At 44.5% G+C, this 230,686-nt stretch carries 188 protein-coding genes, 4 tRNA genes and 1 riboswitch (1 of these 193 cut by a window edge); of the genes, 83 read left to right on the top strand and 109 right to left on the bottom strand.

Annotated elements, in window-relative coordinates; genetic code table 11:
- Nucleotides 1-162: 162 nt before the first annotated feature.
- Entirely contained in the window at nt 163-1,296 is a 1,134-nt protein-coding gene (locus tag MSG35_RS17150) for a cupin domain-containing protein (RefSeq protein WP_248384611.1), read from the top strand.
- Nucleotides 1,297-1,408: 112 nt separating this feature from the next.
- Here MSG35_RS17150 and MSG35_RS17155 read toward each other — a convergent pair whose 3' ends face one another.
- The gene (locus MSG35_RS17155) at nt 1,409-3,526 is read right to left on the bottom strand and encodes a methyl-accepting chemotaxis protein (RefSeq protein WP_248384612.1); all 2,118 of its coding nucleotides are present in this window, start codon (nt 3,524-3,526) and stop codon (nt 1,409-1,411) included.
- A gap of 499 nt (nt 3,527-4,025) precedes the next feature.
- On the opposite strand from MSG35_RS17155, the gene emrD reads away from it, so the two are divergent.
- From emrD to xthA, 3 genes are all read left to right on the top strand, one after another.
- A complete protein-coding gene (gene emrD / locus MSG35_RS17160) occupies nt 4,026-5,231 on the top strand; it encodes a multidrug efflux MFS transporter EmrD (protein ID WP_017065927.1) in 1,206 nt (401 codons plus the stop codon).
- Nucleotides 5,232-5,565: 334 nt separating this feature from the next.
- Complete coding sequence (locus MSG35_RS17165) at nt 5,566-7,656, top strand: S9 family peptidase (RefSeq protein WP_248384687.1); 2,091 nt, start codon at nt 5,566-5,568, stop codon at nt 7,654-7,656.
- Nucleotides 7,657-7,825: 169 nt separating this feature from the next.
- Nucleotides 7,826-8,632: an exodeoxyribonuclease III gene (gene xthA / locus MSG35_RS17170; protein ID WP_010437369.1), complete on the top strand. Its 807-nt coding sequence runs from the start codon at nt 7,826-7,828 to the stop codon at nt 8,630-8,632.
- A gap of 75 nt (nt 8,633-8,707) precedes the next feature.
- Here xthA and MSG35_RS17175 read toward each other — a convergent pair whose 3' ends face one another.
- The 4 genes from MSG35_RS17175 to MSG35_RS17190 all read right to left on the bottom strand — a co-directional run bounded on the left by MSG35_RS17175 (nt 8,708) and on the right by MSG35_RS17190 (nt 11,885).
- On the bottom strand, nt 8,708-9,385 hold the full coding sequence (locus MSG35_RS17175) for an ABC transporter permease (RefSeq protein WP_017062123.1): 678 nt from the start codon (nt 9,383-9,385) through the stop codon (nt 8,708-8,710).
- 2 nt (nt 9,386-9,387) lie between these two features.
- On the bottom strand, nt 9,388-10,128 hold the full coding sequence (locus tag MSG35_RS17180) for an ABC transporter permease (RefSeq protein WP_017066929.1): 741 nt from the start codon (nt 10,126-10,128) through the stop codon (nt 9,388-9,390).
- 79 nt (nt 10,129-10,207) lie between these two features.
- A complete protein-coding gene (locus MSG35_RS17185; protein ID WP_017066930.1) occupies nt 10,208-10,978 on the bottom strand; it encodes an ABC transporter substrate-binding protein in 771 nt (256 codons plus the stop codon).
- A 136-nt stretch (nt 10,979-11,114) separates the two neighbouring features.
- Nucleotides 11,115-11,885 (bottom strand): ABC transporter ATP-binding protein, encoded by a 771-nt coding sequence (locus tag MSG35_RS17190; protein ID WP_004736532.1) that lies wholly within the window; start codon nt 11,883-11,885, stop codon nt 11,115-11,117.
- A gap of 799 nt (nt 11,886-12,684) precedes the next feature.
- Here MSG35_RS17190 and MSG35_RS17195 point away from each other — a divergent pair.
- From MSG35_RS17195 to MSG35_RS17220, 6 genes are all read left to right on the top strand, one after another.
- Nucleotides 12,685-14,226, top strand: coding sequence for a DUF3360 family protein (locus MSG35_RS17195; RefSeq protein ID WP_248384613.1), 1,542 nt, complete (start codon nt 12,685-12,687; stop codon nt 14,224-14,226).
- Nucleotides 14,227-14,533: 307 nt separating this feature from the next.
- Complete coding sequence (gene pflB / locus MSG35_RS17200; RefSeq protein WP_048607440.1) at nt 14,534-16,810, top strand: formate C-acetyltransferase; 2,277 nt, start codon at nt 14,534-14,536, stop codon at nt 16,808-16,810.
- Between the two features lie 200 nt (nt 16,811-17,010).
- Nucleotides 17,011-18,012 (top strand): lipid A-modifier LpxR family protein, encoded by a 1,002-nt coding sequence (locus MSG35_RS17205; RefSeq protein WP_248384614.1) that lies wholly within the window; start codon nt 17,011-17,013, stop codon nt 18,010-18,012.
- Between the two features lie 164 nt (nt 18,013-18,176).
- Nucleotides 18,177-18,917 carry a pyruvate formate lyase 1-activating protein gene (gene pflA / locus MSG35_RS17210; RefSeq protein WP_010437353.1) on the top strand — a complete coding sequence of 247 codons (741 nt, stop codon included), beginning with the start codon at nt 18,177-18,179 and terminating at the stop codon, nt 18,915-18,917.
- A gap of 220 nt (nt 18,918-19,137) precedes the next feature.
- Nucleotides 19,138-19,638 (top strand): YfbU family protein, encoded by a 501-nt coding sequence (locus MSG35_RS17215; RefSeq protein WP_017066932.1) that lies wholly within the window; start codon nt 19,138-19,140, stop codon nt 19,636-19,638.
- A 397-nt stretch (nt 19,639-20,035) separates the two neighbouring features.
- Complete coding sequence (locus MSG35_RS17220; RefSeq protein WP_248384615.1) at nt 20,036-20,605, top strand: outer membrane beta-barrel protein; 570 nt, start codon at nt 20,036-20,038, stop codon at nt 20,603-20,605.
- A gap of 179 nt (nt 20,606-20,784) precedes the next feature.
- Here MSG35_RS17220 and MSG35_RS17225 read toward each other — a convergent pair whose 3' ends face one another.
- Nucleotides 20,785-21,540 carry a MipA/OmpV family protein gene (locus tag MSG35_RS17225; protein WP_248369721.1) on the bottom strand — a complete coding sequence of 252 codons (756 nt, stop codon included), beginning with the start codon at nt 21,538-21,540 and terminating at the stop codon, nt 20,785-20,787.
- Between the two features lie 354 nt (nt 21,541-21,894).
- Between MSG35_RS17225 and MSG35_RS17230 the strand changes: the two genes are divergently transcribed.
- The 3 genes from MSG35_RS17230 to MSG35_RS17240 all read left to right on the top strand — a co-directional run bounded on the left by MSG35_RS17230 (nt 21,895) and on the right by MSG35_RS17240 (nt 26,802).
- Nucleotides 21,895-23,829 (top strand): PrkA family serine protein kinase, encoded by a 1,935-nt coding sequence (locus MSG35_RS17230; RefSeq protein ID WP_048607448.1) that lies wholly within the window; start codon nt 21,895-21,897, stop codon nt 23,827-23,829.
- Nucleotides 23,830-23,956: 127 nt separating this feature from the next.
- Nucleotides 23,957-25,228, top strand: coding sequence for a YeaH/YhbH family protein (locus MSG35_RS17235; RefSeq protein ID WP_017062133.1), 1,272 nt, complete (start codon nt 23,957-23,959; stop codon nt 25,226-25,228).
- Nucleotides 25,229-25,239: 11 nt separating this feature from the next.
- Entirely contained in the window at nt 25,240-26,802 is a 1,563-nt protein-coding gene (locus tag MSG35_RS17240) for a SpoVR family protein (RefSeq protein WP_019820884.1), read from the top strand.
- A gap of 197 nt (nt 26,803-26,999) precedes the next feature.
- On the opposite strand, the gene sohB is transcribed toward MSG35_RS17240, so the two are convergent.
- On the bottom strand, nt 27,000-28,067 hold the full coding sequence (gene sohB, locus MSG35_RS17245; RefSeq protein ID WP_012603584.1) for a protease SohB: 1,068 nt from the start codon (nt 28,065-28,067) through the stop codon (nt 27,000-27,002).
- Nucleotides 28,068-28,204: 137 nt separating this feature from the next.
- On the opposite strand from sohB, the gene MSG35_RS17250 reads away from it, so the two are divergent.
- The 4 genes from MSG35_RS17250 (at nt 28,205) to MSG35_RS17265 (ending at nt 34,470) form a co-directional block, all read left to right on the top strand.
- A complete protein-coding gene (locus tag MSG35_RS17250; RefSeq protein ID WP_248384616.1) occupies nt 28,205-28,945 on the top strand; it encodes a YciK family oxidoreductase in 741 nt (246 codons plus the stop codon).
- A gap of 155 nt (nt 28,946-29,100) precedes the next feature.
- Complete coding sequence (imuA, locus tag MSG35_RS17255; protein ID WP_248384617.1) at nt 29,101-29,808, top strand: translesion DNA synthesis-associated protein ImuA; 708 nt, start codon at nt 29,101-29,103, stop codon at nt 29,806-29,808.
- Nucleotides 29,809-29,811: 3 nt separating this feature from the next.
- Entirely contained in the window at nt 29,812-31,281 is a 1,470-nt protein-coding gene (locus MSG35_RS17260) for a DNA polymerase Y family protein (RefSeq protein WP_248384618.1), read from the top strand.
- 96 nt (nt 31,282-31,377) lie between these two features.
- Complete coding sequence (locus tag MSG35_RS17265) at nt 31,378-34,470, top strand: error-prone DNA polymerase (RefSeq protein WP_248384619.1); 3,093 nt, start codon at nt 31,378-31,380, stop codon at nt 34,468-34,470.
- Between the two features lie 341 nt (nt 34,471-34,811).
- Here the strand turns inward: MSG35_RS17265 and MSG35_RS17270 are convergent, their stop codons facing one another.
- Together MSG35_RS17270 and MSG35_RS17275 are read right to left on the bottom strand one after the other, a co-directional pair.
- Entirely contained in the window at nt 34,812-35,753 is a 942-nt protein-coding gene (locus MSG35_RS17270; protein ID WP_248384620.1) for a chemotaxis protein CheV, read from the bottom strand.
- 167 nt (nt 35,754-35,920) lie between these two features.
- Nucleotides 35,921-37,138 carry an ROK family protein gene (locus MSG35_RS17275; RefSeq protein WP_019820875.1) on the bottom strand — a complete coding sequence of 406 codons (1,218 nt, stop codon included), beginning with the start codon at nt 37,136-37,138 and terminating at the stop codon, nt 35,921-35,923.
- A gap of 319 nt (nt 37,139-37,457) precedes the next feature.
- Between MSG35_RS17275 and pyk the strand changes: the two genes are divergently transcribed.
- On the top strand, nt 37,458-38,903 hold the full coding sequence (pyk, locus tag MSG35_RS17280) for a pyruvate kinase (protein WP_248384621.1): 1,446 nt from the start codon (nt 37,458-37,460) through the stop codon (nt 38,901-38,903).
- Nucleotides 38,904-39,050: 147 nt separating this feature from the next.
- Here pyk and MSG35_RS17285 read toward each other — a convergent pair whose 3' ends face one another.
- Both MSG35_RS17285 and MSG35_RS17290 read right to left on the bottom strand, forming a co-directional pair.
- On the bottom strand, nt 39,051-40,265 hold the full coding sequence (locus MSG35_RS17285; protein WP_248384622.1) for a DUF6363 domain-containing protein: 1,215 nt from the start codon (nt 40,263-40,265) through the stop codon (nt 39,051-39,053).
- A 41-nt stretch (nt 40,266-40,306) separates the two neighbouring features.
- On the bottom strand, nt 40,307-40,396 hold the full coding sequence (locus MSG35_RS17290) for a YnhF family membrane protein (protein ID WP_102432550.1): 90 nt from the start codon (nt 40,394-40,396) through the stop codon (nt 40,307-40,309).
- A gap of 145 nt (nt 40,397-40,541) precedes the next feature.
- On the opposite strand from MSG35_RS17290, the gene MSG35_RS17295 reads away from it, so the two are divergent.
- Nucleotides 40,542-41,135: a porin family protein gene (locus MSG35_RS17295; protein WP_248384623.1), complete on the top strand. Its 594-nt coding sequence runs from the start codon at nt 40,542-40,544 to the stop codon at nt 41,133-41,135.
- 93 nt (nt 41,136-41,228) lie between these two features.
- Here the strand turns inward: MSG35_RS17295 and MSG35_RS17300 are convergent, their stop codons facing one another.
- From MSG35_RS17300 to yceD, 15 genes are all read right to left on the bottom strand, one after another.
- On the bottom strand, nt 41,229-41,633 hold the full coding sequence (locus MSG35_RS17300; RefSeq protein ID WP_017062144.1) for a hypothetical protein: 405 nt from the start codon (nt 41,631-41,633) through the stop codon (nt 41,229-41,231).
- Between the two features lie 230 nt (nt 41,634-41,863).
- Nucleotides 41,864-43,294 carry a PTS glucose transporter subunit IIBC gene (gene ptsG, locus MSG35_RS17305; RefSeq protein WP_017062145.1) on the bottom strand — a complete coding sequence of 477 codons (1,431 nt, stop codon included), beginning with the start codon at nt 43,292-43,294 and terminating at the stop codon, nt 41,864-41,866.
- A gap of 445 nt (nt 43,295-43,739) precedes the next feature.
- Complete coding sequence (locus MSG35_RS17310) at nt 43,740-44,507, bottom strand: YchF/TatD family DNA exonuclease (protein WP_248384624.1); 768 nt, start codon at nt 44,505-44,507, stop codon at nt 43,740-43,742.
- On the bottom strand, nt 44,498-45,463 hold the full coding sequence (locus tag MSG35_RS17315; protein ID WP_248384625.1) for a DNA polymerase III subunit delta': 966 nt from the start codon (nt 45,461-45,463) through the stop codon (nt 44,498-44,500). Before MSG35_RS17315 ends, MSG35_RS17310 begins: the two co-directional genes overlap by 10 nt.
- Nucleotides 45,464-45,469: 6 nt before the next feature.
- Complete coding sequence (tmk, locus tag MSG35_RS17320) at nt 45,470-46,102, bottom strand: dTMP kinase (protein ID WP_019821240.1); 633 nt, start codon at nt 46,100-46,102, stop codon at nt 45,470-45,472.
- 10 nt (nt 46,103-46,112) lie between these two features.
- Nucleotides 46,113-47,129, bottom strand: coding sequence for an endolytic transglycosylase MltG (gene mltG, locus MSG35_RS17325; protein ID WP_017062149.1), 1,017 nt, complete (start codon nt 47,127-47,129; stop codon nt 46,113-46,115).
- On the bottom strand, nt 47,126-48,004 hold the full coding sequence (pabC, locus tag MSG35_RS17330; RefSeq protein WP_248384626.1) for an aminodeoxychorismate lyase: 879 nt from the start codon (nt 48,002-48,004) through the stop codon (nt 47,126-47,128). The genes mltG and pabC overlap by 4 nt, the downstream gene beginning before the upstream one ends.
- Before the next feature lie 104 nt (nt 48,005-48,108).
- A complete protein-coding gene (gene fabF / locus MSG35_RS17335) occupies nt 48,109-49,353 on the bottom strand; it encodes a beta-ketoacyl-ACP synthase II (protein WP_010437291.1) in 1,245 nt (414 codons plus the stop codon).
- 93 nt (nt 49,354-49,446) lie between these two features.
- Complete coding sequence (gene acpP, locus MSG35_RS17340; protein ID WP_004737381.1) at nt 49,447-49,680, bottom strand: acyl carrier protein; 234 nt, start codon at nt 49,678-49,680, stop codon at nt 49,447-49,449.
- 166 nt (nt 49,681-49,846) lie between these two features.
- Complete coding sequence (fabG, locus tag MSG35_RS17345) at nt 49,847-50,581, bottom strand: 3-oxoacyl-ACP reductase FabG (RefSeq protein ID WP_029235138.1); 735 nt, start codon at nt 50,579-50,581, stop codon at nt 49,847-49,849.
- A 25-nt stretch (nt 50,582-50,606) separates the two neighbouring features.
- Nucleotides 50,607-51,530: an ACP S-malonyltransferase gene (gene fabD, locus MSG35_RS17350; RefSeq protein WP_017630537.1), complete on the bottom strand. Its 924-nt coding sequence runs from the start codon at nt 51,528-51,530 to the stop codon at nt 50,607-50,609.
- 80 nt (nt 51,531-51,610) lie between these two features.
- Nucleotides 51,611-52,561, bottom strand: coding sequence for a beta-ketoacyl-ACP synthase III (locus tag MSG35_RS17355; protein ID WP_017054985.1), 951 nt, complete (start codon nt 52,559-52,561; stop codon nt 51,611-51,613).
- Nucleotides 52,562-52,566: 5 nt separating this feature from the next.
- The gene (gene plsX / locus MSG35_RS17360) at nt 52,567-53,592 is read right to left on the bottom strand and encodes a phosphate acyltransferase PlsX (RefSeq protein ID WP_017062152.1); all 1,026 of its coding nucleotides are present in this window, start codon (nt 53,590-53,592) and stop codon (nt 52,567-52,569) included.
- A gap of 9 nt (nt 53,593-53,601) precedes the next feature.
- Nucleotides 53,602-53,772: a 50S ribosomal protein L32 gene (rpmF, locus tag MSG35_RS17365; protein ID WP_004737376.1), complete on the bottom strand. Its 171-nt coding sequence runs from the start codon at nt 53,770-53,772 to the stop codon at nt 53,602-53,604.
- Nucleotides 53,773-53,807: 35 nt separating this feature from the next.
- On the bottom strand, nt 53,808-54,335 hold the full coding sequence (yceD, locus tag MSG35_RS17370) for a 23S rRNA accumulation protein YceD (RefSeq protein ID WP_017062153.1): 528 nt from the start codon (nt 54,333-54,335) through the stop codon (nt 53,808-53,810).
- Nucleotides 54,336-54,484: 149 nt separating this feature from the next.
- On the opposite strand from yceD, the gene MSG35_RS17375 reads away from it, so the two are divergent.
- Nucleotides 54,485-55,066 carry a nucleoside triphosphate pyrophosphatase gene (locus tag MSG35_RS17375; protein ID WP_248384627.1) on the top strand — a complete coding sequence of 194 codons (582 nt, stop codon included), beginning with the start codon at nt 54,485-54,487 and terminating at the stop codon, nt 55,064-55,066.
- Between the two features lie 440 nt (nt 55,067-55,506).
- Here the strand turns inward: MSG35_RS17375 and rluC are convergent, their stop codons facing one another.
- The gene (rluC, locus tag MSG35_RS17380) at nt 55,507-56,451 is read right to left on the bottom strand and encodes a 23S rRNA pseudouridine(955/2504/2580) synthase RluC (RefSeq protein ID WP_017054981.1); all 945 of its coding nucleotides are present in this window, start codon (nt 56,449-56,451) and stop codon (nt 55,507-55,509) included.
- 618 nt (nt 56,452-57,069) lie between these two features.
- Between rluC and rne the strand changes: the two genes are divergently transcribed.
- Both rne and MSG35_RS17390 read left to right on the top strand, forming a co-directional pair.
- Nucleotides 57,070-60,174: a ribonuclease E gene (gene rne, locus MSG35_RS17385; RefSeq protein WP_248384628.1), complete on the top strand. Its 3,105-nt coding sequence runs from the start codon at nt 57,070-57,072 to the stop codon at nt 60,172-60,174.
- A gap of 258 nt (nt 60,175-60,432) precedes the next feature.
- Nucleotides 60,433-61,980: a SulP family inorganic anion transporter gene (locus tag MSG35_RS17390; protein ID WP_019823563.1), complete on the top strand. Its 1,548-nt coding sequence runs from the start codon at nt 60,433-60,435 to the stop codon at nt 61,978-61,980.
- A 116-nt stretch (nt 61,981-62,096) separates the two neighbouring features.
- On the opposite strand, the gene MSG35_RS17395 is transcribed toward MSG35_RS17390, so the two are convergent.
- On the bottom strand, nt 62,097-62,546 hold the full coding sequence (locus tag MSG35_RS17395; protein ID WP_248384629.1) for a low molecular weight protein-tyrosine-phosphatase: 450 nt from the start codon (nt 62,544-62,546) through the stop codon (nt 62,097-62,099).
- Nucleotides 62,547-62,630: 84 nt separating this feature from the next.
- Between MSG35_RS17395 and cobO the strand changes: the two genes are divergently transcribed.
- A complete protein-coding gene (gene cobO, locus MSG35_RS17400) occupies nt 62,631-63,236 on the top strand; it encodes a cob(I)yrinic acid a,c-diamide adenosyltransferase (protein ID WP_048610567.1) in 606 nt (201 codons plus the stop codon).
- A gap of 220 nt (nt 63,237-63,456) precedes the next feature.
- Here cobO and MSG35_RS17405 read toward each other — a convergent pair whose 3' ends face one another.
- The 3 genes from MSG35_RS17405 to apbC form a co-directional block, all read right to left on the bottom strand.
- Complete coding sequence (locus MSG35_RS17405) at nt 63,457-65,583, bottom strand: AsmA family protein (protein WP_248384630.1); 2,127 nt, start codon at nt 65,581-65,583, stop codon at nt 63,457-63,459.
- 106 nt (nt 65,584-65,689) lie between these two features.
- Nucleotides 65,690-66,331, bottom strand: coding sequence for a uridine kinase (udk, locus tag MSG35_RS17410; protein WP_004734002.1), 642 nt, complete (start codon nt 66,329-66,331; stop codon nt 65,690-65,692).
- A gap of 257 nt (nt 66,332-66,588) precedes the next feature.
- Nucleotides 66,589-67,665: an iron-sulfur cluster carrier protein ApbC gene (gene apbC, locus MSG35_RS17415; RefSeq protein WP_248384631.1), complete on the bottom strand. Its 1,077-nt coding sequence runs from the start codon at nt 67,663-67,665 to the stop codon at nt 66,589-66,591.
- Between the two features lie 157 nt (nt 67,666-67,822).
- On the opposite strand from apbC, the gene metG reads away from it, so the two are divergent.
- Nucleotides 67,823-69,883 carry a methionine--tRNA ligase gene (metG, locus tag MSG35_RS17420; RefSeq protein WP_017062160.1) on the top strand — a complete coding sequence of 687 codons (2,061 nt, stop codon included), beginning with the start codon at nt 67,823-67,825 and terminating at the stop codon, nt 69,881-69,883.
- Nucleotides 69,884-70,104: 221 nt separating this feature from the next.
- Nucleotides 70,105-70,584 carry a DUF1456 family protein gene (locus MSG35_RS17425; protein WP_248384632.1) on the top strand — a complete coding sequence of 160 codons (480 nt, stop codon included), beginning with the start codon at nt 70,105-70,107 and terminating at the stop codon, nt 70,582-70,584.
- Nucleotides 70,585-70,778: 194 nt separating this feature from the next.
- Here MSG35_RS17425 and fadR read toward each other — a convergent pair whose 3' ends face one another.
- Nucleotides 70,779-71,618, bottom strand: coding sequence for a fatty acid metabolism transcriptional regulator FadR (fadR, locus tag MSG35_RS17430; protein ID WP_017062161.1), 840 nt, complete (start codon nt 71,616-71,618; stop codon nt 70,779-70,781).
- Nucleotides 71,619-72,258: 640 nt separating this feature from the next.
- Between fadR and nhaB the strand changes: the two genes are divergently transcribed.
- Together nhaB and dsbB are read left to right on the top strand one after the other, a co-directional pair.
- Nucleotides 72,259-73,851 (top strand): Na(+)/H(+) antiporter NhaB, encoded by a 1,593-nt coding sequence (gene nhaB / locus MSG35_RS17435; protein ID WP_086774988.1) that lies wholly within the window; start codon nt 72,259-72,261, stop codon nt 73,849-73,851.
- 132 nt (nt 73,852-73,983) lie between these two features.
- Nucleotides 73,984-74,508 (top strand): disulfide bond formation protein DsbB, encoded by a 525-nt coding sequence (dsbB, locus tag MSG35_RS17440; protein ID WP_248384633.1) that lies wholly within the window; start codon nt 73,984-73,986, stop codon nt 74,506-74,508.
- Nucleotides 74,509-74,635: 127 nt separating this feature from the next.
- Here the strand turns inward: dsbB and MSG35_RS17445 are convergent, their stop codons facing one another.
- The gene (locus tag MSG35_RS17445; RefSeq protein WP_048613192.1) at nt 74,636-75,256 is read right to left on the bottom strand and encodes an SEC-C metal-binding domain-containing protein; all 621 of its coding nucleotides are present in this window, start codon (nt 75,254-75,256) and stop codon (nt 74,636-74,638) included.
- Nucleotides 75,257-75,466: 210 nt separating this feature from the next.
- Between MSG35_RS17445 and MSG35_RS17450 the strand changes: the two genes are divergently transcribed.
- Together MSG35_RS17450 and dusC are read left to right on the top strand one after the other, a co-directional pair.
- A complete protein-coding gene (locus MSG35_RS17450; RefSeq protein WP_248384634.1) occupies nt 75,467-76,021 on the top strand; it encodes a prepilin-type N-terminal cleavage/methylation domain-containing protein in 555 nt (184 codons plus the stop codon).
- A 71-nt stretch (nt 76,022-76,092) separates the two neighbouring features.
- Complete coding sequence (gene dusC, locus MSG35_RS17455) at nt 76,093-77,049, top strand: tRNA dihydrouridine(16) synthase DusC (RefSeq protein ID WP_017069187.1); 957 nt, start codon at nt 76,093-76,095, stop codon at nt 77,047-77,049.
- A 126-nt stretch (nt 77,050-77,175) separates the two neighbouring features.
- On the opposite strand, the gene MSG35_RS17460 is transcribed toward dusC, so the two are convergent.
- From MSG35_RS17460 to yfbV, 4 genes are all read right to left on the bottom strand, one after another.
- The gene (locus MSG35_RS17460) at nt 77,176-78,642 is read right to left on the bottom strand and encodes a sensor domain-containing diguanylate cyclase (protein WP_061038827.1); all 1,467 of its coding nucleotides are present in this window, start codon (nt 78,640-78,642) and stop codon (nt 77,176-77,178) included.
- A gap of 190 nt (nt 78,643-78,832) precedes the next feature.
- Nucleotides 78,833-80,698 carry a maltodextrin glucosidase gene (gene malZ, locus MSG35_RS17465; RefSeq protein WP_248384635.1) on the bottom strand — a complete coding sequence of 622 codons (1,866 nt, stop codon included), beginning with the start codon at nt 80,696-80,698 and terminating at the stop codon, nt 78,833-78,835.
- A 190-nt stretch (nt 80,699-80,888) separates the two neighbouring features.
- The gene (locus MSG35_RS17470; protein ID WP_248384636.1) at nt 80,889-81,854 is read right to left on the bottom strand and encodes an ABC transporter substrate-binding protein; all 966 of its coding nucleotides are present in this window, start codon (nt 81,852-81,854) and stop codon (nt 80,889-80,891) included.
- Nucleotides 81,855-82,157: 303 nt separating this feature from the next.
- Nucleotides 82,158-82,610, bottom strand: coding sequence for a terminus macrodomain insulation protein YfbV (gene yfbV, locus MSG35_RS17475; RefSeq protein WP_017062168.1), 453 nt, complete (start codon nt 82,608-82,610; stop codon nt 82,158-82,160).
- A 341-nt stretch (nt 82,611-82,951) separates the two neighbouring features.
- On the opposite strand from yfbV, the gene MSG35_RS17480 reads away from it, so the two are divergent.
- Nucleotides 82,952-84,148 carry an acetate kinase gene (locus MSG35_RS17480; protein ID WP_017107306.1) on the top strand — a complete coding sequence of 399 codons (1,197 nt, stop codon included), beginning with the start codon at nt 82,952-82,954 and terminating at the stop codon, nt 84,146-84,148.
- A gap of 147 nt (nt 84,149-84,295) precedes the next feature.
- Complete coding sequence (pta, locus tag MSG35_RS17485; protein WP_248384637.1) at nt 84,296-86,461, top strand: phosphate acetyltransferase; 2,166 nt, start codon at nt 84,296-84,298, stop codon at nt 86,459-86,461.
- 82 nt (nt 86,462-86,543) lie between these two features.
- On the opposite strand, the gene MSG35_RS17490 is transcribed toward pta, so the two are convergent.
- The 11 genes from MSG35_RS17490 to moaA all read right to left on the bottom strand — a co-directional run bounded on the left by MSG35_RS17490 (nt 86,544) and on the right by moaA (nt 96,689).
- Nucleotides 86,544-87,482, bottom strand: a complete 939-nt coding sequence (locus MSG35_RS17490) for a glutathione S-transferase family protein (protein ID WP_248384638.1) — start codon at nt 87,480-87,482, stop codon at nt 86,544-86,546.
- Nucleotides 87,483-87,676: 194 nt separating this feature from the next.
- Nucleotides 87,677-88,663: a murein tripeptide/oligopeptide ABC transporter ATP binding protein OppF gene (oppF, locus tag MSG35_RS17495; RefSeq protein WP_009848634.1), complete on the bottom strand. Its 987-nt coding sequence runs from the start codon at nt 88,661-88,663 to the stop codon at nt 87,677-87,679.
- A complete protein-coding gene (locus MSG35_RS17500) occupies nt 88,660-89,631 on the bottom strand; it encodes an ABC transporter ATP-binding protein (RefSeq protein WP_012603544.1) in 972 nt (323 codons plus the stop codon). The genes oppF and MSG35_RS17500 overlap by 4 nt, the downstream gene beginning before the upstream one ends.
- 42 nt (nt 89,632-89,673) lie before the next feature.
- Complete coding sequence (gene oppC / locus MSG35_RS17505) at nt 89,674-90,576, bottom strand: oligopeptide ABC transporter permease OppC (RefSeq protein ID WP_017062173.1); 903 nt, start codon at nt 90,574-90,576, stop codon at nt 89,674-89,676.
- 15 nt (nt 90,577-90,591) lie between these two features.
- On the bottom strand, nt 90,592-91,512 hold the full coding sequence (gene oppB / locus MSG35_RS17510; RefSeq protein WP_017062174.1) for an oligopeptide ABC transporter permease OppB: 921 nt from the start codon (nt 91,510-91,512) through the stop codon (nt 90,592-90,594).
- Nucleotides 91,513-91,626: 114 nt separating this feature from the next.
- Nucleotides 91,627-93,258 carry an ABC transporter substrate-binding protein gene (locus tag MSG35_RS17515; protein WP_248384639.1) on the bottom strand — a complete coding sequence of 544 codons (1,632 nt, stop codon included), beginning with the start codon at nt 93,256-93,258 and terminating at the stop codon, nt 91,627-91,629.
- 650 nt (nt 93,259-93,908) lie between these two features.
- Nucleotides 93,909-94,364 (bottom strand): molybdopterin synthase catalytic subunit MoaE, encoded by a 456-nt coding sequence (moaE, locus tag MSG35_RS17520; protein ID WP_248384640.1) that lies wholly within the window; start codon nt 94,362-94,364, stop codon nt 93,909-93,911.
- A 2-nt stretch (nt 94,365-94,366) separates the two neighbouring features.
- A complete protein-coding gene (gene moaD / locus MSG35_RS17525; protein ID WP_048617867.1) occupies nt 94,367-94,612 on the bottom strand; it encodes a molybdopterin synthase sulfur carrier subunit in 246 nt (81 codons plus the stop codon).
- Entirely contained in the window at nt 94,609-95,088 is a 480-nt protein-coding gene (gene moaC / locus MSG35_RS17530) for a cyclic pyranopterin monophosphate synthase MoaC (protein WP_004734026.1), read from the bottom strand. The genes moaD and moaC overlap by 4 nt, the downstream gene beginning before the upstream one ends.
- Nucleotides 95,089-95,100: 12 nt before the next feature.
- The gene (moaB, locus tag MSG35_RS17535; RefSeq protein WP_017084034.1) at nt 95,101-95,613 is read right to left on the bottom strand and encodes a molybdenum cofactor biosynthesis protein B; all 513 of its coding nucleotides are present in this window, start codon (nt 95,611-95,613) and stop codon (nt 95,101-95,103) included.
- 86 nt (nt 95,614-95,699) lie between these two features.
- On the bottom strand, nt 95,700-96,689 hold the full coding sequence (moaA, locus tag MSG35_RS17540) for a GTP 3',8-cyclase MoaA (RefSeq protein WP_009848642.1): 990 nt from the start codon (nt 96,687-96,689) through the stop codon (nt 95,700-95,702).
- Nucleotides 96,678-96,830: riboswitch (molybdenum cofactor riboswitch) on the bottom strand. Its footprint overlaps the gene before it by 12 nt.
- 194 nt (nt 96,831-97,024) lie before the next feature.
- Here moaA and MSG35_RS17545 point away from each other — a divergent pair.
- A complete protein-coding gene (locus tag MSG35_RS17545) occupies nt 97,025-97,912 on the top strand; it encodes a YvcK family protein (protein WP_048610542.1) in 888 nt (295 codons plus the stop codon).
- A gap of 74 nt (nt 97,913-97,986) precedes the next feature.
- Here MSG35_RS17545 and luxU read toward each other — a convergent pair whose 3' ends face one another.
- The 3 genes from luxU to uvrB all read right to left on the bottom strand — a co-directional run bounded on the left by luxU (nt 97,987) and on the right by uvrB (nt 102,076).
- Nucleotides 97,987-98,331 (bottom strand): quorum-sensing phosphorelay protein LuxU, encoded by a 345-nt coding sequence (gene luxU / locus MSG35_RS17550; RefSeq protein ID WP_017066591.1) that lies wholly within the window; start codon nt 98,329-98,331, stop codon nt 97,987-97,989.
- 24 nt (nt 98,332-98,355) lie between these two features.
- A complete protein-coding gene (gene luxO, locus MSG35_RS17555) occupies nt 98,356-99,744 on the bottom strand; it encodes a quorum-sensing sigma-54 dependent transcriptional regulator LuxO (protein ID WP_004734031.1) in 1,389 nt (462 codons plus the stop codon).
- 301 nt (nt 99,745-100,045) lie between these two features.
- Entirely contained in the window at nt 100,046-102,076 is a 2,031-nt protein-coding gene (gene uvrB / locus MSG35_RS17560; protein ID WP_050652938.1) for an excinuclease ABC subunit UvrB, read from the bottom strand.
- Between the two features lie 509 nt (nt 102,077-102,585).
- Here uvrB and MSG35_RS17565 point away from each other — a divergent pair.
- Nucleotides 102,586-102,661: transfer RNA gene (locus MSG35_RS17565), tRNA-Asn, on the top strand.
- Between the two features lie 289 nt (nt 102,662-102,950).
- Here MSG35_RS17565 and melB read toward each other — a convergent pair.
- A complete protein-coding gene (gene melB / locus MSG35_RS17570; protein ID WP_248384641.1) occupies nt 102,951-104,324 on the bottom strand; it encodes a melibiose:sodium transporter MelB in 1,374 nt (457 codons plus the stop codon).
- 475 nt (nt 104,325-104,799) lie between these two features.
- Nucleotides 104,800-106,917 (bottom strand): alpha-galactosidase, encoded by a 2,118-nt coding sequence (locus MSG35_RS17575; RefSeq protein ID WP_248384642.1) that lies wholly within the window; start codon nt 106,915-106,917, stop codon nt 104,800-104,802.
- Nucleotides 106,918-107,766: 849 nt separating this feature from the next.
- Here MSG35_RS17575 and MSG35_RS17580 point away from each other — a divergent pair.
- The 11 genes from MSG35_RS17580 (at nt 107,767) to nth (ending at nt 121,907) form a co-directional block, all read left to right on the top strand.
- Nucleotides 107,767-109,011, top strand: coding sequence for a carbohydrate porin (locus MSG35_RS17580; RefSeq protein ID WP_248384643.1), 1,245 nt, complete (start codon nt 107,767-107,769; stop codon nt 109,009-109,011).
- Nucleotides 109,012-109,118: 107 nt separating this feature from the next.
- Nucleotides 109,119-110,021 carry a MalM family protein gene (locus MSG35_RS17585; protein ID WP_248384644.1) on the top strand — a complete coding sequence of 301 codons (903 nt, stop codon included), beginning with the start codon at nt 109,119-109,121 and terminating at the stop codon, nt 110,019-110,021.
- Nucleotides 110,022-110,154: 133 nt separating this feature from the next.
- Nucleotides 110,155-113,256 (top strand): beta-galactosidase, encoded by a 3,102-nt coding sequence (locus tag MSG35_RS17590; protein WP_248384645.1) that lies wholly within the window; start codon nt 110,155-110,157, stop codon nt 113,254-113,256.
- A gap of 314 nt (nt 113,257-113,570) precedes the next feature.
- On the top strand, nt 113,571-114,575 hold the full coding sequence (locus MSG35_RS17595) for a substrate-binding domain-containing protein (RefSeq protein WP_048611573.1): 1,005 nt from the start codon (nt 113,571-113,573) through the stop codon (nt 114,573-114,575).
- 269 nt (nt 114,576-114,844) lie between these two features.
- On the top strand, nt 114,845-115,423 hold the full coding sequence (rsxA, locus tag MSG35_RS17600) for an electron transport complex subunit RsxA (RefSeq protein ID WP_004734039.1): 579 nt from the start codon (nt 114,845-114,847) through the stop codon (nt 115,421-115,423).
- Between the two features lie 2 nt (nt 115,424-115,425).
- A complete protein-coding gene (gene rsxB, locus MSG35_RS17605) occupies nt 115,426-116,019 on the top strand; it encodes an electron transport complex subunit RsxB (protein WP_048611571.1) in 594 nt (197 codons plus the stop codon).
- Between the two features lie 7 nt (nt 116,020-116,026).
- Nucleotides 116,027-118,726 carry an electron transport complex subunit RsxC gene (rsxC, locus tag MSG35_RS17610; protein WP_248384646.1) on the top strand — a complete coding sequence of 900 codons (2,700 nt, stop codon included), beginning with the start codon at nt 116,027-116,029 and terminating at the stop codon, nt 118,724-118,726.
- Nucleotides 118,726-119,772: an electron transport complex subunit RsxD gene (gene rsxD / locus MSG35_RS17615; RefSeq protein ID WP_050633736.1), complete on the top strand. Its 1,047-nt coding sequence runs from the start codon at nt 118,726-118,728 to the stop codon at nt 119,770-119,772. Before rsxC ends, rsxD begins: the two co-directional genes overlap by 1 nt.
- 13 nt (nt 119,773-119,785) lie before the next feature.
- Nucleotides 119,786-120,415: an electron transport complex subunit RsxG gene (gene rsxG, locus MSG35_RS17620; RefSeq protein WP_012603532.1), complete on the top strand. Its 630-nt coding sequence runs from the start codon at nt 119,786-119,788 to the stop codon at nt 120,413-120,415.
- A complete protein-coding gene (locus MSG35_RS17625) occupies nt 120,415-121,107 on the top strand; it encodes an electron transport complex subunit E (RefSeq protein WP_012603531.1) in 693 nt (230 codons plus the stop codon). The genes rsxG and MSG35_RS17625 overlap by 1 nt, the downstream gene beginning before the upstream one ends.
- Nucleotides 121,108-121,271: 164 nt before the next feature.
- Nucleotides 121,272-121,907, top strand: a complete 636-nt coding sequence (nth, locus tag MSG35_RS17630; protein WP_048610522.1) for an endonuclease III — start codon at nt 121,272-121,274, stop codon at nt 121,905-121,907.
- Between the two features lie 180 nt (nt 121,908-122,087).
- On the opposite strand, the gene MSG35_RS17635 is transcribed toward nth, so the two are convergent.
- Nucleotides 122,088-124,841, bottom strand: coding sequence for a cation-transporting P-type ATPase (locus MSG35_RS17635; RefSeq protein WP_248384647.1), 2,754 nt, complete (start codon nt 124,839-124,841; stop codon nt 122,088-122,090).
- Nucleotides 124,842-125,606: 765 nt separating this feature from the next.
- Here MSG35_RS17635 and gloA point away from each other — a divergent pair.
- Both gloA and MSG35_RS17645 read left to right on the top strand, forming a co-directional pair.
- Nucleotides 125,607-126,023: a lactoylglutathione lyase gene (gene gloA, locus MSG35_RS17640; protein ID WP_004734046.1), complete on the top strand. Its 417-nt coding sequence runs from the start codon at nt 125,607-125,609 to the stop codon at nt 126,021-126,023.
- Nucleotides 126,024-126,224: 201 nt separating this feature from the next.
- A complete protein-coding gene (locus MSG35_RS17645) occupies nt 126,225-126,659 on the top strand; it encodes a DUF2753 domain-containing protein (protein ID WP_004734047.1) in 435 nt (144 codons plus the stop codon).
- A 95-nt stretch (nt 126,660-126,754) separates the two neighbouring features.
- On the opposite strand, the gene MSG35_RS17650 is transcribed toward MSG35_RS17645, so the two are convergent.
- Nucleotides 126,755-127,636, bottom strand: a complete 882-nt coding sequence (locus MSG35_RS17650; protein WP_017063457.1) for an OmpA family protein — start codon at nt 127,634-127,636, stop codon at nt 126,755-126,757.
- Between the two features lie 188 nt (nt 127,637-127,824).
- Here MSG35_RS17650 and rnt point away from each other — a divergent pair, with 188 nt between their 5' ends.
- Entirely contained in the window at nt 127,825-128,469 is a 645-nt protein-coding gene (rnt, locus tag MSG35_RS17655; RefSeq protein WP_017061178.1) for a ribonuclease T, read from the top strand.
- Between the two features lie 65 nt (nt 128,470-128,534).
- Nucleotides 128,535-129,860: a Na+/H+ antiporter family protein gene (locus tag MSG35_RS17660; protein ID WP_050620893.1), complete on the top strand. Its 1,326-nt coding sequence runs from the start codon at nt 128,535-128,537 to the stop codon at nt 129,858-129,860.
- 191 nt (nt 129,861-130,051) lie between these two features.
- Here the strand turns inward: MSG35_RS17660 and MSG35_RS17665 are convergent, their stop codons facing one another.
- Together MSG35_RS17665 and MSG35_RS17670 are read right to left on the bottom strand one after the other, a co-directional pair.
- Nucleotides 130,052-130,681, bottom strand: coding sequence for a DsbA family protein (locus tag MSG35_RS17665; RefSeq protein ID WP_048610518.1), 630 nt, complete (start codon nt 130,679-130,681; stop codon nt 130,052-130,054).
- A gap of 98 nt (nt 130,682-130,779) precedes the next feature.
- Nucleotides 130,780-131,118, bottom strand: coding sequence for a Grx4 family monothiol glutaredoxin (locus MSG35_RS17670; RefSeq protein ID WP_004741702.1), 339 nt, complete (start codon nt 131,116-131,118; stop codon nt 130,780-130,782).
- Between the two features lie 269 nt (nt 131,119-131,387).
- Here MSG35_RS17670 and sodB point away from each other — a divergent pair, with 269 nt between their 5' ends.
- The 3 genes from sodB (at nt 131,388) to MSG35_RS17685 (ending at nt 133,685) form a co-directional block, all read left to right on the top strand.
- Nucleotides 131,388-131,972 carry a superoxide dismutase [Fe] gene (sodB, locus tag MSG35_RS17675; RefSeq protein ID WP_248384648.1) on the top strand — a complete coding sequence of 195 codons (585 nt, stop codon included), beginning with the start codon at nt 131,388-131,390 and terminating at the stop codon, nt 131,970-131,972.
- A gap of 247 nt (nt 131,973-132,219) precedes the next feature.
- Complete coding sequence (locus MSG35_RS17680) at nt 132,220-132,723, top strand: VC2046/SO_2500 family protein (protein WP_261881426.1); 504 nt, start codon at nt 132,220-132,222, stop codon at nt 132,721-132,723.
- 278 nt (nt 132,724-133,001) lie between these two features.
- Nucleotides 133,002-133,685 carry an SDR family oxidoreductase gene (locus tag MSG35_RS17685; protein ID WP_048611559.1) on the top strand — a complete coding sequence of 228 codons (684 nt, stop codon included), beginning with the start codon at nt 133,002-133,004 and terminating at the stop codon, nt 133,683-133,685.
- A gap of 185 nt (nt 133,686-133,870) precedes the next feature.
- On the opposite strand, the gene adhE is transcribed toward MSG35_RS17685, so the two are convergent.
- The gene (gene adhE, locus MSG35_RS17690; protein ID WP_017056490.1) at nt 133,871-136,576 is read right to left on the bottom strand and encodes a bifunctional acetaldehyde-CoA/alcohol dehydrogenase; all 2,706 of its coding nucleotides are present in this window, start codon (nt 136,574-136,576) and stop codon (nt 133,871-133,873) included.
- Nucleotides 136,577-137,214: 638 nt separating this feature from the next.
- Here adhE and MSG35_RS17695 point away from each other — a divergent pair.
- Both MSG35_RS17695 and MSG35_RS17700 read left to right on the top strand, forming a co-directional pair.
- Nucleotides 137,215-137,853, top strand: coding sequence for a YchE family NAAT transporter (locus tag MSG35_RS17695; RefSeq protein ID WP_004734056.1), 639 nt, complete (start codon nt 137,215-137,217; stop codon nt 137,851-137,853).
- 149 nt (nt 137,854-138,002) lie between these two features.
- Nucleotides 138,003-138,848, top strand: a complete 846-nt coding sequence (locus tag MSG35_RS17700) for an ion transporter (RefSeq protein ID WP_050620964.1) — start codon at nt 138,003-138,005, stop codon at nt 138,846-138,848.
- Nucleotides 138,849-138,907: 59 nt separating this feature from the next.
- Here the strand turns inward: MSG35_RS17700 and MSG35_RS17705 are convergent, their stop codons facing one another.
- Both MSG35_RS17705 and asd read right to left on the bottom strand, forming a co-directional pair.
- Complete coding sequence (locus MSG35_RS17705; protein ID WP_048615153.1) at nt 138,908-139,429, bottom strand: prepilin-type N-terminal cleavage/methylation domain-containing protein; 522 nt, start codon at nt 139,427-139,429, stop codon at nt 138,908-138,910.
- A 120-nt stretch (nt 139,430-139,549) separates the two neighbouring features.
- Complete coding sequence (gene asd / locus MSG35_RS17710) at nt 139,550-140,668, bottom strand: aspartate-semialdehyde dehydrogenase (protein WP_248384649.1); 1,119 nt, start codon at nt 140,666-140,668, stop codon at nt 139,550-139,552.
- 500 nt (nt 140,669-141,168) lie between these two features.
- On the opposite strand from asd, the gene nhaC reads away from it, so the two are divergent.
- Nucleotides 141,169-142,605: a Na+/H+ antiporter NhaC gene (gene nhaC / locus MSG35_RS17715; protein WP_248384650.1), complete on the top strand. Its 1,437-nt coding sequence runs from the start codon at nt 141,169-141,171 to the stop codon at nt 142,603-142,605.
- 111 nt (nt 142,606-142,716) lie between these two features.
- On the opposite strand, the gene MSG35_RS17720 is transcribed toward nhaC, so the two are convergent.
- The 3 genes from MSG35_RS17720 to yejK all read right to left on the bottom strand — a co-directional run bounded on the left by MSG35_RS17720 (nt 142,717) and on the right by yejK (nt 146,485).
- A complete protein-coding gene (locus tag MSG35_RS17720; protein WP_248384651.1) occupies nt 142,717-143,895 on the bottom strand; it encodes a chemotaxis protein in 1,179 nt (392 codons plus the stop codon).
- Between the two features lie 76 nt (nt 143,896-143,971).
- Nucleotides 143,972-145,375 carry an Hpt domain-containing protein gene (locus tag MSG35_RS17725; RefSeq protein WP_248384652.1) on the bottom strand — a complete coding sequence of 468 codons (1,404 nt, stop codon included), beginning with the start codon at nt 145,373-145,375 and terminating at the stop codon, nt 143,972-143,974.
- Nucleotides 145,376-145,480: 105 nt separating this feature from the next.
- Nucleotides 145,481-146,485: a nucleoid-associated protein YejK gene (gene yejK, locus MSG35_RS17730; RefSeq protein ID WP_017061190.1), complete on the bottom strand. Its 1,005-nt coding sequence runs from the start codon at nt 146,483-146,485 to the stop codon at nt 145,481-145,483.
- A gap of 84 nt (nt 146,486-146,569) precedes the next feature.
- Between yejK and MSG35_RS17735 the strand changes: the two genes are divergently transcribed.
- From MSG35_RS17735 to MSG35_RS17750, 4 genes are all read left to right on the top strand, one after another.
- Nucleotides 146,570-146,797 (top strand): YejL family protein, encoded by a 228-nt coding sequence (locus MSG35_RS17735; RefSeq protein WP_004734063.1) that lies wholly within the window; start codon nt 146,570-146,572, stop codon nt 146,795-146,797.
- Between the two features lie 28 nt (nt 146,798-146,825).
- A complete protein-coding gene (locus tag MSG35_RS17740) occupies nt 146,826-148,634 on the top strand; it encodes a DUF3413 domain-containing protein (protein ID WP_102433622.1) in 1,809 nt (602 codons plus the stop codon).
- A gap of 138 nt (nt 148,635-148,772) precedes the next feature.
- Nucleotides 148,773-148,863 (top strand) — tRNA-Ser (locus MSG35_RS17745).
- Between the two features lie 474 nt (nt 148,864-149,337).
- Nucleotides 149,338-149,428: transfer RNA gene (locus MSG35_RS17750), tRNA-Ser, on the top strand.
- Between the two features lie 65 nt (nt 149,429-149,493).
- Here the strand turns inward: MSG35_RS17750 and MSG35_RS17755 are convergent.
- On the bottom strand, nt 149,494-150,414 hold the full coding sequence (locus MSG35_RS17755) for a histone deacetylase (RefSeq protein ID WP_248384653.1): 921 nt from the start codon (nt 150,412-150,414) through the stop codon (nt 149,494-149,496).
- Nucleotides 150,415-150,524: 110 nt separating this feature from the next.
- Here MSG35_RS17755 and MSG35_RS24065 point away from each other — a divergent pair, with 110 nt between their 5' ends.
- The 3 genes from MSG35_RS24065 to MSG35_RS17765 are packed head-to-tail and all read left to right on the top strand — an operon-like array spanning nt 150,525 to nt 152,371.
- Entirely contained in the window at nt 150,525-150,650 is a 126-nt protein-coding gene (locus MSG35_RS24065) for a hypothetical protein (RefSeq protein WP_282449929.1), read from the top strand.
- Between the two features lie 25 nt (nt 150,651-150,675).
- Complete coding sequence (locus MSG35_RS17760; RefSeq protein ID WP_248384654.1) at nt 150,676-151,362, top strand: SDR family oxidoreductase; 687 nt, start codon at nt 150,676-150,678, stop codon at nt 151,360-151,362.
- Nucleotides 151,363-151,369: 7 nt separating this feature from the next.
- Nucleotides 151,370-152,371, top strand: coding sequence for a DUF3080 domain-containing protein (locus tag MSG35_RS17765; RefSeq protein WP_248384655.1), 1,002 nt, complete (start codon nt 151,370-151,372; stop codon nt 152,369-152,371).
- Nucleotides 152,372-152,389: 18 nt separating this feature from the next.
- On the opposite strand, the gene MSG35_RS17770 is transcribed toward MSG35_RS17765, so the two are convergent.
- From MSG35_RS17770 to MSG35_RS17780, 3 genes are all read right to left on the bottom strand, one after another.
- Nucleotides 152,390-154,384 (bottom strand): DNA topoisomerase III, encoded by a 1,995-nt coding sequence (locus MSG35_RS17770; RefSeq protein ID WP_248384656.1) that lies wholly within the window; start codon nt 154,382-154,384, stop codon nt 152,390-152,392.
- 115 nt (nt 154,385-154,499) lie between these two features.
- Complete coding sequence (locus MSG35_RS17775; protein WP_017059376.1) at nt 154,500-155,048, bottom strand: NAD(P)H nitroreductase; 549 nt, start codon at nt 155,046-155,048, stop codon at nt 154,500-154,502.
- A 207-nt stretch (nt 155,049-155,255) separates the two neighbouring features.
- Nucleotides 155,256-157,265, bottom strand: a complete 2,010-nt coding sequence (locus tag MSG35_RS17780; protein WP_248384657.1) for an NADPH-dependent 2,4-dienoyl-CoA reductase — start codon at nt 157,263-157,265, stop codon at nt 155,256-155,258.
- 279 nt (nt 157,266-157,544) lie between these two features.
- Here MSG35_RS17780 and sppA point away from each other — a divergent pair, with 279 nt between their 5' ends.
- Nucleotides 157,545-159,395 carry a signal peptide peptidase SppA gene (gene sppA / locus MSG35_RS17785; protein WP_048611534.1) on the top strand — a complete coding sequence of 617 codons (1,851 nt, stop codon included), beginning with the start codon at nt 157,545-157,547 and terminating at the stop codon, nt 159,393-159,395.
- A gap of 118 nt (nt 159,396-159,513) precedes the next feature.
- Nucleotides 159,514-160,530, top strand: a complete 1,017-nt coding sequence (gene ansA / locus MSG35_RS17790; protein WP_019823767.1) for an asparaginase — start codon at nt 159,514-159,516, stop codon at nt 160,528-160,530.
- Between the two features lie 143 nt (nt 160,531-160,673).
- Here ansA and MSG35_RS17795 read toward each other — a convergent pair whose 3' ends face one another.
- Entirely contained in the window at nt 160,674-160,955 is a 282-nt protein-coding gene (locus MSG35_RS17795) for a DUF1315 family protein (RefSeq protein ID WP_010437067.1), read from the bottom strand.
- 113 nt (nt 160,956-161,068) lie between these two features.
- Here MSG35_RS17795 and MSG35_RS17800 point away from each other — a divergent pair, with 113 nt between their 5' ends.
- Complete coding sequence (locus MSG35_RS17800; RefSeq protein ID WP_172380070.1) at nt 161,069-161,875, top strand: DUF2989 domain-containing protein; 807 nt, start codon at nt 161,069-161,071, stop codon at nt 161,873-161,875.
- Between the two features lie 175 nt (nt 161,876-162,050).
- Here MSG35_RS17800 and msrB read toward each other — a convergent pair whose 3' ends face one another.
- A complete protein-coding gene (gene msrB / locus MSG35_RS17805) occupies nt 162,051-162,488 on the bottom strand; it encodes a peptide-methionine (R)-S-oxide reductase MsrB (RefSeq protein WP_080582205.1) in 438 nt (145 codons plus the stop codon).
- Nucleotides 162,489-162,807: 319 nt separating this feature from the next.
- Here msrB and gap point away from each other — a divergent pair, with 319 nt between their 5' ends.
- From gap to MSG35_RS17840, 7 genes are all read left to right on the top strand, one after another.
- A complete protein-coding gene (gap, locus tag MSG35_RS17810) occupies nt 162,808-163,803 on the top strand; it encodes a type I glyceraldehyde-3-phosphate dehydrogenase (protein WP_009848658.1) in 996 nt (331 codons plus the stop codon).
- A gap of 242 nt (nt 163,804-164,045) precedes the next feature.
- Nucleotides 164,046-164,930: a D-hexose-6-phosphate mutarotase gene (locus MSG35_RS17815; RefSeq protein WP_248384658.1), complete on the top strand. Its 885-nt coding sequence runs from the start codon at nt 164,046-164,048 to the stop codon at nt 164,928-164,930.
- Nucleotides 164,931-165,228: 298 nt separating this feature from the next.
- Nucleotides 165,229-167,265 (top strand): methyl-accepting chemotaxis protein, encoded by a 2,037-nt coding sequence (locus MSG35_RS17820; protein WP_061040257.1) that lies wholly within the window; start codon nt 165,229-165,231, stop codon nt 167,263-167,265.
- Nucleotides 167,266-167,435: 170 nt separating this feature from the next.
- A complete protein-coding gene (gene rlmA / locus MSG35_RS17825) occupies nt 167,436-168,251 on the top strand; it encodes a 23S rRNA (guanine(745)-N(1))-methyltransferase (RefSeq protein WP_248384659.1) in 816 nt (271 codons plus the stop codon).
- Between the two features lie 75 nt (nt 168,252-168,326).
- Nucleotides 168,327-169,280 carry a ChaN family lipoprotein gene (locus MSG35_RS17830; RefSeq protein ID WP_248384660.1) on the top strand — a complete coding sequence of 318 codons (954 nt, stop codon included), beginning with the start codon at nt 168,327-168,329 and terminating at the stop codon, nt 169,278-169,280.
- A 266-nt stretch (nt 169,281-169,546) separates the two neighbouring features.
- Entirely contained in the window at nt 169,547-169,900 is a 354-nt protein-coding gene (locus MSG35_RS17835) for a hypothetical protein (protein WP_048611520.1), read from the top strand.
- A gap of 128 nt (nt 169,901-170,028) precedes the next feature.
- Nucleotides 170,029-171,915, top strand: coding sequence for a BCCT family transporter (locus MSG35_RS17840; RefSeq protein ID WP_248366474.1), 1,887 nt, complete (start codon nt 170,029-170,031; stop codon nt 171,913-171,915).
- 105 nt (nt 171,916-172,020) lie between these two features.
- Here MSG35_RS17840 and MSG35_RS17845 read toward each other — a convergent pair whose 3' ends face one another.
- Complete coding sequence (locus tag MSG35_RS17845) at nt 172,021-172,458, bottom strand: YcgN family cysteine cluster protein (RefSeq protein WP_048610470.1); 438 nt, start codon at nt 172,456-172,458, stop codon at nt 172,021-172,023.
- Between the two features lie 159 nt (nt 172,459-172,617).
- On the opposite strand from MSG35_RS17845, the gene MSG35_RS17850 reads away from it, so the two are divergent.
- Nucleotides 172,618-172,866, top strand: a complete 249-nt coding sequence (locus MSG35_RS17850) for a YkgJ family cysteine cluster protein (RefSeq protein WP_065677683.1) — start codon at nt 172,618-172,620, stop codon at nt 172,864-172,866.
- Between the two features lie 100 nt (nt 172,867-172,966).
- Nucleotides 172,967-173,656: an aquaporin Z gene (gene aqpZ, locus MSG35_RS17855; RefSeq protein WP_048610468.1), complete on the top strand. Its 690-nt coding sequence runs from the start codon at nt 172,967-172,969 to the stop codon at nt 173,654-173,656.
- A gap of 66 nt (nt 173,657-173,722) precedes the next feature.
- Here aqpZ and recR read toward each other — a convergent pair whose 3' ends face one another.
- The 7 genes from recR to MSG35_RS17890 all read right to left on the bottom strand — a co-directional run bounded on the left by recR (nt 173,723) and on the right by MSG35_RS17890 (nt 179,654).
- A complete protein-coding gene (gene recR, locus MSG35_RS17860; RefSeq protein ID WP_019823189.1) occupies nt 173,723-174,322 on the bottom strand; it encodes a recombination mediator RecR in 600 nt (199 codons plus the stop codon).
- A gap of 78 nt (nt 174,323-174,400) precedes the next feature.
- Nucleotides 174,401-174,730 (bottom strand): YbaB/EbfC family nucleoid-associated protein, encoded by a 330-nt coding sequence (locus MSG35_RS17865; RefSeq protein ID WP_017062338.1) that lies wholly within the window; start codon nt 174,728-174,730, stop codon nt 174,401-174,403.
- A 152-nt stretch (nt 174,731-174,882) separates the two neighbouring features.
- On the bottom strand, nt 174,883-177,093 hold the full coding sequence (gene dnaX / locus MSG35_RS17870; protein ID WP_248384661.1) for a DNA polymerase III subunit gamma/tau: 2,211 nt from the start codon (nt 177,091-177,093) through the stop codon (nt 174,883-174,885).
- An 18-nt stretch (nt 177,094-177,111) separates the two neighbouring features.
- On the bottom strand, nt 177,112-177,657 hold the full coding sequence (apt, locus tag MSG35_RS17875) for an adenine phosphoribosyltransferase (RefSeq protein ID WP_017101994.1): 546 nt from the start codon (nt 177,655-177,657) through the stop codon (nt 177,112-177,114).
- A gap of 161 nt (nt 177,658-177,818) precedes the next feature.
- Nucleotides 177,819-178,190 carry a YbaN family protein gene (locus tag MSG35_RS17880; RefSeq protein ID WP_029225617.1) on the bottom strand — a complete coding sequence of 124 codons (372 nt, stop codon included), beginning with the start codon at nt 178,188-178,190 and terminating at the stop codon, nt 177,819-177,821.
- 74 nt (nt 178,191-178,264) lie between these two features.
- Nucleotides 178,265-178,402, bottom strand: a complete 138-nt coding sequence (locus MSG35_RS17885; RefSeq protein WP_017067606.1) for a hypothetical protein — start codon at nt 178,400-178,402, stop codon at nt 178,265-178,267.
- A 148-nt stretch (nt 178,403-178,550) separates the two neighbouring features.
- Nucleotides 178,551-179,654 (bottom strand): response regulator, encoded by a 1,104-nt coding sequence (locus tag MSG35_RS17890; protein WP_248384662.1) that lies wholly within the window; start codon nt 179,652-179,654, stop codon nt 178,551-178,553.
- A 228-nt stretch (nt 179,655-179,882) separates the two neighbouring features.
- Here MSG35_RS17890 and MSG35_RS17895 point away from each other — a divergent pair, with 228 nt between their 5' ends.
- Nucleotides 179,883-180,758 carry a LysR family transcriptional regulator gene (locus tag MSG35_RS17895; RefSeq protein WP_017067604.1) on the top strand — a complete coding sequence of 292 codons (876 nt, stop codon included), beginning with the start codon at nt 179,883-179,885 and terminating at the stop codon, nt 180,756-180,758.
- Between the two features lie 76 nt (nt 180,759-180,834).
- Here MSG35_RS17895 and purF read toward each other — a convergent pair whose 3' ends face one another.
- The 10 genes from purF to fabB all read right to left on the bottom strand — a co-directional run bounded on the left by purF (nt 180,835) and on the right by fabB (nt 195,844).
- Entirely contained in the window at nt 180,835-182,349 is a 1,515-nt protein-coding gene (gene purF, locus MSG35_RS17900) for an amidophosphoribosyltransferase (protein WP_050651596.1), read from the bottom strand.
- 34 nt (nt 182,350-182,383) lie between these two features.
- Nucleotides 182,384-182,875: a CvpA family protein gene (locus MSG35_RS17905; protein WP_009848678.1), complete on the bottom strand. Its 492-nt coding sequence runs from the start codon at nt 182,873-182,875 to the stop codon at nt 182,384-182,386.
- A 61-nt stretch (nt 182,876-182,936) separates the two neighbouring features.
- Nucleotides 182,937-183,512, bottom strand: coding sequence for an SPOR domain-containing protein (locus MSG35_RS17910; RefSeq protein WP_248384663.1), 576 nt, complete (start codon nt 183,510-183,512; stop codon nt 182,937-182,939).
- Nucleotides 183,513-184,775, bottom strand: a complete 1,263-nt coding sequence (gene folC, locus MSG35_RS17915) for a bifunctional tetrahydrofolate synthase/dihydrofolate synthase (RefSeq protein ID WP_248384664.1) — start codon at nt 184,773-184,775, stop codon at nt 183,513-183,515.
- Nucleotides 184,776-184,817: 42 nt separating this feature from the next.
- Complete coding sequence (accD, locus tag MSG35_RS17920) at nt 184,818-185,744, bottom strand: acetyl-CoA carboxylase, carboxyltransferase subunit beta (protein ID WP_010436898.1); 927 nt, start codon at nt 185,742-185,744, stop codon at nt 184,818-184,820.
- A gap of 176 nt (nt 185,745-185,920) precedes the next feature.
- A complete protein-coding gene (truA, locus tag MSG35_RS17925; protein WP_004734161.1) occupies nt 185,921-186,715 on the bottom strand; it encodes a tRNA pseudouridine(38-40) synthase TruA in 795 nt (264 codons plus the stop codon).
- Nucleotides 186,716-186,908: 193 nt separating this feature from the next.
- Entirely contained in the window at nt 186,909-191,780 is a 4,872-nt protein-coding gene (locus MSG35_RS17930; protein ID WP_248384665.1) for a FimV/HubP family polar landmark protein, read from the bottom strand.
- A gap of 207 nt (nt 191,781-191,987) precedes the next feature.
- Complete coding sequence (locus MSG35_RS17935) at nt 191,988-193,001, bottom strand: aspartate-semialdehyde dehydrogenase (RefSeq protein ID WP_017062350.1); 1,014 nt, start codon at nt 192,999-193,001, stop codon at nt 191,988-191,990.
- A gap of 12 nt (nt 193,002-193,013) precedes the next feature.
- On the bottom strand, nt 193,014-194,147 hold the full coding sequence (locus MSG35_RS17940) for a 4-phosphoerythronate dehydrogenase (RefSeq protein WP_248384666.1): 1,134 nt from the start codon (nt 194,145-194,147) through the stop codon (nt 193,014-193,016).
- 485 nt (nt 194,148-194,632) lie between these two features.
- Nucleotides 194,633-195,844, bottom strand: a complete 1,212-nt coding sequence (gene fabB / locus MSG35_RS17945; protein ID WP_017062353.1) for a beta-ketoacyl-ACP synthase I — start codon at nt 195,842-195,844, stop codon at nt 194,633-194,635.
- Nucleotides 195,845-195,972: 128 nt separating this feature from the next.
- Here fabB and mnmC point away from each other — a divergent pair, with 128 nt between their 5' ends.
- Complete coding sequence (gene mnmC / locus MSG35_RS17950; protein WP_248384667.1) at nt 195,973-198,051, top strand: bifunctional tRNA (5-methylaminomethyl-2-thiouridine)(34)-methyltransferase MnmD/FAD-dependent 5-carboxymethylaminomethyl-2-thiouridine(34) oxidoreductase MnmC; 2,079 nt, start codon at nt 195,973-195,975, stop codon at nt 198,049-198,051.
- A gap of 146 nt (nt 198,052-198,197) precedes the next feature.
- On the opposite strand, the gene MSG35_RS17955 is transcribed toward mnmC, so the two are convergent.
- From MSG35_RS17955 to MSG35_RS17965, 3 genes are all read right to left on the bottom strand, one after another.
- Nucleotides 198,198-198,719, bottom strand: coding sequence for an NADPH-dependent FMN reductase (locus MSG35_RS17955; protein ID WP_017070306.1), 522 nt, complete (start codon nt 198,717-198,719; stop codon nt 198,198-198,200).
- 176 nt (nt 198,720-198,895) lie between these two features.
- Nucleotides 198,896-199,159, bottom strand: coding sequence for a YfcL family protein (locus MSG35_RS17960; RefSeq protein ID WP_017063425.1), 264 nt, complete (start codon nt 199,157-199,159; stop codon nt 198,896-198,898).
- Nucleotides 199,160-199,168: 9 nt separating this feature from the next.
- Nucleotides 199,169-199,699: an elongation factor P hydroxylase gene (locus MSG35_RS17965; protein ID WP_248384688.1), complete on the bottom strand. Its 531-nt coding sequence runs from the start codon at nt 199,697-199,699 to the stop codon at nt 199,169-199,171.
- 298 nt (nt 199,700-199,997) lie between these two features.
- Between MSG35_RS17965 and MSG35_RS17970 the strand changes: the two genes are divergently transcribed.
- On the top strand, nt 199,998-200,621 hold the full coding sequence (locus MSG35_RS17970; RefSeq protein ID WP_004734183.1) for a trimeric intracellular cation channel family protein: 624 nt from the start codon (nt 199,998-200,000) through the stop codon (nt 200,619-200,621).
- Nucleotides 200,622-200,734: 113 nt separating this feature from the next.
- On the opposite strand, the gene aroC is transcribed toward MSG35_RS17970, so the two are convergent.
- A complete protein-coding gene (gene aroC / locus MSG35_RS17975; RefSeq protein ID WP_004734182.1) occupies nt 200,735-201,820 on the bottom strand; it encodes a chorismate synthase in 1,086 nt (361 codons plus the stop codon).
- A 297-nt stretch (nt 201,821-202,117) separates the two neighbouring features.
- Between aroC and MSG35_RS17980 the strand changes: the two genes are divergently transcribed.
- Nucleotides 202,118-202,621, top strand: a complete 504-nt coding sequence (locus MSG35_RS17980; protein ID WP_081230100.1) for a GNAT family N-acetyltransferase — start codon at nt 202,118-202,120, stop codon at nt 202,619-202,621.
- A gap of 162 nt (nt 202,622-202,783) precedes the next feature.
- Here MSG35_RS17980 and MSG35_RS17985 read toward each other — a convergent pair whose 3' ends face one another.
- The 8 genes from MSG35_RS17985 to MSG35_RS18020 are packed head-to-tail and all read right to left on the bottom strand — an operon-like array spanning nt 202,784 to nt 214,481.
- Nucleotides 202,784-204,109, bottom strand: a complete 1,326-nt coding sequence (locus MSG35_RS17985; protein WP_248384668.1) for a SidA/IucD/PvdA family monooxygenase — start codon at nt 204,107-204,109, stop codon at nt 202,784-202,786.
- Nucleotides 204,110-204,135: 26 nt separating this feature from the next.
- Nucleotides 204,136-206,820 (bottom strand): GNAT family N-acetyltransferase, encoded by a 2,685-nt coding sequence (locus MSG35_RS17990; RefSeq protein ID WP_248384669.1) that lies wholly within the window; start codon nt 206,818-206,820, stop codon nt 204,136-204,138.
- A 32-nt stretch (nt 206,821-206,852) separates the two neighbouring features.
- Nucleotides 206,853-207,428, bottom strand: coding sequence for a nitroreductase (locus tag MSG35_RS17995; RefSeq protein WP_081230102.1), 576 nt, complete (start codon nt 207,426-207,428; stop codon nt 206,853-206,855).
- Nucleotides 207,415-209,346: an iron ABC transporter permease gene (locus MSG35_RS18000; RefSeq protein ID WP_081230103.1), complete on the bottom strand. Its 1,932-nt coding sequence runs from the start codon at nt 209,344-209,346 to the stop codon at nt 207,415-207,417. The genes MSG35_RS17995 and MSG35_RS18000 overlap by 14 nt, the downstream gene beginning before the upstream one ends.
- Nucleotides 209,339-210,295 (bottom strand): iron-siderophore ABC transporter substrate-binding protein, encoded by a 957-nt coding sequence (locus MSG35_RS18005; RefSeq protein WP_248384670.1) that lies wholly within the window; start codon nt 210,293-210,295, stop codon nt 209,339-209,341. Before MSG35_RS18005 ends, MSG35_RS18000 begins: the two co-directional genes overlap by 8 nt.
- A complete protein-coding gene (locus MSG35_RS18010; RefSeq protein WP_248384671.1) occupies nt 210,292-211,062 on the bottom strand; it encodes an ABC transporter ATP-binding protein in 771 nt (256 codons plus the stop codon). The genes MSG35_RS18005 and MSG35_RS18010 overlap by 4 nt, the downstream gene beginning before the upstream one ends.
- Nucleotides 211,063-211,071: 9 nt before the next feature.
- A complete protein-coding gene (locus MSG35_RS18015; RefSeq protein ID WP_248384672.1) occupies nt 211,072-213,285 on the bottom strand; it encodes a TonB-dependent receptor in 2,214 nt (737 codons plus the stop codon).
- Nucleotides 213,286-213,317: 32 nt separating this feature from the next.
- Nucleotides 213,318-214,481, bottom strand: coding sequence for an MFS transporter (locus tag MSG35_RS18020; protein ID WP_248384673.1), 1,164 nt, complete (start codon nt 214,479-214,481; stop codon nt 213,318-213,320).
- A 316-nt stretch (nt 214,482-214,797) separates the two neighbouring features.
- Here MSG35_RS18020 and MSG35_RS18025 point away from each other — a divergent pair, with 316 nt between their 5' ends.
- Nucleotides 214,798-216,348: an IucA/IucC family protein gene (locus MSG35_RS18025; protein WP_248384674.1), complete on the top strand. Its 1,551-nt coding sequence runs from the start codon at nt 214,798-214,800 to the stop codon at nt 216,346-216,348.
- A gap of 373 nt (nt 216,349-216,721) precedes the next feature.
- Here the strand turns inward: MSG35_RS18025 and MSG35_RS18030 are convergent, their stop codons facing one another.
- On the bottom strand, nt 216,722-217,798 hold the full coding sequence (locus MSG35_RS18030; RefSeq protein ID WP_132941148.1) for a hypothetical protein: 1,077 nt from the start codon (nt 217,796-217,798) through the stop codon (nt 216,722-216,724).
- Nucleotides 217,799-218,144: 346 nt separating this feature from the next.
- On the opposite strand from MSG35_RS18030, the gene MSG35_RS18035 reads away from it, so the two are divergent.
- Nucleotides 218,145-218,660 (top strand): helix-turn-helix domain-containing protein, encoded by a 516-nt coding sequence (locus MSG35_RS18035; protein ID WP_248384675.1) that lies wholly within the window; start codon nt 218,145-218,147, stop codon nt 218,658-218,660.
- Between the two features lie 350 nt (nt 218,661-219,010).
- Here MSG35_RS18035 and MSG35_RS18040 read toward each other — a convergent pair whose 3' ends face one another.
- Nucleotides 219,011-219,886 carry a site-specific integrase gene (locus tag MSG35_RS18040; RefSeq protein ID WP_248384676.1) on the bottom strand — a complete coding sequence of 292 codons (876 nt, stop codon included), beginning with the start codon at nt 219,884-219,886 and terminating at the stop codon, nt 219,011-219,013.
- Between the two features lie 49 nt (nt 219,887-219,935).
- A tRNA-Arg gene (locus tag MSG35_RS18045) sits at nt 219,936-220,012 on the bottom strand.
- 211 nt (nt 220,013-220,223) lie between these two features.
- Here MSG35_RS18045 and folD point away from each other — a divergent pair.
- Nucleotides 220,224-221,081 carry a bifunctional methylenetetrahydrofolate dehydrogenase/methenyltetrahydrofolate cyclohydrolase FolD gene (gene folD, locus MSG35_RS18050; protein WP_017062367.1) on the top strand — a complete coding sequence of 286 codons (858 nt, stop codon included), beginning with the start codon at nt 220,224-220,226 and terminating at the stop codon, nt 221,079-221,081.
- A 125-nt stretch (nt 221,082-221,206) separates the two neighbouring features.
- On the opposite strand, the gene MSG35_RS18055 is transcribed toward folD, so the two are convergent.
- The 5 genes from MSG35_RS18055 to MSG35_RS18075 form a co-directional block, all read right to left on the bottom strand.
- Nucleotides 221,207-223,021, bottom strand: coding sequence for a sodium:proton antiporter (locus MSG35_RS18055; RefSeq protein WP_248384677.1), 1,815 nt, complete (start codon nt 223,019-223,021; stop codon nt 221,207-221,209).
- 164 nt (nt 223,022-223,185) lie between these two features.
- Complete coding sequence (locus MSG35_RS18060) at nt 223,186-224,385, bottom strand: NupC/NupG family nucleoside CNT transporter (RefSeq protein WP_248384678.1); 1,200 nt, start codon at nt 224,383-224,385, stop codon at nt 223,186-223,188.
- Between the two features lie 205 nt (nt 224,386-224,590).
- Nucleotides 224,591-225,511: a LysR family transcriptional regulator gene (locus tag MSG35_RS18065; RefSeq protein WP_017063421.1), complete on the bottom strand. Its 921-nt coding sequence runs from the start codon at nt 225,509-225,511 to the stop codon at nt 224,591-224,593.
- A 170-nt stretch (nt 225,512-225,681) separates the two neighbouring features.
- Entirely contained in the window at nt 225,682-226,680 is a 999-nt protein-coding gene (locus MSG35_RS18070) for a lytic murein transglycosylase (RefSeq protein ID WP_248384679.1), read from the bottom strand.
- A 30-nt stretch (nt 226,681-226,710) separates the two neighbouring features.
- The gene (locus MSG35_RS18075) at nt 226,711-227,001 is read right to left on the bottom strand and encodes a YcgL domain-containing protein (RefSeq protein ID WP_017062372.1); all 291 of its coding nucleotides are present in this window, start codon (nt 226,999-227,001) and stop codon (nt 226,711-226,713) included.
- A gap of 219 nt (nt 227,002-227,220) precedes the next feature.
- Here MSG35_RS18075 and minC point away from each other — a divergent pair, with 219 nt between their 5' ends.
- From minC to minE, 3 genes are read left to right on the top strand one after another with little or no spacing between them, the layout of a single operon-like run.
- Complete coding sequence (gene minC / locus MSG35_RS18080; protein WP_017063419.1) at nt 227,221-227,883, top strand: septum site-determining protein MinC; 663 nt, start codon at nt 227,221-227,223, stop codon at nt 227,881-227,883.
- 21 nt (nt 227,884-227,904) lie between these two features.
- A complete protein-coding gene (gene minD / locus MSG35_RS18085; protein ID WP_009848498.1) occupies nt 227,905-228,717 on the top strand; it encodes a septum site-determining protein MinD in 813 nt (270 codons plus the stop codon).
- A 6-nt stretch (nt 228,718-228,723) separates the two neighbouring features.
- The gene (gene minE, locus MSG35_RS18090; RefSeq protein WP_050711744.1) at nt 228,724-228,987 is read left to right on the top strand and encodes a cell division topological specificity factor MinE; all 264 of its coding nucleotides are present in this window, start codon (nt 228,724-228,726) and stop codon (nt 228,985-228,987) included.
- 129 nt (nt 228,988-229,116) lie between these two features.
- On the opposite strand, the gene rnd is transcribed toward minE, so the two are convergent.
- Nucleotides 229,117-230,235 (bottom strand): ribonuclease D, encoded by a 1,119-nt coding sequence (rnd, locus tag MSG35_RS18095; protein WP_248384680.1) that lies wholly within the window; start codon nt 230,233-230,235, stop codon nt 229,117-229,119.
- Nucleotides 230,236-230,378: 143 nt separating this feature from the next.
- Nucleotides 230,379-230,686, bottom strand: partial view of a long-chain-fatty-acid--CoA ligase FadD gene (gene fadD, locus MSG35_RS18100; protein WP_061038772.1) — the end only. 1,387 nt of this gene lie beyond the right edge of the window; only the last 308 of its 1,695 coding nucleotides appear in the window; its start codon lies off the right edge, out of view; the stop codon is at nt 230,379-230,381.

Genomic DNA, 230,686 nt, shown 5'->3' on the forward strand with positions numbered 1-230,686 from the left:
ACTCTAGGTGGAGTGAGTCCCATGGACTTTGAACTAATCAACTAAACCCCTGTGTCTACTTTTTAGGGGCCATATCACATCTAGCATCTAGCATCTAGCATCTAGCATCTAGCATCTAGCATCTAGCATCTAGCATCTAGCATAAAAACATACAGGATTCACATGTACCAACTTAGCTTTTCTATGCCCGAGTTTCTTGAAAACTACTGGCATAAAAAACCAACCATCTTAAAGGGTGGCTTCCAAAACTTCGTCGACCCAATTTCGCCGGAAGAACTTGCTGGTTTATCGATGGAAGAAGAAGTGGATTCTCGCTTTGTCTCTAACCTCGACAATCAGTGGACTGCAGAACACGGCCCATTCTCTGAAGAAAAATTTGGCGAATTAACCGAAACTCATTGGCAGTTGATCGTTCAAGCAGCGAACCACTGGCACCAAGGCGCAAATCAGCTGACTGAGGCGTTCCAAGCGTTACCAAACTGGTTATTCGACGATCTCATGATCTGCTACTCAGCACCTGAAGGCGGCGTAGGCCCACATATTGATCAATACGATGTCTTCATCATTCAAGGTCAGGGCAAACGTCAATGGAAGGTTGGCGCTAAAGATGTTGGCCAATACAAAGAGACAGTTCAAGCGTCTGCACTTCGTCAAATTGAAGGTTTTGACCCGATCATTGATGAAACTTTAGAGCCGGGCGATATCCTTTATATCCCACCAGGTTTCCCACACGAAGGGAATACGTTAGAGCCGTCAATGAGCTACTCTATTGGCTACCGCTCTCCTAAAGAACAAGAGCTGATCAGCAACTTTGCCGATTTTGTACTCGCCCATGATATGGGTGACGTACACCTGCACGATCCAGAATTTAAAACGCAAGAAGGCTACGGCAAAATTCGTTCATCGGATTTAAGCAATCTCACTGACATGTTGAAATCTGCACTAGAGCAACCTGAAACCATCAGTGAATTCATGGGTTGTCTGCTAAGCCAATCACGCCACCAGCTTGATATCGTCGCTCCAGAGCCACTATGGACTCAAGAAGAGATCGCTCAACACTTAGAGTCTGAAGGTGAGATTCAGCGAGTATCAGGCTTAAAAGCGCTCTACCACGAAAATGAAAGCACCACGGCTTACATCAATGGCGAAGTGGTTAAGGTTGATGAAGCGGATTCTTCGTTACTCAACATACTTTGCGATGAGACCATGATTACCTCGGCTACTGCCCTATCTCCTTCGGGCGTAACTGTCGTGACTGAATTGGTCAACAAAGGCTACTGGTTTATCGAAGAGTAAGCAGCGTCAACCGCTGGTTATTGACTAGCTTCTAAAGAAACAATTAAAAAAGGGACAAATGAAATCTTCATTTGTCCCTTTTTCTATTCAAGAACTGGTTAAGGCTTAATGCTTATACCTTGAACTGATTGACCAACTTCTGTTGTTGTTGAGACAGTTGGTCAATTTCATTACCCACTTGCTCAGAAGCCGCGGCTTGCTCCAAGATCTTCGCACTCAAATCGCGAATATTAACCACGCTTTGGTTTACTTCACCGGAAACTGACTGTTGCTCTTCGGCTGCTCGAACGATCTGACTGTTCATGTCACTGATCGCCTCAATAGAAGTAAAGATCGACCCCAGATCTTCAACTGCTTTCTGAACGTGTAGTGCTGTATCGTTAGCTAGGATATTGCCTTCTTGTATCGCTTCAACGACATCTTGAGTTCCAGCATGAACCTTGTCGATCACCGCTCTAATCTCACCAACCGATGACTGTGTTCGGCTCGCGAGGTTTCTTACCTCATCCGCAACAACAGCAAAGCCACGACCTTGTTCGCCAGCACGAGCCGCTTCAATCGCCGCATTCAATGCCAGTAAGTTAGTTTGCTCAGAGATCCCTTCAATAACACTTAAGATCTCGGTGATGTTACCGTTATTTTTTGCCAACTCTTCGACAATTGGAACAGCGCTCGACATACGTTCCACCAGCTTTCTCATTTCACCGGCTGAAAGCTCGATAACTTGTTGCCCTTGTTGAGCAGAACGATTCGCTTCACAAGCAGCATCAACCGCCACTTCTGCATTTTGTACCACTAAGCCCGCTGTTTGAGTCATCTCTTCGGCCGCTGTCGCCACAAGATCGACTTCTTTAAATTGAGATTCGCTACTTTCTCGGGTACTTGATGCCGATGCTTTAGCCTGGCTTGTCGTACTCGCCACTTGTTCAGTGGTGTGAATCACTTCTTTGATCGTGTGTTGTAGCTTGTCTAAGAATAAGTTGAATCCTTTAGATAACTGACCAATTTCGTCTTGAGACTTAACCTCTAAACGCTGCGTCAAATCCCCTTCACCAGAAGCAATATCATTAAGTCGCTCAACCACTTGTCGAATAGGCTTCACAATTGAAAGGGAAGCAAATGCGATGATGGCTAAACCAAACAAAATAAACACAGTACCTGCAATCACTTCCGTCTTGATGCCTTCACTTAACTTGGTGCTAATGATGGAATCCAATTTGTTGGCATCAGCGACGACGCTCTCTCTTGGGATCTCAAACAACACACCCCAAGTTTGATTAGCCGCGACAACAGGTGCAAAGGCAAGTAACCACTCACCGTTCTCACTCCATTGCGTTGTCACTTCACCACCAAAGATAAAGTCGGTCATTAAATCACTGTTTGTATTGTCACTTTGGAAGGTTGAACCGACCGCAATACTTGAATCATCAGAAGCGATAACTGAACCATCTAGACTAACCACATAAGCTTTACCCGCACCGTTAAACAAGCTCTGGTCAGATTGCGTAATCACATTGGTTAAACCATCGAGTCTTAAATCTATACCAAGAAAACCAATCGCGACATCGTCGACTAAGATGGGTACGGAAATAGAGGACGTAAGTAGTGCTACACCACCGCTATTAACCACTCTAGGCGTACTAATACATGTTTGCCCTGAAGACAAAGGACAGTAAAAACGTTCGCTATTGCTGTCATCATTCAAGATAGATTCTGAAAGAACGTTCGCTAGAACATTTTCACCGTTATCTGCCACCTTCCAGTAAGGAGCAAAACGACCTTTTTCGTTAGAACCAACATAATCAGCATCGACATAATTCGCATCTTCGCTATCGAGTAAATCAGGCTTGAAAACTAGATACGCACCTTGAATAGAGTCGAAATTTAGAACCGAGCGACGAACCATTTCATCCAAGGCGGTACGAAGCTCTTCGCTTGGCGTAAAATTTTCGTCTGCATTGTTTTTTAGAAACTGAGCACTGGCCGCAAGCATCTCTGCGCGGTAAATAGCTTCGTCTACATAACGTTGAGTTTCTTGAGCATTAAGCTGAGATACAGACGCCAGCAGCTGCTGAGTTTTATTGATAACTGATTCTGAACTTTGAGATTTGATGACTTGTTGATTGCTCGTTGCGTTGTAGATCGAGAAACCAATAAGAGACAGTGACGTAATGATTAAACAACAACCTGCTAAGAGGGTTATTTTCCACTGTACCGATAGAGAGCGCATTTAATATCCTTATTTAAGCCAAAAGACTTCCATAACCATAACTATCACATCGACAACGAATTGCTGTACACAATGTAAATGAGTTAGACGAATAGCTTAGCGGATAATTACAGCACAAATTGCTTACATATAAAACGAAAGTTTACACAAATGTTAATAGAGCGTGTTTTCTTCCTTTTTTCTGTGATTTCAAATGATGTACTCATACAATCATTGGTTATGTTGCTTAGGTTTTAGCGCTTTGGACATAGCCAAAACATCGATATTTAAAGGAAGCCTACTCCACCCTCTCCCTCTTTAAAATGTAGCGATTTCGGATTAGTTTTTATAATCCAAGTTATAGATTTTTATCTTGCTCAACTTCACACTTTTTGATTGCTAAGCCCGCAATCAAGCTCTAATATCTCGCGCCTAGATTCCCTGATCACTTTATTCATTTGGCTCTCCTGAATGGAGCGCTAAGGCTTTTTACGTCTTTAATTTTTGGAGAGATACGCAAATGTCCGCCTCGTTTCCATTAGCGAAACTTACCTTTTTAATCGCTATTCTGACTGCCGTAGGTCAAATGACTCAAACGATGTACGTGCCTTCTATCGGTCATATGGCAGGTGAGTTCTTAGTTTCGGCATCTTCACTGCAGGCAGTGATGGCGTGTTACTTGATCCCTTATGGTCTGTCGCAATTTGTTTACGGCCCACTTTCAGATCGCCTAGGTCGTAAACCGATCATAGTGATTGGTTTGATCATCTACATCATCGGTACTTTGGTAGCATTGTTCGCTCACGAATATGAATGGTTCTTAGCGGGCAGCTTTATCCAAGGTTTGGGCATCGGTTGTGGTGGTGCGATGTCTCGTACATTGACTCGCGACTGTTTTGAAGGCGCAGAGCTGCACCGTGCAAACAGCTTGATTAGCATGTGTGTGATTTTCTCACCATTGATGGCTCCTGTACTGGGTGGTTACCTAACAGAAGTTTTCGGCTGGCGTTCTAGCTACTTATTCCTTGCGCTGTTTGGTATTGCTGTTGTGATCACTATGATGACGAGCATGATGGAAACACTGCCGAAAGAACGACGCAAGCATGAATCGGTTGCCAACAGCTACAAGTTCGTTCTGTCTGATAAACGTTTCCAAGGTTTCTTATTAGTATTAGTCGCAACCTTTGCTGGTGTAGCCGTATTTGAAGCAGCGGCAGGTGTGTTGCTTGGTGGCGTACTTGGCTTACCGGCAACCACAGTAAGCTTGCTGTTTGTCTTGCCTATTCCAGGTTACTTAGTCGGTGCAGGCTTATCTAGTTACATCGCACAACGTCGCTCTGAGCGCCGTGCACTGAATGTTGGTCTGGTTGCGATATTGGTAGGCTCAACAGTGGTATTGATACCCGGTTTGTTTGGTCAAACAACAGCACTGACTCTGATTGGCGGTGCCACAATTTACTTCTTGGGCGCTGGCATCTTATTTCCAGCTGCGACAACAGGGGCACTTTCGCCATTCCCGTACCACGCTGGTACTGGAGGTGCGATTTTAGGTGGTATGCAAAATCTAGGTGCTGGCATCGCAACACTATTGGCATCGTTCTTCCCAGCTCAAGACCAACTGCCACTCGGTTGCTTGATGATTGCAATGTCATTCATCGCTATGCTTGGTTTACGTTGGGTTAATCGTAAACCTGACCACTCAAACGAAATGCCATTGGCTATTTAACGTAAAACTCGAATCCTGCTCAATAATGAAAAGGGACATACTGAAAAGTGTGTCCCTTTTTTGTTGCACATTTATTCCTTCCACTCTCACGTATCAGTAATTTCATTTAACATTGCTTTGATTTTTTGAAAACAATAACAGACACTTACGATGAAGGTGCATATCCAGAATCCAATTATAAATAATATCACTGGAAAAAAACCAACCAACAAAGGATGCTGGCATCAAAAAGAGTAAGGTGCACACTAAGGATATATAGATGCGTATCGCTTTAACCACATTAGTCGTATCAATAGCGCTTGTCGCCGGATGCAGCAATCAAGGAATCTCAACCATGAACCACTACTCTCAATCACAACTCGTCGCTCAGCAAACCCAAGCACCCGTTGCTAAGAAAGTCCCTCACGCAATGACGATTCATGGTGACACCCGAATCGATGATTACTACTGGATGCGCGACGATGCACGCCAAGATCCAGAGATTTTGCAACAACTTGAGCAAGAGAATCAGTACGCAGATACAGTGTTGAAACATACAGAAGCAGCACAAAAACAATTATTTGAAGAGATCAAAGGCCGAATCGCCAAAGACGACAATTCGGTACCGGTTCGCAAAGGCAGTTACTACTACTCGAATAAGGTCACAGGTGACAACGAATACCCAGTTCACCTGCGTGAAAAAAACTTTTTAGGCACAGACAAGCAAGTCATCTTAGATGTTAACGAGCTAGCAAAAGAACATGAATTCTTCAGTATTGGTGGCTTAACGATCAGCCCAGACGAAAACTTGTTGGCCTATGGTGAAGATACGCTGAGCCGACGAATTTACACCATCAAGATCAAAGACCTCACGACAGGTGAATACCTAAAAGATGAAATTGAAGGCGCTTCAAGTGCTATCGCTTGGCAAAACGACAACCAAGCCTTCTACTACATCAAAAAAGATCCACAAACATTGCTGGGTTATCAAGTTTACCGCCACGTTTTAGGCACAGCTCAGGCAAGCGATGAGTTAATCTACGAAGAAACCGATAGCGCTTACTACACCTCTCTGAGTAAAAGCAAGGATGGTGAACAGGTCTACATTTGGCACTCGAGCACAGAAACCAGCGGTGTCTCAGTCATCGATGCCAACAACCCAAAGGCTACAGCTGAGGCTTTCTATCCAAAAGAGACCGGCATAGAGTACAGCATCGCTAAGCTAGGTGATTGGTATTACATCTACACCAACTACCAAGCGGTCAACTTCCGTTTAATGAAAGTCACAGCCGAAGAGATGCATGATCGCTCAAAATGGGTCGATGTCATCCCAGCAGACGATAATACTCAGCTTGTAGATTTCGAGTTGTTTGATGACCATCTTGTTTACGAACAACGCGCGGATGGCTTGTCTACAGTGAAAGTTCGCCAACTCTCAACAGGCAACGAGTTCCCACTTGAATTTAACGACACCGCATTTGCCGCTTACCTAACGAGTAACTATGAATTAGATAACTCAAAAGTTCGTATCTATTACAGCAGCTTAACCACGCCAGGTACTTACTATGATTTCGACCTAAGTACAGGTGAATCCGAGCTCATGAAGCAAACACCCGTATTAGGTAATTTCGAAGCGGATAACTACCAATCAGAGCGAATCATGGTTGCGGCTCGCGATGGTAAGCAAGTCCCTGTTTCTTTGGTTTATCGCAAAGATTTATTCAAGAAAGACGGCACTAACCCAATCTACCAATACGGCTATGGGTCTTACGGCTCTACGATTGAACCTACCTTCAGCTCAACTCGCCTAAGCCTACTAGATAGAGGTTTTGTTTATGCAATTGCACATGTCCGCGGTTCAGAAATGCTTGGTCGCCCTTGGTATGAAGATGGCAAAAAACTGACCAAACAAAACACGTTCAACGACTTTATTGATGTAACCAAAGAGCTTGTTGAAGAAGGCTATGGCGCTAAGGATAAAGTGTTCGCCGTTGGTGGCTCTGCTGGCGGTCTATTGATGGGAGCAATCATCAACCAAGCACCAGAACTGTACCGTGGTATTGGTGCACATGTTCCGTTTGTAGACATTGTGACAACCATGCTCGATAAATCGATTCCTCTAACCACCAATGAATATGACGAATGGGGCAACCCAAACGATAAAGCCTACTACGATTACATGCTGGGGTACTCACCGTACGACAATATTAAGGTACAAAGCTACCCGAACATGTTGGTAACGACAGGCCTACATGACTCACAAGTACAGTACTTTGAGCCAATGAAATGGGTCGCGAAGTTGCGTGAGATGAAAACAGACAACAACGTTTTGCTATTCAAAACCGATATGGAAGCCGGTCACGGTGGCGCTTCTGGTCGATTTAAACGATTGAAAGAAGACGCACTTGAATACGCGTTCTTTTTGGATCTACTAAAGACTCAATAGATTCTACGTAACCGTAAGTATCCACATCATTTAATGTCGCCATTTTGTCTCTACAAAGTGGCGACAGAAATTATTAAGCATGGTTAAATACGATGAACCATGAAATCCACCAAATCAAAAACCTTTAAAGACAAGCAGTGACAAAGGTTTACGAGAGGTATAAAAACAAATGAAAGTAATTAGCTTCAACATCAACGGTCTTAGAGCCCGCCTTCACCAACTGCAAGCTATTATCGACAAACACCAACCCGACGTGATTGGTCTGCAAGAGATAAAAGTGCACGATGAAGCCTTCCCAATTGCTGATGTTGAAGCAATGGGCTACAAGGTTTACTTCCACGGTCAAAAAGCACACTACGGTGTGGCAATGTTGTGTAAGCAAGAGCCTATCTCTGTGCAGAAGGGTTTCCCAACAGATAATGAAGATCATCAAAAACGCATGATCATGGCGACGTTTGAAGATGAAAATGGTGAAAAGGTTACCGTGCTAAATGGCTACTTCCCTCAAGGGGATAACATCAAGCATGAAACAAAATACCCGTACAAACGCCAATTCTACAAAGACTTAATGACTTACCTAAACGACTATCACAACAAAGATGAGCAAGTGATCGTAATGGGCGACATTAATATCAGCCCTATCGACGCAGACATCGGCATTGGTGAACCTAATGCGAAACGTTGGTTAAAAACCGGTAAATGTTCTTTCCAACCAGAAGAGCGCGAATGGTTGAAAACATTGATGGACTGGGGCTTTGTAGACAGCTTCCGTTTGCTTCACCCTGAAGTGAATGACCAATACTCGTGGTTTGATTACCGCTCAAAAGGCTTCGTAGACAACCGCGGCCTGCGTATTGATGTAGTCCTAGCGACTCAAAAGCTTGCTGATAAATGTACTGAAGCTGGCATCGATTACGAGCTACGCGGCATTGAAAAACCGTCAGACCACGCTCCAATTTGGTCGACGTTTAAGTAAACAACAAAGTCTGAAAATAAAAAACGGCGCTCAATGAGCGCCGTTTTTGTTAACGAAGATTTGTCCAGATTACGATTAGCTAAGGGGTCTTAGGTAAGCAAGGAAACGCTTCTCTGCGAATTTGAAAATCGCGATGATGATGAACGTTAACGCCATGTAGAACAGACCTGCCGTTAGGAAAGACTCGAATGGGGCGTAGTAACGAGAGTTAACCAAACGAGCTGCACCGGTTAGATCCATAATGGTTACGATACCAGCTACCGCAGAGCCGTGAAGCATGAAAATAACTTCGTTACTGTAAGCCGGTAATGCACGACGTAGAGCACTTGGCAAAATGATGCGGCGGTAAGTCTTTGGTGTACTCATGCCGTACGCTTTTGCTGCTTCAACTTCACCTTTAGGTAAGCCATTAATAGCACCGCGAATGATCTCTGCTGTATATGCTGATGTGTTAAGAATGAATGCTACCAGAGCACAGAACCAAGCGTTTTCCCATAGTGTGTCTTTTACTGGGAAGAACTGGTCCATACCGTAGTAAATCAGATACAACTGCACCAATAACGGCGTACCACGGAAGAAATAGATGAATGACCAAGCCGGAGCGTTAATCAGCATATTTGGGCTATTACGAGCGATAGCTAATGGTATGGCTACGAATAAGCCAATAATCAAAGCGACACAAACCATCCAAGCCGTTGTCCATAAACCACCAAGGTAAATCGGTAGGCTTTCAATTATCAATGAAAAGTCCATAACTACCTCGCGTGGATACTGAATTTACGTTCAACCAGCTTAAGTAAGCCCGTCGAAACACTGGTGAAGAATAAGAAGATAATCGCCACTGTCATATAGAAGGTAAATGGCATTTTGGTTGAACCTGCCGCCAGTGCGCTAACACGTACCATATCTTCTAGGCCAATAATGGAAACCAACGCGGTAGTTTTAAGTAAAACCAACCAGTTGTTACCAAAGCCCGGCAGTGCGTGACGAATCATTTGCGGTAATAGAATACGACGGAACGCTAGAACAGGTCCCATGCCATAGGCCTTTGCTGCTTCCATTTCACCGCTATCAACCGCCATGATCGCACCACGGAAGGTTTCAGCCATGTAAGCGCCAAAGATGAATCCAATGGTTAAGACACCAGCAACAAATGGACTGACATCAATATAATCAGGTAAGTAAGCGGTCCATTCGTGGTTAGGATCACTTGATGTGAACCACTCATTGAGCCACTCATTGATGGAATACAAACTGTTGTTTAAAAGGATTTGTCCACCAAAGAAAATCAGCATCATCAAGACGAGGTCAGGAATGCCTCGAATAACGGTTGTGTAGAGGGTTGCGATAGCACGAGCCCAGCGATAAGGCGCTAGTTTTGCTAAGGCACCTAGCATACCAAGAACCATAGCTAAAATTAGCGACAGCAAGGCAACTTCGATTGTGAGCACCGCCCCTTTCAGGATCGACGCTTCATATCCTTGTAAATCAAACATAATGAATTCCAACAGAACTGCGAAAAAGTTGGTAAGACAGGGAGAGGAGAACCTCTCCCTTAATAAGTGATGCTAGAGATTACTCACCGTATACGTCGTAGTTGAAGTATTTAGCAGCGATCTCTTGGTAGATGCCTTTTTCACGTAGTGAAAGGATTGCAGCATCTAATTGCTTAGTCAGATCTTTGTCTTGCTTACGTAGAGCAATACCAAAACCTTCACCGAACCACTTAGGATCTGTTAGTGATGGACCAACAAACTCGTAGTCTTCACCACCAGCTTTGTTTAGTACGCCTTCTTCTAGAGCAGATGCATCGCCCAGTACAGCAGCAACACGACCGTTAGCTAGATCAAGGTAAGCTTCATCGAATGAACCGTAACGAACGATTTCTACAGTGTCACCGTAGTTGTCTGTTAGGTACTTATCGTGCGTTGTTGCACGTTGAACGGCGATCTTTTTACCACTTAGATCATCAAAGTTAAGGTCTGCACCTTTCTTAGCGATGAAATTGTTTGGGATAAGTGCGTATTTACCAGTGAAGTCGATCTTTTTCTTACGCTCTTCCGTGATAGACATTGCCGCGATGATCGCATCATATTTACGAGCAAGTAGAGAAGGAATAATACCATCCCAATCTTGTGCAACGATCTTACACTGCACCTGCATTTCAGTACAAAGCGCGTTAGCCATATCGACATCGAAGCCTTTCAGTGAGCCGTCAGCTTCTGTCCAGCTAAATGGAGGGTAAGCACCTTCAATACCGAAACGTACTGTTTTCCATTCTTTTGCTTGAGCTACGCCCGTTGCAGCAGTTGCAGCAAGTGCCGCGACTAATAACCACTTTTTCATATCCCTACTCCTGTGATTTAGGTTTTTATGTTTTGCTAGTTTTAATATTGTGTTTGTTGTTACTTATTAACTTACTTGTTGTGTTTTATTGTTCACACCGTCGCTGTTTGCCTTGGCAACGGCATTTCAATTCTGATTAGTAAATCGATGAGATAAATTGTTGTAAACGCTCAGATTCAGGTTCCGTAAACAGTTTAGCTGGATCGCCCTGTTCTTCCACTAGACCTTGATGCAAGAACATCACATGGTTAGATACGTCACGAGCAAAAGCCATTTCGTGCGTTACCACAAGCATGGTTCTTCCCTCTTCTGCTAGATCGCGCATTACACCAAGCACTTCGCCTACTAACTCAGGGTCTAATGCCGATGTAGGTTCATCAAACAGCATAACTTCAGGATCAACCGCTAGCGCTCGCGCAATAGCAGCACGCTGTTGTTGGCCGCCAGACAAATGACCCGGGTAGTAATCTTTGCGCTCATACAGACCTACTTTCTTCAGTAGTAACTCTGCATTTTCAATCGCTTGTGCTTTAGGTACGCCCAAGACGTGAACAGGCGCTTCGATAACATTTTCGAGAACGGTCAGGTGAGACCACAGATTGAAACCCTGAAAAACCATTGCCAGACGAGAACGGATTCGCTGTACTTGTTTTTCATTGGCAGGAACAGAAACACCTTGGCGGTTGTTTTTCATTTGAATTAATTCGCCATTAACCCAAATCTCGCCTGCGGTAGGTGTCTCTAAAAGATTGATACATCTAAGGAAAGTACTCTTACCCGACCCTGAAGATCCGATAATCGATACTACATCGCCTTTATGCGCAGAAAGTGAAATTCCCTTTAAAACTTCATTTTGACCAAACGTTTTGTGTAGATCCTTTATGTCCAGCGCTGGTACATCTTTCATGCGCTTTCTCTCCCAAGTTTGTGAAAATGCAAGGTACTCCGACCTTTTCATGCGATACAAACTAGCACCACACGGAATAACATGCAACAAATTATTAACCTAATAATTTGGAATAAATAGCGATTAACCCTGACTTATTATGCAAAAGGTAGCGTTTTCACCTCAATTTAATGAATGAATTCTATCAATAAGCTGTAATTACACCCCTTACATTGTTTAAATAAAGTTAATCAAAATTAGATTCTCGTAGTTGGATGTCTCACAACAAAAACACGTTTTGTGAACTTGTAAACATTACTGTCGACAAAATATAGCGCACGCATTCAGCACAACAACCTCACTATAAGGCACAATTATTTTAAGGTTATTACATTGTAAGTATTTTACTCGGAGCGTGGGACAAGCGAGTAATAGTGAGATAACTCAGTAAACATAAAGCATTCAGCCAATGCCATAGCGGTAAAGGCTCGGAGAAGATAAGAAAACGACAGTTTGTGAAAACTAATTACACGATTCATCAATGGGAAGTTAATGAATCGCTGCGTTTTGTAGCTTTCTTTCACATACACTCATAAAGTGATCAAGATCAATCACCCTAAAGGGTAAGCTTGTTAGACTCCTCAGCAAAGAATAAGGCATTAAAAATGCCAAACATTTCTTTTAACTTAGCTGCATAAAGCACATCAAAACCGTGCAACATAATGTTAATGAGTTATAACTAAGAAATAACGCAATTACGCAATTACGCGAACTTATAGAATTCAATTTTAGAATTACTAACATAAAATATGAGGAATCTATGTCAGACGTTGTGAACAATGCGAACTCTGAAGTAGAAGAGAAAAGCTATAAAGAGCTACACCGCCCTGCTTCTGAATTTGAGAGCCGCTCAGATTATCTAGATCACGAGCTTCAAATCATGAAGCCTCGCCGCTTCGGCCTAAACCTTCCAGGTCGTGACTTCCGCTTTGAACTTGAAGACCTTGTCCCTGCACTTGCTGGTACCATTGGTATCATCGCGATGTACTCTGCAGTAATGATGTCTTGGGCTGATGGCCTAACTCAAGCTTGGGATCACGTAAACCTAGGTAAAGAGTTTGCGATTGAAGTCGCTCGTGTAGAAATGCTTATCCCTGCACTGCTGTTCTGTATCCTTGCTTCTGGTTTCTTTAACCCTAAAGCAAACCTTGCCGGTAACCACGGCCCAATGATTCCTCTTATTGGTACCATCGCTCTAGCTGGTGCTCACCCTCTTGCATTGGCAATCCTTATCGGTGTCTTCGGTCTAATCCTAAGTTTCCTAAAAGGCGGCTCCAAGCTGGTTAACCTTACTTCGGAAGGTACCGCAGGTGGCTTGCTTATCTTCTTAGGCCTAACGGGTACCATGAGCCAAATCAACTCAATTCAAACATGGGCGGTTGGTCTTCAGTCTTCTACTGTTGAAGCGGGCAGCATGGGTTACGTTGGTTTAATCGTTCTTGCTATTACTATTGCTATCTACGCTTTCCTAGCAAAAGTGAACAAGCGTTGGTTAGCTATCCCAGTATGTGCATTCACTGGCCTTGCTATTGCATTAGTATTAGGTGCTGGCTTCGACATCGTATTCGAAACTGAAATGGGTATTCCAAACCTAAACCCAGTTTACTGGTGGGGCTCTACTTCTGAAGGTTGGATGCTTGGCCTGCCAAACGTTGAACACTTCATTGCATCTCTGCCATTTGCAATCCTTGCTGTAGCAATGTGGTCACCTGACTTCCTAGGTCACCGTATCTTCCAAGAACTAAACTACCCTAAACGTTCTGAAAAAGTACTAATGGATGTAGATGACACAATGACTATGTGTTCTGTTCGTCAAATGGTGGGTACAGCGGTTGGTGGTGGTAACATCACATCTTCTTGGGGTACGTACATGATCCCAGCAGCAATCGCGAAACGTCCAATTCCTGGCGGCGCAATCTTGCTTGGCTCACTATGTATTATTGTTGCGATTCTTGGTTTCCCAATGGACGTAGCAGTATGGCCACCAGTGATGCGTGTTGCGCTACTTGTAGGTGTATCTCTGCCTCTACTTGAAGCGGGTATGCAAATGGTTAAGGATTCAAAAGATTCTCAAGCGGCTGGTATCTGTATCTTCGGTTCAGCGGTTGTTAACCCAGTATTAGCATGGGCACTGACTATGCTTCTAGATAATAACGGTCTAATTGGTGATAAAGAGCGTGCGAAGCGTCTATCATTTGTAGATAAGATTGTTATCCCAGTTGGCGTTTTAGTTATCTGTCTAGTAGCAATGCTTGCAGTTGGTATGCTAGAAAGTCAATATGGCCTAAAAGCTTGGCTATAATGGTCCTCACTACACAAAAGTAGTATTAGGATTAAAAAAAAGTTTGGGTGGCAACCCCTGTCACTCAAATTTTTTCAACTTTTTTTGGCATTTATTGATTTAGTTTAAGGTTTGCAGGAATTTTTTAGCGTAGTCTTGAATTCATAGAGTAAAGACAACATATAAAAAGTAGTGACAATATATATAACCATATGACGCTTATATGCTCATATATATTGTTATTAATAAGAGTGTACTACCCTTACGAGGGGCGCTGGCTCAACAGTGTTAATGTACGTATTTTTTCTACTAAAAAGGTAGGTATGTCATGGCAGAGCAATTTGCTAAAGCTTGGGAAGATTTTGCTGCAGGTGAGTGGCAAAGCGAAGTAAACGTTCGTGATTTCATTCAAAAGAACTACACGCCGTATGAAGGCGACGAGTCTTTCCTAGTTTCTGAGGGTACTGAAGCAACTAACAAGCTTTGGTCTTCGGTAATGGAAGGTATCAAACAGGAAAACGCAACTAAAGCACCTGTAGATTTCGATACTTCTGTTATCTCTACCATTACTGCTCACGATGCAGGTTACATTGAGAAAGATCTTGAGACTATCGTTGGTCTACAAACTGAGAAGCCACTAAAACGTGCAATCATCCCTAACGGTGGTGTACGTATGGTTGAAGGTTCTTGTAAAGCATACGGTGAAACTCTTGACCCAATGGTTTCAAAAATCTACTCAGAATACCGCAAAACACACAATGCTGGCGTTTTCGATATCTACACTCCTGATATCCTAAAATGTCGTAAGTCTGGTGTTCTGACTGGTCTTCCTGATGCTTACGGCCGTGGTCGTATCATTGGTGACTACCGTCGTGTTGCACTTTACGGTATTGATTTCCTAATGAAAGACAAAGCTGCTCAATTCGCTTCTCTACAAGAGCGTTTCGAGAACGGCGAAGATCTTGCTGCAACAATGCAATTGCGTGAAGAGATCTCTGAGCAACATCGTGCTCTAGGTCAAATCAAGCAAATGGCTGAGAAATACGGTTTCGATATCTCTGAGCCAGCTCAAACTGCTCAAGAAGCTATTCAGTGGACTTACTTCGGCTACCTAGCTGCAGTTAAATCTCAAAACGGTGCTGCAATGTCTCTAGGTCGTACTTCGACTTTCCTAGACATCTACATCGAGCGTGATATCGCTGCTGGCAAAATCACAGAAGACCAAGCACAAGAAATGATCGACCACTTCGTAATGAAGCTGCGTATGGTTCGTTTCCTACGTACTCCTGAGTACGATGAGCTATTCTCTGGCGACCCAATCTGGGCAACAGAGTCTATGGGTGGTATGGGTATCGACGGTCGTACGCTAGTAACGCGTTCGAACTTCCGTTTCCTAAACTCGCTATACACTATGGGTCCTTCTCCAGAGCCAAACATCACTGTTCTTTGGTCTGAGCAACTACCTGACGGCTTCAAACGTTTCTGTGCGAAGGTATCTATCGATACTTCTTCTATCCAGTACGAAAATGATGACCTAATGCGTCCTGACCTTGAGTCTGATGATTACGCTATCGCTTGTTGTGTATCTCCAATGATCGTTGGTAAGCAAATGCAGTTCTTCGGTGCTCGTGCTAACCTTGCGAAAACAATGCTTTACGCAATTAACGGCGGTGTGGACGAAAAACTTAAGATGCAAGTTGGTCCTAAAGAAGCGCCAATGACTGACGCTGTTCTTGATTACGATAAAGTAATGGACCGTCTAGATCACTTCATGGACTGGCTAGCTAAGCAATACGTGACTGCACTAAACAGCATTCACTACATGCACGACAAGTACAGCTACGAAGCGTCTCTAATGGCTCTTCATGACCGTGACGTTCGTCGTACTATGGCTTGTGGTATTGCTGGTCTATCTGTTGCAGCTGACTCACTATCTGCAATCAAGTTCGCGACTGTTAAACCAATCCGCGACGAAGATGGCATCGCAACTGACTTCGAAATCGAAGGCGATTACCCTAAATACGGTAACAACGACTCTCGTGTAGATGATATTGCTTGTGAACTAGTTTCTACGTTCATGAACAAGATCCGTAAGCTTAAGACTTACCGTAACTCTATCCCTACACAGTCAGTTCTTACTATCACGTCTAACGTGGTTTACGGTAAGAAAACAGGTAACACTCCAGACGGTCGTCGTGCTGGCGCTCCTTTCGCTCCTGGTGCAAACCCAATGCACGGTCGTGATGAGAAAGGCGCTGTAGCTTCACTAACGTCTGTAGGTAAACTACCGTTTGCTGACGCACAAGATGGTATCTCTTACACGTTCTCTATCGTGCCAAACGCACTAGGTAAAGAACAAGACAGCCAACGTGCTAACCTTGCAGGCCTAATGGATGGTTACTTCCACCACGAAGCTGGCATTGAAGGTGGTCAACACCTTAACGTTAACGTTCTTAACCGCGAAACTCTTGAAGACGCAGTTAAGCACCCTGAGAAATACCCTCAGCTAACAATCCGTGTATCTGGTTACGCTGTTCGCTTTAACTCTCTAACTGCAGAGCAACAAGCTGACGTAATCGCACGTACATTTACTGAGTCTCTATAAGCTCACGCTCAATAGACAGTAAATAATATTAGCCTCGCCAATGTGCGGGGCTTTTTTATACCTGAAGTAAATCACACTGCACTCACCTATCCCGCGAAATGTTAGGTTGAGCAAAAAAGCACCCTGCCATTCACTTTTTTTCCACAAATTCTGTCAAATTACGGTAATATCGCGGTTCATAATTTAAGAGTAACTGCTCCATGAAATACCTGCGTTGTTTACCCCTGATTCTTCTCTCTTTCTCATCTTTAGCCTCTGAGCGTTCAACGCTGACTTTTGCTTTAGATAATGATGGTATTTTTGGTGTCGACCAAGACTATACCAACGGCTTATTTCTGGGTTACACATCATCAAGTATTACGCCATACAACTGGGCAAAACCATTGAGCCTTTCCTACTGGGGCGCAAGCTCTCTAGACAAGTGGGAAATCACCATTGGCCACAAGATGTATACGCCTTCTGACATTGAGTTAGAAACACCATCGCCTAATGATCGCCCATACGCAGGTTACCTACATACTGAATTCAACTACATCAGCTTAAACCCACAGCAAGCCCAGCGTTTTAATATCACGTTTGGTACCACGGGTGAGCGCGCGCTTTCAGAAGACGCTCAAAAGCTGGTTCACTCGATCACAAAATCAGATGAGCCGATGGGTTGGGAATACCAAGTCGATGATGAATACGCAGGTAGCGTTGGTTACCTAAGTCATTTCAACTTAATGCGTAATCAAGCTCTTGCGAATACTGACTACGAAATCTCTAACGTTTCAGAAATCAACGTCGGTAACTTTAGAAGTGATATCTCGACTGGTTTTATGTTCCGTTGGGGTACGGACTTGGGCGGTAACTTTGGTGCAGCTAACATCACCACAGAAAACCCATTCAAACCTGGCATGATCGGCGCATCAAACGCTGGTTGGTTTACCTATGCAGGCCTTGAAGGTCGCTACCGATTCAACGACCTGACTATCGAAGGCGATCGCTCAGGTGTTGATGAGTACGCTAATAAAAACAACGAAGACCCTGCTATCTACGATGTGACTTTAGATAACATTCAAGCGACTGCTGTGCTTGGTGTCGCTTGGTATAACCAATACGTTGGTGCCTCTTTCGCATTAACAGCAAAAACACCGGATTACGAAGAAGCAAAAGAGTCAGTGTACACCACTGGCGGTATCACAATGTTTGCTTTCTTCTAGCCACCAGTAAGGGCTTTCGTCCTTTACTTTTCAAGTTTAATAAAGGCAATCATCTTCACAGGTGGTTGCCTTTATTTTTAAAGGTCTCGTTACCATTTGACCCTATTTTATGTACCGTTTTTGTAATAAAATAAACGGTATAAATTCCTCTACGAGAATAGCTCATGTCTACAACTGGTCGCATTCACTCATTCGAATCTTGTGGTACTGTCGATGGCCCTGGTATCCGCTTTATTGTGTTTCTTCAAGGCTGCTTAATGCGTTGTATGTACTGTCATAACCGTGATACATGGGATCTTCATGACGGAAAGGAAGTAACGGTCGAAGAGATCATCAACGAAGCAAAATCATACCGTCATTTCATGAAAGCATCGGGCGGTGGTATCACCTGTTCTGGTGGTGAAGCGATGCTACAACCTGAGTTTGTTCGTGATTTTTTCCGAGCCGCTCAAGCTGAAGGCATCCACACTTGTCTTGATACTAATGGCTACATTCGTAAGCACACAGAAGTGGTTGATGAAGTCCTAGAAGCCTCTGATCTAGTGATGCTCGATCTTAAGCACATGCGAGATGAGATTCACCACGATTTCATTGGTGTATCAAACAGACGCACTCTGGATTTTGCGCGCTACTTACACAAAATTGGTAAGAAAACTTGGATTCGTTATGTGATTGTCCCTGGCTACACAGATACGCCTGAAGATGCTCACCTGCTAGGTGAATTCATCAAAGACATGGACAACATCGAGAAAGTAGAACTTCTTCCATACCATAAGCTTGGTGCACATAAGTGGGAAGCACTTGGTTTTGACTACCCTCTTGAAGGTACAAACCCGCCAAGCAAAGAGAAAATGGATGAGATTGTTGCTGTTCTTAGCCAATACCATTCAAACGTAAAATACTAATCTAGACTTACGTTGATATTGTTTTCAAACGCCTCAATTTCGATTGGGGCGTTTTCTTTTCGAGCAAAACAATCCTTTCACTTTTCTTTACAACTTTTGTTTATCAATTCAAAAAATCATATTAAATCCGTGTTGAGATCATGTTTCCACTCGTAGGAATGCTGTTACTCTTACTGCAACAAAAGAATATAACATTTAGTTTTTTAGTGAGGCTCCTCCCATGGAAATGACCAATGCTCAGCGTCTAATTCTATCAAATCAATACTACCTAATGTCTCAAATGGATCCTGAGAACTCAGCTAAATACCAACGTCTACAAACGATTGTAGAACGTGGTTACGAACTCCAAATGCGTGAGCTTAACAAAGAGTTTGGTTGTTTGACTGAAGCAGAATGTCGCGAAATTATCGACATCATGGAGATGTACCATGCAATGCAAGAGTCGAACAAAATGCTTGCAGAACAAGAACGTGCTGAAGTAGACCAACGTCGCCTGCAGTTCTTAGGTTTTGATATCGCTTCTGAAGCGCAGATCGTACACTACGTGCGTTTCCTTGTTGATTCTGAAGGTCTTTACCCTCAATTCGACAAAGCCGATCACCACTTCAATAGCCAAATGCCAATGCTAGAGAAGTACCGTCGCATGCTAACAACATGGCGTAACTGCCCTCGTCAATACCACCTATGTGCGACAGAGCTATCTCAAATCTTTAGCGCTTAATACGTTAATAGATCAGCGATAACTTTTTAAAAAGTTTCAAGAAAAAGGGTTACTCATCATGAGTAACCCTTTTTTAATGTTCGCACACAAACAGAAAACTGGACTTATGAAGCGATATGGATAAAAAGTGTACTTCAGATACAGAAAACGCGAATGAATCATAAAGATCAGATATTAAATATTGAACCATTTCCAATTAATTTCTCTGATATCGCCCATTAACCAACGAACACAAACCTAGTATTTACAAGCAATTAGGTCATTCATCTTTATTAATTCCACTTCGAAACATTTAATACAAATTAAAAACCATTGCTCTATTTTGAACGGTGTTTTTTATTTTAAATAAGATAGCTAGAATTCCCCCCGAAATTTATTAACCAGAGCGATAAACAAAATGAGAAAATTCATCCTTGCATCACTAGCTATCATGTCTACTTCAGCTTTCGCAGCTAACGAAATGTACGTACTTGGCGGCGTTGGCATTAACGAAGACGATACAGGCGCACAATTCACTGTTGGTTCACAAATTCTTGATACAAACTTTTATCTAGAATCAACGATGAATTACATCGACTCAGACAGCAACGATGTTATTTCAGACGTAAACGGCGACCTAACTAAGTACAAGGGCGATTACCAACACTTCAAAATGTCTCTAGCGCCAATGTATAAATATAGCTTCGATGACTCTTTTGCTATCTACGGTAAGGTTGGTCTTGCTTACTCAAACTTTAATTCTAAATCAACATGGGTTAATGCAGACGAATCAGACACTCACAAGTATTCAGATAGCAAGTGGGGCGCAATTTACGGCATCGGTGCTGAATTTAAGTCAGCGCAACCAATGTTTGGTAACTCGAAATTTATGGCGCGTGTCGGTTTCGATTGGTATGACTTCAGCTCAGGCAGCATGAACCTAGGCAGTGATGCCACTCTAGGTCTACAAGCTGGTTTCACTTTCTAAGATATGAAGCAGAAAGGTTTTACATCAATTGAGCTGATGAGTGCTAAATCTAGCCATACAATGCTTTTGTTTGCTCCGATTCTTGTAGTCATCGGCCTGTACTTCGCATAAATAAAAAGGGTTACTCATCATGAGTAACCCTTTTTAATGTTCGCACACAAAGAGAAAAACCAAAGCAACTAGAAAACGTAAGCAACACCGACGTTCGCGGCCATGTTGATGCCACTTTCAAGTATTGGGCTATTCTCAATATCGCCTTCAAGGTTGGTATAACGAACGCCACCAGTTACTCGAACATTTGGCGTAACATGCAGATAGCCACCTAAACCAATAAAGTACTGACCATCCCAGTCTGCGTCGAATTCATCTAAGTTAGTTCTTGCCGCTTCAGCTGAACTCACACCATATAAATGATTGTTCAAACGCTCGCTGTTGTAGGCGTAACCAATAGATGGGGTAATCGCCCAGCCATTACGACGAATAGGTAGACGCCATGCCGCTTCCGCATAAATACCGTTGTGCTTAAAGCCTAAATCCGAACCCGCAGTCGCTTCAAACATACCAACCAGAGTGATCACTTGATAGCTGATACCGCCCAATATCGAGGCATCACGTTCATCCAACTTTTGAATATCGACGTTATCGGAATCACCCGGCTTTAATGTTCTTGAATCATAAACCGCTCGAAATACGATGTTTTGCGGTGAGCCTGCTGGTAATAAGCGATAACCAGCGCTGAAACCACGCATAAAGAAGTGCTCACCTTCATAACCAATCATAGGGATCACGGCACGGTTTGATGGTGTATCTTTATAGACAGCAGGAGAATAAGAGGCGGCAACACCCAATGACCACTGCGAGATTCTTGCATGTGCTGTTGTTGAAGCCAGTAACGCAGCACTGATAGCCACTATTTTTAACCCATTATTCTTCACTACATCTACCTATTTATTGAGTAATTTTTGATAACGCCGCGCATTATATGGTACTTCATTCCAAAAAATCAATAGAGCCCAGTTATACATCTAATGCACATAAATCCATTGTGAGTATTATTAAGCGACCTAAAATCTCAAAACAAACGGCCAGATCCCCTCGAATGTAAAATAATTTGATTCTACGCGCCTCAAGTTGCCTATTGCGCTCGCCACGTTTTTCACACGCAAAATTGTAAATAAATACATAATTGTTAAGCAAAATTGTGGAAGCGGGTCTAACCTTAAAATGTAGGGAGAGCCTATTTTTCAATCGCTCGTCAGTTTTGACTGGTTAACAAGGGGAATGTGACTATGAGTATTTTTGACCACTATCAATCACGTTATGAAGCAGCCAAGGAAGAAGAGCTGACATTGCAAGAGTTCTTAGGGCTGTGTAAAGACGATAAAAGTGCTTACGCTAATGCTGCCGAGCGCTTATTACTAGCCATTGGCGAACCAGAGGTTATTGACACTGCTCAAGACCCTCAACTGAGTCGTATTTTCTCGAACCGTGTCATCTCACGCTACAGCGAATTTAAAGATTTCTACGGTATGGAAGATGCGATTGAACAGATTGTTTCTTACTTAAAACATGCTGCGCAAGGTTTAGAAGAACGTAAACAAATTCTTTACCTACTTGGCCCTGTGGGCGGTGGTAAATCTTCTCTCGCTGAAAAACTCAAAGCCCTGATGCAGAAACTACCAATCTATGTATTGTCTGCTGACGGTGAACGAAGCCCAGTAAACGATCACCCATTCTGTCTATTCGATGTTAACGAAGACGGTGACTTATTGAAGAACGAATACGGCATCGAGAAACGCTATCTTCGCTCAATTATGTCTCCGTGGGCAGCGAAACGTCTGCACGATTTTGGCGGTGATATTTCCAAATTCAAAGTCATCAAACTGCGCCCTTCTATTCTCGATCAAGTAGCGATCGCGAAAACAGAGCCAGGTGATGAAAACAACCAAGATATCTCGTCTCTGGTTGGTAAAGTTGATATTCGTAAACTTGAGCACTTCTCTCAAGATGATCCTGATGCCTACAGCTACTCTGGTGCGCTGTGTAAAGCCAACCAAGGTGTGATGGAATTCGTGGAGATGTTCAAAGCACCAATCAAGGTATTGCACCCTCTACTAACGGCAACACAAGAAGGTAACTTCAACGGTACCGAAGGGCTTTCTGCACTGCCATTTGACGGTATGATTCTCGCTCACTCGAACGAATCCGAGTGGCAGACCTTCCGTAACAACAAAAACAACGAAGCCTTCCTAGACCGTGTGTATATTGTAAAAGTCCCTTACTGTCTGCGCGTCTCTGAAGAAGTTAAGATCTACCAGAAACTGCTTGAACACAGTGAGCTGTCCAAAGCCCCTTGCTCACCGAGCACACTCGACCTGCTATCGCAATTCAGCATCCTATCGAGACTGAAAGAGCCTGAAAACTCTTCTTTATTCTCAAAAATGCGTGTTTACGATGGTGAGACTCTAAAAGACACCGATCCAAAAGCGAAGAGCTACCAAGAGTACCGAGATTATGCCGGCGTTGACGAAGGCATGTCTGGGCTATCAACGCGTTTCGCCTTTAAGATCCTGTCTCGTGTATTTAACTTCGACCAAGCCGAAGTGGCCGCGAACCCAGTGCACTTGTTCTACGTTATTGAGCAGCAAATCGAACGTGAGCAGTTCCCTCAAGAAACTGCTGAGAAGTATCTAGAGTTCTTGAAAGGATACCTAGTGCCACGCTACGTAGAGTTCATCGGTAAAGAGATTCAAACCGCTTACCTAGAGTCTTACTCTGAGTACGGTCAGAATATTTTCGACCGCTATGTCACCTACGCAGACTTCTGGATTCAAGACCAAGAGTACCGCGATCCAGAAACAGGCCAGCTATTTGACCGTGCTTCTCTGAATGGTGAACTAGAGAAAATCGAGAAAACCGCCGGTATCAGTAACCCTAAAGACTTCCGAAATGAGATTGTGAACTTTGTGCTTCGTGCCAAAGCCAACAATAACGGTCAAAACCCAGTGTGGACGAGCTACGAGAAACTGCGCACTGTGATTGAGAAGAAAATGTTCTCTAACACAGAAGAGCTACTTCCTGTTATTTCGTTCAATGCTAAGACCTCAACGGATGATCAGAAAAAACATGACGACTTCGTTGCTCGTATGATGGAAAAAGGCTACACCGAGAAACAAGTGAGACTGCTATCTGAGTGGTACCTAAGAGTTCGTAAATCCTCATAACTAAACGGTATTGAGCTGCTCAACTGAGCAGCTCGTACAAACCAATAACTTTTATACCTTAGTAAATCAATAACTCTTATACCCGAATAAAAAGTAGGATCGCGACATCAGCTGAGAGGGAGTTCTTATGGCACAATTTATCGATCGGAGGCTCAATGGCAAAAATAAGAGTGCTGTGAATAGACAGCGTTTCTTACGACGCCATAAAGAGCAAATCAAAGAATCTGTGGCCGATGCAGTCAACCGACGCTCAATCACCAATACTGAAACGGGTGAAGACGTCACTATTCCCCATAAAGACATCAAAGAGCCAAACTTTCACCAAGGTCAAGGCGGCGTTAGAGAGCGCGTTCACCCAGGTAATGATCAGTTCATCACTGGCGATAAAATCGAACGCCCTAAAGGTGGTGGTCAAGGTGGTGGTTCAGGCCAAGGCGACGCAAGCCCTGATGGCGAAGGGCAAGATGAATTTACCTTCCAAATTTCAAAAGATGAATATCTTGATATTCTCTTTGAAGATTTAGCTCTACCTAATCTAGAGAAAAATCAGGTCAACAAAATCACCGAATGGAAAACTCACCGCTCTGGTTACCAAAGCGCGGGGATTCCATCCAACATCGCTATCGTTCGTTCACTACAGCAATCTTTGGCTCGTAGAACCGCGATGACAGCAGGTAAAAAGCGCGAGCTTAACCTACTGATGGAACAGCTTGACCAAGTTAAAATGACGGAGCCAGCACAACCTTTTGAAGAGGGTCGCCTCAAAGAAGAGATTGCCGAGTTACGCAAAAAGATTGAAAGCGTGCCGTTCATTGACACCTTCGACTTACGTTTTAAAAACTATGAGAAGCGCCCTATTCCATCTAGCCAAGCCGTGATGTTCTGTCTAATGGATGTGTCCGGCTCTATGGATCAGGCCACAAAAGATATTGCGAAGCGCTTTTATGTCCTTCTGTATCTGTTCTTAAACCGCACCTACGAAAACGTCGATGTTGTGTTTATTCGTCACCATACTCAGGCTAAAGAGGTCGACGAACATGAGTTTTTCTACTCACAAGAAACGGGTGGCACCATTGTTTCGAGCGCACTGAAACTGATGAAGGAAATTGTCGCAGACCGCTACCCTGCTAATGAGTGGAACATCTATGCAGCACAAGCCTCTGATGGCGATAACTGGGCGGATGACTCTCCTCGTTGTAAAGAGTTACTGGTCAATACGCTTCTGCCAACTTGCCAATATTACTCTTACATCGAAATAACACGCCGCTCTCATCAAACGCTTTGGCACGAATACGAAAAACTCGAGAGTAGCTTTGACAACTTCGCCATGAAAAACATTAAAACGGTGGATGATATTTTTCCTGTGTTTAGAGAACTGTTCCAGAAAGAGACAGCGTAAGGGAGTTTGCCATGACAGCGAAATCAAACGTTGCAGAGAAAGACAAAGCTGCAAAGAAGAAAAACGACAAGATGCTGCCTGATGGTCCAGATTGGACATTCAACCTCTTGGAGAAATACCACGTAGAAATTAAGCGTGTGGCGCAGCATTACCGTTTAGACACTTACCCAAACCAGATTGAAGTGATTACTTCAGAACAGATGATGGATGCCTACTCGAGCATTGGTATGCCTATCAATTACAACCACTGGTCATTTGGTAAGAAATTCATTCAAACCGAGCAAAACTACAAGCATGGCCAAATGGGCTTGGCATACGAAATCGTAATTAACTCCGATCCTTGTATCGCTTACCTGATGGAAGAGAACACGGTCACAATGCAGGCGCTGGTAATGGCTCACGCTTGTTACGGCCACAACTCATTCTTTAAAGGCAACTACCTGTTCCAAACATGGACCGATGCCAGTTCCATCATCGATTACCTGTTGTTCGCTAAGAAGTACATTAGTGGTTGTGAAGAGAAATATGGCGTCGCTGAGGTCGAGCAGCTCCTTGATTCTTGCCATGCACTGATGAATTACGGCGTAGACCGATACAAACGCCCTGAGAAGATTTCCATTGCTGAAGAGACAGCAAGACAAGAAGAACGCGAAGCTTATCTGCAATCTCAAGTGAATGAGCTGTGGCGAACCGTTCCTCAGAATAAAAGTAAGGAAGAAGAGACCAAGATCCGCTTCCCTAGTGAGCCTCAAGAAAACATTCTCTACTTTATCGAGAAGAACGCACCACTGCTTGAACCTTGGCAGCGTGAGTGTGTTCGTATTGTTCGCAAGGTGAGCCAATACTTCTACCCTCAGAAACAAACCCAAGTGATGAACGAAGGCTGGGCAACCTTCTGGCATTACACCATTCTTAATCATCTTTACGACGAAGGCTTGGTGAGTGATAAGTTCATCTTAGAATTCCTGCACAGCCACACCAGTGTCGTCGCACAACCTGCCTACAACAGTCCTTACTTCAGCGGAATAAACCCTTATGCACTTGGCTTTGCGATGTTTAGAGACATCCGACGCATCTGTGAAGAGCCAACCGATGAAGATAGAGAGTGGTTCCCTGAGTTAGCCGGAAGTGATTGGTTAGAAGCGGTGCACTTTGCGATGCACAACTTCAAAGATGAAAGTTTCATCAGCCAATACCTTTCTCCAAAAATCATTCGAGACTTTAAGCTGTTCTCTGTACTCGACGACGACCGTAAAAACACCATCGAGGTGAGTGCTATTCACGATGATCCGGGCTATCGCCTGATTCGTGAGAAGCTTGCGGCACAATACAACCTAAGTAACCTTGAACCAAACATTCAGGTGTTTAATGTCGATATTCGTGGTGACCGCTCAATGACACTGCAATATGTGCCTCACGACCGCATCCCGCTTGATAAAGGCTACGACGAAGTGATGAAGCATCTCTATCGCTTGTGGGGCTTTGATGTGATTTTGGAAGAGCTCAAAGATACGGGTCATAGAGAGATTCTGACTACTTGTCCAAAACGTAATGATTATGGAGCCAAGATTTAATATCAATCACAGTAAGTCAGTGCTTGGTATAAAACTCCGCTCCCCCTACAACATAGTGGTCACCCGCTCGGAAGTGGAGCAATAAAAAAGCGCATAAGTCTGATGACTTATGCGCTTTCTTTTTAAGGCTCAAACGTCTGCAAATGAACGTAAGGCACTAAACTTAGAACTAGAACTAGATCTAAAACTGAATACGCTTAAACAATCGGCTTTTGACCGCGTTCAATCAGCTTCATCAGCACGCTGTCTGCAGATTTACCTGCCACGCCCGCTAGTTTGTCTGAAAGCTTTTTCTTCTGTACGTAGTGAATCGCTAGAACCGTTTTGTCCTTACATGCCGCTACGACTAAGTCATCAGAAGTACTGATCTCATCCACCAGCCCAAGTTCATGTGCTTGTGTACCAAACCAGTGTTCACCCGTTGCTACTTTTTCAAGATCTAACGCAGGACGATGGTCACGAATGAAGTCTTTGAATAGGCCATGTGTCTCTTCGAGCTCTTCTTTAAACTTCTCGCGTGCTTTATCGCTATTCTCACCAAACATAGTAAGCGTGCGTTTGTACTCACCCGCCGTTAACTGTTCGAACTCAATATCATGCTTTTTAAGCAGTTTGTTGAAGTTTGGCAGTTGAGCGATAACACCAATAGAACCAACAATAGCAAACGGTGCAGATACAATTTTGTCTGCGATACATGCCATCATGTAACCGCCACTTGCGGCGACTTTGTCTACCGAGATAGTCAGAGGCAAACCTGCCGCTTTGATACGATCAAGTTGAGAAGACGCCAAACCATAGCCGTGAACCATGCCACCGCCAGACTCAAGTTTTAGCAATACTTCATCACCTTCACGAGCCACAGCCAGAACCGCCGTTACCTCTTCACGTAATGAAGCCACTTCTTTCGCATCAATGCTGCCGTTAAAATCAAGAACGAATAGATGTGGTTCACGCTTACTATCAAGCTCACCCTCTTTCGCTGCTTTCTTCACTTCTTTACCGCGTGATTTTACTTTCTCTTTTTCCGCTTTCTTTTCTGCTTTATCACGGGCTTTGATGAAAGCATCATCATGTAGATGGTGCTCTAGTTGTTCAATCGTCTGTTTATGATGTTCAGATAGGTTCGTGATTTCCAGCTCACCTTTAATCGCGCTTGATTTCCCACCCACAGATTTAGCAATCACTAAAATTGCGATGATGGCGATTACAACGGTCGCAATCTTGGCCAAAAACAAGCCGTAGTCCAACAAAAATTCCAATGTCATATCCCCTATTGTATGAATTAGTGTATTGTAACCATCTTGTCACGATTACCAAGAATTTCTCATCATTCCTGCGGTTATCTGTGTGATTAAACATCAATGGAATGACGAACATAATAAAAGAAAGAAGGATAAGCACAGTGGATTACCCAATCTCTACAGATGCCCTCAAAGATAAAGTAATTTTGGTTACAGGTGCCGGTGCTGGCATTGGTCGCCAAGCAGCACTAAGCTTCGCTCAACATGGTGCAACTGTCATTCTGTTAGGCCGCAATGTTAAAAACCTTGAATTCATTTACGATGAAATCGAAAGCGCTGGTTACCCACAACCTGCGATTATCCCATTGGATTTAAAAGGTGCGACAAAGCAGAACTACGTTGATATGGCTGAAACCATTGAATCACAGTTCGGCCGTTTAGACGGTCTACTTCATAATGCTGGTGTTCTCGGCACTCTGAGTCCGTTTGAGCAGATTGATGAAGAAACCTTTGATGATGTTATGCAGATCAATGTGAAATCTGAGTTCTTGATGACTCAAGCATTACTGCCTGCACTTAAAAAAGCAGAAGCAGGTCGCATCGTATTTACCTCTTCAACGGTTGGTCACTCAGGCCGTGCATTCTGGGGCACTTACGCGATTTCTAAGTTTGCTACCGAAGGTATGATGCAAATCCTAGCAGACGAGCTTGAAGACACGAACATCCGTGTTAACGCAATCAACCCGGGCGGCACTCAAACACGCATGCGTGCAAAAGCGTACCCAGGAGAAGATGCGAATAAGCTAAAAACGCCACTCGACATCATCTCACTGTACCTACATTTAATGAACCCAAGCGTGACAGATATTAATGGCCAATGTATCGATGCTCAACCTAAGTAACTGATATCATTAACCAATAATAAAAAGTCGCTTCCATAGCGGCTTTTTTTGTATCTAAATCAACCATCTAATATTTAGTTCACCTAATTTTCATCATTTTGCTTTGCATCTTTTTCATTGTTAAATATACTGTATAAATATACAGGTGTTTAATTATGCATGAACTAATAAAAAACTTACAAGACCGCCAGCTAATCTGGAAAGGGTTACAATCAACAACGCAAGGAAGTACCACTTCAACAGGCTATCCTCAACTGGATAAACAGCTTGATGGCGGCTTCCCGACGCACGGCGTTATTGAGGTTGAATCACAACAAGGGATCGGCGAGCTTCGCCTACTTACGCCCTATTTATCTCAACAAAACTCGCAAAAACTGGCCATATTCATTAACCCGCCAGGGAAGATCTGTGCCGAGTTTTTTAGTAACCAAGGCATTGAATTAGAGAACATTCTCGTTATCCAGCCCCAGCGCGATCTCGATGCACTGTGGGCGGCTGAACAGTGCCTCAAAAGCGGTGCTTGTCACTCTGTATTGCTATGGGGAGCCGATCTAGAAATACACCAAACAAAGCGCTTACAAGCAGCAAGCGAAACCGGTAAGTGCCTGCAGTTTCACTTTAAAGCCACCAGCCATAATCAACTATCCCTGCCCGTTTCCTTAAGCATGAAACTGTCTTCTCACGCCCAAGGGCTGAAGGTAGAGGTAACAAAAAGAAAAGGCAGTTGGTCGTATGGTAGCTTTATTCTAGACATGACACACAACTGGCCGTTACTCACAGAGAAAGTCGTTTATAAAGACAATTCAGACCGTACTTTGCCTGGTAACACTGTGTTGGCTTTTCCTATTGCGAAGCAAGGCTAACGTATGTTGTGGCTTTATCTACACTTTCCATCTCTGCAATTGGATACCTTGTTTAACTCTAATGAATTGGGTTCGAGCGAAGACTCCCTCAAACAACCTATTATCATCGTGGATGAAAAAGATCACCGTGTACTGCAAGCTAATCAAGCCGCGCTGGAATCTGGAATCACGCTGGGTATGGGGCTAGGGTCAGCGGCGGCGCTGTGCCATCACTTACACGTTCACCCATACAGCATTGAGCTTGAGAAAAACAAACTGAAAGAGATTGCTCAATGGGCGTATCTAGTCACTTCGGACATGGCGTTATTGCCACCTAATGGCTTGCTGATTAAAGCCTCTAACATGCTGTCACTTTACGACGGGCTAGATAACTACTGGCATGAGCTCAAAAGCCACTTAGAAACGCTCAATATCCAGTTCAGCTTCGCTACGGGTTATTCGCCGCTTTCTGCGATCCTTTTGGGTAAGCAAGCGATCAACCAAGCAACAAACAATATTGAGCAGATGAAAACTTGGGTCAATCAACAAGCATTAATTTCCAGTGAGCTACCGACCAAGCAAATAGAACGCCTGAACCGTGTCGGTATCAATACCATTGAAGACCTATTAAAGCTGCCTTTGCAAGAGGTCGCACGCCGCTTTGATATCGACTTGGTGAATTATGTCGGTCGCCTTAACGGCCAGTTCAAGCACCCGATTGATTTCTATCATCCACCAGAGAATTTCCAGCAATATTTGGAGCTATTGTTTGATATTGAAAACATCCTATTTATCGAAAAGCCGTTGCTGATATTACTGAATCAACTCGAGTGTTTTTTGAAGCTACGCGACCGAGTGGCTTTCGAGTTAACGTTGACTTTGCACCTCAGAGATAAAGACGATCACCCTGTCTCTTTTTATTCGGTACAAGGTGATTACCTTGCTGAAAAATGGGCGAACCTGACTCATCTCACCTTAGAGTCACTAAAACTAACAGCACCGGTTCAAGGGCTGACCCTCAGCTTGGTTCGTCATGGAGAACCCCAAATGGCCTACCATGACCTTTTTGATGGTAATACTGGAACACTTGCCGCGTTAGATTTACTCTCATTACTGCAAGCAAAGCTTGGGCAAGCCTGTATTCAAACACCGAAAATACAGCATGACCCAAGGCCAGAAAAGGCCAATCAGTACTCGCTCCCAACACTGAGTAAATCTGTGGCAAAGAGGCAAACGCCCCCAGATAGCGAGCAACAAACCATAGCTCTCAGCGTCAATCAACAACGACTCAGGCCCAGTATTTTACTGCCAGAGCCCAAAGCCTTAACCGAAAGCGTCACCTTATCTCAAGGCCCTGAGCGCATTGTTTCTGGCTGGTGGGATGGAGAGAAGGTCATTCGTGACTACTTTATTGCTCACAGTGAAAACGGTCGGTGGCTCTGGATATTTAGAACGCCAGATAAACAGTGGTTTTTGCACGGCTTATTTAGCTAACCAACAAAGAGTTGAATCGCCAACCCGCACCATTTACTCAATTTCAACATCCCTTTTCAATCATGTTCACTCGCAATGGTTAAGTGAGATTACGTTATGTCTCAGCAATACTCAGAGCTTTTCTGTCAAAGTAATTATTCCTTTCTAGAGGGAGCTTCGCATGCGGAAGAGCTTGTTTTACAGGCCGACTTCTTACGTTACAAAGCACTCGCTGTTACTGATGAGTGCTCAGTCGCGGGCATCGTTAAGGTTCACTCTGCAATCAAGCAACATAAACTGTCACTCAAGCAAATTGTCGGGAGCATGTTTTGGTTAAATGAAGAGTGCCAAGTGATCTTGATATGCCCAAACAGACGAGCCTACGCCGAGCTGTGCCGTATAATTACCAACGCGAGACGTCGTAGCAGCAAGGGACATTATCAGCTCTCTGAATGGGATATCATGTCGGCTAAGCACTGCTTTATTCTTTGGCTTCCTCAACAGAAAAATGAAGACGCACACTGGGGGCAATGGCTATCCCAGCATCATTCAGGTCGGCTTTGGATCGGCTTACAACGACACCTAAAGCAAACCGACCAGCAATACACAGATTACTGCGTTGAGCTGTCACAACATCATCAACTGCCAATAACAGCTTGTGGTGGCGTGCTGATGCACAACGCGAATCGCTTACCCTTGCAGCACTCACTCACTGCGATAAAGTACCAAAAACCCATTACCGAAGTGGGCAGTCACTTACTCGCTAATGCCGAGCGCTGTTTACGAAGCATTAATAAGCTCTCTCATATATTCAAAACTGAGTGGCTAGAAGAGAGCAACCGAATCTCCGAGTTGTGTGAATTTGATTTAGATAGCTTGCGATACGAATATCCCAGTGAGCTGATCCCTCAAGGTGAAACGCCCATGAGTTATCTGCGCATGTTGGTCGAAAAGGGAAAACGAGCTCGCTTCCCACAAGGTGTACCTGACGACATCCAACAGATCATAAATAAAGAATTGGGGCTGATTGACGAGCTAGACTACCCTTTCTTTTTTCTCACCATTCACGACATCGTGATGTTTGCTAAAAGCCAAGGCATTCTTTACCAAGGTCGAGGTTCAGCGGCCAATTCCGTGGTCTGTTATTGCTTAGAAATCACCTCAGTCGACCCAAGGCAGATCTCGGTGCTGTTTGAGCGTTTCATCAGTAAAGAGCGCGATGAGCCACCTGATATTGATGTCGATTTTGAACACGAACGCCGTGAAGAAGTTATCCAATACATCTACCAAAAATACGGTAGAGAAAGGGCCGCGCTTGCTGCAACGGTCATTTCTTATCGCTTTAAAAGTGCGGTAAGAGATGTGGGGAAAGCATTAGGGCTACAAGAAACTCAGCTCGACTACTTCATCAAGAACACCAATCGCAGGGACAAAAGCCTAGGTTGGCAGGCTCAGCTCACTCAATTGGGGCTACAGCCTGATTCTTTGAAGGGGCAACAGTTTATCCATTTGGTTAATGAGATCATCGGCTTTCCACGTCACTTATCTCAACACGTTGGTGGCTTTGTCATATCTTCAGGCCCTTTGTATGAGCTGGTTCCCGTCGAAAATGCAGCAATGCACGATCGAACCATTATTCAATGGGATAAGGATGATCTAGAAACCTTAGGCTTGCTGAAAGTTGATGTGCTCGCGCTTGGTATGCTCTCTGCGATTCGTAAATGTTTCGACCTGATCAAACGTATTCACGGGCGATCACTGACCATTGCTGAGATCACTCGCCTTAAGGATGATCCTCAGGTTTACGGCATGATTCAACGAGCAGACACAGTCGGGATATTCCAAATTGAGTCACGCGCACAAATGAGCATGCTGCCAAGGCTTAAACCGAAGACTTATTACGACTTGGTGATTCAAATCGCTATCGTTCGTCCAGGCCCTATTCAGGGCGATATGGTGCATCCGTTTCTCAAGCGTCGAGATGGCATTGAGCCAATCAGTTATCCATCTAAAGACGTGGAATCAGTACTGTCGCGCACCTTGGGTGTACCGATATTCCAAGAGCAAGTGATTAAACTCGCGATGGTGGCCGCAGGCTTCACAGGCGGAGAAGCGGATCAACTCAGACGCGCGATGGCCGCTTGGAAGAAAAATGGCAACGTCTTTAAGTTTAAAAACAAACTTATCGAGGGAATGCAAAAGCGCGGCTATGAGACAGAGTTTGCTGAGCAGATCTTTAAACAGATATGCGGCTTTGGCGAGTACGGTTTTCCTGAAAGCCACTCGGCTTCGTTTGCGGTGTTAGCGTATTGCTCAGCTTGGTTGAAGTGCTACTACCCTGAATGTTTCTACGCTTCTCTGTTGAATAGCCAACCCATGGGCTTTTATAGCCCCTCACAGTTGGTACAAGACGCACAACGACATAATGTGGTGATACTTCCGGTATGCGTGAACGCTTCTCAAAACTACCACACGGTTGTCTCTCATCAGAATGGTTTAGCGATTCGCTTAGGGCTGCGACAAATCAAAGGATTCAGCGAGCATGGAATTCAAAGCGTGCTCGCCAATCGTCCACAATCCGGTTATCGCTACCCTAGTCAAGTGAAACAGTTATCGATGAATAAGAAAGATATCGAGCTACTGGCATCGGCCAATGCGCTACATAACGTTTCTGGAGACCGCTTCCAGACTCGCTGGGCGATCATGGACTCGGCGTCTGATCTACCTCTGTTTAGCCAAGCCTATGACGATGCAGAGGCAGGACATGACGAACATGCACTGCACAAGCCCAATGAGATGCAAGATCTACTCGAAGACTTCACCAGTGTCGGAATTTCATTGAACAAACACCCAATCACTTTGCTCGAAGAAGCGGGACGATTAGGCCGATTCACACACATGAAAGATTTAATACAACAAAGACACAAATCTATGGTCACCGTTGTCGGATTAGTCACAGGCAAACAATCTCCCGGAACCGCGGCAGGTGTCACCTTTGTCACACTAGAGGATAGTACTGGTAATATTAATGTCGTGGTATGGGGAGCAACCGCGCGCGCTCAACAGCAAGCTTATCTCACAGCCAAGGCGTTAAAGGTACAAGGGATATTAGAAAAAGAAGGAGAAGTCGTTCATGTTATCGCAGGAAAACTTATCGATATTACCGATGAAATTGTTGGCTTGAAAACCAAATCTCGGGATTTTCATTAGCAAAGTACCAACTGTTCTCAATCGCTGATTGGCTAAATGGCTAAAGAAACGAGAGAAAGAGCAACGAAAAAGGGAAGCATCCGCTTCCCTTCAATTCCAGTTGTTGAGTTATGACTCAACTTCAGCTTCCGTACGTCTTTTCTTAAATTCCCTATACAGTAATAAGCTCAAAGTCATGACGACTTTAGACGTTAACCATATCATTAAGAGGAACTACCTTAGATTGTGTGTGAAAAGTTACGCTAGTAGTTGAGCATATTTCGTTAAGAAAAATATGCTGCGTGAATATTAGCAAGCGTTTTCTATAAGGTCACTCAAAACAAACCGTACAGCAACATTAATTATAAAATCTGACGCATTCGCTCTTGAGTCACTTCAACCAAGAGGTCTGGCTGGAACTTAGAAATAAAGCGGTTACACCCTACTTTCTCAACCATAGCTTCATTAAAACTTCCACTTAATGAAGTGTTTAGCGTAATAAATAGGTCATGCATTCTTGGGTCAGTACGTACTTCGTGTGTCAGCTTATAGCCGTCCATTTCAGGCATTTCAGCATCGGTGATCATCAACAATATTTCTTGATTGATGTCTTTGCCTTCATCACACCAGCCCTTAAGTAAGGTCAGTGCTTCTAAGCCATCACAACACTCAATAATGTTCAAACCAAGCTGTGACAAGGTGCCTTTGATCTGGTTACGCGCTGTTGAAGAGTCATCAACGATAAGCACATTACGTCCTATCATCTCCTGAGCTAATTGTTCATCCAAGACGCCTTCAGAGATCGAGACATCGTAATCAATGATCTCAGCTAGCACTTTCTCAACATCGATGATCTCGACGATCTTGTGCTGCTCTTCTTCTTGAATATGCGTAATAGCGGTTAGGTAGTTTGCACGGCCTGTTGTCTTTGGCGGCGGCTGGATTTCTGTCCATGTCGTGTTCACGATATTACGAACTTGCCCAACCAAGAAACCTTGTACGGTTCGGTTGTATTCCGTAATAATCAGGTTGCTCTCTTGAGATTCCGCACGAGATAGCGGAAAGCCAATGGCACTGCGTAAATCGATAACAGGCACCGATTCACCACGTAAAGACGCAACACCCGTAATATGATGATGAGAGCCCGGTAAGCGAGTAAGAACTGGCACTTTGAGGACTTCTTTCACTTTAAATACGTTAATCGCAAATAGTTGACGACTATTTAAGCTGAATAACAAGAGTTCCAGACGGTTTTCACCGACCAGTTTGGTTCTCTGATCAACCGAATTTAAAACGCCAGACATACAACACCTTAGTGACAAATAATAACTGTGGCTACAATAGCCTACTTCAATAGGTTAAAGCAAAGCGCCAATGCACAGAATGCTTAAACTAAGTACAACAAATGATGTTATACAAAGCTTAAGTACATGGAAAGGTTCAGGGTAAGGCTACAAGACGAGAAAAGGGGTTAACCTTCAATAACTTTCATTAACAGTTGGCCATCGTATAAGGCCTGCTTGATGAGCGCAGCACCTGGCATGGTTGCCTGCTTATAAAAACGAGATTCTACCAGCTCTAAGTCTTTATGGTAAACCGATAGACTCTGCTCTTCGATGCACTTTTGAATCGCAGGGTACAACACGCTTTTGGCCTGATTGATAACACCACCCACCAAGATTTTCTCAGGGTTGAACAGGTTAATCACAATCGCAATCGCAGAGCCTAGGTAACGGCCTAACTGTTCAATCACTTCGACAGCCAGCGGATCCCCATTAGCAGCGGCAGCACAGATCTGTTCAATAGTGACGTCTTCAAACACCGTTAGCGTTGATTCTTCACCATTTGCCAATCGCTCTTTAACTTGCTCACGGATTGCCTGAGAACTCGCCACCGTTTCTAAACAGCCTCGATTTCCACAGTGGCAAAGCTTGCCTTCTTTATCGATCTGGATATGCCCCAACTCACCGATGTTACCGTGACGCCCTTGCAGAACGCGACCATCAAGAATGATCCCGGCACCTAAACCGTGGTGAATCGAGATAAGAACAGAGTTGTCGTTGTCTTGTGAGTTACCAAACAGTTTCTCTGCTAATGCCCACGCTCGGGTATCATTGGCAATAAAAACTGGCAGACCGGTTTCTTTGTAGATCTCCGGCCCCAACGCTAAGTTTTCAACGTTGTAGTGCGGCATCTGCAACACAATACCTTGCTCTGAATTCACCAGACCTGGCAGTGTGATAGCTATACTCGTCACCCTGTCGAGTTGCTCGGCATAGGTTTGGAAGAACTCATCGATTTCATGAAGAAGACGCGCAAGCACATCATCTTGATCGCGTTCATGGATATCAATCTTGGTATCGATAAGCACATCGCCGCCCAATTCATGGAGCGCGATCGTCAAGTATCCGCGACCAAGACGCATCGACAGAAACTGCCAACCTTCGTTATTAGTTTGCAGACCGACAGCAGGACGCCCACGAGTCGTGGCTTCTTGAACCGTCGTTTCGTGAATAAGGTGAGCTTCAATGAGTTCACGGGTAATTTTAGTAATACTCGCCGGAGCCAACTCACTTTGCTTGGACAGATCGATACGAGAAATAGGACCTTTAAGGTCAATTAGTTTATATACACGACCAGCATTGACCTGTTTGATATGATCAATATGGCCCGGTTGAGCCATGTACATTTTACGCTCCAGAAATCATCAACGAGGTAATTTTTTTACTTTGCGAAGTAATTGTGAAGTCACTTGGTATATCGCCGTGACCAGTATCACGTATATACATGAATCTTTGTGTATCGAGTCAAATAGTTCGAGGGAAATTAACACCCACATCGATAATTTGCGACTTAATTTTCAGAATAAAACATCACGTTTGAGCCCTAAATTCAATAATTAAAGGTAAATCAAGAAATATCCTCCTAGCTCCCAATAAATTATCAATTAATGCATATACTTAATTCAGTCTTTTAAAAGATTACTTGGCCTCACTCTAGGAGTATTCATGACAGCCGAATTAAGAAAAACGAAAATCGTCACAACGCTAGGCCCTTCTACTGATAAAGGTAACGTGCTTGAAGAGATCATCAAAGCCGGTGCCAATATCGTTCGTATGAACTTCTCTCACGGCACCAGCGACGACCATATACAACGTGCAGAAAATGTCCGAGCGATAGCCAAAAGACTCGGCACTCAAATCGCCATTCTCGGAGACTTACAAGGTCCCAAGATTCGTGTGTCGACATTCAAAGATGGCAAAATCCAACTTGCCGTAGGCGACCTGTTCACTCTCGATAGCAGCCTAGGTTTAGGCGAAGGCAATCAAGAAGCCGTTGGCCTTGATTACAAAGAACTGCCTAACGACGTATCCGCCGGCGATATCCTGTTGCTTGACGATGGTCGTGTTCAACTCAAAGTCACCAAAGTGGAAGGCTGTCGCGTTCATACCGAAGTCATCATTGGCGGTCCGCTCTCAAATAACAAAGGCATCAACAAAAAAGGTGGTGGCCTTTCCGCAGAAGCACTAACAGAAAAAGACAAGCGCGACATCGTCACCGCCGCACAAATCAAAGTGGATTACCTAGCGGTGTCTTTCCCTCGTAATGGTGAAGACATGCACTATGCTCGCCAATTAGCGCGAGAAGCAGGGTTAGAAGCTCACCTGGTAGCTAAAGTGGAACGAGCAGAGACAGTTGCGACCGTAGAGAACATGGATGACATCATAATGGCCTCAGATGTGGTCATGGTGGCCCGTGGTGACCTCGGAGTGGAAATAGGCGACCCAGAGTTGGTTGGGGTACAAAAACAGCTTATACGCCGTGCTAGAGCGCTTAACCGAACAGTGATCACTGCAACTCAGATGATGGAATCGATGATCTCCGCACCAATGCCAACCCGTGCCGAAGTCATGGACGTTGCTAACGCGGTATTAGATGGTACCGATGCAGTGATGCTTTCAGGTGAAACCGCTGCGGGTGCTTACCCAGTCGAGACAGTGAAATCGATGGCCGAAGTGTGTATCGGTGCTGAAAAGATGGCGGGTATTAACCAATCGAACTACCGTATTGACCGTACCTTTGTGACGGCAGAAGAAACCGTATCGATGGCGACCATCTATTCCGCGAACCATATGGAAGGCATCAAGGGCGTGGTGACGCTTACCGAGTCAGGACGCACTGCTCTGATGATGTCACGACTCAGTGCCGACATGCCGATCTACGCGCTGTCTCGTAACGAAGGAACGCTTAATCGCTGTACCTTATACCGAGGTGTGACACCTATCTACTTCGAGACAGAAGCCGAAGACAGCTTTGACATTGCACTATCTACACTCACTTGCTTGAAAGAGAAAGGACACCTTAAGTTTGGCGACCTAGTGATCGTCACTCAAGGTGATATCATGGATGTAGCAGGCTCAACCAACTGTATGAGAATCTTGCCTGTCACTTAGTGTGTGGCCGTAAGGCGAAACGATTTGCCTAGTCTCAAAAGCAAAAAAGGGTTATCGAACCACGTTCAATAACCCTTTTTCATTTCAGAACATTCTTCGTTAATGACACGGCTAACTCGCGGTATGCTAACTCATCAAGATTGAGTACTACTTGTCAGCAGCAATGGTGGCCAACTGTGGCATGTGTGAATTGCGAGCGTTTTCCGTTGAAGTGTAGGTTTCTACAAATCGGTAACCGGCTTCTAAGCCCAATTCGTAATCGTGCAACAGATCTTCTTTGTCACTCATTAATGAACTCGATTTTAGCGGCTGACTTGGCGCTATTTGCACCACAAACGCATCGTCCGGTGGCGAATTCAAAAAGTCCTGAGTTAATGAATAAGTTTGGTAATGCACCATCAACATATCAGCTAAGCCTGAATCAAACTTATCCCCAATTAAATGACTCAAACGATAAATGTCATCCGCTCCAAATAGCCAGCGACCACCGTTCAGCAGGTCCAAATGCCCACGGTCACGCTTCTGCTCTTTTGAGCGCATAATTTGTTGTTGGAAGAAAGAGGCCCAGTCGGTTTTCCACTGTTCCACTTTCTGTTGCCAATGACCTTGAACACTGTCAAAAGATTCGCGGAACCATTCCAATTCTTCGGCAGATATCGGTTTAGGTGCTTTAATTGAAGACTTAGTCACCTGAGCTTCAGCTAAATCCACATCTTCATCCTCTAGCACGGGCTCAGTACGAATCACAACAATGGAACGAGCTTGCCTGCGCCATGCTTCTTGGACCGGTATGCATGCTGATACGCCACCGTCCACATAAGCACTGTCACCAATATAAATTTCATCATTGTACAAACGAGGAATGGCGCAGGTCGCAATCATCACCTTGTACCAATCTTCGCCCAATAATGGGAAGTAGTGGTCTCGTAAGTCTTTAGAATCCGTTACAGCCGCATAGAAGTGGCGATCGCCTAGCGTTTGTCGCCCTAAATCCAGATCGAGCTTATATGGGTAAGCCATAATTTGTTCTAGCGCCCATTCTAATCCTAGATTCTTTCTATGTCGTATATAGGAAAAGAGATTGAAGAACTCTGGTGAGGTTGTGAGGTCGAGAACAAAAGAACGACCAAGGCCTTTATCGCGGCACAGATAAGCACATAAATTAAGAGCGCCTGCTGAGGTGCCAAAAAATTCGTCGAAGGGGTCAAAATTAGAAAGAAGAAAGGCATCCAGCACTCCAGAAGTAAAAATACTTCTCTGTCCGCCACCTTGAGCGACCAGTGCTGTTTTTCCAGCAATAAACTTAGCGTAATAGTCTAAGTCTATTGCTGTATCAAGATTGGTTATAATCCCACTATTCATTATTCCCTGAGTATAAAAACTCAGCCTCGAATTGGAAGGTATTAACTACCAATCGCAATAAAGCCAAATGAAAGAATGACTGTGTAGATAAACGCTGTTATTTGTAGGGCATTTTTCAGATTATGGTCCATAGACACCTCTGGCTTATTATTAATTTGTCGAGTCTCTATTTAAGTACTATCAGGTGTGTGAAGTATCTTCAAGAATCGTCGAAATTAGTCGCACAATATTGATGTAACCATCACAATTAGTAAGTGTATGGATAAGGATATACTCATGAATAACAAAGCAAATATGATGGCACTGATTGCGTTTCTCTCCGTTTCAAGCGCACATGCTTCGCCGGAGATCATCATTACTCCGATGGTGGGTTATACCGGCGGTGGCAGTGTCGAAAACCAGGACGGTAAAACCTATGACATGAAAGGCTCTGAAAACTACACCTTTGCAATTGAAACGCCACTTGAAAAAGGACGCATCGGCTTCTTCTATTCCAATCAGAGCTCGGAATTAGAAACACTCAACCTAAGCTCCTCCATCCAATACCTACACTTTCAAAGTAGCATCTACTACCCGGCCTCCCCCGTGTTGTCGGGTTATCTAGGGTTAGGTCTTGGGGCTTCTTACGTTGATGTTGACTGGGCGAAAGACAAGTATGGATTCTCCACCTCAATCTTTGGTGGCTTAGAGTACAAATTTAGTGATCGATTAGCGTTGAACACACAAGTACGTTGGTTAGGTACCGTCGTGGATAACGACACAACTGGCGTGTGTAACATCCCAAGCAATGGACAAGAGTGCATTATTCGCTTTGATACCGACTGGATGAACCAATTCCAAGCCAATATCGGACTCAGTTTTACTTTCTAAACGGCTCAATGAAGCAAAAATATAAGATCGACCCAAACGAAAAAACCAGCTAAATGCTGGTTTTTTTCATTATTAAAACAGTTTTAGTACAGGTTAGAACTTATAGGTAACACCTAAAGCGCCGCCCACTTGCAACTCAACACCTTTATACATATCGAGTTCAGGGTGAACTTGTGCGTAAGCATTCCAACCTTCATAGAAATTCACTTTCACGCCTAACGGCAAGCGTAAGCCAAAGTCGTCATTCCATTCAGCCCAGGCACCAGCACCGACGTACCAGCTCAACGGAGCTTCAGTTTCGAACTGGCCGCGCTTCAAAATGTAATCAAATGCAGCGCCGTCATTGCCAATCGTAGCACGGTATTTCTGATCAAACTCCACAACGACACTCAGGTCTTGGTCAATGGCGAGTCCAACTTCCAAAGCTGGAGCTTCAGAAGCTTGAGCAAACGAGGCTCCGCTGCAGCACATAAGGCCGATCAAGTAACGATGTTTCATAATATTCTCAGACTGTATTTAAAAAACGGAAGTCTACTGGAATCTCAGCAAAAGGTGTCATCGCTGAGTAAAAGATAAACGACACGAAAAATTTGGGACCGACCATCAAATGATCGAGTTGAATGGTAACTCTCTGAGTTAGAGAGGATTAGACGCGGAAAGATCTTTCATAGAGCAGAAAACAAAAAAGGAGGCCTTTCGGCCTCCTTTCAATTTATTGAATCAGTGAATTAACCGTTGTTACGGATCCACTCATCCATGTCTGTCTTAAGGTTGTCAGACTTAGTACCGAAGATAGCTTGTACGCCACCAGCAACTACAACAACACCTGCAGCGCCTAGTTTCTTCAGCTTGTCTTGGTCAACAAGAGCTGTATCAGCTACTGCAACACGTAGACGAGTAATACAAGCGTCAAGACCAGTGATGTTCGCTTTGCCACCGAATGCAGCAACTAGCTCACCAGCAAGTTCAGAACCAGTCGCAACTGACTCTTCTTCAGTCTCGTCTTCACGGCCTGGAGTTTTAAGGTCTAGAGCTTTAATCACAGTGCGGAATACGATGTAGTAAATTGCAGCGTAAGCAATACCACATACAACCATTAGGCCCATCTTAGACGCGTTGCCAGATAGAACTAGGAAGTCGATTAGACCGTGTGAGAAAGATGTACCGTGTACAAAACCTAGAGTGTTCGCAAGAACGTATGCAGAACCAGCTAGTAGAGCGTGGATTGCGTACAGTACTGGAGCAACGAATAGGAAAGAGAATTCGATTGGTTCAGTGATACCCGTTAGGAATGAAGTCAACGCAGCAGAAGCCATGATGCCCATTACTTTAGCGCGGTTTTCAGGCTTAGCTGAGTGTGCAATCGCGATTGCAGCAGCAGGTAGACCGAACATCTTGAACATGTAACCACCAGCTAGCTGACCGAAGCCATTGCCCGCTGCACGAGATGCGTCATCAGCAACTAGGTAACAAGTAAGAACACCGTTTTGAGTTTCGCCAGCAGCGTTTACACAAGTACCAGCTTCAAAGAAGAAAGGTACGTTCCAAACGTGGTGAAGACCAAATGGAATTAGAGAACGCTCAACGATACCGTAGATACCAAACGCCACTTGTGGGTTTTGGTGAGCAGCCCAATCAGAGAACGCAGAGATAGCGCCGCCAACTGGTGGCCATACTACAGATAGTAGGATTGCTAGACCAATCGCAGAGAAACCTGTGATGATTGGCACAGCACGCTTACCAGCGAAGAAGCCAAGGTACTCTGGTAGTTGAATACGGAAGAAACGGTTGAATGCCCAAGCAGCAACACCACCGACTAGGATACCACCTAGTACACCAGTATCGATTTTATCAACGCCCATTACACCAGCCATTACGCCAAGTGTAGCAGTCATGATGCCGTAACCAACGATAGCAGCTAGACCCGCTACACCATCGTTGTTAGTAAAGCCAAGTGCAACACCTACTGCGAACAGTAGTGCCATTTGACCGAATACTGAACCACCAGCTTGTTCCATTAAGTTTGAAACGATTTCTGGAATGAAAGGAAGATCTGCTGCACCGACACCTAGCAAAATACCCGCAACTGGTAAAACTGATACTGGAAGCATCAGAGACTTACCAACTTTCTGCAGGCTAGCAAAAAGGTTCTTAAACATGTTTATGCTCCTGATAAAGATAAAATAATTATATTGGGTTCTAACGGCACACCCCCGTAGCCTATATGTTAGCACCCTGCGAAAATGTAACCATGTATTGCATTATATTTTCTGCCGCTAAATATATATTGATGGGGAACTAACTTTCTAGTCACTTACGAAATTTAGTTTCAAAACACGTCTTGGATCACATGTCAAATCTAGAAATGCAATGCTTTGCAAGCGTTTAATACATTGAAATATATGAGTATTTTTCAAGAGCCCTATTATTTTACTGGGTAAATAAAATAGGAGTGAATGTTATTTTTAGTAACAAAATTACAAATGTTATAATTAGCGCTCTCAAGTTCAACATAATTCGTAAACATTAAAAAAAAACGTATTTTTGGTGATCAAAAACACAAAAAGGGAGCTTTCGCTCCCTTTTATTTGTTTACTTAGATTTTTATCGCAAAAAAAGTTTTTGGTAATTTTTGGTCGTTTGTTCGGCAACCTCTTTCATCGACACACCTTTTAATTGCGCAATGTAGGCCGCCACTTCGACGACATATGCAGGCTGATTCTGCTTTCCACGATATGGAATGGGCGCCAAGTATGGAGAATCCGTCTCGATCAGCAACCTGTCTAGCGGTAGGTTTTTAACAACTTCTTTAAGTTCTGTAGCCTGCTTAAAGGTCACAATGCCTGAAATTGAGATATAGAAACCTAGTTCCATTGCCGCTTCAGCGAACGCTTGATCTTCGGTAAAGCAGTGAATCACACCGCCACACTTCTCAGCTCCGCCATCACGTAAAATAGCTAATGTGTCTTCGCGTGCGTTACGAGTGTGAATGATCAAAGGTTTATTCAGCTCAACAGCCAACTCAACATGCTGCTTAAATCGTAGCTGTTGCAGCTCCGCCGTCTCTGGTTGGTAGTGATAATCTAAACCTGTCTCTCCAATCGCCACAACCTTAGGGTTGCTCGCGTATTCACGCATTGTCTCTAGGCTGAAATCACTTTCAACATCGAGAGGGTGAACGCCACAAGAGGCTTTAACGTTATCAAACGGCGAGATCATCTCGATCATATTTTCAAACGAATCGAGTGTCACACCGACAGAAAGCAATTGGTCTACGTTAGCAGCCTTCGCCTTGTTAACCACATCTTCTACGCTGGTGTGTAAATCTTGGTAATCCAGTTTGTCTAAATGACAGTGGGAATCTACGAACATGTTTCCTCGCAAGTGGCTATCAGCCAATTCATTATGAGTAGCTCCGTATTGAGCCCAGGGTGTTGCTTTAACTGCTCAATCAATATCAGCAGTTTATTCGATGCTGCATAAGCACTTTGATAAGACATCACCTCACACAGTGCTTTCGCACTCGGAGTGAAAGCCTGATTCGCCAAACCAAAATGCAGCTTCTGTACATCTGACAATAGATGCCAAAGCCAGCCAAGTTGAATCAAAGGGTCTTTGCTAAGCTCTGTAGAGAACTTTAGCATGTCAGGCTGAGTGCCTTTTATCACATTCACAAAGCCATCGAGCGCTTTTGTTGAGGCTTCCACGCCACCTTGCTCAAACATCGCTTTTGCTTTTAAAGGCGCGTTGTCATTGAGTGCTAAAATATACTGCGGTACCGCTTTGCCCACTTCACTATCTAACCACGCCGATGCTGTCTCCAACTGCGGACTAACCACATTGAATTGCTGACAACGGCTAATAATCGTCGGCATTAAGCGATTGCTGTTACGAGTAGACAGAATGAAGATGCACTTGCTTGATGGCTCTTCCAGAGTTTTCAATAGTGCGTTGGAAGCCGATTCGTTCATTGCTTCAGCAGGGGTAAGCAAGATAACGCGCAAACCACCTAACTGAGAAGACTCTTGAGCCCAGCGGTTACTGGCACGCACTTGATCAACCGTGATCGACTTACCTTCTTTCTCTGGTGAGATCACATGAAAATCAGGATGACTGCCCGACTTCATTAATTCGCAGCTGTGGCAAAACCCGCACGACTCGCTTTCGTAATTAGTACACATCAATGCGTCGGTAAGTTGGCTAATCAACGCATCAACGCCGAGCCCTTCCGGTGCATTAACAATCACAGAGTTAGGAAAACGCTCCGCATCGAGACTTTTTTTCCACTCACTCCATACCGGTGTGAGCCAAGAATACACTTCAGCCATGACTACCTACTGTTTGTCGAGCCAAGCAGTTAGCGCGACTTTAATATCAGCGGCTACTTGCTCAATTTCTTGCTGCGCGTTAATCACAAGTACAGAATCATCTTGTTCTGCAATTTCTAGATAGCGCTCACGCGTGCGGTCGAAAAATGAGATGTCCATCTTTTCAATTCTATCAAGCTCACCACGGCCTCTAGCACGTTCTAGCCCTACTCTAGGGTCTAGGTCCAAATATAGCGTTAGATCGGGTTTAAAACCGCCTAGCGTGGTTGATTTCAGTGATTCCATAGTCGTGCGCGCGATCTGGCGACCACCACCTTGGTATGCCTGTGAAGACATATCATGACGATCACCCAATACCCATTGACCATTGTCGAGTGCCGGCTTGATGACGTTCTCGACTAATTGAACACGTGCTGCATACATCAGCAGCAATTCAGTCATGTCTTGAAGCTTCTCGCCTTCGTGCTCTTCTTTAACCAATGAACGCATCTTTTCAGCTAAGACCGTACCACCCGGCTCGCGAGTATTAACAATATCCTCAACACCCGATGCTTTTAATGTCTCAACGATGGCATTGATTGCTGTGCTTTTGCCAGCGCCTTCAAGGCCTTCAACCACGATAAATTTCGACTGATTCATAATTATTTCTTTATCTGTTTTTTCTTAATTGCTTTAAGTAAGCTCGCACTGCACGGTTATGCTCAGTCAAACTCTTTGAAAATACGTGACCGCCTGTTCCACTCGCAACGAAATACAAATAGTTGCTCTTCTCTGGATTCAACGCCGCGTTGATAGACGCTTTGCCTGCCATAGCGATAGGGGTCGGTGGCAAGCCACTCATTGTATAGGTGTTGTAAGGCGTTGGCGTGCGTAAGTCTTTCTTACGGATGTTGCCATCGTAGCTGTCACCCATGCCATAGATAACCGTTGGGTCAGTTTGCAAACGCATACGCTTGTTCAGGCGGTTAACAAACACAGAAGAAACACGCTCACGTTCTGACGCAACAGCGGTCTCTTTCTCAATGATAGACGCAAGAATTAACGCTTCGTATGGCGATTTAAGAGGAAGTTTATCCGCTCGATTTTCCCACTCTTCATTCACCACGCTCATTAGGTCTCGATGCGCGCGTTTCAATAAATCTAAATCAGTGGTGCCATAGGTGTAGTGATACGTTTCTGCTAAAAAGAGACCTTCTAGCTTTTCGTTTTCAATACCCAACTTTTCAGCGATCTCTTTTTCAGAGACACCATCCAACGTTTGTTGAATAAATTCGTTGTCTTTCAGCTGAACAAGCCATTCGTCAAAACGACTGCCTTCAACAAAGGTAATGGTGAACTGGTGTTCTTTCCCTTCTACAAGCACCTGTAGCGCTTGCTCTAAGGTTAAACCCGGTTCAAGCAGGAAAGTACCCGCTTTTACGTCTACAAGCTCAGGATGTAACTTACGGATTAATTTCTCGTAAGGAGAAGCCTCAAACAGCCCCTCGTTAATCAACTGGGCTAGAACGCGGTTAAAGCTGCTACCTGAAGCAACAGTCACGACTTGTGGTTTTTCTAATTGAATAACTTGTTTCAGGTTATCTTGCGCTTGGTTGTAAACATAAAAACCAGCAGCACCGGCTGCGATTAAGCACAAGATAATAAAAATAAATAACTTTTTGATCACGAGTTTAGTTGTCCTTGAAGGCTACGAGTAACGGTTCCAATGTTAAATTGGGTATCACTAATACGGGTAACTGGGGCAACCCCTAAAATGGAGTTGGTCATGAAAACCTCATCAGCTTGCATGAGTTGAGATAAGCAGTAGTCACTAATTGTAACGGAAAGTTCAGCTTGATTCAGCGCGGTTAACACTTGCTTACGCATAACACCCGCGACACCACTTTGAGTGAGTTGAGGTGTGTATATCGACTGACCTTTGCGCCAAAACAGATTGGCCATAGTGGTTTCAATCACATTGCCCGATATATCAAGAACCACACCATCCACTTCATTAGCCTGATCCATTTCATCTTTCATCAAAATCTGCTCAAGACGATTATTGTGCTTATGGCCAGCAAGTAGTGGGCTCAAACCTAGCGCTTGATGACAGATACCGAGTTCAACACCGGAGTCTTGCCACGCTGAATAATGGCTTGGGTAATCAAAGGTACTGATGGTGATTGTCGGCTTGGCGATATTCTTGGTACTGTAGCCACGCCCGCCAGCGCCACGGCTAACGTGCAGCTTGATCCCTGCTTTTTGATTATGAGGTTTGTTGGCGTTATCGAGCTTGCCTGAACCATCAAGGCTCTTTGTGCCGTGAAGATCGTTATCTTGGATGTGTTGAAGCGCAGTATCGAGCCAAACACTAATAACACCCCAATCAAGAGCAGAAATGCGCAGCGCTTTAAGGCATTCGTCGACACGGTGCTGATGATCGTGAAAATGTTGTATCTCACCATCACTCACGAGCATTGTCGTGAAACAGCCGTCTCCGTATTGAAACGAACGATCCAAAATATCGATAGTTTGCTGGCTTTCTCCATCAACCCAAAACATGTTTTTCCCCATAAAAAGAAACGGCTCAATGCTAAAGCATCAAGCCGTTTAAAAACAAGTCTAATTGTGACTATCTACGAGTGTTTACGTCTTTAATAAGATGATTAAATCTTTTTGAAGATCAAACAGCCGTTTGTACCACCGAAACCGAATGAGTTACATGCAGCATATTCCATGTTGCTAACTTCACGCGCAGTGTGAGGTACTAAGTCAATATCTAAGCCTTCTTCAGGATCATCTAGGTTGATTGTTGGTGGAACAATTTGGTCAACCAGAGACATTGCCGTGATGATAGCTTCAGCAGAACCAGCAGCACCTAGAAGGTGGCCTGTCATTGATTTCGTAGAAGAAACCAATACTTGCTTGCTACCTGCTTCGCCAAGAGCACGCTTGATGCCCTTAACTTCCGCTACGTCACCTGCAGGAGTCGAAGTACCGTGTGCGTTTACATAACCGATTTGTTCACCAGTAATGCCAGCATCACGCATAGCCGCTTCCATTGCTAGTGCGCCACCTGAACCATCTTCACTTGGAGATGTCATGTGGTAAGCGTCACCCGACATACCGAAGCCAACTAGCTCACAGTAAATCTTAGCGCCACGAGCTTTCGCATGTTCGTACTCTTCAAGAACCATCATGCCTGCACCGTCACCAAGAACGAAGCCGTCACGGCCTTTGTCCCATGGACGAGAAGCTTTTTGAGGCTCATCGTTACGAGTAGACAATGCTTTAGCCGCACCAAAACCGCCCATACCTAGTGGAGTTGATGCTTTTTCAGCACCACCCGCTAGCATTGCGTCTGCATCGCCGTATGCAATCATACGAGCCGCGTGACCAATGTTATGTAGGCCAGTCGTACATGCAGTAGAAATCGCGATGTTTGGACCGCGTAGACCTCGCATGATAGACATGTGACCAGCAATCATATTCACGATCGTCGACGGTACGAAGAACGGGCTGATCTTACGAGGGCCTTTTTCAGTTAGAGCTTGGTGACCGGCTTCGATCAAACCAAGACCACCAATACCAGAACCGATAGCAACACCCACACGTGGAGCGTTTTCTTCAGTAATAGTTAGGGCTGAATCATCTAAAGCTTGAATACCTGCTGCGACGCCGTACTGGATGAACAAGTCCATCTTACGAGCATCTTTTTTAGTCATATACTCTTCGCAGTTAAAGTCTTTAACTAGACCTGCAAAACGAGTTGAGAAATTGGTTGCATCAAAATGATCGATATTAACGATACCACTTTGACCAGCTAGCAGGGCTTTCCAAGAAGATTCTACAGTGTTGCCTACCGGTGACAACATACCCATGCCAGTGACAACTACACGACGCTTGGACACGATTTTACACTCCGGGGATTGAGGTGATTTAAGATGAGGATAGATGAGTTAGATAAAACACAGGCGGTCGAGGTGACCGCCTGGGAGAGATTATTACTGAGCGCTAGTTACGTAATCGATAGCTGCTTGAACAGTAGTAATTTTCTCAGCTTCTTCATCTGGGATTTCAGTGTCGAATTCTTCTTCTAGAGCCATTACTAGCTCTACTGTGTCTAGAGAATCTGCACCTAGGTCATCAACGAAAGAAGCTTCGTTTTTAACTTCAGCTTCGTCTACACCTAGCTGTTCAACAATGATTTTCTTTACGCGTTCTTCGAGGTTGCTCATTTTTTCTTTTCCTTTACAGAGTTCGCTTTATGCGATGTTTTCCGTAGTTTATTCAATCTATTGAAAGTTGCAAGGTCAACTTTTCTGGTCAAACCACAATTTTCACGATTTTAACCGAAATTACGTATGATCTTGACTTAAATCATGCACAAATGTTGCACATAATTTACACCATGTACATACCGCCATTGACGTGAAGTGTTTCACCTGTGATATAAGCTGCCGCAGGTGACGCCAAAAATACCACAGCTTCAGCGATTTCGCGAGGGTCACCTAGTCGACCTGCTGGTACATTCGCCAAAGTTGCTGCACGTTGGTCATCATTTAGCGCTTTAGTCATGTCAGTTTCGATGAAACCAGGAGCTACAGTGTTCACTGTAACGCCACGAGACGCAACCTCACGAGCCATTGATTTAGTAAAACCAATTACGCCTGCTTTTGCAGCTGCGTAGTTAGCTTGACCAGCGTTACCCATAGTACCTACTACAGAACCAACGTTTACGATACGGCCTTGACGCTTCTTCATCATGCCACGCAATACAGCTTTAGACATACGGAAGATAGGCGTTAGGTTAGTATCGATGATGTCATTCCATTCGTCGTCTTTCATACGCATCAGTAGGTTATCACGAGTGATACCTGCGTTGTTAACTAGAATGTCAATCGCACCGAATTCATCGTTGATGGTTTTCAGTGTAGCAGCAATTGAGTCAGTATCCGTTACATTAAGAGCAAGACCTTTACCGTTCTCACCAAGGTACTCGCTGATTGCAGCTGCGCCGCCTTCAGATGTCGCAGTACCGATAACTTTAGCACCACGCTCAACTAAAAGTTCAGCGATTGCACGACCGATGCCACGGCTTGCGCCTGTAACTAGTGCAACTTTGCCTTCTAAATTCATCATAACTTCTCTATTAAGTGGTTATTTACTTAGCAGCTTCTAGTGATGCAGTGTCATTAACTGCAGCAGCTGTCATAGTTTTTACGATTCGTTTTGTTAGACCAGTAAGAACTTTACCAGGGCCTAATTCAAGTAGCTTCTCAACGCCTTGCTCATTCATCGCTTGTACACCTTCAGTCCAACGAACTGGGCTGTATAGCTGACGAACAAGTGCGTCTTTAATTTTTGCAGGGTCTGTTTCAGCAATAACATCAACGTTATTGATAACAGGCAGTGCTGGGGTGTTGAACTCTAGAGCTTCTAGAGCCACCGCTAGCTTGTCTGCTGCAGGTTTCATTAGTGCACAGTGAGATGGCACAGAAACAGGCAACGGAAGTGCACGCTTAGCGCCCGCTTCTTTACACAGTGCACCAGCACGCTCTACTGCCGCTTTGTTACCCGCGATAACAACTTGGCCAGGAGAGTTAAAGTTAACTGGAGACACAACTTCGTCTTGCGCCGCTTCTTCACACGCTTTAGCAATCGCTTCATCGTCTAGACCGATGATTGCGTACATTGCGCCAACGCCTGCAGGAACCGCTTCTTGCATCAATTGACCACGTAGTTCAACCAGCTTGATCGCTTCTTTAAAGTCGATAACGCCAGCACATACAAGTGCAGAGTATTCACCTAGGCTGTGACCTGCTAGATTTACAGGTTGCTCTAGGCCAAGCTCTTGCCATACACGCCAAATTGCAACAGACGCTGTTAATAGAGCCGGTTGAGTGCGAAAAGTTTCATTTAGATTTTCTACTGGACCATCTTGAACCAATGCCCATAGATCGTAACCAAGTGCTTCTGAAGCTTCAGCAAATGTCTGTTTTACAACATCATACTGTTCGCCTAGGTCAGCAAGCATACCGATAGCTTGAGAGCCTTGGCCTGGGAATACGATAGCAAACTTGCTCATTGTAATTTTCCTTTAAGCAAAGCAAAAAATTGAATAAGGCACATAAGTTATGTGCCTTGTTTGTTGATTATCGCTTGGGGTTAGAATTTAACTAACGCAGAACCCCAAGTGAAGCCGCCGCCAAATGCTTCAAGTAGAAGCGTTTGACCACGTTTAATTCGCCCGTCGCGAACAGCCTCATCTAGAGCCGTTGGTACGGTAGCTGCTGACGTGTTGCCGTGCTTATCAAGAGTAATCACTACTTGATCAAGCGACATCGTCAGCTTTTTAGCGGTTGCCGAGATAATACGGTAGTTCGCTTGGTGTGGAACTAACCAATCAAGCTCTGACTTATCCATATTGTTCGCCGCTAATGTGTCTTTAACTAGCTTAGAAAGCTGAGTTACCGCCACTTTAAATACTTCGTTGCCCGCCATGTGCAGCCATTTGTCTGCATCACCGCCACGCTCTGGTACTTCTAAGCTTAGAAGCTCACCGTATTTACCGTCAGAGTAAATATGAGTAGACAAAATACCTGGCTCTTCGCTTGCGCCTACAACCACCGCGCCTGCTGCATCACCAAATAGGATGATAGTAGAGCGGTCAGTCGGATCACAGGTTTTTGACAGTGCATCAGCACCAATTACCAAAACGTTCTTACACATGCCAGTCTTGATGTGTTGATCAGCAACAGACAGTGCGTAGACAAAACCAGAACACGCCGCAGCCAAATCAAACGCAGGGCAGCCTTTGATACCAAGCTTGCCTTGTACCTGACACGCCGAAGACGGGAATGTATGGCTACTGCTGGTTGTCGCAACGATGATTAAATCAATCTCTTCTTTGTCGATACCTGCCATTTCAATGGCATTTTCAGCAGCGTAAAACGCCATATCCGCAACGGTTTCATTTTCCGCTGAAATACGACGTTCTTTAATACCTGTTCTAGCAACGATCCACTCATCGCTAGTCTCTACCATTTTCTCTAAGTCTGCGTTAGTACGCACCTGAGATGGCAAGTAGCTGCCAGTACCTAAAATTTTGCTATACATGAAGACTAATAATGCCTCTCGAGTAAAACCGCTTCCAAACGATCGCTAATGCGGCTGGGGACTTGTCGTTTGACCTCGTGTACTGCTTCACCAATCGCGTTGACGACTGCAGACACATCAGCACTTCCATGACTTTTAATGACAATGCCGCGCAATCCTAACAAACTTGCGCCGTTATACTGGTCGGGGTTCAAGGTTTTTAATTCAGTAAATAGCTCAGAAAACAGCATTCTGGCTATCCAACCCTTTATTGTTGAAGCCATCATGCGCGTTTTTAGCTTATCAATAAAGAGCTGAGCCGTACCTTCGCACGTTTTTAAGCAGACATTGCCCACAAAACCATCACATACGACGACATCAGCAGCATCTTGAAGTAATTGATTACCTTCAATATAGCCTATGAAGTTCACAGACTGAGTATTAGACAACATTTCAGCGCATCGTTTTACAAGGTCATTGCCTTTAATTTCTTCTGCACCGATATTCAAGATAGCGACACGTGGTGCGCGACCTAAATGTTGTTCTGCTAATGCACTGCCCATGACAGCAAACTGAAAAAGTGAATCTGCGTCACTAGAAACGTTCGCCCCTAAATCAAGCATCCATGTGCGATTTCCGGATGCAGTAGGCAAAGCTGAAACCAATGCAGGCCTATCAATACCGGGAAGAAGCTTGAGTCTGAAACGGGATAAAGCCATCAGTGCGCCAGTGTTACCACCACTCACACAAGCATCAGCCTGTGATTCGGCAACCAGATCGATAGCGGCACGCATAGAGCTACCCTGACTATTACGTAAGGCTAGTGAAGGTTTTTCAGAATTGGAAATGACTCGATCACAATGCTGGATACTCAAACGAGAATCAGGCATTCGACCTAATGAAGATAATTGAGATGTGATCGCGTTTCGATCACCTATTAGAATGACTTTTAGCTCTGGGAAATACGACAGTGCCTGCACGGCGGCAGGCACTGTTACACGAGGACCGAAGTCCCCGCCCATTGCATCAAGCGCAACGGTTAGATTTTGCAAAGGTCAACCTTACTTGTTGATAACCTTTTTGCCGCGGTAGAAACCTTCGGCAGTCACGTTGTGACGTAGGTGAGTTTCACCTGAAGTTGCGTCTACAGAAAGTGCAGCTGTAGTTAGCGCATCGTGTGAACGACGCATGCCACGCATTGAACGTGATTTCTTGCTCTTTTGTACGGCCATTGACCCTACTCCTATGTAAATTCTTAAAGAAGTAATTACTTCTTTAAGCTTTTTAAAACATCAAATGGATTCGGCTTTTTGTCTTCCTCAATTTCTTCAGGAAGTTCACCAAACACCAAGTTATTTGAGTTAACGCTACATTTCGCATCGTCGTGCATTGCTATTTGTGGCAATCCAAGGATGAACTCGTCTTCAACTAATTGAATCAGGTCTAACTCACCGTACTCGTTCAGATCTACCAAATCGTACTCTTCCGGTGCTTCCTCTTCACTTTTCTCACTGTAAACAGGAGTATAAGTAAATTGGACATCGCACTCATGTGCGAAAACCTCATTACAACGTTGACACTCTAAATCGACTTCGACGTTAGCTTTACCAGAGATAACGACTAATCGTTGTTCATCAAGCCCAAATGACATTGAGACTTGCGCGTCACGTTTTACGCCTTCAGTTGCTTCAGTTAAACGCTTCAAAAGACTGACCTGAATGATACCATCCATATCGAGTCGTTTTTGAGCCGTTCTTGCCGGATCAACTGTACGCGGTATTTTTTCCTTTTGCATAGGGCGCGAATCTTATCTTCCAAATCGTGTTTAGTCAAAGGAAATGGCAAAAAAAATGTACTTTCCTGCCTTTCCTATTCAGAGCATTATGAATAGCAGGACAAGTTACGTTATCCTGAGATAAATGCTTCCTTGAATTGTAAATTAAAATGAGAAATTACCAACTAGTTTTAGCCTCTACATCACCATTTAGGCAAGAGATCCTCAAAAAACTACAGTTAAGCTTCATTACAGCCAAGCCAGACTGCGATGAAACGCCGCTTCCTGAAGAGACGCCTCAACAGCTGGTGATGCGCCTTGCTGAGACCAAAGCTAAGTCTTGTGCAGTGGAGCAACCTAGCTTAGTCATCGGTTCTGATCAGGTTTGTGTGATTGATGGAGAGATCATAGGTAAGCCTCATACTCGAGAAAAAGCGATCGAGCAGTTATCTCGTCAAAGCGGCAAGAGCATTACTTTTTATACAGGGCTTTCGGTTTGGAACAACGAAACCAATGAAGCTGACACGCGTCTCGACACCTTTGTAGTGCATTTCCGCGATTTAACTGAGCAGCAAATCATAAGTTATGTTGAAAAAGAACAGCCTTATTACTGCGCGGGCAGTTTTATGTGTGAAGGGTTAGGCATCGCGTTGTTTAAACAAATGGAAGGTAAAGACCCGAATACTTTGATCGGCTTACCGCTAATCGATCTCGTCGATATGTTAGGTGCCCAAGGAATGAGTGTGCTGTAACGGATACGCTCTTTGTTAGAGATTCCCTACTCCTTCCTTCGTCAGTCTAGGGAATGACGAAGGTCGCTACATTATCCCAATAGCTAAAGAAATTAGTGATAGCAGTAAAAGCTGCCCTTTGCATATTTAGCCTTAATTCCCTTACCTTCGTTGGCAAGTGATCATAATACTGACTCGCTTCGCTCATAGAGAAAAATCAAGTTTGGCGATAAACAAGCTAATTGATTGACTCCATAGCAACACGGACTGGCTTTACTCAGGAAAAAATCGTCATCCTCAAGAGCGAGGGACGAGCGAGTTGGGGATCTCTTGTAACAAGCACAAACAAAAAAGGTTGACGAAATTCGTCAACCTTTCTCAATTATGGATACTGAAGAACAAATTCAGAGGCACTCTATACCTTCGTATCTCGTATCTCGTATCTCGTATCTCGTATCTTCTTAAAGCTTACGTAAACCAGTTAAGGCTTTCTCTAGCCTTCTTTCCATTGGCGCCGAGATATCCATCTTCTCTTCACTACCTGGATGTGTGAACTTGATGTTTGCTGCATGTAGGAACAGACGATCAAGACCAACCTTGCCCGTGTAAGCGTCAAAACGACGATCACCGTAGCGATCATCCCAAGCTATTGGGTGACCAGTATACTGAGCGTGCACACGAATTTGGTGTGTACGGCCTGTAATTGGGCTAGCTTGAATCAACGTCGCCTCTTGGAACTTCTCTAAAACCTTAAAGCGAGTTTCAGAAGCTTTACCATTCGGGTTCACTCGAACAATGCTATTCACTTCGTTTTTTAACAAAGGTGCGTTGACGACTTTACAGCTGTTCTTCCATTCGCCCATGACCAAAGCGAAGTAGTATTTTTGAACCGTTTTTTCACGGAACTGTGCTTGAAGGTGTCTTAGCGCCGAGCGCTTCTTAGCAACAAGCAAAATGCCAGACGTATCTCTATCGATACGGTGTACTAATTCAAGAAAACGAGCATCAGGACGAAGAGCACGTAATGCTTCAATCGCGCCAAACTTTAATCCGCTACCACCATGAACAGCAGTGCCAGATGGTTTGTTAAGAATTAGCATGTGATCATCTTCATAAATGATGCACTGTTCTAATTCTGAAACCTTGTTGAGTTTCGTGCTCGGCACGTTCTCTTCTGTTTTCTCTTCAATAGTAACCGGAGGGATACGAACTAAATCGCCAGCTTTTAGTTTGTACTCAGCCTTGATGCGTTTTTTATTTACGCGGACTTCGCCTTTACGCACGATTCGGTAAATCATGCTTTTCGGGATGTTTTTTAATTGGTTGCGTAAGAAGTTATCAATACGCTGACCAGCCATATCTTCGTCAATGTCGACGAATTGGACTTGGGTTCTAATTTCGCTCATTGCGCTATTGTATCACTGTCACTTTTGATAATTGAGATTTTCTTAGCCCTATTCCGAACTTATTTATCCCTAATCCTTACCGATCTATCCCAAAATGGTCATTGAAGTTCTATATTTCTTTGATTCTTCGAACAAAAAAGCACCAAGATTCCTGCAAATTAAAATATCAATTGATAAATTATTTATAGACAGTGAGTTAGATCTATCAAAACCCAAACAAAAACTGTTTTTTTTACAGCATTCCGACAAAGCAGATTGCTGTGTTTACCGACCGCTGCTATAGTTCACAGCTGCTATCAGTGGTTTGACTATTATTTAAACAGCTAACCATTCATAAGCAAGTAAATGAGTAGATAACTCAGATTAGACAGTGCTGCAATCGGCGTAAGACACGGTCAACTGAGTTCCTTATCGCTCTACTCACGTACACTCATGTTGAGTATTCACCGCCACATCGCGGATCATAGGCTAACTCCCTATGATGACTGACGTGCCCCAGAGCATCCCTCTCCAGCCGGGAGGCTGCACCGATAAAGCCATGGGATCTGGCACCATGAGAAACGAAATAAAGCGATAAGAACAATGATGAAAATAAGAAAAGACAATGAGAATTTCTAAATGAAAAGAATGTTAATTAACGCAACTCAAAAAGAAGAGTTGCGTGTCGCTTTGGTTGATGGCCAACGACTGTTCGATCTAGATATCGAAAGTCCAGGTCACGAGTCAAAGAAAGCGAATATCTACAAAGGACGTATTACCCGTATTGAACCAAGCCTAGAAGCGGCATTCGTTGATTACGGCGCAGAACGTCACGGTTTCCTCCCTCTTAAAGAAATTGCCCGCGAATACTTCCCTGAAGGTTATACATACCAAGGCCGTCCTAGCATTAAAGAAGTGCTAAAAGAAGGCCAAGAAGTAATCGTACAAGTAGAGAAAGAAGAACGTGGTAGCAAAGGTGCTGCACTGACAACTTTCATCTCTTTGGCTGGTAGTTACTTAGTTCTTATGCCTAATAACCCTCGTGCTGGCGGTATTTCTCGTCGTATCGAAGGTGATGAGCGCACCCAACTGAAAGCAGCATTGAGCACTCTTGAGCTTCCTCAAGGTATGGGCTTAATCGTGCGTACAGCGGGCGTTGGCAAAAGCGCAGAAGAGCTAGAGTGGGACCTAAACGTTCTATTGAACCATTGGGGCGCTATCAAGCAAGCTTCTGATTCAAATGCAGCTCCTTTCCTAATTCACCAAGAGAGTAACGTTATTGTTCGCGCAATTCGTGACTACCTACGTCGTGATATTGGCGAGATTCTAATCGACAGCAATACTATTTTTGAACGTGCTCAAGCGCACATTCAATTAATACGCCCAGATTTCATGAATCGCGTTAAGAAATACGATGGTGAAGTGCCACTATTCAGCCATTACCAGATTGAAAGCCAGATCGAATCTGCTTTCCAACGTGAAGTTCGTCTTCCATCTGGTGGTTCTATCGTAATCGACCCAACAGAAGCACTGACTTCTATCGATATCAACTCTGCTCGTGCAACAAAGGGCGGCGATATTGAAGAAACAGCACTTAACACTAACCTAGAAGCTGCCGATGAAATTGCACGTCAATTACGTCTACGTGACCTAGGTGGTCTTGTTGTAATCGACTTTATCGATATGACTCCGGTTCGCCACCAACGCGAAGTAGAAAGCCGTCTACGTGATGCCGTTCGTTTAGATCGCGCACGTGTTCAGATTGGTCGTATTTCTCGCTTTGGTCTTCTAGAGATGTCTCGTCAACGTTTGAGCCCATCACTAGCAGAAGCAAGCCACCACATTTGTCCTCGTTGTACAGGTACTGGTGTTGTTCGTGATAACGAATCTCTAGCACTTTCTGTTCTACGTTTGATTGAAGAAGAAGCTCTAAAAGACAACACAGCACAAGTACTTGCTGTTGTACCTGTTCCAATCGCTTCTTACCTTCTGAACGAAAAACGTCGCTCAGTAAACCACATCGAGAAGAATCAAGAAGTTAAGATCACTGTTGTTCCTAACTCAGACATGGAAACGCCGCATTTTGAGGTTATCCGTGTTCGTGAAGGTGAAGAGTTCGATCTACTGTCTTACTTGCTGCCTAACAAGCTAGAAGCTCTAAAAGAAGCGGAAAGCAAAGAGCCAGCTGAACAGACTATTCGTCCTAAGAAGATCGAAGAACCTGCTCTGAAAGGCTTTGCAGCTCCTGCTCAATCAGCACCGACTCCTGCTCCAGCACCTAAAGCTGTTGAAGAGAAGAAAGCTGAACCAGCAGCGACTCAAGAACCAGGCCTAATTGGTCGTTTCTTCAAAGCTATCGGTAGCTTCTTATTTGGCTCTTCAACTCAAGAAGAGAAAAAAGAAGAAGAGAAGAAAGAAGAAGAGAAACCTAAAAACAATCGCAACAACGGCAACCGTCAACGCCGTGATCGTAACGATAACCGTCGTCGTAACCAACGTGGTGAGCGTAACGACCGTGGTGAACGTGGCGACAATCGTAACGAAAACCGTGACAACAAACGCCGTCGTAAGCCAGCTCGTGATGAGAAGCCTGAAGAGCAAAAAGAAGCAGCTCCACAGCAAACTCGTCAGCCTCGTAAGCCTAAGCAAGACCGTCGCAACAAGCCACGTGATGAGCAGAAGCAACGCGAAGAGCAAGCACCATCTAAATTAGCAGAAGAAGGTCTACAGCTAGCAGCAGAAGCACAAGCTGGTAAACCGGAAGCGCCTAAGGCTAAACCTGAAGCGAAAGCAGCTAAGATTAAAGAGCGTCGTCAGCGTCGTAAACTGAACAAGCAAGTTCGTGTTAAAGACCAACAAGCTCAAGCTGAAGATAACGCTTCAAAAGAACAGGTTGTTGCTAAAGAACAATCTGTAGCTCAAGAGCAAAAAGTTGCGGAACAAGTAGAAGCAACTCAAGCGAATGCAGAGCAAACTGAACAGGAAGAGCCGAAACAACGTCGTAACCGCCGTTCTCCACGTCACCTACGTGCAAGTGGTCAACGTCGTCGTCGCGGTCGTGATCGTCGCCCTAACCCATTCCGCCTTCGTAAAGGTGGTGTAGCTTCTCCAGAGATGGCTATGGGTAAAGTGATGCCTCGCTTCATTCCAAAACCTCACCACAAGCAGGCAAAACCTGAAGTGGCTGAAGTTCAAGTAGCAGCTGAAGCTCAAACATCTGTTCAAGAGCAGAATGTTGCTCTTGAGACGACACCACAAAGCAACGTAGCAATGGTTGGCGGCTTCGCATGTCCTGAACTGGCTATGGGTAAAGTGATCATCCGTCGCGAAGAAGCTGCTGTTGAAGCTCCTGCAGTCGTTGAAGAAGCACCAGTGGTCGTTGAAACTGCGAAAGTTGAAACTCCAGTGATTGCAGAAACGACGAAAGTTGAAGCGCCTGTTGTAGCCGAAGCTGTGCAAGCAGAAGCAACACCAGTTGCTGAAGCTGAAGCGCCTAAAGCTGAAAGTGCAAAAGTTGAAGAAGCACCTGTTGTTAAAGCAGAAGCTCCTAAAGCGGCACCAAAGGCAACTGTTGCTAAGAAGCAAGCCGGTTCACCAATGACTAAAGCTCCTGGTCCTCAAGAGATCAAAGAGATTGAAGTGATTGCAGCTCCGTTCCGCACTGAACGTTTTGTATCGAAAGGTGCAGGCAGTCAGGCAGCGTCGAACAAAGCTGGCGCGGCGATGACTAAGCCAAACTACTAGTGATTACTGATAGATAATCGTAAGTAAATAGAATCAAAGGCTGCTTATTAAAGCAGCCTTTTTCATATCTACTAATCGAATAAAAATTAACAGATATATTACTCAAAGTTAGGTTCAACCTTGAACTTAATCACATTTTTGGGTAGCATTCGCGCACTTATCTTTTCGACACTTCGCTATTGCCGCTCTTTTCCATCACTGTTTGGCTACGCAATACACCCGTGTCGGTAAATCCATCTTAAGCATAGCTGAGCAAACATGTTCGAATTCCCACAATTTTCAAAGCACTCTGTAAAGAATGACGTGCTTTCAGGTCTTACAGTAGCCCTAGCTCTGGTACCTGAAGCTGTAGCATTCGCCTTTGTTGCTGGCGTTGACCCAATGGTTGGTCTTTACGCAGCATTCATCGTAGGTTTAATCACTTCTGTCTTTGGCGGCCGTCCAGGTATGATTTCTGGCGCAACCGGCGCAATGGCCGTTGTAATGGTGAGCCTAGTGGCAACCCATGGTGTTCAATACCTATTCGCAGCCGTTATGCTGGCTGGCCTTCTGCAAATTGCAGCGGGTGTATTTAAACTAGGTAAATTTATCCGTATCGTTCCACACCCAGTAATGATTGGTTTCGTGAACGGTTTGGCCATTGTTATCTTCCTAGCTCAGCTTGGTCAATTTAAAGCTCCAGACGTAACAGGTGCGTTGACTTGGTTACCAAGCGGTCAAATGACACTAATGCTAGGTCTAGTAGCCCTTACAATGGCTATCATCCACTTCCTACCTAAGCTAACAACAGCAGTACCATCTTCATTGGTTGCTATTGTTACAGTAACAGCTTTGGTTGTGGGTCTTGACCTTGAAACTCGCACTGTAGTCGACTTCCTACGTACCATGTCTGGTGACGAAGCTGCTACGCTAGCGGGCTCTCTACCAACATTCTCAATTCCTGCTGTTCCGTTTTCTTTAGAGACACTACAGATCATCCTGCCTTACGCAATTATCCTTGCGGCTATCGGCCTGATTGAATCTCTGCTGACACTGACAGTACTAGACGAAATGACAAACACTCGTGGTCAATCAAACCGTGAATGTGTTGGTCAAGGTATGGCTAACGTAACGTGTTCTGTATTCGGTGCGATGGGTGGTTGTGCGATGATCGGTCAATCGATGATCAACGTAAACTCAGGTGGTCGTGGTCGTCTTTCAGGTATCGTAGCCGCAGTTGCACTACTGATGTTCATCCTGTTCGGTTCTGCACTGATTGAAATGATTCCTCTAGCAGCACTTGTGGGCGTAATGTTCATGGTTGTTATCGGCACATTTGAATGGGCAACCTTCAAGCTTGCGCGTCGCGTTCCGAAACAAGACTTCTTCGTTATCGTTCTTGTTACCGTAGTAACCGTACTGACTGACCTTGCTGTGGCAGTAGGTGTTGGTGTTGTAGCTTCTGCGCTAATGTTTGCTTGGCAACATGCTAAACACATCTACGCAGATACATCAGTAAACGCTGAAGGCTCAAAAGAGTACAAAGTTAACGGTCCAATCTTCTTTGGTTCGACGGCTAACTTCCTAGAGTTGTTTGACGCTTACAACGATCCACAAGATGTAATCGTTGATTTCGCAAATTCACGCGTTACTGACCACTCTGCAATTGAAGCGATCGACACGATTGCTGACCGTTACGCGGCGCTAGGTAAAACACTTCACCTTCGCCACCTAAGCCAAGACTGTGTTGCTATGCTGCACAAGGCAGGTAGCTTAGTGGAAGCGAACGTTGCAGAAGACCCAATCTACAAGGTAATGTCTAAGTAATCTTAGCTGTAGCTTTAAGTTAGATTTAGAAAGGCCGACATTGAATGTCGGCCTTTTTATACCTATCATCGGGCAGCCCTTACGCTGATCACAAAACGACGTACATTGCTTCCACACTACATTGAACGCAGTATCGCTTCGCTAGACTCTTCGACTAAATCCAACACCAATTCAAAGCCATTTCCCTCACCATAATACGGATCGGGGATCTCTTGATATTGTGACTCTCCAAAGCTTAAAAATAACGCAAGCTTGTATTGGAGATGAGCGGGACACTGGCTCATTAAATCATCTAAATTCGCCCTATCGGCCGCAAGTATCAGGTCAAATTCTTCGAAGTCATGATCAACCACTTTACGAGAAGTTATCCCCTTAAAGCTGTAACCTCGCTTCTCTCCTGCAGATTTCGAACGCGGGTCTGGCGGGTTGCCTTGATGAAAACCAATCGTCCCCGCAGAGTCGACCACAACGTCAATATCTAGCTTTTGCGCTTTCTTCCTTAGCACCGCTTCACCTGTTGGAGAACGACAAATATTCCCCATACAAACTACGAGTATCTTCTTCATCCCTAATCACCTGTTCTTCCGATGGTTTTTGCTATCGTTAAGTTAGGCTATGATAGGCGCAATCACAACTTAAAAGGATTTGTTATGTCGACTGAAGACAACAAAGAACAACGCCACAAAGCAAGACAACAGAAAGTAAAAGAACAAGTCGATGCTCGTGTCGCTGCAGCGCAAGAAGTAAAAGGCCTATTGCTGGTCATTACTGGTAACGGTAAAGGTAAATCAACATCCGGCTTTGGTACGATTACACGTGCAGTCGGTCATGGTAAGAAGTGTGCCGTCGCTCAGTTTGTAAAAGGGACTTGGGATAACGGTGAAAAGAACGTTCTTCAAAAGCTCGATGTAGAGTTCCAAGTGATGGGTACTGGCTTTACTTGGGAAACTCAAAACAAGGCTCAAGATATCGAAGCCGCCCAGCGCGTGTGGAAAGAGTGTCAGCGTATGCTAGCCGATGAGTCGATTGATGTAATTCTGTTTGATGAGCTGACTTACATGGTGAGTTACGGCTACATTGAACTGGATGAAGTGGTAGAAGCTCTAAACAACCGTCCGAAAATGCAATCCGTGATCATTACTGGCCGTGGCGCGCACCGAACTTTAACGGACATGGCCGATACCGTGTCTGAAGTTCGTAACGTTAAACACGCTTTCGAGTCTGGTGTAAAAGCGCTTCAAGGCGTTGACTGGTAATCGCACTCAACCAGAGATCCCCGACTCGGTCATTCTTCCCTCTCAAGGATGACGACCACTAGACTTTCACGCCCTTGAACAAAGGACGAGACCTGTCTTCATCCCCTAGAGCGAGTGACGCGTGTCATAGGGAATCTCTCGAAAGTATTATAAGCACCCAAACAAAAGCGCCATTCCTACAGTAGGAATGGCGCTTCTTTTATATATGAGTTAAAAACGTTTAGTTAAAGAAACCTTTCAATAAACCATCAACTGCTTCTTTAGTTTTCTCGTCTTTGATCTTGTCCGTTAGCTTGTTCACACCACGGTCAATTTCTTTCTGTGCTTTCTGCTTCAATACATCATCAAAAACAAGTGCGAATTTCGGGTCAGCCCACTGGCCAGTTACCTTAATTGGGATTGTCACATCTTTCAGGTCGTCAATGCTCTTACCGCCCTGACCTTCAAGTGAACCCACAATTGATGTACGCACAAGGAAGTCGACCGTTTCATTGATGAAGTTTGCTTTACCTTGACCTGTCACACGTAACAGTGGCGACTGTGCTGATAAGTCGTTAGTTGAAACCCAACCTTTATCCACTTTCAGCGTCGCTTTCATTGCACTGAAGTCCGTTTTTTGAGCTTCATTTGTGCTTTCAACTTTCTCGCCCTTGATCTTAGCGTAGTTTTCTCGAATCAGTTGAGCTACGTTGATGCCGTTAACCGCACCATCTTCAAAGTTAATCGCGATAGTACCGACAAGGTTCTTCTTGATTCCTGTTGGAGTTAAGCTCTTACCTTTCACGTTGACATCAATATTACCGGTACCTTCCAGCATATCGTTATCTGCAACATCAACCAGTAACGGTTGTACTTTCACGCCTTTAATTTTCTTCTTAGCCGTGTAAGTTGCCGGTGTTTTACGAGCATCTAGCTTAGCCGTAGCTGAAATAGAGCCTTGGTAAAGATTCGATGTGAATGAAGTTAGCTCTGCGATACCACGGTTAACCGAAAATGCCGTTTTAACATTCTGCATTTTCGCGTTGTTCGCCTTGAACTTATCAATCGTAATGTCACCTTTCACGTCTAACGTTTTCAGAGCCGACAGATCAGGTTCCACTTCTTTAGCAGGAGCAGAGCTACCTGAGTTTGACGTTGAGCCACCAGCAGAACCAGAAGGCGCTGTGCTCGCGGTTTCTGTTGTATTGCCTAAGCCTAGGAATTCATCTAAATCAATATTCGGGCTATGAAGAGAGAAACGAACCTTTGGTATTTCAGATAGGGTTACGTCTGCTTTACCGTCTAATGCAATAGCGTTAGCTTGTAGCTTCTCTAACACAAAGCTCAGGTGGCTCTTGTTAAGATCGAAGCTTAAGTCAGACAGCATGTCGACTTTCATTGGAGACTGAGGAAGCGTATCGCCTTTGAATGTTGAGTCTAACGTTAATTTGTTCAGCGTTACTTTTGAAATCGCGCTATCAACCGTAAGTTCACCGCCACCTTTAAGATCAAGGTCAAGGCCAGCCGCATTACCGATTACGGCGTAAGTCAGTTGGTTTACCTTATCAAACTCAAACGTATTCAAGCCAATTTTTGCTGACTCAATCGACGTCGCTGGATCATTGAACTTAGCGTTTAAGTCGATATTACGAAGTGCGTAACTTGCGAAGCCTTCAGCTAATTTGAATTCTGCACTGCCTTGTGCAGAGAACTTCTGTTGATTGTTCTCACCAGAAGCCGCAAATGTCGCGGTTGTCCATGTATCAACGGCAAACTCAGAAAGATTCAAAGACACATCGTATAGCTTAGTGAATGAACCCGCTTGCTTGTCATCCATTTCAAACAATGCGTTTGATACAGTTACGCCTGCAAGGTTGATCGTCCAGCCCGATGCGTCTGTGGTAGTTTGCTCTTGAGGGGCAGGCGCGGATTCAGAACTTGTATCTGCTGCAGGCTCAGATCCTTGAGGCGCTGACGCTTGCGTTAGTGCATCAATGTTCTTGCGACCATCTTTAAGCGTTTCTAAATAGAATTCTGCACCATCTAGAGTAATGTTGCCGATCTCTAGTTGGTTACTAAATAGCGGAGTAACCGAAACATCAACGCCAACGGTATCAACCTTGAATAGGTTTGGTTGGGTGAACCCTTCAGGATTACGTAATTCAGTTTGACCAAGTTCAAAGCCAATCGATGGGAAGAATTGCCAGCTGATATCACCCTCGATCACAAGCTCTAGGCCTGTGTGTTTTTGAGCTTGTTCGACAATTAATGGCTTAAATTGGTTGGGATTCACTAACAGCACTAGTGCCAGAATTGCTGCAACGACAACAAACACTGGTACAGCTATGAAAATGAGTAGTTTCTTCATCCGCATATTCCTTGCTTAGATTCCAAAAGAAAGTGGCACTATAAAAGTGCCACTGATTCGGTAAAAAATAAAGCTAAGTGAGTCACTTAGGCAAAATTTTATTCGATTAAGACTTCAACAACTTCGCAATGTGCGCTTTTAGTACATCAATCGCAATACGGTTTTTACCACCACGAGGAACGATGATGTCTGCATGTTGTTTTGAAGGCTCGATAAACTGCATGAACATTGGACGTACTGTTTCTTGGTATTGCTTAAGTACAGTGTCCATTGTGCGACCACGCTCTTCTACATCACGCTTAACACGGCGTAGTAGACAGATGTCTAATGGTGTATCCATAAATACACTTGCGTGCATTAGTTTACGAAGGCGCGGGTCTGTTAGAAGCAGAATACCCTCTAAAATGATCACTTTCTTTGGAGTAAGTGTAGTCGTTTCAGAAGTACGTGTGTGCTCTGTGTAGCTGTATTCAGGAACTTCTACGGCGTTGCCACTCATTAGTTGCTGTAGATGTTCACATAAAAGATCATGATCTAGTGCATTTGGGTGATCGTAGTTAGTTTTAACACGCTCTTCCATACTCAAGTGGCTTTGGTCGCTGTAATAGCAATCTTCCGTGATAACACCAATTTGATGGTCGCCTACTTTTTCGCGCAATTCATTATAAATTGTACTAGCAATCAGACTTTTTCCTGAAGCTGAAGCGCCAGCGATACCTACGATGACACATTGATTATTATCAGACATTAATTTTGCACCCGATATGGTTTGGTGGTGGGAAGAGATAAACCGCCTGATTATAGGGGCTAAAGCACATAGATTCTAGTCGCCATTTTAGCTAATTGCAGTCAAATTGATGATATCAATGCTTTTAATGAATACAATCGTTTGCTTTCAAATAACTTGCCTACAACTATTTGCACAACCCCAATGGCTATCAGCCTAAATCCAAGCGTTGTTTATCTAATCCAACATGATTAACACAACTTTTTGATTATCTTTCGCTATTCAACCAAAGAAAAGTTAATCGCCTCTGGTCTCGCCTTACCGGTCCAGAACATCTTCGCAGCCACATTCTCAGCAAGCTCTAAGTAGTGACGTGTATGTTCACTGTCTGGACGACGAATCACCGTCGGGCAACCTGCGTCGATGTCTTCTCGCACATCAATATGAAGAGGGATCTGTGCCAAAATATCGAGGTAAAATTCTTCTGACATAACTTCTGCACCACCAGCACCAAAAATATGCTCTTTCTCACCACAGTGACTACAAATATGATAACTCATGTTTTCAACTAAGCCTGCCACTGGCACGCTTACCTTATCGAACATCGCTACGCCTTTACGTGCATCCGCTAGCGCCAAATCTTGAGGAGTGGTCACCACTACAGCCCCAGTCACTGGGATCTGTTGCGATAACGTCAGCTGAATATCACCGGTACCCGGTGGCATGTCGATCACAAGGTAATCCAACTCTGGCCATACAGTTTCATTAACAAGCTGCCCCAAAGCCTTCGCTGCCATAGGGCCACGCCAGATTGCCGCATCATCTTTCGACACAAGATAGCCAATAGAGTGGGTGAAAATGCCATGTGCCTCGATGGGCATCATCCATTTGTTGTTCTGTACTTCTGGTTTCGCGTCTAGCTGGCCGAGCATCATAGGCACTGATGGACCGTAGATATCCGCATCCAACAAACCCACTTTTGAACCTGACTTAGATAACGCGAGCGCAAGGTTTACTGAAGTCGTTGATTTACCCACCCCACCCTTTGCCGACGTCACGGCGATAATATTCTTAACACCCTTCAATGGTGTCGCGACTGTGGTTTCCAGCGCAGACGGCTTCACTTTTACTTCAAACTGAAAAGCGCTAACAAGCTGTTGTTCAATCTGAGAGTGGATCCACTGTTCCAATTCAACCGCAAGCTGATTAGCAGCAAAAGGTAAGGTGATAACAAATGATCCACGCGGATCAACCGATACAATATTTTGGTGTAGCGCCCACTCTGGGATGAGGATTGGTGACTCGAACTCATTCAACCATGAACAGAAATCTTGCTTAGAAGTAAAGTTACGCATTGGGGCTCCTTTTTTTATTTATGCTATCACCCACGAGATGAAGACTGAACCCCTAAAAAACTAGGGGAATCCTTTGTCTGATAACTTGGCGTATCACACGTTATAAAGTAGTATTACCTCTCAAATTTATACCTATCAAAAAAGCGAATTATTAAGTATGGCAACTGATCCAAGACAACTTTTGGTAACTTGTGCGCTTCCGTACGCTAACGGCTCTATTCACCTTGGCCATATGCTTGAGCATATCCAAGCTGATATCTGGGTTCGATACCAGCGTCTACGTGGCAACACTGTAAACTTCATCTGTGCTGACGATGCTCACGGCACGCCAATTATGCTTAAAGCTCAACAGATGGGTATCACGCCAGAAGAGATGATCGCTGCTGTTAGTGAAGAGCACCAAAAAGACTTCGCTGGCTTTGATATCAGCTTTGATAACTACCACAGCACACACAGCGAAGAGAACCGTGAACTGGCTTCTCACATCTACCTAGAACTTAAAAAGAACGGCTTCATTTCTAGCCGTACTATTTCTCAGCTTTTCGATCCTGAGAAAGAGATGTTCCTACCAGACCGCTTCGTAAAAGGTACTTGCCCTAAGTGTAAGTCAGAAGACCAGTATGGTGATAACTGTGATAACTGTGGTGAGACATACAGCCCAACTGAGCTAATTAACCCTAAATCAGCGGTTTCTGGCGCAACTCCAGTAATGAAAGACTCTGAGCACTTCTTCTTCGACCTACCTCAGTTCGAAAGCATGCTTAAAGAGTGGACTCGTTCTGGCTCTCTACAGAATGAAACTGCAAACAAAATGCAGGAATGGTTTGAGTCTGGTCTGCAACAGTGGGATATATCACGTGATGCACCTTACTTTGGCTTTGAAATCCCAGGCGAAAAAGACAAGTTCTTCTACGTATGGCTAGACGCACCTGTTGGCTACATGGCTTCTTTCAAGAACCTATGTGACAAGCGTGACGATCTAAACTTCGATGAATACTGGAAGAAAGACAGCACAACTGAGCTTTACCACTTCATCGGTAAAGACATCGTTTACTTCCACAGCCTATTCTGGCCAGCAATGTTAGACGGCGCAGGTTTCCGTAAGCCAAACAACGTATTCGTACACGGCTACGTAACAGTGAACGGTGCGAAGATGTCTAAGTCGAAAGGCACATTCATCAAAGCAAGCACGTACCTAAACCACCTAGACCCAGAATGTCTACGTTACTACTACGCTGCGAAACTAAACAGCCGCATCGATGACTTAGATCTTAACCTTGAAGACTTCACTCAACGTGTAAACGCTGACGTAGTAAACAAGATTGTTAACCTAGCTTCTCGTAACGCTGGCTTCATTACTAAGCGTTTTGAAGGCAAGCTAGCTGCTGAATTTGCAGAGCCTGAGCTATACAACGAATTCGTTGCTGCTGCTGAGCGTATCGGTGAGCTATACGAAACTCGTGAATTCAGCCGTGCTATCCGTGAAATCACTGCACTAGCGGATAAAGCTAACCAGTACATCGACGAAAAGGCACCTTGGGTTCTTGCAAAAGAAGAAGGCAAAGAAGCTGAGCTTCAACAAGTTTCTTCTGTAGGTATTAACCTATTCCGCGTACTGATGGCTTACCTGAAACCAGTAATGCCAGAGCTTGCAGCTCGCACTGAAGCTTTCCTAAACGAAGAGCTAACGTGGGAAGCGATTGCGACTCCGCTAACTGATCACGAGATCACTAAGTTCAAAGCGCTATTCAACCGTATTGATCCTAAGAAAGTGGAAGCAATGGTTGAGTCTTCTAAAGAAGATGCAGCCGCTGAAGCAGCAGCGAAAGAAAAAGCAGAAGCTGAAAAAGAGCAAGCAAGCCAAACTGAGCTAGACAAAGAGCCAATCGCAGACGAGATTGAGTTCGATGCCTTTGCAGCAGTAGACATGCGTATTGCTCGTATCATCTCTTGTGAAGAAGTACCAAAAGCGAACAAACTACTGAAGTTCCAACTGGACATCGGTGGTGAGACTCGCCAAGTATTCTCTGGTATCAAATCAGCATACAAACCTGAAGAGCTAGAAGGCAAGCTAACTGTAATGGTAGCAAACCTAAAACCTCGTAAGATGAAGTTTGGTATGTCTGAAGGCATGATCCTAGCAGCGGGCCCTGGCGGCAGCGACCTATGGATCCTTGAGCCACACGAAGGTGCTCAACCTGGTATGCGTGTAATGTAATTCTGACTCCAGTCAGATAACAAGCACCCATCACTAAATCCCTAATGCATTTTTGACTTGAAAGAGTGAATCAGCATTGGGGATTTTTTATATCTACCGAAAATTAGCGTTCTCTGTTAGAGTCGCCGTCAACTATGCTATGTAGAGTAGAAATTGGTTCGTCGACAAAAATAGGCGAAACCAGCACCTCTTTACTCTAAAACCCTTTTTAGGAATTCCCAGTGACTAACAACGAAATCTTGCGTCGTATTCAACACGCACTAAACCTTAAAAATGCACAAATCATCAAAGCTATCGAACAAGCTGATGTGACCGTTGCTCATGACCAAGTGATTAACTGGCTAAAAGACGACAACGACAAGTCATGCTCTAAGATGAAAGATAAAGAGTTAGCGGTATTCCTAAATGGTTTCATCAACCTTAAGCGTGGCAAAAAAGAAGGCGAGCAACCTAAACCTGAAGTTGCACTGACGAACAACATGATCTTCATGAAGCTTCGTATTGCATTAAACATGAAAGCAGAAGATGTTTTGGACGTACTAGAAGTGGTTGGCATTAGCTTGAGCAAGTACGAAATCGGCGCTTACTTCCGCAAGCCAGAAAACAAAAACTACAAAGTGTGTGAAGACCAGCTACTTTGCGATTTTCTAAACGGCGTGCAATTTACCAACCGCCCAGATTCAGAAGAATTTGTGGGTTAAGTTGCTGCTCCTAGATAAATTTTAAGTTGCTACACATAGATAAATTACTCGTCATAGGTAAATAACTGACCCACTGATAATTTTCTAGTAACGACAGATAAATAAAAAGCGGCGAGATAATTAAATTATCTCGCCGCTTTTTCGTTTTCTTTACGTCACTGACTAAACAGGAACAACAATAGTAAACCTATGGCTTAGCTGTCGTCTTCAGTGAAGTTCGTTGGCAATGTCGTTTTCATTTCATTCCAAACTTGTGCACTTGCGATACCGTAGTTACGAATCACTAATGGCAACGTTTCGCGCTCACCACTTTCACAGATAATGAACAGCTCTTTATAAAAGTCCATCGCTAAACGTCGTGCTTCTGGGTTAGAGAAGTAGTAGCTACCGATACGGTCATACAGCTTACGCACACCGTTAAAGATTAGGCCATAAATCTGGTTGCCTGAGTGGAATGCCAAACGTTGGAAAAGCATGTAATCATAGAAGTTGAAAGTCTTCGCGATTAAGATCGTCTGACGTTTCGCTTCATCTTTTTCTGAATCTTCTTTTACCGCTTGTTTGATCTTGTCAGCGTATGGCGACGATTCTAGGAACTCATCCCAAGTTGGTGCCGCAAGTAGCGCTTCACAAGATTCAATCACGTTACTGATAGTACGCTCTGAAGCTTCTTTGTTTGCTTTGAATGCATAACGCATAAAGATCGGGCTGATATTAGTACGAGCAGCAAGCAGGTCTTCTACCATTTTGCTTGCGTTATCAACGTCCAACGTCATTAGCGTATCAAGGATATGAAGACCTGAGGTTTCCATAAACTGGTTAACTTTAGTTGGTTTGCCATGTTGGATTGTCAACCAACCATCACGAGCAAGACGTTGTAGTACTTCACGAAGCGTAGTACGTGTAACACCAATTAGCTCAGAAAGCTCACGCTCTGCGGGCAAGATAGAACCTGGAGGGAAACGGCCATTCCAAATACTTTCAATGATATACTTCTCTGCAAATCCTGCCGGGCTCTTCGCCTTAATGACCATCTACACTTCAATCCAATTTAATTATTCTGTTCTAATTTACTCATCATACCACTAGTTCACACCTAGCGGAAACACCCTCAAAAATTTTACTCACCCTAAACACCGTTAGAGTTATAACTCTAAAGTTCAGCACACGTTTGCACCTCAGGTTTGTAAAGCAAGCGACTCTAAATCACCATTTAAACAAACCGTTAACACAACAATTTTTCTTTAAAATCAATGGGATTGGTCATATTTTTAAAGCTATTAATTTGCAATATTAAGTTGTAATAATCATATATAAGCCGTCGTTATTCTGTAATTTTCAATCATTTCGCTGAAATATTGATTCTAGTCGGTTTTTATCACATTTTAAGTGGTATGCTTGCGCTACTTTGATCGCGTTTCTCAACAAAAAAGAGGTATTTTTAGTGCTACAGGGCTTTTCCTGTTGACTAAATGTTATCTAAGAGTAAAGTTGCGCTCAAAAATAAGCAGTGCTTGAGTTTCTAAGGGAGTGACTTGGCAAGACCACAGAACATTACATGGAATGTAGTTTTTCTAAGTCACTGTTAGTTATAGTTTTTAACAATTTCTATAGCTCGATTCTCAAAATGTTGTATTGCTTGTCTATTCATAATCAACATAAAAGAGTATTAACATGCCGATGTCTCTCGGAAACGCTTTTATCAAGAACTTCCTTGGTAAAGCTCCTGATTGGTATAAACTTGCCATCATTTCCTTTTTAATCATCAACCCGTTTGTTTTCTTCCTAGTTGACCCATTTGTTGCGGGCTGGCTATTGGTGGTTGAGTTTATTTTCACTCTAGCTATGGCTCTCAAATGCTACCCACTTCAACCGGGTGGTCTATTAGCTATTCAAGCAGTCGCCATTGGCATGACCAAACCAGAAATGGTTTATCACGAGCTGCAAGCAAACCTTCCTGTATTACTCTTGCTCGTATTCATGGTTGCTGGCATTTACTTCATGAAAGAACTGCTTTTGTTCATTTTCACGAAGATCTTGCTTGGCATCCAATCTAAAATTTTACTCTCTGTTGCCTTCTGTGTTGCTGCCGCTTTCTTATCAGCATTCCTAGATGCACTAACAGTAATCGCCGTAGTTATTAGCGTTGCGGTCGGCTTCTACTCTATCTACCACAAGGTTGCATCAGGCAAGGGCACAACGTCTTCGCACGATCATACTCATGATGAAGAGATCTCAGAGCTAACTCGTGATGACCTAGAAAACTACCGTGCTTTCCTACGTTCACTGCTAATGCACGCTGGTGTGGGTACAGCACTGGGTGGTGTAATGACCATGGTAGGTGAACCACAAAACTTGGTAATTGCTAAGCAAGCAGGTTGGGAGTTCGGTGAATTTATCATCCGTATGCTGCCAGTAACACTACCTGTTTTCTTCTGCGGTATTTTAACTTGTGCACTTGTCGAGAAATTCAAAGTGTTTGGTTACGGTGCTGAGCTGCCAATGAATGTTCGCCAAATCTTAGTTGAGTTTGACAACAAAGAACGTGCAAACCGCACTAAGCAAGACGTAGCAAAACTATGGGTTCAGAGTGCAATCGCAGTTTGGCTAATTGTAGGCCTTGCGCTTCACGTCGCTGAAGTGGGTTTGATTGGCCTTTCAGTGATCATCTTGGCAACGGCCTTTACTGGTGTAATTGAAGAGCACTCGATGGGTAAAGCCTTTGAAGAAGCACTGCCATTTACTGCACTTCTTGCTGTCTTTTTCGCTGTCGTTGCGGTAATCATTGATCAAGGGCTATTTAAGCCAGTGATCGATGCAGTACTTCACGTTGAAGATAAAGGTGCACAGCTCGCACTATTCTATGTTGCCAACGGTATTCTATCGATGGTTTCAGATAACGTGTTCGTCGGTACGGTTTACATCAACGAAGTGAAAACTGCACTGGTTGAAGGCATCATCACTCGCGATCAGTTCGACCTACTTGCTGTTGCTATCAACACTGGTACTAACCTACCTTCTGTTGCTACGCCAAACGGCCAGGCTGCATTCCTATTCCTATTAACATCAGCACTTGCTCCGTTAATTCGACTGTCTTACGGCCGCATGGTTATCATGGCGTTGCCATACACCATCGTATTGGCACTTGTTGGCCTAGCGGGCATTGTGTTCTTCGTAGAGCCAATGACAGCATGGTTCTATGATGCAGGTTGGATCATTCAACGCACAGGTGAAGTCGTTGCTCCAGTTATCTCTGGTGGTCATTAAGCTCAACACTGTGTCGCAAACCACATTAAGTATAACTAACTAATCAAAAATATTAGTTGATTAGGAAACTTATCCAAGATAAAAAGCTCTGAGTAATCAGGGCTTTTTTATTTTATAGACGGGATTAAATTCGTGAACTTTTTAGCAATGATCAAAGACTTCTCTAAGGGACGTTTATCTTGGCTTTTACTGCTGGCTTTTATTGTCTTTTTTGAAGCGTGCGCTCTCTTCTTCCAACACGTGATGATGCTTGGTCCTTGTGTGATGTGTATCTATGAGCGCGTTGCTATGCTCGCTATCGGTGTTGCTGCCATGATTGGCGCTATTGCCCCTCATAACCCAATATCACGTTGGTTAGGCCTTGCTGGCTGGGGGTTTGGCGCATACAAAGGTTTGACGCTGGCTTTAGAACACGTTGACTACCAGTTTAATCCGTCTCCTTTTGCTACTTGTGATCTGTTCGTGACCTTCCCAAGCTGGGCGCCTTTAAATCAATGGGCTCCGTGGATGTTTGAGGCTTACGGCGACTGCAGCAAAGTTGTGTGGCAGTTCTTAGAGCTTTCAATGCCACAGTGGCTGGTGATTATCTTCGCGGGCAACTTAGTTGCTTTCGGTTTTGTAGTGATTTCTCAATTCGTTAAATCGAAGAATGACTAATAATTAGCTCATCATGTTCAGAAACGAAAAAGTCGACCCAAAGGTCGACTTTTTTTATTACTTAAGCTTTTGAACATATTAAGAGAGTCTGTTATTCACTCAAACTAAGTTGCTCAACAAGCCGTGATTAGCTGTTTTTACCGCAGCATTGTTTAAACTTCTTGCCGCTTTCACAAGGGCAAAGATCGTTTCGACCAATATCTTTAAACGGGTTCACGCTCTGCGATTTATTGCCCAACATAGCTTCATCCGCTGCCATTGCTACTTCTGAGATCATCAGATCGACTTGACCCACTAAATCGGCAAGCGATGGTGGGTTAGTAAGTCCTGCAGCGATCATTTGCTGTTGAGTTTGCTCTTCATCAATCGCAAGCATCAAGGTTGTTAGAAGCGCTTGCAACATGCGTAGAGTGCCATCCGCGACTGTTACGCTCTGCCACTGCTCTTCCACTGTTGGCCAAACCATCATGAAGCCTTCAGAAAAATCAGCGAACTGTTCGTTAAAGTCACCTTCAGCCAGTACGTCTGTTAATAGGTATTCATTACGCTGAATCAGGTTGTGCTGGCGATTAATCTGTTCTGTCACCGTTGTGACCAGCTCTTTACCCGCTTCAGGCGCAACGATAGCCAGCCACTCTTCTGGATCAAGAGGCTTGGTCGCTAAGTTAGAGGCAAGGATTGCACCTTCCATAAACTGCGGAGTAATGTCAGTGATTGATTCTGGTAGGCTTAATAATTGATATGTCATGAAAGCTCTGGATATTGGGCATTTTCGATATTATAACGCCATCCTCCCCAAGATGTCGCCAAGCACTTTTCTCTATTTTATCGCCAATTACCTTACGCAAACCATTGCTATTCAAATATTATCGAAATTTAACTTATTTCGCTTTGATAATCATAACCTTGGGTGTAAAACGCTGACTTAAACATTCAGTTACATATAGGCGCATTCATCATGAAATCAAAATCCCAAGGTTTTACATTACTCGAGCTTATTGTGGTGGTCGTTATTCTGGGTGTATTAGCGGTAACCGCTGCGCCTCGTTTTCTGGGTGTTCAACGAGATGCTCATGAAGCCTTAGCACAAGGCGCATTTGCTGCGTTCAGAAACAGCATTGATATGTACCATTCTCAATGGCTTGTCGATGGAGAACCCGACTTCGATCAAGTGGTGAATTACGGCGAAGGCGATGTCTACCCGTCAGAAACCGGTTTCCCGATTTCTGTTCGAGAACAACCACCCACAGGAGCTCCGCAAGTTGAAGGTGAGCAATGTGTGGCACTTTGGAACTCTTTGATTGATTCTGATTTGGTCGCTCGTTCTCAATACGATACTGGCTTTATTTTGCCTTCCGACGAAGCCATTGTTAGTTGGTACACTGGAACACCTGAGTGCTATTACTACTACACTCCAAGTTTTACCAGTTCTGAGCGTTTACCCATTCTCTATTATTCACCAATTACCGGAGAAGTAAGAGTAGCTCGAGAAATGGCAAACACCGCTCCTTAGTGACAATCTAGCTAACACGCCGTACAATCACGCCTCGAATTTTTCGGTTCATTCAGTTTTGGTAAAGCAACATGCGCGTAATACTTGGCCCTATGGAGGGCGTTCTAGACCACCTAATGCGTGAGATTCTCACAGAGATTAATGATTACGATCTCTGTGTGACAGAGTTTGTGCGTGTCGTGGACCAACTTCTTCCCCCGCATGTGTTCCACCGTATTTGCCCTGAGCTACATCAAGGCTCTCAAACCATGGCTGGTGTGCCAATCCATCTCCAGCTTTTAGGGCAACACCCAAATTGGATGGCCGAGAATGCTTTTCAAGCTGCTAGCTTAGGCGCGAAAGGGATCGATCTTAATTTTGGTTGCCCAGCAAAGGCGGTAAACAAAAGTAATGGTGGTGCGTCACTGCTAAAAGAGCCAGAACTCATTTATCAAGTGGTGAACGCCTGTCGAGAAGCAGTACCTGCACACATACCTGTGTCCGCAAAGATTCGATTAGGTTGGGAGCATCCGGAAGAGTGCTTTGAAATCGTCGATGCCATCGAACAAGCCAAAGCTGACGAACTCACCGTGCATGCAAGAACCAAAGTTGGCGGCTATAAAGCCAGCGAAATCAAATGGGATTTCATCAATCAAATAAGAGAAAAAACATCTCTCCCGTTGATTGCTAATGGGGAAATCTGGAACTATCAAGATGGTCAAGATTGCATAGAAGCAACAGGCGTCGATTCATTGATGGTCTGCCGTGGTGCTTTCAATATTCCAAACCTTGGTAACGTCGTTAAGCACAACCACCAGAAAATGCCGTGGGATAAAGTCATTGAACTTTTGCTGCGCTATTCAGAGTTTCAAATTAAAGGGGACAAAGGCATGTACTACCCCAATAGAGTGAAGCAATGGTTTGTTTATCTGAGTAAAGGCTACCCAGAAGCGAACGAACTATTTAAAGAAATTCGTACTTTCAAAAAGGCGCCACCGATTGTAGAACGCCTTCAGCGTTATCAAGAAGAACGCCGCCAACCTGTTTAAGATTATGTTTAGGGTTAAGCCCCTAACGATACAAACGTGTTTACCGGTGCAAATAAGCTTTGCTTGGTAGACACGTTGGCTCTTCCCTCTTTCATTTTCATACAAAGCACCGATTCAACAACGTAGCTAAAATTCAAGACGGTCTTTACCTGTCGTCTTAGCCACGTACAGCTTTTCATCGGCGTACTTAAATATCTCATCGAAGTTAAGTTTACTTTGCTCAGTTTCAACAATGCAGACACCGCCAGATACTGTAAATCCATTTGGAATAATGTCGGCTGAAGTGGAACAAATCGCATTCTTCACTCGCTCTAATGTTCTCATCAAAGTTTCACGATCTTCGCCTTTCATATAAACGACAAACTCTTCACCGCCAAACCGTGCTGCAACGTCACTGCTTCGAATACTGTTGCTGATCTGACGCGACATATAACGAATCACATCGTCACCCTTATCGTGGCCGTAGGTGTCGTTAATTGACTTGAAATCATCGATATCGAAGACGGTTAAAGCAAATAGTTGATCGTGCTCTACGCTGCGCCAGAACGCTTCTAAGCCACGACGATTCAATAACCCTGTCATAGGGTCTTTGGCTGCGAGATCTTTGAAATAACCTCGCTCGATGTTGGAATTAACGTAGAAAAAAATCGTCACAGAAAACAAGTACACAATAATCGCAACAATAAGGCTGTCTTTCTCATATACGAAAAAGTGCTCGACCTCTTTCGCTATGTCTAATTCGTAGTACATCGCATGGTGAGACGCGACACCATCCAGTTTGATCTCGTGATAAAAAGCCGCAGAATCTACCGGGGTCGCTAAAGTGGTATCAATGATATCGATACGACCGGCAAGATGTTCATTCGAGTTTGCAAGCAGCTTGTCAGCGTCAATATCAACCGAAAGCATCCCTTGATGCACACCTTGGTGGAACACTGGGATCGTCATACTGATCATTCGGTCTAGAGACTCAAATCGATAAGCAGGACCGGTTAGTGTTAATTGTTCTGGATTGTTGGCTGTTTTTTGCCAATAGGGACGACTTTTTATGGTCGAAAGCAATTCCTTACTCAGTTTCTTAGCAAAGCCTTCAGGCGACGAGATCACATAACCACGCGTATCAATAAAGTGCACGCCGTTATGGAACTCATCAAGTTGGGATAAGAATGAAAGAATTGGCGCAAGAGCAATCTTCTCAGATGCACTTTTGTAGCTGTCACTGGTTTCGGAACAAAGGGACTCTTCACCGACCAACATATAGTCGATATCGACGGAAGGGATGTCTGAGGTTTTACCATCAGCGAGAAGTAACACGTCGATCGGCCAAATTTGGCAAAGGCCATTCACAACTTGTTTGTTGTGATCAAGAAAGAGAGGGTTTCCTGATTTGTAGTAGTTGGAGAAGCTGTAATCTAAGGCTGTCACCACCTTTGTGGTTCGTTTGAACACCTCTTCAATACGTTGGAATTCGCTGCCAATGTCTTTCTTCACCAAATCAAAATGATTCTTTCCGATTAAGCCAAGCAGCATCGTCGCGATCACCGCGGGAAACCCGAAGACAAAGGTTAGGCTAAAGTGCCTATTTACTTTCATATAATGTGCTCTTAGCGTTCAGCTATTTTCATTTACCCCATTAATATTATTACATTAATTGTCATTTTCCTCGAGGTAAAAGAGTGTAAATTGATATGAATCGAGCCTAAGTATTGAACAGACAATTCCTTTTACAAAACTAACCCTGCATTAAGCAGGTTAGATGAGATTGTTTAAGTCATTTTAAAATTCAACAATTTACCACATCAAAAATCTTCGCTTGCATCGCTGGAATAACAATATCTGCGGTACCGTTACAGATCAAAACACGTTCTATTCGACCAAGCAAAGCGACCAGCTCACCTTGCTCTTGTCCAAGCATCCATACAGGTAAAGCTAGCGACTTTTCTTTGTTAGACAAGTTTAGTACAACTAAGGTCTTTTCCCCTCCCAGGCAACGCGCAAACACTAAAGTTTCAGCATCACAATACAACTCTAAGTAAGCTCCACTTTGTAAGCTTCTGCGTTCAGTGCGCAAACTTATCAACGCTTGATGGAATGAGAACCAATGGGATGTTTGCTCTGCTCCCCACGGGAAACATCTGCGATTATCCGGATCTTGACCGCCTTCTAAACCCACCTCGGTTCCGTAGTACAAACACGGCGTCCCAACGTAAGTGAATAATAAAGTCAGAGCTAATTTCTGTTTCGCTTCGTCGCCATTGAGAAGCGTCAAGAGCCTTGCCGTATCGTGGCTATCCAATTGATTCAGTTGCGATAACTGATTCAACCATGGCACCTTAGCTCTTGCTTCTGCTAACCAATCAGAGAAAGTGTACATATCAATATTGATTGGCTCATAAGCGATATCTTGCTTCGCCAATAACGCGCGTACCGGATGGGCAAAACCATAGTAGTTCATTGACCCGTCTTCTTGCTCTCCCTGTAACCATTGGCTGGCCTCAAAGAAATGCTCTCCCAAGATATAAGCCTCTGAGTTCTCGGCCTTTACTGAGTCACGGAATGCTTTCACATAATGCGCATTGTTATAGGCGCCCTCACCTTCCCCTAGCATATGGATCACATCGAAACGCCACCCATCGATGTGGTAAGGCGCTTTCAGCCAATGTTTGATTACCGACTCTTCGGATTGGTAGATATGGTCTCGAACTGCTTCGTTAGAGAAATTTAAAACAGGGAGCGATGAGATACCTTTCCATCCTACGTACTGAATCGAATCACTTGGTTCGAAGAAGTAGTAATCATGATAAGGAGAATCAGAATGACCATAAGCCCCTTTCTCTGATTTCAGATTTGAACTGTTGGTTTTGAGTTTATCAAACCAAGGGTGCTCGACCGATGTATGGTTGAACACGGCATCTAAGACAATTTTCATGTCACGTGCATGGATATCGCTAGAGAGCGCTGCGAACTCTTCATTCGTGCCAAAGTGTAGGTCGACTTTGTAGTAATCGGTCGTGTCGTATTTGTGATTACTCGGTGATTGGAAGATCGGGTTTAGGTACAAAGCGGTAATACCTAGCTCTTGTAAGTAGTCTAGCTTGTTATGAATGCCCGCTAAATCGCCACCAAAAAACTCAGCAGCCCCTGTTCCATTGTGCCCTTCAACAGAATCGCCCCACTCTTTAACAACGACATCTAAGGTGTTTTCTTTTAGGCGATATTCCCCGGCTTTAACACTGATACTCGGGTTACCATTGCAAAAGCGTTCTGGGAAAATTTGGTAGAAAACCTGCTCCGAGACCCATGATGGTGGGCGGTGATGGGCATTAAACTTAAAATGAAACTCACGGCTTGGAACGCGACTATGTATACCCCTAGCATCAAGCCAGTGCTGTTCTGTTGAGTCGACTAACTTGAACACATAGTGAGTAATATCTCTGTCTGCATTGACAGGAAAAGATACTTGCCACACGGTCAATCGACCTTCAGTACCGACTTTGCTCATATCAAGCAAGTACTCTTCATTATCCGGCTCATGCCTCAACAGAACCCGATTCCAATCACTGCGGTCAGTCATTAACTTAACGGTCAGAATGCCGTCTTTTTCGTGGAAGTAATCGGGGGTTTGAGCATGAAAGATAAATGGTTTCATAGCGGTTCTCGAGCAATGTTTAATTTGCTTAAGATATGAAATTTTTTGTTGGCGACAATCAGAAAAATATCGTCAGACAAAGTAGATCACGCTTTGTAGACCCACTTTGTTTTCAGTAAGACGATTTCTCTCAAAATGATCAAATGAATAGGCCTGTTACCAAGTGTAGATCGCGTTTGAAGTCGACCTATTAACGACTGACTACCGCGCGGTCGATCACCGATTGAGGCAATGTCACACCCAACTCACGAGCAGCTTCTAGATTAACCACCAGCTGTGAGCTTTGTGCGGTTTTAACACTCAATTTTCCAGGCTTTTGTCCGTTGAGGATAGCTGCTACATAGTCCGCAGTTTGTACCCCTACGTCATAATAATCTAAACCCAAACCTGCAATAGCGCCCTTTCCTACATAAGATGTAGCGCCTGCGACGACAGGTGTATCGGCTTGGTTAGCCGCGTTGATAAGACCTTCCATTCCACTCGCAACCGTATTATCGGTCAAGGCGTAGATAACATCCGATTTCTTTGCCACTGATTCTGCTTTTGATTCCACGTCATCAATTGTGAGTGCTCTTTCTGTGTAAAGAGTAAAACCAAAATCTCGTGTCGCTTTCTTTAACAGCCCAACCAAAGCCACTGCATTTGCCTCTGCTGGGTTGTACACAACACCGATTGAACTAGCGTCAGGAAGAAGCTCTTTGATCAAAGAGACATGTTGAACGATTGGAGAGAGATCAGAAAGACCCGTGACATTGCGGCCCGGCTTTTCTAGCTGTTTGACCAGTCTTGCACCAATGGGATCGGTTACCGCGGTAAACACAATCGGTATCGAGCGAGTTGCCGAAACCAAAGCTTGTGAAGTCGGTGTCGCGATGCCAACGAGTACATGTGGATTTTCACTGACCAACTCTCTGGCAATCTTGGCTGCCTGAACTGGGTTGCCATCCGCCATTTCATAGGAGAATTCTAAGTTCTTACCGGGTTCGTACCCCTTGGCTCTCAATCCTTCAAGAAGCCCTAGACGTGTCGCATTCAGATCTGGATGGTCAACAACTTGTGAAACCGACACTTTGGCAACGTTTGCCATTACATTGCCAGTCCATAGCAACATCCAGCAGCTTAAACCCGCTGCCAATACCTTTCTTACAGAACTCATTGTCGCTCCCTGAATCAAGCTCTACCCGTCATTACTCGCTCAAAGAGAACAACATCAAAATCACTATTGACATTATTACCAGTAACCATTGATAACTTGAAGTGATATTTAACAAAAATACAACAAGGCTCGAGTTATGTGAGAAAGGTTATATTGACTTCGGAGGAAGGTAAGAAACCAAGTGAATAAGGACAGGTAAGCTAAACGGAAAGTAAGCGAGGTAACGAAAGAGAGGAGCAAATCTGAGAACAAGCCATAGAAGATGAATAGTTGTTCTCAGACAAGAGGGAGAGCTGGGGTTCTTTAGAACCAACGCTCCATTGAGGACTTATCTAACTGACGAAACGCACGATTTAAAATGATTGCCAATTCTTTATAGCGAGGGCGCGGCTTCATAGGCTCTAACGCAAACCCCGTTTCAGTGATCTTTTCATGCAGTTCGCGGTACCACGATACTAGCGCTGGCGGAAGTTGTGTATTTGAGCGATTGCCCAACCACCACATACCTTGAAGCGGCAAGCTGATCGCAAACAAAGCCATAACCACAGCCTGTGGCATCGCTTGGTAATTATTAAAGACCATTTGTGTAAGAACACTGATAGCGGCAATCGCAGGCATCACTTTCACGCCAAAACGGGTCGCTTTAATAATGCGCTGTTCTGGGAAGATCGCGTTTAACTCTTTTCGGACGGGCCAGAGATCCATGTACTTTTGGCCATCTTTTAAACTACTAGCTAAACCAACTCTATTGCTCATATGAGTCTCCCATTAAAAAAAAGTTGAAATCATCAACTAAAAACACAAAAATTTGACGAAAAATAATATTCTTTCAAATTTTTTTGTTATATTTGCACAATATCGCTATTATTTGCAGACCTCAATCTCATTGTTGCCCTTATTTACAATTTAAGCAACTTTGAGAAGACTTCTGCAAGGAATGCACAAGCCTCTTTTTGATAAAGAGCGCTTTCACTTTATACGGAAATTAACGTTTTTTTGACCAAGGTTAGTACGCAAGCCTATGTGCTTCGACTATTCTTGAGATTAATTTTCATCCTTAACTGATTTCGATCAGAAAAATAAACAGGTAGTCATTAATGTCTAAGCTAGTTTTAGTTTTAAACTGTGGTAGTTCTTCTCTTAAATTCGCTGTTGTTGATGCAGAAACAGGTGCAGAGCACCTAACTGGTCTTGCTGAGTGTCTAGGTCTTCCAGAAGCTCGTATGAAGTGGAAACTTGATGGCAAGCATGAAGCACAACTAGGCGCGGGCGCAGCTCACGTAGAAGCACTATCTTTCATGGTAGAAACTATTCTTGCTTCTAAGCCTGAGCTTAAAGCTAACCTTGGCGCTATCGGTCACCGTATCGTACACGGTGGCGAGCAGTTCACTTCTTCTGCACTTATCACTGATGAAGTTCTTAAGGGTATTCAAGACGCTGCGACTTTCGCACCTCTTCACAACCCAGCTCACCTTATCGGTATCGAAGCGGCTCAACAGAACTTCCCTGGTCTACAAAACGTTGCTGTTTTTGACACTGCGTTCCACCAAACAATGCCTTCTGAGTCTTACCTATACGCTCTACCGTACAACCTGTACAAAGAGCACGGCATCCGTCGTTACGGCATGCACGGTACTTCTCACCTATTCATCACTCGTGAAGTTGCAGGCCTACTAAACAAGCCAGTTGAAGAAGTTAACATCATCAACTGTCACCTAGGTAACGGCGCTTCTGTATGTGCAATCAAGAACGGTCAATCTGTAGATACTTCTATGGGTCTTACTCCTCTTGAAGGTCTTGTAATGGGTACTCGTTGTGGTGACCTAGATCCTGCGATCATCTTCCACCTACACGACGCTCTTGGTTACTCTGTTGAAGAAATCAACAACATGCTAACTAAAGAGTCTGGTCTTGCTGGTCTAACTGAAGTGACTTCTGACTGTCGTTTCGTTGAAGACAACTACGGTGAGAAAGAAGAAGCAACTCGTGCAATGGACGTGTTCTGTCACCGTCTAGCTAAGTACGTAGCTGGTTACACTGCAACTCTAGAAGGTCGTCTAGACGCAATCACTTTCACTGGCGGCATCGGCGAGAACTCAGGCCCAATCCGTGAAATGGTTCTTAACCGCCTAGGCATCTTCGGCATCGAAGTTGACGGTGAAGCTAACCTTAAAGCTCGTTTCGGCGGCGAAGGTACTATCACTACAGCTAACAGCCGTATCCCTGCAATGGTTATCTCTACTAACGAAGAGCTAGTAATTGCTGAAGACACTGCGAAACTAGCAGGTCTTTAATTGATTTTCCTGACTAGCTTCACTCGAAGCTAGTCAGTTTTTCATATCAAGAAAATGGGGCTCAACTTCTATTCCTACCCCAATTTAAATATCGGTGGGAATAGCAGTTGAGCTTTTTTTATTTCCAATAGTCAAAGGTGTTCGTCAATGTCACGTACTATTATGCTTATCCCTACAAGCGCTGGTGTTGGTCTTACTAGTGTTAGCATGGGTGTTCTTCGCGCTATGGAGCGTAAGGGCGTAAGTGTTTCTTTCTACAAGCCAATCGCTCAACCTCGCAGCGGTGGTGATCAACCCGATCTAACGTCTACTATTATCAGCGTAAACAGCGACATTAAGATTGGTGAGCCAATCGCAATGACTAAAGCTGAAGCTTTGATCGGTAGCGAAAAAATGGACGTACTTCTTGAGTCTGTTGTTGAGCAATACAACAAGATCAACAAAGACGCAGAAGTAACGCTAATCGAAGGTCTAGTACCTACTCGTAAGCACCCATTTGCTAACCAAGTAAACGCGGAAATCGCGAAGACACTTGGCGCGGAGATCGTATTCGTTGCGACTCCTGGTACTGACAACCCTACGCAACTTAAAGAGCGTATCGAAGTAGCATGTTCTAACTTCGGCGGTACTAAGAACAAAAACATCAAAGGCGTAATCATTAACAAGCTTAACGCTCCTGTTGATGAAGCTGGCCGTACTCGCCCTGACCTATCTGAAATCTTTGATGATGCAGACAGCGCTCAGCAAGCGAACCTTGAAGTAATGCAAATCTTCAACTCTAGCCCTATCCGTGTTCTTGGCTGTGTGCCATGGAGCATCGACCTAATCGCAACTCGTGCGGTTGATATGGCTAAGCACCTTAACGCTGAAATCGTTAACGAAGGTGAAATCTCAACTCGTCGTATTAAGAGCATCACTTTCTGTGCACGTTCTCTACCGCACATGATTGAGCACTTCAAACCAGGTTCACTGCTAGTAACTTCTGCAGACCGTCCTGACGTTATCGTTGCTGCGGCTCTTGCTGCGAAAAACGGTGTTGAGATTGGCGCAATCCTACTGACTGGCGGTTACGACATCCCAGAAAGCATTGCTAACCTTTGTGCACCAGCATTCGCTTCAGGTCTACCGATCTTCAAAGCGCAAGGTAACACTTGGCAGACGTCTCTAAACCTACAGAGCTTCAACCTAGAAGTTCCTGCAGACGATAAAGAGCGTATCGAGTTTGTTAACGATCACGTTGCAAGTCACATTGATGGCCCTTGGATTGATTCTCTATCTGAAGGTACTCAAGGCATCCGTCGTCTAAGCCCACCAGCATTCCGTTACCAGCTAACTGAATTTGCTCGTAAAGCGGCTAAGCGCATCGTTCTTCCTGAAGGTGATGAGCCACGTACAGTTAAAGCTGCGGCTATCTGTGCTGAGCGCGGTATCGCAACGTGTGTACTTCTAGGTAACCCTGAAGAAATCCGTCGCGTTGCAGCACAGCAAGGTGTTGAGCTCGGCGCTGGCGTTGAGATCATCGATTCTGCATCAGTTCGCGAAAACTACGTAGCTCGTCTAGTAGAACTTCGTGGCGCTAAAGGTATGACTGAAGTTGTTGCTCGTGAGAAGCTAGAAGATTCAGTATTCCTAGGTACTATGATGCTTGAAGCTGGCGAAGTTGACGGCCTAGTTTCTGGTGCTGTTCACACAACAGCGAACACAATCGTTCCTCCGTTCCAGATCATCAAGACTGCTCCTGATGCTTCTATCGTATCTTCAATCTTCTTCATGCTTCTGCCTGATCAAGTTCTTGTATACGGTGACTGTGCGATCAACCCAGATCCAACAGCTGAACAGCTTGCTGAAATCGCTATCCAATCTGCAGATTCTGCTGCGGCATTCGGTATCGACCCACGCGTTGCTATGATCTCTTACTCTACTGGTGAGTCTGGTAAGGGTGCAGACGTAGATAAAGTACGTGAAGCAACGAAACTTGCTCAAGAGAAACGTCCTGATCTAGTGATCGACGGTCCTCTACAGTACGATGCAGCAATCATGGAAAACGTAGCCGCTTCTAAAGCGCCTAACTCTCCAGTTGCAGGTAAAGCGACTGTATTCGTATTCCCAGACCTAAACACTGGTAACACAACTTACAAAGCGGTACAGCGTTCAGCAGACCTAGTATCTATCGGTCCAATGCTGCAAGGTATGCGCAAGCCAGTAAATGACTTGTCTCGTGGTGCTCTAGTAGACGACATCGTTTACACAGTAGCTCTAACGGCTATCCAAGCAGACCAAGCAGCTCAAGCTGAAGAAAAAGTAATTAACTAATTTTTCTTTAGTAGAAAGCAAAAACCCTAGATGTTTATCTAGGGTTTTTTTATGTCTGGAGTAAAGGAGCTACTTGGTAAGACTAGCTTCGTCCATGTGGCGATTCTAAATCTAGTGCTGGCCCTTTAGGGACAACCTGAGTTGGGTTAATACCGGTATGGCTGTAGTAGTAGTGACGCTTGATATGATAGAAATCGGTCGTCTCTTTAATACCCTCTATTTGGTACAACTCTTTTAAGTAGCCTTGAATGTGTGGGTAGTCGGCAATTCGCTGCTTATTACACTTAAAATGCCCAACATAAACCGCATCAAATCGAACCAGAGTAGTGAACAAGCGCCAATCCGCTTCTGTAATCTCGCTACCCGCTAAATAGCGATGTTCGCTAAGATGGGCATCTACTTTGTCTAAGGCTTCAAATAAGGCGTCATACGCTTCTTCGTAGGCTTCTTGTGTTGTCGCAAAGCCAGTACGATAAACGCCGTTGTTGATGTTCGGGTAGATATAATCATTCCACTCATCAATCTTCTTGGACAACTCCCACGGGTAGTAATCATCGGTGTTGCCTGTTAACTCATTAAATTCTGAGTTAAACATACGGATAATCTCAGACGACTCGTTACTCACAATGGTGTTGGTTTTCTTATCCCACAACACAGGCACAGTTACTCTGCCCGAGTAATCCGGTTTGGCTTGAGTGTAGATTTGATGCATGCGGGTATGACCAAATAGAGGCTCAGGTAACCCCATTTGCCAACCTTCACTCATCATGTCTGGGCAAACGACTGTCACGTCAATATGCTCGGTTAGGTCTTTCAGCTCGCGGAAGATAAGGGTTCGGTGCGCCCAAGGACAAGCTAACGATACGTATAAGTGATAACGGCCGCTTTCCGGCTGAAACTGCGCGCCCGGTTTGTTCTCTACCCAGTGACGAAAGCCCGCATCTTCACGAACAAATTTACCACCGCTTTCTTTGGTGTCGTACCACACATCGTGCCAAACACCTTCAACTAACTTACCCATATCCAAACCTCTGTCATCCAAGCTTTTCTCTAGTATAAAAAAAGCCAACTTTTTCAAAACTAGAAGAAGTTGGCTTAGTTGTTCGAATTATTTGATGAAGCTTATTTAATATGGATCTTTAGATACAAAAAAAGCGCAACTCATAAACAAGTTGCGCTTAAGCCTGTCACAGGCTGAACCGGTTTAAATAGGCTCTAGACTTGTACGTGCAAGCAAGATACTGCGTGTACGTCATCGCCTTGAATGGTTGGCTTAGTTTGCGCACACGCCTCTGTTGCTTGTGGGCAACGCGTACGGAACACACAACCTGATGGTGGATTGATTGGTGAAGGTAAATCGCCTTCCAACATCTGAATCGTTTTGTTGCGCTCTAGACGAGGGTCTGGAATCGGAACTGCAGACATCAACGCTTTGGTGTACGGGTGCTTAGGATCCGAGAATAAGGCATCTGATTCACCAAGCTCTACCGCATTACCTAGGTACATCACCAATACACGGTCAGAGATGTGTTTAACCACTGACAAGTCGTGCGCGATGAATACCAAAGACAAACCAAGTTCTTTCTGTAGCTCTTTCAGAAGGTTAACTACTTGAGCTTGGATAGATACATCCAGTGCAGAAACAGGTTCATCACAGATGATCATCTTAGGTTTCAAGATTAGCGCACGTGCAATACCAATACGCTGACACTGACCACCAGAGAATTCATGTGGGTAACGGTTGATTACGTTTGGTAGTAGACCAACCTTTGCCATCATCTCTTTAACTCTGTCCTTTACTTCTTGTTTAGAAAGTTCAGGGAAGAAAGTCTCTAGAGGCTCAGCAATGATATCGCCTACTGACATACGTGGGTTAAGCGATGCTAGCGGGTCTTGGAAGATCATCTGAATCTCTTTACGAGTCTCACGACGCTTCACTTCCTGCATCTTAGTTAGGTCTTGACCTAACCACATCACTTGACCTTCAGTCGCTTCAACCAAGCCGATAATCGCACGGGCAAAAGTTGATTTACCACAACCAGACTCACCCACTACGCCTAGTGTTTCGCCTTCGTAAAGGTGAACATCAACCCCATCAACCGCTTTAAGGTTTGATGGTTTTGCCCAAGGCCAAGCAGACTTAGCTGCAATGCTAAAGTGAACTTTCAGGTCTTTAATATCTAATAGTAATTCTTTACTCATTTTGTCCAAGTCTCCCAATCTGAAAAACAAGCACGCTGACGGTCTTTAGCAAATGGCTGCAAAATCGGTGCTTCTTGCTTACAACGGTCCATTACACGGTGACAACGGTCTTGGTAAGGACAACCTGTTGGTAGGCGAAGTAAGTTAGGTGGGTTACCTGGAATCGTCGGTAGAATTTCACCTTCGGTATCCAAACGAGGAATCGCTTTAAGCAGGCCTTCCGCATATGGGTGGCTTGGCTCGTAGAAGATTTCATCAACCGTGCCGTATTCCATTGTACGACCCGCGTACATCACAAGTACTTTGTCACATGAGCCAGCAACAACACCCAAATCATGGGTGATCATAATGATTGCTGTATTGAACTCATCTTTAAGTTCGTTCAGCAATTCCATGATTTGCGCTTGAATGGTTACATCCAGTGCCGTTGTTGGTTCATCAGCGATAAGCAATTTAGGACGACACAGCAGTGCCATTGCGATCATCACACGCTGACGCATGCCGCCCGAAAATTCGTGCGGGTACATGGTAATACGTTTACGAGCTTCAGGGATTTTCACCGCTTCAAGCATGCGAACTGATTCTTCAAACGCTTCTGCTTTACCCATGCCTTTATGCAGCATAAGTACTTCCATCAACTGATCACTTACTTTCATGTAAGGGTTCAGTGAGGTCATTGGATCTTGGAAGATCATTGCGATCTGTTCAGCACGAACCTTGTTCAGTGCTTTTTCAGGCAGGTTGAGGATTTCATTGCCTTCAAACTTTGCACTGCCTGAGATGATGCCGTTCTTAGCAAGCAGTCCCATCAGTGCAAATACCGTTTGTGATTTACCTGAACCCGACTCACCAACAATACCCAGCGTTTCGCCTTGGTTAAGTGAGAAGTTCAAGTCGTTTACTGCGGTTACGATACCATCTTGCGTGGTAAATTCGACGCGCAGATCTTTGACATCTAATAAGCTCATTATTACTTCCTTAATCTTTTATAGCTTTTAATTGCTATTTCGTTATCTGTCTTTTGGATCAAGCGCGTCGCGCAGACCATCACCTACGTAGTTAAAGCAGAACAGCGTAACTACCATGAATGCCGCAGGGAATGTTAATTGCCAGATTGCAACTTCCATTGTTTGCGAACCTTCTTGAAGCAATGCGCCCCAGCTTGTCATAGGCTCTTGAACACCAAGACCAAGGAAAGATAAGAATGATTCTGTAAGGATCATGCTTGGAATAAGCAGCGTAGAGTAAACCGCTACGATACCCAGTACGTTCGGTACGATGTGACGTGTAATGATCTTCCATTTGCTTACACCACATACGTGTGCAGCTTCAATGAACTCTTTACTACGTAGGCTCAACGTTTGACCACGTACAATACGCGCCATATCTAGCCAAGCAATCGCACCAATAGCAACGAAGATTAGGACGATGTTACGACCAAAGAACGTTACCAGTACGATTACTAGGAACATGAATGGTACTGCGTACAAGATCTCTAGGATACGCATCATCACTCGGTCAGTACGACCGCCGATGAAGCCAGAAGCGGCACCGTAAAGCGTACCAATCAGTACCGCTACGAATGCACCCATCACACCAACCATCAATGAGATGCGGCCACCGACAAGAGTACGAACGTACAAATCACGACCTAAGCTATCTGTACCAAACCAGTGATCCGCATTCGGACCAACGTGCATTGCGTACCAGTCAGTATCATCATAAGTGTACTGAGCCAGCATCGGTAAGAAGATAACTGCCAGTACCATAAGCGTAAGAATGAACAGGCTCACCATTGCTGCTTTGTTTCGCATGAAACGAATGCGCGCGTCCTGCCACAAACTACGACCTTCAATCTCTAAGCTCTCAGAGAACTTTTCGATCGCTTCTAAATTTTCTTTTTTCTTCAACATAACCATGCGTCCCTGTTAGTAGCGAATTTTCGGGTCAATAAGCGCTAGCAAAATATCAACGATTGCGTTGAACAAGATGAATAGGAAACCAATCAAGATGGTTACACCCATTACTAGCGAGTAGTCACGGTTAAACGCGGCGTTAACAAACAGCTTACCGATACCTGGTAGGCCGAAGATGGTTTCAACAACAACTGAACCTGTGATGATACCTACGAACGCAGGTCCCATGTAAGAAACAACAGGTAGCATTGCTGGCTTAAGTGCATGTTTTAGAATGATATAACGGTAGCTTAGGCCTTTTGCACGTGCAGTTCGGATAAAGTTACTGTTTAGCGTTTCAATCATGCTACCGCGAGTAATACGAGCAAAAGTTGCTACGTAAAGAAGAGACATCGCAATAACAGGCAGCACGATGTACATGAATGTACCGCCATGCCAACCGCCTGCTGGGAATATGTTCCAGTGCAGGGAGAAAAGGTAAATAAGCGCCGGTGCCAACACGAAGGATGGCATCACCACCCCGAGCATGGCGGTCGACATTATGGTGTAGTCGACCCAGGTATTGTGCTTCAAGGCGGCAATCGTCCCGACGGTGACCCCCATCAATAGTGTGAAGATAAAGGCAACGAAACCTACCTTCGCAGATACTGGAAGTGCAACCGCGATCAGCTCATTTACTGTGTAATCTTGGTATTTAAAAGAGGGACCGAAGTCACCTTGTAAGATATTTGTCAAATACGTGGTGTATTGTTCAAATACTGGTTTATCTAAGCCGTATTTAGCTTCGATGTTAGCCATAACTTCTGGCGGTAATGGACGCTCGCTTGAAAACGGGTTACCCGGTGCGAAACGCATGAGAAAGAAAGATATAGTGATCAACACCAACATGGTTGGAATCGCTTCAAATATCCTTTTCATAATGAATTTAAGCATAAACTCACTCTTTCAGTCTGTGACAATTAAAATTAGAAAGACGCTACATGCGCGCCCTGCGCATGTAGTGTCTGTATCGTTATAGTTATATTAACTTTTTAGAATCGAAGCTTATTATTGAGCTTTGATGTATAGGTCTTTCGAGAAGATCTTGTCTTCCGCGTTGTTGATTGGGAAACCACCAACATGCGGGTTAAGTAGACGTGATTTCACGTATTGGTAGATAGGAGCGATTGGCATGTCGTTTGCCATTAGCGCCTCAGCTTCTAGGTAAAGTGCTTTGCGCTCTTCTTCTGAAGTTGAGTTAAGTGCTTTATCGATGATTTTATCGTAAGCCGCGCTGTCGTAGTGAACACCACCGGTAGTGTTGTTACTCTTCATTAGCGTTAGGAACGAAGACGCTTCGTTGTAGTCACCACACCAACCAGCACGTGCTACTTCGAAGTCACCAGAATCTTTAGAAGATAGGTACGTTTTCCACTCTTGGTTCTCAAGTGTTACAGAAAGACCCAGTGTTTTCTTCCACATAGAACCTAGCGCTACAGCAATCTTCTTGTGGTTCTCTGAAGTGTTGTAAAGTAGGTTGAATTTAAGTGGGTTATCTTTACCGTAACCTGCTTCTTCAAGAAGACGTTCTGCTTCTGCGTTACGCTCTTTTTGAGACATCTTACCGTAAGCTGGTAGCTCAGGATCGAAGCCAGCTGTGATTTCAGGCGTTAGGAAGTACGCAGGTTTTTGACCTTGCGCTAGGATAGCACCTGTTACGATATCACGGTCGATTGCGTAAGAGATTGCTTGGCGAACACGAACATCATCAAATGGTGCTTTCTTCGTGTTGAAGATGTAGTAGTAAGTACATAGGTTACCCGCTACAGATACATCTTCCGCGTACTCTTTTTGAAGACGCTTGAAGTGCTCAGTTGGAAGTTCGTTTGTGAAATCGATTTCGCCAGATAGGAAGCGGTTCATTTCCGCTACTTGGTTTTCGATTGGTAGGAAGGTTACTTTATTTAGAACCGTCTTATCGTTGTTCCAGTATTGGTCGTTACGCTTTAGAACTAAACGCTCGTTAACAACCCATTTATCAACAGAGAATGCACCGTTACCAACGAAGTGCTCTGGCTTAGTCCATTGATCACCGAATTCTTCAACAGTAGCCTTGTGTACTGGCTTCATTGTTGTGTGGCCCATCATCATTACGAAGTATGGTACCGCTGTTTCTAATTCAACAACAAGCGTGTTTGCATCTACAGCTTTAACGCCTAGCTCACTCTTGTCTTTCTTACCCGCTACGATGTCCTTCGCATTCGCCATCTTGGTATATTCCATGTACCAAGCGTATGGAGAAGCCGTTGCAGGATCAACTGCACGTTGCCAGCTGTAAACGAAATCTTCAGCTGTTACAGGATCGCCGTTAGACCATTTTGCGTCTTTACGTAGGTGGAAAGTGAATGTTTTGTTGTCTGTCGTTTCCCAGCTTTCAGCAACACCAGGGATAGTATTACCTTCGCCGTCTTGGTTCACTAGACCTTCTAGAAGATCACGAATTACGTGAGATTCTGGTACACCTTGAGATTTGTGTGGGTCGATAGTCGCAACTTCAGTACCGTTACCGCGAACAAGTTCCTGAACTTTTGCTAGTTCTGTGCCTGCTGGAACTTCAGCAGCGATAGAAAGAGTAGAAGTGGCAGCCACTGCCAAACCAGCACCTAGAAGAAGGGCCTGAGTGATTTTATTCTTGTACATTTAATAAACTCCAAGTTTTTCGTATTGCATCCATGACTTCTTTGCCAGGTTCACTGAACGGCAGTGATTTAGATTTATTTAGCTCAAATTTTAAGCATAAAAATCTAAAACCTTACAAAGATTGAGGCACACACTATCAACCATTGAAGTAATTTGCCATAAACAAGTCGCAAAAAATCGGATAATTCTCCGAATTACTTAAGGTAATAGTGTAAATCTCTAATAAAAACCTAATGAATAGTGAGTTACACATAGGGATTAATTAAAAAACAGCCTTTAGTGTTGATGTATCTGTATTGATACTTTTTTTTAGCATCTTATGCTAGAACACAGACGGCAAATTAACATTAATGCCACATGAAATCTAATTGCACATCACATATCCCCTAAATAGACTCCACTATTTGTGAGGATTATCACTTTATACAAAACAGCATAAAGCACTGCACCAAAACAGATTTAGAAACGCACCAAGACAGACAAAATCACGCACCGAATTTATATGCAACTTGAATGATTAACCATTTATTAATACAGCGCTTATTTATAAATGACTTTGTAGCACGCACAAAAAAACCGACGTTCAACGTCGGCTTTTTACTGTCTCAATCAACAGAGCGAATTTTTGGAGCAACATCATATTGCGAGAATTATTTCTCCCAACGCTCCGCAGCTTTTGTATCTGAATCGCGAGAATCAACCCAGCGAGTTGTTTCAGTGGTACGTTCTTTTTTCCAAAACGGCGCTTTAGTTTTCAGAAAGTCCATAACAAACTCACATGCTTCGAAGGCAGCACCACGATGCGCACTGGATACACCAACGTAAACAATCTGGTCGCCGATATCTAGGTCACCAACACGATGGATAACTCGCATCTTCTGAATAGGCCAGCGTGCCTTAGCTTGATCACAGATCTCGCTCAGCGACTTCTCTGTCATACCCGGATAATGCTCTAGAGACAAACCAATCACGTTGTCGCCAAGATTCATGTCGCGAACTTTACCAACGAACGTCACAATCGCTCCGGCAGCTGTACCTTGAGCCAAGTAGTCGTATTCGTCGCCTACAGAGAAGTCCTCTGCTGTCACTAATACTCTTGGATCCATGCTTAGCCTCCGGTCACTGGTGGGAAGAAAGCGACTTCATCGCCGTCTTTCACTTCAGTCGTCAAAGGTACGATTGATTGGTTAAGCGCAGCCAGAAGCTTGCCCTCTTCCAATGCGATATCCCATTTGCCTTCCTGTTCTACAAGGTGGCTGCGAATCGCTTCAATTGTCTTGAACTGTGCATCAACTTCAAGGCTGTCCACACCAACAAGTTCACGAGTTTGAGCAAAGAAAAGTACAGTAATCATGATTCCACCTTGAAGTGTCCTGATTTACCACCCGTCTTCTCTAACAGGCGTACGTTCTCGATAACAATGTCTTTCTGAACAGCTTTACACATATCGTAAATCGTCAGCGCAGCAACAGAAGCAGCCGTTAGCGCTTCCATTTCTACGCCTGTCTTACCCGCAAGCTTACAAACAGATTCAATGCGGACCTTGTTTTCAGACTCGATCGCTTCAAGCTGCACTTCTACTTTCGTCAGTAGTAAAGGATGACACAGTGGAATCAAGTCCCAAGTTTTCTTCGCGGCTTGGATGCCCGCAATACGTGCCGTTGCGAAAACATCACCTTTATGGTGGCTACCAGAGACAATCAGCTCTAACGTTTCAGCAGACATCTGTACGAAAGCTTCCGCTCTCGCTTCACGTACCGTTTCCGCTTTAGCCGATACATCGACCATGTTTGCTTCGCCAGACGCGTTAATGTGTGTAAATTGGCTCATACTCAAACCGCCTTATACAGAAAGGTGTGGCATGAAGTTACAAGGGCGATGGCTAGCATCCATCTGTTGCTTGATGATCTTAGTCCAACCTGTGCGGCAAGCACCTGTAGAACCTGGCATCGCAAAGATTACTGTGTGGTTAGCAAAGCCCGCAATCGCACGAGATTGAATTGTCGATGTACCGATCTCTTCGTAAGATACTTGACGGAATAGCTCACCAAAGCCTTCTACTTCTTTGTCGAACAGTGGCTTAAGTGCTTCTGGCGTGCTGTCACGAGATGTGAAGCCCGTACCGCCAGTGATCATAATCGCTTGAACGCTTTCGTCAGCAATCCACTGAGATACGATCGCACGGATCTTGTACATGTCATCGATAACGATTTGCTTATCAACCACGTTGTGGCCTGCTTCTTTAGCATGCTCAGCTAGGTAACCACCTGACGTGTCATTTTCTTCTGTACGAGTATCTGAAACGGTTAGTACTGCGATATTTGCTGCTTGGAATTTGCTTTCTGCGTGACCCATTTGTTCACCTATATAAATTTTTCATTAGACTGATTCGCTCAGCCTAAAGAAGCTGAGCGATAAAATGCTTTAGAGTATATAGCGGGTTAACCGCCGATTGACGCCAAGTTTGGAGTCATGCCGCTGTTGCCATCGTGTAAGAAGTGGCTAACGGACTTGGTTTGAAGCTGAGCCTGAATTCGATCAATGAGCTCTTGCTCTTGTTGATCTTCTTGAATCAGATCTCTCAGTTCAACACCATGGTCGCCAAACAGACATAAGTGAAGTTTACCGGTCGCAGAAACGCGCAGTCGGTTACAACTCTCACAAAAGTCTTTCTCGTAAGGCATGATCAAACCGATTTCACCCTTGTAGTCTGGGTGGACAAACACTTGCGCCGGGCCATCGTTAACGGCTTTGACTTTTAACAGCCAACCATTAGCAATAAGCTGGTTGCGAATCGCAACGCCAGACACATGATGTTTATCGAACAACTCGTCCATCTCGCCGGTTTTCATCAGCTCGATAAAACGTAATTGAATAGGCTTGTCTTTGATCCAATTAAGGAAGGCTGGTAATTCCTGACTATTGAGGTCTTTCATTAATACGACGTTGACTTTGACTTGTTCAAAGCCAACCTCAAACGCTTTATCAATGCCTCGCATAACCTCAGTAAACTTATTCTCACCAGTGATCTGATGGAACATGCGCGAATCTAAACTATCCACGCTCACGTTTATATGAGTTAAACCAGCATCACGCCATTGCCCTACTTGTTTCTCCATGCGGTAGCCATTCGTTGTAGTGGCCACTTTTTCGATGCCTGGAGTAGAAGCAACGGTATGTATGATTTCAGGAAAGTCTTTACGCAGACTCGGCTCTCCGCCGGTAATGCGGATCTTTGAGGTACCACAATCTGCAAACGCTTTAACAACGCGTTTGATCTCGGGAACACTTAAAAAAGACGAGTTTTTTTGCCCTGATGGTTTATAACCATCTGGCAAGCAGTAAGTACATTTAAAGTTACAGACGTCTGTAACCGACAAGCGCAAGTAATAAAACTTGCGATGGAATCTATCTTCGAATTGTTGCGCCACGGAACACCTTTCCAAACACGGGAGGCATAATCATTTCCAATTAAGCCCTTGTGACAACATGTCACTGGCTCTTGATGCGTATCGGTACAGCAAATACCACTGTGCGACTTAGCATGCGAGAGCTCGGAGTTATGGCAACTGAGCGTTATATTCACACGCGCAGTAGCTGAGTAATAAAATACTTAATATTTGTACGTGAATCTAGCTCTGATGGTAAAAAACGGGTCACATCGGCAAAAAAAACGTATCAAACGCTCAAAATAACTCTTGTTGAGTATATAGCGAGAAGCATTTAACCTAAATTATAGTTGGTAATAACCTAACAAGAACAATAAATGAATATTTACTCTTCAAAGAAAGTCGTAGCAATCGGCGGTGGCCATGGCTTAGGTCGCATGTTAGCTGCATTAAAAGACTTTGGTAACAACGCAACTGGCATTGTTGCAACGACAGATAACGGCGGTTCCACCGGACGTATTCGAGATTGCCAAGGTGGCATCGCATGGGGAGATACACGTAACTGTATCAACCAATTAATTACAGAACCTTCAATCAGTTCGATGATGTTCGAATACCGCTTTCGCGGCCAAGGTGAGCTAGACGGTCATAACTTAGGTAACCTAATGCTGACGGCGTTAGACAACCTTTCCGTTCGCCCATTGGAAGCAATTAACCTGATTCGAAATATGCTCAAGGTCGATGTCAATATCGTCCCGATGACCGAGCATCCTTCAGACCTCATGGCTCTATCAATGGACGGCCGCTGGGTAACAGGCGAAACCAACGTTGATGACATGACAGAAAAACTGCGCATGATGGACTTATCTCCAGAAGTGCCTGCAACCAAAGAAGCCGTTGCTGCCGTTGAGCAAGCAGACTGTATTGTCCTTGGCCCTGGAAGCTTTTTAACCAGTGTGATGCCTCCTCTTCTCCTTCCAGAGATTGGGAAAGCAATCGCTGAAAATACCAAGGCAAAAGTTATCTTCGTTGAAAACCTTTCACCAGAGCACGGTCCCGCAGGGAAAATGACGCTTCAAGAGCAATTGGAGTGGTGTGAACGTACCTGTAAGGCAAGAAAGATAGACATTGTGTTGGGCAATGAACCACACCCTGAATTAGAAGGGCAATGGAATTGTGTGACCACAGATCTTGCATCAGCAAACCGAGATTGGCGACACGACCGTGTGAAGCTTCAACAAGCCATTGAAGCTCAGTTGGCTTAAGCCTTAAGTTAAAGCGACAGACAACAAAAAAGGAGCATCATGCTCCTTTTTTATCTCAGTAATAACTCGCCGTTTTAAAGATCCGTCATCAACTGCTGATATTCAGTGTACGTCGATAACAGGAGGTCTTGCATATCTTGAAAATCAACCTCTGTCACCGGTAACGCTTGCTTCACTTTTGCATCTAAGCTAATCGCGAAACTACACAAAGAATCCGCACCAAAGCTTGCTGCGCTGCTCTTAAGTGCATGACTGATATCCGCCAAGTACTTAGAGGTATCCGACTCTTTATTTATCTCTAGGTGTTCGTAGTAGCCTTTCAACTCACCTAAAAAGATTTCAAGTAAAACCGGGACATTCTCTTGCCCAATTTCGCCGGCAAGCTCATCAACTTTTTGCTGATTTAATACTTTCGTCATTATTATTTTCTTATTGTTTGGTGATTACTGCTTCGCATTCCACGTTTGCAACTTACGGTATATCGTCGATGGACTGACATCTAAGAAACCTGCCGCACGGGGGATGTTGCCATCACACGCTTTAATGGCTTGTTCGATAGCCGTTTTCTCAGTGATCCACAATGGGAAAATATCTTTTACCGTGATGTCTTCATTCTGCTTCTCTTTCAATCGCAGACTGTTTTCAATCGGTTGGTTCAACGGTGGCGGAAGCATGTTGAGAGTAATCTCTTTGCCGTTATTCAAGACCACCACGTTTCGCAACACGTTTTGTAGCTGACGAACGTTACCCGGCCACTCATATTGATTAAAGCGATCAAGTACTTCCTGAGCAAAACGTACAAACGCCTTCCCCTCCTCGACCGACATATAGCCTAGCAGAGAATACGCAATCTCGATGACATCTTCACCACGCTCGCGCAATGGCGGCAAGTGCAGTGGAATCACGTATAAACGATAGTATAAATCTTCTCTAAAGCGACCTTCTTGTACTTCTTTCCAAGGGTCACGGTTAGTCGCGCACACAAAACGAACGTCCACACTCTTCATCTTCGAAGAGCCGACTTTTTGGAAGGTACCGGTTTGGATAAAGCGCAGCAGCTTAGTCTGTAGCTCTAAGTCCATTTCGCACAATTCATCAAGGAACAGTGTTCCGCCATCAGCAAGCTCAGCAGCACCTTGACGATCGGTCGCAGCACCGGTAAAGGCACCTTTAACGTGACCAAACAATTCACTTTCAATCAGATCTTTAGGGATAGCGGCACAGTTAATCGCGATGAAAGGCTTATCGCCACGCTTACTCGCCGCATGAATGGCTTCTGCACATACCTCTTTACCGGTACCACTTTCACCAGTAATGAAAATGCTCGCCTTACTCGATGCAGCAGAATCAATCGTTCGGTAAACCTGCTGCATGGTTTGGCTACTGCCGATAAAGCCTTGGTAATTTTGGTTTCCCGGGTGTTCCGAGCTATTTTTAAGCTTGGTGGCTTTGCGGATCGCGTTGTTCACCGTAATACGGAGTCGGTCGGCTTCACACGGTTTGATAAGGAAATCTTGAGAACCATGACGCATCGCTTCTACAGCGGTATCGATAGAGCCATGAGCCGTCATGAAGATAACCGGAACTTCAGGGTACTTCTGTTTTACAGCAAATAGCACGTCCATACCCGTCATATCAGGCAGACGTAGATCTAATAAAATAAGGTCTGGGATTCGATGATTCAAACTCTCGATTGCATCGCGGCCAGTGCCGACAATGTTGATATCAATTTCGAGCGGTGTAAGATACGAGCGATATAAAGCTGCTACCGAAGCGGTATCCTCTACCATCAACAAATACTTCGATTTGTTATCTAGTGTTTTTGATTGCATATCCTAGCCATTTATAATTTGCATTTCTTATTATAGTCGCATTCCGCTTTGCATTATGCAAATTAGCCACAATATTTGTAGTGTGTTTTTTTACTTACTTCAAACAATCAATGTTTTATCTATCTGGCACGAACGATGCAACAGTATAACTGACCTTCGGGTCACCTAGCCAACTGACGTTGTTAGTGGACCGAGTGTTCACAAACGTAAGCCAGTAGAACATTTACTACTGGCTGTTTTTTTGTCTGAAACACTCTCAATTCTTGTGTTGAGGGGAATACTTCTCGAGTGAAAAGTGAGATTAGCTGTTGGTAATAAACTGCTTTCTTAACTGCTCAATTTCATCACGCTTCTGTGCGGCCAATTCAAATTCCAGATTCTGAGCATGCTGATACATCGCAGCTTCTAACTTGCTGATCTCTTTATCAAGCTGTTGCGGCGTAAGTACTGCATAACTTTCAGAAGGCTCTGCCACCTTAGATAGTGGAACTTGCTTAGATTGGCGCTGCTGCTTCGACTTGGTTAGATCACCCAGTTCCATAATGTCTTTAATATTACGCTTCAACGCTTGTGGAGTGATGCCTTGCTCTTCGTTGTAAGCCTGCTGTTTCTCACGACGACGATCGGTTTCATCAATCGCTTTTCTCATCGACTTAGTAATCGAATCACCATAAAGGATCGCTCGACCTTCCAAGTTACGCGCAGCACGACCAATGGTTTGGATCAGAGAACGCTCAGAACGCAAGAAGCCCTCTTTGTCTGCATCAAGAATCGCCACCAGCGACACTTCAGGCATATCCAAACCTTCACGGAGTAAGTTAATACCCACTAACACGTCGAACTCGCCCAAACGTAGGTCTCGGATGATCTCTACACGCTCAACGGTATCGATATCCGAGTGCAAGTAACGCACTTTAACACCGTGCTCACTTAGGTATTCGGTTAAGTCTTCTGCCATTCTCTTGGTCAACGTGGTAACCAACACGCGCTCTTCTTTCGCTGAACGGATTCTTATTTCAGACAGCAAGTCATCCACCTGCGTCGCGACAGGTCTTACTTCGATGATTGGGTCTAACAGACCAGTAGGACGTACCACTTGATCAGCAATCTCGCCATCTGATTTTTCAATCTCGTAATTACCTGGTGTTGCCGACACAAAAATCGTTTGTGGGGCTATAGACTCAAATTCTTCAAACTTCATTGGACGGTTATCCAATGCAGAAGGCAGTCTAAAACCAAACTCGACCAAGGTTTCTTTACGAGAACGGTCACCTTTATACATCGCACCAATTTGCGGCACAGTCACGTGTGACTCATCGATGATCAGCAAACCATCATCAGGCAGGTAGTCAAATAACGTTGGCGGCGCTTCCCCTTCCGCTCGGCCGCTCAAGTATCGTGAATAGTTTTCGATACCGGAACAGAAGCCAAGCTCAGTCATCATCTCAATATCAAACTGAGTTCTTTGAGAGATACGCTGCTCTTCCAAAAGCTTATTGTTGTCTTTTAAGTATTGAGCACGATCGCGCAGTTCGTCCTTGATGTTCTCAATCGCCTCAAGGATTTTTTCTCTTGGCGTTACATAGTGAGTTTTTGGATAAACCGTAAAGCGCGGCAAGTCTCTTTGTTTCACCGCACCAGTCAGAGGATCAAAAATACTAATGCAGTCCACTTCGTCATCGAACATCTCAATTCGAACCGCATCTTGGTCAGATTCAGCCGGAAAGATATCAATCACCTCACCACGAACACGGAACTGACCACGTTCAAAGGCGACATCGTTTCTTGAATATTGCAGCTCAGCCAAACGGCGCAAAATATCACGCTGATCCATCACCTCGCCACGACTCAAATGAAGCATCATCTTCAAATAAGACTTAGGATCACCCAGACCGTAGATAGCCGACACAGAAGCTACAATGATGGCATCTTTTCGTTCTAATAAGGCTTTGGTTGCCGAAAGCCTCATTTGTTCGATATGAGCGTTCACAGACGCATCTTTCTCGATGAACGTGTCGGTGGTTGGAACGTAGGCTTCAGGTTGGTAGTAATCGTAGTAAGAAACGAAATACTCAACGGCATTGTTTGGAAAGAAAGATTTCATCTCACCGTAAAGTTGAGCCGCCAGTGTCTTGTTAGGCGCTAACAGAATCGCTGGTCTTTGAGATTGGGAAATGACGTTGGCAAGTGTAAAGGTTTTACCTGAGCCCGTTACCCCTAGTAGAGTTTGATGTGCCAAACCAGAATCTAATCCGTCTAGTAATTTGGTTATCGCTGTCGGCTGATCACCGGACGGGCTGTAGTCCGATACCAAGTCAAAGAGTTTACTCATAGGTCGCCATTTCCATACTGTTTTTTTAATCAGGTCATTGTCACTCTAGGAGGAGTGTCGTTGCAACAATTATCTAGAGAAATGCATCTTAAGATCAGAGATCAGTTATAGCTTTTATTTTTAGAACTTGGTATTATCCGTGCCCCTGCAAAGTTTCCCCAGCTAAATTACTCGAATTTTAATCCACTACTTTTCCCCAAAAAACCTAAAAATACCGCTTGTTTTACTGTTCGTTTTATAATCTACAAAAGTTATACAATTGCGACATTTTGCTATAAATCTTTTAAATACATTACGTTAGATAAGATTTTTATATTTTTCGATTTATCCCGATTATTGTTGTTAAAGTTTCACACACACACTTATCCACAATTTTGGTGGATAACTAAAGCAAAGCTAAATCCTATAAGGCGTTCAAGAAAGTAAAGTTTTTTATCTTACTTTTTTCTGATATTTTTTATTGACAGAAATCCGGACAATTATTAGAATTCGCGTCGCTAACAAGCAATTCCCCTTTAGTTCAGTTGGTAGAACGGCGGACTGTTAATCCGTATGTCGCAAGTTCAAGTCTTGCAAGGGGAGCCAAATTCAGAAAAAAGCTCAATCGAAAGATTGGGCTTTTTTCGTATATAACTGCGACTAACTTGTTCCAAGTTAATGTCACAAACCTAGCCGCCCGCGTTCAAGTCTCGACAAGGGGGCCAAATTTAAAGAAGCCGCATCACTCGATGCGGCTTTTTGCGTTTTAGTCGAAACAAAAGCTCTACAGGCACAGCTTTGATTAGCTAACATCCATAAAAAACGCCTCACAAGGAGGCGTTTGGGCTTAGTGACTAAACTGAGCGTTATTCTAGATGAGACGTCGTTTTAGCGGTTATGCTTCTGCTGTAACAACATGAGTCTGAGTCTCTTTACCGGCTTGGTCTTGATCAAATCCTTCATGCAGGTGGTAGTAGCGCTTATAAACAAGAGCACTTACCGTCATTAGAATCGCTGGTAAACCTACCATCATAAACTGCAGTCCCATGATAGTGTTGTCAGACTGTTCCACGTTTGGTACATAACCCACCACAGACAAGCCCATACCTACAATAAAACCACCAGCCGCGCCTGCAAACTTAACAAGCATCGTTTGAACAGAGAAGATAACACTCTCACTGCGACGACCTGTTTTGTGTTCACCGTAATCAACAACATCGGCAAGCATTACAGTTTGCAGTGCGTTAGCGATACCCACACCAAACTTGATAGCAGCACCTGCGATACCGATTAGAATCGCGTTACCTGGAGCGATAAAGCCCATGATAAGTAGAGTGATACAAGACAGCACTGGGAAGCCACAAGCGATAACCCATAGGTGCTTGCGTGGTAACACTGATGCAATACGAGGGAACAAGAATACGCCTGCAACTTCAGCGATACCTGCCACCATCATATAAACGGGGAACAAGTCAGCGTTGCCTAATGCGTAAGAGAAGTAGTAAATCGCAAAACCACCCACCAGCAAGTTTGCTATTTGGAACGACAATACGGTACCAATAAGTGCTTTTAGTTGGTCATTCTTACCAATGATAACCATTACATCTTTAAAGCTGAAACGCTCAGCTGGTTTAGCATTAGCTGGTGCAGATTTTTCTTTTACGTTGCGAGCAATCAAGAATGCACTCATCACGAACAGAACAGCAATCAACATAGCAACGTTGAAGAAACCTTGTCCTTGGTCGCCATCACCCAGTTTACCGACAATGTGTAGCCCGTAAGTACCCGTAATAAACCACGCCAAGCTAGCAAACAATCGTGGCCAAACAACCAGCTTTTCACGTTCTTGACGAGAGCTCGATAGTGCAGGAATCAAAGACCAGTATGGGATGTCCATAATAGTGTAGGTAAGGCCCCACAGAATATAAGCAGCCGCTGCATAAATGTATAACGTAGTGCCTTCAAACATATGCGTACTAAAAAGGCCAACAAGCACTACAGCATTTAACAGAGTTCCAATCACTATCCAAGGACGGAATTTACCAAACTTAGAGCGTGTGTTATCAACGATAACGCCCATCATTGGATCGGTCACCGCATCGACAATGCGCGCGGCCAAAAAGATAGTACCCACGAACGCCGCTGACAGCCCAGCAACATCAGTGAAGTAAAACATTAAAAAGATGTAGATTGGAGCACAGGCAAAGTCTTTACCTAAAGCCCCAAGTCCATACGATAATTTGGTTTGTAGAGTAATTTGATCAGACATAGTATTTCCTTCAGGCGCGTAACTTCATCTCCTAACAGACGTTGAAACGCTTACCTTTTATTTATAATAATTTATCCACTCAAGTTCTGTTTTAGAGCCACTCTGTGGTCGCTTCTTAAAACACTCAAGTATCAAGTCCGACGCTAATGTAACCATTCCAACGCACAGATACTGTGATCAACAACCACTCAATGGAAACGTTTTCAGTCAAATATCTAAAGTGAGAGATCGAACAATAAAACCCTCGAATTGATAGAGAATATCGCTAATTAAAGTGCTCAAAACAGTTCGTAGTGTGAAGTAACGCATGAGAACGATTACATAAGTGCAGTATCACGCTGGGAATACCTACAGTTCTCCAATCTCTAAGGGCACATCAAATTGATTAGACAGCTCATGACGGCTTATTAAAGGCAATAAAAAACCGCGTAATTTCACCTACGCGGTTCGTTAAATATAAGGTCTATGTTAAAACTTACTCGATACGTTCAAACTTAATCAGCATCGCTGTTTCTGCGTCAAGTATTGGCATCGTCAGCCCCACCTCGGCACACCAAGCACCTGATAATTCACAGCCAGACTCTGTCCATGGCGGTTGATAATTCACAATATCATCGTAGTTTGACGGTTTATCAATCACAGAAACCTTGTATAGGCTTTGTGGATCTAACCCAGGTATACGCAAATGACCACTCAACGAATTGGTTGGCATCGCCAGCTGTGCAATCATCACCACCGCTTCTGACACATCTTCGGAAACGACCGCATGGATTTGATGGGCACTATCGTCCGTTGGAACTCGCCAAGTTCTCCCGCTATGCAGTAACGGACGCAGCATCTTGTGTAGCTTAATATAGTGTTCAAAGCCCTGCTTCTCTTCTTGAACTTCTTTCACAGGGTCTAATTCAATTCCCATATGACCAAACAGTGCTGTTAGGCCACGAAACTCAATACTATGACGACGACGAGTGCTGTGGCAGTGGCTCGCGCCAATATGACTTCCCATTACCTCAGGAGGGAAGAAGTAACTCATCCCGCGCTGAATCGTTTGTCTTTCTAAGGCATCGTTATTATCTGAAGCCCAAAAACGTTGCGTACGCTTAAGAACCTCAAAATCGATACGACCACCACCAGCCGCACACGATTCAATATCAACCATAGGGTGCTTCTCTCGGACTTTATCGACCAACTCATAATAACGAGCGGTTTGTTGATGAGCCGCAGCCCTGCCTAAATGCGCTGGTTGTACAACTTCTCGGTTCATATCCCACTTAATGTAAGCAATGTTGTACTGACTTAAGAAGTGATCAAGGCGCTCAAACAGAAAGTCGAATGCTTGTTGATTCTGAAGATCGATAACATATTGATTGCGACCCGTTGGTTGGTCATAACCGTCAACCGCAAGCAACCAGTCTGGATGGGCTCGGTATAAGTCAGAATCCTTGTTGATCATCTCAGGTTCGAACCACAATCCAAACTCCATACCCAACTGATTAACGTGCTCAACTATCGGATCTAAACCATTTGAGTATTTTTCTTCATCTAAGAACCAATCCCCTAGCGCAGCCTTGTCTCCGCAACGCCCTTTGAACCAGCCATCGTCAATGATAAAACGCTCTACTCCCATATCCGCGGCTTGGCTAGCCATCGACATTATATAATCAGGATCATGGTCAAAATAGATGCCTTCCCATGTATTAAGATGGATAGGTCGAGGCTTTTGTACGAAAGACTCCGGCAAGATCGAACCACGCACATGGGAGTGGAACTGGTGGCTCATTCCATTTAGTCCTTCCGAACTGAAACTGGCATATAACCAAGGTGTGGTTAAGCTTTCACCTTCATCCAATGCAATCTCGCCCGGTAGATAGATAACTTCCGCTTGCACGTAGCGACGACCGTCTGCTTTTACATCCGCGCGCAATCTATGGTTACCACTCCAAGCGAAGTGAATCCCCCACACATCACCTGCCATTTCATTAAAGTTAGCCGTACCGACAACCATCGCTGGATAATGTTCGTGAGACGTTCGTCCGCGACGATTTTCTTGTTGATAGCCCCCTTGCTGTAAGGGTTGACGCACCGTTTGGAACTCATGTACCCAGCGGCCGTAGTACGTCATCAACTCATTAGCTCTTGCTGGTAATGGTAAAGTATTGGCGAGACGGTTCACCTGATAAAGGCCGGCTTTAACGTTGGTTAAGGTATGACGAGATTTCACAACATCATGTTTATCAAGGCATAACTCGGTTGTTAAACGTAAGCCTGCACGCGCATCTTCACTCTCAATGATTAGGCTAGATGGTGTTTGCTGAATATCCGTAATTGAGAAAACAGGCGCCCAGTCCAACCCATCTCGGTGTCCTTCTAATGCCGGACTGCTGAATACACCGCGTCCGAGCTCTGGGCTCAGCGACATAGCAACATCATTGTCAAGGCGACCGTAAGGAACTGGTCTTTGAAGAGAAACACGAAAGTTCGCTATATTGCCACGAACTGGAACTCCCCAGTGCAGAATTTCGGCGAAATCACCAAGTTCAACGATCAGTTGCGAGTCTTTACCCGTAATTTCTACTAGGGATTTATTCGTCATTTTATTTAACCTTAACGCGTTTAATTACCCCGTATCATAATTATTGAGCTGAGAGTTTCTGTGATCAAACCCAAAATCATGAAAACGTTTCCATTAAATATTTTGAGATTAATAGATTCAAACAATACCTCCTAATTCAAAGATTTATGCCAACCACCACCTCAGTACATATGCTCCTAATCCTCAAAAATAGGGATATTCCACATTAAATAAAGCGCTATAACGTTAAAACAAACAGGAGCTTAACAACAATTAAGCCCTTAAAATTCATTACGTTATGGTGGATCTGTCATTTGAAAATTGGCTCACACACATTTCCTCTTGAACTCACCACACCACACTCGTATTCTTAACCTTTAGAGTACAACTATGAAGTGTCTCCCTGGGTCCTAACTTTTACATTCCAGCTTGACGGTATAGAACGCAATGCCTGTAGCCTAGCTTCGACATTGAATTTGATACTTGCTTCCTTGTCTCACATGCCCAGTTATCATTGACTGGGCTGCTTTTCCCCTCAAAAATAACCCTAATCCCTTGCTACCTCTAGCCTTACATCACTATTACCTATGTTCGAACACAATGAGCAACTTCAACTCTAGCGCACGATCAATCCCCTCAACACCTCTGAAATAGAAAACGATTCCATTTAAAACCCACAGAAACCTCTATAAAACTGCCACTACAAGCTCAATAATCAGATCAAAATCACACAAAATAATCACAAACCCATCAATAGCGTAAAAATGCCAACCTCATCATGAAAACGTTTCCATAGTTTATTTACACTCTCGCTCGAGTTAGGACTCAAACATAAAAATATCCATAAATAAAAAATAATGGAGACACTTCATGAAACAAAAAATGCTAGTTAAAGCATTAGGAATCACTCTGGCCCTCACCCCATTAATCAGCTTCGCTGCAGTGGAAAACGTAACGTATTTTGGTTATGCGAAATGGGGCAACATCTACACCGATAATGACCAACATAACGATGGCAAAGGAGAACGAAACGACGTTATTCGAGCTGGTCAAGGTTACGGTAACTACCGTTTAGGTAATGAACTGAATTGGTGGGAAGCGGGTGTGAAAGCCGATGTATGGCGTGACAATGACGCTTATTTTGATACTACGATTTATCTAGGCAGCGGTGATAGCTGGGGAGACGTAAGTACGATTCAGCTTTGGTCAGCAGGCCATGGCCTTATCGATGGACAACCTAACGCGAAAGTATGGGCCGGAGAACGTTTCTACCGACGCCATGAAGTCCACATGATTGATGTTAAGTACTGGGATACATCCAGTACGGGTTTAGGTATTGAAGATTGGGATCTAGGGTTTGCGGATGCACATTTGGCCTGGATGGCGCCAAACTCGTCAAGTGACGATGGGCGTAGTCTTCACAATATTGATGCTCGCTTAAGCGGTATTGAATTGAGTGACACAGCGGATCTTACTCTTGGTTTGAACTACGTGACCACGCAAAACTCGAGCTACGACGATAAAGACATTACGACTTCTGGCGCAATGCTCTCTGCTCTTTACCGTCAAGCTTGGAACTACGGCTCAAACACCTTGGCCTTCCAATACGGTACTGATGCCTTAGCTGGCGGGTTAATGAGTGCCGAAGGTGGTTCAGACAAAAAGTACAGCACTGGCGTCGAACATGATGGCTACAGCTGGCGTCTATTTAACCACGGTGACTTAAATATCAGTGAAGATGTTCAAGTCATGTACTCCATCGCTTATCAAGATAACAACCTAGATAACAACGATGGTGAGAAATGGTTCAGTGTCGGTGCACGTCCTCAATATGCTTGGACCGATTATATGTCGACAGCACTTGAAGTCGGTTACGAAACGGTAGAAGCGCAAAACGGCTCAGGCACCAATGATATGTACAAGGTGACTGTTGCTCAAATGTTCCAAGCTGGCAAAGGCGTGTGGGCTCGCCCATCTATCCGCATCTTTGCAACTTACTCTGAATCCAACAACGAATGGGATCGTGGTAACGAGGTTTATGGAACGGCAACAAGCATCAACGCCGAGACTGTTGACGAGATTACCTTTGGTTTCAACGTAGAAACTTGGTGGTAAACCACAAAACCCGAGCATCTGTTCAATCAACGAATTGACGCTCAACACTGGAATAGCAATTTAACGGGGAAAGGCGATGTTTTCCCCTTTACTAAGGTAGCAATCAGATGAAATTAAAATCATTGGTGATCATTGTCGCGGCACTCACCGTTAGCGCATGCAGCGGAATACCTGAAAAGGAACTTAAGACTGATTTCAATGACAGTGCATGCTGTTCTCAGCTAAGTGCGCTGCCAATGACGCAATTGTCTGTTCCATTCCACCAACAAGTGATTATGGACGGTCATTTACCGACCCTTTCCTCTTCATTGTTAAATGACAATACACAAGCGGATAGCCAACGCTTTCCGACCATCGCGTACCAAATCAGTGACACGACAGAATCGCTGTCCTTACTCATTCGTTCATACATTAAAAATGATGCGCTTTTCGCGCCGTCTATTTATGTCTTTGACAAACAATGGCGACTGCTTGGTCAATACAACACTAACGACTTCACTTACTACCCGACAGCGATGCAAGGGTTGGAAAGAATTGAAGCATCAATTGCACTCGAACCTCAACGAGACAACGCGCAATTTATTGTGGTCAGCGCCGATAGCACTAAGTTAGATAGCGCCATCAATCGAATTCATCCTGAAGATCTGTATTCAGAATCTCAGCAGATTATTGGCAATAAGCAACTTCCGTTGACTGCCACGTTCAGCAGAGTAGGTGTCATTGATGTTACGGCGAGCAAATCAACAAACAGTGCGGTTTTGACCCTATTGGCTGAGCTTGGTGTTTCATCCAACAATGAGCCCGAAACCTTGGGTTCAAAGCGAGTTTCTCAACCATCAACTCAGACAGTTGAAACCAATCAAAAGGCGCAATGGTTGAATATCCAAAAGGACATTTACGAAGCCCTAAACAACAACGACATCAAACAAGCCGCATTTATTGCTAATCAAGCGGCCGAACAGGGCATGCCCGAAGCAAAAGATTATTTATTAAAACAGCTCGCTGAATAGCTGAATAAGCCAACAGAACAATACGCAGAACAATACGCAAAACCAACGATTTGATAACGGTCATCACGGCTTAAAAAACCGATGACTTAATAGAATTATTACCCATATTGAACACTTTAAGAGTAGGAATACCATGAAGGCATTTTCAAACATCATCCAAAGACGCGATTGGGAAAACCCACAGTCTGTGAATATCCACTGCCTTAATGCGCACAGCCCATTATCAAGCTACCGCAACCTTAAGCACGCTCGAGACGGCATTGAGTCACAACGTAAATCTCTTAATGGACAATGGAAGTTCAAATACTTTGATGCACCTGAACAAGTTGACGGTGAATTTATCGAAACAAGTTTCAATGACTCACAATGGGACGAGATTACCGTACCATCGAACTGGCAAATGCAAGGCTACGATAAACCTATCTACGCCAACGTAAAATACCCATTTGAAGTTAACCCACCGTTTGTTCCGGCAGAAAACCCAACCGGTTGTTACCGTACTCAAATTACGTTGACTAAAAATGACCTAAAGAACACCCAACGTATTATCTTTGATGGCGTCAATTCCGCTTTTCATCTTTGGTGTAATGGCAATTGGGTTGGTTATAGCCAAGATAGCCGCTTACCTGCCGAGTTCGACTTAACTCAGTATCTAACTGTTGGCGATAATACGCTGTCTGTTATGGTGATACGTTGGTGTGATGGTAGTTATTTAGAAGACCAAGATATGTGGTGGCTAAGCGGTATTTTCCGTGATGTGACCTTGCTAGCTAAACCAAAACAGTGCATTGAAGATGTGTTCGTTACACCTAATTTAGACGCATGCTATCGCGATGGTTCACTGTCTATTGTCACCAAAATTACGGCACCAGACACTTACCAAGTTCAGGTTCAACTGTTTGACGGTGAAAACGCAGTAACTGAGCCGCATATCGATCGCCCGCATAATCGACGAATTGACGAGCGTGGCACCTACGATGATGTGGTATTCCAAACTCTTCATGTTCGAGATCCGAAAAAGTGGAGCGCAGAAGTTCCTAACCTTTACCGAATTGTCGTGTCATTGCTTGATAGGCAAGGTAACCACATAGAAAGTGAAGCTTATCAAGTTGGCTTCCGTAAAGTAGAAATGACAGACGGTCAGCTAAAGCTAAACGGCAAACCGCTATTGATTCGCGGCGTCAACCGTCATGAGCATCACCCAGAGTTGGGGCATGTGATGACAGAAGAAGACATGATCCGCGATATCTGTCTAATGAAGCAGTACAACTTCAATGCTGTGCGCACCGCGCACTACCCTAACCACCCACGATGGTACGAGCTGTGTGACGAATACGGTTTATACGTGTGTGATGAAGCGAACATCGAGACCCATGGCATGCAGCCTATGAATCGCTTGTCTGCGGATCCGCAATGGGCACACGCTTATATGAGTCGCTATACGCAAATGGTCATGCGTGATAAGAACCACCCTTCTATCATCATCTGGTCTTTGGGCAACGAGTCAGGGCACGGCAGCAGCCACAATGCGATGTATGCTTGGTCGAAACAGTACGACCCTTCTCGCCCGGTACAGTATGAAGGCGGTGGTTCAAATACCACAGCGACCGATATCATTGCGCCAATGTACGCACGCGTTAACAGCACTATCGAAGACGATGCCGTTCCAAAATGGTCTATCAAGAAATGGGTTTCTCTGCCTAACGAGCAACGCCCGCTTATTCTTTGTGAATACGCACACGCAATGGGTAACAGTTTAGGTAGCTTTAATGATTACTGGAATGCATTCCGAGAATACCCTCGCCTACAAGGCGGTTTCATTTGGGATTGGGTTGACCAAGGATTAAGTCAGTGGGATGAAAACGGTGAACACTTCTGGGCCTACGGTGGAGACTTTGGCGACATCATCAACGACCGTCAGTTCTGTATCAACGGTTTGATATTCCCAGATCGCAGCGTACACCCGACCTTGGAAGAGGCGAAATACTGCCAGAGAATGATCACTGTGACGTTAGCAGAGCAAACTGAAGATCAATGCCGCCTAACGGTAACCAATGAGAACCTGTTCCGAGCGACTGACAATGAAATCTTACGCTGGCAATTGCTCGAAAATGGCATCGTGATTCAATCGGGGCAACAAGTATTATCCGTTGCTGAAGATAGTAAACAAGAGCTGGTCATTGACCTTGCTTTCACGCCAAAAGCGCAAGTCGAATATCATCTCAATACCGATATTACCCTGACTCATTCAACCAAGTGGGCAGAAGAAGGCCATGTGTGTGCAATGGAGCAGTTTGCTTTACGTAACCATGCTGGCTTGCCATTCCCTAGCACGGCAAATGCTTTGGCTCCTCAGTTACATCAGCAAGACAATAAAGTCATCGTGTCTAGCCTAGATGAAACACATCAATGGCAATGGGATACAGAGAGTGGATTGTTGACCCACTGGATCGTTGATGGACAACCGCAAGTTATCAAGGCACCTGTCGATAACTTCTATCGCGCACCACTTGATAACGATATTGGTATCAGTGAGATAGACAACATCGATCCAAATGCATGGGCTTGTCGCTGGGAACTTGCAGGCATTGGTCAATGGGAACGCCAGTGTACAAGTTGTGCCGTGCAAGCACTCGCAGACTCAGTACAAGTGACGTCAGTATTCGCCTACCAATTTAATGGCCAAATCCAAGCAATTACAAAATGGCAATACACCTTAAATAACCTAGGCGAAATGATTATCGCGGTTGATGTCAACTTAGCCGATCACTTACCACCGATGCCGCGCATTGGCCTTGAAATGGAGCTGCCTTTACCACTCGAAACAGCCAATGAAACTCCGGTTTCGTGGCAGGGATTAGGTCCTTTTGAAAACTATCCAGACCGTTTGGCTGCTGCACGATTCGGTTTACACAAACAGACATTGGATCAGATGCATACGCCGTATATATTCCCAACTGATAGCGGCTTACGTTGTGGAACCAAAAACTTGAATGTTGGAAATATCGGGATCGAAGGCGATTTTTCATTCAGTGTGAGTCAGTACAGCCAGCAACAATTAACGGATGCTAAGCATACCAATGACCTGACTCGTGAAGAGAAAATCTATGTACGCGTTGATCACCAACATATGGGCGTTGGTGGTGATGATTCTTGGAGTCCAAGTGTTCACCAAGAGTTTCAACTCACCGACAATCAATATCGTTATCAGGTTACGCTAACAAGCGCATCGTAAGTAGATTCGGACCAAGTGGTTTACTCTAAAGCCACTTGGTTCCCTATTACTTTAGGTTACCAGTGATTACCTTACTTCACGCGACAACAGCTCACACGACAGCAGTTCAAACGACAACAGTCCACACGCCAATGTGACTCAAAAGCCAAGCTCAAATCTAGAGCTTGGCTTTTTATTTTCAAACTAATCAGCCAACTAAAAATAAACCATCAAACCTCGTCATATTTGATGTTTAGTATTTGAATTGGCTAACTATCCGTTGTTAAATGTCCAACCACCAGCACACAGCATTATATTCAGAATAAGAGAGCGGAATGGCTACCATTAAAGATGTTGCGAAGGAAGCAGGCGTATCAATCGCGACCACCTCTCGAGTAATCAACAATGCACCTCACACCAGTGAAACCGCAATTGCGGCGGTAAAAGCCGCTATGGAAAAACTCGGCTATCGCCCAAATGCCAACGCTCGTGCATTGGTCAGCAAATCTTCAAACGCGATTGGTGTACTGGTTAATGATGTTTCTGCCCCGTTCTTCGGTTCGATGATCAAAGCCATTGATACCGTGGCAAGTGAGCAAGAAAAGCAGTTACTGATTGGCAGTGGCTACCATGACGCCACCAAAGAGCGTAATGCGATTAACCTGCTGATCAACAGCCGCTGCGAATCACTTGTGGTTCATAGCAAAGGCATTAGCGACGAAGAGTTGGTCAAGCTAGCCAATGAAGTACCCGGCATGGTGCTGATCAATCGCATTGTTCCCGATATCGAAAACCGCTGTATTGCTCTCGACAACCGCCGCGGCTCTTACATCGCGACCGAGTATTTGATTAAAAACGGCCACAAACACATTGGCTACATCTGCTCGAGTCACGATATTGAAGATGCTCACGACCGCTTAGGTGGCTATTTGGATGCATTGAAAGATCACGGTATTGAATCGAACGATGAGTACATCGAATATGGTGAACCTGACGAGCTAGGCGGTGAGCAAGCCATGGTTAACTTAATGGCAAAAAACACAGATATCACTGCCATTGCCACGTACAACGACTACATGGCCGCAGGCTGTTTGGCGTTATTACAAGAAAATGGCGTTCGTATTCCAGAAGATATGTCAGTTATTGGTTTTGATGACGGCCACATTGCTCGCTTTATTTACCCTAGATTGACCACCATTCGCTACCCAATTCAAGTCATGGCTAATCAAGCGGTTAAGCTCTCTCTGCAACTCGCAAGTGACGAGCCAAAAGAGCACCCGGAACATAAGCTATTTATGCCAATTTTGGTGCGCAGAGCCTCTGTTCGAAACATTAATTGAGAAAGCTCAGGGTAATAAAAACTAAGTCATTTCGTTCCTCGACACTTTTTACAACAAAGAAAATAGGATTGATTCGATGAGTTATCATTGAGTTGATCTTATTTTTCATTCCCCGCAAATACCCACCTATACTTAACCTGATCCATCTTAATCAAACGGTTACCCGTTGATTTTTTCACCAAGTGTCTAAATCCCTAGTGATCCTTGGTTGTTATTAGGTGAGCAAAGCAGGATAATATCGGGATCGGAATCTCAAGAATTAATCCATTATGACCGAATACCTTTTGTTGTTGGTTGGCACAGTGCTGGTCAATAACTTTGTGCTAGTGAAGTTTTTAGGACTATGTCCATTTATGGGAGTCTCCAAGAAACTGGAGACTGCGATTGGCATGGGCCTCGCGACGACTTTCGTTCTAACGTTAGCGTCGGTCTCTGCATACCTAGTAGAAACCTACATCCTTACCCCTCTGGGTATTGAATACCTGCGTACCATGAGTTTCATCTTGGTTATCGCGGTGGTTGTTCAATTTACGGAAATGGTGGTTCACAAAACCAGCCCGACTCTTTATCGCCTGCTGGGTATCTTCCTACCTCTTATCACCACCAACTGTGCGGTATTAGGTGTGGCACTTCTGAACATCAATGAAAACCACAACTTCATTCAGTCGATCATCTATGGTTTCGGCGCAGCGGTTGGTTTCTCTCTTGTATTGATCCTATTTGCTGCGATGCGTGAACGTATTGCGGTTGCTGATGTTCCAATGCCATTTAAAGGCGCATCGATTGCGATGATCACAGCTGGCCTAATGTCTCTGGCATTTATGGGCTTTACTGGGTTGGTGAAATAAGCATGAGTACCATTTTAATTGCGATCATTGCGCTAGCCGTTTTAGCCGCTGTTTTTGGCGCTATTTTGGGTTTTGCTTCTATCCGTTTTAAAGTTGAAGCTGATCCTATCGTCGATCAAATCGACACTATTTTACCGCAAACTCAATGTGGCCAGTGTGGCTACCCTGGTTGTCGCCCATACGCAGAGGCGATCGCTAACGGAGACAAGATCAACAAGTGTCCTCCGGGCGGCCAAGCAACCATTGAGAAGCTAGCAGATTTAATGGGCGTAGAAGTTGAAGACTCCGCTCATGACTTAGATAACAAAGTAAAAACCGTTGCCTTCATTCACGAAGATATGTGTATCGGCTGTACCAAGTGTATTCAAGCCTGCCCTGTTGACGCCATTGTTGGTGGCACCAAGGCACTGCACACAGTAATTAAAGATGAATGTACAGGTTGTGATCTATGTGTCGCACCGTGCCCTACTGACTGTATTGAAATGATTCCAGTGGCAACAACGACTGAAAATTGGAAATGGCAGATGAACATCATTCCTGTTACTGATATCACTAACCAAGCGACTGATGCGGCTGCGTCAGAGCCTAAAGCATAGGGTTAGTATGATCTCTTTAATTGAACAAATTCGCACGGGCTCTATTTGGAACTTCCCTGGCGGCGTGCACCCTGCTGAAAACAAGAAACAGTCAAATACTACTGATATCGTTCATGCAAGGCTTCCAGAAGAAATCGTTCTTCCGGTGAAACAGCACATCGGTAAGCCGGGTAACCTATTGGTTGCTGCTGGCGACACTGTGTTAAAAGGTCAGCAACTTACTGCCTTAGATACAGGTTTTACGTTACCTGTACACGCACCAACATCGGGTGTTATTACCGCTATCGAACCGCGAACTACCGCTCACCCATCAGGCTTGAGCGAAATGTGCGTGGTTATTAAACCTGATGACCTAGACACTTGGATTGAAAAAAATCCAGTTGAAGATTTTTCGACAAAGACTTCTGACGAACTGCTTGATGTGATTCGCCAAGCTGGCATTTCAGGCATGGGCGGCGCAGGCTTCCCTACGGCTAAGAAGCTTCAATCCGGCTTAGGTCGTACCGACATTTTGATCGTCAATGCTGCGGAATGTGAACCTTACATCACCTCTGATGACAAGTTGCTTCAAGAACATGCCGACGAAGTATTAAAAGGCATCGAAGTGGTTGAACACATTCTTCAACCAAAGCTGACGGTTATCGGTATTGAAGATAATAAACCAGACGCGATAAAAGCACTTGAGATTGCAGCGAAAGACAAAGATATCGTCATTCGTGTTATCCCAACTAAATATCCTTCTGGTGGTGAGAAACAGCTGATCAAGATCCTCACCAACAAAGAGGTTCCGGCTGGCGGCATTCCGGCAGACATTGGTGTTTTGGTTCAAAACGTCGGCTCTCTTTACTCAATTAAGCGAGCGGTAATCGACGGTGAACCAGTGGTTAACCGCGTGGTGACTTTAACCGGTAAAACCTTTAAGCGACCTCGTAACGTGTGGGCACTATTAGGTACACCTGTTCACGAGTTACTTGAAGAGTTTGGCTATAAAGCGGATAAGAAGCTGCCGCGTTTGATTTTGGGCGGCCCGATGATGGGCTTTACCTTGCCGCATGCCAATGTGCCAATCACTAAAACGTCGAACTGTATTTTAGCGCCAACGCGTCGTGAGATTTCACCAAGCACTTACGAGATGGAATGTATTCGTTGCAGCGCGTGTGCTGAGGCTTGTCCTGCGTCTCTACTTCCTCAACAACTGCAATGGCATGCCAAAGCCAACGAGTTGGATAAGTGTGAAGAGCTGAATATTAAAGACTGTATTGAATGCGGTGCTTGTGCGTTTGTCTGCCCAAGTGAAATCCCTCTTGTTCAATACTATCGCCAAGCGAAAGCTGAAATCAAAACAAGAAAAGACGAAGCAACAGCCGCAGAGCGCGCCAAGATTCGTTTTGAAGAGAAAAACGCTCGTATGGAGCGCGACAAAGCAGAACGTGAAAACCGCTTCAAGAAAGCTGCTGACAACCGTCGTAAAGATATGAAGTCTGCGGATGGTGATGATGCGATTGCAGCTGCGATTGCTCGCGTTAAAGCGCAAAAAGCCGCGGCAGACCAAGCTCCTAATGCAGAACCAGCCGTGAAACCTGCGGTAGCTGCTGCGATTGCTAAAGCAAAAGCAAAACAAGCGGCGGCTCAGAAAGCGGATGGCGCTGAACCAGACAACTCTGAAATGTCGAAATTGCGTGAAGAACGTAAACGACAAGCTCGAGAGCGTAAGGCACAACAAGCAGGTTCAGCTTCCGAGGCTCCAGTTGAAAGTACTGGCGACGCTAAGAAAGATGCCGTTGCTGCTGCCATTGCTCGTGCTAAAGCGAAGAAGGCTCAGCAGGCGGAATTAACACCTGACGCTCCAACTGAAAGCTCTGGCGATGCCAAGAAAGACGCTGTCGCTGCTGCTATAGCTCGCGCTAAAGCCAAGAAAGCCCAACAAGCAGGTTCAGCTTCCGAGGCTCCGGCTGAAAGTACTGGCGACCCTAAGAAAAACGCCGTTGCTGCAGCTATCGCTCGCGCTAAAGCGAAAAAAGCACAACAAACAGAGTCAGTTTCTGAAGCTCCAGCTGAAAAATCAGGTGATGCTAAGAAAGATGCAGTTGCTGCGGCTATTGCTCGTGCTAAAGCGAAAAAAGCCCAACAAGCAGAATCAGCTGCTCAAACCGAAAGTGAAGCTCCAGTTGAAAGTACTGGCGACGCTAAGAAAGACGCCGTTGCTGCAGCTATCGCTCGTGCTAAAGCGAAGAAAGCTCAACAAGCTAAGCAAGACGAAACTGCAGAAACTCCTGAGCCAGTGGTTGAAGTGGAAGCTGAAACTCAACAAGAGTCAGTCGATCCTAAGAAAGCTGCAGTTGCCGCCGCGATTGCTCGTGCTAAAGCCAAGAAAGCACAGCAGGCTAAGCAAGACGAAACAGCAGAAACTCCTGAGCCAGTGATTGAAGTTGAAGCTGAAACTCAACAAGAGTCAGTCGACCCTAAGAAAGCTGCTGTTGCTGCCGCAATCGCTCGCGCTAAAGCAAGAAAAGCACAACAAACGAAACAGGAAGAGTCAGCAGAAACGCCTGAATCTGTGGTTGAACCTGCAGTTGAAGTAAAGGCTGAAACTCAACAAGAACCAGTCGATCCTAAAAAAGCAGCTGTTGCTGCCGCTATTGCTCGTGCTAAAGCAAGAAAAGCACAGCAAGAGCTAGATAAAAAGAATAATGAGGAGAAAGAGTAGTGGCCTTCTTTATCGCCAGCTCACCGCACGCACACAGTCGTAGAAGCACCCCAGATCTGATGAAATGGGTCGCTATTTGTGCATTGCCAGGTCTACTAGCTCAAACCTACTTCTTCGGATGGGGTACGCTCATCCAGTTAGTATTTGCTATCGCACTTGCGGTTACCTTTGAAGCGGCAATTATGCTGCTAAGAAAGCGCCCACCAGTGATGGCGCTACGTGATTACAGTGCTGTTGTCACCGCTTGGCTACTCAGCGTCGCGATTCCTCCACACTCTCCGTGGTGGATTCTAGTGATAGGTATGTTCTTCGCAATTGTCATCGCGAAACACCTATACGGCGGCCTTGGACAAAATCCATTTAACCCAGCGATGGTCGCTTACGTTGTTTTGCTGATCTCATTCCCAGTTCAGATGACCAGTTGGAATGCTCCCGCGAGCTTAACGGCTGAAGCAACCAGTTTTGTTGACTCATTCTTGATGATCTTTACTGGCTTCAATAATGAAGGCTTATCTCTACAGCAAGCTCGTTTAGGGATTGACGGCACCACAATGGCGACGCCACTCGATGCCTTCAAAACCGCACTAACGGCAGGTAACACCGCTTCTGAAGCTCTGTCTCAACCTCAATTTAGCTGGTTAGCTGGCGTGGGTTGGGAATGGGTAAACCTTGCTTACCTTATTGGTGGCTTGGTGCTTATCAAACAACGCGTGATTCAATGGCATATCCCAGTCGCGTTTCTGGGTAGCTTGACCCTATTTAGCCTAGTGTTCTTGATGTTCACCCCTGGCGAAACCGCATCACCGACCATTCATCTATTGTCTGGTGCGACTATGCTAGGCGCATTTTTCATTGCGACCGACCCAGTTTCAGCATCAACAACAGTGAAAGGTCGCTTAGTGTTTGGCGCTCTGATCGGCGGTTTGGTATTTATCATCCGCAGTTGGGGTGGTTTCCCTGATGGCGTGGCGTTTGCTGTATTGTTAGCCAACATGTGTGTTCCACTGATTGACTACTACACCAAACCTCGTACATACGGCCACTAAGGGAGCGGATACCATGCTAAATGCAATTAAGAAAAACGGCCTTGTACTCGCGATTTTTGCGTGTGCTTCGACGGGTTTGGTCGCGGTAACTCACTACCTGACCAAAGATCAGATCAAACAACAGGAACAGGCTCAGTTACTGTCTGTTCTTAATCAAGTGATCCCGCACGATCTGCACGACAACGAGCTGTTTTCGTCTTGTACTTTGGTTCAAGCAGAAGAGCTTGGTACTGAGCAAGCGATGCCGGCTTACATTGCTAAAATCAATGGTGAGCCGAGTGCGATTGCGATCGAAGCGATTGCCCCAGACGGCTACAACGGCGCGATTAAAGTGATTGTTGGAATGAAGATCGACGGTACTATTTTAGGTACTCGCGTGCTTTCTCACCAAGAGACTCCAGGTTTGGGTGATAAGATTGATTTGCGTGTAAGTGATTGGATACTTTCGTTTGCAGGCAAACAAGTAACAGATTCTAATCTTGACCGTTGGAAGGTTCGTAAAGACGGTGGTGACTTTGACCAGTTTACTGGCGCAACCATCACACCAAGAGCGGTCGTGAAGTCAGTCAAACAAGCGGTTCAATACGTTAACCAAAACAACCAAGCATTGCTTGCTCAACCTCTAAATTGTGGTGGTGAATAATGAGTGACCATAAAACACTGATCAAAAATGGCATGTGGGCCAATAACCCTGCCCTAGTACAACTTCTTGGGTTATGTCCGCTGCTGGCTGTATCGTCAACAGTCACTAACGCACTTGGGCTAGGTATTGCTACCTTGCTTGTACTGGTCGGCTCAAACGTTTCTGTTTCTTTGGTTCGTAACCACGTACCAAAAGAAGTGCGGATCCCAGTATTCGTAATGATCATTGCCTCGCTAGTAACATGTGTTCAATTACTGATGAACGCTTACGCCTATGGGCTTTACCTCTCTTTGGGTATCTTCATCCCGCTGATCGTAACCAACTGCATCATCATTGGTCGTGCGGAAGCCTTCGCTTCAAAGAATGAAGTGCTACCAGCGGCTCAAGATGGTTTCTGGATGGGTCTAGGCATGACATCAGTATTGGTCGTGTTAGGTGCGATGCGTGAGATTATTGGTAACGGCACTCTATTTGATGGTGCAGACCTGCTGCTTGGTGACTGGGCTTCTGTGTTACGAATCCAGATATTCCAATTTGATAACAGCTTCTTGTTAGCCCTGCTTCCACCGGGTGCCTTCATTGGTGTTGGTTTCTTAATTGCTTTGAAAAACATCATCGATAACCAAGCAAAATCTAGACAACCAAAACAAGAAAAACCAGTCATTGAACGCGCTCGCGTCACCAATGCCTAATAAGTTAAATTAGCTTAAACCCCGCTGAGTTGGCTCAATCACTCAGCGGGGAAAATCAGATCTAAACAGTACATATAATAATGACGCTCATAAGAGCGCGTAACCGATGATAAAGCAGAAGCAATCCAAGCTTCATGCCCTAACTATTTGAAAGTAATGTCGCTATGAACAATGTAAAACGAGTAGAAATACTTGAGCGTTTAAGAGAAAACAATCCAAAGCCAGAGACTGAGCTTAACTGGAACAGCCCATTCGAACTGCTGATTGCCGTTCTATTGTCTGCACAAGCAACCGATGTCAGCGTGAACAAGGCGACGGATAAACTGTACCCTGTAGCCAATACGCCGCAAGCAATTTTCGACCTAGGTGTTGATGGCTTAAAAGAGTACATCAAGACCATCGGCCTATTTAACTCAAAAGCAGAAAACACCATCAAGACGTGTCGTATGCTGCTTGACCTACATAATGGTGAAGTACCGGAAGATCGCGCTGCATTAGAAGCCCTTCCAGGTGTTGGACGTAAAACAGCAAACGTAGTGTTAAATACCGCTTTCGGTTGGCCAACCATTGCCGTTGATACTCACATCTATCGTGTATCAAACCGCACTAAGCTAGCGATGGGTAAAACCGTCGACGATGTCGAAGCAAAACTACTTAAAGTTATCCCAAAAGAATTCAAACTGGATGTCCACCATTGGCTCATTCTTCATGGACGTTACACCTGTGTCGCACGTAAACCACGCTGTGGCAGCTGTATCATTGAAGATCTCTGTGAGTTCAAAGAAAAGAGCGAAGATTAGTCTTTCCGTTCACAACGATTAATCAATACGGCAGCGCTTAAAGCGCTGCTTTTTTATTGCCACTCTCTAGAAGCCGCCTCTACATCAGTTTTCATTTCCAATTCTGCGTTACCAAGATAACAGGCATAAAAAATCCCGCTTTTTAAGGCAGGATTCAATTATTTAGCTAAGAAGTCTGTCTTAGATAAACTTCACTTTAGTCACTTCTTTGATAGCAGATAGAACAAATGTTGGTACTGCTGCAATGAAGATTAACGATATTAAGTGATTAAACTCTAGTGCTTCTGTGCTGAATACCAGCTGGCCGAAGCTTGTGTACACAACGCTTAAAGACAAGATAGCCGATACTGCCACCGCACCAAGTAGGTAGTGGTTAGTGAACGGATTCTTACGATAAATCGTTGTAAACGTACGTGCATCGAACAAGCTCCAAAGTTGAGCAAAGATCAGTGTTAAAAACGCAACGGTTTGTGCGTATTGAGCACTGTAACCACCGTCGAGTGCGTAAGAGAATGTCACAAAGCTTAGACCACCTAATGCGAGACCACGAGTTAGGATACGAGCGCCTAGACCATTAGAGAAGAAGCCTTGGTCACGTTTGCCTGGCTTACGCTCCATGAGATCTTTCTCTTCTGGCTCAACACCGAGTGCAAGTGCTGGTAGACCATCAGAAACGAGGTTAACCCATAAAATCATTAGTGGAGTTAGCGGAAGTACTACATCTGGTCCCATGAGTAGGAATGCAAATAGGATTACCGAAACCTCACCCACGTTCGCTGTAAGTGCTTGGCGGATAAACTTACGTAGGTTATCGAAAATTTGACGACCCTGACGTACCGCCTTCACGATAGTACTGAAGTTATCATCCAACAGGATAAGGTCACCTGAGTCTTTCGCAACAGACGTACCTGTAATACCCATCGCAACACCAATGTCTGCACGACGCAGTGCTGGCGCATCGTTCACGCCGTCACCGGTCATAGAGGCAACTTCGTTGTTCTCTTGCTGCGCTTTTACGATACGCAGCTTGTGCTCTGGAGTAACACGTGCAAATACTGCAACCTGAGAACAGATAGACAAAAGCTTCTCGTCATCCATTTGATCAAGCTCTGCACCCGTTACCACTAGATTGTCTTCGCTACGGATGATTCCGATTTCACGAGCAATCGCTGCTGCCGTGACTGCGTGGTCACCGGTAATCATTACCGTACGAACACCAGCGCTATAACAGCTATTTACTGCATCACGCACTTCTGGACGTGGTGGATCCATGATGCCATAGATACCCAGGATGCTGACGTCTTTTTCAAGCTCAGGGAAATCTAACTCAAGCTCTTCTTCTTTTAATTCACGGAAACCAACGGCAAGTGTACGCAGAGCATCACCACCAAAGGTTTGGATTGCCGCTTCAAAGTCTAAATGAAGTTCTTGAGACGGTGCGGTATCGAGAGCCAAGTTGCCTGAAACTTCACAGCCAACCGTTGGTACGAAACCACCGTCAACCATGAAGCTGGTTGATTTACCAAGAACAACATCTGGCGCGCCTTTCAATGCTAGGAAGTGCTTACCTTGTGGGTCACGAACGATAACAGAAGCCATCTTACGACCAGAATCGAACGGGAACTTCTTAACAATTGAGTAGCCACCCGTTGATAGCATTTCATCTTGTTTAAGACCTGCTTTTGCAGCTGCAACAATTAGTGCACCTTCTGTCGGGTTGCCACGAACCGTCCATTTACCATCAGCATTTACATATTCAGCATCGTTACAAAGCGTTGCAACAACAAGACCTTTCATCATTGCAGGGCTGTTTGTCGCTTCGACATTGTGACCTTTGGTAATGAATTCACCCTTAGGATCAAAACCTTTGCCTGACACATCCCAGTAACGACCAGACACATCGTACGCTTTCATTACCTGCATTTGGTTTTGTGTTAGCGTACCGGTTTTATCTGAACAGATAACGGTTGTAGAACCAAGCGTTTCGATTGCTGCTAGCTGTTTAGCCAAAGCATTATTCTTAACCATCTTAGTCGAGCCCATCGTTAATACGATAGTAACCACCGTTGGTAAACCTTCAGGAATAGCGGCAACCGATAAAGAGATACCTGTTGTTAGGATTTCTAACCATGGCATGCCGTGGTAAACACCGATAGCACAAACAATAGCAACAACCACAAGAGCAACAACCAATAATGCGAGTGCGATGGTGTCCATACGCTCTTGCATTGGTGTTTTCGTCTCTTCCGTTTGGTTCATCATATCAGCGATGTGACCAACTTCAGTTTGCATACCTGTGCTTGTTACAACAGCAAGGCCTGTACCTGTAGTCACGATTGTTGTCATGAAGCCCATGTTCTTCTGATCGCCAAGACCAAGGGTCTCATCTTCAAGGCGTTCAGACTGCTTGTTCACTGGCTCAGACTCACCGGTAAGAGCTGCTTCGTCTACGGTCAAACGGTTTGACTCAAGAATACGAACATCAGCAGGCAGAATATCGCCGGTATTAATTTTGATGATGTCACCAGGAACGAGGGTTTTAGCTGGAACACTGATCCATTTACCATCGCGCATCACTTCGGCTTCTGGAGCTGCCATTTCTTTTAGCGCTTCCATCCCTTTCTGAGCTTTAAATTCTTGCCAGAACGCGATACCAGTATTGATAAGGATAATCACTGCAATAGCAATAGCATCAATCGCGTGGCCAGTAGACCAAGAAACGATTGCACCAACAGCTAGAATAAAAATCAGTGGGTTTTTATATTGATGAATATACAGTTCCCACGCAGAAGCTGACTCTTGTGCAGTCAGTTCGTTAGTGCCGTGCTTCTCTAAGCGTGCATCCGCTTCAGAAGTTGATAAACCTGTCGTTTGATCTGCGTTCAGTTCGTTTAAAACATCTGAACTTTGTTGTGTAAACCATTTACTCGTCATTTGAGTACTCCACATCAATGCCTCACGCCGAGGCTAATGTAATAAAATAATACTTATTCTTATATGGTAGAAAAAATCGCACAAATCAAAAATGAATATTTAGTCGATTTGGTGCGCTTGAAAAACTATATAGTAAGGATTGTCTATTTAGCAAAGATCGCAAAAGATACACTTGATACACACTTGACAACTACTTTGAAAACACAACCACCCCAAATATCAAACATAAAACAAACAATACAAGCCCAAGCTATTGTTTAAAAAAGATAAGCGCAAAAAATAGACACCCTTTGTACTTTCGTAAAAACCATTGGTTATTAGCGTATTTTATCGAAAATTCCTTAATAACGAAGTAAAACATCGGAATAACCTTTCTATAAACAGGGAGATGTTGGCGTAATCATAAATTGATAAAATGGAAAGTTAGATGCAAATTGTAAAAACGAAAGGAAATCAGCAACAAGATGGAGATATAAGTCACAATTCAACAACCAAGGCCATTCTTGGCCATTACAAAAAAGACCAACACTCAAACTTACTATTTATGCAAAACTGCGGATTAAGCGCTAGTGACTGACAAATTAATAAGGCCGTCGCCCTTTAACTTCTTGTAATACAAATAAGAAAAAGGTAGAGGAGGAGAGTGAGATAGATGATGAGAATAAGAAAATATGACCAAACTCATCATCTCTTTGGTGTTGCTTATGAGCTTGCTCATATATAGTGCTATAAAAGAAACAACCAATAACAAGCTAGGAGCAAATCATGTCAAACGGTCGTATTTTACACACCATGCTACGCGTGGGTGATCTAGACAAGTCTATCGAGTTCTACACCAATGTAATGGGCATGCAGCTATTACGTAAGAACGAAAACAAAGAGTACGAATACACGCTGGCTTTCGTTGGCTTTGGTGACGAATCTCAAGGCGCTGTGATTGAGCTGACTTACAACTGGGGCACGACTGAATACGACCTTGGCTCAGCTTTTGGTCACGTTGCTATCGGTGTTGATGACATCTACACAACGTGTGATGCAATTAAAGCAGCAGGCGGTAACGTAACGCGTGAAGCTGGCCCTGTTAAAGGCGGCTCTACACACATCGCATTCGTTAAAGATCCTGATGGCTACATGATTGAGCTGATTCAGAACAAACAAGCAAGCGCAGGTCTAGAAGGTTAATCCCTCAACCTCTTTGCGAAGTTGGGCTTGAACGCCTGATGAAATGAAAAAAAGAAGCGAGCACTGTGCTCGCTTCTTTTTTATGTTTCCACGCACGAACAATACCCTTCACCAATTATTATTAACAATCTCACCAATGAAACTTTACATGATAATGATTATCATTTAAATTAACCACCTATTGATTAGTGAGGTAATACAATGATTAGCGAATGGGAAAAACACACGTTACTTGCCGATACTGCATTGCAGCTTGACGATCCTGTACGAAGTATTCTCCACTATCAGCAAGCATTGAACTTGAGTGAAGAAATCACTGAGCGTACCGATATTCAGGCTGACGAACGCCTACTGATCTCAGTGATCTCTTGCCACAATCTCGCGCAATTCTGGCGATGGGCTGGTGATACCGAATACGAGCTCAAGTATCTTCAATTGGCTTCAGAAAAAGTGCTGACACTGATCCCGCAGTGCCCTAACACTCAATGTTCCAGCTTTATCGATTCTATTGGTTGCTGTAAGAAAGCGCTGATCGATTTCATGAAACGCCATCCCAATCCTAAAATTGCTTCTATGGTAGAAAAGATCGATACCGCGACCAACTGTGAAATGATCGCTCGTTTCCGCTTGAACTAAACGAGTTACGTTTAGACAATGGCTCCAAATTTTAAAGACAAAAAAGCCCATCATTACGACGGGCTATCTGATTTCAAAACAAGCAATTATTCTGATTAAACCTGCGTACGACCTAAAGAGATAACAACGCGTCGGTTCTTGTCTTTACCAATTGGCGAATTGTTGTCTGCAATCGGGCGACGTTTACCATAGCCCTGAACTTGGATACGATCTTCTGGCAAGCCTAAAGATTTGAAGTACTCTCTTAACGATTCCGCTCTGCGCTCTGAAAGGTTTTGGCTAATACCTTTGCTGTCGACAGAATCGGTGTACGTTGCCACCAGTACAAGATCGATGTCTTGGTTATAGCGAACGTAATCGGCGATCTGGCTCAGCCTTTTGCGCGACGACTTGTTCAGCTGATCACTATTACGATCGTAGTGCAAAATCGTGAAAGAGATATCTTCAAAGCTGTAAGGCAACAGGTTAGCAACACAGTCACTGAACACATTGTATTTTTCTTGGAATAACACCGACGACAGCGACACTTCGATTCGCTGATCTCGGCTCTGCCACTCTTGGTAGCTGAATGTCGGATAACGCCCTTTCTCCAACTCACTCAAGATGCCCCAAGCTGTTTGACCACCGACATAGCCATCAAATTGCTGAAAGAACTTGATGGTTGTCATACGATCAGCACTTTCACCCGGACGCCAAGGTGGCGGCATAGAGATCAAGCTTACATTGCGCGTTGCACCCATTGGGCGGCGCATTTTAAGCTCAAAGTCCAAAATGATTTTTTTACTCGCGCGAGATGAGAACTCAGCATCACCAAAGTTTGGAATTGGGTGGACCAAGCGACATTCAAGTGGCGTGTTGGCCACCATCTCCCATGTCGACTGTTGAGGAGATGCTCCGTAACGCTTTTCTTGTGCCATAACCGATGACGACACAAGTAGCGAAAATAGCATTGAACCTGTTATGAGTTGTTTCTTCATAAAGTGGAGTATCTCTTAAGCAATTCGTTTAACAATGCAGCCAATTGCCGCATTTTTCTCTCACGTTTAAATATGCAATTATCAAGCCGCAATGGGTTAGGTAATTTAAGATTTATTGCCCTTCCCTAGTTTTTATCACTGCTATTATCTGCAATAATGCAGCCTTAATCACACTTATTTGGGCTAACATGACTGTAGAAAACGAAGCTCTGACCCTAAAAAAACGCTTTCGCGGCTATTTTCCAGTGGTCATCGACGTGGAAACCGCAGGGTTTAACGCTGAAACCGATGCATTATTAGAAATCTGTGCCATTACATTAAAAATGGATGAGAACGGAGATCTGCACCCTGCATCAACGCTTCATTTTCACATTGAGCCTTTTGAAGGCGCAAATATAGAGCAGGCAGCATTAGACTTTAACGGAATTAAAGACCCATTTAGCCCATTACGTGGTGCTGTGTCGGAACAAGAAGCCCTTAAAGAAATCTACAAGCTAGTGAGAAAAGAACAAAAAGCTTCAGATTGCAGTCGCGCAATCATGGTTGCTCACAACGCTACATTCGATTTGAACTTCGTTAATGCGGCAAGTGAGCGCTGTAAGCTTAAACGCGTCCCTTTCCATCCATTTGCTACTTTTGACACTGCAGCTCTTAGTGGTCTTGCCTACGGTCAAACCGTTTTGGCTAAAGCTTGCCGCACTGCAGGGATGGAATTTGACAACAAAGAAGCACACTCTGCTTTGTATGATACGCAAAAAACCACAGAGTTATTTTGCGGCATTGTAAACAAATGGAAAGCCCTTGGTGGTTGGCCTCTTGTTGACGAAGAATAAAAAATAGAGTCGGTAAACGTTTTTTCGTATTGCCTTCATAAAAAACACAACATCCCGAGAATAATATGAATCCTGTTGTAATTTCAGTTTGCATCATGCTTGTTTTAGCTTTGATGCGTGTAAACGTAGTCGTTGCTCTGACGTTCAGTGCAATTATCGGTGGCGTAGCCTCTGGTATGAGCTTGAACGACGCAGTCGCGGCTTTCGAAAGTGGATTAGGCGGCGGTGCAACGATTGCACTTAGCTACGCTATGCTTGGTACATTCGCTGTTGCTATCTCACGTTCTGGTATCACAGATCTCCTTGCTCAAAGTGTTATCAAACGCATTCACGGCAAAGAGAACAGTGCCGCATCGACTGGTCTTAAATACGGCATGCTTGTGTCGTTGATCTTAGTGACCATGTCTTCGCAAAACGTGATTCCGGTACATATCGCCTTCATCCCAATCTTAATCCCACCTCTACTAGGCGTATTCGCAAAAATGAACCTAGACCGTCGTCTAGTTGCGTGTGTACTTACTTTTGGTCTGATTACGCCTTACATGGTGTTACCAATTGGTTTTGGCGGCATCTTCCTAAACAACATCTTGCTTAAAAACCTTCACGACAATGGTCTTGAAAACGTTGTAGCAAGCCAAGTTCCTATGGCAATGTTGTTACCAGCAGCTGGCATGATCTTCGGTCTTCTTACTGCAGTATTCTTTACTTACCGTAAGCCTCGCCAATACAAAGAAACCTCTCACACGGTTGTTTCAACAGAAGTTAAAGAGATCAACAAGAAGCACATCCTAGTTGCAGCGGCGGGTATCGTCGCAGCGCTAACAGTTCAACTGTCGACGGGTTCTATGATCATCGGTGCTCTAGCGGGTTTCATGGTATTTACCTTCGGTGGCGTTATTGCTTGGAAAGAGACACAAGATGTCTTCACCAAGGGCGTTCACATGATGGCAATGATCGGTTTCATCATGATTGCAGCGGCAGGTTTCGCGGCAGTTATGAAGCAAACAGGTGGCGTTGAATCTCTGGTTGAAGCACTTTCAACCAGCATTGGTGACAACAAACCTCTAGCAGCACTACTTATGCTAATTGTTGGTCTATTGGTTACTATGGGCATTGGTTCTTCGTTCTCTACGATTCCAATCCTTGCAACTATCTACGTTCCACTAGCAGCAGCATTTGGCTTCTCGCCAATGGCAACAATCGCTCTAGTAGGTACAGCTGCAGCACTTGGTGATGCGGGCTCTCCGGCTTCTGACTCAACGTTAGGTCCAACGTCTGGTCTAAATGCTGATGGTCAACACGAGCACGTATGGGAAACCGTAGTACCGACGTTCCTGCACTACAACATCCCACTGATCGTATTCGGTTGGATTGCAGCCATGGTTCTGTAATTAGGTTCTGTAGTTAAAGAGTCCTACGCTCACTTTTATAAAGACCGCTCTGTGCGGTCTTTTTTGTCTCTGGGATTCATTCCACCCTTCCTTCCGCTCACTCTCATTGAACTAGCGACAACAAACAAAAAAAGCTTACTCTTATGAGTAAGCCTTAGAAATCATTGCGAATACAGATGACTCTCGCTGAATTACGCAGCGGGAGCATTACTCACTAGAATTTCGCGAATAGACTTAAGCGTCGCTTCCGTTGAATGATAATCCAATTCAACTTCACTAAAGATGCCGTTCACTTCAAGCATTAAGGTTGGGTAAGAAAATACACCCATCGCTTCTTTAAAGCCTAGCTGGTCATCTAACTCACTTTCCAATAACTTGCTAGAAAGGTCATTTTCAAATTGTTGAACATTCATACCCAGCTCTTCAGCCAACTGCAAATGCGTATCTTGGCTATGAGGCAGCATCGCACGAAGGTAGTAAGCATGTTGAATCGCTTCCAGCATCGCTTCGTAGTGGTCTTGAAAACCAGCGGCAATCACAGCACGGCACGCAGGGTAAGTGCTACGGACGGGTTGGCACTCAGTCCAAAACTCATGGTTAAACTCAGTACCTAGCTTAGCTTCGATCTGCTTCCAAATCGCTTGCAGCTTGCCTTTCATCTCTTCTGACATTGGCTCATCAGAATCCGGGGCTAAACCACCCACTACATAGTTAAACTCAATGCTCGCAGGCAATTGTTGTTTCAATAACTCAAGTGTTGGCTTGTAACCCCAACACCAGCTGCACATTGGATCATGCACATAATGAAGTTTTACGTTCATTGTTCATTCCTTATCGAGTCAATGATTCGATCAATTCAAACAAAAAAGGAGCCTGATTAAGGCCCCTCATTTTAACTATTCAGCGCAAAGGCTAGAACTTATTCAGCGTCATCGCCAGCAACTTTAGCCGCTGCTTCTTTGATGATTGGCTGAAGTTCGCCTTTTTGGAACATCTCAAGAATGATGTCACAACCACCGATTAGCTCACCTTCAACCCAAAGTTGTGGGAAAGTTGGCCATTGTGCGTAAGCAGGAAGCTCTGCACGGATATCAGGGTTTTGTAGGATATCTACATAAGCAAATTTTTCGCCACATGCCATTAGAGCTTGAGACGCTTGAGAAGAGAAACCACAGCTAGGTAGCTTAGGAGAACCTTTCATGTACAGTAGAATAGTGTTTTCTTCAATTTGCTGTTTGATTTTATCGATAGTTTCCATTGCTTCCTCGTTAATGGATTACGGCTTTTATTGGCTTTATTCTACCCCAAACTAAAAGAATAAAAACCATATAAAAAAAGCGGTTAACAAGCTAAGCTAACAATTCACACAAAAGTAATGAAATAAGCTTTTAATAAAGTAAAAACTTGCTAAACTATATCGCAAGTCAGCAAATTGACCATGGTTGGCAGTATAGCGAGCCATGAATAATAATATCACTGGAAGCAATCGAAAGAGTTAACTCTTTCATATCAATGGAGAATTGAGCAATGGCATTTGAACTACCGGCTCTTCCTTACGCGAAAGACGCGCTAGAACCACATATCTCAGCAGAAACGCTAGATTTCCACCACGGTAAGCACCACAACACTTACGTTGTTAAGCTAAACGGTCTTATCCCAGGTACTGAGTTTGAAGGCAAAACACTAGAAGAGATCGTTAAGACTTCTACTGGTGGTGTTTTCAATAACGCTGCTCAAATCTGGAACCACACGTTCTACTGGCACTGTCTTGCTCCTAAAGCAGGCGGCGAACCAACTGGCGCTGTTGCAGAAGCTATCAACGCTGCATTCGGTTCTTTCGAAGAATTCAAAGCGAAATTCACTGATTCAGCAATCAACAACTTCGGTTCTTCTTGGACTTGGTTAGTTAAGAAAGCTGACGGTTCTCTAGACATCGTTAACACTTCTAACGCTGCTACTCCTCTAACAGAAGAAGGTTTTACTCCACTTCTAACTGTCGACCTATGGGAACACGCTTACTACATCGATTTCCGCAATGTTCGCCCTGACTACATGGCTGCATTCTGGAACCTAGTAAACTGGTCTTTCGTAGAAGAGAACCTAGCTAAGTAATTATTACTTACGCTGCGCTATTTATAGCTCGTTATCTATTGAAAGCTCATGCCTCGGCGTGAGCTTTTTTGTATCTGTCGTATTCCACAAAATCTAGACATTTCGTAATAAGCTCGCCAATAGCGCTTACTTATCGCCCTATTGCTATCCTTCTTCCCTACCCTGCATAAATTCTCTATTTGCCTGTAATTAAACACTAAAGTTTGCCGACTCCATGCCGTTAAAGGTGTATCCAATGAGAGGCAGCATGCAAATACATACTTTAGACAAAGCAGGAATCATCAACGAACTGAAGTTCGGCATCGGGATCAGCCAAGCGGTTGAGCAAGGTCGCCGTGCAGATTTCGCGTTGCTGTTATCTATGTTTTCTAATGATGTCCGTGATTGCACGCCAATTGACACCATTGAAATCACAGAGACAAATGAAGATCGCCTGCGCAAACAATTTGGCGTAGCAGAACCTCAACAACTGCGTTCAAACCAATCTTCGTATGAGATTTCAGCTCAGCAATCTAATCATTTTCATCAAGCTAGCCTTGCCAGCGCCAAGCTCAGCCATTACTTAAAACCTGAAGCGCTTGCCTTCATGCCTGAAGATACGGCCGACTTACCCGAAGAGGTTTACCAAAACCTTTCTGGTCATGACCGACGCAAACTCGCAAACAAGCATTTACCTGATTTGCCACATGCCACGCTCTACAATGAGCTAACCACCGCGCAACGTCAGTATCAAATTCAAGCTCAAGTATAGCGGTCACCTACCTTTCCCTTTTTCGCCGTCTACCCACAATTATTCTTCGATCAACTCGCATAACTCAAAGCATTTACACAAATGATATGAACCACTAGCCTTAGGCAACCTAAAAACACCAGATGTCGGTTACCGCTTGAAGTTACTACAAAATGTGACCTGCCACTAAGTTTATAAAAACTTATTAATTGGCGCACCTTAGTTTGAACCAATTCACACCCATTGTATAAAATTTAACCCATCCTTATCCGACATGAACGATTTGTTTAGGTACTGGGATGGAAATAAAAAGCTCAATCATATTGGTGACATCTGCCGGCTCGCGACTAGGAGGGACGATAGCGAACCACTTTGTTAACCTTGGAGCCACCGTCATCCTTTGTGATAAAGACACGGAAGCACTTCAGGCAACGTATCTACAGTGTGCCCGCTTTTCTGACTCTGTTTACCACTACACGCTCAAAGGTAATGACAGCCAAGCGATTCTCAGCGTGTATGATTTTATTCAAACCACCTTCAACACGACGCCCGATGTGCTGGTCAATAATTGGATAAGCTCCCCAATGCCAAGTCTGATTGGCGATCAACCTGTGAGTAGCTTTATTAATGATCTCTCGTCAATGGCATCGACCCTATTCGCATTTGGGCAAATCAGTGCTGAGAGATTGCGAGAAGAAGATAAAGAAGGCGTGATCGTGAATGTGATATCTCATGATGACTTTCATGATGTGTCCGGCTTGGAGAGCGCAAACTCAATGATCACTGGTTTTACCCATAGCTGGGCGAAAGAGCTGACTCCCTTTGGTATTCGAGTCGGTGGCGTTGTTCCCGCCGTTCATAACTCCGATGGTAAGCTCAACCGATGTCACTGGGCGCAGCTGCAAGACGAACTGACCAGAACCACTGAATACATTGTCTCGAATGACTACTTCAGTGGGCGAGTTGTCGCGGCAGAGGTTTAACTCCCTATTCCAATTGAACATGACTGGCTCAGCTCATATTGAGTAACAGAGCTACTGCCTTTCAATCCGTTTACAAACGAACCAAACATAAAAAAAGCCCCAGTCTCTCGACTGGGGCTCTCATCTTTTCCCGATAGATAAGTATCGTGCTAGCGAAAACTTATCTCAAAACTAATGCTTACTTATTATGCGTTAGCTTTTTCTTTTTTAGCTTTTGGCGCTTTCGCTTCAGCTGGCTTTTGGTCTGCTTTCTTAAGGATAACTGTAGTACCTTCGAAAGTTTCGCCTTCAACGTATGGTTGGCCGAAGTAAGAAGTTGTTAGCACTTCTTTTAGCTCAGTGATTAGAGGGTAACGTGGGTTAGCACCTGTACACTGGTCATCGAACGCTTCAACAGCTAGCTCGTCTAGTTTAGCGATGAAGTCAGACTCGTTAACACCCGCAGCTTGGATAGATAGTGGGATGTCTAGGTCAACTTTAAGCTCTTCTAACCAAGTCAGTAGACGTTCAATCTTCTGAGCAGTACGGTCACCAGCTTGGCTTAGGCCTAGGTGGTCAGCAACTTCAGCGTAACGACGACGTGCTTGTGGACGGTCGTACTGAGAGAATGCAGTCTGCTTAGTTGGGTTATCGTTCGCGTTGTAACGTACAACGTTTGAGATAAGTAGTGCGTTAGCAAGACCGTGTGGTAGGTGGAACTCAGCACCAATTTTGTGAGCCATTGAGTGACACACACCTAGGAATGCGTTCGCAAATGCTACACCAGCGATAGTTGCTGCGTTGTGTACTTTCTCACGAGCGATTGGGTCAGCCGCACCATTTTTGTAGCTAGATGGTAGGTATTCTTTAAGCATCTTAAGTGCTTGAAGAGCTTGACCGTCTGAGTACTCGTTCGCTAGAACAGATACGTAAGCTTCAAGAGCGTGAGTTACTGCATCGTAACCACCGAACGCTGTTAGAGACTTAGGCATGTTCATTACTAGGTTCGCATCAACGATAGCCATGTTTGGCGTGATTTCGTAATCAGCTAGTGGGTATTTAGCACCAGTCTTGTCGTCTGTAACAACTGCGAATGGAGTAACCTCTGAACCTGTACCTGAAGTTGTAGTGATACATACAAGCTCAGCTTTTTGACCCATTTTAGGGAACTTGTAGATACGTTTACGGATGTCCATAAAGCGCATTGCTAGTTCTTCGAAGTGAGTTTCTGGGTGCTCGTACATAACCCACATGATCTTAGCAGCATCCATTGGAGAACCGCCACCTAGAGCAAGGATTACGTCAGGTTGGAAGCTCTTCATTGCTTCAGCGCCTTTCTCAACAACAGATAGCGTTGGATCCGCTTCTACGTCGAAGAAAGTTTGAACTTCGATGCCTTGTGCTTTAAGCAGGCTAACTACGTCATCTGCGTAACCGTTGTTGAATAGGAAACGGTCAGTTACTAGGAATGCGCGTTTCTTACCTTCTAGGTCGCTCATTGCGATTGGAAGGCTACCACGACGGAAGTAGATAGACTTAGGTAGTTTGTGCCACAACATGTTTTCAGCTCGCTTCGCTACAGTTTTCTTGTTGATAAGGTGCTTAGGACCTACGTTCTCAGAGATAGAGTTACCACCCCATGAACCACAACCTAGAGTTAGAGAAGGTGCAACGTTGAAGTTGTACAGGTCACCGATACCACCGTGAGTAGTCGGGATGTTGATTAGGATACGAGCAGTCTTCATCTTGTCACCGAAGTAACGGATGCGGTCTGCGTTAGTATCTTGGTTAGTGTAAAGACCAGATGTGTGACCGATACCACCGATTTCAACCATAGTTACCGCTTGAGCAACTGCGTCTTCGAAGTCGTCTGCGCGGAATAGACCTAGAGTTGGAGATAGTTTCTCGTGAGCGAATTCGTCATCGTAAGAAACTTTACCAAGACCTTCACCTACAAGTACTTTTGTATCAGCAGGAACTTTAACACCAGCCATTTCAGCGATTGCTGGAGCAGGTTGACCTACGATTTTAGCGTTTAGGTTGCCGTCGATAAGCAGAACTTTACGTACTTTATCAGCGTCAGCTTTAGATAGAACGTGAGCTTTGTGAGAAGCGAAACGCTCTTTCACTTCGTCGTATACTTCACCAACAACGATTGCAGCTTGCTCAGAAGCACATACTACGCCGTTATCGAAAGTCTTAGACATAAGGATAGATGCTACAGCACGTTTGATGTCAGCTGTTTCATCGATAACGACAGGAACGTTACCAGCACCAACACCGATAGCAGGCTTACCAGAAGAGTATGCTGCTTTAACCATGCCTGGACCACCAGTAGCAAGGATAAGTGCGATACCGTCGTGCTTCATAAGCGCGTTAGAAAGCTCTACAGATGGTTGGTCGATCCAACCGATGATGTCTCTTGGAGCACCAGCTGCAACAGCTGCGTCTAGTACTAGTTTCGCTGCGTCGTTAGTTGAGTTCTTTGCACGTGGGTGTGGCGAGAAGATGATGCCGTTACGTGTCTTAAGAGAAATTAGAGATTTGAAGATTGCTGTAGAAGTTGGGTTCGTTGTTGGAACGATACCACAGATGATACCTACAGGCTCAGCGATAGTCATTGTGCCTAGGTTGTCATCTTCTTCTAAGATGCCACATGTTTTTTCGTCTTTGTATTTGTTGTAGATAAATTCAGATGCAAAGTGGTTTTTGATAACCTTATCTTCAACAATACCCATTCCAGATTCAGCAACTGCTTGTTGAGCAAGTGGAATACGAGCGTGGTTAGCAGCAAGAGAAGCTGCGCGGAAGATTGCGTCTACTTTCTCTTGAGAGAATGTTGCAAACTCTTCTTGTGCTGCTTTAACGCGAGCTACTAGAGCATCAAGTTCCGCTAAGTTAGTTACAGGCATGGTGGATCTCCTAAAATAATAAATATTAAAAACTTTTTATTAAATTCGCTGCTTGCCTTTAACCTTAAACATCAGCGTTCTTAGTAAATTGCTTTCAGGGCTGAGTATATTATTTCACAGTGTGAAAAAAATTGACCCAGATCAGTTACCCAAAAAGAATTAACCAGAAAGTAGTAAGGCAATCGCAAAAATGAACCTAAGAGCATGATTTATATAGATTAAACTCACACTTTTCGTTCGCGCAAAAAACAAGCAAACAGACAATTTTTTTCTACATAGCGTAATAAACTGTAAAAAAGTTTCATTTTTAGTCCGTTAAATTACATGTATACAGCTATATTCGTGCTACTGAGAGTATATCCATACCGTTGCACGGGCTAGATTCTGACATAATTTTTATTAATTTCGTGCGTGGGTTAACAGTTACTCAATAAGAAGTTACAAAATTAAACACTACCGACTAGCTTGCAACAAGCCTAAAACAAAAGTGAGATTCAATTAGTTTTTCTAAAAAGAATTACCCGTTTCAAGTTAGTTTTTTTCATTCGTGAAAATGTAGTTTGTCCCTTACATTACGCGCCTAGACTATTCACAGATCAACCCTTCACCTTAAAGTACGCTAACTGGAGATCACTCTCATGCAAGGCTTAGAACTCGCAATCTTTATGCAATTCTTCCTTGGGCTTGTTGCTGCCGTAAACCCAATCGGCATCATGCCTGTTTTTGTTTCTCTTACTGCTCATATGCCGCCAGAAGAGAGGAACAGGACAGCCTTACAAGCAAACATTGCTGTTGCCGTGATCTTGATTGTGTCGCTTGTTGCGGGGCAAATGTTGCTTGATATGTTCAGCATTTCGCTAGACTCATTTCGTGTGGCAGGTGGTTTGCTATTGCTGAGCATCGCGTTCTCGATGATGAGCGGTAAACTCGGTGAAGATAAGCAGAACAAACAAGAGAAATCTGAATACATCAGCAAAGAGCAGATCGGCGTTGTTCCACTGGCTATGCCGCTAATGGCAGGCCCAGGTGCAATCAGCTCGACGATTGTTTACGGGTCTCGCTACCCTGCAGCTATTGATACGGTCGGCATCGGCATTAGCATCATCGCATTCGCAACGTGCTCTTGGCTTTTGTTCCGTTCAGCGCCAGTTATCGTTCGCTTTTTAGGTCAAACGGGTATCAACGTGATCACTCGTATCATGGGCCTGATTCTTGGCGCATTGGGCATCGAGTTCATCGCCAATGGCCTACGTAATCTGTTCCCAGGTTTGGCATAACGTTTAACGACATTTCGGTTGCTCTATAAAGGGCAACAATATTGATATATAGATGAGGCGAGTAAAGCAATTGGGCTTTCACTCGCCTCGTTATTATGAAGCTTGTATAATGACTGTTAATGCATTTAACAGAAGACGAACCTCTCCTTATGTCACGCAAGCCACTCAAGCATCATTTGTACGTCATTATCTTTGGTACTCACACGCCAGCCGGACGTGCATTTGATATATCTCTGATCGTTGCAATCTTGGCTTCGCTTTTGGTTCTGATCTTAGAATCCATCCCTAATGTGATGACCGAATGGTCACAACAGCTGCGTTATATCGAATACACCTTTACTGCACTCTTCACTCTTGAGTATTTGTTAAGGCTCTATTGCTCTCCAAAACCAAAATCTTACGCCACCAGCTTTTATGGTGTCGTTGACCTATTGGCGATTCTTCCGACCTACCTAGCGATCATCTTCCCAGGCGCTTCATTTATGGGTGTGGTGAGACTGCTGCGTGTGATGCGTATCTTCCGAATCCTAAAGCTGGTTCGCTACCTGCAGGATTCCAATATTCTGTTGCGCTCACTATTAATGGCACGACGAAAGATACTGATCTTCTTTAGCACCGTCGGCATCTTGGTGGTTATCTTTGGCGCACTGATCTTTGTTATTGAAGGTCCTGACAATGGCTTCACCAGTATTCCTCACAGTATCTACTGGGCCATCGTGACTATCACTACGGTAGGTTATGGCGACATGGTGCCGCAGACCGCGCTTGGTAAAGCCATAGCCTCACTGACCATGTTATTGGGTTACTCTATCTTAGCGGTGCCAACCGGGATCATTACTGCAGAACTCAGTAATGAGATGAACTCGCACAAAGAATTGGTTAAGTGCCCCAACTGTAACCGAGCGGGTCATGATTCGGACGCTATATATTGCAAACATTGTGCTAGCGAATTGGCTGATCCAGACAAGCGAGTCGTCACCGACGAGACCGAATAAAAACCAAAAAAAAAGAGCTCCTAAGAGCTCTTTTTTTCTTAACTATCCAACTAAAGCAACTAACAGCCATCTGTGAAAACTTCCACTTGGTAATCATCATTTGCTTCCATTGCAGCCGTGTATTTCACATAGCATTGGGTCTTCTCGATAGCGGTATTGAAGTCATTAGGAAGAACGTCTGACAAATATTCCGATCGGGTAATCAGCCATAGGTCTGGGTCGCTCACTGGGCCATTATTATGCGCTGCCCATGTCCATTCAGTCGTCAGGTCATGAAACCCTGAATCAATCGCCAAAAAGTTTTCCATTCCCCCTTTTTCTACCGCGGGGTAACCAAACTTCACTCGCCCATACTCAGGAATCAAATATGATTCTTGGTCTTCCATACCTTCCACGGCGGCTTTTTCAAACGCCAAATCAGCCGCAGTATGGACAGATGCTCCCAATCCTTCCATAACCGAAGCCCTAGCATCATGTTGTATGTTTAAAAACCTAGGTGCTGCAACAACCGCTAAAACACCAATAATGACGATAACAACAATCAATTCGATAAGAGTAAAACCTTTAAGGTTTGCTTTCATTTTCTAGCTCCAACTTTAAGACGCACGAAAGGTAAGGTTTTAAAGTCAGGCTTCTGTCATCAGAAACAAAAAAAGCGCCCTAAGGCGCTTCTTCGTTAATTATTCTCAAAAATGAGGCAGTTACGCTTTCTCAGCAAGGATAATGCGCAGAGTACGACGTAGTGGTTCTGCAGCACCCCAAAGCAGTTGGTCACCAACAGTGAAGGCGTTTAGGAAGTCGTTACCCATCGACATCTTACGCAGACGACCGACTGGTACAGACATTGTGCCTGTTACTTTCGCTGGTGTTAGTTCCTGTGCCGTGATGTCGCGGTCGTTAGGAATCACTTTAACCCAATCATTGTGCGTTGCGATGATCTCTTCGATCTCGTCCATTGGCACGTCTTGCTTAAGCTTGATCGTTAGTGCTTGAGCGTGACAACGCATTGCACCGATTCGTACACAAGTACCATCGATAGGGGTTGGTTGACCATCTAGACCAAGAATCTTGTTTGCTTCAACACCCGCTTTCCACTCTTCTTTGCTCTGACCGTTTTCACGCTTCACATCGATCCAAGGAATCAGTGAGCCCGCAAGCGGAGCACCAAATTGGTCGGTTGGGAATGAAGATGAACGAATCGTATCAGCCACTTTCTTATCGATATCAAGAATTGAACTTGAAGGGTTCGCTAACTCAGAACTTACGCTGTCGTTGATCACACCCATTTGTGAGATCAGCTCACGCATGTTCTTAGCACCCGCACCAGAAGCTGCTTGGTAAGTCATGGCACTCATCCACTCAACCATGCCTTTCTCGTACAGACCACCTAGAGCCATAAGCATTAAGCTCACAGTACAGTTACCGCCAACGAATGTGTTAGTGCCGCTGTGAATGCCTTGCTGGATTTGAGCCAAGTTAACAGGATCAAGAGTGATAATTGAATCAGCATCCATACGCAGAGTAGAAGCTGCATCAATCCAGTAACCTTTCCAACCTGCTTGACGCAGTGCTGGGTATACTTTTGATGTGTAATCGCCGCCTTGACAGGTAATCACAGCATCAAGCTGTTTTAGGCTATCAATATCAAAAGCGTCTTGAAGTAGACCCGCATCTTTACCACCTAGAACAGGGGCAGGAATACCAATCTGAGATGTGCTGTAATAAACAGGCTCAATCAAGTCGAAGTCTTTCTCTTCAACCATACGTTGCATCAGTACAGAACCAACCATACCGCGCCAACCAACTAGACCTACTCTCATCGCTCACTCTCCATGTATAAATTAAAAATTGCTCTCCCCCATCTATAAGTTTTTCAGAAACAGAACTCAAGTGCTTTTTGTCAAAAAGTGTAACTTTTTCGTTTCTTTTAAGTGAACGTAATGAATCGTGCAGTTATCTCTGTATCGACATTCCATCTCCACCTCATTGATTAAGCGCTCATTATCGTCAGATTCAAACATTTACATCGCCAAAATCGCTTCAATCGACGCTCATCACAAACAGTAAATCCCTCTTTTAAACCAAGGTTAATCAGAGTTTTATTTTACAAAACGAAAACAACGCGCGACAGATTTCAACATGTAACAATCATGAATGTAACAAAAATTTAGATTATGAAACCACAATTGATTGAGTTAACAGTCAAATATCACAACTTGGACGTATTTTTTCGATATAATAAACTAATTACTGTAGTGTCCGTTTTGCACCACACACTATAACGAAGCACTATAAATGCTCGAAATCACAAGAGGCTTTTATGAAGCAGAGTAAAACTCGCCTACCGAACCTATTGCAGGTATTCATCGCGTTAGGACTATTTCTATCCCTTGCTTTTTCCTTTACTGCAAAGCTTGACCTTCCAATTCAACTTGCCTTGTATATTGGCTGGTTCATTATCATGGTTCTTGGTATTCGTCTTGGACACCAATACAAAGACTTAGAAAAAGCAGCGCTCAAAGGAATATCCAATGGCTTAGGCGCGGTTTTAATACTTTTAGCCGTTGGCGCTCTTGTTGGTACTTGGATCTCAGGCGGGATCGTACCTACTATCATTTACTATGGTCTGAAAGCTATCCACCCTTCTATCTTCCTTTTAGCGACCATGATCATCTGTTCTCTAACTGCATTGGCGACCGGTACTTCTTGGGGTGCTGCGGGTACAGCAGGTATCGCGATGATGGGTATCGGCCAAGGTCTAGGTGTTCCAGCACCGATTACTGCAGGTGCCGTGCTGTCAGGTTGTTACTTCGGTGACAAGATGTCTCCGCTTTCTGATTCAGTGATTCTGGCTTCTTCAATGTCTGGTGTTGAAGTAGTTGAACACATCAAGGGCATGTTGCCAGTTGCGTTAATCAGCTACGTAATTACCGGTATCATGTTCACTGCGTTTGGTTTCCACTACGCGGGCAACGTTGATATGAGCCAAGTAGACTCTGTAATCAAAGCGATGGAAGTTCAGTTCTACATCACGCCTTACTCATTCGTTCCAGTACTTATCGTACTTGGTCTGTTGGCTTTCCGTATGCCTTCGTTCCCGGTCATCAGCTTTGGTTCTCTGCTGGGTATTATCTGGGCAGTCATGATCCAAGATATCGACTTCCTAACGGCATTCAACACTGCTTGGGCACCGTTCTCAATCTCATCTGGCGTCGAGTTTATTGATTCGATTCTTAACCGTGGCGGCATGTCTTCAATGCTAGGTTCAGTTGCGGTTATCGTATTTGGTCTAGGTTTCGGTGGCTTACTGGATAAAGTGGGCGTACTAGAGACAATCGCTAAGGTGTTTGAGCGCCGCGTAAACAGCGCAGGCTCACTAGCGACTAGCACAATTGGTACGGCCTTCATGGGTAACGTGTTCGGTTCTGCAATGTACGTATCGTTAATCCTTACACCAAAAATCTGTGCAAAAAACTACGACCGTTTAGGCTACAAGCGTAAGAACCTATCTCGTAATGCTGAGTTTGGTGGCACGTTAACGTCGGGTATGGTTCCGTGGAGTGATAACGGTATCTACATGGCGAGCATTCTTGGTGTTGCGACGCTGTCTTACGCACCCTTCATGTGGTTAAGCTTCATCTGTATCATCGTGACCATCGTAACGTCTTACATGGGTTGGTTCGTTGATAAATGTGAACCAACAGCACCTGCGTTTGAAGCTGAAGAAGCGACCAAGTTAAACAAGCAACAAGCTTAAGTTTAGGAGCTAACGCTTTCGAACTAACTCAAAACGTTAATGGATAAATGCAAAAAGAGCGCCCTAGAGCGCTCTTTTTTGATCTGCTGATTTACTTATTTATCTATTTGTCTATTTATTGGCGGTTCGTTTACCCAACCAGTAACCGATGCCTAACGGTGCAAAGAACACTACTAAGATAAACAGGATGAAGTAGATAATCACACCTTTGATTAACTCCATCAGTTTATCAATCGCCAGTACCACCACCTCTTGAGAGACGCGATCAAGGTCTTGCGTGAACAGTTCTCTTTCTGAAGTCACAATGCCGGCAATCTCAATGCGCTCTTTGGCAATCATCTCTACTAGAGCTTCTCTCTCACGTGTCACCATTTTTTCTAATGCCACACGCTCTTCAGTGAGCATTGCTAATTTTTGGTCTGTCTTGTCGCTAAGATCGTTGAGTAGAGGCTGCATTTCTGTCGACATAATAGAAGCCAGTGTTTGCATGTACTCCGGGTTGTTCTCAATGAAGTCTTGCATGCTTGCTGATGTTTGACGAAGGCTTTCCAGCGTCATCGATAGGTCTTCACCCGTTAGTGAGCTATTTAATGCAACCAGCTCCGCCTTCCACGACATCAGTTTCGGTGTCTGGTCAGCCATAAGGCTTAAACGATCAGATGCGTCACTCATGGCTTCTGGCATGGTGCCTAAGCTCTGAACGATTTGCGATTCGTCTTTACCAAGGTAACTTAGCCATTCACGGTAAGCTGGTGTGCTTCTGAATGTGAGGTCTTTAAATGGGTGGCTAGCAGCAAACTGAACAACGAACGCTTTGCTGCTTTTGAAATCACTCGAGCTCAATACACCCTTTGCCAGTTTCTCGGCTTCTTGGTCAAGAAAACGAGCAGTCTCTACCGCATCATCAGTCGCGAACAGATCCGCGCCATCGTCTTGGCGATAAAACTGATTCATTTGGGCAGTGAACACCCACGAGTCGATTAAGGCAGACATTGGGGAAGTTTGATAAGCCGCTTGCTGTAAGCCCTGCTCCGCATGGATCTTCCAAAGCAAGACGTAAGATTGATGTAAGGTGTCATCAGCAGGATAAGATTGAGCAATGAGATCGGCTGAGTCTTCTACTCGCATAAAAAACATCTTGGCGTATTCACGCGTCATGATTCGAGCATTTAACTCTTGTTGAGTGAGAGGCGTCGTTTGACTATCTAACTTAACTTCTAAGAGAGAACAACCACTTAGCACAATGCTAAGCACCAACACCATCCAACTTCGACTCGAAACTCGTAACATATCAACCTCTGACAAAGACTAAGGGCGCGGATTGTATGAGCGCTTCGTCAGAGTATTGTCAAAAACCCTGTAAAAGTTAACGCTGACTGTCTAAATATTCATGAGCAGAATCCACAGAGGCTTTTATGGCCTGCTCTAGTTCAGCTAAATCATGTTCACTGATCGCTCTAGACTGCTTCATTGTCATTTCAATACTTGCGGCAATGATGGCTAACCGAGACGCTTTAATACTGCCAGCCACACCTTTTAAGCTATGCACAATGCGAGCGGCGGAGGTTTCATCTTTGGTCAACAAAGACTTAAACTTCTCGTAGTCTCCTGCGTGATCTTGTACAAACACACCAAGCAAGAGTTCGACAGATTCAGCATCACCGTCGAGCGTTTCTAACATGTCTTCGATATCAATCGCAGGCTTAGAATCTGTGACACTGGCAACGTGTTTCTCTGCTACTGGTACCTGCTCAGAGGCTTGCTGAAAAGAGTCTTGCTGCACAATTGGTTGGCTTGTAACGTTAACGCTATGCATAGGTTGAGAGGCGGAATACTGGCTCGTTGACTTGTTTTCGGATACATAAGCGTCGCTATCTGCTTGTTTCACTGCTGAGGAAACAACATCGCTAGAAGAAGCGTCCTCCTTACTTGAATTAATTTCTAGTTCCGAGCTGAATTCTTGGTCTGCTTCTTTCATCGTTTTTGTGGACCTAACGCCCCAAAACACTATCCCGCTCATCGCCACCAAGCTTAAGCCTAGCATCACCAACAATAGGTTGAATTGACGATCATGGAACTCAGCTTCGAGTTTTATGATCTGCTCATTCACAGAGTTTTTCTTAATTTTATCAACCAAATAGTTAAGTTGAGCATAATCACTCAACAATGCTGACGCATCAGCCAGTAACTGCTGGAGTGCATCTTGCTCTTCGGTTTCTAGAGAATAAGATTTGTCCAAAATGGAATCAAAGGCGCGATAAGTCGCTGACGAACTTTGATTGTCAGAATACATGGCTTCAAATACCACAACACCGAATTCGTTGAGGAGTGGTTTGAGCTTAGGGGAAAGCTCTTTATCAGCACGCAAGATCTTAATGTTATCAACGATGTCTTGAACTTGGCTTTCTATTGGAATGAACTCATCGAACTTTTCTAGGAACTGATCAGCTACGTACAACAGTTGGTTCACATCGGGTCGAAACAAGGCGTGTTGGAAATCAGATTCAATCTGCAGTCGGATCGAATAAACCAACTGAGCATCGAGTGCCAGATCATTGATACGAGAGACTCGAAGTGGTTCTGAGAAATAAAGCGATTGCCTCAACTCGTTGACTCGAATACCGAGCTCTTCGATTTGAGCAAGAGAATTGGTGTAGGAACGGCTTAGATTAAGAAGAGCCAATGAAGGAAGTAACCACAGAGCCAAGAGCACAACCAAAAAGGTGGCTGGTTTTTTAAAGCGTTTGGGCTTTGCTACTGATTGTTCCATCTATATTCCTTGTGCGTGTTAACTTGAAGCCATGACCGTAGCTAAAAGATTAAGCACAAAACAAGCGACAACGTCCTGCTGCCGCTTTTATCCGTTAACTTCGGACTATGACTTATTACGAGTCAGTTGGTCACGTAAGTTCGGTGGAGTGCCTTTAATCGTTAGCGTGTCTGTCTCCGGATCGTAAAAGATACGTTCGCCTAGAAGCAGACTATCAAAACTAACATTCAAACCGCCACCAGCACCAACAAATTTTGTTAGTTTACGCATAGTTGCGCGATCGGCTGGGAAGCTGTCTTCTAACTCGTAGCCTTGCTCACTAGTATAGTCAAAGAAGCTTGTGCCATCTGTGCTTGCTGGCAACTCACCAGAAAGTTCACGAACTTGCACTTCATCGCCCGCTTTAAGCTGCTCGTTACAGTAATCCGCAACCTGTTTTTTGTAGCTGATCGCTTCTTCTTTCTCTAATTTAGAGTCAGAAACGAAGTCTTCTACCGCTTGCATCAGTACTTGGTTCTGCTGTTTCGCATCCAAACCAACTTCAGCTTGTAAGAAATCTAAGAAGAAATCCGCGACTTTACGGCCAACACGTCCTTTAATATAAGTTAAGTAACGGTTTGACTCTTTATCAGTCTCATAAGTTGAAAGGTCTAGGCGAGCCGCGATATCCATTTTTGAGATATCAAGGTAGTCAGTCGCACTAATATCAAGCCCTTCAGTTACCTTTAGGCTTTGGTTTGAAGGCAATAAACCAATGAAAAGGTAATCTGTTGCAAGTGACTGATATTCAGCCATTACCAAGATACCTTCGTCAGCGAATGGGTACTTTGATAGTTCGTCTTTTAGACGTTGCGCACTCTTTTGAGAAAAATCGTAAAAGTTTGTCTCACCAGCACGAAGTTGATGCAACCACTGCTGGAATTCGCTGTCAGATTTGAAAGAACCAAATCCTTTGCCTGCTTTTGAATTAAAAACACGGTGAAGTTCAGCAACTAGGCTTTCAGATGAAGCATCGTTTTCTAGAGATTCAGCACGATAGTTAACAATCAGCTCATCCTGATCGTTCTTGCTCAGCTGGTGTAAAATTACGTTGGAAAGGTGAAGGCTCATAGTGAAAATATTACCGTTCAGGTTTCAGTTGTCGTGCATAGTAGGTTATCATAAGCCGCTTTTACTATCATTATTAGAGTCCTTATGCCGATTATATCTAAATACACAGATGATCAAGTTGAAAAAATCCTAGCTGAAGTAGGTGCTGTACTAACTAAGCACAAAGCTTCGCCAGAACTTTCACTGATGATCGCTGGAAATATCGCAACCAATGTCTTAAATCAGAATGTTGCTGCTTCACAACGCAAAGGAATTGCTGAAAAATTTGCCGAGGCTTTAATTTCTTCTCTTGAAGATAAAAAGTCTCACTAAATTTGATTGACGGATAAAAGAATTATAAATGGTAGACAGCGCAAACTCATATAGCGATCGTGTATCTCGACTGGTTGGTTGGGGTCACTGGTTTGCATTTTTCAACATCATTGCTGCGATGTTGATTGGTACTCGTTATATTACTCAATCTGCTTGGCCAGAAACCTTGCTAGGCCAATTCTATTTGGCTGCATCGTGGGTTGGTCATTTTGGCTTTTTAGTGTTCGCGCTCTATCTATTAGTGCTGTTCCCGCTCACTTTTATTCTTCCGTCGAGGAAGTTATTACGTTTGGTTGCGGTTTGTTTTGCGACCATAGGTTTAACTGTCCTACTGATTGATACCCAAACGTATCAAAATATAAACCTCCACCTGACACCTGTCGTGTGGGAGGTTTTATTCAGTGGAGAGGAATCTGCATTCACGTCTGATTTGCAGCACCTCTTCATTGTTATGCCATTTATCTTCTTATTACAGCTTGGTCTGTCTGAATGGGTTTGGCGTAAGCAGCGTAAACTATCTCATAAACACATTGGCCGTCCAATTACTGCCGTCTTCTTCTTGTGTTTCATCAGCAGCCACTTGACCTACATGTGGGCTGATGCGTATTTCTATAACCCAATTACTAGCCAGAAAGCGAACTTCCCACTGTCTTACCCAATGACAGCGAAAAGCTTTATGGAAAAACATGGCCTATTAGATCGTGAAGAGTACCTTGAGCGTTTAGAAGCGAACAAAGAGAACGTAAACCTAGTTAGCTATCCGCTAGAAAAAATTCAATACAACCGCCGCAGTGATGATCTTAATATCCTGATGGTGAGTGTGAACAACCTTCGCGCTGACGCACTAAATGCGACAGCGATGCCAAACAGCTATGCTTACGCACAACAGTCGATCAACTTCACCAACCACTACAGTTCAAGTAACGATATGTTTGGTATTTTCGGCTTGTTCTACGGCCTGCCGAGCAGCTACGCAAGCAGCATCGAAGCTCAAGGGTCAAGCGCAGTACTGTTGGATGTATTAGATAATCACGATTATAAGTTTGCTGCTTTCAGCGGCGACAACTTTAGCGATACACTTTACTCGGATATTATCTTCCGAGGCCGTGATGTTATGCCACAGCAAGCAACTTATGATGACCAGAGTGCAATCAAAGCTTGGTCTGATTGGATTCAATCACCACAAGCTAAACGCCCTTGGTTTAACTTTATTGAACTGACTACACTGGATAACTTCGCCAGCTACGATTCAAGTTCAGAGTCGGACTCAACGTTAACAACAGCAGAACGTTTTGCTGCAGATTATCAAAAGTCAGCAACAGCGGCCGATGCTCAGTTAGCAACTATCTACGCTGAACTGGAACGCTTAGAGCTCGCCGACAACACAGTAGTTATCATTACCTCTAACCACGGTACTGAGTTTAACGAAACCAAAACCAACAGCTGGGGTGCAAACTCCAACTACAGTCGTTATCAGTTACAAGTACCGCTGTTTATCAGCTGGCCAGGTAAGTCTGCTTCTGAATACACGCACCGTTCTAGTCATCTAGACGTATCAGTAACACTGATGCAAGAGCTATTGGGCGTATCTTCGAACCCAACGGACTTCAGTAGTGGTCGCAGCCTGTTTAATGAGCGTAAGAGAAAGTGGATCCTAGCGGGCGACTCTCGTGAACTTGCTCTTGTTACTGACCAGCAAACAACGGTGTTAGATAAATTCGGTAACTACAAATTGTACGACCAGAATTACAAGCGCCTGAAAAACGTAAGCCCTCGCTTACCTGTGTTGATGCAAGGCCTGACTGAGCTACAGCGTTTCTACACAAAAAATGACTAAATAATCAGCAAACAGAAAAGGGAAGCCAATGGCTTCCCTTTTTTATTGCCGTGAATGATTAGAAAACAAGCAACAAAACAAAATTATGAAAATTAAGGGTTTACAAGATCCTCCGCCCCTTATATTATTCACGCCACTGGAGGGATGGCTGAGTGGTCGAAAGCACCGGTCTTGAAAACCGGCAACCGTTAATAGCGGTTCTAGGGTTCAAATCCCTATCCCTCCACCACATTAAAGAAAGCCGCTGAGAAATCAGCGGCTTTTTTGCATCTGAAGCTTTTTAAAATATAAAGCTCACCTAACAAAACTCTCTACAGTCCCAGTTTCAAACTCATTCACTTTATACCTAGTTTTAAATTCCGAGCTCAGAGTTCTAAGCTAAAAGTTCCTAGTTAAGAATTCCTAGTTAAAAGCTCTTAGTTAAAAGTCCCTAGCTGAAAGTTCTTATGCCTAAGCCACTCCCCTCATAACTTTGCCTGCGAACCAATTAGATACTTTCTTTTTTAATGACACTGAAACACTTCACGTATAACAAAAGTTGGGAATACTTGGCTTATTGAATATTAGATTTTGTCGGCTTCTTAATAAACCGAACAATAAACAATCATTCAGAACAAAAACACCGAAAAGCGTTCATAAAAAAAGCAGTCAGTTAATAAGGGTATTTACAAGCGAAAGCCACCCTTATATTATACGCGCCATTGGAGGGATGGCTGAGTGGTCGAAAGCACCGGTCTTGAAAACCGGCAACCGTTAATAGCGGTTCTAGGGTTCAAATCCCTATCCCTCCACCACATTAAAGAAAGCCGCTGAGAAATCAGCGGCTTTTTTGTATCTGGAGAAAACCTAGTTCAACAGGTCAACTATTCACGGCTAGTGCCGCTTTCAATAACTGCATGTGAATAGGAACCAGATCTTGATGCTGTGTTCGATAGCCACCACCAACAACACACGCCATCGGAATGGAGTCTGATTTCGCTAAGCTAATCATCAAGCAGTCGCGCTCAAATATCCCTTGTGTCGAGACATTCAAATAACCCAGTTCATCGTCTTGATGGATATCGATCCCCGCATCATAAATAATCAGATCAGGTTGATGGTGAGCAATCGCTAACTTAGTGACTTGTTCGAAACACCTTAGAAACTCTTCATCTTCCGTTTCACGACTTAACGGCACATCTAAATCAGACAACGGTTTTCGTGCAGGGAAGTTTTTATCGCAGTGGAACGACAGAGTAATGATGTCGTCGTTCTCTTGGCAAAGAGTTGCTGTGCCATCACCATGATGAACGTCGCTATCAACGATCAGCACTTTATCGATATGTTCAAAGGTCAGCGCGTGTTTTGCCGCTAAAACCAAATCGTTCAACAAACAAAAGCCACTGCCAAAATCATGATGCGCATGATGATAACCACCACTCAAATGAATAGCTAAACCACTCTCTATTGCCATTTCAGCGGCCAAGCAGGTTCCACCACTTGAGTAGAGTGTTCTCTCAATAAGTTGCTCGCTCCACGGGAAACCGATGCGTCTCATTTTAGCCGCAGGTAAATTACCAGACACGAGCAAATCGACATATTCGCTATCGTGAACCTGTTTTACCTGTTCAACCGAAACCGGCGTTGGTTGGCACACTTCAAACTTGCTCTTCCATCGAGGTTCACTATCCATCAGCGCCTCAACAGCACTATGCAACAACTGATATTTGTTGATTGGGTAGCGATGACCTTCTGGTAAAGGTAACTGTGAATAGATTGGGTGGTAAATTAAAGGAATCATAATCAGGTTAATTGCGTATCTTTCTCAAAATCATAACAGTCTCAGCCTAGGCGACAACCTTAATTAATGATAATAGTTATCATTAACTTAATTTTCAAAAAGAGACACCAATGAAAAACCTAATACTCATCTTTGGGGTGATCTGCGGCTCAATGGCAGCAGTAATGATTTTTGTAGGAATGCTAATGGTCACTTGGTGGAGCGTTGATTTTCTCGTGTTAAGCCATCAAACTTAACTAGTTGAACTGAAAAGGAATCACCATGAGCGTTATTTTTATTACTGGAGCGAACCGCGGCATTGGCTTAAGCCTGACTCAACAATACCTGGAAGGTAACCACAAGGTGTACGCGACTTATCGTGATGACAATTCAGCAAAAGAATTGCTCTCACTCGCAGGCCACAACACTAACCTGACCTGTATTCAATTAGAGATAACCGATTACCAAGCAGTAAGCCAACTCCCTTCGCAAATAGAGTCGATTGATATCTTGATCAACAACGCTGGCTACTATGGACCAAAAGGCTATGGGCTGGGTAATACCGATGTTGAAGAGTGGCGTCGTGTATTCGAAGTCAACACCATCGCTCCACTAAAGCTTGTCGAAACACTATTGCCGCTACTAGAAGACAGCCATATCAAAAAGGTCGCTTGTCTATCCTCTAGAGTCGGCAGCATGACCGAAAACACCTCAGGCGGCGGTTATATCTATCGCTCCTCTAAAGCCGCTCTAAACTCCGTGGTGAAGAGCCTAAGCAACGACTTAACCGAGAATGGCTTTACGGTGTTAGCACTGCATCCAGGTTGGGTACAGAGCGAAATGGGCGGCCCTAATGCCCTGATCGACACCGACACTTCAGCTTCTGGCCTGATTGAAGTCATCGAGTCCGCGAATACTGAAGTAAGTGGTCACTTCTTCAATTTCGATGGCAGCGAAATAGACTGGTAACCCGCAGATGAATGTAGGCCCTCTCTCAAACCTAGTAAAGCACTCAACGCTGTTTTGTCTGACAGTGATGCTAGCTGGCTGTTTCAGTGATGGCCCCAGCGACTTGTTCGACGACTATCAAACCAAGATAGCCAGAGTACAAGATGCTGACAAGATAAAAGAGGAATGGGAATTTGAAAACCTACCGAGAAAGCGAGAACTGCTTCTTGACGTGCCCTCACTCTCTATCGGCCTCATCGACAGCTACCAGCTTCGTCAGTGTGGACTGTTCAATCTAATTGCAGAAAGAAATTCGGTTCTGGGCAAGGTCGCGGATGAGTTTCGTAATTACGATTATCAAGTCGCGCTACTTCAAGGCGTGGGCAAGTGTTTATCCAGCAATGAATTAGACCCAGAGATCGTAGAATTGTTAAGAGAAATTGAGCAACAGAAACTCGCACAGTTTCCACTGCATCAATGGAATCTAATCTATGCCAGTGATGCGATGCAGTCACAAATGCGGGGTAGTCAGTGGTTACGCGCTGATATCGGCGATCAGGTACGACAAACCAGTGATGCCTTAGAACATATCAATCAAGCGTTAAACACATCGCTCGTTTCGGGCAAAACCATTGAGGTTCAAGAAGTATTGGAGAAGAGTTCGACCCTTGGGGATTTGTACTACTCGCTCGCCCGTGCGTCAGTTGAGCTGGATACCATCACCAAACAACTCACTACTTTTGATGACAATATCATCTGTGGTAAACAACGAGACACCACTAAGTTTCGTTATCTCAACAATGTGTTCGAGCAACAGTACATAGGTAAGGTTCAGCCTTACATGGCGCAACTGGATGGCTACTATCAACAGTTAGCCCCGCAACTGGGGATGTTTGACGCGCAACCTGAACTGCACAGTTATTACTTTCCCATTCAAGATGCGCATCACGCCTTTCGAGCATCAACTCGTCGCCATGTCGACTATTGGCAGCAACTGTTTAAACGTTGTGGCCGTAAAGTCGGACGTTAATCCCAACCTCAATAAGTCTTAGCTTTTAGTGCCCTTCTTAGCGGAAGTACCTTTCTTAGCATACGTACCTGTCTTGGCATAAGACTTCTTCGCACCACCGCCTTTGCGACGTTTAAAAGCCGGTCTTTCGACTTTAGGAAGATAACGCAGAGACTCAGGAACTTCGCCGGTTTTTACCTTGCCCATCAAACCATCAATCTTGCTTTCTAGCGCTTGCATGAAAGGTTGATACGCTTGATTTCGTTCTGCCATGCCTTGCAACTGGTGCTCCCAATGTGCCGTCATGTCTGGGAAGGTCGAATCCTCAGGTAAGGCATGAATCAAACCTCTGCCCGCAGGGCTACTATGAATGCTCTTACCTTGGCGCGTTAGCAGTTGCCTTTTGAATAGAGTATCTAAAATGCCCGCACGGGTCGCTTCTGTGCCAAGGCCGTCGGTCTCTTTCAAAATGGCTTTAAGGTCTTTGTTCGCAACAAAGCGCGCGATACCTGTCATCGCTTGTAGCAAGGTTGCTTCCGTGAAGTGTTTTGGCGGCTCGGTTTTCTTATCGCCAATCACACCTTCACGACACGTCAACACAGAACCTTTATCTAGCGGTGGAACCGCATCAGTTCCATCCCCCTTCTCTTCGGTATCTGTTTTACCCATCAACGCCTTCCAACCAGGGTTAATAAGCTGACGCCCTTTCGCAATGAACACGCCACCAGCAATATCAAAGACCAGCTTAGCATCAGCAAAAACCGCAGGTGGGTAGAACTGCATTAGATACTGGCGAGCGATTTGCTGATAGATCTTCATCTCATTAGCAGATAAGCCATTCACCGATGATTTCTTCGGTGTCGGGATTATTGCGTGGTGAGCGTCGACCTTGCTGTCGTTCCATGCTTTTGATTTAAGAGAAAGATCCGCACCTTGAGCTCCACTTTGAAGCTCTTTCGCATTGTTAGCGATTGCGTCTACTACCGACTCTCTTTGTGAGTAGTGATCTTTAGGTAAATAACGACTATCAGAACGAGGGTAAGTGATGAGTTTGTGTTTCTCGTACAAAGACTGACACGTGTCGAGAACCTGCTGAGCACTCATACCGAAACGCTTAGACGCATCAATCTGCAGTGCTGACAGCGAGTAAGGCAGTGGCGCAGCTTGTTTACTTTGCTTTTGCTCTGATTCCGTTACCGTCGCGGGTTGATTCGCAATTCGGTTAGCCACATTCTCAACCAGCTTTCGATTGAGCACGCGCCCTTCTTCATCTTGCCATGGTTTACATGCTTCGCTTGGCTTCCAACGCGCGCGAATATCAAAGCTCTGGCCGTTATTTTGATAAGGGATCAAAGCGTGCAGCGTGAAGTAATCTTTGGGAATGAAATTTTCGATCTCTTCATCGCGCCTTACGACCAAACCAAGTACAGGCGTTTGTACTCGCCCGACCGACAACACACCTTGGTAGCCCGCCTTTTGACCTAACAAGGTGTATGCACGAGTCATATTCATGCCATATAGCCAGTCGGCTCTAGAGCGTGCTAATGCAGAAATAGAAAGTGGGATAAAGTCGCGGTTACTGCGCATTTGAGAGAGCGCACGCTTCACGGCTGGTAAGTTCAAGTCGCTGATTAGCAGCCTGTCCATCGACTCTTTCTTAGCCTTGGATACCTTGCAGTAATCGATCACTTCATCCACCAGTAGCTGCCCTTCTCTATCCGGGTCACCCGCATGGACAATTTGGGTTGCGTCCTTCAATAGCTTTCGGATCACCGTGAGCTGTTTGCTTGACGTCTTGCGCGGTCTTAGCTGCCATTGCTCTGGCACGATAGGAAGATCGGCTAAGTTCCACTTCTTATAACGGTCATCATAAGCATCTGGCTCAACCTGCTCCAATAAGTGTCCAATACACCAAGTCACCACATCCCCATTGCCACATTTGATAAACCCTTGGTCTTTCTTCTGTGGATTAGGTAGTGCAGCGGCAATCGCGCGGCCTAGGCTTGGTTTTTCAGCAATGATAAGACGAGACATGTTTTTCCAGATGCTACAAACAATTAGGGCCACATTATCTAATGTGGCCCTAATAAATCAAGAAAAACTGGTTGTTTATACAGTTAGCATTCCACTATTCAAGCTTCTGCTTTATTTATAAGAACTCAACAAACTTAGAGAAATCGCGCTCTGGCACTTTCATTGGCGTACAGCCCGGCGTACCTAAGTAAAGGAAACCAACAATTTCGTCGTCGCCTTCTAGGCCAAATGCTTGATGAACTTCTGGGTGGAACATCCATTTGCCTGAGCGCCAAAAGCCTTGGAAACCTTGTGCGACTGCGGCCATTTGCATCGCCTGTGCAGCACAACCCGCAGACAGGTGTTGTTCGATAGCAGGCACTTTCTCGTGCTCAGTTACTTTGGCAATCACGGTGATCACCATTGGAGCTCGGAACGGCGCTTTCTTTACTTTCTCGATAACCGCTTCTTCGCTGTCATCCGCTTCAGCGGCGCGCACCAAGATGTCTGAAAGCTTTTGTAGGCCTGAACCTTGCGCGATAACAAAGCGCCAAGGTGTTAGTGCCCCGTGGTCTGGAGCACGCAGTCCTGCTTTGATGATGTTTTCTAACGCCACACCTTCTGGTGCCGGATCAGAGAGTTTTGCGATTGAGCGTCTGTTGAGCAATAGATCCAAAGCATCCATTTGAAGTCCTTACTATTTCTTTATTATTTGTATACTTGAACTTTAGCACAGAATACAAACGATAATAAATCTCAACCACTGTCCATCTGGCCTAGATTAGAAACAATAAAAGCTCCTAAATCTATGACTTAGGAGCCTTGTTCAAAATCTAACTCAGCAAATTAAGTAACAAGATCTACCGATAAGATTACAGTTTGATAGCTGATTCTATAACTTAATCGCTAGCTCAACACCTTGACGAATTGCGCGTACTGCATCCAATTCACCCGCGTAATCAGCACCGCCTATCACATGCAGTTTGCCACCAAACTCTTGCCACATATCTTCGAATGGACGAACTGACACCTGACCTGCACATACGATAACCGAATCAGCATCCAGCACCTGATCTTTCTTACCAACGCTGATATGCAGACCTTTATCATCAATCTTGTTGTAGCTTACGCCGCCTAAAAGGTTTACACCTCGTTTTTCTAGCGTGCGCTTATGAATCCAACCAGTAGTCTTGCCCGGACCTTTACCAACACGACCCGCTTTACGTTGCATCACCCAAACCGTTTTATCGCTGAACGAATCAGGGTAAGGGTAAAGCCCGCCAGGGTGTTCCATGTTCTTATCGATGCCCCACTCATGCAGCCAGTCATCTAAACTGTGAGAGGTAGGCTCGGTTAGCATGGTTGCCACATCGACACCAATACCACCAGCACCAACAATCGCGACTTTTTCGCCTACTGGTGTCTTTTCGCGAATCAAGGTTTGGTAATCGACCACGTTTTCTTGGTCGATGCCCTCAATATCGAGCTTTCTTGGTTCAACACCCGCAGCCATCACCACTTCATCGTACTTCAACAACATCTCAAACGTTGCTTCAGTATCCAGTTTCAGGTTCACGCCTGATGCATCGATTTGGTTAGCAAAGTAACGAATCGTTTCTCTAAACTCTTCTTTACCCGGAATCTGCATTGCCAATCTAAATTGTCCACCGATACGGTCATTTTTCTCAATCAGATCAACATTATGACCACGTTGTGCCAACGTCGTCGCACAGGCTAAACCAGCAGGCCCAGCACCAACCACGGCAATAGTTTTGGTCGCTTCGGCAGGCTGAACAACAATTTCAGTCTCGTAACAAGCTCGTGGGTTAACCAAACAGCTCGCACGTTTACCTTTAAACACGTTATCTAAACAAGCTTGGTTACAACCGATACAGGTATTGATGAACTGAGCTTGGTCTTGAGCGGCTTTATTAACAAAATCCGGGTCTGCCAAGAATGGGCGAGCCATTGATACCATGTCAGCCTGTCCTGAACTAAGAATGCGTTCAGCCTCTTCTGGTGTGTTGATTCGGTTACAAGTCACCACTGGGATCGACACGTATGGTTTCACTTTTTCCGTCACCCAAGAGAATGCGCCTCGTGGTACTTGCGTCGCGATAGTCGGAACACGAGCCTCATGCCAACCAATACCAGTGTTGATGATAGTCACGCCCGCTTCTTCTAGCTTCTGAGCCAAAAGAACAACGTCTTCAAACGTGCTGCCTTGTTCAACCAAATCAAGCATCGACAATCGGAAAATAATAATGAAATCCTTGCCCACCGCTTCACGAATCGATTTAACGATCTCTAGCGGGAAACGCATACGCTTCTCGTAAGAACCGCCCCACTCGTCGTAACGCATGTTGGTACGTTTACAGATGAATTGGTTAATCAAGTAACCTTCCGAGCCCATGATTTCAATGCCGTCATAGCCCGCAACCTGAGCTAGCTCAGCACTATTGGCAAAGGCACCGATGGTCTTTTTGATCTGACGAGGGCTCATCTCACTCGGAGCGAACTTGGCGATAGGCGCTTTAATGCCAGACGCACTTTGCGCGAATGGGTGCATCGCATAACGACCAGCATGCAATAGTTGAAGCGCAATTTTACCGCCATGCTTATGTACGGCTTCGGTAACAACTTGGTGAGCTTTTGCGTGCTTCACTTTACTGAATTCAGCACTAAATGGGGTCAATCTGCCACGTAAATTAGGAGAGAAACCACCTGTAACAATAAGGCCAACGCCTCCTTTTGCTCGCTCTTCATAAAACGCGGCGAGTTTGTGGAGACCTTCTTTATTTTCTTCTAAACCTGTATGCATTGATCCCATCAATACACGGTTACGTAACTGGGTAAATCCAAGATCGAGTGGTTCAAGTAAATGTGGGTACATGGCAGACATCACTTCTATTATTGTATCCTTGTGGTCTGACCACAGTATAACTCAATCACCAAAAGTTCAAACAACCGTTTACATTTTTGTAACACCGATCATAATGCTGAAGGTATTAATCGTCCAGAAACCCTTAATTTGACTACACTTAATGAGAATATATATCGATTAACAATTCTTGGTGTAGTTTGAGCTTGGGAATTATCGTAGGATACTAAGCAGTTCATATTATTGAGATTAATGGTACTACGGCTTGTTAAAGCAACGTGATCTCACTGCGGAGACAGAATGAAAAAAATATTCAAATTTATAGGCATGATCTTTAAAGGGATTTGGAAGCTCATTACGTTTGTACGTCTTGCGTTGGTTAACCTAGTCTTTTTACTCAGTATCGCCATCATCTACTTTGTGTACTTCCATTCAGATACGGCTCAACCGACGGTTCCACAGGATTCGGCTTTAGTGCTTAACCTGTCTGGCCCTATTGTAGAACAAAGTCGCTATATCAACCCGATGGATTCGGTCACAGGTTCACTGCTTGGCAAAGACCTTCCAAAAGAGAACATCCTGTTTGATATCGTTGAAACGATTCGCTACGCAAAAGACGATGACAAGGTTACTGGTATCGTTTTAGCACTCAAAGAGTTGCCAGAAACTAACCTGACCAAGCTACGCTACATTGCTAAAGCGTTGAATGAGTTCAAAGCAACAGGCAAACCGATTTATGCAGTGGGTGACTTTTACAACCAAAGCCAATACTACCTAGCCAGCTACGCAACTAAGGTCTTCCTATCACCAGATGGTGGGGTTCTTCTTAAAGGTTATAGTGCTTACTCGCTTTACTACAAAACGTTGTTAGAGAAGCTAGACGTAAACACGCACGTGTTCCGTGTGGGTACTTACAAGTCAGCTATCGAACCTTTCATTCGCGATGACATGTCAGATGCAGCGAAAGAGTCCGCTTCTCGTTGGTTGAGCCAACTATGGGGTGCGTACGTTGATGACGTCAGCAACAACCGTCAGATCGATGCTAAAACACTGAACCCAAGCATGGACACCTTCTTGAAAGAGCTTGAGTCTGTGGACGGTGACATTGCAAAACTGGCCGAGAAACTTGGCTTAGTGGATGAGTTAGCGACACGCCAACAAGTTCGACTAGAGCTTGCTGATGTTTTCGGCAGTGATGGCCAAGACAGCTACAACGCGTTTGGTTACTACGAATACCGTGCAACCATGCTTCCAGACATGACCAGTGAATCACACGACGTCGCTGTGATTGTTGCCAGCGGCGCTATTATGGATGGCAAGCAACCACGTGGCACCGTTGGCGGAGATACCACAGCAGCCCTACTGCGCCAAGCACGTAACGACGACAAAGTAAAAGCCGTTGTACTTCGTGTCGATAGCCCAGGTGGCAGTGCCTTTGCTTCTGAAGTTATTCGCAATGAAATAGAAGCGATCAAGCAAGCGGGTAAGCCGGTTGTTGTGTCGATGTCTAGCCTTGCGGCTTCGGGTGGTTACTGGATTTCGATGGGTGCGGATAAGATCCTAGCTCAACCAACCACACTAACGGGTTCAATTGGTATCTTCAGTGTTATCACCACCTTCGAAAAAGGGTTGAACGATATTGGTGTTTACACTGATGGCGTTGGCACCTCACCTTTCTCAGGTCTTGGTATTACAACTGGACTTAGCGATGGCGCGAAAGACGCGTTCCAAATGGGCATTGAAAACGGATACCGCCGATTCATCAGCCTAGTTGGAGAAAATCGCGGTCTGGAAGTCGATGCTGTCGACAAGATTGCTCAAGGTCGAGTTTGGACAGGTCAAGATGCGATTCAGAAAGGCTTAGTCGATGAGATTGGTGATTTCGATGATGCGGTTGCAGCAGCAGCTTCACTTGCAGAGCTTGAAAGTTACAACATCTACTGGGTAGAAGAGCCACTTTCGGCTACTGAACAATTTATTCAAGAATTTATGAACCAAGTTCAGATGTCGATAGGCCTAGATATTCAATCGATGATACCAAGCAGTTTACAGCCGGTTACTCAGCAGTTAGCTCAAGATAGCCAGCTGTTAGGCAACTTTAACGACCCACAAGGCCGATACGCTTTCTGCTTAAATTGCCAAGTTCAATAAGTTGAGCCAATAACTCAATAACTAAGGGGTGCCTCTGTGTGAGGTGCCTCTTTTTATTGCATGATAATTCGCTATAATCGCCCCCCTGTTCCCTACATCACACTAAGTATTAATCGCCATGGAAAGAAAACACATCTATATCGCGTACACCGGCGGCACAATTGGCATGCAGAAGTCTATTGACCACGGCTATGTTCCTGTCGCAGGTTTCATGGATAAGCAGCTAGCTGGCATGCCTGAATTCCATCGCCCAGAGATGCCTGAGTACACCATTCACGAATACTCTCCATTAATGGACTCTTCAGATATGACGCCACTTGATTGGCAGACTATCGCTGATGACATTCGCGCGAATTACGATAAGTACGATGGTTTCGTTATCCTGCATGGTACAGACACTATGGCTTACACTGCCTCAGCACTGTCTTTCATGCTTGAAAACCTCGGCAAACCTGTGATTGTTACGGGCTCTCAGATCCCATTAGCAGAGCTTCGTTCAGACGGACAAGCAAACCTGCTGAATGCGCTACACATTGCAGCAAACTACCCAATCAACGAAGTGACACTGTTCTTCAACAACAAGTTGATGCGTGGTAACCGCAGCACAAAATCACACGCAGATGGCTTCAATGCGTTTACATCTCCAAACCTGAACCCATTGCTAGAAGCGGGTATCAATATCCAACTTAGCAATAACGTCAAGGTAAACGAACAACCTGAAGGTGCTTTCAAGGTTCATAACATTACTCCGCAACCTATCGGCGTAATCACAATGTACCCAGGCATCTCACACGAAGTGATCCGTAACACGCTATTACAACCTGTTAACGCGATGATTCTGCTTACTTTTGGTGTGGGTAACGCACCACAAAACCCAGAACTGCTTCAGCACCTTAAAGATGCTTCAGAGCGCGGTGTTATTGTGGTGAACCTAACTCAATGTTTGGCTGGTAAAGTCAACATGGGTGGTTACGCTACAGGTTGTGCACTAGCAGAAGCGGGCGTTGTCAGTGGTTACGATATGACACCAGAAGCGGCACTGGCGAAGTTGCATTATCTATTAAGCCAAAACCTAGGCTACGAAGAAGTGAAGGCTCAGATGCAACAAGTGTTGCGCGGTGAGATGAGCTTATAACCTGTTCAAGGGTTCACGTTAAACCCAATTATTCTATGAAAGTAACGGCGGCTTAACGTGAACTAAATCGTTTTATTGCTTATAAATAAACGAGTTAAACTAAAAGGGGTGGCACATTGCCACCCCTTTGTTGTAATTTAAGCTTAATGATTCGGGTTAACCCTAACAATGTCTTCTTGATCTGACTTAAACTGTTTCTTTAGTTCAGACTTAGATTTAAAGCTAATCTCACCACCAGCTGCAATTGTCATATGTTGAGCTTCAGAGTTATGTTTAGATTGATATAACATAACCGCTTGCATACACGAGTCGCGCTGTTCTTTTGAGAGCGCCGTACCTTCTGGCCATTTACCCGTTTCAACTGCGTAGGTTAAACGTTCGTAGACCTCGGGTGTCATTGCGCTAAGAAGTTGTTCTGCATCCATGGTAAAGCCTTAGTTTTAACAATTTTCACCAGAAAATAACCCGTAACAGAATTGAGTCAAGAACCTGACCAATAATAAGTGCATCTGATCACAAGTGAAGGAATATGAAAATTATGAAATGGTTGGCGATTAGCCTATTGCCTTTCACTCTGGTTGGGTGTCTTGAAGGGAACAAAAATACCGATCAACTGTGCCAAAGCAACCCGGGTCTTCAGTGTGAACAATTGAACATGAACGATGGGCAATGTCGTGTCGCACGTACCGACCTCATCTGGCATCGATTTGAAGTTCAGAAGCAACCCACCGAAATCAACAAAATTAAAGAATTCGAATTAGTCACTGCCTACAAAAAGTGTCTAGAGCTCGCGGCACAGATCGAAACGATCGATCAATCTAAGCTGCAAGAGCGTCGCTTTACCTCTTTAATGCACAGTATCGAAGAGTCTGAGCGCATTGTTGATGAGCTATCGAAATCCGATACACCGGAAACGCTGTACTTCTTGTGGTCGCAAACTGGGGACACCAATGCCAGACGCAGTTTCCTACAACTAGAAGGCTCTGAAGCGTTAAACACAGCCGAGATGCAGTATGCCTTGGCAACCTTCTATACTACCCGCAATCATATAAAGACACTTAAGCTACTCAATAATGCGTTAACGCTTTCTAATGGCTCGGCAGCCAACACTGAAATCTTCAAGTCGATGGCCAGTATCAACCACAGCCTGGGTCATATGGAAAAAGCGTACGTTTGGGCAATGGTTGCCAAAGACTTTGATGTGCCGATTGCTTCTGAAGCCGAGCTCACCGTGTTGTATCATTTCGACAAGGCAACCTATAAGAAGCTAAATAAAGACGCAGACAACATTGTCGAAGCGATTGAGGATGGAATTTACAGCCCTTCAATCGTCCCAAGTTACTGAGCGCTTCATTTATAGTGTTCTAACTTATGCTTCTTATTCCCCTGCTTTCAAATAAAAACAGCTACCTTTTTGGTAGCTGTTTTTATTTGTACTAGAGTTAAATCTGAAATCTTGGACGTTTCAGCATTCCTAAATCGACAAATGCGACCTGTAAGGATTAGACAATAGTTACAAGTTATTTCGTACTTTCGTCATTTTTGTTGAAAATTAACGACACTGAATTAACACAGAACCGTTCACCTGTGGTCTTCGGACCATCAGGAAAAACGTGACCTAAATGGCTATCACAGGCGGTACAACGGATCTCTACACGCTTCATTCCGTGACTTAGATCCTCTATATAGCGCACTGCTTCATCATTCACTGGGGCATCAAAGCTTGGCCAACCACACCCAGAGTCATATTTGTTATCCGACAGAAACAAAGGGCTTTCACAGCATGTGCAGCTATAGACGCCAGTCTTATGGTTGTGCAGTAACTTACCGCTATATGGGGCTTCAGTACCACGTTCACGACACACTGAAAATTCGTCGTCTGTTAGGCGTTCACGCCAGTATTCATCAGGCTTTATCATATTTCCTCCCTTTTGAATCACGTTAATATCTCTCCACATTCTCAGTTATTATATTTACTTTTTTCTATAAAGGCTTGCATATCAGTCGTTTTGTAGCACATACTTTCTCACCAGGAAACATTGTACATATACACTCATAAGTGAATCATCATTTAGGGGTATTTTACCCAACTGGAAGGGTACAGAGCCACTTGCAATGGTCAATTTTCAACCACTTACACCCAATTGTTAAGAAAAGCGTCGCTTTTTTTTGACATTAAACAAGTTAAGTCGGATTATCTATTGCAGATGTATACTGGATTCTGTAATTTTACTACCAGTTATCTTTAATCAGAAATTAAGTTGTGGAGCAACTACAATGACTATCAAAGTAGGTATTAACGGTTTTGGCCGTATCGGCCGTTTCGTATTCCGCGCAGCTCAAGAGCGTGCAGACATCGAAGTAGTAGGTATTAACGATCTAATCGACGTAGAGTACATGGCATACATGCTTAAGTACGACTCAACTCACGGCCGTTTCAACGGTACTGTTGAAGTTGAAGGCGGTAACCTAATCGTTAACGGTAAAACTGTACGTGTTACAGCTGAGCGTAACCCAGAAGACCTTAAGTGGGATGCTATCGAAGTAGACGTAGTTGCTGAAGCAACTGGTCTTTTCCTAACTGACGAGACTGCACGTAAGCACATCACTGCTGGTGCTAAGAAAGTTGTTCTTACTGGTCCTTCTAAAGATGCAACTCCAATGTTCGTAATGGGCGTTAACCAAGCATCTTACGCTGGTCAAGACATCGTTTCTAACGCTTCTTGTACTACTAACTGTCTTGCACCTATCGCTAAAGTACTTAACGATAAGTGGGGCATTGAATCTGGTCTTATGACTACAGTTCACGCTACTACAGCAACTCAAAAAACTGTAGATGGCCCTTCTGCTAAAGACTGGCGCGGTGGCCGTGGTGCTTCTCAAAACATCATCCCATCTTCAACTGGTGCTGCTAAAGCTGTAGGCGTTGTTCTTCCAGAACTAAACGGCCTTCTAACTGGTATGGCTTTCCGTGTACCAACTGCTAACGTATCTGTAGTTGACCTAACTGTTAACCTAAAAGAAGCTGCATCTTACGAAGAAATTTGTGCTGCAATGAAAGAAGCTTCTGAAGGCGAAATGGCTGGCGTTCTTGGTTACACTGAAGACCAAGTAGTATCACAAGATTTCATCGGTGAAGTTCAAACTTCAGTATTCGATGCTAAAGCTGGTGTTGCTCTAACTGACAAATTCGTTAAAGTTGTATCTTGGTACGACAACGAAATCGGTTACTCAAACAAAGTTCTAGACCTAATCGCTCACATCTCTAAGTAATTTCTTTTTAGAAATCGCTTTAGATAAGCATTAGCGAAGACTGTTTTGAGCAGACTTTGAAAAAGGCGACCTTAGTGTCGCCTTTTTAATACCTGCTATCTTTTAAACCGCGTCTATCTAAGCCCATAAAGATAGCCCAAACGCAAAATTCAATTCTAATACTGACTCTGCTGGTTACTCATGAAAAATCAAGCATCACTCTAGTCAGCATTTGAATTCAATTTCCTTAGAAGGATCATGTAATGGATTTATCTACTCTACCTGCACTGGCGGTACTTTCTGACAACGTGACTATCGTTGAAAACGAAGGTGTAAAACTGGTTCGCGTTATCCACGATAAAGCAAACGCAGCGATTTCACTGTTTGGCGGCCATGTGGTGTCATTCCAACCGCAAGGTCAAGAAGACCTGATTTGGATGAGCCAACAAGCTAAATTCGACGGTAAAACGGCTCTGCGTGGTGGTATTCCAGTATGTTGGCCTTGGTTTGGTCGCATTGCAGCACCAGCACATGGTTTTGCCCGTTCAAGTGAATGGCAATTGGTTGAGCACCGTGAAAGCGAAGCTGGCGTGATTGTAAGCTTAGGTCTGAAGCCAAGCGAAGAGACGCTAGCAGTATGGCCTCATCAGTTTGATGCACGTTTGAATGTTGAGATCGGCGAGCAGCTAAAAGTAACGCTGGACGTGAAGAATACTGACTCTCAACCATGGACTTTCTCTGGTGCACTACACACTTACCTAAACGTTGGTGATATTCACACCACAACCACAACAGGTATGGGTGCTGAGTACATTGATAGCCTGCAAGGTGGCAAGATCTGCCAAGGCGGTTCTGAACTGGTACTGACCGACACAATTGACCGTGTTTACACGCAACCAGAAGCGCAAATCTTTGTTGCTGACAAGAAGCTGGATCGCACGCTAACAGTTGAAAACTACGGTCATAACTCTGCAGTACTGTGGAACCCGTGGGCAGAAGGCGCTGCTAGTATGGGCGACATGCAAGACGATGGTTACTTAACCATGCTATGTGTTGAATCAACACTGCACGCACCAAGCCTAGAAGCAGGCAAAACATTACAGCCTGGTGAAAGCCACCAGCTGATTACGGTCATTTCCTCAAACTAGACCTCTAGCGAGTCTAATTAAAAACAAAAATGCAGCTCATTGAGCTGCATTTTTTATTGCCCTAACCTCACACGCATCGCCTAGTAATAAATGCTTTAACACAAGCCTATTAGTCCATCACCTCTTTGTTCAACCCCGCACCATTTAGCTCTCATCACTCTAGTTTATAAATATAACTATCAATTCATTAATTATTATCAATTACTGCCGATAAATAAGTACCTATGATAGAAATCTCAATAACAAACTTCCTTAAAACCACTTAACAACACCTCAATGAAGACAGGATAGTGAATTCATGTTCGAGAAATACAAAAATCAAAGTGTTGGCTTCCAACTTAAGTTGGTCATTTTGCTGTGCTTGCTTATCGCCTTTGGCTCCATTGCAACACTCGTGTATAGAAATGCCTCTCAGGTGTTATTAGACAACACGTTAAAAGAACACCAATCCAAAGTAGAAGCGATGGCCAAAACCATCTCTGGTCAGTTCGATGCCTACCTGCACACCGCCAAAGTTTTAGAGTCCACTTTTCGCAACGGTTACCTAGCAGGTGTTTATGTTGAAAGTTATGACGTTGAGTTCAACGGTCATTCCATTCCTAACATGACTCAATACGGTGAGAGCCTAATCAACGACACCAAACTGGTTGATAGCTTTACCCGTGACACCGGCGCCGTAGCAACCCTATTTGCTCCATTTGGCGATGACTTTATCCGTGTGTCGACTTCTCTTAAAAAGCCATCAGGCGAACGAGTCGTTGCGACCACGCTAGGGAAAAATCATCCAGGCTATAGCAAGCTCAAAAATGGCCAACCTTATTACTCTCAAGTTAAGCTCTTCGGTCAACGTTACATCACCTACTATGCGCCTTTAACTAATGCTCAAGGCAAAGTAAACGGTATCTCTTTCATTGGCTTGCCAGTAGAAGAGGCGACTCAAAGCCTGTTTGAATCTCTACGCTCTGTTTCTTGGGGGGATACGGGATACACCATCATTGTTGATAACGAGAAAGAGCACCAAGGCCAGTACTTGTTGCATCCGACTAACGTTGGCGATGGTAAATCGATTGTTGACGTGGCTGACTACGACGGCAACAAACCTTTCTATCAGATCTTTGAACAGCCATCAGGTCTAATTCTATATCCATACAAGGTTAAAGAAACCGTTGGTGAGAAGTACCTGGTTTACACTGAAGTTCCTGGGTGGGATTGGAAACTGCTTGGCGGTACTTTTATCAAGGAAGTGACTAAAGGTAGCGATGAATTACTCAAGCTCATAGCCATTATTGCCACCTTAATTGCTGCCGCCACCATCGTCGCGTTAACCTTCGTGTTGAACCGCACATTGACACCGTTAACGACTTTAAACGAGTACATGCTACGTCTAGGAAAAGGCGAAGTAAGCCTGCATATTCCAAACAATGGTAAGCAGACCAAGAACGAGATCAGCAATCTGAATACCGGTGTTGCGAACATGGCAGCCCAGCTGAACACACTCGTGGGCGAGATTCGTGCGACCAGTGACCAAGTACAGAACAGCTCAAGCAGTGTGTCACAAGATGCCAGCCACAACTTGAGCCAATCTGATCGCCAACAAGCACAAGTTGAGCAAGTCGTTACTGCCATAGAAGAGATGGCCACCTCTGCTGAATCAGTAGCGCAGCAAGTGAACAGCATTGCTGAAAATGTTCGCCTTGCTAATGAAGACAGTCAGAAAGGTTTAGAAGTCGTTGAAGGTGTGTGTATTGATGTTGCGCAGCTGAACGATCAATTAGACAAATCAGCATCGGCCATCGAGCAAGTAAGCGCTGATAGCGAAAGCATTCAAACCGTCACCAAGATGATTGATGACATCGCAGAGCAAACCAACTTGCTTGCATTGAACGCTGCGATAGAAGCGGCGCGCGCGGGTGAACAAGGTCGTGGTTTTGCCGTTGTTGCTGATGAAGTAAGAACGCTCGCTCATAGAACACAGACATCAGTACAAGATGTAGTGAGCATCATCGAGAAGCTAAAGTCTTCGACCCACAATGCAGTAAACCTGATGACACAAAGCCAATCGAATGCCAACCAAGTACTCGATAAAGCGCAAGAAGCAGGCACCGCACTAGAGTCGATTGCTTCTCAAGTTGAATCTATTGCTTCTCAAGCAGAAACCATTGCTGCGACATCAGAAGAGCAAGCCCAGGTTTCTCAAGAAATAGCAGCGAACGCGCATGCGATCAGCGATTTGAACCAGCAAAGCCGTGAAACCAGCGCTAAGACCTCTCACAGTGCTGATGAACTTCAGAAACAAGCGGAATCGTTGAAAAATCAAGTTAACTTCTTTAGCTAGAAGCTGAGTTCACTGTTTTTCAGCGAATCGCTCATAACCAATAGAGCCAACCATGCGTTGGCTCTATCTACTCTAGGATTGCTGTAAACCGAGACAGCTGCGTTTATTCTAGCGCCCCACTATGCTTCCTGTTAAAATTTTGGACTTGAAATTTCTACCTCGAGTTCGCAATGACTTACCAATGCCCTTTGTGTCACCAACCTTTATCTCAAAACGATCGTACGTTTAAGTGTGAAAAGAACCATCAGTTCGACCTAGCGAAAGAAGGCTATGTCAATTTGATGCCTGCGCACCACAAACGCTCAAAAGATCCAGGTGACAACAAAGAGATGATGCAGGCACGTCGTCGCTTCCTTGAAGGTAACCACTATGACCCAATGCGCCAAGCGGTGGTGACGTTGTGTTCTCGCTACCTACCAGAAGAGGCGCCTAGCCTATTAGATATTGGTTGTGGCGAAGGGTATTACACCAACGAAATTGCTGTGAATCTTCAAGAAAAGAATGGTGCTACTTTTGGCCTAGACATTTCTAAAATTGCTATCAAATACGCCGCTAAACGCTACCCAGCTGTCGACTTCTCAGTCGCTTCGAGCCATCGCCTACCCTTTGCGGAAAATAGCTTAGACGGCATTCTACGCATTTACGCACCTTGCAAGGCTGAAGAGTTACAACGCACCATCAAAGATAATGGTGTGGTGATCACCGTAACACCCGCTAGCCGACACCTTTATCAGCTGCGTGATGCCATTTATGATGGCGTTCGTTTGCACGATGAAGATCCAGAGATGATCGAAGGTTTTACGCTTGAGCACCAAGAGCAACTAAACTATATGATGGAACTATCGGGGTCAGATGCATTCGACCTGCTACAGATGACGCCGTTTGCTTGGAAGGCGAGTGAAGAGTTTAAACAACAACTCACCGAGGCAGAGCAATTCAACTGTGAAGCTGACTTTATGCTGCGAGTGTACCGCAAACAAATTTAATTGATATTGATTATCGTTTGCATTGAAATCTTATCTTGCCTCCTTTAGTATGCGTGTTCTTCAAGGAGGCATTTCATGCAACGTATTATTCTTATCGGATTAGCTACTCTTCTCACGGCTTGTGCTAGTCAACCTGCAAAAGACACTTCTCAAAAAGTGGCTCAAACGGAATCCGTTTCCACATTCTATGACTACCAGTTCGCATCTCCACAAGGCGAAATACTTTCTCTCGATGCATTACCCGAGCAGCTGATTGACGCTGATGTGGTTCTAATTGGCGAATGGCACACGCATTCTGCCATTCACCGCTTCCAAACCGACTTCTTAAAAGCGCGCCGCAACGCAACATCAAACATTGCGCTTTCAATGGAACAGTTCACTCGAGAGCACCAAGCCACACTCGACCAATACTTAAACGGTGAAATTGGCGAACAAATTCTCATGTCTCAAGCGGCAGCGTGGCCAAACTACGAAAGTGATTACCGTGCGCTCGTTGAGTTCGCCAAAACCAACGACATCGATGTTATTGCAGCAAACGCACCAAAGCCTTTCGTTCAGTGTATTGGCCGTAAAGGGTTACCTTACTTAGATCAGTTATCGACCGAGCAACGCCAATGGATTGCCGCCGAAGTCGATACGGGTGATAGCCCTTACAAAGAAAAGTTTATGGCTTCCATGCATCACGGTACACCAGAACAAACGGAAAAGCAGTTTGCCGCTCAGGTCACATGGGACGAGACCATGGCCGAATCGATTGTGGATTACCTAGCATCAAACCCAGAGAAACAAGTGATTCATGTAGCCGGTAAATTCCACACAGAAGGTGGTTTAGGGACGGCGGCATCAATTCTACGTCGTAACCCTGATTTGAAAGTCGCCATCATCAGCCCAGTTGAAGAGATCTCATCGGATAGCAGCGATTATCAGCTTGAAGTGCTTTCGCCACCGGCTCGCTTTGTTAAGAAAGAGAACCGAATGAAGGCATACAAGCACCTATCAAAACGCAGCGCTAGCCTAGAATGCGACTAAACCACTCTTCTAAGCTGAAGAGTCGGTGGGCTAATCCTAGATAATTAGTCCATCGTCACAACTTGATCACGTTCCCATCATTCATCCCAACTCTATCTAAAATCAAACATTCTTATCGGCACAAGATTTGCTTAGTAAATAGACGATTTAACCAAGCAGATGAAAATGTAATGTGCGAATAAAAAAACATCACTACCGATGATTAATTGCACAAGTTTTTCACACCTCTGCCGATACTATATTTAAGGATAGGTAAGGAGAGCGATATGACGCCAGTAGGAACGAGTAATACTCAGCTGTATTCACCTTCGCAAATGAATGCACAAGCTAAAAGCACTGAAGCTGAAAAGCCTGCACCGCTTAAGGTTGAACAAAATACCGTCAAGCTTTCTGATGAAGGCAAAGCCCTATTATCTGCCCTTAAAGAAATCGATAAAGAAGCCAAGAAGGTCGAAGCTGAAAACGCGACCGTAACCGATAAAGTAGAGTCATTTGCTCATGGCGCTTTAGGTATGGATCATCCAGATAAGATTGAAGAAGAGGACGATGGTTCTTATTCAGCTGGGCAATACTTATCCGCAGCGGCAACCGTGGGTGGCATTCTACTTGCCTTAATCTAACTTTCCCCTCAGTTACTGTACCTTCCTCTCTGCATTAAAGAGATTTGTCGTCACGACAACAGACCAGATTTGGTCTAAAAAACGAGTTCATTCCATAATTCCGCTCTCATTTTAATGGAATAATACTCGTGAAAAACACTTTTGAGCTTATTGATAAGCCTACCTTCTTTGGTGCGATTGCACTCCTACTCACGATAGTTTTCCCGCTCATTTTGTTCCCAGCTCAGGGCGCAGACTGGATTGCGGTTGCGAAAACATTCATGACGGATCAACTAGGATTTCTATATCTTGCGCTAGGCCTCGCTGCCTGTGCATTTATGGTTTACGTTGTGTTCAGTGATATGGGACAAATTAAACTAGGCGAAGCCGATGAAGAGCCTGAATTCAAAACAGCATCATGGGCTGCAATGCTATTTTGTGGCGGTATCGGTGCAAGTATCTTGTACTGGGGCTGTATTGAGTGGGCTTACTACTACCAATCACCGCCTTTCCAACTAGAACCTGGCAGTGAAGAAGCAGTTCGTTGGGCGGCAACTTACGGTCTGTTCCACTGGGGACCAATCGCTTGGTCTATCTATCTGATCCCTGCGATTCCTATCGCTTACTTCTTCTATGTACGTAAACAGCCAGTTCTAAAGATCTCTAGTGCGTTAATGCCTGTTCTTGGTGAACACCGCAGTAAAGGCGTACCTGGAAAAATCGTCGATATCCTTTTCATTTTCGGTCTATTAGGCGGCGCTGCAACAACGCTAGGTTTAGCCGCTCCTCTTATCACTGAAGGTCTGAATCACCTATTTGGTCTACCTAAAAATAACCTAACGCAAGTGATGGTGCTTTTAGTGTGTACTGCGATTTTTGCTTACTCATCTTATGCTGGATTGGAAAAAGGCATCAAGATCCTAAGTAACATCAACTTCTGGGGTGCGATGGGCCTACTGGCTTTCGTTCTGATTGCAGGTCCAACAATCTTCATGTTAGAAACGGGGTTAGACTCAATTGGTCGTCTACTGTCTAACTTCTTCGTGATGGCAACGTGGGCTGAACCATTTGGTGGCTACGGTACATTCGAAAACACTCACTTCCCACAAGACTGGACGATTTTCTACTGGGCATGGTGGCTAGTATTTGCACCGAGTATGGGTCTGTTTGTTGCGCGTATCTCTCGCGGCAGAACCATCAAACAAATGGTGTCAGGTTCTATCTTCTTCGGTTCTCTAGGTTGTTTCTTATTCTTCATGATTCTAGGTAACTACGGCTTATCACTTCAGCTTTCTGGTGAGCTAGATGTGGTTGCCATCCTGAATGCAGAAGGCGCAACCAAAGCTATCTTCTCGATGCTTGCACAACTGCCAATGAGCACGCTAGTTATCGCAGTATTCACTTTGCTTTGTATCATCTTTACAGCAACGACGTTTGACTCTATCTCATACATTCTTGCGTCTGTGGTTCAAAACAATGTGACAGAAGAACCAATGCGTTGGAACCGTATGTTCTGGGCATTTACTCTGTCGTTTTTGCCAACGATCCTGATGTTCTTAGGCGGTCTAAGTACTCTACAAACAGCGGCGATTGTTGGTGGCTTACCGCTGCTGGCTATCTCTGTAATGTTGATGATTTCAGCGGTTCGTGCGACAAACCTCGATCTACGCCATCAAGATGCGTATATCGAACCAACGATCAACATCGAAGAACTGCCAGACATGGACCCTTGGTCTGCAGAAGGTATGGCGCTGGCTCAATTTGAGAAAGAGAGAGATGCAGCACAAGAAGCTGCAGAACTTGAGCGTGTTGCTTACACAGAACTTGCCGCAGTGAAGAAAGAAATTCGCGCTTATGTGCTAGAACAAGGTTCACAAATGGAAACTCACGAGTTACCAGAGAACCTACAACAAGCACTTGAGCAGGCCGAGAGTAATCTTAGTGCCGCACAAGCGAAAAAGATCGAGTTATCTGAGCAAGCTCAGAATGCTCGTATCACGTTCAACCAGGTGGTTGCAGACTTACCGCTTGCTTGACATTAGCCATGACACAGTCCATTGATTTGGACCCTCCTAAATACGACAAAGGCTCACAGAAATGTGAGCCTTTTTTTATTCGGGTCATTTGCTATTAATAAGCAACTAACGGTTCGGGTGGTTTAAGATGTGGTCTTCCCAATCGACAACATCAATTTCGTATACCACTTTGTTGCGTACACTTTCACCTGCTGCATGCATCTCTGCTTTTGAACCGGTGATCAATGGGTGCCACTCAGGGATCGGCTTAGATTCTGATAGAAGACGGTAAGCACAAGTGTCTGGTAGCCAGTGAAACTCATCGATCTTGTCACGAGTCAGCTTCAAACACTCTTCACCTGAAGTGAAGCGGTTCGGGTAGTCTTTACACGAACATGTTTTGTCGTTTAACCAGCTACACGCCACATTGGTGTAGTAAACTTCATCGCTATCTTCATCCATTAGTTTATGCAGGCAGCACTTACCACAACCGTCGCAAAGTGATTCCCACTCATTCTCGGTCATCTGTTCTAGTGTCTTTTCTTGCCAAAATGGATTCGTCATAGGATTACTTCTTACTCTTTTACTGGGGTGCGTGTTATACCGCTAGCCCATAAAAAGTTCAAGGATAATAATTGTTCATTCTTTGATTCAATCAACAGCTGTCACTCTCATCATTTTTTGCTACTATCGCGCACCCTGTTATTTAGTGAGTTTAATTTGATGGAATGTCGTCTAGGTTGTGGAGCATGTTGTATCGCTCCAAGTATTACATCTGCTATTCCTGGAATGCCTAATGGTAAGCCTGCTGGCGTACGCTGCATTCAATTAAATGAACAAGATCTGTGTAAGTTATTCGGTCAAGCTTCACGCCCGAAAGTATGTCACCAGTTCAAAGCTTGCCCTGTCATTTGTGGTAAAACCGACCAAGAAGCCCTTGATAACCTTATCGAGTTAGAAGCCATAACCTAAGATTAGCTGACCTTTTCTTCCTCCTATATGCCCAAGATTTCACAATTCTTCGAAATCTAAACTATCTTGTTGATACTGGTACAGATTAATAAGGATCGTTATGAATAGGTATATCGCAGAAATGTTCGGTACATTTTGGTTAGTGTTAGGGGGTTGTGGTAGTGCTGTCTTAGCCGCTGCTTTTCCCGATGTAGGTATCGGCTTACTCGGGGTTTCCCTCGCCTTTGGTTTAACCGTACTCACCATGGCTTTTGCTATTGGCCATATATCCGGTTGTCATCTCAACCCTGCAGTTACAATAGGTCTTTGGAGCGGTGGTCGCTTTGATGCCAAAGACGTCGCACCTTACATTATTGCCCAGGTCATTGGTGGTATTATCGCGGGTGGTGTGTTATTTGTGATTGCTTCAGGCCAAGCAGGTTTCGACGCTGCGGCATCTGGCTTTGCTTCAAATGGTTACGGTGAACACTCACCGGGCGGCTATTCACTTACCGCTGCACTGGTCTGTGAAGTGGTCATGACCATGGTGTTCCTATTCGTGATAATGGGCGCAACTGATTCAAAAGCGCCTGCTGGGTTTGCACCCATTGCGATTGGTCTCTGTTTGACCTTGATTCACCTTATCAGTATTCCTGTCACTAACACCTCTGTGAACCCTGCTCGAAGTACTGGCGTGGCTGTATTTGTCGGTGATTGGGCCGTTTCGCAATTATGGCTATTCTGGGTTGCACCGATTATTGGTGCTGTAATTGGCGCGATGATATACAAAGCGGTAAGAGGTTCAGATTAAGCGCTGAAAAACGTCTAAAGCAATAAAAGAAAAAGCCGCTTAGTGATGATTCACCAAGCGGCTTTTTTAGATCTTATGACGACCGAGTAAGGAGTGCGAAAGCGTGGTGCCATCCACCAGCTCTAGCTCACCACCAACGGGAACACCATGAGCGATACGGCTTGCATTCACTTCATGGGCATTACATAGCTCAGCAATGTAGTGCGCTGTCGCTTCCCCTTCAACTGTTGGGTTAGTCGCTAGGATTACTTCAGAGATATCACCACGACGCAGGCGGTAGTCCAAAACATCGAGACCGATGTCACTTGGACCAATACCATCGAGTGGTGAAAGGTGACCCATCAATACAAAGTAACGGCCTGAATATTGGCCTGTTGCTTCGATAGCTGCAATGTCTGCAGGGCTCTCTACTACACAGATTTGACCATTTTCCTGACGTTTAGGATTGGTACAAATGTGGCAAGTATCTTCTTCAGTAAAAGTACGGCACTCATTACAGTGACCAATTTCGGTCATTGCTTGGCTAAGAGCTTCAGCCAATTGTAGGCCACCTTTTCTATCGCGCTGTAACAAATGAAAGGCCATACGCTGCGCCGACTTGGGGCCAACCCCAGGTAGACAACGTAAGGCCTCCATCAAATGCTCCAGCATATGACTGGTACGCATATTTAACCGTTCTAATATTCAAGTAATAGCCTGTTCAACACAAACCCTCACCTGAATTAACCTTTAAGAATAAGTTACTTAGAAAGGCATCTTCATACCTGGTGGAAGTTGCATTCCGCCAGTTACGCTAGCCATTTTCTCTTTTTGAGTTTCTTCAACGCGACGAGCCGCATCGTTGAAAGCAGCAGCGATAAGATCTTCAAGCATCTCTTTATCGTCTTCCATTAGGCTTTCATCGATATCAACACGGCGAACGCTGTGGCTACCAGTGATCGTTACTTTTACAAGGCCAGCACCTGACTCACCTGTAACTTCCATATTTGCGATTTCTTCTTGAAGCTTTTGCATGCGCTCTTGCATTTGCTGGGCTTGCTTCATCATGTTGCCCATACCGCCTTTACCAAACATGTTAATACTCTCTGGTCTAATTGGTTTATTAAAATTAATTAAGCTATACGAGCTTAAATGGGGGTTAAAACAGTGTGATTCAACCCCTTGATGTTCAGTTCTCAGATTTGCTTATCTGGGATGATACGCCGGTCACTAAACAAGAAAACGTTCTAGATAGGACGAACGCTGTCTCTGTCGAGTTCAGCGGCAAAACGTCTTTCAATGAACTGTACGTTGGCATCGTTTTCTAAAGCGGTAAACGCGTCTTTCAACTTACCTTGATACAGTCGTTCTCGTAATTCTAGCGGCGTTTCTCCACCATCACCGATTTCAACACTCAAATGACACTCTTCTCCAAGCACAGTATTGAGAGACTGCAATAACTCACTCTGCGCGCGGTCCGTATTCAAGTGAGCTTGGCTCGCTCTTAACGTTAAAGTGATTGATGTGTCGTTTTTAGCAAACACTGAGTTCAATGCTAACTGTTCAACAAGCTTGGCTGTCTCTAGCTTTTGAATCGTGGCTGACCATTCATCTTGAGCAATCGACTCTTGAAGCAATTTGTCGACCATTTCTGGTGTCTTAATATGCTCTAACGCACGCTTGATCTGAGTAGGTGTAAGCTCTTTGCTCACCTCTTTCACTACAGGTTTAGACGGTTTCCAGCGATAAGGTTCATTATCGTTGGTCACATTTTCTGTCGAAGAGGCTGATAAAGAAGCTGGCGACACCCGCTCAGAACCACCGTGTTGCTGAGCAACTCGATCAAGAACTGAAGTTTTAGCAGGTGTCGCTTTAGCCTTTTTTGGCGCCGAGCCTTTGTTTTCTGTTGCCGAACTGCCTCTACGTTGAGAACGTAATTGGTGGCGTAAACCACTCACAGGCGAAGTTGCACGCGCTGGCTGCTCTTGCGGAGCAGAAGGTGCAGCGCTTGGCTGTTGAACCGGACTCTGGTTCTGATAATTCGTTTGTTGCTGCTGAGGCTGCTCTGCACCGTAGCTTGGACGCTCATCATAAGCAGGAGGCGCATCATACTGGCTATGCGGGTAATCCTGTTCTGGATAACCTTGGTTGCCTGAATGTTCAGCGTAACCTTGCGAATCTGAATACTGTGCTGGAGCCTGTTGCACCGGTTGCTGCTGCATAGGCTGCTGTTGAGGCGCCTGTTGTTGCATCTGAGGCTGTCTCGGAGCTGCCATTGGCGCAGATTGGCTCACAGGTTGAGCAACGCTCTGAACTTGAGCTGCTGGTACTGGGCTTGTCGACTGAGTCGAGATTGCCGTAGCAACCGCTTGTTCTGCCGGTCTAAATGCCAACATGCGTAAAACCACCATCTCAATACCAACGCGAGCGGTTGGCGACAATGGTAAGTCTTCACGACCTTTCAACACGATCTGGTAGTAGAGTTGAATGTCTTGTGGACTAAGCGCTTTGCTCAGTAGTTCAAGCTTCTCTGCGTCAGGCTGTGCCTTATCTAATGTAGATGGCAAAGCTTGGAACATCGCAAGACGATGCAGTTGAGTCGCAAGCTGATTCAGCAAACCATCCCACTCAACACCGTTCTCAGCAAGGCTTTGGATACACGCCATCGCTTGCTGTGGCTGCTTACTGCTAATCGCTTCAAGCAAGTGGATAGCTTGGTCGGTATCCAGTGTTCCGAGCATGTGAGCAACAGTATCTGTTACGACATTGCCATTACCCAAAGCGATAGCTTGGTCAGTAAGGCTTAGCGCATCACGCATACTGCCATCAGCAGCATGAGCAATCATTCCAAGCGCACGAGATTCAGACGTCACATCTTCTTGTTCAAGAATATGATCGAGCTGCTCGTGAATATTATCAACGCTGATCGGCTTAAGGTGGAACTGCAAACAACGCGACAAGATCGTCACTGGAAGCTTCTGTGGATCCGTTGTTGCGAGCAAGAATTTCACATACTCAGGCGGCTCTTCTAAGGTCTTTAGAAGCGCGTTAAAGCTGTGCCTAGAAAGCATGTGTACTTCATCGATTAGGTAAACCTTGAAGCGACCACGTGCAGGCTTGTACTGAACATTGTCCAGAAGCTCGCGGGTATCTTCTACCTTAGTACGTGATGCCGCATCAATCTCAAGTAGATCAACAAAGCGACCTTCATCGATTTCTTTACAGGTTGCACATTCACCACAAGGTGTTGAGGTAATGCCTGTTTCACAGTTGAGCCCCTTAGCAAACAAACGACCGATGGTCGTTTTACCGACACCTCGTGTACCGCTGAACAGATATGCGTGGTGCAACCTGTTCTGGCTAAGGGCATTCTCTAATGCTGTTAAAACATGGGCTTGACCAACCACTTCTTTGAATTTGGTTGGTCGCCATTTTCGCGCTAACGCAAGATAGCTCATGAATAATTCCGAAAAGGATTAGTGACCGTCGAATTCGCAGATGCTAAACACTTCTAGACCTAAGCCTTGTAAGCGCTTGTCACCACCGATTTCTGGAAGGTTAATAACAAATGCAGCGTGTTCTACCACACCACCAAGCTGACGAATCAACTTTGTTGTTGCTTCAATCGTACCGCCCGTTGCTAGCAAATCATCAACCATAAGCACTTTATCGCCTTCAACGATAGCATCAGTATGGATTTCTAGAGTGTCGGTGCCGTACTCAAGCTCATAAGATTGCGCCACAGTTTGACGAGGCAGCTTGCCCGGCTTACGAACAGGAATGAAGCCAACACCTAGCTCAAGTGCAAGAGGCGCACCAAATAGGAAACCACGAGCTTCAGTACCAACGATCTTAGTAAAGCCCATGTCCTTATATGTTTCCGCTAGCAGGTCGATTGTCGCTTTGTAAGCCGCTGGGTCTTCCATCAAGCTTGTTACGTCACGGAACAAAATACCCGCTTTAGGGTAATCAGGAATGCTTTTGATGCTTGCTTTGATCAGAGAGATTTTTTCTGTGTTCATAATCTTATGCACTTCATTAGGCCGCTTTCCAAACTCTCGTTAACGAATCAAACATCAACGCTTGGAATTAAGGAAAGGTACGATTGGTATTCATTGCAACGAGAGTCATAACTCTGATTGCTGAAATAATAAACGCCCGCTATACAAACAGGCACACTGGCTTAATGGTAGTGATTTTCTTTGCTGTCAGCAACCAACTCATGGGTTGGAAGTCGCATAAACCATGTGAGAAGAATAACAAGTACACAAATTAGGAAAGCCTTGACCCAAATGATAGGGGCAAAGTAGATGGATAACGCAAAACTCAACAAGATAAAGAATACGCCACGCGTTTTAACTTGTTTGGTGACGGCACCGTGTTGATACCAATTGTTCAGCAAAGGACCCAGCGTTTTGTGCTCATGCATCCATTTATGAACTTTCGGATTGCTTCGCATAAAACACGCGCTAGCAAGAAGGAGAAAAGGAGTGGTTGGCAGAACGGGCAAAACTATCCCTAGAACTGCGAGAAATATACAAAGGCCACCTGCAATATTGAGGCTTAGAACTCGAACGCTAATTGTGGCCCCCTTGAGTTAGCTGTCACCAACCGGCGACGACAGCTTAACTAGAATGTTGCGTAACCATTGAATACACGGATCAACGTAAGTGTTGCTGGTAGCAATGGAATCATTAAAAATGCGGCTAAAAATCCTAAAAAGTAGAATACATTAAACGGGTCTTGAAAGTCTTTGTTATCTGCCATGATTGCTTCTTGTTTTTGTTAGTAAAGGTAAGTATCCGGCGAACCAAACCCGCTTTGCTAAATCGACATTTAACAAAAAAGGCATAGCCACACCATTTGCGCAACTATACCTTAATCAATTATTCACAAAAACCGAGGAAATATAGGGTTAATCAGTAGACCCTTGGTGTATGTCTAAACTGAAACTTGCCGATCCAAGTAGGCTCAACGAAAGTTGGCAGCCCTGTTCGATCGGAAGGTCCCGCGTAATAAAGTTCTTCTTGCAGTTCTCGCCCAAGCGTTCACCCGCCGCAATATGTTGATTCAATTCACCATTCGACCATTGTCCATCTAAACCCGCAGGCAAAATAGAGATAGTACCCTCGGCAAGATTGGCGACACCAAACAAAGCGTTAACGGGCGTTGCGCATTTCGAGCACTCAATCCCCTTCTCTAAAATCTCGGCAATATCTTTGAGATCAACATTAAAATCTTTTCGATTTCTTATGTAATCGTGGAATAAGGCTCTCACCAACAATGTTGACGCTGAACTACCATTATCAGCAGAAGACGAATCGACGAGGTAAAAAGCAAACTGCCCGTTCATCATCCACGCATAATCAAACACAAGTGGCATCATCTCTGTTGATTGCAGTAACCGGTAACTGCAACGCCATGATCCTTGTCGCGTATCTTTCTCTGGAAGCAACGCATGCAGTAAGTCTTTTGCTGCGCTTGGATTATCTTGAAGGTAATTCAGATGCCAATGCAGTTCTTGGTCTTCAGGGATCTCTCCCCCGTCATCCACACAGAACCACTGACTCGAAAAATCTCGTTGGTCTGAAATGTTATCGAACGAATCTGTCAATGTATTCGCAATCGCACTTCCTAGGTGACGGTGATCCTCTAACGGTTTCGCTAAGAAGTCTTTAATACCAAATCGCAAGGCTTTCGCCACATCAGACATATCATCAGTGCCAGACACCACGATCATAGGCAGTGACGGGTACTCTAAACTGAGCTCTTCCACAAGCTCGATGCCATCAAGTATTGGCATTGATAAGTCACACACAATTAAATCTGGCGCTGAGTCTCTAAGTTTCTGCAAAGCGTCCAGTCCATTTTCAGCCTCAACCACTTTATAACCGACCTTGTCTAGGTACGCGCTGGTTATACGGCGAAAAATAGGATCATCATCAACCAACATCACGCATTTTGGGTTAATTACTTCCTGAGCCGAGGTCATTACTGGCTGACTGTGAGTTTTGTACATAATCTATAACCTCACAAAACTAAGTCGAATTATTATTGTTATCTGTTCTAAGAACTAATATAAAACTTAGTAATAAAATGCTAAATACACAAATTTGCACTCTTTACTGGTAATTCGTGACGAGGGTTGGAATACTTGTAAATAGTGCAACGAGTTGACGTAACGCAAACATTGATCTCACTGTTACGTATAAATTAGATGAGATTGTAAACAAATGTGTCTGGATTTATGAAATTAGATGATTTAAACCTCTTTCGACTCGTCGTTGAAAATGGGAGCTACACCGCAACATCGCGCAAGACTATGATTCCGGTTGCGACCATCACACGACGCATCCAAGCCTTAGAAGATTCTTTGAACCTTAGGCTTCTCAATAGACACGCGCGTAAACTTTCTTTAACAGAGGCAGGCGAACGTTTCTTCAATGAATGCTCTCCGCTGTTGCAACGTCTCTCTTCTACTGCAGAAGAGTTAACTGACGTGTGCAAAGGCGCTTCCGGTAAGATTCGTATTACGGCACCCTCAAACCTGACCAAGCGCATGATGATGCCAATGTTCAGTGAATTCATGACTCAATACCCTGATATCAATATTGAGCTGATGATGAACAACCAAGCGGATCAGCTGGATCCGACTGAGTGGGACGTAATTTTCCGTGTCGGCCCACAGCGTGATTCAAGCCTAATCGCTCGAAAAATCAGTGAAGTCAAAGATATTCTTATCGCGAGCCCTGAGTACTTAGCGAAGAACCCAGCTCCAAGCCATGCTGAAGAGCTAGCGAACCATTCGCTACTTAAAGGCTACCCGCTGATTAAGTGGCAGCTGAGTAATTCGAATGAAGAGACGGTGGTGAATAGCGAGAAAGGCCGTTTCAACGCTAATGCGCTTAATGTCGTGAGACAAGCGTGCTCAGAAGGCCTAGGTATTACCCTAATGCCTGACGTGATGATTCGTGAATACATTGAAGATGGCAGCTTAGTGCAAGTCTTAGAAGACTGGAGCGCTAACCCTCGTGATATTTACATGCTTTATAACCACAAAGACCATCTACCAGAGAAGGTGAGATTGTTTATTGATTTTGTGATCGCGTACCACATTCATTAGATTACCCCCCTATCTCAAAAACAAAAAAAACCAGAGCCGATGCTCTGGTTTTTTATATTTTCAATACTAACGAAAACTAAGCGCCTTCGTTGTGTAGCTCTAAGTTCGCTAGATCCTGTTGGATCTCACGTTGAACCTTTGAATCGTCGTTACGCAAAGAGTCTAGGAAATCTAGGTACGCTTGGTCAATATCGCCCGTTACATACTCACCGTTAAATACAGAAGTATCAAAACGAGAGATGTCTTGGTTGCCCATACCTACTGCAGAGATTAAGTCTGGTAGCGTTTGGAAGATCAAAGCGTCTGCGCCAATCTGCTTACAAATCGTTTCGTTGTCACGACCATGAGCAATCAGCTCAGTTGCGCTCGGCATATCGATGCCGTAAACGTTAGGGAAGCGAACCTCTGGAGCTGCTGAAACCATGAAGACTTTGTTAGCACCCGAATCACGAGCCATCTCAATGATTTGCTCTGATGTGGTACCGCGAACGATGGAGTCATCAACCAATAGAACGTTCTTATCTTTAAATTCAGAACGGATTGCGTTGAGCTTACGACGAACTGACTTCTTACGCTGTTGTTGACCAGGCATGATGAACGTACGGCCAACATAACGGTTTTTCACGAAACCTTGACGGTATGGCTTATTGATCGCTTGAGCGATGCGTAGCGCAATATCGTTCGATGTTTCAGGAATTGGGATAACCACATCAATGTCTAAGTCTGCATACTCTTCTTTAATACGCTTACCTAGCATCTCACCCATCTCAACGCGTGCGCTGTAAACCGAGATTTTGTCGATGAATGAATCTGGACGTGCAAAGTATACGAACTCAAAGATACATGGGTTCAGTTGTGGGTTGTCTGCGCATTGCTTAGTGAAAAGCTCACCGTCGAAGGTTGCGTAGATAGCTTCACCTGGTGCTACGTCGCGCATGAAGTCGAAACCAACAGCATCGAGTGCTACCGATTCAGACGCAACCATGTACTCTGTTTTACCTTGAACTTCACGCTTACCAAGACACAGTGGACGAATACCATGTGGGTCACGGAATGCGATCATACCGTGGCCGATGATCATCGCAGTTACGGCATAAGCACCACGAATTGTACGGTGCACATTTGCCACAGCGCGGAAAACGTCATCTGAAGTTACGTTACCTTTAACGGTATCGATCTCATGAGCTAATACGTTCAGTAGAACTTCAGAGTCAGAGGTTGTGTTTACATGACGACGGTCTTTTTCGAACAACTTCTCACGAACTTCGTTTGCGTTCGTCAGGTTACCGTTGTGCGCCAACGTAATGCCAAAAGGAGAGTTTACGTAGAAAGGCTGAGCTTCAGACGCACTTGAACTACCCGCAGTAGGATAACGAACATGGCCAATACCAACTTCACCTTGTAGGCGCTGCATGTGTTTTGCTTCAAAAACATCTTTTACTAAACCGTTCGCCTTACGCAGACGGAAACGATTGCTTTCTATGGTACAAATACCAGCGGCATCTTGGCCACGATGCTGCAATACCGTTAAAGCGTCATAAATAGACTGGTTTACAGGTGTTGAACCCACGATTCCAACAATACCACACATGTCCTAATCCTCGATTTTTCGACATTAACTGGCGCTAGAGCGCGCCAGATAAGAAACTAGATGTTGCTTGTAAATGCTCGAAGAACGGCGCAATGATTCGACTAAATTCCGGAACCAATTGCGAATTCTTCCACCACTCAGAACTTGGGAATGCAGTAAACGCATCCATGAAAAACAACACTGCAGAAACAATCAAAACACCACGTAAGCCACCAAAGACGACACCGAGGATTCTGTCTGTACCTGACAGGCCTGTTTTCTGAACTAGCTGACCGATGACATAGTTAACTAAGGCACCAACAACTAACGTTGCAACAAACAATGCTGCTATCGCAGTTCCGTTTCGAAACATCTCATCTTCGATATTGGTGAAGTACATCGCTAATTTAGCGTAGTACTGGCTAGCAATGAAAAATGCTCCAAACCAAATAACGAGTGACAAGGCTTCTTTCGCGAAACCACGAACTAAACTGATCACGGCAGAGAAGCCGATCACGCCTAAAATGACAAAATCTAACCAATTCATGAATTCTTCATCTTAAGTTGGCGCGCATTTTAACAGAAAAAATGCTGACGCAAACGTTTTCTTATGGATTTAACGGTTTAAATTTGAGCAATTGGCCTTTTGAACCCGTAATTTTTTCTAATTCCTTAATTTGTCGCTCAAGTTTGGATTTAGACACATCCGGGCCGATAATTACTCGCGTAAAAGTTTTTTCTTGCTTGGTATGAGCTTGGTAACCACGCTTCTGCAAATCCTTAACAACGTTTTTTGCGTTGTCAGCATTCTTTAAAGCCATCAATTGAATGATCCAAGCGCTGTCTTGGTATTCATTTTTTTCTGGTACCTGCTTAACCACCACTGCCACTTTGTCTGCTTCTTTATCATTAGAAGAAGACGCAGTTTGCGTGTTTGAATTATCAGTACGACCACTTTCAACCACTTGCTCAACTGGCGAATCCGGTAGCGCTATCTGATCTTCAACGGGATCGAGTACTTCAAACACTTCAACATTACTATCAAGCTCAGGCTTAATCGGAATGCTTGCAAACTCTTCTTTATAGTGGAGCTTCTTACCATCTAGCACATCGGGTAATACAATCACGCCAATGGCCACTAAAATGATGGTGCCGACTAATCGGCTTTGGAATTTACTTGCCATTTAGTTTCCTTTTTTCTGCCAATGCTCCAACACTTCACCTACGGTATGGAAAGAACCGACAACCAACACAACATCGTCACCTTTAACAGAAGCTAAAGCCGCTTCAAACGCTGTGACAGGGTTTGAATGCTGTTCTACGCCTTCTGGTAGGCTTTGACAGAGTTCAGCGGCTGTCGCAGCGCGTGGCCCTTGCAATGAAGCTGGATACCAATGAGTTGCGATTGGCGCTAATACTTCCAATGTCGCTGGGATATCTTTGTCATGAAGCATGGCGACTACAACGTGTAAATTTTTATCTGCATACTTCTTCGTAACTTGCTGCGCAAAGTATTCAGCGGAATGCGGGTTGTGCGCCACATCAAGCACAATCACGGGTTGTTCGCTAATTTGCTGCATACGACCTGGAAGCTGCGCATTCTTCATGCCGTTAACCACGTTCACGTCGCTAATACTAAGCTCTGATGTGCCCAATGCCATCAACGCTGTTGCGGCGTTAGGTAACGGCAGGCTTGGAATAGGTAGCGATTCTAGTTGGAATGCACCACTGCGCCAGTTCCACGTATCACCGTCAACATCATAAGTGTATTGAATACCGACTTGGTAGAACTCAGCCTTAATGTCATCAGCGTGCGCTGCAACCGTAGCCGGTGGCTTGGGTTGACCACAGATAGCGGGTTTACCACTACGATAAATGCCCGCTTTCTCAAAGCCAATCACATTGATGTCATCACCTAGCCAGTCAACATGGTCGACAGCCAAACTAGTAATCACAGAAACATCATGCTCAACGATATTGGTCGCGTCTAAACGCCCGCCTAAACCCACTTCTAAAAGCACAACATCAACCGCTTCAGTTTGAAATGCGCGTAACGCCGCTAAAGTGCCATATTCGAAAAAACTCAGGCTGATTTCGCCACGCTCTTTCTCAATGAAATCGAAAGACTGAACCATCTTTTCATCAGATAGATCTTGGCCGTTGATACGAACACGTTCGTTATAGCGAATTAAGTGAGGGGAGCTGTAGACACCAACTGAGTAACCAGCGTCCAATAGAATCGCTTCCATCAGTGCACATGTTGAGCCTTTGCCATTGGTTCCGGCAACAGTAATAACATGTTGAGCAGGTTTGGTGAGGTTTGCCTTAGAGGCGACGGCCTGAACTCGGTCTAATCCAAGATCAATAGCGGTTGTGTGGATGTTTGATAAATACTCAAGCCACATCTCCAAAGAGGATGTGGCTTGAGGAATAGGTTGTTGACTCATCTAACTCATAACCATAATTAAGTTGGTTTGTTAGAAGGTACTTTACCCTTTTTCTGGCGCTTCTGGTACTTCATAAGTAGCTTCATTCGGTGAATCGTTCACAGAAACTACTAATGGTGAAGGCTGATTGGTCATTTTAGCAACAAGGCTTGCAACGCGCTGACGCATCTCACGACGGTCAACAATCATGTCGATAGCACCGTGGTCTAGTAGGAACTCACTGCGTTGGAAACCCTCAGGAAGGTCTTCACGTACAGTTTGTTCGATTACACGACGTCCAGCAAAACCGATCAGAGCTTTTGGCTCACCAATGTTGATATCACCAAGCATTGCCAAACTTGCAGAAACACCACCCATTGTTGGATCAGTCATGACTGAAACAAACGGTAGGCCTTTCGCAGATAAACGCTCAAGCGCTGCACTGGTTTTCGCCATTTGCATTAGAGACATCAATGCCTCTTGCATACGAGCACCACCACTTGCAGAGAAACACACTAAACCACAGTTGTTCTCGATAGCAGCATCAACCGCTTTCACAAAACGAGCACCTACAACAGAACCCATTGAGCCGCCCATGAATGAGAATTCAAAAGCACACGCTACGATAGGTAAACCAAGCAGTTCGCCTTTCATAGCTACTAGTGCGTCTGTCTCACCACTGTTTTTCTGTGCAGCAGAGATACGTTCTTTGTAACGCTTAGAATCTTTAAATTTCAGCTTATCTTGTGGCTCAAGATCAGTACCTAGTTCAACACGCTCACCTTTGTCTAGGAATGTATCCAGACGACGACGTGCTTTCATGCGCATGTGATGATCACATTTTGGACATACTTCTAGGTTACGCTCTAGCTCAGCATGGTAAAGAACCTGCTCACAAGAAGTACATTTAGTCCAAACACCCTCAGGGATAGACGCTTTACGAGATGTTACGATGTTGCTTTTTTCTAGAATCTTTTCAAGCCAACTCATGGAAGACCTTTTTGTTTCGATTCTTCCGCTTGATTGCGAAAGAAATAAATTTGGGAATTATGCGTGGGAATTAAAGCACATAAAACAGCGACTGTAGATAAAAAACTGGTTGTACCTATTTTCTGGGACTATCTTACGCACTAAACCGTAATAATTTTTGAACCTAAGTCTCACATTTAGTTCAAATTATCCGGTAAAAATAGAGGGCCAATTGGCTCTCGTGGTAGCTCAAAATGTTCAGGATAATCAACATCCACCAGATACAAACCTTCCGCTTTTGCCGTCGCGCCGGCTACTTTTCGATCTTTAGCTTCTAAAAGCCACTGGATCCACTCTGGTTTCTGCTCACCTTTACCTACGGCAATAAGGCTACCAGTAATATTCCTCACCATGTGGTGAACAAACGCATTCGCTTTAATATCGATCACAATGTAGTGTCCATGACGAGTCACGTTCAAGTGAATCATGTTTCTCCATGGGCTACGAGATTGACAATGTGTCGCTCTGAATGAAGTGAAGTCGTTCTCGCCTAACAAGTACTGACCCGCTTCATGCATTTTTTTCTCATCAAGGTGACCATGATAATGGCTCACGCCTGAATTCAAAATGCCTGGGCGTAGTGCATGGTTAAAGATAATGTAGCGATAACGGCGAGCTGTTGCCGAGAAACGAGCATGGAAATCCTCATTCACTTCTGTCGCCCAACGAACCGCAATATCTTTTGGCATGTTGGCATTCGCGCCCATTGTCCATGCCACCATTTTACGATCGACATTAGTTTCAAAGTGAACGACTTGTCCCGTACCGTGAACACCGGCATCTGTACGACCTGCGCACATAACTTCTACAGGGTGATTCGCGACAACTGAAAGAGCCTTTTCCAATTCTTCTTGGACACTTTTCACGTCTCGTTGGCGCTGCCAACCAAAGTAGTGGGTACCGTTATATTCAATACCTAAAGCAATTTTCATGTTCTTGTTCTCTTTGAAAATGGGCGAGAAGTATATACGGAAATCAGTGCTAGCCCAAATAGGATGGAGCTAAAACTTAAATAAACAATCAGCATCGACCGAGACGATGCTTCTTAAAAACCAAATCAAACAATAGTGCTCTGCATCGCCTTAAAATAAAGGGTAGCCAACGCTACCCTTCTGATTTGTCAATTTATCGACCGTTTAACGTATCGATAAGATTTTTTGCCTCTCGACGAATATCATCGCTGCCATCAACGATTGCCTCTTCTAGAAGCTTAATTGCCCCTTGCGAGTCACTCATCTCGATGTAGATTTTGGCCAAATCAAGCTTACCCGCAGCTTCTGCATTGCTGTCGACATCATAATTGCCAATATCACCGATAACATCAGGGAATTCGTTTAAACCAACATCCAGTTTAAGCTCTTCATCGTCTGGATTAATGACTTCTTCACCTTCTTGCTCGACTTGAGCCATCAGTTCATCAATCGTCATGTACTGCTTATCACGACTGTTGCCTGATTCGGTTAGGTTGTCTTGTTGAGCCCAATTCTCTTCTTTGATCTTCGGTTCAGCTTGCTGTTCAGCCGACGCCCAAATCTCTTGTTGGTCATCAGGCACATCATTATGCATGCTCGATTGTTGCTCTGGCGCTAGGTTAAAGCCTTTCCAGTCTTCGCCGCCAACGTCAAGCATTGCGTCAATATCTAGCCCTGCGCTATCAATCGAAGTTGCGTCCAATGGCTTATCGAACATGTTGTCGACAGAGTCTTGAACATCTTCAGAAAGCAACTCAGCCAATGCTGTCTCATCAAAGTCATCAAAGCCTTCTAGTGGCTCATCTTGAACCGATGCAGGCGTTGAGTTTGGCTCTGAAGCCGCGCTCAGCGATTGTTCTGGCTGTGCAAAGCCAGCCGGTTCAGAGTCTTCAGCATTCGAGAAATCATCAGCCTGACTGTAGCTCTGCGGATTTGAGAACAGATCATGCAACGCATCTTGCTCTTCGCCTTGTGGGCTGAAAGAAGTCAGTGGTGTTGGCTTCTCAGCAAACGCATCAGAGATCGCTTCGTCTTCACCGTACTCTGGTAAATCAAGCTCATCGAACTGTACGCCTTCATCTTCTGCTACTGGTTCAGCACTGCTTTGCTCAATATCGTCTAAGACAGAATCGGCTTTCGCACTCTCTTCATCGTATTCAGGCAGATCAAGGTCATCGAATTCGAAGTTCTCTGTGCCATCAGATAAGTCTTGCTCTAACTGTGCTTCATCCGGTTCACTCACCACTTCAGCTAGTGCATCTTCTTCACCGAACTCTGGCAGCTCAAAATCATCAAACGAGAACTCTTCTTCGCTTTCTGGTTGCGCAGTTTCAGCCTGTGGTGCAGCATCTAGCTGAGGCTCAGCGGTAGGTTGCGATTCAACACTTGATTGAGAGTCTATAGCAGGCGTTGCTGGCTCTGGTGTTGATTCAGCATCAGCTTCCGCTAGTGCGTCTTCTTCACTAAACTCTGGTAAGTCGAAATCATCAAACGAAAACTCTTCGTCGTCTCGCGCCTGAGCTATAACTTGGGCTTCAGTTTGAGGTTCAACACTTGGTTGAGCATCAATAGCTGGCGTTACTGGTTCTGCTGTTGATTCAGCATCAGCTTCCGCTAGTGTGTCTTCTTCACCAAACTCTGGTAGTTCAAAGTCATCAAACGAGAATTCTTCTTCGCCTTCTTGTCCTAGAACTTCAGCTTGTTCTGCTACTTCCGCTTGTGGTGTAGCTTCAACTTGCGGTTCAGCATCTAACTGAGGTTCAGCGACTGGTGTCACTAGCTCTGGTGTTACGTCAGTTTCCGCTAATACTTCTGGTTCAGACGCCTCGTCTTCAATCAGCCAATCGTCGTCTTGTGGTACACCGAATTCATTTGGAATGATCTCTGGCATATTTGCAGCTCGAACTGGCTCTGGCTCTGGCTCTGGCTCTGGCTCTGGCTCTGGCTCTGGCTCTGGCTCTGGCAAGGATTCAACGACATCTTCAAATTCGTCGCTACCTTGAATTTTAGGCTCAAAGTCAAAATCAGAGTCAATGTTCGCTGGCGACTCTACATCGTCGATGGCTTCAGCTAACCAGTCTTCAACCGTTTCTTCTTCATCTTCAGAGATATCGTTCAAAGACGATGGCGAAGCTTGCTCTTGTACGTCGGCTTCTTTTGGTTCTGGTTCTTGTTGTGCGGTTGCTTCTTGAACTCGCTCTTCAAAATCTGGTTTGTTAAAATCAGAATTCTCAGATAACAGCGAGTCGATATCCAGTTCATCATCTTCAACCGATGATGCAGTTTCTTGCGCTGATACTTCGTCGCTGTCTAAAAGAGACGCTTGCTCTGGTTCAACCGTATTGTCAATTGATGGTTCAACAGGCTCTTCTATTGCTGGCAACAAATCATTGTCATCAGAAGTCATTAACTCATCAATCAACGCTTCGTCTGTTGTTTCTAGCGAGTCATCAAGCAAAGCATCCGTTGCCGGTGCGACACCGAACAAATCATCGATAAAACCATCACGATTAAAGGCTTCATCATTTTCTGGCTTAATGTCAGAACTTTCTTGAGTCATTTCAGAATCTAACGATTCATCAGTAACGACTTCAGGTTGTGGTGTTTCACTAATGTCCGATGCTTGCTCAGGCTCAACTTCAGATGTTTCAGAGGTTAACGAAGTAAGCTCAACGTCAGAGTTATTTGCAGGATCATCGTTAGCGTTGTCAAAACCAAAGGCTGCGTCTAACTCTTTATCAAATGTCTTATCTTCAGATTCAAGCTCGTCTTCAATGCCACTTGTCAGTAAGTCATCAAACGGGTCTAGAGATTCTGATTTTGGTGCATCCGCTGAAAGCTCATCATCTGACAACTCACTATCAAGGAAATCATCCAGTAAGTCGGTACTTTCGGCGTCGAGTTCGAAATCATCATCGTCAGAATCACCTATCAATTCATCCAAGGTTTCCGTGCTGTCTTCTGCAATGTTTATGTCATCATCGGTCGATAAACCAGAGAGCTCTTCCAGTTCAGACAGAGAATCAAAGCCTAAAGGCTCACTTTCAGACTCATCACCCGATTCGTCTTCCAACATTTCATCAAGAAGGTCGGTCGAGTTACTTAGATCAACGTCATCTCCTGCCAATTGCTCATCAAGCAGATCAACGCTGTCTTGAGGTTCTTCATCTACGATTGGCTTATCGAACTGAGACAGAATGTTTTCGATATCATCATCAGACGCCAAACCACTGTTTAGGTTAGTGGCAATCTCATCGTCGCTATCGAGGTTGAAAGGGTCATTCGCTTGATCGTTCTGAGCGGCAACTTGGGCAAAGATGTCATCAATATCATCATTCGCTGTTGGTGACGCAGGCTCAGGCTCAGGGGACTGTTGTTCAGAGATTAGAGCATCAATATCAAAGTCGTCATTACTCAAATCAGCAGGCTTGGTCTCACTTTGTTGCTCAGAGATAAGCGCATCGATGTCAAAATCATCGCTTGCTGGTGTTTCAGAGCTAGAAGGCGAATCACTTTGCTCTTCCGAAATCAGAGCATCAATATCGAAGCTGTCATCATCTTCGTCATCAAGAGCAAACAGATCATCTAATAAAGATTGGTCTAGCTCGTTGGAACCGAGATCTTCAGTTTCAGACTCTTGAGATAGTAAAGCTTCAATGTCATCAGCAGACATTGCGTTATCATCAGAAAGGTCGAAGTCGACATCATCAGTATCGACGGCGCTTTCCGCAGTTTTGTCTAGCGCACGCTCCATCTCTTCAAGACCAAGCGCTTTCTCTTCGCCATTAACACTAATGCCGTTGCTGCTGTCTAAATCTAGATCGTCGAAGTTGGTGTCTAAATCGCCGTTTTCGCCAATGCTGGCAAATGGGTCATCGTCTTCACCATCTAAATTGAAATCGAGATCAGATTCATCTAAGCCGGCAAAGACATCGTCTTCTTCAGCTAGCGCTTGATCGTCAAACAGCTTGTTGGCGTCATCTTCCGTACCAAACAAGTCATCGTCTAAAGACAACTCGTTAAGGTCGTCCATCTCGTCGCCCAATGTAATAGGTGCAACGGTACTTGGTTCTGACTGGAGCGGTTGTTCTTGAGTCGTCTGCTGTTGCTCATCATTTTTAGAACGACGGCCTAACAGCATCACAACGATCAAACCAATGAGCAGACCTGGAATAATCGCCAGAGCCGCTACTAACCAACCATTCGATAACAGTTCGTCCATGGCGCTTGGTGCCATTTTTTCAATTTCAGCGTTCTTTCTGCGCTCTTCATCAAGCAGTTTTTCCACTTCGCTACGAATACGATCTTCATCGCTGAGCTCAGTTTTTAGCTCATCCACTTCCGATTGAACATTCGATAACATCAAACGAAGTTGGTGGTTTTTCTCTTCAAGTGACAGCAGTTCAGTTTCTGAAAGCTCTAGCTGCTTCTCTAACTTGTTCATCTCTTGGGTTGGAACAGATTGAGCTAGAGATGATTGAGTTGGAGACAATGGCTTTTTAGCGGTTTCAGTAGTGCTTACTTGCTTAGCAGGAGCAACATTTTTTGCATCAGAGCTCGACGCTTTTGGTTTTGAAGCGACAGGCTTACTTGTAGGAGCATCAAGCTTAGCAAGATGTGAGTTCATGATGTTGATAGCTTGCTGCGTCGAGCTTGCACGCGCTTGCTCTAAAGAAGGCACTCGTAAATTACTGGCAGGCAGCAGGCTATGGATATTCTGGTTTTCAAACGCTTGTGGGTTTAAGCGATAAATAGCCAACAGAGTTTGTTGGACTGAGACGGAGTTATCAGGGCGTAACTTTGAAGCAATAGACCACAATGTTTCTGAGCCACGAGTCGGACCATAGAAACGTGAAGGCTCAGCGCTATTCGATTGCGCTCTTTGAAGTGGTTCTGAAAACGTAGGCGCTGATTGTATCTGGCCATTAGGCCCTACAACTCGAATGGAATCTGCACGAACAACGGAAATCTGAGTCGCAATGATAAAGGCAAAAGGCATTAACCACGGCTTGAAAATTTGAAACATAAAAGGCTCAGCTAGGTGCTTAAATTCGGAAAAGTGATGATCTATTAAATATATCGGATAAATGACGTAAAACTATAGAGATGAAAACAAAAAATGTGTTGCAGCAACAATATTCGCAGCAATTTCACACAATTTGACTAACAATATTTTTAATCGATTAAAAAAGCCCCACTAAAGAGTGAGGCTTGTTTATCAAAGCAATAAAGCTTAGAAGTAATCGCGAATCAAAACTTCAGCGATTTGAACTGCGTTGGTTGCTGCGCCTTTACGAACGTTATCAGCGACAACCCACATGTTCACGCCGCTGTGATGGCTGATGTCGTTACGAATACGACCAACCATTACGTGGTCTTTACCACCTGCATCACGAACTTGAGTTGGGAAATCTAGCGCTTGGAATACTTCAACACCTTCTGTGTTCTCTAGAAGCTGAACCACTTGCTCTGCACCGATTGGTGCGCGAGTTTCAATGTGTAGAGATTCTGCGTGACCGTAGAATACTGGTACACGAACACAAGTCGGGTTCACTGTGATTGAAGAGTCAGCAAAGATTTTTTGAGTTTCCCAAACCATCTTCATCTCTTCACGCGTGTAGCCGTTCTCTGTAAATTCATCGATTTGAGGAATACAGTTGAAAGCGATTTGTTGTGAGAACGCTGAATTTTCAGCTGGCATACCGTTAAGAAGCTTAGCCGTTTGACCCGCTAGCTCATCGATACCTGGCTTACCTGCACCAGACACAGATTGGTAAGTTGAAACGTTAATACGCTCAAGGCCCACTTCATCGTGAATTGGTTTTAGCGCTACTACCATTTGGATAGTCGAGCAGTTAGGGTTCGCGATGATGTTACGGTTACGGAACTCAGCAATCGCTTCAGGGTTCACTTCAGGCACAACCAGAGGAACATCGTATTCGTAACGGAAGCGTGATGTGTTATCGATAACAACAACACCTTCATCAGCCGCAATTGGAGCCCAACGCTCTGAAAGCTCGCTACCTGCAGAGAAAAACGCAATATGTACTTGAGACCAATCGAAGTCTTCTACGTTTTGTACTTGTATTGTTTTGCCGTTAAAACGGGAAGTTTTGCCTTCACTACGTTCACTTGCTAGTAAGTGCATTTCACCGACAGGGAATTTACGCTCTTTAAGTACTTCAAGAATGGTTTCACCAACCGCACCAGTCGCACCTAAAATAGCAATATTAAATTCTTGGCTCATTGTTTCTCTCTTTTATAAAGTTGGCTTTACCATAAAACCGAGTTTAGATAACGGCGTTAAATTACAAGATTCGTCGCCCGTTAACTCGACTGCACTGTACTCTCTGCGGTCCCAATATTCTTTACGCATCTTGTCAAAAGAACCCGGCGTAGCGATATTGCGACGGAATAAGGCGTCGTCTTTGCGCACATCATAGATCAACTGAGTCAAATTGTGCAGTGTTGCTTCATCCCAAGCTCTATCTAATTTCATTTGAGGTACAGGCGCTGTCGGCAATAAGTCGCTTGCATACGCACGCTGTTCAGTACCTAAAAACTCACAATAACTGTTGAAGATCATCGTGGTACCACGTGCTTTACCCTCTAAACCGTAGCCCGCTACGTGAGGCGTTGCAAAAGCGAGTAACGGAAGAAGCTCAAAGTCGACTTCAGGTTCAAACTCAAACACATCAAGCACTGCAGTGAAACCATCGGCTTTTTGCAGGCGAGCTTTTAGCGCTTGGTTATCAACCACAGGACCGCGAGCTGCATTAATCAGAATTTGATCAGCACGTAAGTTGTTCAGCACTTGCTCACAGATCAAGTGATGCGTTGGATACTCACCCGTCTTAGTGATTGGCGTGTGTAATGTAATAACGTCTGATTGCTCGAGCAGAGTCTCTAACTCAGTAAATTCGCGAGTATCACCCTCTTGCTGTTTTAGAGGGTCGTTCAGCAGAACTTTGATACCAATACCTTCAAGGCACTTCGCTAAGTAGCTGCCCACTTGACCACAGCCGATAATACCAACCGTTTTATCAAAAACAGAGAAGCCTTGTTGCTGCGCAAGCACCATCATCGCACTGAACGCGTACTCAGCAACACCCACCTTGTTACAGCCAGGCGCCGCAGTAAAGAAAATGCCACGCTCTTTCATCAATTCTTGGTCAACATGGTCCATACCAGCCGTCGCAGTACCGACAAACTTCAGCTTATTGGCTTTGCTGATCAATGACTCGTTTACCTTGGTAACAGAGCGAATCATCAATGCGTCTACGTCAACTAGGTCGTCAGCTGTTAATGTTCGACCAGACTTCATTGTCACTTCCCCTAGCTGGCTAAAAAGCGCTTCCGCGTAAGGCATATTTTCGTCGATTAAGATTTTCATTTGGCGAGTACTTTTGTTGGGGTCTATCGACCTAAATGTGAATTGAAATGATTGTGCAAAATTCCACACACGGTGTCGAGTAGCAATTGGAATACATTATAAATAAAGGGCTGAATCACCTTACCTTGGAAGACAAAAACCAAACCCAAAGTGAATACCCAAGATCAAACGGCTAAAACGAAAAATGCCCGATTGAATAAACAATCGGGCAAACATCCAGAACAAAAGGATCCTATCTCGCTCTCCAGGAGACAGAGTCTTGCGTCTGTTCAACCAGTACTAACCAAGGTCAGTACTGGTCAAGCTCTGGAAACCTTTCAATTTCTAAACCCAGATTTAAAAACTATGTTTAAAAAACACGTTTACCAACCTACGTCTAAAAACTTTGTTCTGATGGTCATTATTACTGGGTGACCTGTGCGTGTTGAATCTGCACTAGCGCAACCCTTTAACGATTAACCTTGTCTCTGTAACTCAAGCCTCAGTTAAGCTTGGTACTTTTTGATTACTAGCGTTGCGTTCGTACCGCCGAAACCAAAGCTGTTAGACATAACCGTTGTTAGCTCTTGATCACGAGCTTCAGTTACGATGTCTAGGCCAGCAGCAGCTTCGTCTAGGTTAGAAACGTTAATGCTTGGAGCGATAAAGCCGTTGTCTAGCATTAGCGTTGAGTAAATTGCTTCGTGTACGCCAGCAGCGCCTAGAGCGTGACCTGTCATCGCTTTAGTTGCAGAAATTGCTGGGCTGTTGCCACCAAATACTTCTTGGATAGCGCCTAGCTCTTTCACGTCGCCAACTGGAGTTGAAGTACCGTGAGTGTTCACGTAGTCAACGCCATCAACGTTTTGCATTGCCATCTTCATACAACGAACCGCGCCTTCACCAGAAGGAGCAACCATGTCGTAACCATCTGAAGTTGCGCCGTAACCTACGATCTCGCCGTAAATTTTCGCGCCACGAGCAACAGCGTGCTCAAGCTCTTCGATAACTAGCATGCCGCCGCCACCAGAGATAACGAAACCATCACGGTCTGCATCGTAGGTACGAGAAGCCAGTTCTGGCGTGTCGTTATACTTAGTAGAAAGTGCGCCCATTGCGTCGAACATCATAGTCAGAGACCAATCCAGTTCTTCACCGCCACCAGCGAATACAACGTCTTGCTTACCAAGTTGGATAAGCTCCATTGCGTGACCAATACAGTGTGCAGATGTCGCACATGCAGAGCTCATTGAGTAGTTCACACCACGGATTTTGAAAGGAGTTGCTAGACAAGCAGAAACCGTAGAAGCCATTGTACGTGGAACCATGTATGGACCAACGCGCTTCACGCCTTTCTCACGGATGATGTCTACCGCGTTTACTTGGTTTAGAGATGAAGCACCACCTGAACCCGCAACGATACCCGTGCGGTCATTAGATACTTGATCTTCAGTTAAACCAGAATCAGCAATTGCTTGCTCCATTGAAAGATAAGCGAATGCCGCTGCATCACCCATAAAGCGCATTTTTTTGCGATCGATATGGTCAGCAGGGTTCATTTTTAGGTTACCCCATACTTGAGAGCGCAAGCCATTTTCCTTGAACTGCTCTGAAGCGGTAATACCAGATTTACCCTCTTTCAGTGATGCTAAAACTTCTTCGACGTTGTTACCGATACTTGAAACAATACCCATACCGGTGATTACGACTCGTTTCATGTGACATTCCTATAATTCTAAATTCAGCTAGATGATAACTAAGAAGCCTAACAAAAGTGGTCAGCTTTCCTAGAAATTCGTACAATCCCTACCAACATATCGCTTCAAATCACAAAATGATAGATTTTATGACTTCAATTACTAATGCAGAACTGGAATGGAATGAGTCTGGCACGCCAGTTTCAGACCAATTTGACGACGTTTACTTCTCCAATGTTAACGGTTTAGAAGAAACTCGCTACGTCTTTTTAAAGCAAAACCACCTTCCAGAGCGTTGGCTTGAACATGAACAACGCCGCTTTGTGATTGCTGAAACCGGCTTTGGCACAGGTTTGAACTTTCTTGCAGTTTGGCAATGGTTCGATGCTTTTCTTAAAGATAACCCACAAGCGATGACCAAAGAGTTACATTTCATCAGTTTTGAAAAATATCCTTTAAATAAAGAGGATCTCATCAAAGCACACCAATCGTGGCCAGAATTAGCCGAGTATGCGACGCAACTCCAAGAACACTACCCTATCGCTCTACCTGAATGTCACCGCATTGTGCTGGGCGACGGTGCAATCACGCTTGATTTGTGGTTTGGCGATATTAAAGATTGCATGCCTAACGTACCAACCCCACGTGAAGGTTTGGTTGATGCTTGGTTCTTAGATGGTTTTGCTCCGAGCAAGAACCCAGAGATGTGGAATCAAAACCTATTCAACGGCATGGCCAAGCTCGCTAAGCAAGATTGTAGCTGCGCCACTTTCACCGCTGCTGGCTTTGTTCGCCGTGGCTTAATTGAAGCTGGCTTTGAAATGAAAAAGGTCAAAGGCTTTGGTACTAAGCGAGAAATGATCGCCGGCCAACTTGGCGAAAAGCACGCTCACACCAACATCAAACCTTGGTATGGCCTTTCTCAACACAGTGAATCACAAGACATTGCGATCATTGGTGGTGGCGTAGCCAGTGCTGCATTAGCCAAAACGCTAAGCCGTCGTGGTAAAAACATCACCCTTTATTGTGAACACCCACAAGCTGCGGGCAATGCCTCAGGTAACAACCAAGGTGCGATTTACCCGTTGTTGAGTGAAGCGACCTCGAACGTGTCTCGCGTGTTTGGCCCAGGTTTACTGTTTGCTCGTCAATTTATTAATCAAGCGGCTCAGTCTGTCCAATTTGATCACAGCTGGTGTGGCGTGAACATTTTGATGTGGGATCAAGGCTCCACTAAAAAGCTCAACCGCATGTTGGAAGGCAACTTCCACACCGACCTAATTCAACGTTTATCACCAGAGCAAGCCAACGAAAAAATTGGCTTACCGGTCGATAAAGAGAGTGTTTACTTTCCGTTGGGCGGCTGGCTAAGCCCTCTTCAGCTTACTCAAGGCTTGATTGGCAAGTTAGAAGAGAGCAACCAAGTGAGCGCACACTATCAACATCAAGTAACGCAACTTGAATGGTTAGAAGCAGAGCAGCAATGGTTACTGACAATTGAGACACCTCAAGGTGAGGTTCAAACCAAGCACGACCAAGTGGTTGTCGCGAATGGACACAAGTTCACTCAGTTTGAACAAACTCAGCCAGTACCACTGACTCCGGTTAAAGGCCAAGTGAGCCATATTCCGACCACGGAAAATCTCAGTAAACTAAAAACCGTATTGTGCTTTGATGGCTACCTGACGCCACAGAACCCAAACAATGGTCACCACTGTATTGGTGCGAACTACGACAAAACTAATATCGACCAAGAGTTTGATATTGAGGTTCAGCAGCACAATGGCGAGCGCTTACATGGGTCGCTACCAGACCAAGCATGGACGAAAGATGTCGACACCAGTGACAACTTAGCGCGCCAAGGTATCCGAAGCGTAAGCCGTGACCACCTTCCGTTTGTCGGAAACGTTGGTGACTTTGAAGCCATTAAGGAACAGTATCAAGATCTCCACAACTTCAACCCACAGCGTGACTCGGTTGAAGATGTTGAAACGGTCACTAGCTTCCCTAACCTTTATTGCTTTATCGGGCTAGGTTCACGTGGCTTGAGCTCCGCACCATTATTGGCTGAAGTATTAGCATCACAAATCTGTGGCGATCCGCTGCCCTTGCCTGTTGATGTGCTTGAGGCGATTCACCCAAGTCGAATGTGGGTACGCAGACTGCGTAAAGGTAAGGCATTAACGGCTGGATGGGTTGCGGACAAGCATTCTAAGTCAAACCCGTAGTTTCTAGTTCAGCTATTCTGAACATCTGAAATTTCTGAATATCTGAAACTAATAAGTTAAAAGCTAAAAAGCCCGAGCGACATTATGTCCCTCGGGCTTTTTGTTGTTCGTGTTGCTCTAAACTGATGTTCTAAACGAAGCAGTATTTACAGCTTAGCAACCGCGTCTTTAATCTGTAGAGCGATCTCTTCATTGCTGATAGAACCAGATTCAAAATCAAAGTTATCGTAGAAGCTTGGTACTGAAACTGACGCTTGCACGTTACCACCAAAGTAAGGTGCAGAACCTGTCGCTGCGCCCAGTACCGTTTGTGCGCCGCCAGGGCCCGGTGAAGTCGCTAGGTAAACCGCCGGCTTCTCGCCAAATACTGAACGCTCAATGCGTGTCGCCCAATCAAATAGGTTTTTATATGCTGCTGGGTAGTGACCATTGTGTTCTGCGAACGAGATAACAAACGCATCAGCTTCTGCTAGGTCGCGTAAGAATGCTTGAGCACCTTCCGCTTGGCCAATCTCTTTTTCAGTGTCTTCACTGAACATAGGAACATTGTAATCGTTGATGTCTAGGACTTTAACTTCAGCACCTTCAATCAAGTTTGCTGCGTAAGTTGCTAGTGTTTTGTTGATTGAAGTAGAACTTGTGCTTGCGCCAAATGCGATAACTTTCATGATGTGACCTTTTCTGTAATTCCGTTAAGTGGGATTAGAATAACGTAGTAAGAAAATGGAACCATCACAAGAAATGAACGGACTCATTCAAAAATTTCGAACGAGTCTCAAATAAACCAGTTCGCTCAGCAAAATGAAAAGGAAGGAACTGAGCGGATAGTGTCAATATATCGAGATTAAGCTTGGTTTTGTAGCTCAACCCAAAGGTCATTAACGATGGTGCGGTCTGCTGGCGTTAGTTCAGAGCGAGCGTCGTCTAGGCTCTGTTCAATACGAGCTTTTACTTCTGCCACATCTTCAATGCCTTCTTCTTCACATGAAGCCACAGAAAGAGAAATATGACCACGTAAGTAACCACCAGCAAACAGTTCATCGTCTGATGCGTTTTCAATGCGAGCATCAATTACTTCAAGTAGTTTTTCTTCAAATTCGATAATCATAATATTCTCTTATTTCACAATAAATTGGCTAGTACATAAAGGTTCTACATCGTAAAAGCTGCGTAATGCTTCAGAGAGCATTTTCACGCGAGGCGGAAGACCAGCTTCAAAGATACCCATGACTTCACTGTGTACTTTATTCATAAAGGCCAAACGATCTGGCTCAAAATCGCCGTGTAGATTGTCACAGCTGACATTAAAAGGAAAGCCCGCACTCATCGCAATGATCCATTCATACGCTTGTGGGCGAATTTCTACTTTTTCAAACTCAGCTTGAACCTCCTCAGTTCGACCATCAGGTTCATACCAATAGCCAAAATCTTCCAACAAACGACGTTCAGGTCCAGCGACACACCAGTGTGCTATTTCGTGAAGGGCAGAGGCATAAAATCCGCGAGCAAATACGATACGGTGGTGAGAAATCTGTTCATCGGCTGGCAGGTAAATAGGCTCGTCTGCACCCAGTTCGAGCTTGGTATTGTAGCTATCGAAAAAGGTTTGATTGAAAATATCGATGATGTCTGGGTATTGGTGCGTCATAAGATTAAATTTAAGTAAAAGAACTGGGGCATTTTGCGTTTTTTTAAGCGCTCGGTAAAGCCCTATCACAAGCAATGGCATTGGGTTAACCCCAATACTTTACTGTGACAATCGATTGCAGATCCCAGATTACACTACTTTGAGGTGAATGATTAGTTTAGCTAATCTGAAATGCCTATTCACGGTACAAATATTCATTCGTCAATCAGCGTTTTTACTACTACACTCGCGCTTCATTTTTATATCCCTATGGCCTATAAAACTCCAATTTATAGACCTATATTATAGAGCTACAGCAATGCTACTAAGTGTTTTGTATATCATTGGCATCACGGCAGAAGCCATGACCGGCGCTCTCAGTGCTGGCAAACAAAAAATGGATTGGTTTGGTGTAATGTTGGTTGCGAGTGCAACGGCAATTGGCGGCGGTACAGTACGAGATATCTTACTTGGCCATTACCCTTTAGGTTGGGTTGAGAACCCGCAGTATCTGGCAATCACCTGTATCGCAGGTGTTATTACAACCGGACTGGCTAAATGGGTTATCAAGCTCAAAGGGCTATTCATTCGTTTGGATGCACTAGGGCTTATCGTGTTCAGTATCATTGGTACTAAGGTAGCGATGACCATGGGTCTTCACCCAATGATCTGCATGGTGTCTGCGCTCGTCACCGGTGTCTTTGGTGGTTTGCTTCGCGACCTTATATGTCGTCAAACACCATTGGTTCTGCATGAAGAGCTGTATGCATCTGTCGCCCTTGTCGCTTCAGGTTTATACCTAGGTTTGCTCGAGCTTGGCATTAACGACGTAACCGCAACGATTGTTACGCTTGTGGTTGGCTACTTGCTGCGTATGGCGGCCGTACGATTCAAATGGCGTTTACCTTCGTTCCAGCTTGATCCGGAAAGCTCGGTGCATTAGATAATATATTCTCAATGACGCACAATATAAAAAGGGTTGCTTCATTACGAAGCAACCCTTTTTTATTTCTATCAAATCAGTTTCAAATCTGTTCTGAATAAAACGAAGCAGAACTAGATTTTTGGCGTTTCTGTTGTCACACCAAAGTTTTGACCACGGTGACGTAGCAAGTGATCAAGCAGCACGATAGCCAGCATCGCTTCAGCAATAGGCACTGCACGGATACCCACGCACGGATCGTGACGACCTTTCGTGATTAACTGCGTTGCTTCACCGTCTTTAGTGATGGTGTCACCAGGAACAGTAATGCTTGATGTTGGTTTAAGCGCAATGCTTGCCACAATATCTTGGCCAGTAGAAATACCGCCTAAGATACCGCCAGCATGGTTGCTGCTGAAGCCTTCTGGAGTTAATGGATCACGATGTTCACTACCGCGTTGATTAACGACATCAAAGCCATCACCAATCTCAACACCTTTCACCGCATTGATGCTCATTAGAGCGTGCGCGATGTCTGCATCTAGACGATCAAAGATTGGCTCACCAAGGCCTACAGGCACTTTAGTCGCAACCACTTGAATCTTCGCACCGATCGAGTTGCCCTCTTTTAGCAAATCACGAATCAGTTGGTCAAACTCAGGCACTTTGTCGGCATCTGGGCAGAAAAACGCGTTGTTTTCGATCTCATTCCAATCCACTTTATCAATTGAGATATCACCCATTTGAGAAAGGTACGCTTGGATTTCAACACCAAATTCTTGTTTCAGGTATTTCTTCGCAATTGCACCTGCCGCAACACGCATTGCAGTTTCACGAGCCGAAGAGCGACCGCCGCCACGGTAATCACGTACACCGTACTTTTGATGGTAGGTATAGTCAGCATGACCAGGACGGAATTTGTCTTTAATTTCGGAATAGTCTTTAGAGCGTTGGTCTGTATTTTCAATCAATAGACCAATAGAAGTGCCCGTAGTTTGGCCTTCAAATACACCTGATAAGATTTTCACTTCATCCGCTTCACGGCGAGCCGTTGTATAGCGAGAAGTACCAGGGCGACGACGATCCAAATCTCTTTGAAGGTCTGCTTCGGTAATTTCTAATCCTGGTGGGCACCCATCTACGATACATCCTAGTGCGATACCGTGACTTTCTCCGAACGTGGTCACGCGGAAATGTTGTCCGATACTGTTTCCTGCCATTACTTCCTCTAAATCAGCCATCACTCAGAAGGTTTGATTCCTAAACCAACCAGCTAATAGCTTTACTTGTCTATTCTTCGTGAATTCATAGTGGCTTTATTACTAAATGATGTAAACCCCAAAAAACGAACAATTTTAACTTTCTATTACATAAGCCGAATGAAATGAATAACGAGGGGAAATGAGTGGCGCTTTAAAGTGGTGATTTTGAATAGTTTCATGGCCAGTTAACAAAGGTTAATGAACTCGGTTTGAATACTCTCTATGTTGTAGCCCAAAATAATAAGGAGAAAAGTGATGATCGAGTGGAGAGTTAAAAAGTTTGCGGATCTGTCTGTTCAAGAGCTCTATGATTTCTTACAGCAAAGAGTCGATATTTTTATCGTGGATATGAACACACCCTATAGTGACCTAGACGGCAAAGATAACCATCCAGAGACCTATCACATCATGGGTTATGAGAACGGACACCTAGTGGCTTACAGCCGAATTATGGCTCAGAAGCTTGGATACCCCGTAGATGTTCTCCCTTTGCTCGATTCTGATGCAGATGATGTATGTATCGGGCGAGTGATCGTAGCGAAAGAATACCGAGGTAAACAGATAGGTAACCAGCTCATGCAAGTGAGTTTTGATACCACTCGGAAGATTTACCCTGATTGCTCAATTTTTATTTCGGCACAAGCTCATCTTAAAGACTACTATGGTAAATTCGGTTTCGACGTGGTTACGGACAGTTACTTAGAAGATGGGTGTACGATGTTAGGCCTTCGATACACTCCCGAGGTTGTGATGGTTTAGCTGAAAGCGGCAGACGCAGTATAAGTACTCGCTTTTATAGATTGAGAAGCTTACTCTAGTTTAGTGGTATTTACCTCCCCAGTTAACATACCAATCAAGCCTCTCATTCGCATGAAAGACTTGAATTTAGAGAGTTACGCAGAATTTAGGGCCTTCTCGAAATCAGCAGAGCTCTTTCTGTGGTTTGCTAGGCTCTAACCCCCAATCAACGACACAGCTGTGCTCGACCGGGTCGTAGAGATTTTTCTGTGCGACGCTGTTGAGTATTTTGGCACCTCGCCACGCCGCTAAGCTTAATTGTGGTTCTGCGATACCATGACTTCCCATACCAGTATTAACCATATAGATACGATTATGCTCCCCACCGCCCCATTCTACAGAGAAGTCTTCTGCCAATTTAGGACGCCCATCATCATCCCATTTGATTTGTTCATGTAACGCGTTTAAACAGCTTGGTGTTACGCGCTTAAAACCAGTGCACATCACAACAACATCCGCTGTAATCTGTGATAGTTCGCCTGTTAAGCTATGTTCAAGTTTCAATTGGTAACCTGTGCTATCACGTTGCATCTCGATTAAGGAGCGGCTTGGTTGAATGCTCCACCATGGTCTATTTCTCAACACAAACTTATCATGGTACAAACGCTGATAGATCCCCTGAAGGCACTCGCTTGTGATTCCATCACTGGTTAGCTTTTGTCGCCCTACTTCGCTATCTTTCACTTTTTGATCAAGTTGATAGAATCCATTCACATAATCTGGCATGAAATACTGGTCAGTAAAGCAACCTTCATCAAGTACCTCGATATTCGCTCTTCTCGACACCCAATGAAGCTCAGATGACGCACCGAACTGTTGATCAAAACTATGTTGGAAAACATCTGCTCCCGTTTGCCCTCCGCCGATCACGGCAACTCGTTTACTTTCAAATTGAGGAGCACGCAAAGCTAGCTCACTGGCATGGAAGCACTCATCGCCCATGTGTAGCATTGCACATTCAGGAACGGTTGGTACAACACCGGTTCCCATAACAAGGTTTTTTGCATAAAAGATGTGGTTTTCCGTTACTACCTTGAATAAACCATCGTTGTTTTCAATATGAATGACTTCTTGGCTAAATTTTACATTGGGTAGTTGATTCGCCACCCACCCCATATAATCTGAAAACTCTAAACGTCCTATCGTGTTCTGTCCCGAAGCCATAAACGGGTAGAACTTTCTGTTCAAGACTAAATAGTTGAGAAAACTGTAAGGGCTAGTTGGGTCTACCGCAGTCACTAAATCTTTTAAGAATGATGTTTGCATTTTTGCATCGTCTAGTAGCAACCCTGGATGCCATGCAAAGTGAGAACGCTTATCTAGAAATAGCGTGTTTAGTTCAGGTTTTTGGGCAGCTAAAGCGGCAATACTTAAGTTAAATGGACCTAAGCCGACACCAATCACATCATAAATAGTGTCCATATCGAAACGTTTGTTATCGTTATTCATTATTTTCCCTTTTCAATGCCAAATATCTAAAATGCAAACTGTTCAAAGAAGCGTTTTCTACCGCACAAAATGAACGCTGAACGTTTATGCGGAAAATCAAATTCAAACAACTTTTGCATCCCTACTCGCGAGTTCAACTTGAGCACTCGATGGTTATCGGCTCTTGGTTCACCGACCACAGACTCCATTCTTGGTTCCTGCATGAAACAGTATTGAACAACTGCCCTTCCCCAAGTATCAAAGTAAGGAAGCCCTCTATACGCTAAGTTGCCTACCAGCATATGTACGCCTTTATCAAACAATCCGTATTCGTAAAATGGACCAATTCTGTCTTCGGCTGCCCAGTAGATTTCAAAATAACCGAAAGGCACACCATCAAACTCCCCGATCACGCCGTAGGCATGTTTGTCCTGTTTTTGCTGCTCAAGATAGTTTCGATGTGTCGACAACTCTCCCTCTAGCTCCCACATTTGGGCAACAGAAGGCTCATTGTGCCAACGGTGGAATGTGTTTAAGTCCCTAGCGATATCAACTACTCTCAAGGTAACAGTACGTTTCAAGTGGTAGTAATATCGCTGAAAAACGATACCTTCAGGATGAGTTGGTCGAATAGGATGTGTCGAACCATTCTCTGCTGTCGTGAATACTTGAGTCTTTGAATCCTGAGCTGTATGCAACCAAATGGGTGCTGACTCTAAAAACTCGCTGAACTCAATCGTCTTTTCTCCACCTAGCCAATTAGTCGCGTTAATACGATTTAGATCCATAGAAAAAAGTGTGTGTTCAACAGCACTCCACCAAAGCATGGAATCATTGACGTCAGTTGTGTTGCACGTTAAAGCGCCAGTCTTCCCTCCTTCGACTTCCGCATTAAATTGAGCAACTACTTCGCCATATTCAATGAGACTGAAAGTCAAAGTCCCATCCGAACTCTCTCGCTCAAGTATTGTGACAGTTCGACCTGAAGGAAGTGGTTTGTGGATACGTACGCCTTCATTTTCTGAATCTTTCCAAGCAAGTGGATTAGCGACATCGCAGTAAATGATTGATGGATCTTTCATCGTCGCTTCATTAAACGCCGATAAAAAGCACATAAAATTGCGCTTCCACCGTAAGGTTGGCGAGTGAAGAATATAGTGATAAAAAGAGTCATCTTTAGGATTTAGCTTGGATAAGGCGTCAAACTGATTGCGGCATAATGTCCATAAATCGGTTTCATCAATAAATCCTAGCGCTCCAATGGCCGCAATCGTATTTAGTAGAGAGTTCCCAATAACATAGTAAGCGTGATAAGGGTTGAGCTCTCCAGCTTCCATAAAGTATTCCGGTTGCTCACGTTCCAAAACATCAGAGAACACATCCATTGCTAGTGACGTTAAACCAAAACCTTGGCAGTCTCGAACCGCAACGCCAACAGGCAAACCTTGCTCTACTTCAACCATTAAGTTTTGCTGATGAGCAAGCATCACAATGCCATAGTCAGCACGCGCGACACAGATTGGCGCAATGACCTTTTCCATAAATGCGCTCATCCAGTGCCTCGCTGCGAGTTCAAGGCTGTGTCCTTGGATTTGGGCACACTGTCGAATCCACTGTTCAAGCTCACTAGTCTTATCACCGACTGCGTCTTGGTTTAGTGTTGCCAACATGTGGAAGCGACTCGCGGTAGAATCAGATACTTGTTCAGCTTCAACAAAGAAAGGGTTCACTCTAAAACATACCAGCGGTAGATCTAGGACCGCTTGATCCTGCCCGACAATAGAACACCACATAGGCTCTTCAATAAAATTGGCGAAGTCCAAACGTTGTTTTAATTCCTCCCCTGCTGCAGTCTTCATCAACTTACTAAATTGAGTGCCGCGCCTCGCTTCAGGCTCGGTCATAAGGCGCAGAGAATTAGTCAAACGAACCGGTAAGGATACCTTTAGCATCCATTTACAATTCGGATGATAAATAGCACGTGAGGAAGATGTTGCTGTCCACCCATCGCTCTTTAGAGCTAAATCAAGGGTATAAGCCTGCAGAGCCTGACAATTCGCTTGTGCTTTTCGCCACTCTCTTGCTTGCAGCGGATGCATGGGAATTGGCACCCAGTCTGCATCTGGTAATGAAGAAGCACCTTGAGTGTGACAGCTCAGAAACATTTCTTTTAGTTCATATTTCATACTCCCCGAAACGTATTCGCCAGCGAGCTTATCTTCTTTTACGGCAAACCATTCCAATGCGAATTCACCAGCGAATTCAGGTAAGTACGCTTCTTGCTCTTGTTGGGTCAGAGGTTCATTACACTTAGGGGCTGGATGCATACTGTGTCCACCACTAAGTGCCTGTTCTGATGTGATAAAACCTTTCAAATCATGTTGGTATTGACGCAAAGCCAATGCGGAAGATGCCCGCGTTACATAATCATTTGAATTTTCAACACGTTGTAAAAACAGCGTTTTTTTATCTTGATCAACTTCAGGGAAGTAACGTTCAACTAACAAAGAAGCAGCCTGAGAAAACGGTATTTGTGATAATTTATCTAGCTCTCGAAGCAGTACTTTTCCACTATATCGATGACGACCTGAGGCAGATACATAGGTAAGAGGAATCTCTAATTGCCCATGACTGTTCAAATCAACATAAATACTGTTGCCCTTAATTTGATATTCAGATGTTTCAAGCAGCAAGCTGTTTAAGAAGTGCTGCATCGTAAGTAAATGCGTCATTTAACTCTATCTCTTAGGATTCATTTCATTATTTAATAGGTCGTCTGTGGCGACCATTTTGATGTCAGCGGTTTTGCACACCGTCTACGCTTTTTACGTGTTTCCGCAGGTGTACCTAGTACCAAGAAACCCACAGGAACATGACTCTCATTAAGGTGCAGATGTTCTTTCACATTTGGCAGGTCCACAGCTTCCGTCGAATACCAAACGCCACCGTAACCACTCGCATCCGCTGCTAGGAGTATCATTTGGCATGCTGCAGCCGCCGAAAGGATCTGATCTTGTTGTGAGATCTCCTTGTGTGGTTTGATCTCTGCAGAGACCAGCACCAGCATCGGAGCTTGGCGTAAATAACTTGATAGTCGTTTGACTTGCCCTTTATCTACATTCACATCAGACGCAACCCATGCGGCACTCAATAGTTCGACCAGTGCTTCAACTTGTTCATGCTCTATCACTAGAAAATGCCAAGGGTTAAGATTCCCATGATCTGGAGTACTCATTGCGGTTTGCAGTATGGTCTCTAAATCACACCCAGCCGGAGCTGGTAGAGATAACTCATGAACATGATAAGAGACACGTTGTTGAAGAAATTTAATCAATTCCATGACGTTGTTTTCGATATCCGATTAGTAGTAAAAGTAAGAAGTAAAGGCTTCCTAAAATAGACACGACCAAGCCAGCTGCTATTTCAGAAGGGGGCATAAGACTGCGTCCTATTCCATCAGCCCAAATTAAAAGAGACGCACCAGTAAGACCCGCGGCGGGAATCAGATGAACATGACGATATAAACCCAATAGACGCGCGCAATGTGGCGCTAACAAGCCAACGAAGCTAATTGCACCAACAGTTGATATTGCAACCGCCGTTAATAGAGCAGCAACCCCGAGCAGCACTAGACGGTAAGGGGTAAGAGCAATCCCCACGACTTGAGGAATCACTTCTCCCAAAGGCATGATGTCTAGGCTTCGTAGAATAGGAACCATAACAATGAGTGACAAAGCGAGCGTAACAGCCAAAGGCATAATGCTTTCAGCAGACGCGCCATAAGTTGTACCAGACAGCCACATGAGAGTGACCGTTGATGTTGTGCTACCGAAAGTCAACAAGATGTGAGTGGCAGTGCCAGTAAATGCAGAAATAACAATCCCAAACAGCGCGAGTTGAGAGACGCTAAGTTGTGATTTGAGCCCCCAAAAAAGGAGCGCTATAACGGTGAGAGCACCGGTTAGACCGGCTAATACGATCATGTTGTGACTGGCTCCCGGGAAAACCACCAACAGACAAGCAATCATTAAAACTGAACTGGTACTGACCCCGGAAATATCAGGGCTTGCTAACGGATTTCTGAATAGTGTTTGTAGCAAAGTCCCGCCGCAAGCCAATGCAAAGCCTGCAAGTCCTGCTAAAACAATCCTGCTCATTACCCAATCAGAGCCAATATTATTACTTGGTTCAGACCAATAACCCACTGTCATGATAAGAATCACACCGAGAACCAGTAACACATGACTTGGTGAAAGCTTTAACAATGGACGTAGACCAATCACTTGATCTTCTGTAGCAGCAAGCGCTCGCCCACTCTTTCCAAATAAAAGGAGTAAGAAGAATGGTGCGCCCAAAAGCGCCGCGAAAGCACCAGTTGGTAATCGATAGCCTAAGAACAGCAGACTTCTTGAACACCATTCGGCCAGCAGCACTAACATCGCACCAATCACCAAGGATAGAAGCCAAAGGCTTGTAACACTTCGACCTTGGTATTTGTTCACCGTCAAATAACGAGCCAAATGGGGAGCCATAAGCCCGATAAAACCAATCATACCGACCATCGCAGTTGCCAGAGCCGCTTGAGAAATAGCAAGGAGCAAAATCACCCAACGCCAACGATTTACTGATAAACCCAATGCATGCGCATGTGTTTCACCAAGCTGAAACAGTGAAAGCTTAGGCAGCACGAGGACACTCAGCGCCAACGTAATAAAGGCTGGCAAAGAAAACTGTTTAAATGCTTCGGATGAGCTTTGTAGAACTTGTCCACTCCCCCATAGGAACAGCCCATCCGTTTCATGTTCGAAGTAAAGCAAAAATACAGAAGCAACCGCGCCGGCACCAAGACCAATAGCCATACCAACTAACACTATTGGCAGTTTTCCCCCACCAATAAGTCGACCCACCATAACGACAAGAAAGGCAATCGCAACACTGCCTAGAAATGCGCTACACCAGACAAAGATGAGTCCGCCCTCAGGATAAAATACTCTTGCTAGAACAGCGCCAAGTAGAGCGCCGGAGGCAACACCTAACGTCGAAGGAGAAGCAAAATCATTGTCGAGCGATACTTGAATTAATACGCCAGAACTGGCTAACAATGCCCCTGTTACAATCGCCATTCCAACCGTCGGGAGCCAAATGACGTCAAACATCACTTGGCTCAATTGCAGATCTGAGATAGGAGAAATCGTATATAAGTAACCTGCGACAACGAGAGACAATGCCAACAATGAACAGCTGAAAAATCTAACCATTGCTCTTCTCCTTCCAATCCAGCAGTGACTTTGTAAATACTCTAGCCATTCGCTCAATCGACTTAGGCCCACCAAAGCTCCAAAGTGGTTCTACTTCAGAGAGTGCGTTTTGTTTGACGAAGGGCAAGTATGGCCAAACCGGAGAACGAGTCATCCGTTCACTATCGGTTTGATTACCTGCTAGTAGAAGATGAGTATTAATAACACCCGGAAGCTGTTCCAATTGAAGATGAACAAAATCCTTACCAGGCAACGAACTCTGCCACTGATAGTTCAGACCCAACTGTTCAGCAACTGAGCCTGCCAAACTGTGGTTAGAAAAAATTCGTAGCCCATATCCCATGCCCACAAATTTGCCGTAGGTTACCGAAGTCCCAGCAAGACCAGACTCTTTAATCGCTTTGCGCAATTTGACGAGAGTTTTATCCATATCGTCCAACATCAGAGCCGCTTGTCTCTCGGTCCCTGTTACAACGGCTAGAGTGGCAAATATTTGTTGAGCCTGTTCGAAATACCGAAACTCCGGCTGATCTAACCTTGGGAATTGCTGATAAAGCAGAGTGGGTGCGATCTGGTTCAGTACTGGGTACAAGCGCTGATGTCGAAAGTCATATCCAACGATCAAATCAGGCTTTAGGTTCGCGATAACCGCTAAGTTTGGTTCTTGGCGGCGGCCTACTTCTACAACATCTTCTGGCAATTGTGGATTGTTGGTTTGCCATTTTCGATAACCTCTTCCTTCAGTAATACCAACGGGTTTTATACCAAGAGATAAAAGCATCTCTGCTGCAGACCAGTTTAACGCCACCACCCTTTTAGCAGGCTGATTAAGACTCACACAGGTTGATAGGCAAGCCGCCTCTTTATCGATGAAAGGCTGATTTGCATAAACAATAGATGGTATTAAGACCGTTAAGATTGAAATGAGGATGCAAGATAAACGCCTCATGCACGAACCTCCGTCCACAAAATTCGCTGCCCATCGATATCGTGATCACGAACTGGAGTTTGATAGATATGACTCACTCTTTCTGCGGTGATCACATCATCGACCAGACCAGAAGCAACTAAATCTCCATTTTGCAGCATCATGGCTCTATCACTGTATTGAAGGGCTTGGTTCAAATCATGGAGTACCCAAATAATGGTTTTACCAAACTCTTCATTGAGTCGTTTAACAATCTCCAATAACCCTTGTTGATGATGGATATCCAACCAAGACGTTGGCTCATCCAGCATCAAAAGTGGAGTATCTTGAGCAAGTACCATGGCTAGCCAGCAACGCTGCAATTCACCACCAGAAAGGCCGCTCAATAATCGGTCTCGATAATGTTCAATGCCAGACACAGAAATTGCCCAATCAATGGCTTCTTTGTCTTGCGCATCTAAGCGACGATACCAAGGGCGATGCGGATGTCGACCAAACGCGACTAAGTCTGCCACTGATAAAGTTGAAGGGACGGGGTTACGCTGTGGCATAAGAGCGATTTCGCGAGCGATCTTTGCTCGAGACAAGTTAGAGACTGGATCACCGCGAAGTAGAATTCCTCCACTATCAGGTTGTCGTAATTGACTCAACACCGACAAAAGTGTCGATTTCCCTGAGCCGTTAGGACCAATCAAGGCGGTGATAGATCCTTGAGGGAACCCACCGCTCATTGGTTTGAGAATAGATTTCCCTCCTAACTGGAGGGAAACATCGTTAAATTTCAGCACATTCAAACCCTAGAATGTCGCGCTGTAAACAACAGAGAAGGTAGTACCTTGACCGTTGTGAGTGAAAATTTCTTCAGGAACACTCGCACCGTAAAGCATTTGCGAACGCTGGCTCCAAAGCGTCTCGTACTCTCTGTTGAACAGGTTTGAAATGCCTAGGTTTAACTGACCAACCGGTAATGCCATGTAAGATGACACGTTAGCAAGAGTGTAACTCTCCAGCTTTTCGCCATCATCATCTTCGTAGCTTATGAAGCTATTGATTCTCAGCTCTGCGCCGTATTCAAGGTTATCGTAACCAAACCACACACTACCGGAACTAGGGCTCGCTGATGCAGCAGATAGATCTTTCCAGTCACCAGAAACTTTAGTTTCACTCTTCACATAGTGAGCATTCACACCTGAGTAGATACTGTCCGTAAAGCTATATACTGCTTGACCTTCAACACCATAGATACGTTTGTCATCGTCTTCTACAACAACCGCAAATGTGGAGCGATCGTAATCTACTGTTTTATCTGAAAGTGAAATGTATGACGCAACTTGAGCATCTAAGTCACCTTCGGACATACGCCAACCAAGCTCTAGAGCATTTGTTTTAACACCTTGAAGTTCGGTATTAGATACTGATGTCGAAGAGACTAGATTCGAGCCTTCACCATATGGCCCATCGTATTGACCTTGCCCAAAAAAGCGAGCTGGATCTGGCACATCAAAACCTTGAGATACATTTGCCCACACTTGTGATGTCTTGTTTAAATGGTAAACCGCGCCTAAGTTAAACAGCCACTCGTCATAATCGGTCTTACCACCAGCAATTGAATCTGGGTTTGAATACACCCCAAGCTGCGCTAGGTGTTGTTGTAGAACCCCAACATGGTCACCAATTTCGTGCTCAATACGCTCATAACGGAATCCACCACTAACGGTAAGGTCTGATGTCACTTCCATTTCTAACTGGTTAAATAACGCAATGAAACGGCTATCCACATCTGGGTAACGTTGTGCGGTTTGAGAAGGTACGAATACCATGCCACCCGAACCTACTGACGTTGCTTGATCATAGATAGTCTGACTAGCATCAAACGACTCTTGAGAAGCATCTAATCCAAATGTTGCAGAGACAGACTCAAACTGTTTAATTAATGCTAACTTCGCACCAAACACAGATGTGTTCTGCTCAGAAGCACCGTAGAGCGGGTATATGTTACCTGGCAAAGGCGATAGAGATACTCGTGTTATCGTTGGGAATGGGAAGAAACGAATAGACTCATCACGGTAGTAAGCTTGAGCTAACAATTGGCCACCTAACACATCGGCATGACTGTATTGAGCATTAACCATGTATCTTTCAGTGTTTGGCTGTTCATCCAGTTGCAAGCCTTTACGCGTCTCGATCAATGAAGCATTGAAAAGACCGCCCAAGTTTGCTCCAAGATAGGTAGAATACTCCGAGTCTTGCTCGCTATTGTAGTATTGAGCGCTAACAGACAGTGTTTGTTGCTCATCAAACGAGTATTCAGCGTTTGCCATCACATCTATTGTGTCATTGAACTGCAAATCTGTTTGAGTAATATCAGGGCGAACGATATCACCATTTGCGTCGTACACACCGCCAGTTCCACTATACGCAACTGAAAGTCTGCCTTTCAGATCGCCATGTCCACCAGAAACCGCAACCGCAATTTCTTTTGCCAAATCGTCACTGTTGTTGAAGCCAGAAGATGCACCAACTCTCGTTTCAAATGTTAGCTCATCACTCTCCGCTTTTTTCGTGATGATGTTGATGATACCGCCAGCAGCACCGGCACCGTATACTGAAGTGGCTCCTGAAAGCACCTCAATTCGAGCAATATTGAAAGGATCAATACTATCCAATTGGCGGCTAATGTTTCGTGTTGAGTTCAGCGATACACCATCGATCATAAATAGAGCCGTACGACCACGTAAATTCTGAGAGAAGTTAGTACGTGCGTCACTACCAAAATCAAAGCCAGGGATAAGTTGACCAAGAGCATTCTTGAGATCTGCACCAGTATTTATGACTTTTTCTAGCTCTTGCTGGTCAACAACCCACATGGTTGCAGCAACATCCGAAATAGCCGTTTCAGCTCGATTAGCGGTTACAACAATGGTCTCTGTATCAGAAGCGTGAGCAAGGTTAGCAAAAACCAATAACGCAATTGGGCTAAGCTTAGCCATGCATCGAGTGGTGGTGTTCATATCGTTAGTGTCCATTCTTATTAATTAGATTATTAGTAGGTGCGTGCTTGTTCCAATTCCGACGATGAATTAAGCCGCAACACACAATAGATTAGAGAGACAGAGATAAGCCCGATCAAAATAGAGAGCAGCCACTGTTGATTAAGAAACAATGCCGCAAATCCTGTCCCTAGGATGTGTCCACTTGTATAAGCTCGAGTTAAATACCCGCTAAGCTTTGATTGCATTAAAGTATCGTTTTCACTTTGAAGTAATCTCGCGGTATACCAAGCCGGTAAACCTGCGACGGCTAAGAGTAGCCACACAAGTGAGCCCCCGAGCCCCCACCAATTCATCCCAAACATGACTAAGGTAGCACTGCCAATAATTAGGCTAGATAACAAGATACCCATAAAGTGATTGGATTGGCGTTGACTGAGAGATGGTATAAAACGAAGTTGATACACCACGAGCAAAATGCTCGTTGCAAGCATCAACGACGCATAAATGTCGGTCCCTTTCTCCCCTTGATATCCATGTAGAGATAAGAACTGTAAAACAAAGAATTGGAATACCGCGACCAAGGCTGTGGTAAGCAGCGCGGCAGTAAATGCAAAATAATGCATTGGTTTTATCGAATATTTCTTAGACGTCGAATTGACATTTTTTTTCCACTGCCCTGCATCACAGCGAGTGAAAAATAACGGCAAGACCATGACGATAGGAAGCAGAAGTAAGTAGCCAAACTCCATAGGAAGAAAGACCAAACTTGGACCAACGAGTCTTCCGAGCGTGAGAGCACTACTTAAGCGAGAAAGTGCCGCAGGTGTCGCGTCGTTTTTAGTTGCTAACAAAGTTTGAGATAGAGGAAGAAACGCGCAGCTAAAGGCGCCAATCAAAAATCGACTTCCGCCTAAAAGCAACAAATTCGGTACGTCCCCTAAGATCAGGGCAACAAACGTCAAGCAAGAGAAAGCATAGCCAGATGCAGCTAGTTGAAATGATTTTGTAAAGCCAAACTTACTGACAACAGCTCCCCAACGGCTGGCACCAAGCCAGTAACTGACAAGGTTCATGTTTACGGCAAGCACCAGCCCCCCCATAGAGGCGTTAATATCAGATGCTTCAAGCCAACCTGACAAAGATGGAATAGCAGCAACAACCAGAGTCTGGTTGATACCAAGCGATATCAATACCAGATAAAAAGCCGACTTCATAATGATCAACAATGCAAATGAGAATGATTGTTAATATAATTGCCATTTATGTTACAGTGTGTCAATAATATTATGAACTTAAATTCATTTTATAAATAATGATCACCATTTGGTTTATTAAATAAATCAACTTACTAACGGATTGGACACAATGACACCGAACTCTTGGCTAAGTGTTAATCGCTCTCTGTGCGCGAAAATCATCTCTGAACTTCACTATGAAGAACTTCTAGAACCAACGAAACAGGACAGGGTTTGGTTTTTAGAAACCAAAAATGACAAATGGTACTTTGAAGCCAGTATCACAATTTGGGGGATGCTTGAAATCGCCAAAGACAGTATAGAATGCGAAAGTGGTAAAGCACCTTTAGCACCTCAATTACTTATTGATTTAAATGAATATTTAACAATATCTGACATCAACTTGGCTAACCTGCTTGAAGAGGTCCAGCAAACCCTTTATAGCGATATGGTCAGAATGAAAAAGCTAGAAGGAATGACAGCTGACGATTTAACTTCCATGAGTGAAATCGACCGTCAGCAATATATCGATGCACATCCAAAAGCAATTGCTAACAAGGGTCGTCTTGGCTGGGGTGTCGATAATTTAGAACAATACTCACCAGAGTCTGGTAATCCATTTCAATTGCGTTGGTTAGCCATTCGTAAATCTCAATGCGAAGCTGGAATTGCCCAGTCGACAAGCTACGATAGCATTCTAAAAAACGTTCTTGGTGAGGCGGAATTCGATCAATTAAACGCAAAGTTAGGGGCTCAATATCAAGATTTTTGGCTAGTTGCCATTCACCCTTGGCAGTTCCAACGATTTCTAACCAGTCAGTATGCTTGCTTGTTTATGAACGGTGATATCGTCGATCTCGGTCTAGCTGGGGCAGATTGGAAAGCTCAACAGTCCATTCGTACACTCAGCTCACCTTCTAAACATATTGCTTATGACGCTAAAACCGCTTTGAGTATTCTCAATACTTCTTGTTATCGTGGCATTCCAGGAAAATTTATTGTTCAAGGACCTGAGCTATCTTCTTGGCTAGATAAACTCACGAAAACGGATGAAACATTAAAAGCGGCTGGCTTACATGTTCAACAAGAAGTCGCAGGCTTTTATGCTCCCCACCCATTTCAATCACAACTTGAGCAAGGGCCTTATCGATATCAAGAGATGTTGGGGTGCATTTGGCGTGAGCGTGCTGAGCACATCATTGCAGAACATAAACGTCCAATCACTATGGCTGCTTTGATGCAAGGAGACCTCAACGGAAAGCCTTTAATTGGTTCTCTAATCGATGCATCAGATATCACTATTGAGCAGTGGCTAGAAAAACTGTTTAGCCATGTCGTAGTCCCACTCTACCATTTGATGTGTAAGTATGGCGTTGGTCTTGTTGCGCATGGACAAAACATCACTCTAGTTCTAGAAGACAATATACCTTGTGGTTGTATTATCAAAGACTTCCATGGCGACTTAAGAATCGTCAATCAAGAGTTTCCCGAGTTAAACTCGCTTGACGGATCTATCAAAGAAACCCTCACACGATTACCGCCACACTATTTGGTCCACGACTTATTAACCGGTCACTTTGTTACGGTGTTAAGGTTTATTTCTCCGAGAATCGCGGCGTTGGGCTTCGAAGAGGTAGACTTCTATCGCTTATTACGTCGTGTCATTCAGGCGTATAAAGAACAACATTCACACCTTGAAGAGAGGTTTAATCAATTTGATTTGATGACTCCACAAATCGACAAAATTTGCATAAATCGAGTCAGATTTAAGATTGGTTATGGGGATACGAACGAAAGACCACTGCCCGATATTGGAAAGCCAATTAATAACCCACTCATGCAATAGCTTATGTTTTAGTCGCCAGAGGAGCTATCGCAAACTTTGAAGCGACAAGTTAAGATTTATTCGCCCACTTAATTGACCTCTGAACGTGGGCTTTTTTTCACTTTGCCATACCTGTAGATTCATCGTTACTTGACCATATACTTAACTACATATGCCAGAAACGACAAAGGCCTGACAACTTAAAAAGTTATCAGGCCTTATAGAATAATGGCACGCCCTGAAGGATTCGAACCTTCGACCACCTCCTTAGAAGGGAGGTACGGTCGCTTTCGCTCCCCAGTGCGAGCTATACAGCTCGGCACAGTCAAATGACTAAACTAGCAATGTATTATGCTAGGCAATTAATCTATGTTCCAAGCCAAATTATGTCAAGTTAGGCTTCTTGATTCATGTTTGGAAGCTTTGGTAACTCTCGCTCTACAGGAACTTCAAGCTCACCTGTTCTGAACTTTGGAACATCAAGTTCTAGTCTCTTGAGTTCTTCCGACACATCTCTTTCAAGTAGCAACTCAAATGCAGAATCTAACAACTTCTGATGTGCTTCATCTGTAATAATACCTTGCATACCGATTACATCGTTTCCAAGTAGCACAGCAGAAGCGAACCATATACCCAACGCTATTGGGTATTTATCAACGACGAACTTAAACCAAGCATCACCAGGCGACTGGTACTGCGCTTTATTAGATACTGTCAACAACCCGGCATTTAAATAACCTTTGAAAACAGCATCAAATTGGTCACGATTGAAGTCCTTATCAATAAAATGGTTTTCGAACTCTTTAGCAAGCACCTCAATTTCGCTAAACAATGTGAACAAAGTACCTATTGAATAGCTATTAATTGGTTTATCAGTTCCAATCTTTACTGACAAGTACAGTTCATTTTTCTTCGTGAACACTGGATACAGCGAATGACACAGCGCTTGCCAATGGTCATCAAGACAAGTGACTGTCTGTCTTGCTCGTAATGCTTGTGCCAGACCATAAGGTACATGCTCTCTGCGGATTACAGGTCCCCAGTTAACTCTTCTACGTAGGTGCATATCAGCGTCACCTCTGTAGCCACGAACTTCACCCTCTAGCACTACAGGCTCTCGCTCAATGTATGCGTTACTGGTGATTACACCGTACCTGTAGCCAGCTTGACCAACAGTGATAATCCAATCACCAATAGCCATTTCATTAATAAACTTAGCTGCTTGCTTTAGCTGCCTGTTGTACTTATCAAAGCGCTTCTTCTCAAAGCCTTTCTGCCTTAGTGCATGTCTTAGTTCAGCTTCAGTGCTATTGAACTCTCCTGCTGCCTTTGACTCCAAATCCAATACATTTAGATGTCCAATACCAATACAATTATTAGAAGTGAAGTGGTTGTAATAGTGACCACCACTAGACCTAATCATCCAGTAACGTCGATTTGAAGGTACTTCATAAATCTCATTTGTTATCATTATCTAACCCCTTCTATTTTTACGGGATTATATAGTATCTCTATGCTACTTCACTCGTAATCCATAACATCTGAACCATTCTTTGAGCTACATCTATTTATCGATTGATTTGAGCACTGCCTCCACAGGACTGTGCTTCATATTCAAGGCAGTATTTAGTTAATAGCAACTTATAGCGAGATAGTATTAGACGAGAAGAGCCAGTCAGGTAGAATTGCCAATTCCTGCACCAATTCTCCGGTGCTTTTATCAACAGATGGATACTGTGGGTAATACAGGTAAAATTAGATGCATGCTGAAAAGGTTTAGAGCAATCCATAGTTTCCTTTAAATAGGAGACAACGTTTTGTCTAATCAATTTACGATAACTAAACAAATTATCGAAGCAAACTTAAAGCAACTCCACAACATTACACCCACTGAAAAATTAGTGTTGGTGTGCCTCTCAAGCTACTTAGGTAGCCCAAAGAAAGATGGTGTCTATAGTTGCTTTCCCAGTCAAGGACGCCTTTCAAGGGAAGCTGGTTGTGTACGTTCAACCGTAAACAGCGCTCTCCAAAAGTTCGAAGAGTTAGGTTTTATTCGCAGTCTCTATCAAGTAAATGATAGTGGTGCAAACACCTCCAAACTCTATACATGGCTTGGGATACCACAAACTGAAGAACAGGAAGAAAGCGAAGATTCAACCGAGTCAAGCCAGTCTGAAGTTGTGGAAATGAGAACAGAGGATGGTGAACCAGAAGTACTGGTAAATGTTGAATCTTCCCCTCTTACTCAACCTGAAGTAAGTCTGGAGCCTGTACCTACTTCAAGCTGGTGGGGTGATTTTGAAGCAGAGCTAGCAGAAGAATCACCGTTCTAAGGTTGCCCCTTCGGGGGCTTTCTTATCCTATCCGACAGGGTATGAAGTACAAGTCGATACCCCCTACCTCTTCACGCTACACCCCTTGTGCAGTAAGGCGTCATCCCATGTTCACTGAGTAGACACAAACATACTAAGGAACATACTATTTAATCTACTATTTATCCTACCAATTAAAAGAGACGCTGAAAAAAAAGGAAATCAAATAAATGACTTCCCCCTTTCACTGTCTATCTGACTGCCCGTGGTAGTCACACGTCAAACGGTTAAGTCTATTAGATATGTATCCATATACAAAAAGCTCGAATGACGTCACAGTACCACTACACATAGCCAAAAAACATTAGCTATCAATCGAATAGCAAGCCAGCCAAAGCTGTGGCGTCAAGTTTAATATAGCGGTTAAGCATACGATGGTCTTTGTGACCAGATACCTTTGATACTAAAACAGCATCGTGCCCAGCCGCTATTAAACTACTCAAGCGGTAATGTCTCAATGTATGCAAAACAAAATCACCTAACCCAGCTTCGTCTGCAGCTTTACGAAACTGTTTACTCAAGTACTCTGGCATGATGCTAAAGACCGGATAAGTTTCTGTCCTACCTTCAATCATAATCAGTCGTTTACGAAGAATCGAAACAGCTACTGAACTCAACGGAACTTTTCTATCTTCTCCATTCTTCGTATTACGAAGGTGAATAAATCTCTCTTTTAGAAATATATCGCACTGTTGAAGTTTTAGTATCTCATTCCGTCTACATGCCGTTTCAGCAAGCAACAAGGCAGCATCACGGAGTTCTTCAGTTTGAAGGTGACTGATAACGTCATAGACTTCTTGCTCAGTCGGGACAAACGACCGAACTCCATAGTCACTTGGGATTCGAATCTGCTTGAAGATATCAGGAATCTGTAAACCTATATCCTTTCGCAACCAGTTAATCATTGCTTGTAGCGTGGATGCATCTTTTCTCACAGTGCCAGACTTAACCTTCTTAAGGCGAAAATCAATAAACTGAGTAATTAAACTTCTAGATGACGGTGCTAGTGTTAGCTCACGAATAGAATACGCAGAGAACCAAGATGAAATACGAGCTAAGCGGTACTGTAAGGAGCCTAGATAAGACTTGTGGTATTGTGCCTTAGTATGGATATAAAACTCTATACAGACAGGAATAGGGGTTTCTAGGGTTGGTGTAGAAAGTGTGATATTTGTAGCAGTGTGCATGGCACAGTCCTCTCAGAATTAATAAGAAAGACTGTGCCCGCAGGAATAATGGCACGCCCTGAAGGATTCGAACCTTCGACCACCTCCTTAGAAGGGAGGTGCTCTATCCAGCTGAGCTAAGGGCGCGCTACAGGAACGAATTATACGAATTCGAATCAGTAAAGCAACGGCTTTATGTAACATTCTGATCTAAGTGGGTAAAAAAAGGCCAACAAACATATAAGTGTTGGAAAATAGACCAAAGCAAACGTTTGCTTGATGGTAATCAAAAAGATTTTCTGGAATAATGCGCCAAAAACACCAGCCACTAACTTGAATATCAATACTAAGGAAATTCATGACTGCTCAAAATATTGATGGAAAGCTAATTTCTCAAACGGTTCGCTCCGAAGTTGCTGCACGTGTAAAAGCTCGTACTGAAGCTGGATTACGCGCTCCGGGCCTAGCGGTTGTTTTAGTGGGTGAAGACCCTGCTTCTCAGGTTTACGTTGGAAGTAAGCGTAAAGCGTGTGAAGAAGTTGGCTTCGTATCTAAATCTTACGACTTGCCAGCCACTGCGACAGAGGACGAATTGTTAACACTGGTAGACCAACTGAACGACGATCCAGAAATCGACGGTATTCTTGTTCAACTGCCTCTACCAGCAGGCATTGATAGCACTCACGTTCTTGAGCGTATCACGCCAGAAAAAGACGTTGATGGCTTCCACCCCTACAATGTCGGCCGTTTGGCTCAGCGCATGCCTAAGCTTCGCTCTTGCACGCCAAAAGGCATCATCACGCTGCTTGACCGTTACAACATCGACTTACGTGGTAAGCACGCGGTTGTGGTTGGCGCATCAAACATCGTAGGTCGCCCAATGACGCTAGAGCTTCTTCTAGCAGGTTGTACGACGACAACATGTCACCGCTTCACCAAAGACCTTGAAGGTCACGTGCGTCAAGCAGACGTTGTTGTAGTTGCCGTTGGTAAACCTAACTTCATTCCTGGCGCTTGGATTAAGAAAGGCGCTGTTGTGGTCGATGTGGGTATCAACCGTTTGGAATCTGGCAAACTAGTGGGTGACGTTGAATACGACGTAGCGAAAGAAAGCGCAAGCTTCATCACACCTGTGCCGGGTGGTGTTGGCCCAATGACGGTGGCGAGCCTAATCGAGAACACCATGATCGCTTGTGAGCAATTTCACTCGAAATAGTCCGCAGCGCATATAAATAAATTAGAAAGCCGCAACGTGATGAACGTTGCGGCTTTTTTGATGCTTTGGTACTTAGCTATTCGTTTTTAAAACGGGGTGACTCGCTTTTGATGAAGCGCTCGTTGCTACTTATCTGGACTCTCAACTTTTTCCGTCTGTTCAGAAGGCGGTAATAAACTAATAAGCTCACACTCCGTTGATATGAGTTTTTCCAACTCAGATCCTTGTGTCATTAAACGGAAATCACCGCCAGTGATCACCCCAAGAGGAATGGCTTTAGGATACAAAGCATTAAACTCTTTTAAATCAAATGCCTCGGTCAAACCTGTACTTTTAATTTGGCTACCCTGAGCCATCAGTGAGTTAAGCTTAGAATAGGTAACCCCTTCCGAAAACAGACTTCTATTGCCATCGCGGCTCACCTGGTGCCTTTCATGTTTATTCTCTGAGGATTCAAGCTCAAACACCTTATTTCCACCAAACTCGTCTTGATAGTGCATGCTAACTAACGGGTTGGTTTGACGATAAGGCGACACGATCATCGCACGCCCTATTCCATCCAATTCCAGATTATTTTCAGCGTGGCTCGAAGCTGGGTTACCAAAATAAACATTCAAGTTTTCCATACGCGCTAAACGAATGCTCTCCCAGTTGGTATCGGCAAGCACACTGTTGATGTTGTGTGTGGCTAGCACTTTGGCAAACTGGCGTGAAAACTGAGTCGCACCAAAAAAGATAACGCCTTGCGCCTTCTCTTGAGTCACACCTAGCCTTCTCGCCCACCAACTCGCGGTAAGGCTCTGAATCACTACCGTACCAATGATGACCAAAAACACCATTGGCACCAGTAAATCTGCCCCGTCAATCAATTGCTTCTCTTGAAGTTTGATCGCAAACAGAGAAGAAACCGCGGCAGCCACGATCCCGCGCGGCGCCATCCAGCTCAAAAACCATTTTTCCGCAGAAGTAAGATCCGTACCGATCCCGCTGAACCACACGCTCAAAGGACGCGCCACCAGCATCACTATCGCTAACAGGCCAACCCCACCCCAACCTATCGAGAGGAAGGTTCCTGAATCGAGCCTGCTCGCTAACAGAATAAACAACGCAGAAATAAGCAACACGGTTAAGGTTTCTTTGAATTCGATGATGTCTTCGATATCCAAGCCCTTCACGTTAGCAAGCCAGATCCCCATGATGGTCACGGTTAATAAACCAGACTCTTCACTCAGATCATTGGAAAACGAGAACGCCGCCAACATTAGCGTCAGCACAGCCACATTACGTAAATAGTGCGGTACCCAATGCCCTTGCAGCATCTTGGCAATCAAATGGCCACCGATGATCCCTAAGCCTAAACCTATGACTAACGTCAGGCCCAGAGCTGACAGAACGTGTCCGGTAGGATCGGCCGAAGAGACGATGTATTCATAAACCAGAACAGCAAACAGAGCGCCAATGGGATCAATCACTATCCCTTCCCATCGCAAGATACTGCCTAAGGAGGATTTAGGCTGAATACTGCGCAGCATAGGCACAATCACTGTCGGGCCCGTCACCACTACCAAGGCTCCGAATAGCGCCGCTAATGGCCAACTAAAGTTAACAAAGTAGTAAGCACCCACAACGATACACGCCCATGTAATCAACATGCCGAAACTCACGAGATGAGTCACCATCCGACCATGGCCCCTGATTTCTTTGAAATTTAGGGTCAATGCACCTTCAAACAGGATGATGGCAACCCCTAAGGAAATCATAGGAAACAACACATCACCGAAAATGGCATCGGGATTTAGGATATTCAGGCCGGGGCCTAACAATAGACCGACGATGAGGAGAGGAAGAATAGCGGGAAGACGTAAACGCCAACCGAGCAGCTGACAAGCTAAAGACAAGAGTCCAATTAACGCCAAAGAAGAAGTAATCGACAAATCCATTTGTGCCCCTAAAAGGTTTGCACCACACCCTGTGGTACAAACTATTCAATGAAATAAGAAAGCCTACGTTCTTACACTATAGGCTCTCTTTTTCACGCTAACCGAATATTATTGTGATTAATCAGTCACTTTACTATAGGGAGAGTAAAGTCATGATCAGTTAGCTACAGAGAAAGTACAACACCAGCAATCGCTGCACTCATTAGGTTAGCAAACACACCCGCACAAATTGCTTTGAAGCCATATTGTGAGATGAAAGAGCGACGCTCTGGAACTAAGCTACCCAAACCACCAATCAGAATTGCCATAGTAGAGATGTTAGCAAAGCCACATAGAGCAAAAGTTACGATCGCTTGTGAGTGCTCACTCAGTGCCTCTTTAGAATCCATTAGCTGGATGAAAGCCACGAACTCGTTCACGACAATCTTGTTACCGATCAATGAACCTGCAACCACAGCCTCAGACCACGGTACACCGATTAGCCATGCAACGGGTGCAAACACATAACCTAGGATAAGTTCGAAGCTTAGGTTTACGCCAAACCAGCCACCAACAATACCTAGCAAGCCATTCAGCATTGCAATCACACTGATAAAGGCAAGAAGTGTTGCACCCACTGCAACGGCAATACGAAGTCCAGACATAGCCCCATCTGCCATTGCCTCAACTACGTTTGTTGCTCGTGGAATTTCTACATCAGACTCAATATTTTCTTGAGCGTCATCTGGGCTGCCAGGTACTAAGATTTTAGCCATCAATAGACCGGCTGGTGCAGACATGAATGCCGCAGCGATCAGGAAGTTTAAGTCAACGCCAAGCGATGCATAACCCACTAACGTACCACCAGCAACAGAAGCCAAACCACACACCATCACAGCAAACAGTTGTGAATCCGTCATGTGCTTTAGGTAAGGTTTAACCACCAATGGCGCTTCAATCATGCCGACAAAGATGTTGGCAGTCGCAGACAGTGATTCTGCACGACCTGTACCCAAGAACTTCTGTAGCGCACCACCAATAAGGTTGATCACCTTTGGCATAAAGCCAATGTGGTACAAACCTGAAATCAATGCAGAGAAAAAGATAATGATGCCAAGAACATTAATCGCGAAAACAAATCCGTTATTCGTTAGGCCACCAAATAGAAAGTTAATCCCCTCTTGACCGTAGTTGATCAAGCTAGATACCGCACCCGTGGCTGCATTCAACGCTTCTTTACCCATTGGTACATAAAGAACCAATAGCGCGAATGAGATTTGTAATAAGAAAGCCAAAGAGACTGTTCTTAGTGGAATATTTTTTCTGTCCGTAGATAGTAACCAAGCGGCAACTAAAATAGTGATAATTCCAAGTAGGGAAGCCATGTGCGTCAACCTAAAAGTTGTAGATAGGAAAGGCGACGCATTCTATAGAGGAAATCGTTTGCGGCAAGCTGAGGTTGTTAACGTGATGTTGGGGTAATCACGATTTAACTATGAGTATAATTAAGTTATTGAATTTTAATAATTAACTTTGATTAAAAAGCGTACTTTTTCCATATGGAAATTATATTTATAGATTAGGAAACAGTTAGCGATGCAGTTCAACGCACGTTTTGAGGTTTTTGTCCCAATACGTCGGCGACCCAATATGATCTTTGATGAACTCAATCACAGCTGAAAGCTTCTTTGGCATGTTCTTTCGACTCGGGTAAACGGCATAAAATGGCATCAGCTGACTGGCTCTCCACTCTGGTAATACTTGAATCAACTTACCCGTTCTAAACTCTTCTTTCACTAAGTAAGTCGCCAAATAAGCAACGCCCCACCCTGATACTGCCGCGTCTCGTACTGCCTCAGCCAAATCGACTGAGTAATCGCCCGCAACTTTGACGCTGAGGTTTTCTTGCCCGTTATCAAAAGCCCACGATGTGTAATCTCTTTCACGGCTGCGATAAATAAGACAGTTATGGTCAATCAAATCGGAAGGTACATGTGGCGTCCCGGCCTTAATCAGATAATCCGGTGACGCAGCCACCACAAACTGGCTGTCGGCTAAACGCTGCGCAATGTAACCTTCAGGCAGGTCTTCATTATTGGTGATCCAGAGATCCAAGCGCTCTTCAATCATGTCCACCTTATAGTCGAACAAGTGGACCTCGATTCTCAACTGAGGATAAAGCTGTCTGAGTTGATCAATCGCCGGAATGATATGCAGTGTACCAAATGACTGCGACAACCCGACGCGCAAGATTCCAGAGATATCATCGCGCTGGCTGTCCATATCCATCTGAGCCGCTTTTACCGTGTTAAACAACTGCTCACAATGTTGATAGAACACGTCTCCCGCTTCAGTCAGCGTGAGGCTTCGTGTTGTCCTTTGCACCAACTTGATGCCGATTGAGTCTTCAAGCAAAGCGACTTGCTTACTGATATGAGACACCGAAACGTTCAAGCTTTTTGCAGCACTGGTAAAGCCTTCGTGCTTGATCAGCGCATGGAATATCACCATCTGTGCAGCTCTATCTGTTAGCACAAGATCACCTTATTAAATCTCTGAAATATAAAATCAAAAAGGACTCCGAAGAGTCCTTTAGTTCGTTCTGCCTATGGTAGGCCAAATGCTATTCAAAGCGGCCTCAGGCTCTTAACCAAATTCAGTCTATTAATCAAATGGGTCGATTAATCAAACTTAATCCTGTCAGCTAGATGGCTAACTGCCAAAGCAAAGTAGTAAGAACGGTTCCACTTCATTAACACATTGTAGTTGTTGTAAATGAGGTACGAACGACCCGCTTCGTCATCTGGCATGATTAACCAAGCTTTAATGTCTTCATCAAGCATTGGCAGTGGGCGATCGTCATAGCGTTTAATACCGAGTTCAGACCACTCTTTTAAGTATTTCGCTTTGTCTTCGTCTCGACCTTGTAAATCGATCGACACAGTTGACGGAACATGAACCTGACGACCCCAAGTATATTTGTCATCCCACCCTGATTGGCTGAGATAATTGGCCGCCGAAGCAAATACGTCTTCTTCAGTGCCCCAAATGTCTTTCTTGCCATCACCACTGCCATCAGCGGCGTAAGCTAAGAATGAGCTTGGCATAAACTGAGGTTGACCCATCGCACCAGCCCAAGAGCCTTTCATCTCTTTTGGTGCAATATGGCCTTGATCAAGAATCTTCAATGCCGCCATCGCTTCGCTACGGAAGAAAGCTTCTCGGCGTCCTTCATAAGCCATGGTAGTTAGGGCGTCGATAACGCTGTAATTGCCCGTGAACTTACCAAAATTACTCTCAACGCCCCATAGCGCGACAATGAATCTTGGTTGAACACCATATTCATCACCAATACGCTTTAACGCGGTGTAATGCTCCTTGTAGAGTGACCTTGCTTGCTTCACTTTCCAATCTGGAACCGCTCGTGGAATGTATTCATCCAGAGTCAGTTTTTTCTCAGGTTGGTTTTTGTCGGCTTTTACCGCTCTTGGCTTAAACGTTACACCATCAAAGGCTTCATCAATGATCGCTTCAGAGATGCCTTCTTCACGGCCTTGTTGTTTTAGTTTTTCTACATATTGCTCGAAGCTCAATTCTTCAGCTTGTACTGAACTTATGGTCAGGCTATTACCCAATAGTAATGCCGACACAGCCAATATGGTTTTCGAAAATTTACTCAACGATCACTCCTCCTTGAATTGAGGTGGCTATCACTCTTCGTCTTGAGATTTCTGTTGGGCTTTACGCTCTTTATGAAGCTCAAGTTCGTTAACTGGTGGTGGTGGAACCTGCAAAAAGAAACCATCGGTATTCAGTGATTCTTTCACTTTTTCGATGTTTACTTGAGCCAGTTTACGGCCATCCATTTTAATTACCATTACAAAACTAGGTTTACCAAACATTTGCATCAATGCGTCAGGAACTTGTGAAAAATCATCCTTCTTAGGGATATAAAGGTATGTTCCTTCTTTCTTTGAGCTTTTATATATAGAACACAGCATGACAAACCTTTTAATTGATTATGACTACAAAACTCTCACTTGCGAGATCAATAGTTTATGTTAGGGAAATATTGGGAACAAAACGTCCATTTGACAACAAGATTACTTGCTGTGCTTGGTTTGGGAATATAACATGATAAACCTAGTTTCAGGCAATGCCCTTTATTTTATTGATAAAGAAATTGTACTAATCCGCTATTGAGGTCCTGTAGTTTTTCGATGTCTAGTAACCCAGATCTAAAAGGTAGCAGCTTTACGCTATCTGTTTTGCACTTATCCGATGATCAAGTCGAAAATGCAGTCTCTTTTCTTCAAGAGAAAGTAGACCAAGCACCTACGTTTTTCGCTGCCGCACCTGTTGTTATCAACATCAGCAAAGTCGCGGGCGATATCGATTTTGTGCAACTTAAAAATGGTATATCTCAAGCGGGCATGATCCCGGTTGGTGTGGCAGGCTGTTCTGATAAGCGAATGCAAAACCTCGCTAAAGAAGCCGGTTTTGCGGTGATGACGGCAAGCAAGTCGCCGTCTCAAGCTCCAGCGAAGATGGCACCAATCAAGGTGATTAGAACCCCTATTCGTTCTGGTCAGCAGGTTTATGCGAAAGATGGCGATCTATTGATACTCAGCCATGTGAGTGCAGGCGCGGAAGTGATTGCCGATGGCAGCATCCATATTCATGGCACTTTACGCGGCCGTGCGATTGCAGGTGCAAGTGGTCAAACTGAAGCAAAAATAATTTGTAATGACTTACAAGCCGAGCTGGTTTCCATTGCTGGAAATTACTGGCTCAGCGATCAAATTGAAAGCGAGTACTGGCAGAAGAAAACCATGTTCAGTATGGCAAACGATGTATTACACGTTGATGTCCTCGCAATATAAGAGAAATAAAAGGAAAACAGAATGGCACGCATTATCGTTGTAACGTCAGGTAAAGGCGGGGTAGGCAAAACGACCTCCAGTGCAGCTATTGCCTCGGGTCTGGCTTTAAAAGGAAAGAAAACCGCAGTTATCGACTTTGATATCGGTCTGCGTAACCTAGATTTAATCATGGGTTGTGAGCGTCGTGTTGTGTACGACTTCGTTAACGTTATCAATGGTGAGGCGACGCTGAACCAAGCGATGATCAAAGACAAGCGCACAGAGAACCTGTTCATTCTTCCTGCTTCTCAAACTCGTGATAAAGACGCACTAACAAAAGATGGTGTTCGTCGTGTCTTTGATGAACTGGATGAAATGGGCTTTGATTTCATCATCTGTGATTCTCCTGCGGGTATCGAACAAGGCGCTCTGATGGCGTTGTACTTCGCTGATGAAGCGATTGTAACCACGAACCCAGAAGTCTCTTCAGTACGCGATTCAGACCGTATTCTAGGTATTCTTGACTCTAAGTCTCGTCGTTCAGAAGACGGCTTAGAGCCAGTAAAAACACACCTTCTACTGACTCGCTACAACCCAGCACGTGTAACTCAAGGTGAGATGCTCAGTGTTGAAGACGTTGAAGAAATCCTGCACATCTCTCTACTGGGTGTAATTCCAGAAAGCCAAGCGGTACTCAATGCATCGAACAAGGGTGTTCCAGTTATCTTTGACGAAGCAACCGACGCAGGTATGGCTTACAATGATACTGTAGAGCGACTACTGGGTAGCCAAGTTGACTTCCGCTTCTTAACGGAACAGAAGAAAGGCATCTTCAAACGACTGTTCGGGGGCTAATGCACAATGTCATTATTAGAGTTTTTTAGACCACAGAAAAAGACAACCGCAAACCTAGCCAAAGAACGTTTGCAGATCATTGTTGCCGAACGACGCAGCCATGACGACCCAGCGCCGTCTTACCTGCCGCAACTAAAAGAAGACATCTTGAAGTGTATAGCCAAGTACGTTGAGGTTGATCCATCAATGGTTGATCTGACTTTTGAACACAAAGATGACGACATCTCAGTGCTAGAGCTGAATGTTAAGCTTCCAGAAGAAGAGCGATAATCTTTCTGTACAAGATCGGCAGGTAATACACTTGCTTGTATTGATTGAATAAAAAAGAGAGCCTAGGCTCTCTTTTTTATATGTGCAGTTTATAGCTGTAACTAAGTTAGGCTTTAAAGCAGCAAACGGTTATTTGATCGCTTTACTCAGCTTTTCGCCAACCACATCTAAACGCCAGCCTTGCATAACATCAGGCAGCTTCTCTGGGTTACGATCGTGCTTCCACACCCAGCTTAACACTTGGTTAAGTTGCTTCTTCGATGCCAAGAATTCCGTCGCCAAACCACTGTGCTGTGATGCCGTTTTCACTTCATCTTTCAACACTTTGAACAGTTGCTTGTAGCCAGGGAAGTCCATTAGACGTTCTACTGGTGCTGGGTACTCTTCTTCTGGTGTATGTTCAGCTAACTTAACAATTGAGCTGATCTTCGCACCATGGCGACGCACAGAGCGGTAATCGAAACCTTCTTGCTCCATGTGCTTAGGATCTTTCATCGCAAAACGCGCCACAACCCATAGGTCTTGTTCTTTGAAGACAAAGTTCAGCGCCAAATCGCGCTTGATTGCTTCTTTTAGACGCCAAGTTGCTAAAGGTCGTAAGATCGCTAATTGCTTAGGTTTAAGCTGCCACGCCCCTTTAATATCAAGGTAGGCTGTATCTGGGTTTACTTTACGAATACGCTTGGCAACTTGTAAATCAGACTCTTGTTGAGCCGCTTCCCACCAGCCTGCTTCCATCACTTTTTCAAGAAGCTTGTTGTACATTGGCATTAGGTAATGCACGTCTGCCGCAGCATAGTCTAACTGCTTTTGAGAAAGCGGACGCGCTAGCCAATCAGTGCGCGATTCACTCTTATCGAGATCAACACCAACAAACTCTGAAACCAGAGCAGCAAAGCCCGTTGATAAACCATGACCTAAGAAAGCTGCCATGATCTGGGTATCAACCATTGGGGTTGGTGTGCAGCCAAATGCGTTTTGGAACACTTCCAAATCTTCACCACAAGCGTGCAACACTTTCAGAACAGAAGCGTCTTTCAACAATCCAACAAATGGTGTCATTTCACCAAGAGCAATAGGGTCAATCAGTGACAGCGTTTCACCATCAAATAACTGAATTAAGCCTAATTGAGGGTAATAGGTTCTTGTACGAACAAACTCCGTATCAAGCATAACGACATCGGCTTCACGTGCTTGTTGGCAAACTCGCTCAAGGTCTTTCAATTGGGTAATGATTTGATAATCCACAAAAACTCTCACAGGTTTCTATTTGATCGCCGGATACAAAAATGCCGACATTAACTGTCGGCATTCTAACACCATTTTTCAGCGCTCGCTTAGATTAAGCGCCTCTATGGTTATGGTGCAGTACTTTCGCGTAAACGGGCTAATTATTCGCTAGCGCGTTTCGCAAGTTCTGCATCGTTTTCTTCACGCAGTACGCGGCGTAAGATCTTACCTACGTTAGTCTTTGGAAGATCATCTCTGAACTCGACTAATTTAGGGATCTTGTAACCCGTTAAGTGCTCACGACAGTGCGCGATAATGTCTTCTTTGGTCAGGCTAGGGTCACGCTTAACCACGTAGATCTTAACTAACTCACCAGACACTTCATGAGGCTGGCCGATAGCTGCTACTTCTAACACTTTACCGTGCAGAGCCACTACGTCTTCAATCTCGTTCGGGTAAACGTTGAATC

Origin of the sequence: Vibrio sp. 1CM23M (assembly GCF_023161755.1) — a bacterium.
Lineage (GTDB): Bacteria > Pseudomonadota > Gammaproteobacteria > Enterobacterales > Vibrionaceae > Vibrio > Vibrio coralliirubri.

Excerpts from the sequence above, each read along its gene's own strand:
- MSG35_RS17725 (WP_248384652.1), bottom strand. The coding sequence starts at position 145,375 with ATGGAACAATCAGTAGCAAAGCCCAAACGCTTTAAAAAACCAGCCACC.
- nhaB (WP_086774988.1), top strand. The coding sequence starts at position 72,259 with ATGCCGATGTCTCTCGGAAACGCTTTTATCAAGAACTTCCTTGGTAAA.
- MSG35_RS17735 (WP_004734063.1), top strand. The coding sequence starts at position 146,570 with ATGCCGATTATATCTAAATACACAGATGATCAAGTTGAAAAAATCCTA.
- MSG35_RS17480 (WP_017107306.1), top strand. The coding sequence starts at position 82,952 with ATGTCTAAGCTAGTTTTAGTTTTAAACTGTGGTAGTTCTTCTCTTAAA.
- MSG35_RS17895 (WP_017067604.1), top strand. The coding sequence starts at position 179,883 with ATGAAATTAGATGATTTAAACCTCTTTCGACTCGTCGTTGAAAATGGG.
- MSG35_RS17980 (WP_081230100.1), top strand. The coding sequence starts at position 202,118 with ATGATCGAGTGGAGAGTTAAAAAGTTTGCGGATCTGTCTGTTCAAGAG.
- MSG35_RS17490 (WP_248384638.1), bottom strand. The coding sequence starts at position 87,482 with ATGGGTAAGTTAGTTGAAGGTGTTTGGCACGATGTGTGGTACGACACC.
- asd (WP_248384649.1), bottom strand. The coding sequence starts at position 140,668 with ATGAGAGTAGGTCTAGTTGGTTGGCGCGGTATGGTTGGTTCTGTACTG.
- MSG35_RS17375 (WP_248384627.1), top strand. The coding sequence starts at position 54,485 with ATGAGAAATTACCAACTAGTTTTAGCCTCTACATCACCATTTAGGCAA.
- sppA (WP_048611534.1), top strand. The coding sequence starts at position 157,545 with ATGAAAAAAATATTCAAATTTATAGGCATGATCTTTAAAGGGATTTGG.
- MSG35_RS17830 (WP_248384660.1), top strand. The coding sequence starts at position 168,327 with ATGCAACGTATTATTCTTATCGGATTAGCTACTCTTCTCACGGCTTGT.
- MSG35_RS17850 (WP_065677683.1), top strand. The coding sequence starts at position 172,618 with ATGGAATGTCGTCTAGGTTGTGGAGCATGTTGTATCGCTCCAAGTATT.
- MSG35_RS17705 (WP_048615153.1), bottom strand. The coding sequence starts at position 139,429 with ATGAAAGCAAACCTTAAAGGTTTTACTCTTATCGAATTGATTGTTGTT.
- minC (WP_017063419.1), top strand. The coding sequence starts at position 227,221 with ATGTCTAGTAACCCAGATCTAAAAGGTAGCAGCTTTACGCTATCTGTT.
- MSG35_RS17890 (WP_248384662.1), bottom strand. The coding sequence starts at position 179,654 with ATGTACAAAACTCACAGTCAGCCAGTAATGACCTCGGCTCAGGAAGTA.
- MSG35_RS17270 (WP_248384620.1), bottom strand. The coding sequence starts at position 35,753 with ATGTCTGGCGTTTTAAATTCGGTTGATCAGAGAACCAAACTGGTCGGT.
- fabD (WP_017630537.1), bottom strand. The coding sequence starts at position 51,530 with ATGAGCAAGTTTGCTATCGTATTCCCAGGCCAAGGCTCTCAAGCTATC.
- oppC (WP_017062173.1), bottom strand. The coding sequence starts at position 90,576 with ATGTTGAAGAAAAAAGAAAATTTAGAAGCGATCGAAAAGTTCTCTGAG.
- acpP (WP_004737381.1), bottom strand. The coding sequence starts at position 49,680 with ATGAGCAACCTCGAAGAACGCGTAAAGAAAATCATTGTTGAACAGCTA.
- minD (WP_009848498.1), top strand. The coding sequence starts at position 227,905 with ATGGCACGCATTATCGTTGTAACGTCAGGTAAAGGCGGGGTAGGCAAA.
- MSG35_RS17220 (WP_248384615.1), top strand. The coding sequence starts at position 20,036 with ATGAGAAAATTCATCCTTGCATCACTAGCTATCATGTCTACTTCAGCT.
- adhE (WP_017056490.1), bottom strand. The coding sequence starts at position 136,576 with ATGCCTGTAACTAACTTAGCGGAACTTGATGCTCTAGTAGCTCGCGTT.
- luxU (WP_017066591.1), bottom strand. The coding sequence starts at position 98,331 with ATGACGAAAGTATTAAATCAGCAAAAAGTTGATGAGCTTGCCGGCGAA.
- sohB (WP_012603584.1), bottom strand. The coding sequence starts at position 28,067 with ATGACATTGGAATTTTTGTTGGACTACGGCTTGTTTTTGGCCAAGATT.
- uvrB (WP_050652938.1), bottom strand. The coding sequence starts at position 102,076 with ATGAGTAAACTCTTTGACTTGGTATCGGACTACAGCCCGTCCGGTGAT.
- dnaX (WP_248384661.1), bottom strand. The coding sequence starts at position 177,093 with ATGAGCTATCTTGCGTTAGCGCGAAAATGGCGACCAACCAAATTCAAA.
- MSG35_RS18040 (WP_248384676.1), bottom strand. The coding sequence starts at position 219,886 with ATGCACACTGCTACAAATATCACACTTTCTACACCAACCCTAGAAACC.
- MSG35_RS17625 (WP_012603531.1), top strand. The coding sequence starts at position 120,415 with ATGAGTGACCATAAAACACTGATCAAAAATGGCATGTGGGCCAATAAC.
- MSG35_RS17660 (WP_050620893.1), top strand. The coding sequence starts at position 128,535 with ATGAATCCTGTTGTAATTTCAGTTTGCATCATGCTTGTTTTAGCTTTG.
- apbC (WP_248384631.1), bottom strand. The coding sequence starts at position 67,665 with ATGCGTAACTTTACTTCTAAGCAAGATTTCTGTTCATGGTTGAATGAG.
- melB (WP_248384641.1), bottom strand. The coding sequence starts at position 104,324 with ATGTCTGATCAAATTACTCTACAAACCAAATTATCGTATGGACTTGGG.
- rpmF (WP_004737376.1), bottom strand. The coding sequence starts at position 53,772 with ATGGCCGTACAAAAGAGCAAGAAATCACGTTCAATGCGTGGCATGCGT.
- MSG35_RS17670 (WP_004741702.1), bottom strand. The coding sequence starts at position 131,118 with ATGGAAACTATCGATAAAATCAAACAGCAAATTGAAGAAAACACTATT.
- MSG35_RS18060 (WP_248384678.1), bottom strand. The coding sequence starts at position 224,385 with ATGGCTTCCCTACTTGGAATTATCACTATTTTAGTTGCCGCTTGGTTA.
- fabG (WP_029235138.1), bottom strand. The coding sequence starts at position 50,581 with ATGAATTTAGAAGGCAAAGTTGCACTAGTTACAGGCGCAAGCCGTGGC.
- MSG35_RS17985 (WP_248384668.1), bottom strand. The coding sequence starts at position 204,109 with ATGAATAACGATAACAAACGTTTCGATATGGACACTATTTATGATGTG.
- MSG35_RS18075 (WP_017062372.1), bottom strand. The coding sequence starts at position 227,001 with ATGCTGTGTTCTATATATAAAAGCTCAAAGAAAGAAGGAACATACCTT.
- cobO (WP_048610567.1), top strand. The coding sequence starts at position 62,631 with ATGTCGACTGAAGACAACAAAGAACAACGCCACAAAGCAAGACAACAG.
- rlmA (WP_248384659.1), top strand. The coding sequence starts at position 167,436 with ATGACTTACCAATGCCCTTTGTGTCACCAACCTTTATCTCAAAACGAT.
- MSG35_RS17195 (WP_248384613.1), top strand. The coding sequence starts at position 12,685 with ATGTCAGACGTTGTGAACAATGCGAACTCTGAAGTAGAAGAGAAAAGC.
- yejK (WP_017061190.1), bottom strand. The coding sequence starts at position 146,485 with ATGAGCCTTCACCTTTCCAACGTAATTTTACACCAGCTGAGCAAGAAC.
- xthA (WP_010437369.1), top strand. The coding sequence starts at position 7,826 with ATGAAAGTAATTAGCTTCAACATCAACGGTCTTAGAGCCCGCCTTCAC.
- MSG35_RS17865 (WP_017062338.1), bottom strand. The coding sequence starts at position 174,730 with ATGTTTGGTAAAGGCGGTATGGGCAACATGATGAAGCAAGCCCAGCAA.
- MSG35_RS17770 (WP_248384656.1), bottom strand. The coding sequence starts at position 154,384 with ATGTCTCGTCTTATCATTGCTGAAAAACCAAGCCTAGGCCGCGCGATT.
- pyk (WP_248384621.1), top strand. The coding sequence starts at position 37,458 with ATGACAGCCGAATTAAGAAAAACGAAAATCGTCACAACGCTAGGCCCT.
- MSG35_RS17720 (WP_248384651.1), bottom strand. The coding sequence starts at position 143,895 with ATGTTACGAGTTTCGAGTCGAAGTTGGATGGTGTTGGTGCTTAGCATT.
- MSG35_RS17460 (WP_061038827.1), bottom strand. The coding sequence starts at position 78,642 with ATGAAAGTAAATAGGCACTTTAGCCTAACCTTTGTCTTCGGGTTTCCC.
- aroC (WP_004734182.1), bottom strand. The coding sequence starts at position 201,820 with ATGGCAGGAAACAGTATCGGACAACATTTCCGCGTGACCACGTTCGGA.
- MSG35_RS17450 (WP_248384634.1), top strand. The coding sequence starts at position 75,467 with ATGAAATCAAAATCCCAAGGTTTTACATTACTCGAGCTTATTGTGGTG.
- MSG35_RS17470 (WP_248384636.1), bottom strand. The coding sequence starts at position 81,854 with ATGAGTTCTGTAAGAAAGGTATTGGCAGCGGGTTTAAGCTGCTGGATG.
- fadR (WP_017062161.1), bottom strand. The coding sequence starts at position 71,618 with ATGGTCATTAAGGCGAAGAGCCCGGCAGGATTTGCAGAGAAGTATATC.
- MSG35_RS17230 (WP_048607448.1), top strand. The coding sequence starts at position 21,895 with ATGAGTATTTTTGACCACTATCAATCACGTTATGAAGCAGCCAAGGAA.
- nth (WP_048610522.1), top strand. The coding sequence starts at position 121,272 with ATGAACAATGTAAAACGAGTAGAAATACTTGAGCGTTTAAGAGAAAAC.
- truA (WP_004734161.1), bottom strand. The coding sequence starts at position 186,715 with ATGAAAATTGCTTTAGGTATTGAATATAACGGTACCCACTACTTTGGT.
- MSG35_RS18030 (WP_132941148.1), bottom strand. The coding sequence starts at position 217,798 with ATGATAACAAATGAGATTTATGAAGTACCTTCAAATCGACGTTACTGG.
- MSG35_RS17405 (WP_248384630.1), bottom strand. The coding sequence starts at position 65,583 with ATGAAGAAACTACTCATTTTCATAGCTGTACCAGTGTTTGTTGTCGTT.
- imuA (WP_248384617.1), top strand. The coding sequence starts at position 29,101 with ATGCATGAACTAATAAAAAACTTACAAGACCGCCAGCTAATCTGGAAA.
- purF (WP_050651596.1), bottom strand. The coding sequence starts at position 182,349 with ATGTGTGGTATTGTTGGAATCGTGGGTTCAACACCTGTAAACCAGTCT.
- MSG35_RS17680 (WP_261881426.1), top strand. The coding sequence starts at position 132,220 with ATGCAAATACATACTTTAGACAAAGCAGGAATCATCAACGAACTGAAG.
- MSG35_RS17835 (WP_048611520.1), top strand. The coding sequence starts at position 169,547 with ATGACGCCAGTAGGAACGAGTAATACTCAGCTGTATTCACCTTCGCAA.
- aqpZ (WP_048610468.1), top strand. The coding sequence starts at position 172,967 with ATGAATAGGTATATCGCAGAAATGTTCGGTACATTTTGGTTAGTGTTA.
- MSG35_RS18020 (WP_248384673.1), bottom strand. The coding sequence starts at position 214,481 with ATGAAGTCGGCTTTTTATCTGGTATTGATATCGCTTGGTATCAACCAG.
- MSG35_RS17260 (WP_248384618.1), top strand. The coding sequence starts at position 29,812 with ATGTTGTGGCTTTATCTACACTTTCCATCTCTGCAATTGGATACCTTG.
- MSG35_RS18055 (WP_248384677.1), bottom strand. The coding sequence starts at position 223,021 with ATGGATTTGTCGATTACTTCTTCTTTGGCGTTAATTGGACTCTTGTCT.
- moaB (WP_017084034.1), bottom strand. The coding sequence starts at position 95,613 with ATGGGTCACGCAGAAAGCAAATTCCAAGCAGCAAATATCGCAGTACTA.
- MSG35_RS17815 (WP_248384658.1), top strand. The coding sequence starts at position 164,046 with ATGGATTTATCTACTCTACCTGCACTGGCGGTACTTTCTGACAACGTG.
- rsxG (WP_012603532.1), top strand. The coding sequence starts at position 119,786 with ATGCTAAATGCAATTAAGAAAAACGGCCTTGTACTCGCGATTTTTGCG.
- folD (WP_017062367.1), top strand. The coding sequence starts at position 220,224 with ATGACTGCTCAAAATATTGATGGAAAGCTAATTTCTCAAACGGTTCGC.
- MSG35_RS17960 (WP_017063425.1), bottom strand. The coding sequence starts at position 199,159 with ATGATTATCGAATTTGAAGAAAAACTACTTGAAGTAATTGATGCTCGC.
- MSG35_RS17930 (WP_248384665.1), bottom strand. The coding sequence starts at position 191,780 with ATGTTTCAAATTTTCAAGCCGTGGTTAATGCCTTTTGCCTTTATCATT.
- MSG35_RS17445 (WP_048613192.1), bottom strand. The coding sequence starts at position 75,256 with ATGACATATCAATTATTAAGCCTACCAGAATCAATCACTGACATTACT.
- MSG35_RS17845 (WP_048610470.1), bottom strand. The coding sequence starts at position 172,458 with ATGACGAATCCATTTTGGCAAGAAAAGACACTAGAACAGATGACCGAG.
- gap (WP_009848658.1), top strand. The coding sequence starts at position 162,808 with ATGACTATCAAAGTAGGTATTAACGGTTTTGGCCGTATCGGCCGTTTC.
- MSG35_RS24065 (WP_282449929.1), top strand. The coding sequence starts at position 150,525 with ATGAAAAACCTAATACTCATCTTTGGGGTGATCTGCGGCTCAATGGCA.
- MSG35_RS17240 (WP_019820884.1), top strand. The coding sequence starts at position 25,240 with ATGACAGCGAAATCAAACGTTGCAGAGAAAGACAAAGCTGCAAAGAAG.
- MSG35_RS17665 (WP_048610518.1), bottom strand. The coding sequence starts at position 130,681 with ATGAACGTAAAACTTCATTATGTGCATGATCCAATGTGCAGCTGGTGT.
- MSG35_RS17215 (WP_017066932.1), top strand. The coding sequence starts at position 19,138 with ATGGAAATGACCAATGCTCAGCGTCTAATTCTATCAAATCAATACTAC.
- MSG35_RS17955 (WP_017070306.1), bottom strand. The coding sequence starts at position 198,719 with ATGAAAGTTATCGCATTTGGCGCAAGCACAAGTTCTACTTCAATCAAC.
- luxO (WP_004734031.1), bottom strand. The coding sequence starts at position 99,744 with ATGCAATCAAAAACACTAGATAACAAATCGAAGTATTTGTTGATGGTA.
- pflA (WP_010437353.1), top strand. The coding sequence starts at position 18,177 with ATGTCTACAACTGGTCGCATTCACTCATTCGAATCTTGTGGTACTGTC.
- rsxC (WP_248384646.1), top strand. The coding sequence starts at position 116,027 with ATGATCTCTTTAATTGAACAAATTCGCACGGGCTCTATTTGGAACTTC.
- oppF (WP_009848634.1), bottom strand. The coding sequence starts at position 88,663 with ATGAGTAAAGAATTACTATTAGATATTAAAGACCTGAAAGTTCACTTT.
- MSG35_RS17795 (WP_010437067.1), bottom strand. The coding sequence starts at position 160,955 with ATGGATGCAGAACAACTTCTTAGCGCAATGACACCCGAGGTCTACGAA.
- MSG35_RS17590 (WP_248384645.1), top strand. The coding sequence starts at position 110,155 with ATGAAGGCATTTTCAAACATCATCCAAAGACGCGATTGGGAAAACCCA.
- MSG35_RS18005 (WP_248384670.1), bottom strand. The coding sequence starts at position 210,295 with ATGAGGCGTTTATCTTGCATCCTCATTTCAATCTTAACGGTCTTAATA.
- MSG35_RS17545 (WP_048610542.1), top strand. The coding sequence starts at position 97,025 with ATGAATATTTACTCTTCAAAGAAAGTCGTAGCAATCGGCGGTGGCCAT.
- apt (WP_017101994.1), bottom strand. The coding sequence starts at position 177,657 with ATGAACACAGAAAAAATCTCTCTGATCAAAGCAAGCATCAAAAGCATT.
- MSG35_RS17205 (WP_248384614.1), top strand. The coding sequence starts at position 17,011 with ATGAAATACCTGCGTTGTTTACCCCTGATTCTTCTCTCTTTCTCATCT.
- rluC (WP_017054981.1), bottom strand. The coding sequence starts at position 56,451 with ATGAGCGAAATTAGAACCCAAGTCCAATTCGTCGACATTGACGAAGAT.
- MSG35_RS17765 (WP_248384655.1), top strand. The coding sequence starts at position 151,370 with ATGAATGTAGGCCCTCTCTCAAACCTAGTAAAGCACTCAACGCTGTTT.
- pabC (WP_248384626.1), bottom strand. The coding sequence starts at position 48,004 with ATGTTTTGGGTTGATGGAGAAAGCCAGCAAACTATCGATATTTTGGAT.
- udk (WP_004734002.1), bottom strand. The coding sequence starts at position 66,331 with ATGTCTGATAATAATCAATGTGTCATCGTAGGTATCGCTGGCGCTTCA.
- MSG35_RS17150 (WP_248384611.1), top strand. The coding sequence starts at position 163 with ATGTACCAACTTAGCTTTTCTATGCCCGAGTTTCTTGAAAACTACTGG.
- metG (WP_017062160.1), top strand. The coding sequence starts at position 67,823 with ATGGCAACTGATCCAAGACAACTTTTGGTAACTTGTGCGCTTCCGTAC.
- rnt (WP_017061178.1), top strand. The coding sequence starts at position 127,825 with ATGACTGTAGAAAACGAAGCTCTGACCCTAAAAAAACGCTTTCGCGGC.
- MSG35_RS17695 (WP_004734056.1), top strand. The coding sequence starts at position 137,215 with ATGCAAGGCTTAGAACTCGCAATCTTTATGCAATTCTTCCTTGGGCTT.
- MSG35_RS17285 (WP_248384622.1), bottom strand. The coding sequence starts at position 40,265 with ATGAATAGTGGGATTATAACCAATCTTGATACAGCAATAGACTTAGAC.
- MSG35_RS17740 (WP_102433622.1), top strand. The coding sequence starts at position 146,826 with ATGGTAGACAGCGCAAACTCATATAGCGATCGTGTATCTCGACTGGTT.
- MSG35_RS17700 (WP_050620964.1), top strand. The coding sequence starts at position 138,003 with ATGTCACGCAAGCCACTCAAGCATCATTTGTACGTCATTATCTTTGGT.
- MSG35_RS17355 (WP_017054985.1), bottom strand. The coding sequence starts at position 52,561 with ATGTATAGCAAAATTTTAGGTACTGGCAGCTACTTGCCATCTCAGGTG.
- MSG35_RS17310 (WP_248384624.1), bottom strand. The coding sequence starts at position 44,507 with ATGTTCGTAGATTCCCACTGTCATTTAGACAAACTGGATTACCAAGAT.
- gloA (WP_004734046.1), top strand. The coding sequence starts at position 125,607 with ATGTCAAACGGTCGTATTTTACACACCATGCTACGCGTGGGTGATCTA.
- MSG35_RS17905 (WP_009848678.1), bottom strand. The coding sequence starts at position 182,875 with ATGAATTGGTTAGATTTTGTCATTTTAGGCGTGATCGGCTTCTCTGCC.
- MSG35_RS17500 (WP_012603544.1), bottom strand. The coding sequence starts at position 89,631 with ATGAGCTTATTAGATGTCAAAGATCTGCGCGTCGAATTTACCACGCAA.
- MSG35_RS17645 (WP_004734047.1), top strand. The coding sequence starts at position 126,225 with ATGATTAGCGAATGGGAAAAACACACGTTACTTGCCGATACTGCATTG.
- MSG35_RS17165 (WP_248384687.1), top strand. The coding sequence starts at position 5,566 with ATGAACCACTACTCTCAATCACAACTCGTCGCTCAGCAAACCCAAGCA.
- moaC (WP_004734026.1), bottom strand. The coding sequence starts at position 95,088 with ATGAGCCAATTTACACACATTAACGCGTCTGGCGAAGCAAACATGGTC.
- oppB (WP_017062174.1), bottom strand. The coding sequence starts at position 91,512 with ATGCTTAAATTCATTATGAAAAGGATATTTGAAGCGATTCCAACCATG.
- MSG35_RS18015 (WP_248384672.1), bottom strand. The coding sequence starts at position 213,285 with ATGAACACCACCACTCGATGCATGGCTAAGCTTAGCCCAATTGCGTTA.
- nhaC (WP_248384650.1), top strand. The coding sequence starts at position 141,169 with ATGAAGCAGAGTAAAACTCGCCTACCGAACCTATTGCAGGTATTCATC.
- pflB (WP_048607440.1), top strand. The coding sequence starts at position 14,534 with ATGGCAGAGCAATTTGCTAAAGCTTGGGAAGATTTTGCTGCAGGTGAG.
- MSG35_RS17390 (WP_019823563.1), top strand. The coding sequence starts at position 60,433 with ATGTTCGAATTCCCACAATTTTCAAAGCACTCTGTAAAGAATGACGTG.
- recR (WP_019823189.1), bottom strand. The coding sequence starts at position 174,322 with ATGCGTACCAGTCATATGCTGGAGCATTTGATGGAGGCCTTACGTTGT.
- MSG35_RS17650 (WP_017063457.1), bottom strand. The coding sequence starts at position 127,636 with ATGAAGAAACAACTCATAACAGGTTCAATGCTATTTTCGCTACTTGTG.
- tmk (WP_019821240.1), bottom strand. The coding sequence starts at position 46,102 with ATGAATCAGTCGAAATTTATCGTGGTTGAAGGCCTTGAAGGCGCTGGC.
- ptsG (WP_017062145.1), bottom strand. The coding sequence starts at position 43,294 with ATGTTTAAGAACCTTTTTGCTAGCCTGCAGAAAGTTGGTAAGTCTCTG.
- MSG35_RS17775 (WP_017059376.1), bottom strand. The coding sequence starts at position 155,048 with ATGGATGCTTTGGATCTATTGCTCAACAGACGCTCAATCGCAAAACTC.
- MSG35_RS17315 (WP_248384625.1), bottom strand. The coding sequence starts at position 45,463 with ATGGCTGAAGTGTATTCTTGGCTCACACCGGTATGGAGTGAGTGGAAA.
- moaE (WP_248384640.1), bottom strand. The coding sequence starts at position 94,364 with ATGGATCCAAGAGTATTAGTGACAGCAGAGGACTTCTCTGTAGGCGAC.
- MSG35_RS17820 (WP_061040257.1), top strand. The coding sequence starts at position 165,229 with ATGTTCGAGAAATACAAAAATCAAAGTGTTGGCTTCCAACTTAAGTTG.
- rsxB (WP_048611571.1), top strand. The coding sequence starts at position 115,426 with ATGAGTACCATTTTAATTGCGATCATTGCGCTAGCCGTTTTAGCCGCT.
- MSG35_RS17935 (WP_017062350.1), bottom strand. The coding sequence starts at position 193,001 with ATGAGCCAAGAATTTAATATTGCTATTTTAGGTGCGACTGGTGCGGTT.
- MSG35_RS17175 (WP_017062123.1), bottom strand. The coding sequence starts at position 9,385 with ATGGACTTTTCATTGATAATTGAAAGCCTACCGATTTACCTTGGTGGT.
- rsxA (WP_004734039.1), top strand. The coding sequence starts at position 114,845 with ATGACCGAATACCTTTTGTTGTTGGTTGGCACAGTGCTGGTCAATAAC.
- MSG35_RS17155 (WP_248384612.1), bottom strand. The coding sequence starts at position 3,526 with ATGCGCTCTCTATCGGTACAGTGGAAAATAACCCTCTTAGCAGGTTGT.
- yfbV (WP_017062168.1), bottom strand. The coding sequence starts at position 82,610 with ATGAGCAATAGAGTTGGTTTAGCTAGTAGTTTAAAAGATGGCCAAAAG.
- MSG35_RS17395 (WP_248384629.1), bottom strand. The coding sequence starts at position 62,546 with ATGAAGAAGATACTCGTAGTTTGTATGGGGAATATTTGTCGTTCTCCA.
- MSG35_RS17970 (WP_004734183.1), top strand. The coding sequence starts at position 199,998 with ATGCTACTAAGTGTTTTGTATATCATTGGCATCACGGCAGAAGCCATG.
- MSG35_RS17180 (WP_017066929.1), bottom strand. The coding sequence starts at position 10,128 with ATGTTTGATTTACAAGGATATGAAGCGTCGATCCTGAAAGGGGCGGTG.
- MSG35_RS17295 (WP_248384623.1), top strand. The coding sequence starts at position 40,542 with ATGAATAACAAAGCAAATATGATGGCACTGATTGCGTTTCTCTCCGTT.
- minE (WP_050711744.1), top strand. The coding sequence starts at position 228,724 with ATGTCATTATTAGAGTTTTTTAGACCACAGAAAAAGACAACCGCAAAC.
- MSG35_RS17910 (WP_248384663.1), bottom strand. The coding sequence starts at position 183,512 with ATGGCAAGTAAATTCCAAAGCCGATTAGTCGGCACCATCATTTTAGTG.
- MSG35_RS17515 (WP_248384639.1), bottom strand. The coding sequence starts at position 93,258 with ATGTACAAGAATAAAATCACTCAGGCCCTTCTTCTAGGTGCTGGTTTG.
- MSG35_RS17780 (WP_248384657.1), bottom strand. The coding sequence starts at position 157,265 with ATGTCTGCCATGTACCCACATTTACTTGAACCACTCGATCTTGGATTT.
- MSG35_RS17185 (WP_017066930.1), bottom strand. The coding sequence starts at position 10,978 with ATGAAAAAGTGGTTATTAGTCGCGGCACTTGCTGCAACTGCTGCAACG.
- malZ (WP_248384635.1), bottom strand. The coding sequence starts at position 80,698 with ATGAAACCATTTATCTTTCATGCTCAAACCCCCGATTACTTCCACGAA.
- fabB (WP_017062353.1), bottom strand. The coding sequence starts at position 195,844 with ATGAAACGAGTCGTAATCACCGGTATGGGTATTGTTTCAAGTATCGGT.
- MSG35_RS18000 (WP_081230103.1), bottom strand. The coding sequence starts at position 209,346 with ATGGTTAGATTTTTCAGCTGTTCATTGTTGGCATTGTCTCTCGTTGTC.
- MSG35_RS17585 (WP_248384644.1), top strand. The coding sequence starts at position 109,119 with ATGAAATTAAAATCATTGGTGATCATTGTCGCGGCACTCACCGTTAGC.
- MSG35_RS17885 (WP_017067606.1), bottom strand. The coding sequence starts at position 178,402 with ATGGCAGATAACAAAGACTTTCAAGACCCGTTTAATGTATTCTACTTT.
- msrB (WP_080582205.1), bottom strand. The coding sequence starts at position 162,488 with ATGTGGAGAGATATTAACGTGATTCAAAAGGGAGGAAATATGATAAAG.
- MSG35_RS17300 (WP_017062144.1), bottom strand. The coding sequence starts at position 41,633 with ATGAAACATCGTTACTTGATCGGCCTTATGTGCTGCAGCGGAGCCTCG.
- MSG35_RS17575 (WP_248384642.1), bottom strand. The coding sequence starts at position 106,917 with ATGACGAATAAATCCCTAGTAGAAATTACGGGTAAAGACTCGCAACTG.
- MSG35_RS17965 (WP_248384688.1), bottom strand. The coding sequence starts at position 199,699 with ATGACGCACCAATACCCAGACATCATCGATATTTTCAATCAAACCTTT.
- folC (WP_248384664.1), bottom strand. The coding sequence starts at position 184,775 with ATGAGTCAACAACCTATTCCTCAAGCCACATCCTCTTTGGAGATGTGG.
- MSG35_RS17290 (WP_102432550.1), bottom strand. The coding sequence starts at position 40,396 with ATGGACCATAATCTGAAAAATGCCCTACAAATAACAGCGTTTATCTAC.
- sodB (WP_248384648.1), top strand. The coding sequence starts at position 131,388 with ATGGCATTTGAACTACCGGCTCTTCCTTACGCGAAAGACGCGCTAGAA.
- MSG35_RS17685 (WP_048611559.1), top strand. The coding sequence starts at position 133,002 with ATGGAAATAAAAAGCTCAATCATATTGGTGACATCTGCCGGCTCGCGA.
- MSG35_RS17265 (WP_248384619.1), top strand. The coding sequence starts at position 31,378 with ATGTCTCAGCAATACTCAGAGCTTTTCTGTCAAAGTAATTATTCCTTT.
- accD (WP_010436898.1), bottom strand. The coding sequence starts at position 185,744 with ATGAGTTGGCTTGAAAAGATTCTAGAAAAAAGCAACATCGTAACATCT.
- MSG35_RS18025 (WP_248384674.1), top strand. The coding sequence starts at position 214,798 with ATGCTTGAAATCGCCAAAGACAGTATAGAATGCGAAAGTGGTAAAGCA.
- rne (WP_248384628.1), top strand. The coding sequence starts at position 57,070 with ATGAAAAGAATGTTAATTAACGCAACTCAAAAAGAAGAGTTGCGTGTC.
- moaD (WP_048617867.1), bottom strand. The coding sequence starts at position 94,612 with ATGATTACTGTACTTTTCTTTGCTCAAACTCGTGAACTTGTTGGTGTG.
- MSG35_RS17190 (WP_004736532.1), bottom strand. The coding sequence starts at position 11,885 with ATGAAAGATGTACCAGCGCTGGACATAAAGGATCTACACAAAACGTTT.
- MSG35_RS17275 (WP_019820875.1), bottom strand. The coding sequence starts at position 37,138 with ATGTACATGGCTCAACCGGGCCATATTGATCATATCAAACAGGTCAAT.
- MSG35_RS17990 (WP_248384669.1), bottom strand. The coding sequence starts at position 206,820 with ATGACGCATTTACTTACGATGCAGCACTTCTTAAACAGCTTGCTGCTT.
- MSG35_RS17760 (WP_248384654.1), top strand. The coding sequence starts at position 150,676 with ATGAGCGTTATTTTTATTACTGGAGCGAACCGCGGCATTGGCTTAAGC.
- emrD (WP_017065927.1), top strand. The coding sequence starts at position 4,026 with ATGTCCGCCTCGTTTCCATTAGCGAAACTTACCTTTTTAATCGCTATT.
- MSG35_RS17595 (WP_048611573.1), top strand. The coding sequence starts at position 113,571 with ATGGCTACCATTAAAGATGTTGCGAAGGAAGCAGGCGTATCAATCGCG.
- MSG35_RS17580 (WP_248384643.1), top strand. The coding sequence starts at position 107,767 with ATGAAACAAAAAATGCTAGTTAAAGCATTAGGAATCACTCTGGCCCTC.
- MSG35_RS17235 (WP_017062133.1), top strand. The coding sequence starts at position 23,957 with ATGGCACAATTTATCGATCGGAGGCTCAATGGCAAAAATAAGAGTGCT.
- MSG35_RS17995 (WP_081230102.1), bottom strand. The coding sequence starts at position 207,428 with ATGGAATTGATTAAATTTCTTCAACAACGTGTCTCTTATCATGTTCAT.
- ansA (WP_019823767.1), top strand. The coding sequence starts at position 159,514 with ATGGAAAGAAAACACATCTATATCGCGTACACCGGCGGCACAATTGGC.
- MSG35_RS17755 (WP_248384653.1), bottom strand. The coding sequence starts at position 150,414 with ATGATTCCTTTAATTTACCACCCAATCTATTCACAGTTACCTTTACCA.
- dusC (WP_017069187.1), top strand. The coding sequence starts at position 76,093 with ATGCGCGTAATACTTGGCCCTATGGAGGGCGTTCTAGACCACCTAATG.
- MSG35_RS17800 (WP_172380070.1), top strand. The coding sequence starts at position 161,069 with ATGAAATGGTTGGCGATTAGCCTATTGCCTTTCACTCTGGTTGGGTGT.
- MSG35_RS18065 (WP_017063421.1), bottom strand. The coding sequence starts at position 225,511 with ATGGTGATATTCCATGCGCTGATCAAGCACGAAGGCTTTACCAGTGCT.
- yceD (WP_017062153.1), bottom strand. The coding sequence starts at position 54,335 with ATGCAAAAGGAAAAAATACCGCGTACAGTTGATCCGGCAAGAACGGCT.
- pta (WP_248384637.1), top strand. The coding sequence starts at position 84,296 with ATGTCACGTACTATTATGCTTATCCCTACAAGCGCTGGTGTTGGTCTT.
- MSG35_RS17635 (WP_248384647.1), bottom strand. The coding sequence starts at position 124,841 with ATGACGAGTAAATGGTTTACACAACAAAGTTCAGATGTTTTAAACGAA.
- MSG35_RS17940 (WP_248384666.1), bottom strand. The coding sequence starts at position 194,147 with ATGAAAATCTTAATCGACGAAAATATGCCTTACGCGGAAGCGCTTTTT.
- mnmC (WP_248384667.1), top strand. The coding sequence starts at position 195,973 with ATGACTTCAATTACTAATGCAGAACTGGAATGGAATGAGTCTGGCACG.